Origin of the sequence: Lactobacillus bombicola (assembly GCF_900112665.1) — a bacterium.
GTDB classification, from domain to species: domain Bacteria; phylum Bacillota; class Bacilli; order Lactobacillales; family Lactobacillaceae; genus Lactobacillus; species Lactobacillus bombicola.
Genome location: NZ_FOMN01000001.1, coordinates 58,173 through 288,858, shown reverse-complemented (window position 1 = coordinate 288,858; position 230,686 = coordinate 58,173). Strand labels below are relative to the sequence as shown.

The following is a 230,686-nucleotide window of genomic DNA, read 5'->3' as shown; positions in this document are numbered from 1 at the left end:
GTAAGACCATATTTAATACGATAATGTTTAATTTTGTCTCCTAATTCCATCTTTATGACTTTCTATTAAAAAATTTAAATCATGTGTACATACATAATGACATTCAAGCATTATTGGTTTAAAAAGACAATATAATATTTAAAAATTATAAAAGATAAATTTTATATTAATTATTTGTGATTTTTTCAGTACCAATTGTTGAGATGATATTTTTTTAGAAATCATTTTTATGGCTTACTGTAGAGTACATCAAGTAATAACTTTTAATATCATACTATTGAAAATATTTTTTTAAAAAATTGTTTGGGTGCATAGAAGAGGGGAGACTAAAATGAAAAAAAACGGGATTATAGAAAGCTTAATGGATATCCATAACCATATTTCTAAATGGAAAAGATTAAATATGGATAAATTAGAGAAAAAAAATACTTTTCTAAAATTCGATTCCCGTTTATGGTTCTGTGTTTTCATGGTATTGCAAGATTTAAATTTTAATTATGGGGGTAACGAATCTGTAAGTGTTATGGGCCCACTTTTTGTTTTTGATGTATTTGCAGAAATATGGACTGGCTTTTGTTATCAATGTGCTATCATTAAAGAAATTAACGCTAATAATATCAACGATTCAATGAAAAGATGGATTTTAATTAATACATCTATAAGAATGAGCTTGATTATTGTTAGTATCATGCTTTCAATTTGTACTTATACTAAAATGAAATTTAATCTTTGGTCAGTATTAATATTTTCAATAATAGCTAGCTTAATAGGAGATGGACTTCAAGTTTGTTTTTTAATAAAGAAAAACTGTTGGGAAAATTAATGTTACTTTGAATTTTCGAATAAGTTTCAAAAATCGCGAGAAAAATGTTAATAATAATTGTTTGTCTTTGCTTAAATTCTTTTGCATCAAATAATAATCCGTTTTTCAAAAAATTTATTAAGCAATTTCTACATGACTTAATAAATCAAGCTCTAATGCATATCTTAGAAACTTAGCTTGAAAAAATGCCAACTTTGATTATAAGATATTATAATCTTAGAAGTTCAAACTAGGAGGAATTAGAGGACGAAAAAACAAGAAAAAGTTTTCGAGGCGTTAAAAGATATTTATCATCATCTGAAAGAATGGTCAGATCCTAGCTCTGCTTTAAAAAAGGGTAATCTCTTGCCACTGGCGATTGTAATTTTTTGTTTTCCAATTCCAAACGCAATTTTTTTACAAAAAAATGATTTTAAAAGTGGTTTAATTGCCCTAGTATCTCTAACTATAGCTTCTGCTGATATTTTTATTTATCAGCACTTATTGAAAAAAAGTATTGATAATGGTATGTATACCCAACAAATTAAACATTCAAGTATGATAGTATCTGGTTTAAGAGGACTAGTTATTGCAATAGCTGGAATAGAAGTAATTCAGTCTTTCTCAAAAGTTAAAATAAATGTAGGGTTAGTAGTTCTGCTGGGGATTGTAGCAAGTGCGATAGGTGTCGGCCTTCAAAAATTGTTTATTAACCACCATTCTTAGTTTTTTGATAAGTATGTAAAAAATTGAATATGAGAGAAACAAATAATGAACAAGTTAAATAAAAGTAAATTTTACATTTGCAATAACAAAGATTTAGGTAAAATTAATAGTGGGGTTAAAAGAGCGACAATGATGCTATAGATTTTTAATTACTATTGGAAAATTAATTAGAAATCTTCAAAATGTTTTTCCTAAATTATAGAATGAAGTTGGACACTTGCCCTGATTAGAAAATAAAAAGTTACCATAGAACTTGCTTAGTTCTAACATATCTAGGCGGCATCTAAAGGGTCGACATCTTGCTTTTCGACTGGGTGAGGGCAAGGGTCTTCGCATCAAATAAGGTTTCCAGGTTATGTGAAGGTATATTTGAGGAAGAGGCAATAAGATAATTATTGGATATTATAATGACAGAATTAAAAAGTAAGAAAAAAGAAACTAGTAATAAAACTAGTTTCTTTTTTTGCTGAAAACGAGCCCAGTCATTGAATAATAGTAAATAGATGACAGACAAAGCTATGTTAATGAGTGGAGGATATACCAATATAATACTGTGTCTTAATATTTTGAGTTTTAGTAATATCTTGGTGCAGTACGTAATCTAAAGTAATATTAAAAATGTCGCTTAATTTTAATAAAGTTTCGAGATCAGGCACACTACGATCATTTTCCCAGCTTGAAATTGTTTTTCTTGATACAAGTAGTTGATTGCCAAGTTGCTCTTGAGTAAGCCTGTTTTTGGTACGATAAAACTTAATTTTTAAACCTATTTTCATTTTTAAACCACCTTTTCAAAATTCCATATACATATAAATATATATTAAACCATTTTTCAGTTAAATTTAAAAATCAGTTTGGTCTTAATAATTTGTACCTAGCACTAACTACCAATTATTCATAGACTGTTGTTAGGTCTGGGTACAAATTGATAATAGATGTTGATTAAGCCAAAAATAATTATTTTTGGCTTAACTATAAATGATCAAAAAATCCTTCTAAATAGAGTCTTTTGAACTATGTCTTAGAAACTTAGCTTGAAAAAATACTTGCTTCAAGCATAAAATATTTGGCGTAAAGTGTTTCATTACAAACTAAGATTGCGTCATAGGAGTCCTGAAAGATATATTTTCTCACATTTTCAAATGGAAAAACCAAAATTCTGACCAAACTGGAATAAGAGATACATTTTTAAAATTGATGGCTATTTAAAAGGAAGTTTTAATTTATACATCCAATTTATACATCCTATGTTGAGATTCAAACTAAATTATCAGCTAAGCAGGCGAAAATATTCACTACGGCATGAAGGGTGATGCAACAATTCTAATAAAAAAGGAAAACGCTCTATCTTATTTTATAAATCAATTATTTAGAAAAAATTAAAAAGGTGGTTTTATATGCTGAAAATTGAACATCTTAGTAAAAAGTTTGATGACAAGGTCGCACTAGATGATATTGATTTTGTAGCTGAACCAGGTAAAATTTTAGGACTAATTGGTCAAAATGGTGCTGGTAAAACTACAACTTTTCATAGTATTTTGAACTTTATTAGCTATGACGGTAAGATTTCCTGGGAAAATAAACAGATAACTGAAGATAATTTTGATCAAATTGGTTATTTACCTGAAGAGCGCAGTTTGATGAAAGAGTTGACGCTTCAAAATCAAATTATTTATTATGCTCAACTCAAAGGGATGAAAAAGCAAGATATTTTAAGTAAAATCGATGCTTGGCTAGATTGCTTTGAGGTTAATGGAAATAAATCTGACAAAATAAAGACTTTATCAAAGGGTAATCAGCAGAAAGTACAGCTGATCTGTACTTTGATTCATCAACCAAAATTAATTATTTTAGACGAACCATTTAGTGGGCTTGATCCAATTAATACGGAATTACTAAAAACGGCAATTCTAGACGCTAAGAATAATGGAGCTATTATTATTTATTCAAGTCATGATATGGTGAATGTTGAGGAAATTTGCGATTCACTTTTGATGCTCAGAAAAGGCCAGGTAGTTTTAAAAGGTCCGGTTGAAGAAGTTCGAAATTCGTTTTCTAAAAATGAAATTCTTGTCAAAACAGCTACACCGCTAGCAGAACTAATTAAATTGCCACATGTTCAAACTGTTGAGCAGAGGAAAAATAATCGCTATTTATTAAGAATAGATGACGAAAAAAGCGGTCCGGAAGTCTTTGCAGCTTTGACAAAAGATCAGTATATTGAAGAATATCAGCAGCAAGCACCAACTTTAGCTGAAATTTTTCGGATGAAAGCGAGTGAGAAGAATGCGTAAATTTGCTATTGTTGTTTGGCACACATTTTGCAAACAAGTAAAATCATGGTCATTCGTGATGTTATTTTCAGTACCACTTTTGCTCTTAGCTGTTACATTTGGAACCGAATACTTCATTATTAACAGCATGGGTGACACTTATGCTGTTGTCAGCAATAATCCGGAGATAAGTAAACCTTTTGTAAAAGCTAATGTTGAAGATTACGTTGATGACACTATCAAAACAGTTTCAATTGCTAAAAAGAGTTTACAAAATGTTGATATTGACGGTTATGTTGATATTGAAGTTAAACGTGGTCAAATTCAAGCCGATTATTTTGGTACTAAGAAAATTGATTCAAAGTTTAAAAAGAGATTAGTAAAATACCTGAAACAACTTCAAAATGAGCGTAGCAAGAAAGATTCTAAACTAAACTCATCTCAGACTCATCTGACTCCAGTATTAAGCGAGCACTTGCAGAAGATGACCATTAATCTCGGTGAAGATCCTCATCTATTTTTATCGACTATATTTGGAATTATGTTTGTTATCGTTGGTATTTATACTAATATTACCGCACAAGAAATTGCTGCTGATAAAGGGACAAAGATAATTGAGGTTATTTTTTCAAGCATTTCTGCCGTTAAATATTTCACTGGAAAAATTACTGGTATTTTAGGGCTTGTAGTTTTTCAATTATTGATTTATTTAATCATTGGAGCTACTGGGCTAGAAATGATTAAACATATACCGCAAGCTGCTCCTTTTATGGCGCAAACTAATTTATTAGCTTACGCCCGAGCTATTGTCCAAAGTCTTTTAGGAATTAAACTAGTATATCTTTTATTGGGAATAATTCTATTCATGATTTTGGCGGCATATTGTGGAGCAGTGGTCAAACGGACAGAAGATGCTTCAAAAGCTGCACAGCCAGTTACTTACTTCTCATTTGTTATCTTATTTATTGGATTAATATCAAGCAATATCAGTACACTAAAGAATCCGATTATAGTTTTTTTATCCTTTATTCCTGGATTCTCATCGTTTTTCATGCCTTTACGCTTAATTACTAAAACGGCTAATAATTGGGAGAGTGCCTTTTCTTTACTTATTTTAATTGGATGCATTGGTTTATTAGTATTTTCTGTTGGCAAATCATATAAACGGTTAATGTTGCAAAACGATAGTAAGCCATTTTGGCAAAAATTAAAGAAGTCATAGTTAAAATGGATAACAATTATAAGAACAAATTTGGCAAAATTGTAAAATTAATTTTGCAGTTTTGCCAATATCATGTATAATTATGATTGTTGTGGAGAGTTGGCAGAGTGGTAATGCACCGGACTCGAAATCCGGCGAACCAAGTTTTCCTTGGCGCGCAGGTTCAAATCCTGTACTCTCCTTTTATAAAAGCCTATAGTGACTGATACTATAGGCTTTTTGCTTACTTAAGGTATCCAAAAGGTATCCAAAGTATTAAATTTCATCAAGAATACTGACAATCTGCTTGTCTGACTTTTGCTTCAATTCATCTAACATGTAAGCGTAAGTGTTGGCTGTGATACTCATATTTGAGTGCCCTAGACGCTTTGAAATAGAGTAGAGGTCAACTCCTTTAAATAGTAGCAAAGCCACGTGAGTGTGCCGCAAGCTGTGGAAGTGGAAACTTTTATTCTTTATGCCCAGTTTATCTAATTGCTTTCTCAATGTTTTATTGACTGCGTTAGATGTTGGAATTGTACCAAATTTGTCGATGAATAATCTTTCATGATTATTGACTTTTAATTGACTTAAAATATCTAGTAGCTTTTGGTCGACTTTAATCACACGTGTCGATGACTTATTTTTAGTTTCCTTGTTGATTTCATCTGAATCGTAGTCAACAACTTTTTTGCTATCGTAGTCCCAGGATTTCGTAATATGTATTTCTTGATTTTTAAAATCAATATCATGCCAAGTTAGCACTCTAATTTCACCAGGCCGCATACCAGTGTATATTATTGTTAACAGCATATATCTACTAACGTATGTAGGTTTAATGTCAGTAAGCAGTAATTCTTTCAATTGCTGAACCTGCTTAAAGTTAAGATATTCAATCTTACGTGTTTTATCATCATTCCAGGTTAAATTTATTCGCTCGGTAAAATTTGTTCTTAACAAGCCCTCACTCATAGCATCTTTGATACAGCTACGGATACTACCATTAGTCTTTTGAACAGTATCCTTAGCGTGGGTTTTACCATAGACATTGAGAAAATCTTGATATTTAGCTCTAGTCATTTTGGATAATTTAATATTGCCAAAATTCTCTTTGATAATATCGTGAATATGAGCGTACCGACTAACGGTGCCATGAGTTTTGCCTGGTGCCTTATATCTTAGGTACCAATCTTTAAAATAGTCGGCAAAGATAGGGTCCTGATTCGAAATTAGGTTCTGATCCTTGGCTACTTCGATTTCATTGGCCCATTTACGAGCTTGCATTTTAGTAGCAAAGCCGCTTTTTACTTTAAATTTTCGCTTGCCCAGATTATCATACCACGATACCTGCGCACGCCATTTGTCGCCGCGTTTTTCTAAATGTGCCATATTCATTTTTCCTTATTAATTTGCTAAAATAGGGTAGACAAAAAGCTTTGGCTAATTGTCTATACTGATTAAGCCTTTAAGAATTGGTTCCAAGCAAGTTCTTAGGGGCTTCTTTATTAAAAATAATACTTAGGATAGTTTGATATTTGTTGACATTTATATTTTCGTAAAACATAATTACTTAAGAATAGTACTATGGAAGGAGAAAAAAATGAAATATTTTCAAATAGTTTGGGGTTATGTCATATTGCTATCAGCTGATAAATTCATTTCCGAACTAATTAAATTTATTTTTGGATATTATTCCACTTTATCATTATCATTAATTGTTTTTATTTCTCTTCTTCTTTTTCGAATTTATCCTCTTGAAAAATCAAATTATCCTTTTGGCTGTCATATTGAATTACAGAGCCTAAATCCTCATTTGAAAGTTTAAATTTCTTTTTTATATTACTATTATCGACATTTTCCATGCTTGGGGGATAGTCGATTTTTTTATGTGAAATTTTTTCAAGAAATCTGATTTTTGTCTCTTTTTCTTTCTTTTTACTATCTATTGAGTCGCTGACTGATTTAAGTATTTTCTTTTCTAGTTCTTCAGATTCTTTACTTGAAGAATTTAATTTAGCTAGAGTATCTGCATTAAGATTGTTTATCTTAGCTTCTTTTTCCTTTAGATCAAGCTGTCGTTCACGTTTTCCACTTTTAGAAAAAAATTTAAATACTCCTTGAAATCTTACTTGGAAATCGCCATGACCGAATTTAACGTTACCGAACAAACAACTCCAAATCAATGGAAGTAACCAATAAAGATTTTGTTCTACATACAAAATTATATGACCTGGGGATTGAACGTATTGCTTTTGAAAAACATTATCGAGATTTTCCCCTAGAATATCTTTCATTGCCAGTTGATACTCTAACCAAGAGCTTGAACTAATGAAGCTTGTAGTGTTTACCCCCATACGGGCATAAATTTTTTCTTTATACTTATATATTGGAGTTATGCATGGATTTATGTCGTTGCCAAATTTAGTTATATTAAAAAGACTTTGGTGTGCATTTTCTATCCAAGATAATTTATCGGGAAATTTACTTTTTGGTAATTCTTTGATCCATAAAATTCTTCTTTTAAATTCAAAATTTGATATGGGGTAAGTAGATTCATTGTTTTCATCTAGATCTTCAATATGCTCTATATCTTTTTCAAAGCAATCAGATATGACAGTACCTATTAAAAATTTTTCAGCTGACGTATATGGAATTACAACAAAGTCACCAATTTTAATTTCTTCAACAAAGTTAAAGACTCTATTTGCCCTATTAGTGCTTCGTCTTAGTTCTGCAGTTTTTTCTTTCTTTTTTATAGTTTCAGATAAATGTTCCTTTTTTATACGTTGTTCAAATATATTTAAGTCATTTTCTTGAAACAACTGTTTATATTCCTCTTTTACGGCATCTTTTGAGCTACGTAAGGGTTCGGGTATATCTAATAATCTTTCTAAAGAAAAAGAATTAGAATCAACTGCAATATAATTATTTAATCTAAAATCTTCATAGTATTGAGCTTTACTGTTTGCTCGAATAAACCAATACTTTGTATTACTTGGAATATCAAGTACATCATATTGTTCCAATGTATTTCCTCCTAACAATAGATAATTTGCCGTAGGTTTAGTGTCGCTGGCATTGTGGACAAAATTACTCTTTTCTTTATATTTTCAATCAAATATAATAATTATATATATAATAATTATATATATGAAATAATCATTTTTTTGAAGGAGTACATAATGAAGAAAATTGTTACAATTATTTCTGCTGTGGTTGCAAGTTTGTCATTAGCGGGATGCTCTAGTTCCTCTACTAACAAGAGTAATAATCAATCTAAAACATCCACAGTTAAACCTAAGCCAAAGTATTATTTTGATGGTGAAAAGGCAAGTATCCGTGATTTAGATATAACTATTACAAAAGTTAGGTTTTTTAAGGGATTAACTTCTAAGGACAAAAATCAAATAGCTTTTGAATATATTGTGAAAAATAAGAGTAAAAAGAAATTAGATATCACAACTTCTTGGTTGGCCGTATTCAATGCATATCAAGATAATAAAAATACAGATGGCAAACTAGAAGTTGGTTCAACACCTTTGAACTATGCTGGTAAAATCTTGAATAATCAAAATAAGTCCATAAAAAAAGGTGGAAAACTCGAAGGTGCTATTGCCTATAACCTTGATAGTAATAAGATTCCCGTTACTTTGAAAGCTACCAAAGGTGTTAATGGTCCCAAAATTGGTCAAAAAACATTCAAACTTGGAAAGTTTACAGTTCAAAGTAACAAGCTTGGAGTAAATTAAATTTAGTAGTATAACTGCTGTGCTGAAAAGCACGGCAGTTTTTGTTGAAAAATTATTTAATATTTTACATTACAGCTCTAGTAGCTGTTTTTTCTTTTTCATGCTCTTCAATATACAAGGTGTCACGATATTCATAAGCATCAGGATACTCATTAAAATCAAAGGTTAATTCCTTATGCTTAGCAAGAACTTCCTTGATTTTATTCATAGGTACCTTAAAGTATTCTTTACGTTTATTTACTCGATTAACACGATATTCTTTAAAGTAAGTATGTAAACTAGATTCTAAGCTAAATGCATCTTCACTGAATACTAAAGCATTAACATCAAATTTAAATGGTACAGAAGCATTTCCTAATTCGTTAATGCGATCCATTGGGTCTAATCTACGAGTTACTCCGATTTTATATACATCTTTACCAAATGAACCAATATTAGAAATTATATAAACATAACCAGCTGTGGGGTTAGTTGCTCTATTTTGTAATTTTTCTTTTCTCTCACGAATATCATTAAGTTTATCTTGTAATTCTTGTAATTGATGTTTAAGAGCTAACATCTCAGCTGTATCTGTAGTGTTGCTTAATTTGTCAGTTATGCGATCCTTTGCTTGAGTAAAGTGAGTTTCGTCCTTTTCGTATTTAGCACGTTCTGATGCAATTTCACGTTGTAGTTTCTTTTCCTCACGTTCTCGTTCACGTTGCTCTCGTAACTGTTCTTTTTCTTCTTCTTTTTTCAATGCATATTCAAGCGCAATATGAGTTTCGTCCAATTTGCTATCAAGATAGTCAGGGGTGAGACGAATACCATTTGGTTCATTTAATTTATTCAGCTGAACAAATGAAGTATTTATTCTTTTTTCAATTGTTTCAATATTAGATTTTGTTACCTTGTTAATGGCAGCTTCACATTCACCATTAAAAGAGCGAAGTAATTGTTTTATATTTTTCTTCTGCATGGATTTTCCCTTAGCTGAAGAGCCATTCATGGTCATGGGCTCAAATATTTCGGCTGCTATTTCATTACGAATCATTGTTTTTTGATTAGACCGAACTTCAGTTAGTTTACCTTTATAAGTACTTGAATTCGAAAATTCATAACGTGGTTTATAGAGACCATAGCTTTCGTAATTTATTTCCTCAGACAAGTCTACAATTTGGTTATTTAATTCGTCTACCTTGGTATACAGTGAGTTTATAGTAGTTGTAAGTTGTTTTTCTTTATTCTGCTTAGTATTAATTTCTTTATCTAATTTACTTAATTCAGCATTCTTTTTTTCAATAAGAGCATCTAGTTCAACAGGTTTCATTTGCTGAACGCTCAATTTAAGCTCATTTTCTTTCTTTAAATTAGCATTTTCAGTCTTTAGGTTTATAATTTCTTCTTTTAATTCTCGAACATGAAAAATATCAAAAAAAGAATTTGCTTTATTTAAAGAATCGCTTACTTTTTGGTTTTCACTATTTGAAGATTGGTTTGGAATATTAAGCAAGTTGTTTATTTCAGCAATTGTATGAGATTGAAAATAATCATTCATTTTAGCTTGGCTTGACTTTTTCAAAAGCTGAGTTTTAGTAGCACAATTATTACAAATTATGCCATCTTTTAAAATATATTGTGACGACCATAAGTTTATTTTCTTACTGCATACTCCACAGTGCTTTTGTTTCATTTTTACCTCTTTTAGCATTAAAAACTATGATAAAATTATATATAGCAAGCGTTATCATTTTAAGCGTATTGTTATATTAGCATTCAAGATTCAAATTCGACCCGAGTCTTGAAGGCTTTTTTTCTTTTTAAAACAATAAATCATTGTGTTTTCTAAATAATTCAACCACATCATCATACATGCGTACCGGTATACCATATGCTTGCATGAATTCACTTGGCTCATTAAAACAATCATATTGTCGAGTGGCGTAGTCAAAGATTAGGTTCAACGAATACAAATCTGCTTGATGCTCAACTGGAGTATTGAAGTTCCGATAATAAAACTTGCCAGAATCACCGTTTGCGAAGTGTCCAATTTCATGACCAATTATGAAAGGGAGTTCTTTTTTGTTTTTCCAGTTTAAATTAATGACCATTCTTTTTGAATCAGTAAATGAAACTGATGGGTCTGTGTCTTTGGCGTTATCCACTAGAGCATAGCTTACTCCTCGATCAAAAGTGTAATTCAAAAGATAGCTAATCAAATTTTCCATTCTTTCGCCCCTTTCTAAAATCAGAATCCATTAAGTTTCTGATTACATCAAGGTATTCTTCAGGTACTGGTTGACCATTGTAAGAATAAATATTATCTGTATTAGAAATATCTATATTTTTACGTCCTTCATTGTTAGCAGGCGAGGGATCGTCTGTATTTCCCAAAAGATAATCAGTAGACGTGTGCAGGACTTTAGCTACCTTTTGCAGATTTTCTGTAGAAGGAGTTTTTGTTTTCCAACTATATATTGTATTTTTGCCGAGTCCAGCTTTTTCGTTTAATTCTGTAAGACTATAACCATGTTTTTTTGCCATTATTTTAACGGTATCAAGTAGTGCCACAATAGTATTCCTCCGACTATTGACTAAAATAATTAGACCAAAATAAAAATAAATTGTTACAATTTTAGACTATGGTGGTATTATTAAGTCATCAGGTAATTAAGCAAGAAAAAACTAGCCTATCAATTCAGAAACTTTGGCGAGTAAAGATTGATATAGCAATGCTTTTCTGCTTATTTGTCATGATTATATATTAGACCTTAGTCTAAAATTAATCAAGAACTTGATTAATTTTAGAAAAAAGGTGGCCTTATGGTCGAGCAAGCTTTAGTAAAAAACGCTGAAGAATTAAAGCCTAAATTTCAAGTTGCAAGTAAGGAACATCATACTACCAAGAGGAAAGTAGCTAAATATTGCAATACCAATGAATTTCAATTTAGCAAAGCTATTTCAGGCGATCCAGCAAAAAGATCTCAAGAAATCAGGAAAGCTGCTGCTGAAATTTTGGGAATTGAAATTTAAGTATTAGAAAAAGCCATAGCTCTCAGGCTAGCTATGGCTGCGAAATTAAATTTATTCTCAAATGTATCCTGAAACATCAACTAGAACTTAAATGGTATCGTCTCCCAAACCTGTATCTAGTTCAGCTATTCAACTTTAAAGTGTAGTCCTGCTTAAATCAGTCTGTCCTTACACTGATTAAATAGACTCTATTGAATACACTTCGAACAGCGAACAAATTGTATTCCAGCAGGTTTTGCATCTTATCGTAGATACACCGATTAAAGTCCTCACCAGCTTTATGGTTGAACAGTTATCTGTGAGAAGACAGGTCAGTCAAAAAGTCTTTCAAAAAAATCAACCTTATTTATTTACTTTTGTACGGTAAAAAAGAAATAAAAAAATAATTTAACCTTTAAAAAGGTCATTATTGTTAAATATTCAATTATTGAGCTAACCGTTGCGATAATTTTGCTAATGTTAAGTAGTTACTGGTATTGATATCAAAAATATTTTTTAGATTTTTGACCGGAAAGACAAAAAAGACGGAATTAATTATCCGTTAATTCATCCTTATTGTAGGTGTACAACTATGCCATACATTGAGGGCTTGCCTGATAGTTCCGAAAGATGGGCACGTAACCCTGAAACTGGTAAGGGTGAATATGTTGAAAACATGACCTTTGATGAGTGGAAGAAACAATATGGCCAACAGACTAGAATGGTCACAAGTCTGACAGCAGCAGAAAAGCAAGGCTTAACCAACTATCTTTCATCATGGTCGTATAAGGTTAATGATAAATTACGCAGAGGCTTAGAACTGAGTGATTATGACAAGACAAATATTGCAAATCTTGACTCAGCTTTAAGCAAGTTACCTAAATGTCAGTCTGATAAACCTTTGCAATGCTCACTTAGTTTTTGGAATAAAGATGACTTGGTTGATTTCTTGAAAAAATGGAAACCAGGAGAAGTAGCCGTAGAACCTAGTTATACTTCTACTAGTAAAGGAATTTATAATAACAATGATAACGTTCAGATTATTATTAATAATAGTCAAAACGGTATTGTTTTATCGGATTATGGACTGACTGAAGAAAAAGAAGTATTATTTTGGCGTAATACAAAATTCAAAGTTCTAAAAGGTTATACTAAAGGCGAACAGATTATATTGGAGGTTGACGAAATTGATTAAAAAGAAACCTTATTCAGATTTACGCTGGCACTTACCTGGTGGAGCCAAAGTAATTGGTAGAGATCACCCTAAAACGGAAGAAGAAAGAAAGCAGAGAAGTTAATTAAGTTTGCTAAAAATCTTCCTGATTCAGCCTTTAACAATAAGCACCATAAAAAATTAAGAGAACAAATTAAGGCGGCAAACAAAAAATATGGTTTGCCAGAAGATCAAAATCTATAGTTAGAATTTAAAGTAACAGCTGGTTTTTATTTCGCCCTGAGCATGGCGTAAAAAGGCTTATTTTTTTTATACCTTGAAAGTGGTCGCCCCATGTAAAAGATTGCGAGAGAGTAAATAAGATGAAACGTGAAGAATTAAAAAAATTAGCTTTAACCGATGGACAGATTGACAAGGTCATGGGGTTACATGACGCTGATGTTGAGGCAATGAAAACCAAGACAGATGAGATATAAGTATTATAGGGTAGAAACTGGTAGGAATAGTTTACAACATAAACTGCTCTGAAAAACTTTATTTTTGCTATCGAGCTTATCCAAGTGATATAGTCGCTTTAAGCTAAGTATCTAAAAATGGTACTGCTGCAATGGGATTAACTATTGGTCATGATGATAGTATGTATTGGTATATCTAGTCTGATAAAAAAATTAAGAAAAACGACAATTTAAATTACAGTATTAGACTAAAGAAGAATCATCATATGAGTTATAATGAAGTTGTAGCTCAAGAAGCTACTTTAGCAGAATTTGCTAATAAATATGGGGTTAAATTTGGAAAGATAGGTGATTAGTCTAATGAAAGAACCAACTAAGGATAGAAAAAAGTGGATAGCTAAGCAGTTGAAACAAACACCAGCTGATAATTTTCCTACTGAAGAAGAAGATGATAATCTCAACATGCCTGATTGGTTAGATCAACTAACTGTTGAGGAATTAGATTGGTTATCTAACGAAGACGCAAATTTAGGAAAGTTAGAAGAAATTTATAGCTCAAGATAATTGTATATGTAATTCTAAAATGCTTGATTACTTGAAGCAAGGTAAGTATATTTCAATTGAATGAAATTGCTAGTCAATATAATGATTAATATTGGAATTATATTTTGACCAATATTAATAATGATGGCTAACATTGTAGGTATTAAATTTATTAACACATTAGGTGGTAAGTCCATTAAATATGACAATGTGCAAATTACTCCGAAAGGAATTGAATACTTATTCAGTAATTCAATGATGGAACGTGTCAAAAATACGTTGAAAGATATTAAAGGAACTATTCCTGAATTTTGAAATAAGGAAGATAAGTATGGATCCACATAAAATGTCATTAGTTGAGATTTTAGACAATTTTAGAGCTAGAAAAGTAACTTTTACATTGAAAGACGGTACAAAGCGAACAATTTTTGTTAATGAAATTGAAGATGAATCTGATGATCAACCAGAGTTACTGTTTATGGCAAATGAGCCTAAAGATGATATCTGGATTTCGGATGTAGTTAGTGCGATACCGAGTAGAGGTGTATAAAAACATGCTGAAAAATGATTATGAAACTGTTACATATAAAATATTACAGTATTTTAAAGAATGTCATGATAATATTGTAAGGATTGATCCAGAATAGTTACAAAAGATAATGAATAATGTGGGTTCAGAAAAATTCATCAATGTTTTAAAAGACTTGATAGAAAAGGGCTATGTTGATGAGAGAGCTTTCAATATAGATTTTCAAAATCACATGACAGTAAATATTTTAGAAACTAGTCCTATAACAGATGATGGGTTGTTATTTATCAGAAAACTCTGACATGACAAGATTGTATAAGCTATTAAAAGAAGTCAGAGATTGGCTACCCTTATAATTTAGTAAAAGAATTAAGTAGCTGATTAGCTGCTTTTTATTTTGCCCCAAGCATGGCGTAAAAAGGCTTGTTTTTTTACTGTATAGTATGCTAATTCAAACTTTTAAATAGAAATTTTTTTGATTATATTTAAAAAATGTTGTTGATAATATGTAAGGAGGTGAGAGATATGAAAAAACGGAAAAAGAAAAAAGCTACAGTAGAGATAACCATCAGAATCAACCTCTATTTTGTAGCTTTTGAATATCATATCTCATACGAGAAACAAGACAGGCAAGGAAGGCATTGCCTTCTTTGCCATATCTAAGTTAATTATAAATGCTATGGAGGGAATTTACAATGAAAAACTATTATTACCATCGGGAAAGGCCCCTAAAAAATAAAAACGGTATTGTTAAAACTAATTTTCAATTTTACCCAAAACGGTTGCTATTATTAATATCAATTATGGCAATTATTGGCGGAATAATTTTATGGGCAAAATAAGTGAAGCAAAGAAACGTGCTAATAAAAAATGGAACGATAAAAATAGAGTAAAGCTTCTTCACTTAAATATTTTAAAAAAGCTTGTAATATCAATAATTACAAGCTTTTTTATTACTTTCGCACGGCAAACGCACGGCAAAAAAGATGGCGTTAATTCATCCTTATTGTAGGTGTACAACAGTTCCTTACATCGAGGGCTTGCCTGATAGTTCCGAAAGATTGGCACGTAACCCTGAAACTGGTAAGGGTGAATATGTTGAAAACATGACCTTTGATGAGTGGAAAAAGCAATATGTCGATGGACAGAAACAGGGCTATACTGCTAGTTTGTTAAAACCTAAGCCGTTTCATGATATCAATCTTGATAAGGCTACAGAGCTTGAAATGAGGCAGTATATTACTGATAAATTTGGAATGCAGTTAAAAGAAACCAGTCGTACTAAGTTGTCTAGAACAGCACTTAAAGAAACAATAAAGACTGTTGGACAATTCAGTAATCTGTATGATGCACTGCCAGATAAAATACCAACATTAACAGCATATCCTCCTTCCAAAATGGGCAATACTATTGCTTGTTATTCCTCATATGTTAAAAGCAAAATGCCGTATGAATTTGGTTTAAATGTCAAATGGTTTAAAAGTGAAGCAGAGCTTAAAGACTCAGTAAGTAAAATGGTAAAAAGTCATTGGCTCTCAAACAATTCGGATGCAAATCATGTGATGCTACATGAGTTTTCTCATCATATTGATAGACAGCTTTCAAAACTATCAGGCAGTGATTTTTCTACCGCAATATTTGGCAAGATGAAAGAAGATTCAAAAACTATTGACATTAAAAAAATAAGTGATTATGCTTACAGTAGTTATATGAAATCAAATAGTTTAGCAGAACCATTTGCAGAGATAATGGCAGAAGCATATGGATCAACGCCTGGAAACCAAGCAAAAGAGTTCAAAGCTTACTTTGAAAAAATGGCACTGGAGGTAATAAACAATGCTGGACATACCAAAGGGATATAAATACTGGCACTATACTGACAGTGGTGCGGTAATAGAAAAAAATGCTCCTAATTGGGTTAAAGAAGAATTTGATGAATATCAAAAAACAATGAATCAATCATGCAAGCCCAATGAAAATGGAATAATTAAATATATTTAAGCAACTGTTCTAGTTGCTTTTTTTGTACTCAAAATTTGCCCTGAGCATGGCGTAAAAAGGCTTATTTTTTATACCTTGAAAGTGGTCGCCCCACGTAAAAGATTGCGAAAGAGGAAATAAGATGAAACGTGAAGAATTAAAAAAATTAGCTTTAAACGATGAACAGATTGACAAGGTCATGAGCCTACATGGCGCTGATGTTGAGGCAATGAAAGCTAAGACAGATGAGCTAGGCAAGATCAATGAGTCGCTACAAAGCCAAATTGCAGAGCGTGACAAGGATTTAAAGACGCTCAAAAAGCAAACTGGTGACAATGAAGGAAGTTCACAACTGGCAACACCGAAACTTATTATTGCTCACTCAACCGCTACACCAAATGGAGAAGCCTGGGCTATTTCCCGCAACATGAAAAATGGCATCAATGTTAGCCAGACTTACGTGCATTTGGTAATTGACGACAAAAGCATATATCAAGTGGGAGAACTTGGATATGTAGCTTGGGGTGCTGGTAGTCCTGCTAAAAGTTTGGCACCAGTCCAGATTGAATTGTGCGAGTTCAGCAATCACAGACGAGCCCTAAAAGCCTACAAACACTATGTAAACTGGCTCAGATGGTCAGCTAAAAAGTATGGCATACCATTAGCTCTAGACACTAATTCATATCGTGGCATCAAAACCCACTCTTGGCTTGTGCAACATGGCTACAGTAATACAGACCATACTGACCCTTGGCAATACTTGCCTAAAATTGGCATATCAAAAGCCAAGTTTGCTAAGGATTTGACCAAAGGTTTTAGCGGGCTAAATATTGCATTAACTAAATAGTTGATGTATACTTATATACGAATGTAATATGAATTAAATTTTTATCGCATGATTTAATTCCTTTTTGAAGTCACTCTATGTAAAACTAGGGTGGCTTTTTTTAAAAAAATAGTTGACAGTACACGTTATGTAGTGCGTTATATAATATGTAAAGAGGTGAGAGATAGATGGCAAAGAAGCAAAAAAGACTTCAACAAGAATCAAATGAAAAAATTGCTAAAGCCTTTTGTAAATAACCAAAAGATGTGGAGCTAAATTCCACTCTTTGCTATCTATTATAACATGACTGATAAAGAAAAAAGTACTATAGATCAGCAATAATTGCTATCTTGCTTGGAATAATATTATTCGAAATTGGTGAATTATTATGACTTTAAGTGAAGCAAAGAAACGTGCTAATAAAAAGTGGGACGAGAAGAATAAAGACCGAAAAAAATATTTAGTCTACAGGTCACAAGCCAAGAGTTTCATTCGTCGCTTTGCTACCAGCGAGGATTTAGACGAAGAGAAATACGGCACTTTAGAGTTCGATAAAGAACAAAATTGTTGGATACTATAACCAGACATTATTGATGAATTAAACTTTATAAAAAAGACGCCTAGAAATTAATCTAGGCGTCTTTTTTATAAAGTTAAGACCGAAAACATCGGAGTAAAAGTATTATACATCTTTTTGATTTTTTTGCAAAAAATCCTTGATAAATTAAAAAAGTCACCCGCTTTTTTAACTTAATTTAACGCGTAAAGCATCAGTTAATAACTTTGAAAAGTTAACTCCTGCTTTTTCACCTTTAATGGCTAAATCTCTTGGGATAGTTGTATTCTTTTTAACAGTCGCTGGTTTAGTGATTTCTCTAGCTTCTTCCATATCGGCTAAAATATATGTGACAATTTTATTAGGATTGTCTTTTTTTACTTTTTCAATTGGACTATTAGTATATAGCTCATTTGAAGCAATCAAAATAGATTCTAAGCCCTCTTTACCACTGGCAATAGCTTCAGAAATACCTTTTCCCTCTCCGATAGCACCTGGCACATCTGGAAACGTTACAGTATATGTACCTTTTTCATTTTCAGAATCATCTAGTACCGCAGGATATGTATAAAATTTTTCTTTGTAGTATTTTGTCCCTTTATACATTTTAATTTTACCTCTCTTTTTATTTTTTATTAACAATATTATACGCATTAGTACGCATATAAGTCAATAAAAAAAAACAGTTATGACTGTCTTTTTAAGTAATTACTTACTATCAAGCATTCTGACGATTGATTTATACGTCCCAATGCTAATACTATCTTTCAAGTGAGTGTAGGGAATAGAAATCATTTTTCCGGATTTATTCTTATAGATATGGTGGTCACCAGTTGTATGATGCTCTTCATATCCCTTTTTCTTAATTAAGTTAATGATTTCTTTGGCGCTATGTTCCGTCATATTTTTCCTCCTTTAACGTGCATAATTATTTTTTATTCACAAATAAACAATACGCCTATATACGTATTTTAGCACAACAAGGAATTTATGCAATTGGTATACTTTGTGAAATTGTATTTTGGACGAAAAAAGGAACCCTATAAAATTAGGATTATTAAGTGTGAAACATGATAATTTCACAAAGTTTTATCATGGGCAATTATCAGCCTTGACTTAGTAGTATTTTTTAGGTATTTCCGATAATGCACATTATGTAAAGTTGGTACTGGTCTAGTTATAGTAATCTGCTTTCTAATGCTTCAGTTAAAATTTTAGAAAAATTAATTTTTTCTTTTTTTCCTAAATCCACCAAATATTCTGGTAAGGATACTGTTTTTCTGACTGTCTTTGATGCCCGTTTTCTATAATCTTTAATATTGACAGGTACAAGTGTTGTGATTGCTTTTTTAGCCTCGGCAGGAATGTCAACTTCATTAAGCGGTGTTGCTTTCGGATAGTTGGTGGTATCAGCTAGCATACAGCCAATTAAATCGCCTGCCATATAGATAGCATTATCTAAGCTGGTTCCTTGTGTCGCTAGACCTTTTTCCCCTAAATCTGGAACAAAAACATTATAGCCTTTTTCAGCAGCCCAAATAACTACTGGATATGTTAATAGATCTTTTTCTTGCATAATTTTTTACACCTCTATTTTTTAAAGGATAACAGATATAGCAAAGAAGGCTTATTTTAAGCCTGCTTCTTTCAGAATTGCGTCTTGCGTGATTCTTTGCCGCCATGAATGGGAACTGGAACTGAGATATTTTTATTTTTGTTATACATTATTAAATGTGAGGTTCCATTCTTGCGTTTTTTCACAAAACCGTTTTTCATCAACAATTTTACTATTTGTTGTGGTTTCATTGTCATATCTGTTATTCCTCCCTTCTCAACTTTATATAACTTTTATACGTAATTTACGTATAAAAGTCAATAGGACTAAAAATAAAGTTTTGATTTTTTGATGTGTTATAATGGTCAGCACTCTTACTATCTTTAATTGGTCGAGTTATTTTTACATTGAAAAATAAAAGCCATTCAGGAAGTAACGTGAGTGGCTTTTTTGTGCTTAAAATTACGTTTAATTTTAATTTGTTAAAAAATCTGGTTTTTGCAAATTACGAAGTAAATTTACTAATGAAAATTTAAAAAAAGCGCTTTTTTACAAAATATTAAATAAGCACTCTGGGAGTAATTCCTGGAGTGCTTATTTTTCATGTATAAAAATATAAATTAATTGTCAGATATTATTTACAATATACGCTCGATAGTGTGTTATATAATATGTAAGGAGGTGAGAAATAGGTGGCAAAGAAAAAGAAAAAAATGCTTCAACAAGAAACTCAAGCTAAAATTGCTAAATATACAGCAATAGCAGCTTGGTCAGCCCCAGTAGTTGAGTTACTAAGGCTTATCAGAAGTCTTGTAAAAGCATTTTTGAAATAACTGAGTAGTGAGGATAAGTCCTCACTACTTTGTCATCTAAATAATAACATGAGTGATAAAGAAAAGAAATATTATACATCTGCATTTTTGGCAATTATTATAGCAATAATATTATTTACGATAAGAAAGGTTTTATTTTAATGAACAAATTGACTGAAGCACGAGAAAAAGCCAATCGAAAGTGGGATAGCAAAAATAAAGAGCGCAAGCGCTATTTAAATAAACGCTCGACTGCTAAAAGTTTTATTCTAAATTTAGCCACTCAAGAAGACTTGGAAACCATTAAGAAATATGTGGCACAACGCGAAAATGAATTGAACAAATAAAATAAGCCACTATGGACTGCTGTTTGGGATGGTTTATTTTTTCTTTGTAACTAATTTTATAATTAATTTAAGATTGATTGTAAGAACAAAAAATAGTTTACAAATAAGTTTGCAATGTGTAGAGTTAGATGTAGAAATTAGTATTTTTCTAAGTTCTAAGGGAGGTATATTAGTATGTTTACTGAATTGAACATTATAATTAAAAAAGCTACTAAGCTTTTAAGTGTATCTTATAATAGAACAGGACATAATTACAGCCATAATAAAACACCTTTAAAGGCTCCTATAGGGGGTTTTATTGAACAAGACTGGATTAACGTAGGAAATGATTTAAGACGTGGAATTTTAGATTATGGGACATCAAAATTTAAATAATGAGTCAGGAACAGAATATTAACATTAAAGCTGATCAAACTTTGAATCAGAATGAGGAAGGGCAAGAGCTTGACAAAGAAATTATTAAGCAAGTTGAAAATTCTGATATTCCAAAGGATGAGCAGGAACATATCATTGCGGCAATGTCGATGTATTCAGGTCCAATTCCTCACCCGAAGTTGTTAGCTGGATATGAGGCACTTTATAAAGGAGCCGCAAAAAAGATTATTGATAATGGTATTGCAGAGTCTGAGCAACGAAGAAAATTAGAAGAAGAACGTCAAAGAAGACGTGGAAGGTTAGCTTGGGTTAGTTTGATTATAACAGGTTGCTTTGTTCTCTTTTTTACTATAGGTGCAGTTTATTTAATTATGAATGGACATCCTTATTTTGGTGGAGCATCAGGACTAATATCGTTTTTTACATTTATGGGTTCTATATCTAATAATATTGATACGTTATCGGGAAATGACGATTTAACTAACAATAAGGATCACGATAATATTGACTAAAATTAAATGCCATTCAGAATAGATTCTGAGTGGCTTTTTTGTGTGCTATAAAACTTGCTAATTCAAGCTTTTAAATAGAAAACATTTCAGAATATGTTGGACAACGTAGGATTGAATTAAAAGCATAGTGTGATGCTCGCCAAAATGTTCGCCGACTTTGTAATTAGTTGTTATTAATTATGATCAATCAATTTATAAATATTGATATTTCAGTGATTGTGAGATGGTTAAATTATTTATTTTTAATAAATTAGACTGTACTCTCCTTAAATATGTTTAAAAAGCTTGTAATATCAATGATTACAAGCTTTTTTATTACTTTCGTACGGCAAAAAAGACGGCGTTAATTATCCGTTAATTCATCCTTATTGTAGATGCACAACTATGCCATACATTGAGGGCTTGCTTGATAGTTCCGAAAGATGGGCACGTAACCCTGAAACTGGTAAGGGTACGTATGTTGAAAACATGACCTTTGATGAGTGGAAACAGCAATACGTAAATAATTTGGGCAACAGTTTAGAGAATCACGCAAAAGAGGCTAAACCAAAAAAGGATGGCAAATATGAATGGAACGAACTTAATGTTGAAGGGTATAATAAACACGTAAGAGGTACAAAAGAATTTGATAATTATGCTAAAGGTCGTAAACGGCCAATAAGTGAATTGACTATATCTTATGAAGAAGCTCAAACAATGATAAATAAATATGGAAATTTATCAGAGAAGTCCTTTAGAAAACAAGTATTTTTTACCTCAGAAACGTATGTTGGTAAATGGGCAGACATAGACGGGAAATTATACTATACCAAGGAAGGCAGAATAAGTTATACTAAGCGTAAAGGTTGTCATTTAACACCACAAAAGCCAAAAGGATTAATAATATAGAAGGTGAATGATTTGGATCCTAGAAAAATGACGATTAAAGAAATTGATCAACATTTTTATGGTAGAAATGTTGAGTTTATTTTAAAAAATGGTAGACATAAGACGATATTTGTCCAAGATATTTTAAACGAAGATGATGATGAACCTGAATTGGTTTTTGTTGGAGATACTTATGAAAATCAGGTTTGGATTTCGGATGTAGTTAGTGCAGTACCAGCATAGGTAGAGTAATGAGTAACAACGATTATTTTACAATTGCTTACAAAATATTGAGTTACCTAAAATATTGCTATGAAAATGGTCAAGATGCAGACCCTAATATATTGAAAGCTGATACTTTCGATTATATCTCAGCAATAATTCATTCGCACGCTACAGATGCTAAGTGATGATGGCTACATTAAAGGACTTACGTTTTCACCAGTGTTAGATGGTGGCATATTGCTAGGAGGTGGCAAAGCCACTTTTTGTTTTATACTTCCTAGTATTGTCTGCGTCATACCACGACACTTGTGCTTACCAACAGTTGCCGCGTTTTTTAAAATACGCCATATTTATTTCCCCTTTAAAATTTGCTAAAATAGGGTAGACAAAAAAAGCTTTGGCTAATTGTTTACATGTGAAGTCTTTAAGAATAGTTTTCCAGACGAGTTCTTAAGGGCTTTTTTGTTTTATTCGTAATCGGCTAATTCCGTTGAAAAATTTGCACGGACCCCATATTGCTACACCAAAGTTCAATACGATCTTTTTTATTATCTATCTCCTTAGGTTGCTTTCTATGATATTTGTCATCGTAAATTGGAACATTTTTAGGATAAAATGTAATAGCATAATTGATTGCTCCGACATTTTCACTAGCTCCAAAGAAGTGATTATTTTTAGACCATTTTAATTTAGCACTTTCGTATCCCTTACCAGAGGCAGATTTGACAGTAATATATTTTCCATGAAAAGTTTCAAATTTAGTTCTTCCATCTCCACTAAATTCTTTTATTTGATGTTTTGTGATTTTTAACTTAAATATCGGATGTTTAGGATCTAACTTATACCAAGTAATACCTCTACCATCATAAGCATTGTGCATTCCTGCAACTTGCTTCCATTTACCTAATAAGCTAGTGTAGTCTCCCTTTTTAATTTGTTTAAAGTTTATTTTTGAAGTGCTATTGTTTGTAGCTACTGTGGCATTAATTATAGTGCTACTAGTAGTTATCAGACCTAAACCCATTAATAGGGTACTGAATGCTGCAGTTACTATCTTTTTCATAATTAATCTCCCTCTAATCTGCCATAGGTTGAAGCTATGGGCAGAAAATTTAATGTTTTACATTACAGCTCTAGTAGCTGTTTTTTTAATGCTCTTCAATATACAAGGTATCACGATACTCATTAAAATCAAAGGTTAATTCCTTATGTTTAGTAAGAACTTCTTTGATTTTATTCATAGGTACCTTAAAGGATTTCTTGCGCTGGCTAGCAAAAAAAGTAATCACCTCTCCTTAGCTTAATCCAACAAGTTGGATTGCATTATCCGAGGGTGATTACCTTGACTGATATAATACTTATATTAATTAATAATACTACTGTTAGTCGTTGCTATCAAGTGATAGCCAGCGCAAGGAGCGCTCGTCCCTTGACAGTCCGAGCGCCCTGCTTTTGCTTGGAGGAAAACATGAAATAAGGAAAAATATGAAACATGAAGAATTAAAAAAATTAGCTTTAACCCGATGAACAAATTGACAAGGTCATGAGCCTACATGGCGCTTATGTAGAAGCAATGAAAACCAAGACAGGTGAGCTGGGCAAGACCAATAAATCTTTACAGAGTCAGATTGCAGGCCAATATAAAAACGTTTAAGTTACCGTCATTTGATAGCTCCACACTTAGGAGTTATATTACCCTTAGTAGGGCTTCTTTTTATACAAAAATATAAATTAATCACTTTAATCTCCTTAAATACTTTTAAAAAGCTTGTAATATCAACGATTACAAACGGTAAAAAATTAAAAATGCACTGTTTTGAATAATAAAGCGACTTTTTAAGTATAGTTTATTTTGGTATTAACAATTGCTCTATAATTTCCTATCTTTAAGTTGCGACTTATGTTAAACTATAATTGTTCAACTAGAGATTTATTTCTATTTATCGATTTCCTTATTGATAAATTTGAACATAGCTACTAAGAGAATGGTCTCTCTTAGTAGTTTTTTATGTAAGCTAAAAATTATGCAATCAAGTATCTATTTTTCTACTATTAGTAAATTTAGGCGAGGGTAAGTTGGCTAAATAATGCTGCAACTAAGCGAAAACCTAATAGAAAATAGCATTAACGATAAAAGAATTGCGTTGATTATTGGAACTAGACTAAAGTATTTCCCATTTTTGGGAAAAAAGTGAGTTTAATTGCAACTATATGGTAAAAAGCTTATAAATATTTATAGATGATAACAACAAAGAAGAGTTTGGTTTCTGTTGTATATAAATTAGTGTACTATGAAAAGAAAAATAACAATGAACAAAATTTATGAATTTAAAAAATCAAAGGGTAATTGGACAATTAAAACAAAAATCGATTTGAGACCAAAAATAATAATTAAAACTGTAATAATAAGTCTAATTATTGCCGTAGTAATTGAAAGTATTATCAATTATAAAGTATTATAAGAAAAACTTTTAAAAATAAAAAGGTGTTCTTAACATTGGTTTTATGGAGGAATTAACAGAAACTAGAAAAAGAGTAAGCAGAAAGTGTATTAGTAAGATAAATATTCTACTGTAAAAGTCATCGTTTCATCTGGAAGCAACTTCTTATCTATAATTCCTTGATATTAAAAAGCCCACAAGATTATTTCTTTTCGGGCTTTTTTTATTTTAACGCTCACTTAATCTAACTATTGTATTTATTGTGGAAAATTATCTAAAAAGTTACTGTATTGCAGGTAGATATTAAATAAGTTTGACATAATCTATTTTTAAAGCAGCATTATATGAACTAGTAATTTGATATGAGTAATTAAAAATATTAGCTTGCCTTAGTCCCCACACCAAGGCCTATAATACCTAAAAAGTATGATTAAAAAGATATTGAGGAATAAAGACATGGAAAAAGTGAAATTAAATAATGGAGTTGAAATGCCACTTTTAGGCTTTGGAGTTTTTCAAATTACTGATGCAGAAATGGTGGAAAAATCTGTCTTGTCAGCACTTGAAGCAGGCTATCGCCTGATTGATACCGCAAGTTCTTATGGGAATGAAGCAGCAGTCGGACGAGCAATTAAAAATAGTAAGGTATCACGGGAAAATTTATTTATTACCACTAAGCTTTGGGTATCCGATACAGGATATGAAGCAACTAGAAGAGCAATTAAAGAGTCGTTAAATAAATTACAATTGCAGTACCTTGATTTATATTTAATTCATCAGCCATACGGTGATGTCTATGGTTCCTGGCGTGCAATGGAAGAAGCATATAAATCAGGTATAATTAGGGCAATTGGAGTTTCAAATTTTGAGCCAGATCGTATTTTAGATTTAACGTTGTATAATGAAATAAAACCAGCTATTAATCAAATTGAAATTAATCCATGGATGCAACAATCTAAGGCAGTTAAATTTTTAAAAGAAAAAAAGATTCAGCCAGAAGCTTGGGCTCCTTTTGCTGAAGGAAAAAATGAACTTTTTAGTAATTCTTTGTTGACTAAAATTGGTCTACAATATCATAAATCAGTCAGTCAGGTTATTCTACGATGGCTAATTCAAAGAAAAATTGTGGTTATTCCGAAATCTGTTCATAAAAAAAGAATAATTGAAAATAGTAATATTTTTGACTTTGAATTAACAGCTAAAGAAGTTACATTAATTAATTCTTTAGATCAAAAGAAAAGTCAATTCTTCGATCATCAAGATCCAGCTGCGGTACAACGTATTTATGATATGATACAAAAAGTAGATAAAAAGGGGTAGTTTGTGAGTATTAATGAAATTAGTAAAAAGTTTGTCTTATCAAAAGATACGTTACGCTATTGGGAAAAAATGGGGTTACTGCCAGCAATTAAGCGCGATGAACACGGCTATCGCCAATATAGCGAAATAGATCAAAATTGGATTTTTTATATTAAAGTTTTACGTAATGCGGGGATGCCTGTATCCAAACTAAAAGTATTCCTATTCAATTATCGTCAAAAAGAAACAGCGCAAAAACGGTTGAATTTACTAATTAAGCAACGTGAGCAATTAGAGCAACAACAAGCCCAGCTTCAAAAAACAATAAATTATTTAAACTATAAAATTGACCATTTTGATGATAAATTACTTACTTATGAAAAAGAAAAATTAGCCTATGAACGAAAAATATAGTTTATTTTTACTTAATCAAGAACTACATAATCTTTTTAGCTGGAGTTCTGCTAAAGTAGTTCGAACAAAAAGATTATTATTTCAAATAAATCAAGGCTTTGATCTAAAACAAAAAAATAATCTACCTAATCGACTTTACCTAGCTGACTTAGAAGATACAGCTAAAGATGTATACATAACACAAGGAATAGCACAAACATTAGAGCCACAAGACATTATCGAAATGAAACACAATTTATATAATAATATAGATACTAACTAAGATACATGCATTTACCTGATTTAGTTAACAGTAAAGATAGACCCCCATTTTTAAATCAGGAATCAGCAATCTTAATCAAGTCGTGGTGCAAAACACCAAAAGAAGTTTATCGTTTTGTTCAGATTATTTTGAATGCCAAAAAAGCAGTAACTAAAAACATGACTAATCAAGGCTTTGAAGCTTACACAGGCTTGTTAGACTTAGAAAATTTAACCGATGAAATGCCAAAGTGGTTACGTAATTACTTTAACCGAATCCCTACAGTAGACACTGATTCGAGTAAACGCATTACTAATTACGAAGGCTATTTATATACAGCAATGGTTAATAATCTAAATAATTATGTACATTCTGCACTGTCGTCTCAAGAGTAGACTTATTTCCCACATCAAAGTAAGACCAGTTAAGTTTATCTTCAAAATCATCAAAGTTAGGTGTCTTTCCTAAAAGGTAATCAGTTGAAGTATCAAATAAGTTTGCTATTAACGTAAGCATTTTTATATCGGGTTCCCTTAACCCATATTCATAATTAGCATAAGTTGACAAGCCTATTTTTAACCTTTTAGCCGTTTTTGTTTTTGTCCATCCCTTTTCTAAACGTCTTTTTTCTAGTCTTTTACTAAAAGTTGTCATAGTTTCCTTCTTTTGTACATATTTATTTTCATTTTGAGTATATTCGAATATATGATATTCGTAATGAATATAATTGTTGTCAATGAGTGTATATTTCTACTTGATATTTTAAATTTGTGTAGTAAGGTTGAATATAATATTGATACATAAATTGAGAATATTTGGACTAAAGTGATAGAATAAAAAACATTTTTCTTTAACTTTTTTAAGCAGTTCAACAACCAGTAAACTTAAATATTTTACTGTTATTTTAGTAAACGGAATAATCTTTGGTTTGTGTCATGAGCCAAAACTAGATTGGTGTACTTTAGTATATACAATTTGTGGTATAATTTTAGCTTACGAATATACACAAACAAAAGACTTAGCCTATCCCTATTTTACACACCTAATCAACAACTTATTGGTCATGTTTGCCACACTTTAATTATTTGATAAAATCAGTAATTCTTAAAAAGTACATGATATAATTAACAATATTTTTAAAAAAGGAGAACAGCTTATGATTACTCCAGAACAATTAGATCAAGCCATTTTAAATATGGATATTTGCGAACTTGACAAAAAAATAATGAATATTTCCAATCCGGATGAAGCAAAGTTTTGGAGCACAATTTATGACCGAAACTTGCAATTAAATCAAAAAGAAATTATAAATAATAAGGAATTTATCAGATGACGCCAGCGTTCTATGTGTTTGCGGGAAAATATATAACGGCTCTATCAAATGGGCATAAGAATGTATTAAAGCTGATTGTCAAGCACTACACCAAACTTCACTGCAACAATCCTTGTTACAGCAACAACTTAATAAATCAAGAGGGCTAGATCGTTAAAAGGACAGATTTAATGCCCTTTTTTGTAACTTATATTAAAGCACTTAGTTTAACTAAGTGCTTTTTTTAGAAAAAAGAAATTAAAAAATGGAAAAACAAAGCGACAAAGCAAAGAATTGATAAAACAACTATTTCTGATTTAATGAAAGATGTACAGAAATATTTTACTTCTCCAGAAAAATTTATAGAATTGGTTAATTTTTTAAATAATTTCCCGCATTATTCAATGAAAAATGCTTACTAATTAATAGTCAAAGACCTGCAGTTGTAGCTGTAGCAAGCTTTAAAAAAATTGAGGATTTGGGATATGCAGTCAAAAGAGGAATCAAAGTTCTCGTTCCCTTTGAGTCCAAAACTTTTATGCGCAATAAAAGCAAGGTGCCCGTTAAATATGCGACAGCCGCAGAAAAAAGCAAAATTAAAAAGGGACAAATTTTCGTCTATAAGGAGCTTAGATTTGTTCATGGTAACGTATTTGACGTTACTCAGACCAATATGCCCAAAGAAAAATATCCAGAAATGTATCCTAACCGGCATTTAGACTTTGACATTAATAATCCGATTGATAAGACTAAACTTGATCAGCAGCTGGATAAATTTGCTCAAAAATTAGGGTATTCAGTTAATAGAACTCTGCCTGAAGCCGACTACAGTAATACTTTTGGAATTGCAAAGGGGGGTTACCGTGCCGTCAAAAAAGGGAATATACCTCAATCCTAGCAATACTGGGAATGAAATGACGACGACTCTAATGCACGAATTAGGGCATGCACAATTGCACAGCCTGTCTGGTTCTAAAACCAAAGATTTATCACGGCCACTACAAGAGCTACAAGCTCAAATGACTTCTTATTTAGTGGCCCAAAACTATGGCATTGATAATCGGGAGTACACTGTAGACTACATTGCTGGCTAGACAGACAACGGGAAAAAGCTTGACCAATTAAATCCAGAAATGCAAGCAAAAATTCTTTCAAATACCACTAAGGCTGCCGTTGCATGATCAATTTCATCGAAGAGCAGGAATTTGAAAAGAATATTGAGAAGCATACGACATCACAACCACTTTCTCAACTAGAATTGACAACAATATATAATCAATATAAAGGAGGACAAGAGAAAGAAGAAGAGTTAGAGCTTTAATCTATTTTGTTTAACTTTGCCTTGCCTGTACCAATATTTTATATTTATAATAATTAAATTAAAAAAATATTGACTTTTAATTCGATACATATCATAATATTGGACATACTACATTATTGGAAGTTAATAAAATGGAAAAAAGAAAAGTTATTACTTTAATGTCAAGTATGATGTTATCAGCAGTTTTCCTCACTGCCGCTAAAACGCAAACTGTAGCTGCCGATTCTGTTGAATCTGCCAATAGTGAAAAAGTTACTGATAACACAGTACAAGCCTCTAATAAAGGAGCAGAAGCAAAACAGGCTGCTATAAACACAGCACAAGCTTCTAATAGAGAAGTTAAAGTAAAACAGGATATTAAATTAAAGCTGGACAAGTTCCTGATGAAGCCGTTAACCCATTATTACGCTCGATGGCACATACAGCAAGTACAGGATATTTTCCAAAAGAAAAAGAAAAATGGCGCGTAATAGATACAACTACTGGTTCTAATGGATACTTAATGCAAAGCAATAAAGGGCATTATAGATACGTTGTAACTAGATCTCCCACACAAACAGTTTTACATGTAATGAAACAAGGTTGGGGAGATGCTATGAGTAAGGGCTTTGGATTCGGGCATAACTGATGAAAGTGGTTTTATATGAACAAAGAAAAAAGTGAAACTATTTTATTTAATGAAATAAATTATTGTTTACAAGGCATCATTACGACAAAAGAAAGAAAAATATTTCTTAATATAAAAAAGCGTTTAGAAAAAAAAGAATATTTTCCTGCTATAGTTAATTCTCTCAAAATGGAACTAACTCCTCTTGCTATTCGACAAGAGTTATCAGATAACGGAAGAAAGATTTATCGATTATTACTTGATCCACAATTCCCTGCAGACAAGGGGTTGGGCATAGGATTAGCAACAATTTTTGGTGGACATGTAGGCTAAGTATTAACATTTATTGTATAAACAGAATATCAACGATTGAAACCTAACAACAGTTAGGTTTTTTGCTTGGCTAAAAAATGCTCTATTTTGAGACATTTTACCGAAACTTTAGGCAATTTTAGCAGTTTCATTAATTTAATTCTCTGTTGTTCTGAGAAAAATAGCTACGATATTGTAGCAATATGCAATTATTTATTGGGGCAAAAGTTGTCGATTAGAACAAGAACCAATGACCCAAAAGCAGTTGGCAGCTATGTACGCTAAACAGCAAGACATAATTCAAGATGAAGGTCTAGAACTTTAACAGATATACGCTTCGCATTAAGATACTTCCATAAATGGAATAAATATTTCCAAATATGGTATAATATATTTAGGAAATAATTTTAGAAATGAGCATTTTAAAATGAGCGCAACAATTACAAAACTACTGAATAATAAACACGTTTCGGTAAGGGAAGTTGCCGAAAAGAGTCACGTTTCAGAAAGTACACTAAGAAAAGCAATTGCTAGGCCTATTGAAGCTTGGTCAATCAGAATTCTTGACGCCTTTGCGGTCGGTTTAGATAAAAGAGCGGGTGATTTATTAAACATGTTAAAACCACAATCATATAATTTAGAAATTGATGATGACGCGCAGACCATTCAGGGCGTCTTTATACCAGATAAAGAAATGTATTTTGAAATCCGGGGAGTAGTAGAAGCTAGTCATTTAGAGGGCTGGAACCCCACTAAGGAGGATATTCAAGCCGTTCTGGACGGAGTTGTAAATCCTGATCCAGAAGAAGTTAAGGAAATTGCTGCAATTTGGGATAGTAACAATGAGTGACTGGATACAAGATACGCTGTACCCTAACGGCGTTTTGAAAAACAAATATCATATTCGGGATCAGCAAAAGCTTGAACAAGTAGAATATCTTCAAGCAACGCGCAGAGCAGCAATTTTTCTCCACTCCAAGCCCCAAATTAAAAATATTCAGGATATAAAAAAGGTTCATAAAATCATGTTTGGCCGTTTATATGATTGGGCCGGAAAATACCGACCGGGTAATTTCCAAAAAAACGGTTATGATTTTTTTGACCATTCAAGATTTGGGTATGCGGAAACCAATATTAATAGCATCATGCATAATCAGCCCGAAAAGAGGGCTTTAGCAGCTGAGGATTACACTAAACTATTAGATGAAATCAATTTTATGCACCCGTTTAGAGAGGGCAACGGTCGGAGCTGTAAAGTTTTTCTTTCTGCCTATGCAGCAAACCATGGCCAAGTGATTGACTACCCACGAAAAAATGAAGAGATGATCCAAGCGCAAATAGACGCTGATGTGGGACGAATTGCGCAATTAATTAAGATTCAAAATATGCCTAGCCGAGAGAATGCTTTTACTATATTAGCTAATAGGTATGGCAAAGAACAACAGGCGTTAGATTAAGATGAAGGCCTTGAATTAGATTAAAAAGCAGGATAAATCAATTGAAGTATGAAGACAAATTTAGGCTAACGCCTGAAGAAAATAGACGCTTTGCCAAAACCAATCTAACCAAATTGGTCTTCACTAACTCACGCTTTGAAGGCCTGACTACCACCATGCCGCAAACCCAGACAATCATTGATGGCCTGGGTGTTGACGGCCTTCCAATCGATGATATTAATATTATTGTTCAACTTAAGCGTGGCTGGCAGTTTGCCATCAATGAAAAAAAGCCCCTAGACTTAAACTTTAAAAAGAAGATTAATAAGATTGTTGCACGCGATACGGCGGCCTTTCCAGGATATTTGCGTAATGGATCATGCGGGGTGGAAACTTACCGAGGTGAGTTTGAACCACCTATGATTGAAGAGGGCCAAGAACAGGAGTATTTAAAGCAGCTGCTAGCCAGTAATCATACTGCTACCGATAAGGCACTAACCCTGATGTATCACAATATGCGCCAACAAATGTTCTACGATGGCAACAAGCGGACCGCCACAATTGCGGCTAACAAGATAATGATTGATAACGGAGCCGGTATGATTAATGTGCCGCTTGACAAATGCCCACATGGCAGAAAAAGCTGGCTGATTATTACTTTTCAAATGACATGACCGACCTTAAGGACTGGACGTATCAAAATGGTATTTCTGGTATGGAGCCAAACTTGCAGGCGCGGGCGGAACATAAAAGTCAGGAATTATCCGCTAATGAAGAAAAAGAAACTATTGCCGAATTCAAAAAAATGCTCAAAGCAGCTGCATGGAGCAAACAGGGTGAAGGAGAGCATGGTAGACAAACACATGATAGCCAAGCTGAACTTGCCAAAAAATACGCTGAACAACAGGAAAAAGAGCAGCAGGAACTGGGCAACGATGGACTTGAGCTTTAGTTGGCCCAAAATATTAATTTAATTAAGAAGGTATCACAATGGAATACGGGGGAAAATTAGCCGCAATTACAAACCTAAAAAACAAGATGGATACTTACAGACCATTATCCCCGCTTGAAGTTAAGCAACTCGAGCAAAATATCAGAATTGAACACGTCTGGTCTTCTGCTGCAATTGAGGGCAACACAATGACCGAAGCCGAAACTGCCGAGATTCTTAACGGCGGGCTCGGCGCAACTATTCATGGGAAAACCATTAGGGAAACGCTGGAGATTATTAACTTAAACGAAGCGTACAGTTATATTCTGGATTTGGCTGTTTTCGAAGATACAAAACAAAATCATTTATTTACTCAATACAAACCTTAAATCCGAATATATTAAGAAGGCAACTTTTAAAAAGGTTAATACTAATAAAGAGATTTCTACACTAATTAATGATTTCAAATTAATCGAAACTAATTATTTTAACTTACTTATTCAAATTGTTTCTGATTTTTGTATGGCTGCATTTTCGACATCTTTTGTACTGAAGATTAATCTTTTACTAGGAACAGTCTTTATTATTTTTGCTATACCCCAAATATTTATCCCAAATATTTTTCAGCCTGTCTTGTTACGACGTTCAGCCAAATGGTCGAATAATAATAGCGATTTTGTTGAACAAATACGTGATTTAATGGGTGGTCGGGATACCGTACTGCGTTATTGTGCATTTGCTCCAGCTTTCAAAAAAATTAAGCAACAGCTCTCTGTAACAGAGCGGTCTCATCAGAAAATGAATAACTCTAGAATAGATGTTCAATTAATATCTTGGATATGGTCCATAATTGCTCTATTCGTACCAGTTGCTCTAGGATTTTTCTTAATGAACACTGGCAAACCCGTTACGATTTCAATCATTCTATCTATTTATTTAGCAAGCAGTCAGGTAATGCAGCCTTTAAGAGAAGCTATAAATGACTTTGCTTCTATAAAAACAACCAAAATGATTAGAAAGACAATTGAACAAACACTTGCAAGTGAAATTGATCAATTTGATGAAAAATTTGAAATCAATACTAATACTTCACCAATTTTAAAAAAGATATACAGTAACGATATTACCTTCTCTTTTGGTAACAAGATAATTCTAAAAAATGCTATGATCACAATTAATCAAAACGATAAAATTTTGTTAGCAGGCGCCTCGGGTATTGGTAAGAGTACCGTTTTTAATTTATTGATGGGTTCACTTAAGCCGTCAAAAGGCAAAATAATTTATACTACTAAAGATGGAGAAACAGCTCTTGATCCAAATGATTTTGCTCTAATTCAACAAGATCCATATATTTTCAATGATACTATTCGCTACAATTTAGGCTTAGGACTGAGATTTTCAGATCAGATTTTAGAATCATGTCTAAAAGAGGTCAATTTAGATAAAGAACTTGGCAGTAAACCATTAGATTATGTTTGTAAAGATGGTGGTAATAATTTATCGGGAGGTCAACGTGCTCGCCTAGAGATTGCTCGTGCTCTAGTTTTTGATAGGCAAATTATCTTGGCGGACGAAATTGATGCAAATTTAGATCCTCAAAATGCCGTTCAAATAGATAATTTGCTTGCAAACATTGATAAAACAGTGATTATGATTTCCCATCATATTAATAGTCGGCAAGCACAAGATTTAGGATATAAACAATGGCTATTAACCGATGGTAAATTAAAAGAAAATATCTCAAATTAGCGCAGCAGTAATCAATATATCATTTAGATTAGTAGGAGCTTTATCGACTCTTTATTAAATATAGTTGATAGAATTTGGTAAAGTTTTGCTTGAGTATCAGGTCACTAAAGCGATATGACCCCCGAAATTGAAGTGCTCCATAATAGTTAGACATTAATCTGACTATTAGGAGCACTTTTTTAATGACTAAATATTCAAGTGATTACAAAATTGAAATTTGCAGTAAATACTTGTCTCCCCAAGAAACTTTAGCTAGTTTAGAGCGGGAATACGGCGTTGATCATACCGAGATTAGAGCATCTGGGCTTAACGCAAAGGGAATTTGCTAATCTGGTAAACAAGCCGCAATCAACAATTGCAAGAATTGAAAATGGCTCGTTTAACGCTTTTACTATGTTGCTAAGCGAAATTGCTCAAGCGGCCAATAGAAAAGTAAAAATTGAATTCACGCATGCTTAATTTCATATTGAATCTAAAAGAAAAAGTAAATTTATAGCTTTTTTCTACTATCTCTTAAAGTAGTTAGTCCAATAGAGCGTATTCTATTGTGCTTAAATAAAATCCGGAGTACATTTCTATCTAATATTTATTAAATAAAAACAAATTATTGCATTTACTTTTAATAAAATCCACAGTACAATATTTTGAAATATTGCAATGGATTTCTGATGATTCAAAAATGAATAGAAAATTTTTTAAGTATCAAGTATAATCGCTGCGGCAGGAATTTTTACTGCAACAGAACCACAAATCGTTGTAGCAGCCACAACACCAGTTGTACAAGTATCTGACAACCAGGTTGAAACAAAACAAACTATTAAGGCTGCACAGGAACCTGATGAATACGTTAATCTATTACGTGCGGCAAATGTAACAAATACAGGATATTACCCAAAAGCAAAAGAAAAATGGCATGTAGTAGATACAACTACGGGTTCTAATAGCTACTTAATGCAAAGCAATCACGGATACTATCAGTACGTTGTCACTAGAACTCCATGGGAAACTGTTGGTCATGTTATAGCACAAGGATGGCAAGATGCTCTAGGTAGCGGGTTTGGATTTGGCAGTAATAGATATAGTCATTAAAATCAAGAGGTACTACTAGTGAAACGAGAGAAACCGAAAACTGTATTGTTAGCTGAAATTAATGCGTGTCTTCAGGAACCTATTTCAGCAAAAGAAAAGAGAATTTTTCTTTTAGCCAAAAGATACTTGGAAAAGAAAAAATATCTTTCTGCTATAGTAAGTTCTCTTCAAAATGCATTAACTCCATTGGCAATTCGTGAAGAATTATCTGATGGTGGTAAAAAAATTTATCGGTTATTACTTGACCCCAAATTTCCTGGAAAACGAAGATTTGGGGTAGGAATAATGTCACTTTTTAGAGGATGAGGATAAAACTTAATTGATTCGTAAATTTGGCGTATAACTGTATAATATTGAGTACTAATAAGAGTCCGTTGTGTCCCATAGCGAACTTTTTTAGTTCAAATATATAAAAAAAGTACTAGAAAACCATTTAAGCTCTTGTCCGCCATTTTATTTAGCTAGGTGATTACACGTAAATTGCTTTTAAAACTATAAGCTTTTTATTGTTCAATTAGTTATAGTTTATAGCTCTATTTGTTATTAACTTTTGGTTAAACTCTTGTTTATATCTGTTCAAGAATGTTATGATTGAGAACGTGTTTTTTAACCAATGACTTTTAAGAAAAGGTAGGATAATACATGAAATTTGAACCAAATACAAATGTATTTAAAATAAATTGGTACATTAACCAAATGCAAGGTTGGAGTTTTAAAACTTATATGCTCTTAATGCTCGGAATTGGTGTGATTATTGGTACAACAATATCTGCTCCAATTAATTTAATTACATTTGTAACAATGATCGCGGCAATTATGGGTTTTACTTGTACGTTAGCAATCACTAATGCTAAAGCAATCAACGGGGTATTAGGATTACTATCTTCAATTATTTACATCATAATATCAATTACAGCTAAAAATTATGCCAACATTGTTTTGCAAGCATCATATATTTTTCTGTTAGATTTGCCAGTCTTATTATTGCCAGTTTGGAATAAAGATGCCGCAAAACATATTCGCGGATTAAATGCTTCTAAATGGCTGTTAACGTTTTTCTTTTTTGCTGTAACTACTGGATTGCTATATTTAATGGATACAAAAGTTTTCATTAGTCCTAGACCTTTAATTGATGCAGTTGCAGGTGCAATTGGTTTAACTGGTTCACTTTTGTGTACCTTGCGGTTTCGGGAGCAGTATTACTTTTGGACAATTCAGGGTATCTTATCCGTTGTTCTTTGGGGAGTAACGGCTTTTCAAGGAGATGCTAATTTAACTTTATTTTTTACTTACATTTTGTATTTGAGTAATGATTTATTAGCGTTTACTGATAAGCATACTCATTGGTTCCATTAAAAATTAGCTAATCGAAGAATCATAAGTAAAATAGTCTGCTACTTCAATTTTATAATTTAAAAAGAATAAAAATTTTTTAAGAGAAGTAAATGACACTAAGAAAACCACTAGTGTGTTGAAAATATTTTTTGCGTGAAACGATAGTTATCTTAAAAGGCAGTCCCTTAATAATGGGACTGCCTTTATTTAGTTAAATATTTTTTGACACTTTTGATTAAAATTTTGGTTGCTCCCTTACCAGCTTTATCATCATAGTACGAACGATAACGTTTATCACACTGATAACTATTAACAATACTTAGATGAATTTCCGGAGAATAATTTGGCATAATAATTTTAAGCCAAGTTTGATGATTTTGAAAAATTTGCTTACTAAGTTTATTTTCTTCTTCAGGATGACTAATTACGGTTTGCAAATCACGTACTAAATCGGCCTCAGTTTTTTTTAGTTTATTGAATTTTTCTTCTGCAAATTTATCAGCTTTTTTTGACATATTTCTATTTCTCCTCATAATTATATCTATAACTACTATAGCAAGATTATTTTTAAAAAAACATGTTTTGAATTAATAGATTAATGGTAATACTAACCAATATTAGTACATGTATTTTATTTTTAATTAAAACTAGCGTTACTATTGTAAGTCAAGGGACTATTTTACTAGTTTGATTGCTATTTAAGTTGACTATTTGTTTTAAAAAAGCGATAATTTAATAACATACGTAACTTAATTACTGCACAAGTAGACGAACTTATTTTAACAAAAGTAAGATAGTCAAAGTTGATAATATCATTGTGAAGATATTTAAACTAATAATAGCAATGTAAATAATTTAATCAGATGAGTGCTAATCAAGTATAAAAAACTTTTCAGAGAATATAACTAACTGTACTGATATGACTGATAATATGAACTGTAAACAAAGTGATTTAAATTTTAAAAAAGCAACAAAACAGACTAATCTTTTTGTAAAAGCTTCGAAAGCAAAACGTTTAATTTTTAATTACGTTTGGAATGAAATACCAGTTTTTTATAATGATGTTTCAAAAGTTTTAACAATTCCAGGTGGTACAGAAGTCTCTCCTACAATTTTAAATAATCCAAAGCAAATTTATTCAATTTTTGGTGCTGCTGGTCAAAATAATGTTAAACAAATCAAAATAATTGGAAAGCTAAAAATAATTGGTTCTGCTGAATACATGTTTAGCTATTTAAAAAAATTGACTCTGATTGATGGTTTAGCAAATATCGACACTACTGAAGTTACAAATATGAGTGGGCTATTCAATTATTGCTGTAATTTAAAAACTATAGACGTAAGTAACTTTGATACGTCAAATGTCACTAATATGCATGGGATGTTTGGCAATTGTTATAATTTGCCTAGTTTAAACATAGAAAAATTTAATACAGCTAAAGTAACCGATATGGGTGAAATGTTTTCTGGTTGTGCAAATATTAAAAAACTGGATTTAAGCCATTTTGATATGAGAAGCATACCACGATTTAATCAAGCGCCAATTGGTTCCGATGATCAAAGTACATTTGCAATGCTATCAGGTATGACCAAACTGAAAATTTTAAAATTAAATAATAATTGTGATTTAAAAAATTCAAATATGGATGGCTGGCTATATCGGGAAGGAGTAAATTATGGCCAACCAATAGATAGTAGATGGGTCAATTTGGATGGAGGAACCATCACAGATGCAAAGGGCTCTAATATTTGGTATCCATGCGAAATGTCGACCAAATATCAGGTAGGACAAGATACCGATACCTATATTCGTTTTGGTATTGTGACGACTCAATACCGAGATGAGGATGGCAATGTTTTGGCGCCCAATCATGTTAGAATGGGTTTAATCGATGAACAATATACTGACGTTTCAAGTATTAACATTTCAGGCTATGTGATTAAAAATATAATCGGCGAGACAAGTGATCGATTTACGGATAGAAAAAATAAAGTTATTACTTTTGTCTATACTAAAGCACAGGTTTTTATTCAATTTGTAGATGAAATTGGGGCAAAAATTGTAGCTGACGAAGTTTTAAAGGGAAAAATTGGTGATGAGTATCACACCCTAGCAAAGACAATTCCTGGTTATACTTTGAAAGAGATTAAAGGTTCAGTTTATGGTTACTTTACTAAAATTCCGCAGTCTGTTGCTTATGTCTACAGTAAAAAAATTAATGATGCAATAAAAGATGAAGTAACTAAACCAAAACTAAATAATAAATCAGAAGATACTATAAATGAGTTATCACCTAAAACTCGAGCAAAAAAACGTGAAAATATAGCGGTGCTTTCTTTAGGAGGGACATTGTTATTATCTGTAGTTAGTATTTTCTGGTTAAAGCATAAAAAATTAAGACGCTAATTCTTTAATCTGTAAAGTTAGATCTTAACTATAAATTATTATTGCTAATCGTTAAAAATAAAATTAAAATTCAGTTGACAAGATTAATTTTAAGTGCTAAATTAATAAACAATTAAATATTAATACATCTTGAAAAGCAGAGTAGCTATACTCTTTACTAATAAAGAGAGCTGGGGATATGGTGAAACTCAGTTAGTAAAAGTTAGTGAACATGGGCTTGAAATGATGTCTATTAGTGATATTTAGCTAGTAGCGGAGTTGCGCCCGTTAAATTTGCAAGCTATTGTTTGATAGCTAATGAGGTTTATTACGTGAGTAATAAATGAAATTAAGGTGGTAACGCGAAGCACTCGTCCTTTTGCTAAGGACGAGTGCTTTTTTGCTTGTTTAATTTTGGAGGTTGTAAAATGACAAAAAAAAATAAAAATATTATCATTGGATTAATTGCTATAGCAATAATCGGTATTGCTGGTTGGTTTAGTTTTAGTCAAAATAAGACTACTAACAATAAAAAAAGTCATGTAGTTACAGTTGGAATTGTAAGTTCGACTAAAGCTAAGCAGGACATTTGGGATCATGCAGCTGCTTTAGCAAAGAAAAAGTATGGTGTAACTATTAAAATTAAAAGTTTCACTGATTATAATCAACCCAATAGTGCAGTTAAGGATGGCGATATTGATTTAAATGCTTTCCAACATTATGCTTTTTTAAAGGCATGGAATAAGGCAAATCATAACGGTGTGGTTGCAATTGGTAGAACTGAAATTAATCCAATTAGACTATATTCAAAAAAGTATCACCAATTAAGTCAGTTGCCTAGTGGTGCAACAATTGCGGTTCCTAATGATGCAACTAATGAATCTCGTGCTTTATTTGTTTTAAAAAATGCTGGTTTCATTAAATTACGTCCAGGCAAGGCCCTGGTTACAATTGCTGATATTGTTAAAAATCCTAAGAAGCTAAAAATCAAGGAAGTCAGCGCTGATCAATGTGGTCGGGTAGTTAGTTCCGTAGATGCAGCAGTTGTTAATAATGACTTTGCTCGTCCAGCCGGTCTTGGTAAAAAGGAAACTATTTTTGTTGAACCAGTAAATAAGGATTCCTTGCAATGGGTTAATATCATCTGCACACGTAAAGGAGAAGAAAATAATAAAGATTATCAAGCGGTAGTTAAGGCTTATCAAACTGCTGAAACTAAAGCATTAATTAAAAAATATTACGGTGATGCAACAATACCAGCTTGGGATGTTAAGTTTTAATAAACGGAGATAAATTTAATGGCAATTATTGAATTAAAACATGTAAATGTCGATTTTGCTAATCATACTGATAAAACGGTTCATGCTGTTCATGATGTTAATTTATCAATCGAAAAGGGGACAATTTTTGGCATTGTTGGCTTTTCTGGAGCGGGTAAATCAACTCTGGTAAGAACAATTAACCTATTACAAAAGCCAACAGCGGGTATAATTAAAGTTAATGGTACAGAATTTATCAAAGATGGTCAGCAAATTATTACTAATAAAAATTTGCAAATTGCTCGTAGAAAAATCGGCATGATTTTCCAAAACTTTAATTTATTAAATGAAATTACAGTTATTGAAAATGTGGCTTTTGCCTTAAAACACTCTGGACTGAAAGAAAAAGAGATTAACGCCAAAGCACTACAATTATTAGAATTAGTTGATTTAAAAGATAAAGCAAATTTTTATCCGATTCAGCTCTCAGGTGGTCAACAACAACGTGTAGCTATTGCAAGGGCGCTAGCTAATGAACCCGATATTTTGATTTCAGATGAAGCTACTAGTGCGCTTGATCCTCAAAATACTCAACAAATTTTGTCTTTATTAAAAAAATTGCAACAAGAATTAAATTTAACGATTGTGCTGATTACTCATGAAATGGCAGCAGTAAAACAAATTTGTGATCAAGTCGCATTAATGCAGTTGGGTGAAATTGTTGAGCAAGGGAATCTACATGATATAGTGCTTAGGCCACAATCTGACTTGGCAAAAAGTTTTGTTGGCGGTTCAGGTGCAGTAATTAATACCTTGAAGTCCTTAAAATTAGCCGAGTTGAAAGATAATGAAGTAATATATCAACTTGTCTATAGTATGGCTAACGTTACTAAAACAATCGTGATTGACCTATATCGCGAAATAGGCGTTGAAGCCAGCATGTTATATGGTAACGTAGAACTTCTTGATGGGGAACCAATTGGCACATTGCTGGTTTTAGTTAAAGGTAATCCAACTAAGCAAGAAGCAACGCTTAAATTTCTTAAAGAAGCAAATGTAACAGTTACTAGATTAGATGAGAAGGGGAATTTGTATGGTTAGTTGGTTCTGCAAGATTTTTCCAAATGTTGTAAATTTAGGCTGGTTAGGTGATACTGGCTGGGGGACTAGCATTGGTCAAACACTTTATATGACTTTTTGGTCGGCTATTTTTGGGGGACTTTTAGGCATCATTTTTGGTATTGTCTTGGTATTAACTAATAGTAACGGTATCCGGCCTAACCATTTTTGGTTTAATTTTTGTGATAAAGTGGTATCAATATTTCGTGCAGTCCCATTTATCATTTTACTTGCCTTTATTGAGCCAGTTACTGAGAAAATCGTAGGAACCAAGATTGGAATTAAAGCAGCTCTTGTCCCTTTAACTTTGGGTGTTTTTCCTTTTTATGCTCGTCAAGTACAAGTAGCATTAGAAAGTGTCAGCCATGGTAAAATTGAAGCTGCTCAAAGTCTTGGGGCAACTATTTGGGATATCATTTTTACTGTTTATTTGAAAGAAGCACGCTCAGAATTAATTCGAGTATCAACTGTAACAATCATTAGTCTAATTGGGTTAACGGCGATGGCTGGAGCAATTGGCGCAGGTGGAATTGGCAATACAGCTATTTCTTATGGCTATACTCGTTATGATAATGATGTAACATTTATAGCTACTGTACTAATAGTAATTATGATTTTTATTGTACAAGTGGTAGGTGACTTTTTTGCCAAGAAATTAAATCATCAAAATAGATAAGATTTATAAAAAAAACAGCGATTTTAGTCGCTGCTTTTTTTATAAATCTTATTTAACTGCATCTTTTAATGCCTTACCAGGCTTAAATGCAGGTACCTTAGTTGCTGGAATAGTTAAAGTCTTACCTGTTTGAGGATTTCTACCTTTTCTTTCTGCCCGGTCACGAACTTCAAATGAACCAAAGCCGATAATTTGTACTTTTTCACCTTTAGCCAAGTTCTCCTTAATTGATTCAATTAAGGCATCGATAACCTTCTCAGCATCTTTCTGCTTAAGTTCTGTCTTCGCTGAAACTTCTTTAGTAAGCTCAGATTTATTAATTGAAGCCATATTTCCTTCTCTTTTCTATAAAATTTATTACTAGTCAAAGCAAGTTCGCAATAAACTATACGTAAACTTTGTAAAGCATTGTCTCACTTACCCTTTGACAACTTTTATTATTTTAGCACAGTTAGCTAGTCCTTCAATAGAAAAAAGCTAAATCTTATAATTATTTTGGTTCGCAAGTATTCTTTTAACCATTTGCTGATAATTAAGATAAAGTACTTTGAAATGTGTATGATTCTCTTTTTGCCAAGGCTTGGGTTTACCACAAAAATGTAAGATTGAAGTGTTTGCCATCACCCATTCGGTATTTATCTTGCCCGCACTTTTTGCTAAATAAACTGAATACGCACGTGCATCATAGTTCCAATTAATTTCTGGAATTTTTAAGATATTTTGCCCGTATAGATAATTTAAAATATCTTGATCTGGTAAAATTAAAATATTATGATATTTTTTGATTGTAGAAGATATAGCACTCAAACTGATTTTTTCTCTCATTTTATCTAAGTCCATTACCATAACACCAGAATTAAAATAGCTATTCTTTGTTCCCAGTCTAATACTATTGATGGAACTCATAATGTCTGTTAAGCCCTCATGAACTGCTGCAGCAAATATTTTTTTATTTAAGTTAATGTGCCATAAGGGCTTAATTGAATTAATGACTAGGATATCTGGATCTAAATAGATAATTCGATGCAAACTGGCAGGTAGAATTTGCCCTGCTAGAAGCCGAAAATACATTTCTTGCGGGTAATCATTGAAGTTAAGCAATGATTTTGAAAAATCAATCTTTTTATTAATTGTTAATGGTCGTAGTTCTATGCCTATTTTTTTACTAAAAATTTCAAGTTGCTTTAAAGTGCGTGCCTCAAGGTTAATATACAGTAGCCATACGCAAAATTCACTATCTGGATTATTTAATTTTAAAGAGTAGAGCATAACTTCTAATGGATGTACATAATTTTGATCAATTGTAACTAAAATTTCAATTGTTTCGGTAAATTTTTGTTTCATTATTATCCTCTTTCAAGAGAAATTGACAATATTTAAAAGTTATTCATATTTCAAGTTATTATAAAAAGAAAGTTGTATAATATGTTTAGTTCAATTTAAAATGTTAACGAGGTTTAAGTATGAATAAAAAAATATTAATTAGTTTTGTCGGTGTAGCATCTGCCCTTATTGGCTTAAGTGCTAGTATACCAGTATCAGCAGCTGAGGCGAATAGTCCAGTGGCAGGTAAAACAGAATTAGAAGCAAGTAATTCTTCTAAGACACCAGTGACGGATGCGAATAAAACTGATAATAATAGTAATAAAACAGCTACTGAGACTCCGAAATCTACAGAAAAGCCTAATGGTAATGCTATTGCTTTAATGGGTAAAACGGTTAGATTAACTCGAAATTCTTATGTTTATGATAAGCACGGTAAAAGAGTAAAGAATAAAAAGTTGAAGAAAGGTTTAATTGTTGGTATTAGTAGTTTTACTACTGTAAATGGCAAATCCCTAATTGGCTTTAATAATAAAGAGAATCAATTTATCAAACCGGCTAATGTGAAAATTTTAAAGGCGGTTAGATACAGAGTTAAGCGAAATGCTTTTGTCTATAATGCAAAGGGAGTAAGGGATTCACGTTATTATATAAAAAAAGGCAAAAAAGTAGTAGTATTTTCAACTAAGAAAGTCAAGGGAATTAAACTTGTTGGTATATCAGAAAAGCAATTTATTAAATGGGCTGATTTGGATCCAAAAAGTGCAGAAGTTTTAGCTGAATAAATATTTATTATAGTAAAAAGGGTAGTAAACCATTTATGTTTACTACCTTTTTTACTTTTTAGGATCAAAATTACGTAAAATTTCAATTCCTTGACGTTGATATTTATTAGGAACAAAACTTTTACGCATTGCGATTTGCATATAAGCCCAAAGTTTTTGGCCAGGTCGTAGGTGGATAATATGAATTCCTTGTTCATCCTGAATACTACTTTCCATCGCCAAGGCAATACCTACATTTCGTTTAACCAAATCAATCATTAATTTCATTGTCGGTGCAGTGTAAATAATATTAGGCGTAAAATCACCTAATTTTGCTTCCTCTTCAAGACATTCACGAGTTAAAAAACCGCGTGCTCGCGCAATAAATTTACGATTACGCAGGTCTTTAGCACTAATCTCGTGTGCATCCTTCCATTGATCGTTTGTACCAGTGATTATTACTAATTCTGTTTTTTGTAAGTTATGAATAAAATATTCCGGATCATTAATGGGTACCATCCAAGAGTAAATTGCTACATCAACATTCCCATTTGTTAAGTCTGCAAAAGCATCTGCAGAGCGTTCAATATGAGTTTCGATTAAATTAGTAATGTTTGCTTGATGAAATTGTTGGACAATGTCTGCTATATATAAACTACCGGCTTCGCCAGAAAAGGCTAAGCGTATTTTTTTATCGCTGGCATGCTTAACGTCATAATTGATACTAGCAATATCTTGAAGTAAAATTTTAGCTTTTTGGTATAGTAAATCGCCAGCGTCAGTTAACATTATTTTACTTTTACGATTTTTTTGTATGATCAAAGGATCATCAAATTTTTCAGCTAATCGTTTTACGGCCATTGAAATCGTTGGTTGGGTTACATCAAAAAAAGAAGCAGTTGCTGTATAATTTCCCGTTTCAACAAGTTTACAAAAATATAATAAGTCTTTTTCATTCATATGCTTACCTTAAATTAAATAAAAAAAATTTATAAATTTATCTGTTTAAATTATATTAAATTTTAAATAAAAATGCAAGAACACTAGATAGAGTAGTATATAGCTCATGTTGTCTGCCCTTTTTGGAGAAAAAATTTAATTAGACTAAATTTAAAATACAGATTATATTGCATGTAGTAAATATTTCTTAAGAAAGTGATGGTAATTAATTTGATCTACGATTCAACTCAAAAATGGGATGCAGTCTATGATGTAATTGTCGTAGGTTTTGGTGGAGCTGGGGCTGGAGCTGCAAGATTTGCTGCTGATAATAAGGCTAAAGTTCTATTAATTGATGCGGCTCCAGAAGGTCATGAAGGAGGCAATACCCGTTATGCAGGTGGGGCTTTTGCATGGAGTGATAACTTCGATGACCTGCGCGAATATTATAAGCAAACTTATTATCCTTTTAAGTATGATCCTAAAGACTTGGATACTTTTGTAAACAATGTTTTGCAAATGAAGGAATATGCTAAAAAATACTTTGATATTGAAGCTCAATATACAGGACGCCGACCTAAAGGTGAATATCCTGAATATAATCACGCTGAAACTATGCGTTCACAAAGTATGACTACAGGAATGTATAATGGTGGATTCTGGAAATTATTACGTAAAAAAGTATATGAACGTCTTGATCAAATAGATATTTGGTTCTCAAGTCCAGCAGAGCATTTAATTCAGGATCCAGAAACTAAGACTATTTTAGGAGTACAAATTAAACACAACGCGATCAAGCGTAATGTTGCAGCTCGCAACGGGGTTGTTTTAGCTTGTGGTGGCTTTGAGAATAACCAAGATATGGTGCAGACTTTTTTGGGCCAAGGATCATTAGCGCCAATCGGTACACTTTATAATCAGGGTAAAGGAATCGATTTAGCAATTGAAGCTGGAGCAAGATTATGGCATATGTCTAATTACGATTCACATGGTTTTTCCTTAAATGAAGGTAAGCCACGTGAAAAATTTGCGTATATGATTAATTGGAAGAGCTTGTTTAATGGGAGCATTTTTGTTGCCGGTGATGATGGTACTCGTTATTACCGTGAAGACGAAGAAGATCGTCATGGTTACAAATATAATCATGGCAACTGGATTATGCTTCCTAATCAGAATCATCCACACATTGTAATGGATGAAAAACAATATCATCAGTTAGCCAATGATGATTCAGCTCAAGCCGATCAGATTAAGCAATTAATTTCGTATGCAGTCAAAGCAGATTCTCTTACAGAATTAGCGGAAAAGATTACTGCCCCTAAACTAACTGAAGCAGTTGCCGATTTTAATTATCTGGTTGAAAAACAAAAACGTGATATGTTCCTCAATCGCAAGCTTGAAACGATGCGTGCCTTTGGTGCAGGACCATATTATGCAATTCCAATTAGACATAATATTTTACATACTCATGGTGGAGCACGGCGAAATGAAAAATGTGAAGTGCTTGACTTGCAAAATAACGTAATACCACACTTATATGAAGCTGGTGAACTTGGCGACATATTTGCAACCAAGTATGTTGGTGCAAATAGCATTGCGGATTTGTTAATTTCAGGCAAGATTGCTGGTGAAAATGCTGCTTTAGTAAAGCGTAAGCTACCTGCAGTTGATGTGGTTACTGGCGCTTCAGCAAATCCTGAGCTCAAATCCGATGCCCATGCTTTGGCAACTGATTATGAAGCTGGCGAAAATCAAGGCATTGGTATTAGTGAAAACGGGATTAATGATGTACCAATAGTGGTTAGAGTTACAGCTAATGGTAAGCAGCTGACCCAGATTGAAACTTTGCAACAGAAAGAAACACCTTCGCTGGGTGGTAAAGCGATTCCAGTATTGACTAAGGAAATGCTAGAGAAGCAAACAACTGATGTTGATGTAGTCAGTGGCGCAAGTACGACTAGTGCTGCCTTTAAAGAGGCAGTTAAGCAAGCAATTAATAATATTCAAAAGCATTAATTTATACTTGATAATACGCTAATTTTAAATAGAAAGTAGAGAAAATGTTAGATAAATTTGAATGGAAAAAGTGGATTTTACCACTTGTATTAGGCTTAGGGTTATGGCTTTTAACGCCTATCAGACCAACAGCTATTAATATTCAGGCATGGCACTTGTTTGCAATTTTTATTGCAACGATTGTGGCGTGTATCACTAAGCCATTACCTATGATGGCTACTACAATTATTGCTATTGTAATTGCTACCTTAACCGGCATTTTTAAAATGGAAGAAGTCACTGCTGGCTTTGGAAATTCAACTGCATGGATGGTAGCAATGTGTATGTTCATGGCAGCTGGTTTTATTAAATCAGGTTTAGGAAAAAGAATTGCTTATTTCTTTGTTAAAACTTTTGGTAAGCGAACATTAGGTTTGGCTTATGCCTTATCCATGGTTGAAACAGTGCTCGCCATTGGAATTCCAAGTAATAATGCTAGAGTCAATGGTATTATGTATCCAATTATTGACAACCTTTCTAAAGAGATGGGATCAGATCCTAAAAAGGGAACCCAAGCAGATATGGGATCTTACTTGGTTTTTAATGAATATGAAGTTAATATTGTTACGTCAACAATGTTTTTGACTGGATTGGCTGGAAACATGGTAGCTTTAGGAATTGCGAAGACGCAAAATATTGAAATTTCTTGGATGCAGTGGTTCTTAGCAGCAATTGTACCAGGAATCATTTCTTTGTTAGTTATCCCGTTTGTTTTATATAAAATTTATCCACCCAAAATCAAAGAAACTCCTAATGCGCATGTTTGGGCAGATAATAAGTTAAAAGAACTAGGCAAAATGACCTTAGCTGAAAAAATTATGGCCGTAGTTTTTATTTTAGCAGTAGCGCTTTGGTTAATTGGTCCTAAATTTGGTATTGATGCTACTTTAGTTAGTTTTATTGCCGTGGCTTTATTATTAATTTGTGGTGTTATTAATGTTAAAGACATTCTTGGTCAAAGTTTTGCATGGAATATTTTGACCTGGCTTTCAATTATTATGTTAATGTCACAAAAATTAATGCAACTTGGCTTTTTCCCATGGTTCTCAAAAACTTTGGGAAGTATGTTAAATGGTATGAATTGGGTCTGGGTTTTAGTAATTTTGTATCTAGCTTATTTCTATTTACATTATTTATTTCCTAGTGTTTCCACTCAAATTTCAGCCTTATATGCTGGCTTTCTTTCAATTGCGATCGGTGCTGGTGTACCTCCAATTATGGCCGCATTAATGTTGGCGCTAGATGGTTCATTATACTTGTCAACTACCAGTTATTCCGCTGGTCCGGCTGCACTCTTATCATCAACTGGTTATGTTTCAAATAAAGACTGGTGGCGGCTTAGTGCAATTATCGGAATAATTCTTAACATTATCTGGCTTGGCGGCGGTCTTTTATGGACTAAAGTTATTGGTATGTGGTAATTAATTGAAAAATTTCAGCCTTTGAAGTGCTCCATAATAGTTAGACATTAATTTAACTATTAGGAGCGCTTTTTTCATGACTAAATATTCAAATAGAAAGGGGTAGTTTATGAAAAAATGGTTAAACAAATAAGGCTCTTGAGTTTGGGAAGCCGGATATTAGATGCGTATTATCATTTGTAGGCGCAGGAATAGGGAAGGCACCGTTATTAAAGGCAATATTTGACCAATATGGTATATCTTGTAAAGGGTTAAATATTTTAAGTTAAAAAATAAAATATTATTTATATTGATTTAAATTAACCTTTATTTCCTGGTACTGCGGTTGATAATATTACTTTAAATAATAATGTTGACATATATAAAATAAAGTATTAGATTGAAATAATAGAAATTAAAAAACTAGTCATTTATAATAAATTTGATAAAAAGTAGCGAATAGCTTTAGCAAGGGCTTTATTGTTAACTAACAAGTTTTTGCTATTAGATGAAGCTACTTCTAGTAAGGTTAGAACTTATTTATTTTCTATAAATAGAGGCTTTATACAAATAGCTCATGAATTAAGCGAATAAGAAATTTCCAGGTATGGCCAAGTTATTAATTTAGGTGTATAAAAATGATAATTGATACCAAAAAACTTCAGAAGGAAGTTATAGATAATAAAAAAAGACATAATTTTAATACGACAGATATCAAGTTTGAATTGCTGCTATTGTATGGCAAAGTAAATGAGCTGTTTAAAGGATGGCTTAAGAGTGAGGCAAGAATTATATTTTTTGTCTCTAGTATGCATACTAAAAAATATTTTACATATTATCAATAAATTTAAGACAAGAGAGATAAAGTAATGACAACAACAATAATATACGCACATCCTTACACAAAAAGCTTTAACCATGCAATACTTAATAAAGTTATAAAAGCGATGAGAGATAATAAAGAAGATTATACAATTATAGATTTATATAATGATAAATTTGATCCAACATATTCTGCTAAAGAGTTATCTTTATTTAGTGTTGGAAAAACAATTGATCCTTTAGTTAGTAAGTACCAGAAAATTATCAAAAATACAGATAAAGTTATATTTATTTTTCCAATATGGTGGAATGATACGCCGGCTATTATAAAAGGCTTCATAGATAAGGTAATGAAGAAGGACTTTGCTTACAATGTAGGCAGTACTGGGTTAATAGGAAACCTTAACAATATAAAAAAGACGTTAGTTCTTACAACCTCGACTTCTCCGACATTTTATTTGAAGATGTTTTGTGGCAATGCTATTAAAAAAGTTTTTATTAATAGTACACTTAAGCAGCTTAAATTTAAAAATCGAGTATGGAAAAATTTTGGTAATATTGATCATAGTAGTATGAACAAAAGAAATGAATATTTGGAAAAAATAGCTAACTACGTAAGTGAATGGGTAGTGAAAAATAATTGAATAGGGTAGTTGTAACTGGTTTGGAATAATTAAGCCCTTAAGTGATAAGGTTACTTCGACTTGGAAAGCGGCTCACCTTTTGTCATACAAGAAAATTTAAGCCGTATATATAATAAACTCATTGGTGAAAGACAATCTTTATCTGATATAGGAGCAATAGTTGCTAAATATTTTTAGGTTCAATATTCAGCAGATGTAAAATTTTAAAGTTGGCAGTTACTTATGGCAGTTTCAATTTTGAAAATGATTATTGCTAGGTATAAAGAAAAGAATGAAGGACGCAGGTAAAGCGCCCTTTTTTGTGAGAAATAAATCTTGTAACTAGCATGTGATTTTTCATGGCTTTGTATTCGCTTAATAAAATTTTTGCTTTAAATATAGAATCGCGATTCTAAGAATAAGTACGTAAAGTTATCAATGTAAGTTAATAAAAAGCTCCTTAGAATCGTCCCCTCAGCATTACATCATCATCATCTAATTGAAACTACTAGCAATCGTAATGAAGTAAGTATTGCTTTATTCAGTGGCTATGCTTTTTTTAAGGATAAAACTAGAAGCAAAATATATCTATCATTTACAATGTAATTGACTTCTGTTTATGCCAACTGTGAGGCTACTATAAGAGTAGAGCTTAAAGCTAATGAAAGAAGTTATTGGGTTGGCTTGGCAACCATTACTTTTTTAAATAATCTTAAAAAATAGCTTATACACTAAAAAAATCAATTCTAAGTTTCGTTAGAATTGATTTTTTAATTTTAATTTACATCATTTACGTTAAAAGTATGTTTAGGAGGTACTGCAGGCAGTTTTGCCTTCGGTGGAACTAAGACTACTAAAACCTCCCCATATTGTCTACTTTCAAATTCATTTTTACTTTGCGGTACTACATAAGCACCAATCTTATAGCCTTTAAAATCTGAAAATGTTTTTCCCCTTAGTGCTAACTTATACTTTAACTGCTCTTTTTCAAATTCAACAAGACCATCTGGAGAGCCAGTATATCTTTCAACAGATTCAAAGTAATTATCATGATTACCTTTACCAACGATATGATCTAATACATAATCTCTTTCACTGGTAGCATCACCTTCTTGAAAAGCGACACTTGCTAAATTAGCACCAAATTGTACTTGACTATCCTTAATTGTACCAGGGAACAAATCCGCTATTTGATTATTTAAATTATTATCAATTAAATTAGCGGGAATAGCAATCCCTGTGTCAATCGGATCATAGTAAACATCTCCTAATTTAGGCAAGACAGCATCTTTTGGGCTTAAGAACACAATAAAGCGACCGTAATTTTTATTATTACTTGGAAAAACATATGAACCAACTTTATAATTCGCAAAATCAGAGATTGTCTTGCCTTGCGCAGCTAGTTGCTGATTTATTTGCTCTTTTTCAAATTGAAGTAACCCAGCAGTAGTACCTTCATATTTCGTATTATTAACAATTTTTATGATGTTAGCAGAATTTTCAGTACCTAATATATCATTTTGAAGTTTTTGAAGTGATGTAGATAAATGATCTCCATTTCTATTAGCTAAATCGGCTGCTAACTGTACTTGCTTATCCGGTTCGGCGCCAGTGAATAAAGCAGAAAGTTGATTATTCAAACTACTGTCAATATATTTTTTTCCTGTATACGTTACCGGAGGCACCGGATCGTAATATTTCTCAGCTGGATCATGCACATCTATACTACCATCTGTATCATCTGAGTAAACATAGGCACCCTTTGTTAAAAAGCCACGCCAAATATAACCACTATGCTTTTTATTGCCACTAATAACTTTATAATAGACAGCCTTAGTAGAGCCATGGCGCATGGTTACTGAAGAAGTCGCATACCAAGTTGTATGGGGAAAATTAATTAAATCATGTAACTTATGTGTATGATTCCAGTTCCAAACGGCTACACTCGCTTGAGGATCTTTGGCATGATACGGTCTAGCAGAGTATGAATAGTTTCGTATCCAATAATATTTTTCGGCATGAACCTGTGTAGTAGAAACACTTAAACCTAAAGCTAATGATGTGGCTGCTAAAAAAGTCCCAATCATTTTTTTGTTTTTCATGATATATACCTCCTAATCATGATTATCTATCAAAAATGTTATACCACAATTTGCCGTTAATTTGCCGCAAATATCATTAAATCAATTTTATTATATAAGCGAATCGAAGATAGTAAGTCTTTGGTTTAATATCAGCTGATATATTTGTTAATAATATTTAATTTTAAAATGAAAGGGAAAAATTAGAGAACAAAACCAATCTGCCTAATAATTGGACAGATCGGTTTTTAATATCTTTATGGCTAGGTCACTCTGATAATATATTAATCAGCATATGGTGAGTAGCCATGTTTTTTACTTAGTTCTTTTATTTCATTAATAATCTTGTTTGTACTAATGCTTTACTTTTTTCATTTTAAAAGTTAAATTAGTAGCTTTAAGAATTGAAATGTCGTTTAATCCATTTCCAAAACTTATTGTAAATTATTTTTTCATTTACTTACAAATTTTCAATTAAGTACAGGCTTACATATTATTGAAGTATGTCCGAACGATGTAATTGAGAGCATTGAACAATAATAAATAAACTAGTAGTAAGTAATTACAACCAACAGCTGGGAAAATTATCCAAGATACAGTTTCTTATAAGGAATCAATTCCTGGAAAAACCTATACTTTGCAAGGTATTGTTATGGATAGGATATAAATAGTGCTGTTCTTAATATATGGTGAAAAAGTAGAATATTCTAAGACTTTTATACCAACAAGTGCTAATGGTGAAGTCACAATTGACTTCAAGGTCGACGATCATCACTATCGTGATAGACATTTAATTATTTTTAAAACTCTTAATTAGACAGACTATAAATTTTTGACCATGTTGAAGTAATTTGCTTAGTTCGTTTAATATTTCTAAGATAGCGATCTACTGAAACTTGCCGAATAGGATACGCTGTTTCTTCAGCAGAAACTTGATGTGAGGGAAAGATAGAAAGTACTAAAAGTAAAGTGAAAGCACTCATAATTAAATATTTAATTAATTTTTTCATTTTTAACTCCTAAATTGATAAAACGCTTTCGATATTTAATACTATAAATAAATTAAGGCATATTATAATAATGTTGCTTGTATTACTTGTTAGTCTGATGTTTAAAATTATTTGGTGGTTCAATCATAAATAAAATTCCTGCGTCCATGGGAATTAAAGGATCACTTATATTATTATAATTGAAAAATAAATAAATTAGTCCACTAAAAAACAAGACAATTCCTATTAATTGCAATCCTTTTTGATAGATAGTCATATCTTCTTTTTTTACTTTTTCAGTATATTTACAGTGGTTAGAAAAAGAAACAATCTCAAAAAAACTTCCGATTATTAAAAAACTTCCAAAAAGAACAAAGCATATATATTTATTTACTGTAAATAAGAAAATGATTCCAATCAAAATTTGAACTAAACCAAAAATTCTCATTGCTTGACTATTGGTTAGTTTATTTTCAAACATATTTTTAACCTTTCCATCAATAAAAGCACACAAAAATACTTTTACGTGTGCTTTTTGTTAATTATAATTGATTATCCCATATATCCTATTCCTGCACCAACAGCAGCACATGCGGCTAAAATCCCCAAGGACCAATTCCTTATGGGATACACTGTTTCTTCAGCAGAGACTTGATGTGAAGGAAAGATAGAAAGTGCTAAAAGTAAAGTAAAAGCACTAACAATTAAATATTTAATTGATTTTTTCATGTTTTAACTCCTGAATTTAATAAAGCATTTATAATATTTACAACGCTAATTAAGGTGCATAAAAGTAAAATTGCTCGTATTACTTGTTAGTCTGATGTTTAAAACTATTTGGGGGTTTAATCATAAATAAAGTTCCCGCATCTATGGTAATTAAAGAACTACTAATGTTCTTGTAATTGCAAAATAATAGATTATAAAAGTTACTTTAGAAGTAAAAAATAATACTTTTGCCTGAAAATCACTTAAAAACAAATATTATAAAATTAGCCAAATTAAACCAATATCAAATGCAAGTAAAATTGAAAACAAATCTTTGTGACAAAGTAACTCTAAAATTCCAATCAAAAGAAAGCACATTCCAAAAAAATTACTTAAAATGACCTGACTTTTTCCTTTAAAAAAATCTTTCTTAGAAACTGGTTTAAAAAAAGAAATTCCGAAAATGAGAATTGAAAAAGATAGAAAGAATATTAGAAAGTAAATTTTTTTATTAGAATTAAGTGTCGCAAAACAAAAGACACTTATTATAATTTGAAGAAAACTAATTAATCTTAATCTTTCTTTAGTAGTTAGCTTAGTTTTATACATATAACATCCTGTCTTCGTGAAGTTTACACAATTAACGCTTGTGATGCTTGTGACTTGGCTTGTAAGTCAAATAGCCAGCACCAACAGCAGCTACCGTACCACACGCTGCCATTCCCCAAGGACCAAAAGGAGAATACAAACCAGCAGCAGTTCCACCAGTCGATAAAGCATTGTTAAATACATCTCCCCAATTATTTCCACCAATAATGTCAACTAGTTCTTCTTGATTAAGAGTTTTGTAATTATTCATTTCTTAACTGGAGGTAGGATCAATAAACAGAATCCAAAATCCATTGCTAGTAAGCCGGAACAAGGGTCTTTTATTATAATTATTGTAATTAGCCCAAGAAGACAGCAAATCATTCCTAAAATTTGATCCCCAGTGTCTATCGCAGACATTTCATCTTTTTTTGCATTCTTTTTAAATGATATCCTAGGAGAAAAGGACGCAAAGAAAAATAAAATTGCACATAAAATAAAAATCATAAAATATACAAAATGATACTTTTTGCTTTCAATGAATAGAAATATTATTCCTATAAATATTTGCATCAAACCACAAAGAAAAAAAGCCAACTTATTAGATAATTTGTTTTCGAACATATTAAATTCCTACTCTGTTTAATGATTTAATAAACAAAGAAACAAATATAAGTAATATATATGCTTCTTTTACTGTTATTTTTTATGGTATCCTGCCCAAGCACCAGTTAAACCTCCTAAAACTGTGTTGCCCCATCTATTGCCACCAGTAATGGATGATAATTGTTTCTCATTCGAATTCAGCACCTAAAAGAGCACATTCTGGCCCGCAAACTGCAACACCAAGACCGGCACCTTTTGAAATAGCCTTTACGGCGCCCTCTACATTTTCCTTCCAAGTATTTCTTCTACCACCAACGATAGTTACTAGGTCTTTATCAGATAATGTTGTAACTTCCATAATTTGTTTCCTTTAAAACATATGAAATTAAAACATATAAAATTTTATAACTATATAGTTTTCTAAAACTAAATTCATTTTAAATCGCTTTCTTAAATTCGTCAATAATTTTTTAATTTTTTTGAAATTTCAGCTTTTTTTTAAAATTTTATTAGTATAATTATAAATGTAATACTGTAAGCGTTTGTTTATGATGAAAATTATGAGAAATAAAATTTATATATCACAGATTGATGAAACAGATTGCGGTATTGCCGCACTGACAATGTTGTTTAAGCATTTTGGTACGCGAGTATCTTTAGCGAAGGTACGTAACACGGCTAAGATCGATCAAATGGAGACAACAGCTCTTGGACTAGTAAAAACGGCGGAAAAATTCAATTTTGAGACCAAAGCGATTAAGGCCGATATGTCTTTATTTGAAATTAAGGATTTACCTTTTCTTTTCATTACCCACGTGATTAAAGAAGGGGAGTTTGAACACTACTATGTAGTTATTGGAGCAACTGAAAAACATGTTGAAAACGCATCACTCAAACATGCGTTCGGAAAAGGCGTAAAAAAATTAGGTCAGATGACCTAATTTCGCTTAAACTTTAGTTGACAGGCATAGTGTCTTCAATAACTCCATTGCCAAATTTTGAAGCGTTCAATAAAGCTTGCTGTTGTGTAGTTAAATACCAAACGGCTTCTTTAACCTCAGTAATACTTGCGGAAGTTGAAGAATTTACGGTTTTAGCTTGTTCTAAAGCTTCATCATAACGAGCTTTATAAGTATTTACATAAAGTTCATTTTTATAGTTAGCACTAGCTACTATTACTTTTTCTTGATCAATTAATTTTTGTAAGTCTTGCTTGTCAGTTGTTGCCGCAACTTTTGCATCTGTGTAAGCTTCTTCAGGGGTATTTGCTGGTGTTAATTGTGGACCTGATAAGTAAGTCGTGTCAGCTGCTTTAATATAAAACAGTTGATTAGTAGTTGCGTTATAAAGATTACTTCTAGCGTCAGGAGTGTAATAATTTAAACGATAAAATAATTCTGCTTTATTGTCGTTAGGTACCCAAACATAAATTTCTCTGACTACGGGAATATCTTCATCTTTTGCAAGAGTAATATTTTTATTAGTAGTTTTCGGATTAAGAATTGTTGCAATATTGTAAGTATTACTGTTTTGCTTTAAACCAACATAAGTATACATCGTGTAAGTTGCTAATTTTTGTCTAGGTTGAGTTTTTATATTACCAATATAAATAAAAGCGTCAGTTGTACCAGCTATACGATAAACTTTTGACGTTGAATTACCATCTGGAATTTTAGTAATACAATCAACTTTCAGTTTCTGACCAGGTTTAACTAAAGTTCTGCTCGCTCCTGATCCAATATATCCCCCAGTTAAATGATTATGAATGTTTGCAGGCTTAAGAGTAACAGTAGTATTTGCCACATAAAGTGGTTGACCGTCAATTTCGTTAACGTTAGCCGCATTAATGTAACCACCGTGACCAATGCTGTAATAATATTTACCCTTGATTTTTTTATAAGGTAACCATGATTGATTGTAGTTGTCATCATTTAGTAGATAGTATTGCTTGCTGTCTTTTTCAATTGGTTGGACTGTGCCGGAATATTGTACATTGGTTCCTTTGCGTAAGTGAGTGTTAGACCAGCTGCCACAATATTTTTTAAGACGCCTACCTTTTTTATTATAGACATATGCACCGTGAATTAATTTTAGAGTGTTATTGTTAGATGTTGTTGCTGCAGTAATAGGAGTAGATTTAAGTTGTTGTGACACCGGCAATCCAGCCCCCAAAGTTAAAATACCAGCAATAGATCCAAGCAAGATTTTTTTACTTAATTTCATGTATTTCACCTCATAAATAGAAATAATAATTATACCCATTATAGTTCAATAGCAAACTAAGTTTAAACAATAACTTTCTTTCTTTTTAGAACGTTTGTTAAGGATGTTGTAATTAAACCGCTAAATACGGTAGAGGATGTGGTTCAGTATGTGGAATTAATACCTGGTCAAACTTATTCTGTTAGAGGTAAGTTAATGGACCAAGTACTGGATTACCTGTTGTTAAAAATGGTGTACCTGTCATAGCAACAGCTACCTTTAAGCCGAATATAACCATGGTACAGTAAACTGCAAATACTATCACTAAGTATTGTATTTATGTTTGGTAGTTTCGTTTACTTTACGAGAAAAGAACAAGCTACTGGCTTAAATTAATAGTAGAAAATGTAAAAGAAATTTAATTTTTAGACAAAAAGATAGATCAAGTACTTCTTTTGGAAAAGACTTGATTTATTTTTTTGCTTTTTTGTGCTGAAAAAGAAACCGGATTCATAATCATGCTAAAGACTAAAAACAATAACTCCTTCAACATATTGTGTTTTTATTATAGTTAAAGTACAATATGTTGTGGAAAATAAGTGATAAAAAGGAGAGTAGATTTTATTGAAAAAAAATCAAAAATTAATTATGTCAATTGTCGCAATTGGAACACTAAGCTTTTTGGGTATTGTAATTGAAACAGCGCTTAATATTGCTTTTCCAAAATTAATGGTAAAGTTTAAAATTCCCGCTAGCACAGTTCAGTGGTTAACAACTGGTTACATGTTAGTTTCTACTGTAATTATACCCTTCGGAGCATATCTGAGAAAGCGATTTCGTGCAATTACGTTGTTTAGAGTAGCAATAATTAGTTTTTTAATTGGAACAGTTTTAGCAGGAGTTACTTCAAGCTTTTTCTTGCTTCTATGTGGTCGAATTATCCAAGGAATTGCTGATGGTATTGGCTTACCATTAATGTTTTCAATTATTTTAGAGCAATCTCCTAAAAAGAAAGTAGGCTTTTTTATGGGACTAGGAAGTTTAGTAATTGCTTTTGCCCCTGCAATTGGTCCAGTTTATGGTGGAATTGTTTTAAAGTATTATAGTTGGCAAACTTTATTTATACTAATAATACCTATAGTATTAGTTATTTGGCTATTAGGTGAATTTAGTATTACGCAAAAATTTAACGTTTTTAGTATTTCTTTTGACTATCGTGGTGGTATTACTTTAACTGGTTTATTAATAATTACACTATTATTAATAGTTAGTACAGCAAGTAAAAGTAATTATCGTATTTTTTTATTGTTAACTGCTATTATTTGTTGTATTCTCTTTATTTATTTCGAAAAAAATAATAAAAATTATATTATTGATATATCTTTGTTTAAAAATCGACAATTTGATATATTTCTGATTTCTTTTTTTCTACTACAGTTAATGTCATTAAGCATGTCATATTTAATGCCGAATGTTTTAGAAATAATATTTCATTTATCAACGGCAAAAACGGGCTTGCTTGTATTACCAGCAGCAGTAATTGATGCCATAATGTCAGCAGTTGCTGGAATAATTTATGATAAATTAAATCATGATTTTCCAATCTTGTTAGGAGAAGGACTTATTTGCGTCTCTTTTCTATTAGCAAATATTATATCAGTTGCACCAATTAATCTGATTATAATTTATTCAATTTTTATGTTTGGATTGGGTTTGTCGTATAGTAATATTATGACAAGAAGCTTAGCAAATTTACCTATTCAATCGACCAATGACGGCAATGTAATCTATATGACTGCACAATCATATTCTGGAGCAATGGGAACAGCAATAGCAGCCTCAATTTTAACATTTACACAAAACGATTATTTTAATTTTATAAATGGAACATTAGCTGGCCTAAAGATTAACTTTAAAGTTTTGTTCTTTTTATCGATAATAGTTTTAATATTTTGTACAACAATAATTTTAAGAGATAAAAAAATGACCAATAAATGACTAAAAAAATTGCAAAAGAAAAATTTATGATGATGCCAACAAGACATGTTTTTACATGCGTCTAGAGTAGCTATTCTGACTAAACAAATGTATGTAACTTATTACGGCAATAATAAAACTAGTCTTTTTATTATTGAAGCTGCGGGTTATTTACATGAGGTGATTGACGAAAAGCTATCTTCTAATATGACTAAGTCACTTCAAGAAATTAATTCATTATTAATCAGTCAAAAAGTATCTCAAGAAAATAAAGACATGATTTTTAATATTATTCAACATATGTCCTACTATTGCTCCCTTCTATATTCTATAAATAAAAATCCAATAGGAAGCAAGGTGGTGCTCTAAAAATCTTTAAATTTTTGCTTAAATTTCCTCAAAAATTTAACTATAATCGGCTAATATAATAACTTAGTTTCAAATTTTATAATGGTTATAAGCTTATTTGATATTCATTTTTCTAGAAAGTTAAGAACAATTAAATTAGATTCAAATTTTTTAGTTAAAGAGATTAATTAGGTTCTGCTTCTTAATATCAACCTGTGGCATCGTCCATGCAACTTTTACCGTTGCCTATGAACAACAAGCAACATAATTATTAGCTACTTGTTTTTGATTAACAGGAGACAGATCTTTGCAAAGTAGCATTAACTTTTGACTTTGATAATTAGAGGCAGTAGTTGGTTAGTATAAAGATATAAGTGTTTCTTCAGTTACGCTTTCCTTATTATTTACAAATAAGTTGTTGGATCATTTGGTGATTATATAGGGTAAATTAAGCTAGTTAATTGGGAACCTTATTTATATAATTATATTCTATTAAATAAGGTAAATAGACTTTTTTATTCTATAATACTGGCAAGTATTTAACTTCATTTTACAGTTAATCTTTTTTAAAATTAACAATATATTTCTTTTGTGATATCTTGGGACTCAACTAGTGTTCATGTAGAGAATATCTAATTTATTATTTATATTAAATTATAATAAAATGGTTACAATTGATGGTAATGTTTCAATTAAGATTCCTATTAAAAGATACAGAAGAACTTTATCCTTTATGGGGAATAGATATATTTATTCTTCTAGATTAGAAGATATGATTAGAAAATTATCTATTGCTTAGGTGTCGATGTTTACAAGAATTTCTAATGACCAACTTATTATTAGTTTTAAAGAAGGTATTTTTAATTATTGGAAAGATTTTTACCATAATTTAGAACAACTTATTTTTTTCTACTCCTGAGCAATGGGTAGGAGCTAGTGAATACCGAAAATTAATTATGTAGTAATGATTAATAAGCAATTATTAATATTAGGCAAGGAGCATTATGATTGTTAGATATTATACTAAATGGAAGCTTGTAGCACTTATAATACTTGGCATAATTGCTAGTACACAAAATATTGTGATGGCTTATGTGCTAGAAACTATGACAAATGCATTAGCAGACAAAAATTTGCATGAGCTACCTCATATGTTTTTAGTTGCGCTAATTTTATTCTTAATCGTTTTAGTAGCCGAGTTAGGCTATAATTATTTAAAAAATGATGCTGTTAGGGAAGTCAATACCCTTTTGAGAACTAAAATTCTCGCAGGAATGTTAGAAACTTCTAAAGAAGATAATGCTTCAGCTCTAGGCTTTTTAACCAATGATTTTAAATTATTAGAAACTAATCGGTTTAATGCTGAAATTAATATTGCCTTTTATTTTGTGACGGTGGCAATTTCATTAATTTATGCAATATATATTAATATGATTTTGACGGTATTTTTTCTAATCGGTTCTACGCTTCCAATCCTAGTTTCAGCTTTATTACAAAAGCCAATACGTAAAGCTTCAAAGCAGTGGACTGAAGCCAATAGTAAGTATGTTAGTCAAATAAAAAATATCTTAGCAGGAACGGATTCATTAAAGTTATATCACAAGCAAGCCAATGCTGTTAATGAAAATTTACCAAAAGTTTCAAGATTAGAACAAGCGCTGTGTAAGATGAATTTATTGAGTAATAATATTCATACAGTTGTAGGCTTTGTAGGAATTTATGGTACATTTGTCATTCCAGCCTATTTAGGTGGTCTAATGGTATTACACGGGCAAACAACGATGGGTGTTCTGTTTGCAATTGTTCAATTATCAAATTCATTTATTAATCCGCTTATGCAAATTTTAGAAGAGCGCAATCACTTATCAACGACTCAAGATATTGTAAAAAAGGTTAATTATTATTTGGATCTGGCAGCTACCAAGGAATCAGCAGCCCAATATACTTTCCATAAACAAGTGAATTGGCAAAATATCTGTCTGGTAAGGGATAAAAAGCAACTTTTCAGTGGGCTTAATTTAATTATTAATCCTGAAGAAAAGATAGCAATTATTGGGCCTTCTGGCAGTGGTAAGTCTACTTTGCTCTATTTTCTGATGTCTAATAAATTTGGGAAAGCATCAAATATTTTGCTTGATAATCAAGAAGTCAAAGCTGATCAAATATCTAATCTATTTGCATATTCCAGTCAAGCACCAGTTATTTTTGCTGATACACTTTGGTTTAATTTAACCTTAGGTGAAAAATTATCTGTGACCGAAGTTGAACAAGTTTGTGAGCAACTAGAGTTAAATACTATGGTAGAAGAAAAGGGATTTGATTATCAATTAGGGGATAATGCCGACAAGCTATCTGGTGGACAGTTAGCGAGAATTGAATTAGCAAGAGCAATTTTATCGAAACGTCCAATTTTATTACTTGATGAAATCAATGCTTCACTTGATCAAGCAACTTCAGCCGCAATTCATCAGATATTATTGCATTCAAATTTAACCTTCGTAGAGGTAATTCATCATTATCAAATTGCTGATTTAGACAAGTATGATCAGGTAATTAATTTAGCGGATTATCAAGATAGGTAAATAATAAAATGTCTAACCTTTTCGTTGCACTGCATTTGTTAGAGATTTTGATCAGAAAAATAGTCTTATTTAACTTAATATATTAAAATAAAAAATTATAAAACTAATGAGTAAGTAGCTAGTCACTCATAGGTTAGGAGAAATTAGCCCATCTAATGAGGCTAAGCTGAAAGGATTAATTATGCTAAAAGAAGCTTGCGTTGAAAATTTTACTGCTATTCCCCAAATGATTGCTGCTGGTGCAACAAGAATTGAACTTAACAGTGATTTAGCTCAAGGTGGACTTACACCATCATTTGGTGTAATGAAACAAGCAATATTATATGCGCACCAACATGGCGTAGCAGTTGTAGTTATGATTAGACCACGTAGTGGTGATTTTGTCTATAATGAAACGGAATTAAATATAATGATTAATGATTTGCAGCTAGCTGCCTTGTTAGATGCTGATGCAGTCACCTTTGGTTGTTTGAAAGAGTCAGGGGTACTTAATTGCGAACAGATGCAAAAATTAATTACTTTAGCTCAGGAACTGAATTTAGAAGTGGTTATGCATATGGCATTTGACCAACTACAATTGGCACAGCAACATTCAAGCTTAGATTGGTTGGCAAATCATGGTGTGAAAAGGATTTTAACTCACGGTGGACCACTAACGGAGCCCATTGAAACTCATCTTGCCTATTTGAGCGAATTGATTACTTGGTCAAAGGGGCAAATAACGATTTTGCCAGGAGGAGGAATTACCGTTGATAACTGTAATCAAGTAGCGCAATTACTGGGAGTTAATCAAGTTCATGGTACAAAAATAGTGATTAAATGAGTAGGATATCAGATAGTATAAATTAAATTTAAAATTAGCAAAAATAGATATTAATTTAAAGATGAACATATTTCATCTTTTTTATTTGGCTTATTTTTCTTGCACATATGATTGTTAATAAACAAATCTAGACGTAATTAAAATTATATCCTGACAATTACGCAAAATAGGTAAAACTAAAAAATAACATTTTTATAATTTGAGCCTCTTCTTTGACATCATTTACCAAGCAACGTAAATTAAAGGTAACTAGTTATAGATAGGATTGATCAAAAAGGGTAGGATACAAATATGAAAAATATGGATATGGGGCATGAACAGCACCTAAAGCAAGCAGATCAAAAAGATAACATGCAAATGAAAAATGATTCTCAGCAAGCGATGAGTGACCATAAGATGATGATGCATGGTGGTCAGATGATGCAGATGGGAAATTTAAAGCAAAAATTTTGGTGGTCTTTTATTTTAGCACTACCAATTTTATTGTTATCACCAGCAATGGGATTTAATTTACCATTCCAATTCTCTTTTCCGGGTTCAGATTGGCTAGTGGTTATTTTTGCTACTATTTTATTTTGGTATGGGGGAGAAATATTTTTACGAGGAGCTTATGCGGAATTAAAGCAAAAAAAGCCAGAGATGATGACGCTAATTTCCTTAGGGATTGTCACTGCGTATCTTTATAGCGTATACGCCTTTATTCAAAATAATTTGGTACACAGTCAAATGAAGGTAATGGACTTTTTTTGGGAATTAGCAACTTTGATTTTGATTATGCTCTTAGGTCATTGGATTGAAATGACTTCTGTGATGAAGGCTAGTAGTTCAGTTCATGACTTAGCAAAGTTATTGCCAGATAAAGTACATGTACAAACAAGCAATCAAATTGAAGAAATCAAGATTAACGATGTTCAAAAACAAGCAACAATCATTGTAAAACCTGGTGAAAGTATTCCTTTAGATGGCATAATTATCAGTGGTTCGAGTACTGCTGATGAGTCTTTAGTTACCGGTGAAGCAAAGCAAATCACCAAGCAAAAGGGGCAGCGAGTAATTGGTGGTTCAATCAATGGCCCAGGTACGCTGACTATCAAAGTTACCCAGACGGCTAATTCTGGTTTTCTGGCTAGTGTCAATAAGTTAGTTCAGTCTTCACAGGCAGATAAATCGAAATTGCAGACTAAGGCAGATCAAGTTTCAGGTTGGTTATTTTATGCTGCATTAATAATTGGACTTTTGGCTTTGATTGTTTGGACTAGTTTTCAAGGAATCGCTAGTGGATTAGAACGGATGGTGACCGTGTTAGTAATTGCCTGTCCACATGCCTTGGGACTGGCTATCCCATTGGTAAATGCTAAAAGTACTGCTCTTGGTGCTAAACATGGTCTACTTATTCGCAATCATAATGCAATAAGTTTAAGTTCCCAAATTAATTATTTATTGCTAGATAAAACGGGAACATTAACTCAAGGAAAGTTTCAAGTTCGGCACTATGCTAGTTTAACTAATAAACTTGATTCTAACCAAGTCTTGACCATTATGGCATCGCTAGAACAGGATTCAACTCATCCTTTAGCTCAAAGTATTTTACATTATGCTCAATCTAAAAAGATAAACCTACTGCCATTAACTAATAGTCAGAACATGACAGGTGCAGGCGTCAGTGGAACTATTGAGCAACACACTTATCAACTAGTTAATGAAAAAGCAGCACGCAAACAAGTCAGTAATTTTCCTAAGCTAGCAGCTGATAAAGATACAATTAGTTATCTTATACAAGATAGTCAACTTTTAGGTTATATAGCAGTGGGGGATCAGATTAAAGCATCAGCTTTTACTTTAATTAAGCAAATTAAAGAACGTCAAATCACCCCCGTAATGCTAACTGGTGACAATCAAAAAGTAGCTGATAATATAGCTCTTCAACTTGGAATTGATCAAGTTTATGCTGAACTTTTGCCTCAAGATAAAGAAAAGGTAGTTAAAAAACTACAATCTGCAGGTAATAAGGTTATGATGGTGGGCGATGGCATCAATGATGCTCCTAGTTTAGCTAAGGCTGATATTGGAGTAACGATTGGGACTGGGACTGATGTTGCGGTTGATTCTGCTGATGTGATTTTAGTTAATAGTGAGCCAGAAGCAATCATTAGTTTCTTGGACTTAGCGCAGAAAACGCAAACCAAAACAATTCAAAATCTCTGGTGGGGCGCAGGTTATAATATCATTGCCTTACCCTTAGCTGCTGGAATTTTAGCACCATGGGGCTTAGTTTTACCGCCAGCGGTAGGCGCAATTTTAATGTCACTGTCAACAGTTATTGTTGCAATCAATGCTGAATTTTTAAAAATTTAAATAAATAGCAATTATTTTTAAATATTGAAATAAAAAAATATAACAGGTATGATATTCATGAAGATAAGTCATGATAATTTTTAATAGTAAGGAGAATTACAATGAGCGAAGCAGAATATCGTATTGAAAGTGACACAATTGGACCAGTTAAAATTCCTCAAGATGCTTTATGGGGGCCACAAACTGAAAGAAGCCGCCACAACTTTCCAAGTGGGGAATTAATGCCCTTAGCGATTATCCGTGCTTTTTTAAATTTGAAAAAAGCCGCTGTAGAGTCAAATGTTGAAGTTGGTGATGAGCCAAAAGAAAAAGGTGAAGCAATAGAAGAAGCAATCAATCAATTGCTTGCCTTGAATGACACTGATTTACGTAAAGATTTTCCATTGCACGTTTTGCAAACTGGGTCAGGCACTCAGAGTAATATGAATGTAAATGAGGTTGTAGCTAATTTAGCTAATAAATTACATCCTGGTTTAAATATTCTACCCAACGATGACGTAAATCGAGGCCAGTCATCAAATGATACTTTCCCAACAGCTATGAATATTGTAGCAGTTGAGGCCCTTGATAAGTTGGAGCCGGCTGTGCAACATTTAATTGCTGAATTAAAAATTAAGCAAGACAAATACTGGCAGACAGTTAAAGTAGGACGTACCCACTTGCAAGATGCAACTCCAATTACTTTTGGTCAAGAAGTATCGGGTTACATTTCTGCATTAAAGCATGATCTAACTTATATTCAGAAATTGAAGCCAACACTTTACGAATTAGCAATCGGTGGTACTGCTGTAGGCACTGGCTTGAATGCAGCAGCAGGCATGACTGAAAAAATTGCTACTAAGTTATCTAAAATTTATGGGCATGAATTCAAAGTTGAAACAAATAAGTTTTGGGGGTTGGCACATCATTCTGGTATTGCAGTGGTTCACGGGGCCCTTAAGACTTTGGCCGACGACATGTTTAAAATTGCACAAGATATTCGTTTCTTGGCATCAGGTCCGCGCGCTGGATATCATGAACTAAATATTCCAGCTAATGAACCTGGTTCATCAATCATGCCGGGTAAGGTTAATCCTACTCAAGCAGAAGCAGTTACGATGGCGGCTGCTAAAGTTTTTGGTAATGATACTACGATTACCTTCACTGCCGCACAAGGTAATTTTGAGATGAACGTTTACAAAACAGTGATGATTGCTGCTTTTCTGGATAGTTGTGATATTTTGACAGGAACAATTACTGGTTTTGCTGATAAGATGATTGCTGGCTTGACTGTAAATTCGGAAAAGATGGATAAATTACTGGAAAATTCATTAATGACCGTTACAGCTTTATCCCCCCACATTGGTTATCATGCTGCCGCTAAAATTGCACAGGCAGCTGATCAAGAGGGTATTACTCTAAAAGAAGCTACCCTTAAGAGTGGTAAAGTTTCAGAAAAGCAGTATGATGAATGGATGGATTACATGCAAATGACTAACATTGATCGTACTAAACCAGAAGACTAGTGAAATACAAGAGGAGAATAATTTAAATGGCAAAATTTGTCTTTACCCCTAATCAAAGTACTGAAATCGCTAATTATTACGACGCAGTTATTGTCGGTACTGGTGGTGCCGGGTTAACTGCAGCCATTCAAGCCCATGAATTAGGCTTGCAAGTTGCAGTTTTTGAGAAAAATACTGCTTTAGGTGGTAATACAATGCGCGCTTCTTCAGGCATGAATGCATCTGAGAGCTTAGTTCAACTAGCTGAAGGAATTATTGACGATAAAGAAGATTTCTATCAAGAAACGCTTAAAGGCGGCGGCCTTATGAATGATCAAGAATTATTGCGTTATTTTGTCGATCATTCAGCAGCAGCTATTGACTGGCTTTTAAACCATGGAATTGAGCTAACTAACTTAACTATTACTGGTGGAATGAGTAAAAAAAGAGCTCATCGCCCGGCATCAATGGCACCAGTTGGTAATTATTTAATTACTAATGCCTTAAAACAAGTTCAACAAGCAAAAATTCCAGTGTTCAATAATGCTGAAGTAATAAAATTATTACAAGATAAAAATAAAAATGTGGATAGCGTTGAAATTAAAACTGCAGATGGGGTTAAGACTGTTAAAACTAAGGCAGTTTTACTTGCTTCTGGTGGTTTTGGTTCTTCAAAGGAATTAATTAAAAAATACCGCCCAGATTTAGTTGATTACAAGACAACAAACCAACCAGGCGCAACTGGAGATGGACTAAAACTAGCTAATCAGGTTGATGCCCAATTGGAACAGATGGATCTTATTCAGGTTCATCCTACAGCTCAAACTGACACTGATCACGTGTATTTAATTGGTGAAGGCCTACGTGGTGAGGGTGCAATTTTAGTCAATAAATCGGGTAAGCGATTTGTTAATGAAATGGATACGCGAAAAATTGTTTCTAATGCTATTACAGCTTTGAATGAAAATGGTGCTTACCTGATTTTTGATCAAAGTATTCGCAATAATTTTACCGCGGTAGAGTTTTATGATCATATTGGCTTAGTTGAACACGGTACAAGTTTAACTGATCTTGCTCAAGCAATTGGTGTTGCTAGTTCTAATTTAGAAGCAACTGTTAAAACTTGGAATACAGCTGTAGATAGCAAAGTCGACAAAGAATATAGTAGAACAACTGGCATGGAGCGCGCGATTAATCAGGGCCCATTTTTTGCCATTCATATTAATCCAGCTATTCACTATACAATGGGTGGAATCCATATTAATTCTAAGACTGAAGTTTTGGATACTAATGGAAATGTGATTAATGGTTTATATGCTGCTGGTGAAGTTTCTGGTGGCCTTCATGGCAATAACCGAATTGGGGGAAACTCTGTCGCAGAAACAGTCGTATTTGGACGTCAAGCAGGAATGCAGATGACTAAATTTGTTCGCAATAAAAAATAAAGAATAAAAGTTAATTGCTGGGTTTAAGTAAACTAAGTAATTAACTTTTTTATTTATCTAAGTTTTAAAAATATTTTTAAATTTTAAAAAATTTAAATTTAAATAATTTATTTTGAATATTGCAAATAGAATAATTCAATTCTATAATTAAATATGTAAAGGATTACATTTTTTCATAAATTGAAAGGAAACAACTATGAATAGAAAAGTGTTACTCGTTGGTGATGGGGCAGTTGGGTCAACTTTTGCCAATGACTTACTACAACAGACACATGTTAATGAATTAATTATTGCCGATGTTGTTAAAGAACGTCCAGTTGGCGATTCTATGGATCTTGAAGATATCACCCCCTTTATTGGTGACTGTAATATTCATCCTGGAGAATATTCTGATGCAAAAGATGCAGATGTCGTTGTAATTACTGCAGGAATTCCCCGCAAACTTGGCGAGACTAGATTAGATCTTGTTAATAAGAATGCTGCTATTTTAAAGAGCATCATTGAACCGGTTGTAGCTTCTGGCTTTAATGGGATTTTTGTTGTGTCGGCTAACCCGGTAGACATTTTGACCACCTTAACCCAAAAATTATCTGGTTTTCCGAAAAATAAAGTTATTGGAACGGGAACTTCACTTGACTCAGCTCGTTTACAAGTAGAGTTGGCCCAAAAATTAAGTGTTCCCATCGCTAGTGTTAATTCAATGGTGCTTGGTGAACACGGAGACACATCATTTGAAAACTTTGATGAATCAACGGTAGCGGACAAGTCTTTACGCCAGTACAGTGCAATAAATGATCAAGTTTTAAGCGAAATTGAAACTGATATCCGACAAAAGGGTGGCAAAATCATTGAAAATAAGGGTGCTACTTTCTATGGAATTGCCATGATGTTGGCTCAAATTGTTAGTGCAATTTTAGATAACCATGCGATTGTTTTACCATTGTCAGCACCAATTAACGGTGAATATGGCATCCAGCATGAATTATATTTAGGAACGCCAACTGCAATTGACGGTTCAGGAATTAGTCACGTAATTGAAGCAAATTTGTCAGATCGCGAAATTAAGAAAATGATTAATTCGGCTGATAAAATGCATGAAATTTTGGTCAATATTAAGGTAGATTAAGCATAAAGAAGGCATAAGTATGCAAGTTGGAAAAAGAATATTTTTGAAAAGAGAGCTACCAGACAAAAATCTCATTGAAAAATATAAAAAATTACCATCATCTAATGTAGCAGATTGTATGAATCGAAGAGGAGCAATGGCTCCGCGAATCAAATTAATGTCTAAGCCTAAAGCGGAAATGTGTGGGCCAGCTTTTACAGTTCATAATCGTCCTGGAGATAATTTGACAATTTATGCTGCTTTAAAATATTGTCATGAAGGTGACATTATTGTGATTGATAATGAAGGCGATAATACTCGAGCTGTTATTGGTGAAGTAATGATGACTTGGTTACGTGACCAAAGACATGTAGCAGGGGTTGTTGTCGACGGACCAATACGTGATATTGATAGTTTGCGCAATTGGGACTTGCCTATTTATGCCGTTAGTACAACACCAAATGGACCATATAAAGAGGGCCCAGGCGAAATAAATGTTCCAATTTCTTGTGGAAATATTAGTGTTAATCCGGGTGACTTAATGCTAGGGGATGCAGATGGTGTTGTTAAGATTGCTCGCGAAAAAGCAGCAGAACTTTTACCTATAGTAGAAAAATTTCGTCAAGAAGATGAGGCCAAGGCTGCTAGCTTTCATAATGGCACCGGAAATATAGATTGGCTTGATGAAAAATTAAAGAATAAAGATTATAAAATTATTGACGATATTTATCGCCCGTAACTAAAAGGGAATAATGATGAAGACGTTAGAAAAAGTAAATTATAAAGGTTTTATTTTGCCATTAATAATTGGTATTGCTCTGTGGTGCTACACGCCACTAAGACCAGCTGGATTGTCTGTTCAAGCTTGGGAAATGTTTGCCGTTTTTGTGGCGACAATTATAGGTTGTATTACTAAGCCCTTACCAATTGGGGGGACAACATTATTGGGCTTAATTGTAACTGTTTTGGCTGGTTTAGCCCCAATTAAAGATGAAGTAAATCCTAAAACAGGAGTGGTTACTTCCGGAATACTGAGTGCATTTAGTAATTCAGCTTCTTGGCTGATTGCGATGGCTTTTATTATGGCATATGGTATTAGTAAGACGGGGTTAGGGAATCGGATTGCTTATTGGATGATTCGACGCTTTGGTAAGCGCTCAATCGGTATCGGATATGCAATAACTGTTTTAGAATTAATTCTTGGGGCATTAATCCCGTCCAATAGTGCACGAACTGGTGGAGTAGTCTGGCCAGTTACCGAATCAATCTCTAAAGATTATGATTCTCTACCTAATGATTTGTCTCGTAAGAAAATCGGAGCTTATTTAAGTTTTACCGCTTTTCATGCCAACATCTTATCAACTGCGTTGTTCATTACCGGTGCGGCGCCCAATATGGTGGCTTCACAGATGGCGTCGCAAAAAGGTTATACGATGACTTGGATTGGCTGGTTCACAGCAGCTATTGTTCCAGTATTAATTGCTACTGCTGTAATTCCGATAGTTATCTATAAAATTTTCCCACCAGAAGTTAAAGAAACGCCTAACGCCAAAAAGTGGGCTGACGATCGTTTGCAAAAAATGGGAGCGATTACTAAGCCTGAGAAAATTATGTCAATTGTTTTTTTACTAGCTATTATTTTATGGGTTTTATCTGGAATTTTTGATATTCCCCAATTAGATTCAACTTTCATTGCTTTTTTAGCAGTCGGATTACTGCTTTTAACCGGTGTTTTGACAATGAAAGATGCTTTAAATCAAACTGGAGCATGGAATATTTTAATTTGGCTTTCAATATTGGTTTTTATGGCTAGTAAGTTGATTTCATTTGGCTTTATTGACTGGTTCTCTAAAACTATTCAAAGTGGATTGCATGGCATTAGTTGGGGGATTGTCTTAGCCATTTTAATTGTATTAATGTTTTATACGCATTACTTCTTTGCTAGTGGTACTGCCCATATGACTGCTTTATATTTACCGTTTTTGTCAGTAGCTGTTGCAACTGGTACTCCGTTGGCCTTAGCTGCAATGTTACTAGCATTTACTGGTGCAATTAATGCGTCGACTACTCACTATGCCAACGGTCCCGCTTCGATTTTAGCTACTACTGGCTATATTAAGCAAGGTGAATGGTGGAAGTATAACTTTGTTCTAGGCATCATTTATTTGGTTATTTTTGGTGGAATTGGGACAATTTGGATGAAAATGATTGGAATGTGGTAGATGATTCATCAAGCAGATTTAATAACTAATGATGGTATAAGAATTCATTATTATGATACTCAATTAGATAAACAACCATTATTAGCTATTCCAGGTATCGGTGGATCTGCTTTGCTTTGGGAAAAAGCATTGGAACAGTTTCAGTCAAAATTTAGAATTATCATTATTGATCCACGTAATCAAGGTAAGTCTGCAAGAACTTTTCAAGGGCAACGAATTAGTCGGCATGCAGCAGATTTAGCTGAGTTAATTCAAAAGTTAGATTTATCCCATATTATTGGCATTGGCAATTCAATGGGAGCTGCCAATTTCTGGGCGTATATTTCTATCTATGGTTCTGATAGATTAAATGCACTAATTGATTTAGACCAGCCACCCAAGATGATTAACGATTCAACTTGGAAGTTTGGTTTTAAAGATTTAACATGGGCTAACTTTCCTGATTACTTAAAGCTTGATTTTGGTAGTGGTATTTATGCTCAAATAGACGATGCGATGTTTGAAAAAGCACATCAGTTTGCACAAAAATATCCTTATTTTCCAAAAAGTAATTATTTGTGTCGAATTAATCATGCGGAACAAGATTGGCGCGATGTGTTAGTTAATTTGAAAATTCCAATGCTAGTTTTAGCTGGAAAAAATTCCCCTTTCTTTAATTATCATTTTGCTTATAAAATGACTGAACTCAATTCTCAAATTAGCGCTAAAATTATTCCTGAATGTGGACACATTATTCAAGCTGAGCAACCCAATGTTATGTATGAAGAAGTACTTAATTTTTTGGTTGAAAAGGAAGTGACTTAATGGATAAAGTAGTGGATTTATATTTGAATAATCCAGCGACAAAGAAAAAATGGCAAAATTTTTTGTTAAAAATGGGTATAACTGATTTTGGCCTGCGTGAAATAGCGGCAATTGATCATACTTTAGCCCTAATTGATGAAAATGGTCAGCTGGTTGGCACGGGTAGCATTGCAAACAATGTTTTAAAGTATATTGCGGTGTGTAATCAAGACGCCGTCCCCGGTGCACGCTTTAATCAGATGGTAACTGCCTTGCAGCACTACTTATTTGATCAGAAAATATTTCATAGTTTTGTATTTACAAAAGCAAAATATGCTACTAGTTTTTCACATTTAGGTTTTTCAGAATTAGCACATACTGAACATGCTGCCTTTTTAGAAAGTGGGACTCCAGATATCAACGACTTTATAGCTGCAATACCTAAAATTGAAGATCAATTTAATAAACAAGTGGCAGCAATTGTCATGAATGCCAACCCGTTTACTTTGGGACATAGAAAGTTAGTTCAGCTGGCTAGTCAAGAAAATGACTTAGTTTATGTATTTGTTGTAGCGACTGATCTTTCCTTGTTTAAAACAAAAGAACGAATGCAGTTGGTCAAAAGCGGAACTAGCGATTTGAAAAATGTCTTAGTAGTAAGCGGTGGTGATTATATGGTTTCACAGTCAACTTTCCCCGCATACTTTTTAAAATCTTCGGCTGATTTAATTACAACCCAAACAGATATTGATGCTTTAGTTTTTAAAAATTTTATTGCACCTCAGTTAGCAATTAAGCGCCGTTACTTAGGGACGGAACCATTCTCAAGAACAACTAACTTTTATAACCAAAGCTTAACAAATAAGCTAAGTCCCTTAGTAGATGTTAGAATTGTTAATCGATTTCAGATTAACGGAAAAGTAATAACTGCAACCCGTGTGCGACAATTAATTAAGGAAGACAATTTGACAGCCATTTCAAACTTTGTACCACCACAAACAATGCAATTTATTTATCGTCAAAAAGAAGTCCTACAAGCTAGAATTAAGGAAGGAATAAATATTAATGGAAATTAAGACAATTGGTGTAGCAGGCACCTTGGAATCATCAGATATTCAAATCATGATTTCTAAGGGTACCAATGGAATTCAAATTGATTTGGATTCAGAAGTTATTAAAGCCTATGGTGATCAAATTAAAGAAGTAATTATTACTACCCTAAAAAAATATGGTGTTCAAAATGCTAAGGTTAAAGCTACTGATAAAGGAGCACTTGATTGTGTAATTGCTGCTCGAACTTTGACGGCAGTCCAACGTGCTACAGAAACTTCAGATCAACCTAAATTGGAGGTATTGTAATCAATGACTTATGTAAAAAATCGTCTACGTCGAACAATGATGTTTGTTCCAGGTAACAACCCTTCTATGATTAAGGATGCTGGTATCTATGGTGCAGATTCCATCATGCTCGATCTGGAAGATGCGGTTTCTTTGACAGAAAAAGATGCAGCACGAATGCTAGTTTATAATGCTATTAAAACTGTAGACTTTGGTGGAGCCGAGATTGTAGTTCGGATTAATGGTCAAGATACACCATTTTATGATGAAGATGTTAAAGCAATGGTTCGCGCTGGTGTTGATGTGATTCGTTTGCCTAAGACTGAATCAGCTGCAATGATTCAAAAACTTGTAAAAGATATGGAAGTAGCTGAAGAAGAATATGGTGTTGAAAAAGGCTCAATTGGTGTTATGGCCGCAATTGAAAGTGCGAAGGGAGTATTAAATGCGCCTGAAATTGCTACAGCAACTCCACTGATGATGGGACTTGCCGTATCGGGTGAAGATTATACAGCTGACATGCATACGCGTCGTTATCCTGATGGACGTGAGTTAGAATTTGCCCGTAATATGGTTTTACAAGCTGCTCGAGCAGCGGATGTTTATGCCTTTGACACAGTTTTTTCAAATATGAACGATCCTGAAGGGTTTTATCGTGAAACCAATTATATTTATGAATTAGGTTATGATGGAAAATCATTAGTTAATCCGCGGCAAATAGAGATGGTCAATAAAGTTTTCAATCCCACAAAAGATGAAATTGAAAATGCGATAGCGGTTCAGAGTGCAATTCGTGAAGCTAAGGCTAAAGGTTCCGGCGTCATTTCAATGAACGGTAAAATGGTCGATAAGCCAGTTGTTGAAAAAGCTAATCGGGTAATTGAGACAGCTAAGGCATCAAGTTTGATTGACGAAGAGGGTAATTATATTGGAAAATAAAGTAAAGCGTAATTTACCAGATAATCTAATGTCAGAAATGGGTTTAAAGCCTTTTGAAACAGTAGATATTGGCAATCCCGAAGTAAACAGGGTAGCACCTAAAGTTCGAGTTACGACTGGTGCAGATAAAGTCGTTAATTCGCTTGAAGAAGTAATTAAAAGAACCGTGCAAGATGGAATGACTATTTCATTTCATCATCATTTTAGAAACGGTGATTTTGCTTTTAATAAGGTAATGGATTTAATTATTAAATTGGGGTACAAAAACTTAACCTTAGCCCCATCCTCTTTGACCGGAATTATGAACGATAAGGTTATTGAAGCCATTAAAAAAGGAGTGATTACGGATATCACTTCTTCAGGAATGCGTGGCAGTTTAGGCGATTTCATTTCTCATGGTGGGTTGAAAAAACCAGTTATTTTTCGTTCACACGGTAACCGAGCTCGATCCATTGAAGAAGGAGAAATTAAGATTGATGTTGCCTTTTTAGGAGTGCCAAATGCGGATCCAGCTGGTAATGCCAATGGTCAAGAGGGAGACGCTATTTTTGGTTCACTTGGTTATGCTTTAATTGATGCCCAATATGCTAATAAAGTAGTATTGTTAACTGACAATATTGTTGATTATCCCAATACACCAGCTTCAATTAAACAAACTCAAGTCGATTATGTTGTCAAGGTTGATCAAATTGGTGATGCTGATAAAATTGGTTCCGGTGCAACTCGTTTTACTAAAGATCCTAAAGAATTAAAAATTGCTCAAATGGTTAATCAAGTAATTGTTAATTCGCCATACTACAAAGAAGGCTTTTCTTTCCAGACTGGATCAGGTGGCGCAGCATTAGCTGTTACTCGCTATTTGCGGCAATCAATGATTAATGATGGTATTACAGCATCTTTTGCCTTAGGTGGTATTACTAAACCAACTACCGATTTGCTTGATGAGGGTTTAGTTAAGAAAGTTATGGATGTGCAGGACTTTGACAAGGGTGCTGCTGCATCAATGGCTAAGAATAAAGATCAACAAGAAATTGATGCGTCTTGGTATGCTGATCCACATAATAAAGGTGCGGTAGTCAATAATTTAGACATTGCAATTTTATCTGCTTTGCAAATTGATACCGACTTTAACGTTAATGTAATGACAGGATCTGACGGAGTTATTCGTGGAGCAATCGGTGGACATCAAGATGCAGCTTCAGCGAAAATGACAATTATTACTGCGCCACTTGTTCGTGGTCGAAATGCTACTGTAGTTCCAGCTGTTGAAACAGTTGTAACTCCGGGAGATTCAATTGATGTTTTAGTAACGGAACGCGGAATTGCTATTAATCCAAAGCGGCCAGATTTACTTGCTGCTTTTAGTAAAGTAACAAATCTAAATATTATTGATATTAAAGAATTGCAAAAAATGGCTGAACAGCAAGTTGGTAGCCCAAAGGCACTGGAATATACTGACAATACAGTTGCTCTTATCCAATACCGCGATGGTTCAATCATTGATACTATTAAGCAAGTTAAAGAATAAAATTTGCCATAAAAATTTTAAAAAGCAGCTTTCGATTTTAGTTAAATTCAATTAACAAATTTAAGTATGTTTAAAAAATTCATTTGGCAACATCAATATAGCGAAAACCTAACAAAAATGTTAGGTTTTTTGTTTAGTAGCTAAAATAAAATAGTAATATTAAGTAAGCCGTTCTAATTTAATATGTTGATTTTTACTATGAATATATCTGAAAGGAAAGAAATGAATCAGTCAATTTTTATTGAAGGGGAAAAATTAAGTATTGATCAAGTTTTAAAAAATAAAGATCAACGAGCATACCTACAACAAGAAATATTTCAAAAATATCCGCATGATACTTTATTAGATATAAAATTAAATATTCCAGGTCCAATAAAAAATAACAGTTATTTAGAAAATATTTTTTATGCAGGAATTTCTGAGCTTGAACAGTCATTAACTAAAAATAAATTACCTTTTGTTTTATTGCAAAGTCATAATCAACCTGCAGGTTGTGAAAATTTTTATCTTTTAACTGCAGATAAAATTGAAGTTAAAAAAGTAGCGATTGAATTTGAAGATTCTGCGCCACTAAATCGTTTATTTGATGCTGATGTCTTAGTTAAAAATAAAAAACAGGCCTTATCAAGGTCTGAAATTGGCTATTCTGGAAGAAAATGTTTTTTATGTAAGCGACCAGCCAAAGATTGTGCTCGCTCTAGACGTCATTCTGTGCAAGAATTACAAAATTATATCAGCAATTTATATAAAAAAACATTTAGTTAATGTTTGCTTTTTGCAATACTCTTTGGGCAATGCCACTAGTTGTTACCAGATGTGTAATTATACCGCTTCTTAGAGCTCCTAATAGGGCATCATCTTTAAAACGATTTTTAACTACGATGAAACGAGTAGGAATTTGTAATATATTTTGCATGCTAATGCCGCAGATATGTGATTCAATCGGCTGATAAAAATTGCCATTTATGTCATAAGGTCTGCCAAAGATCACACCAGCAATTTGACTATAATCAAGATCTTTTAATAATTTATTAGAATAATAGTCCATAAAAAATTTCCCAGATTCAAGTGATTTAACAGTACCAATACTGGCAAAAATCAAATCTATTTTTTTGAAATATTGATCAATATATTCATAATATGGTTCCTTTTTAATTTCTTTTACTAATTTAGAATTTATTGTATAAAGTGGGGCAGGCATATTTAGACATTTGGCATTGAATTTTTCAGCTGCTTGCTGGGTTAATTGGTTTTTTCGCCTACTAGTATTGACTGCTAGACCAACTAATTGAACAAAGGTCAAATCTTCATGATTACTTTCAGTAAAATTGTCAATGATGTCTTTAATTAAGGTTCCCCAACTCAGACCAATTACATGAGCTGGTTTAATATAATTTTGAATTTGCTTAGCAGCATAATGAACAATCATTTCATTATCTTGATTTTTTGTTTCTAAGTCTTCTAATATATAAGCTTCTTTTAAATTGAATAATTTTTGAAATTCTTGCTCTAATTTATGTGCCCTTTTTGGCCGCTGATATATATTTATTTTAACAATTCCTTTGTCACGAGCTTCATTAATTGCTTTATCAATTAAGTAGCGCGAAAGGTCATATTTTTTAGAAATATCTGCAATATTTAAATTGCTCAAAAAATAATCGTGAGCAATATTTGCTAGCTGTTCATCACTTAATAATGTCATTTTATAATCCCTATCTTTTATTTTAGTTTACATTGTATTACAAAAGTACTGTTTATTTAAAGGTAAAATGCTAAAAAATTATTAAATTATAAATTTTAAAATACACATAAGATAGTTAATAGATACTTAATTTTTATTTTTTATTAAGTCGCAGAATGTTCCATTTGTAATTCTTTTTAAATCGCTGGGTTTGAGATACACGCTACGCCCGATTTTTCCACTCGAAACAGCAATTTTGTTTTCTTGCATCATGCTACTATCTAGATAGATGGGAAAATGATGGTTAAAATAAATGCCGATGGGAGTATTAGCCCCATGGACGTAACCTGTTGTTTTTTCTAAATCTTTTAGTGGCAAAAGTTCGCATTTCTTATTACCAGATACTTTAGCTAATTTTTTCATATCTAAATGTTCCGTTACCGAAATAACGCCAACTAAAACACCAGTCTTATTTCCTAAACAGACAAGTGTTTTATAGATTAAATGTTCATTCTCGTTTAGAATAGAAGTATCCATTTGTGCTATACCACTAGAATCTGAATGAGTAGGGAATTGGGCTTGCTGATATAAAATTTTATTTTGATCTAAAATTTTTTCAACCAATGTTTTTTCAATTTGTCGTTTCTTCTTTACCATAAAAATCACCTTCTTAATAATAGCATTGATAAAAGATAAATAAAAAGGGAGTTTAAGCATGAAAGTACTAGTTATTAAAATTGAAACCAGTCATGAAGTAGAAGATGCACTTAATGTTTTTAGTCAAGATATTCTTCATTGCTTGGGTACAGAAACACGTAAACGTTCTGATTTTGAAGATGCAAATACAAAACATGATTCTACTATTGTAGATTTAGATGAAATTGTTGATTTGCCACAAGATATGGAATTTGCTGCTTATTTTGCAGCAGATCAAAGTCAAGTTCATTTAATTAATGCTTATAAAAATAAATTAGTCGAATTGAAAGGATACGGTTTAAATATTGGTCTAAATAAAATTGATTATACCTATATTGAGGATAGCGACTGGAATCGTGTTTGGCAAAAATTTTACCATGTTGTGAATTTTTCACGCCACTTAGCCATTGTTCCTGAATGGGAAAACTATCAAGCTAAATTTAGTGATCAACATTTAATTAAACTCGATCCAGGTCTTGCTTTCGGTACCGGTAACCATAAAACTACTCGTTTAGCAATGATGGGACTTGAACAAGTGTTGGTTGAACCTAAGACTGTTATTGATGTCGGGACTGGTTCAGGAATTTTAGCTATTGCAGCTGCCTATTTAGGAGCAAACAGGGTAATGGCAACTGATATATCTGATCAGGCAATTACAGCTGCCCAAGAAAATGTTGCTTTGAATAAATTAACTAATATCGATATTAAAAAAACAAGTTTACTACAAGATGTTAATGAAAAGTTTGACGTTATTGTTGCTAATATTTTGGCTGAAATATTACTTGAACTAATTCCACAATTAGATCAACATTTAACTCAAGCAGGAAAAGTGATTTTTTCAGGGATAGATTATTTGCAATTGGATAAGATAGCCCATTTGCTTGATCAGAATGGTTTTAAAATTATCCTTACTTTAAAGCAAGATCGCTGGATTGGTTTAATAATTACGCGAAAAGATAATTGAAAAGAGTTATAATATAAAATTAAGTTAAATTAAGTAAGGAATTATTAAATTGATTGATAAGTTCAAACAAATATCTTTTATTCGCAAGATAAACCAGTATAAGCCAATGCCAGTAATTTGGTGGAGTATTTTAGTTGTTACTTTACCTTTTATTTTTAGTCTATTGAAAATTTCAGTTATTTGGCGAGTGGGACTATTATTCACTGTAATTAATTGCTTCATCGGATATCATGTAGGTAATTTGGTTAAAACTATCAATATAAAGCATTATTGGCTACTTCTTTTACCAACATGTTTTTGTTTGATAGTATTATTAAAATATGCAAATTATAATCTGTTATTTGGTTTAATTTATCTTATTTTTGAAATTTTTGGCTTAATGGATAAGCAAATATATAGTTGAAGGTGATTAAAATGTCTAAATACGTAGAAATGACATATGATGAGGTAATCAATGCGTGTCAAAAATATATGAATGAGGAGCAATTGGCATTTGTTAAGCAGGCCTACGACTTTGCTCAAAAAGCGCATCAAAATCAAAAACGTGCTTCTGGTCAACCATATATTGTTCATCCCACTCAAGTTGCTGGAACTTTAGCAACTCTAGGGCTTGATCCCGACACGATTGCAGCAGGGTTTTTGCATGATACAGTGGAAGATACTCCAGTAACTAATAATGATTTAAAAGATAAATTTGGTAAAGATGTAGCCTTTATTGTTGATGGAGTTACCAAGCTAAATAAGTATGAATATAAATCACATCAAGAATTTTTGGCAGAAAATCATCGAAAAATGCTAATTGCTATGGCAAAAGATCTACGTGTAATTATGGTTAAATTAGCAGATCGCCTTCATAATATGCATACTTTAGAGCATTTACGCCCTGATAAACAGAGACGTATTGCCTCTGAAACAATGGATATCTATGCACCACTTGCCGATCGCCTTGGAATTGGAACAATCAAATGGGAATTAGAAGATATGAGTTTTCACTACTTAAATCCCAAGGCATACTATCAAATTGTAAGTTTAATGGATTCTAAGCGTAGCGAACGAGAAAATTATATTCAAGACACAATCAACACGCTAACTGCAAGTTTAGACGGCTTAAATATTAAATATGATATTCATGGGCGGCCTAAACATATTTATTCCATTTATAAAAAAATGGTTGACAAACATAAAGATTTCGCAGAAATTTATGATCTCTTAGCTGTACGAGTAATTGTGCAAACTGTTAAAGATTGCTATGCAGTTTTAGGAGCTGTCCATACAAAGTGGAAGCCAATGCCGGGGCGTTTTAAAGATTATATCGCTGTTCCGAAGGTTAATGGCTACCAATCTTTGCATACAACGATTATTGGACCAGGTGGGCGACCTTTAGAAATACAAATTCGAACGCAGCATATGCATGATGTAGCTGAATATGGTGTGGCAGCACATTGGGCATATAAACAGGGCAACTTTAATGGGGTTGAGCAAACAAGTTCAAATGAAAAACTAGATATGGTGCGTGAAATTCTTGAATTAAAGGATGAAACCCAAGATGCTGGTGAATTCATGAAAAGCGTCAAAAGTGAAATTTTCTCGGATCGAGTTTATGTCTTCACGCCTAAGGGGGAAGTATATGAATTGCCTAAGGGAGCAGTTACTTTAGATTTTGCTTATGAAATTCATACTCAAGTTGGTAGCCATGCAGTTGGAGCTAAAGTTAACGGAAAGCTAGTTCCGCTTGATTATAAATTAAAAAATGGTGATGTCATTGATATTATGACCCAAACCAATGCAACACCATCGCGCGATTGGATGGATATGGTTAAGACTTCTAGAGCGCGCAATAAAATTCGTCGTTATTATCGTAACCTTGATCGCGACCATAGTATTGCTCAAGGGGAACAAATGATTGCTGAACAGCTTCGTAGCCAGGAACTTTCACCTAAAGAGTTTATGGATAAGGAGCATGTTGCAAAAATTTTGGTTCAACTGAATTATCATACAGTTGATGAAATGTATGCTGCAGTTGGTTTTGGCGATTTGTCTGCCATTAGTATTGTTAACCGCCTAACATCTGATTTGCGCCGTGAAGATGAGAAAAAAAAGCAAAAGCAACTAGAAGAAGAAATTTTGAACTCTGGTCAAAAAGCTGCTAACAAGTCAGTTAACGGTCGCTTAGATGCTGCAACACTTAAGTCAAAACATAACGATGGTGTTACTATCCAAGGAATTAACGATTTGATGCTCCACTTAGCCAAGTGTTGCAATCCAGTTCCCGGCGATGAAATTGTTGGCTATGTTACTAAGGGACGTGGTGTCACTATTCACCGCAATGACTGTCGTAATATTGTAAACAATAATGATAGTTTAGGTCGATTAGTAGAAGTTTCTTGGGAAGGCACTGAGTCAAATAATAATCAATCATTTAATGCAAATATTGAAATATTTGGTTACAATCGGGCCCAGCTACTTAGTGATGTAATCAACCGCTTAAATGCACTAACGCCTAATATTGATAATCTTTCAGGTAAAGTTAATGACGATAATATAGCACACATTTATGCTACCGTTGCTGTGAATAATTCAAGTCAATTAGCCAGTATTTTAACTAAATTAAGAGACATTCCTGATGTTTATGAGACAAGGAGGGCAGATAATTAATGCGAGTTGTAATTCAAAGGGTTAACCAGGCCAATGTAAAAATAGCTGGGGAAACAGTTGGTAAGATTAATCAAGGGCTACTCTTATTAGTTGGTATAGGTGAAGGGGACGACTTAGCAATTATTCAAAAAGCTGCAAACAAAATTTCTAAGATGCGTATTTTTGAAGACGAGGGTGGTAAGACTAATTTGGCAATTAAGGATGTTAATGGAAAAATTCTTAGTGTAAGCCAATTTACTCTGTTAGCAGATACCAAAAAGGGAAATCGTCCTAGCTTTGTTCAAGCCATGAAGCCACCAAAGTCTGCTGAATTATGGCAATCTTTTAATCATGAATTAGAAAAGTTGGGCTTAGAGGTTGAAACAGGACAGTTTGGAGCGGATATGAAAGTTGATTTAGAAAATGATGGTCCGTTCACGATTGTATTAGATATGTAAAAATCGGTGCAAAATGATACTACAGGTTGACTTTTTGCTAGTAAAAATATAAGCTAAAAAAGAATTATCAATGACAAAGAATGAAGCTTAGCAATTTTATTTCAGAGACTGTCTATCTATGGTGCAAGGACAGATAATGAGCTAACTGTGACCCCTTTAACAGATAATAAACGTTTCGCGAGCGTTAATCGCAGCAGGCAAAAGGTGGTACCGTGCTAATTTGAAGCGCCCTTGATTTAATTCAAGGGTGCTTTTTAGATTAAAAGGATGATTAGATGAGAGTGCAAAAACCTAAAGGAACAGTTGATATATTGCCAGGGCAATCTAGTTCATGGGAAAAAGTTGAACAAATATTGCGTGATTTTTTCAAACAGGCAAACTATCAAGAAATTAGAACACCAAGTTTTGAAAACTATGAGGTATTTTCTCGATCAAGTGGTGAAACTTCGGATGTAGTTGAAAAAGAAATGTATGATTTCAATGACAAGGGTGGACGTCACATTGCTTTACGTCCAGAAGGAACAGCTGGCGTTGTTCGAGCATATGTTGAAGACAAGCTTTATGCTCCAGAAATGGCTAAGCCATTTAATGTTTATTATATTGAGTCAACCTTTCGCTATGAACGCCCGCAAGCTGGGCGGCAGCGAGAATTTCATCAAATTGGTATTGAAAGTTTCGGCTCAAGTAATTTTTTAGCTGATGTTGAAACCATTGTTCTAGCTAACGATTTATTGGCTAAACTTGGTGTTAAAAATTATGAATTACACATTAATACCTTGGGTAATAGTCAAGTGCGTCAAAGTTATCATGATGCACTAGTTGACTATTTTACGCCCTTAAAAGACCGGCTTTCCGATGATTCTAAACGACGCTTAGAGAAAAATCCGCTCCGAATTTTAGATTCTAAAGATGAACAAGATAAGCAATTTTTACCTAATGCACCAAAAATTATTGATTATTTAGATCAAGCTTCTAAAAATAATTTTAATCGAATTATTCAGATGCTGGACCTGTTAGATATCCATTATGTAATTGATAATGATTTGGTTAGAGGGCTGGATTATTATTCCGGGATTATCTTTGAATTTATGGTTGAAGACGCTAGTTTATGGGAATCGGCTACAACGATTCTTGGTGGTGGACGTTATGACCACCTAGTTGAAGAATTTGATGGTCCTGCAACCCCAGCAGTTGGTTTTGGTATTGGTGAAGAACGCTTAATGCTAGTTTTGCAAAAACAAAACCCAGGCTTATTTACTGATCAAGGAATTGATTTTTTTATTACTAATATTGGTGAAGAGACTGAAATTAAAGTTGTTGAAATTGCTCGTTTGTTACGTAAGCAAGGTTTTAGGGTTCAATATGACGTTGATCAAAAGAAGTTAAAAGCGCAATTTAAAAAAGCTGATCGAGTTAAGGCCAAATATGTAATTACTATCGGAGCTAAAGAAATAGCCGAGGGTAAGTTGAATATTAAACGCTTAGCTGATGGACAAAAAATTGATTTGCTGTTAAGTGATTTAGCAAATATGCATTCAGTCTTAGAACATTTAAAGGATTAAAATTATGGAAAAAAGAACAAATTATTGTGGTAATATTACTGCTAAATATATTGGTCAAAAAGTTAATCTATATGGTTGGGTTCAACGAGTTCGTAATTTAGGTAATTTAGTTTTTATTGATTTACGTGACCGTGAAGGTCTAGTTCAAGTAGTCATTAATCATGACTCAGGCCAAGAATTGATGCACCTTGCTGATCAACTTGGTAATGAATATGTTATTCAAGTTAAAGGTGAGGTAGTTAAGCGTTCGAGCATTAATCCAGAAATGAAAACAGGAGAAGTTGAAATTAATGCGCAAGAACTTATTATTTTAAATAAATCACAAAATCCACCTTTTGAAATTAAAGATAATATTGAAGTAGGCGAGCAAACTAGGCTAAAATATCGTTATCTAGATTTACGGCGCCCCAGCTTACAAAAAGCGCTTATTTTACGTTCGAAAATTTTACAGGCAACACATGAATATTTTGATGAAAATGGTTTCATTAATATTGAAACACCAATTTTAGGAAAATCATCACCAGAAGGTGCACGAGATTATTTAGTTCCTTCGCGAATTTATCCAGGTAGTTTCTATGCTTTGCCGCAGTCACCTCAATTATTTAAACAATTGTTAATGGGAGCAGGTTTTGATAAGTACTACCAGTTATCTAGATGCTTCCGCGATGAAGATTTAAGAGGCGATCGTCAACCAGAATTTACCCAAATTGATATGGAAACGTCCTTTACTGATGAAGAACAAGTGCAAGAATATACTGAAGGACTATTAAAGAAAGTTATGAAAGATGTAATGGGGATTGACTTAAAAACGCCAATTGATCGCATTACTTGGACTGAAGCAATGAACAATTATGGTACTGATAAGCCTGATCTTCGCTTTGGCATGCAAATTCATGATTTAAGTCCAATTTTTAAAAATAGTGACTTTAAAGTATTTTCTAATGCAATTAGTGCGGGCGGTTTTGTTAAAGGGATTGCGGTTAAAAACGGCGCTGAGACTTATTCGCGCAAACAAATTGAGAAAAAACAAGATTTCATTAAACGTTTCCACGCTAAGGGTTTAGCTTGGGTTAAATTTGAAAATGGGGAATTTAATGGACCAATTGCGCGCTTTTTAAATGAGGAAAATCAAACTGCCCTAATTAAAGAATTTTCTCTTACAGGTAGTGAGTTATTGGTCTTTATAGCTGATAAATGGAAAGTCTGCTGTGATTCATTAGATCATTTACGCCGGGAATTTGCTAAAGAGACCAATATCATTCCTAAGCATGTCTTTAATTTTGTTTGGGTAGTTGACTGGCCCCTATTTGAATATGATGAAGGCATAGGTCGTTGGATTGCGGCTCACCACCCATTCACTATGCCGGATGATGAGGGAATTAAATTACTTGATACTGATCCGCACAAGGCGCATGCTCGTAGTTATGACATTGTGATGAATGGTGATGAATTGGGTGGAGGTTCAATTCGTATCCATAAGCGTTCAATTCAAGAAAAAATGCTTAAAGCACTTGGTTTTAGCAAAAAACGGGCATATGAACAATTTGGTTACTTATTAGATGCTCTTGATATGGGCTTCCCGCCACATGCTGGATTAGCTATTGGCTTAGATCGTTTTGCAATGCTACTAGCAGAAAAAGATAATATTCGTGATGTCTTGGCCTTCCCTAAAAATGCTAATGCTTCAGAGCCAATGATGCACGCACCAGCCCCAGTTGCTGAGCAGCAATTAGCTGACTTGGGGATCGAAGTTGAAGCACAGTATCACGAAAGTGTAGCTAAAATTGAAACAACTCTTAAGCAACAAGCAGAAGAAACTGCTGCTAAAAATACTTCTTGGGATAAAAATTAATAGATAAATTTAAAGAAAATAAGCTGCAAAACTGACTGTTTGATGTAACCTTCTAGTTTTGTGGCTTATTTTCATAATGTGTTTAATAGCGATTGGAAACAAAACAATGCTTAGAAAATATCACTTGGCCTTTGGCTGTTATGGAATAATTGGTAATCAGTCCGAACTTGTTGTTATTAAAAAGAATGGTGGTCCATACACTAATCGTTATGATCTCCCTGGAGGCAGTTTAGAGGATGGAGAGGGACTGGATCAAGCTATGCTACGGGAAATAAGAGAAGAGACCGGCTTACTAGTTCAAGCTTATCAACAATTAGGGATTACATCATTTAAATACCCTTGGGACTATGAAAATTGGCATTTTAACCAGCACTTCTGCGTTTTTTATGATATCCAAAAAGCAGTCGGGCAATTAAAAGGTGAGGTTAGCCAATTTGATGGCCAAGACTCATTAGGAGCAGTACGCGTACCTTTGAAAAAGCTCAGTTTCACCAATGCTTCTCCTTTAGTTATGTGGGCTAAATTGTATCTCATCAATCCTGAGCAAATGAATTTAGAAGATCAAACTTTTTCTACTTGGCAAGTTTTACAACGACCAGTTTTTTAAACAAAAAAGCAACTAGTATTTTACCTAGTTGCCTTTTTCTTTGCTTAATTTAAAGTATCTAAGAATGCTAAAGCTGCATCATAGTTTGGTTCATTAGTCATTTCCACAATTAATTCTTGATAAAGTATTTTTTGGTTAGTGTCAACAATCCAAATACTTCGTGAATCAAGTCCCATTTTTTCAATAAATAGTCCCATCTTCTTACCAAAATCAAATTTTTCATCAGAGAGTAATTCCATTTTTACTACTCCTTCTGCTGCACACCAGTTACGTTGGTCACTAGGTGAGTTAGTTGAAATGGTATAAAAATTAATATTGTCGTATTTGTCAACTTCACTATTAAAGCGCTTGGTTGAAATGCTACATACACTAGTATTAATGTCGGGTACTACGCTAATTAAGGTGGGTTTGTTAATTAATTCTGACAAGTTGACGATAGATCCATCAGCTTTTTCAATTTTTAAATCGGGTAATATCTCGCCAACTTTTGGTGGTTGACCATTAGTCGATAATGGGGTACTTAGTCTTGTAATTTGCATTTTGTTTACTCTTTCTTTAAAACTGTTACTCTAAAGTCTAAACTATCTACTGAACTGGACCAAAATAAAATGCTTGCTAATTATTTAAAGCTGCTCATTTACGTAAGTTGTAATGCGCTCAACGGCAGTTCTTAAACATTTTTCAGATGATGCATAGGATAAACGTACAAATCCTTGACCACCAGCCCCAAAGTAACTACCAGGAATTACTCCTACCTTAACTTTATTGGCTAAGTCAGTAGCAAAAGCTACATCATCTGTACCGAATTTACTTGGAATTTTAGCAAAAATATAAAATGCGCCTTCAGGTGTAGCCATTGTAAACCCATTTTTTTCAAGACCTGTTTGAATTATGTGTAATCTGCGTTCATAAATTGCTCGGGCTTCGATATAATCTTGTTCACCATGACTGATAGCTTCTGCTGCCCCAATTTGAACATTATCAGTAACTGAAGTAATCATAAAGGAATTGATTTTGGAGATCGTTTGCATAATTTCTTTTGGCGCTGCAATATAACCAATTCGCCAACCAGTCATGGCAAAATTTTTAGATAATCCTGAAAGAAGGATAGTCCGATCCGGAATAATTTGTGTAAGCGAATAGTGCTTTTTCTGAGCATAAATTAATTCGGCATAAATTTCATCGCTTAAGGCAAATAAATTATAATCGACAATAACTTTTGCTAGCTCTTTTAAATCTTTTTTAGCATAAACTCGTCCAGTCGGATTAGATGGATCAGTTAAAATAACTGCTTTTGCTCCTTTTCCTTCATTTTCCATAACTTTTGCTAGATGTGCAGCAGTCAAAATAAAATTATCAGCAGAAGTATCTACTTCTATAGGTACGCCGCCAGCCATTTTTATAATACCAAAATAGACTCCCCAAACAGGTGTAGGAACGATCACTTTATCACCGGGGTTAAGGATAGCCATAAAGGAAACATTTAAGGCTTCTGATACTCCGACAGTTGCACAAATTTCATTTTCGGGGTTATAGTACACACCTAAACTCTTTTTGAGATAATCACTTACTGCGTTTAAGTATTCTTCTTTACCGGCTTCTGGCGCATAGTGTGAGTCATCGCGGTTAATATCATCTATAGCAGCTTGCTTAATGTGGTCGGGAGTGTTCAAGTCGGGTTCACCGACAGTCAACTTAACTATTCCAGGAATTTGAGATATTTTTTGACTAAATGAACGAATTTCGGATTTAGGTAATTTTTCAATCCTTTTGTTAATTGTATCAGATAAATTATTTGCTAGGGTTGGCATAATAAAAGAACCTTTCTTGAATTTTGATATAGATACAATTATAACGCAGTAGTCGCTTTAAGAATATTTAAATTAATATTAATTTAGCAATTAATTTTTCTGTTGTTCAGAAATAGATTTATGATAGTTATTTAAGGAGAGTGACAATAATGGATCAAGAACAAAAAAAGCAGCAATTAAAGCATTTGTCCAAGGAGCAATTCGAAGTGACGCAGCATGGGGCTACCGATTATCCTTTTAAGGGTAAATATGATGATTTTTACCAAAAGGGAATTTATGTTGACATTGTTTCTAAGGAACCACTATTTTCAAGTGAAGACAAATACGATGCTGGTTGTGGATGGCCTAGCTTTACTAAGCCAATTCAAAAACTAGTTTATCATCGTGATCAGTCTCATAATATGGAACGCACCGAGGTCAAGAGTCCTGAGGCTGACTCTCATCTAGGACATGTCTTTACCGATGGTCCTGTAGATCAAGGAGGCTTACGTTATTGTATTAATTCTTCAGCTTTAAAATTTATTCCTTTTGATCAATTAGAAAAAGAGGGATATGGCGAATATCGCAAACTTTTTAAATAATAATAATTATGTAAAGTATAAAAAAGCAAATTAATTTCTTTAATAAATTAGATGCTTTTTTTATTTTTAGCTCTCTTAATTTAACATTTTCTAAAAACTTGATAAGCTAATTAGTATGAGGCAATAGCAAATAGTCCATCTTCAAAAGCAAAAGTACTATTGCGCTAAATGGGTACATGAGAAAGGAAGAATAATGACAAAATTACAGACAATTAGTTCTCAGTTATGGACACTGACCAATGAGCTAGAGACTAATACGGATACAACTGAATCCAAAAATTATATTTTAGCCTTCATATGTTATCGTTACTTGTCCGAACAGCAAGAACAGTATCTTGTTAGTAGCAGTGCTATAAATGTTAAGAAAGACCAAGCAATTAATGAAGCTTACCTAGAACAAGCAGGCGGTGTTGAATTAAATGCTTATCTTAAGGATATCTTTTCAAATCTTGGTTATGCCATTGCGCCACTTGACACTTGGCAGTCATTAGTAAATAAAATTGACAAGGGCCAAGTAAATCTAAGTGACTATCAAACTATTTTTGCTAATTTTGATAAGAATGCTGCACTATCTAAAGCGGCAGGTCAAACCTTCAAGGGGATCTTTAGTAATCTTAACTTAGCCGATTCCTACCTGGGGTCATCAGATAATGAACGAGTGAAGTCTTTAGCGAAGATTGTCAAATTAGTTGATAGTATTGATTATCAAGATGAAGCTGGTAAAGATATTCTTGGTGATATCTCTACTGGTTTAATTAGCAAATATGCAGCTAGTAAGAAGGGGGCTACTTTTTGCACACCACCGGCAGTTGCAAAATTAATAGCTAAAATAGTGACAGCACATTTACCTAAAGCAACCCAATCGTTCACAGTATATGATCCTAGTTGTGGGGTAGGTTCAATTTTGTCAGCGGTCGCAAATGATAATAACTCAGCAATTGCTAAATTGTATGGGCAAGAAGCAAATTTGACCGCTTACAATTTAGCTAGAATAAATTTAATGTTGCACCATGTTTTATTTACTAATATGACATTGTTCAACAATGATGCGCTCGAAAACGATTGGCCGGCCGAACCAAATACTAAAGAAATTGCTCATCCACGTACCTTTGATGCGGTTGTGGCTAATCCACCATATCCTCAATCTTGGAACAATAACCAAAATAAGTTAACGGATCCCCGTTTTCGTAATTATGGCAAATTGGCTCCTCGGACTAAGGCTAGTTTTGCTTTTGTTTTACAAGGTCTTTATCATTTAAACGAAAAGGGAATCATGGCGATTGTTCTTCCTAACGAAGTTTTATTCCGTAGTGCTGCAGAAGCTACAATTCGCAAAAATTTGGTTGAGCATCCGGATGGTAATCAGATCGATGCTGTAATAGGGCTACCGCCTAATCTATTTTATGAGGGCATAAGGCCAATGATTATTTTGGTATTAAAAAAGATGCGTACTAGCAAAGATATTCTTTTTATTGATGCTTCAAAAGAATTTGCTAAAGGTAAAATGAAAAATTATTTAACTCAGGAAAACATTGATAAAATTTTCAAGACCTATCAAAAACGTGTAGCTATGCCACAATATGCTTATTTAGCATCCATCGAAGAAATCCGTGCTAATGATTATAATTTAAATGTTTCACAATATATTACTACTTCTGAAAATAAAAAAATTGATTTAACTGAAATCGATAGATTATTGGTCCAAGATAAAAAAGACATCGCTGCACTAGAAGCTAAAATTGCTAAAGACTTAAAAGTCTTAGAAATTAAAAGGGACCAGTGAGTTTTTATATAGTGGCAAGTATTAGCTTTTTAATCAAATTAGTACATCAATTATAAATAATTCAAATAAAGAATAAAGGATTTTTTTAAAAAGGAAGAAACAATATTTAATCGATTTGACAAATATGCTATTATATCAATGAAAGGGAGCGATTACATGGATTCATTAATGCGGCATATTTTTGGCCTACAAAAGAAGAAGGTCAAACATCAAAAACATAGTAAATACAATAATAAAAAACGAAAGTCGTTAATTTGCGGGCATACTTTCTTTGGTATATTTTAAGTAAATAAATTAATAAAGACATATCTTTGGTCATGAGATATGTCTTTATTAATTGTAAAAGAATGTGAGATTTATGAATAAGAAAATAAAGTTGTATGCAATTTCTTGGCAGTTCATTTTAGGTCTTATTTTAGGGATTTTTGGTACCTTTATTGAGGTTTTGATACCTTTAATAGTGCGACAATTTATTGACGGTAAAACGCACATAAGTGCACATATCAATTTTCGTTTAGTTGCGGTAATCGTGTTAACCATTATTTTTAGTGCAATTATTAGTGCTTTTTGCCAATACTTGATCAGTGTGGCCGGAAATTTAAAAATTGCTGAAGTCAGAATGGAAATTGAGCAAAAGTTACTTACTTTGCCTATGAGCTTTTTTACTAATCAAAAAAGTGGTCAACTTTCTAGTCATTTAATTAATGATGCTGAAGTAGTTCAAGATTTTATGACTAGTAGTATTCCAGCCACCATTAATAGTTTAATTGCAGTGCTAGGATCATTCATTGTTTTATTTCATTTAGATTGGCAATTGACGGTATTTATTGTCTTATCTTTTTCACTAATTATCTTAATTGCATATCCAATTGGAAAAATTAGTGAAAAATTGTCGCTCACTACCCAGAATAAATTAAGTGAACTTTCTGGTCAAAGTACAGAAAACATATATAATATCCGCAGTATTAAGCTGAATAATGCTTATCGCCCAGTCTTGTTAAATTTTAAGCAGGTAGTAGTTGAATTATTTAAAGTTTCAAATAAAACTGATCGCATATTTTCAATTGTAGGTCCCATTCAAACAGTTTTTACTTTAGGAATTATTCTTTTAATTATTATTTATGGTGGTATTCGTGTACAGCAGGCTAGTTTGAGTATTGGCACCTTAGTATCCTTTTTAATTTATCTCTTTCAGGTAATTGAGCCAATTAATATGTTGGGCAATTTTTATACCAGTTACAAGCAAGCTAAAGGAGCTACTTTGGAATTAAATAATATTTTGAATACACCAGGAGAAAAAAGTGTTTATCAAGTTAATTCTCAAATATTGTTTGCTAAGAATAGTTGTTTAACGTTGAAAAATGCCTCTTTTTCATATCAAAAGGAACCGGTTTTACAAAATATTTCTTTAAGTTTTAATAGTGGCCAAAAAATAGCAATAGTTGGTCCCTCTGGTGCTGGTAAAACAACAATTATTAATTTATTAACTAGATTGTATGAATTAAATAAAGGACAACTTTTATTAAATTCAGTAAGTGCAACTAACTATGATCTAAATACTTGGCGTAATTTGTTTGCCGTAGTAACCCAAGAAAACACGATTATTTCAGGATCAATTTATTTAAACTTAACGTTTGGTTTGACTGCTATTCCTGAAGAAAGTGACATCTGGGCCGCCCTGGACAAGGCTAATTTGTTAGAAGATGTGCAAAAAATGCCCAATGGCTTACAAACTTTAGTTGGTGAACAAGGAATTGGTTTATCAGGTGGTCAAAGGCAAAGATTACAGATTGCTCGCGCATACTTGCGCCAAGCCAATTTTTTAATTCTAGATGAAGCAACATCTAACCTGGATCCCAATTCGGAGAAAATTATTACTAATACTTTGAATGAGTTGCTTGCTAATCACCAGACGACTTTAATTGTTATTGCTCATCGCTTATCGACAATTGTTGATTCAGACAAAATTTATTTTTTAGATAATCATCAAATTACCGGCAGTGGTACCCACCAAGAGTTGATGCAATTGGTTCCTAAATATAAACAATTTGTTAATGAAGAACTATTGGCAGTTGAAAAATAATTATACAAGGAGGAAACAGATAAATGGACTTAACTGGTAATGAATACCTGGAATTTGTTAAAAACGACCGTTCACTTTTTTATTATCCTAATGATGAACCAAAAAATAAATTTAAATTTACAAAACCTAAAACTAGCTTTCAAGAATCAACTGATAGCTATTGGCATTATATTTTATTTGATCATAAATTGCCCCAACAAGGCTGGAAAATTCATCTAACTGCTAATATTAAGGATGCACAAAAACTATTATTGACGGTGAGCCAGTACTTAAACAATCAACAAGTTAGTTATAAATTTATTGATACAGTAGATGCAATGCTTTTAAGTAATTCCAAATATGGTGACCGAACAGAGTCGGGAAAGTTTATTACAGTTTATCCCGTAAATACTACTAAATTTGTCCAACTTCTGACTGCGTTAGCAGAAATCACCCAAGACTTTTTAGAGGGGCCATATATATTAAGCGATCAAGAATGGCAAGATAGCCATGTCTTTTACCGTTACGGTGCCTTTAAGGCAATGAAAACGGTGATTGACGGTGAAGAAGTTTACGCCATTATTGATAATAAACATAACTTAGTTGAAGATAAACGGTTACCATATTATTATCAGCCTGATTTTATTGTAGAACCTGAACAATTGAAAAATAATGTACAACATTATGATAAAAATGAATTCAAAAAACTAATGAATTATAATGTTGATTTTTCTTTGCACTATAGCAATGCTGGTGGAGTTTATCATGCAGTTTTCAAGGGTAAGGAATGGGTTCTAAAAGAAGGCCGTGCTTTTGCGGGCTTAGATGCTAATGGCAATGATGGTTTTAATCGGATTAAACACGAGTATAAAATATTAAAGCAACTAGCCGAGATACCAACAGTTGTTAATGTTTATGAAAGTTTTAAGGCATGGAAACATCAATATTTAGTTGAAGAGTACCTTCAAGGAGATACTTTAGCTGATTTTGTTGATAGTCAATATCCCTTTACCGCAAATAAGCAAAAGAAAAATGAATATCTTACGAAGACGGTCAAAATTATTACGGCACTTTTAAAGGCAATTAACCAAATTCACCAAAAGGGAATCGCAATTGGTGATTTACAACCGGATAATATAATTATATTAGATACAGATAAAGTAAAGTTAATTGATTTTGAAAATGCTCAAAAAGCTTCAGCAGCCTACAATCCTGGTCTGGCAACGCCTGGCTATTCTGATTTTAATGCGAAGACTTTTGCGGAAGCTGATCGAATTGCGTTATACAAAATAGCACGTTATATGATTTTGCCAACCGCAACTGGCTTTGATTGGGCGCCTGAATTAGAAGCCGTGCAAGATAAGAATATTAGCAATGAATTTGGCAAGCAAATTGTAGAATTTTTGCATAATTTAAAAAAGCAATTAAATTTGAATTTTAATTCTGACTCACGCCACCCGCAGTATTATTATCAAAATTTAACAGTACCGTCTACACCATTTTCACTGAATCAGTTAAATCAAAATATAGCCGAAGTAGCTAAGGGAATCAGCGACAACTTGAACTACAACTTTAAAGGATTAATTTATGGTGACATTCCGCAATACAGTTCTGAAATTAGTTATTATTCCGTGGCCAATGGTGCTTTTGGCGCTATAATGGCTTTAAATAGATCACAGACTTTAGATCAGAAAAGTAAGCAAGAAATTAATATTTGGCTCGAACAGCAATTACCAAATTTAAAAAAATTGTTAGCTGAGCCAGCAACAGATATCGGATTATTTACTGGCCTAAGCGGTATTGCCACTGTTTTGTATGAACAAGGCTACACTAAAATTAGTTACAGTATAATGAAAAAAATACAGACTAACGTGGCACTTAAGTTAACCAATGACATTTCAATTTACTCTGGTTTAGCCGGAGTTGGGCTAGCTTTTTTATGCTTTTATGGACAAACCAAAAAAACTATTTACTTACAAAATGCAATTGATCTTGGTAAACAAGTAATGCAAATCATTAAGCATGAACGCTATACCGAAAAAACTGATAGTGGATTAATTACTGGCTGGTTGGGTGCAGCATTATTTTTATGGAAATTAAGTATTGTTACAAAGGCAAATCAATATAAGCAAGCAGCTTTAAGAATCTACCAGATAGTAATAAAAAATTCATTACAACTTACAAGTGACGGTGCATTTATTAAAGATAATTCCTACTCATATGAACGTTTAATCCCGTATGTTAATCATGGTAGTGCTGGCTTAGCCTTATTAATGATAGAATTTTTACAAGATGATCCTAAGGTTTTTACCAAAAAAGAATTAGAAATTTTATTAAAAATATTAAAGCAAAATGATGTTTTTGTAACTTTTTTTGCCGGATTATTCGATGGTTTTCTTAGCCTGCTGATTTTAGATAATGCCTTTGCAATTTGTACCAATAATAAAGTGACTTTAAAGAAGAAGTACAATTTACTTAATAATTACTTAGTTGCTCAAAATGGCGGCGTAAGGGTACCTGGCAGCTTTGGCTTTAAGTGTTCTTTAGATTTGACTACTGGAAGCAGTGGCTTACTGCTACTTTTAACAGATATTAAGCAACATACCTGGAATGCCTGGCTACCACTTCTAAGAAGTAAATAATTTTTTAATTAACATAACTAAAAAGCCATTCCATTTATCATGGAGTGGCTTTTGTGGTATCACATATAGATATATTTTAAACAATTTCTTGTTCTTTAAATGTCCCATAAACACGTTCTACTTCGGTGACACTCATGAAGGCATAGGGATCACTTTTTTGAACAATTTGTAAAACATCGTACATATCATAGCGATTAATAACTGTTATTAAAACTTTTTTTTCTATGTGACTGTACGCTCCTTCGACATCGTGAAAAATTGTGATGCCGCGATGCATTTTTTCTTGAATTCCATCAATAATCGCTTGTGGCTGATCTGTGACAATTGTGACTTGCAATTTTTGGTGTTGGGTATAGACAGCATCAATCACCCGTCCATTAATAAAAATAGTCAGGGCCGAGTATAAAGCACGATTCCAGCCAAAGGCAACACCGGCAGCAGCAATAATTACTAAATTAATAAAAATACTTACCTTGCCATAACTTGTGCCCGTTTTTTTCTGAACAACAATTCCCACAATATCTAAGCCACCAGTTGAGATGCCATTTTTTAAGGCAAAACCAGTTCCCAAGCCATTAATCATTCCCCCAAAAATTGCGCAAACAAGGGGATCAACATGCATATTAACTGGTTGTAGCACGCGCATCATAAGCGAGCCCAAAATTACCGTGATAATTGTAAAAAAAGTAAACTTGTGCCCAATCTTAAACCAAGCAACTAAAAGTAGTGGCACATTTAAGGCAAAATACATTGCCGAAGTTGTCAAAGTGAAGGGGAGATAACGTTCACTCAATGTATTAATTAATTGAGCAAATCCGGTAATACCAGAAGAATACATGTGCCCCGGACCCCAAAAAAGATTTAACGCAATTGCTACTGCAATTGAATAAAAAAATGAAGCTGAAATCTTTGAAAGTAAATTATAACGTCTGTTAAAGGTATCGAGTCGATCCATTATTCACATTTTCCTTTTGTCCTAAATAATAGTAATTCATTTAATTCAGTGTAACAAAAGTTGGGGAGGTAACCAACTGAGAAAATTCAGTTAATTTTATTTTTGCCAGTGTTCTTTGATAAAAGTTAACCGACCACCAGCTTCCTCTAGTGCATAGCGATTGGGGGCCTTTTTATAGAAATCTTGATGATATTCTTCAGCTGGATAAAAAGGTTGAGCCGGTTCTATTTTGGTAACAATCGGTGCAGTAAATCTGCCACTTTCTTGGAGCTTCTGCTTTGATTTTTCGGCAGCTAACTGTTGTTGGCCAGAATTATAATAAATAACTGGGCGATAATTATCACCTCGATCTTGAAACTGGCCCATGGCATCAGTTGGATCAGTTACTTGCCAATAGTATTCTAATAATTGGTCATAAGACATCAGCTCTGGATCATAAGTTATTTCAACTGCTTCTGTGTGCCCAGTCAATCCACTGGCTACTTGCTCGTAAGTAGGGTTAGGGACGTGACCGCCGGTATAGCCAGAAATCACCTTTTTGACACCAGGTAAAGTGTCAAATGGCTCTACCATACACCAAAAGCAGCCCCCAGCAAAGATGGCTTTTTGAAAATTTTGTTTTTTATCCTTATTTATATTTGCCATTTTATTGACCTCATTTCATCTTGCCGGACTTAGGTAAAAAATATTTAAGACCGGTCTTAAGTGCTTGTTTATTCTTCAATTCCCAGATGATCTAAAATCAAGGCAGCCGTTTCCTCGATTGACCGGTTGGCAACATTAATAACAAAACACCCCAGTTCATTGTAAAGCGTTTGGGCAGAATCAAGTTCTTTTTTAATTGCGTCTGTATTTGAATAAGTGGTATCGGGATTTAACCCATAGGCAATCATTCTTTGCCGTCTAATTTCATTTAATACGGATAAGTCATTGGTCAGACCAATAATTTTTTTAGGATTAACTTGATATATCTCCTTTGGAATATGCGTATCTGGTACTAATGGTAAGTTAGCTACTTTTAAATTTTTATTAGCTAAAAATAAAGAGAGTGGTGTTTTTGAAGTTCGAGAAACACCTAATAAAACGACATCAGCTTCTAAAAAGCCCTTTGGATCTTTGCCATCGTCATACATTACGGCAAACTCCATTGCAGATATTCGATCAAAATATTTTTGATTCATTTTATGTTGGGCACCAATTTTCTTAAGCGGTCGGCTACCAGTAGCGCTTTGAATTGCTTCAACCACTGGAGATAAAATATCAATCCCATGGATATTATGTTCCCGAATAAAACGAATTACTGGTAACTGCATTTCATCTTTAACTAAACTATAGATAATTACCAAATTAGGATACTTTTCGATTTCTTGAAAAGTTTCTGCCAATTTTTCTTTATTATAAACGAATGGATATCGCCGATAGTTAATTTGAGCATCGGGGAATTGCGCTGCTGCTGCCACTGCATTATTAAAAGCAGTATCACCAGCAGAATCAGAAATAATTATAATATTAACTTCTTTTTTTGGGGTTTCGTCAGTCATTGTCTGCTCCTTTTTTCATTTATTATACAATCTCCCTTTAATATTAACAGATTTTAAATAGCTAAAACGGCAATGAAAAATAATTTTAAAAAATATTGCTTGTATGTATTGACCGATGAATATGGTTTGATATAATTTAAATAAATGTATGACGGAAACGTCAAGAAATGGAAGGAGGGATCACATATGGCCAAGACTGTTGTTCACGAAAACGAGTCTATTGATGATGCTCTTCGTCGTTTCAAACGTTCCGTTTCTAGAAGTGGTACTTTGCAAGAATATCGCAAGCGCGAATTCTATGAGAAGCCAAGTGTACGTAGAAAGCTGAAGTCAGAAGCAGCTCGCAAGCGTAAGCATTATTAATATAAAAAAACGACTTCTATCTATATATGGTAGAGGTCGTTTTTTAGATATTTTACTAAGAATATTTATTTTATACCTATAACAAGATTTGTTATAATTTAAGCAAGCTATATTAGAAAGAAGGGATTACTGTGAGTTTATCAGAACAGATAATGGCTGATATGAAAGATGCGATGAAGGCACATGATAAAGTTAAGTTGAACACTGTGCGGATGATTAAGGCTGCTTTAATGAACGAAAAAATCAAAGTAGGGCGTGAATTGAATTCCGATGAAGAATTAACAGTTTTAAATCGTGAAAAAAAGCAACGTGAAGAATCATTGGCTGACTTTGTTAAAGCTAAGCGTACTGATTTAGTTGAGGAGACTAAAAAAGAATTAACCGTTATTGAAGCCTATATGCCTAAGCAACTTTCACAATCTGAGTTGGAAAAAATCGTTAGTGCAGCAATTGCTGAAGTCAGTGGTGCAACTAAAGCTGACTTTGGTAAGATTATGAAAATTTTAATGCCTAGAATCAAAGGTAGGGCAGATGGAAAAGTTGCCTCTAACCTGGTTAAAAACAAACTGAGTTAAGCAAGAAAGGGAGCAAAGATATTGGCTCAAACTAATTTTATTCCTAGAAATCCAGAAAATATTCAAAAGTTAGTTGGGGTTAATGACAGCAATCTTGATTTGTTAGCAGAAGGATATGATATCAGTATCACTGATACTGGAAACCAAATTCTGCTTGCAGGCGATAGCAATAATTGTCAAAAAGCAATTGCTGTTTTAAAAGCCTTAGACAATGTAGTTAGTGCTAATATTAATATCAGTGCTCCTGATATTGTCAGCGCAATGAAAATGGCGGATAAAGGGATTACCGAATATTTTCCTGATCTATATAAAAAAATTCTAATTCGGGATGCTAAAGGCAAACCGATTAGGGTGAAAAATATCGGTCAAAAAAATTATGTTGAAGCAATCGAAAAAAATGATGTCGTATTTGGTATTGGTCCTGCTGGTACTGGTAAGACATTCATTGCCGTTGTTTGCGCAATTGCAGCTTTTAAAAAGGGTGAAGTTTCACGCATTGTTTTAACCCGACCAGCAATTGAAGCAGGTGAGTCACTTGGATTTTTACCTGGAGATTTAAAGGAAAAGGTTGATCCATATTTAAGACCAATTTACGATTCTCTTTATTCTATTTTGGGTACGAATACGACTGATCATTTGATGGAACGGGGAGTAATTGAGGTTGCTCCACTTGCGTATATGCGTGGGCGTACATTAGATGATGCATTCATAATATTAGATGAAGCTCAAAATACTACTGATGCGCAAATGAAGATGTTTTTAACTCGTTTAGGATTTAATTCCAAGATGATTGTTAATGGTGATATGACGCAAGTCGATTTACCTGGACGCCAGCGTAGCGGTTTAGTAGACGCTGAGCATATTTTAAAAGATATCAGTCATATTAAATTTATTCAGTTTTCAGCTAATGATGTTGTTAGACATCCAGTTGTAGCTAAAATCATTAATGCATATGAAAAGAAAGAACAAAGTTAATGACCCCAATCGATATTACTTATAATGATGAAGTTGATTTTTTACAAGATAAAAAATGTAACTGGCAAAAGTGGATTACTGACCTATTATTGTTAGCCAAAAATGAAATTGGTAAAGAAAATAATTTAGAAATGAGTATTAACTTTGTCAATGAAGAGCGTAGTCAAAAAATCAATTATAAATATCGTGATAAAAATCGACCAACTGATGTAATTTCCTTTGCGATTGAAGACGGTGAAGATAAGTTTGAGATTGCCGCTTTTGCAGCAGATCCTGATTTTTGTGAAGATATTGGTGATTTGTTCATGTGTCCGAGTGTCATAAGAAGACACAGTGAAGAATATGGTACTGGTTGGCAGCGTGAGTTTGGCTACACCCTTGTTCATGGCTTTTTACACCTTAATGGGTATGATCATATAGAACCTGACGAAGCAAAAGAAATGTTTGCCATTCAAGGTAAAATTTTAAAAAACTATGGCTTGCCTTTATATGCAGACCAGTTAGATGAGGGCAGAGGTAAATAATGTCAAATAATGAAAAAAATAAGTCTGGTTTTGTTGCGTTAATTGGTAGACCCAATGTTGGTAAATCAACTTTAATGAATTATTTAGTGGGTCAAAAAGTCGCAATAACTTCTAACAAACCGCAAACAACGCGTAATAAAATATCAGGTATTTACTCTACGTCAAGTATGCAGGTAATTTTCGTTGATACACCAGGAATATTTAAGCCACATGGTGAACTTGATGACTACATGGATAAAGCAAGTTTATCCAGTTTAAATGATGTTGACTTAATTTTATTTATGGTTGAACCAGAAAAAATGGGTAAAGGTGACGAATATATCGTTAATCTTTTACAACAAGTTAAGGTACCAGCATTTTTATTAATTAATAAAGTCGATCAGGTTAATCCAAACGACTTATTAGGAATAATTGATGAATATCGTCAATTAAATCTTTTTAAAGAATTTTTACCAATATCTGCTACTCAGGGAATTGGTATTTCTGACTTAAATCAAGTTTTATATGACTATTTACCAGAAGGTCCAGCCTACTATGACTCTGAGCAAATTACCGATCGGCCAGAATATTTTATGGTTAGTGAATTAATTCGTGAGCAACTTTTAAATTTAACTGCCGAAGAAGTACCCCATGCAGCTGCCGTATGGGTTGAACAAATGAATCAGCATGAAAATAACAAGCTGCAAATTGAAGCTACAATTTATGTCGAAAAAAGTGGGCAAAAAGGGATTATTATTGGTAAAGAGGGGAAAATGCTTAAGCAAATAGGCATTAATTCCCGTAAACAAATTGAGGACTTATTAGGTGAAAAAGTTAACCTGCACTTGTGGGTTAAAGTTCAACGTAATTGGCGATCTGATCCCCGCTTTTTGAAGCAGATTGGTTATAATAAGAAGGATTTGTCCTAAAAATGGCACGTGAACTCAAAGAAGTTCAAGGAATAATTTTTAAACGGCAAAAATACAATGAAGCTGATGTCTTAGCTAAAATTATAACTAAAAATTACGGCATAATTACCATGCTTGCTCGCGGAGCACTACGTCCCAAGTCGAAGTTAGGCGCAGCCTTACTTAACTTTTCTTACGGTACTTACATTATCTATACCAATGGTCATGGGCTTAGTAATTTACGAACTTATAAAAATATAAAACAATTTAATCATATTTTTACTGATATAAATAAAAATGCGTATTCTTCTTTCATTTTAGATTTAATTGATCATGCCTTTATTGAATATCAACATATAGATCAATATTACTTATTAGCTGATTTTGCTTTGCAAAAAATCAATGCTGGAGTTGACGCAGAAATGATTACTCAAATCGTTCAAATGCAACTTTTAGCTGCATTTGGGGTAAAGCCAGAACTACGTCACTGCGTTATTTGTAGGAAAGAAAAAGGCAATTTTGATTATTCAATAAAGTATGGCGGGGTTTTATGTAGCGACCATTTTTATACTGATCATAATCGCCTCCATCTAAAGCCTAAAGAAACGGCTGTTTTAAGAACGATTGGGCTATTACCAGCTGAACGATTGGGTGAAATTACAATTAGCGCTCAAACTAAAAAAGCAACGCGAAAAGCAATTGACCAAATTTATCAGGCAACGATTGACTTAAACTTAAAAACCAAAAAATTTTTAGACGAGTTAAATTTATTAACTTAGTTTGCTTTAGCTTATCCTTGGATTATGGTAAAATTAATTTGTATTTTGGCAATGATAAGGAAGAAGAAAAGTACCAGTTAAGCGAGTGTTAGATAGTGCAAGGACATCTGGGAAAAGGCACCTTTAGTCAATAATTAAGTGCAGGGTATATTTTCCCTGAATTAGGGTGGAACCGCGATTAAATCTCGTCCCTATGCAAGTTTTGCATAGGCTTTTTTTATGGTCTAATGCAGAAAGGATTAAAAATGACAAAGAAAAAATTAAACATTCAAAATATGATTTTTAAATTAGAAGAATTTTGGTCATCCAAAGGCTGCATGGTTATGCCTTCATATGATGTAGAAAAAGGGGCTGGTACAATGAGCCCGTATACATTTTTACGGGCTGTGGGGCCAGAGCCATGGGCTGCTTGCTATATTGAGCCATCAAGAAGACCAGCTGATGGACGTTATGGTGATAATCCCAATCGCTTATTCCAACATCATCAATTTCAAGTAGTAATTAAACCAGCGCCGACAGATATTCAACAATATTATCTAGATAGTTTAAAAGTTTTAGGAATTAATCCACTTGAGCATGATATTCGCTTTGTTGAAGATAATTGGGAAAATCCTTCAATGGGGTGTGCCGGTGTCGGTTGGGAAGTATGGCTTGATGGAATGGAAGTAAGTCAGTTTACTTATTTTCAAGTTGTCGGTGAACTCGAAGTTAAACCAACAATGAGTGAAATTACTTATGGGGTTGAACGTTTAGCTTCATATATTCAAGATGTTAACTCTGTTTTTGATTTGGAGTGGGGCAATGGTGTTTTATACCGCGATATCTTTAAAGAAGCAGAGTATGAAAATTCAAAATATGCGTTTGAAGAATCAAACCAGGAAGACTTGTTAAAATTCTTTGATGTTTATGAAAAAACAGCACAGGAATTAATTAAATTAAATTTGGTTCAGCCAGCATATGATTATATTTTAAAATGCTCGCATACGTTTAACTTGCTTGATGCACGCGGAGCAGTTTCAGTAACGGAACGGGCGGGATATTTAGCGAGAATTAGAAATCTTGCCCATGAAGTAGCTGTTTGTTTTGTCAAAGAACGGGAAAAAAGAGGTTTCCCGCTATTAAAGAGTGCAGAAGATAAGAAAGCAGGGCTTGAAAATGACTAAAGATTATTTATTTGAAATTGGGACCGAAGAGATGCCAGCACATGTTGTCACCCGTAGTGTGAATCAACTAGCTGACAAAACCACAAAATTTTTAAATGAAAATGGTTTAAAGTTTAAGAATATCAAAACTTTTTCTACGCCAAGACGTCTAACGATTTTAGTCGAAGAACTTGCTGAAAAGCAGGATGATATTGATGAAATCAAAAAGGGACCAGCTAAAAAAATCGCCCTAGATCAAGATAATAATTGGACTAAAGCTGCTCAAGGTTTTGCTCGTGGGCAAGGAATGTCCGTTGATGATATTTATTTTGAAGAACTTAAAGGTGTAGAGTATGCCTATGTTCATGTTAAAAAAACGGGGAAAAAAGCTAGTGAAATTTTGTTAAACATGAATAAGGTAGTTAAGGCCATGACCTTCCCTACTAAAATGCGTTGGGCGGTCAATGATTTTGAATTTATCAGACCAATTCACTGGATTGTATCTCTTTTTGGCAATGAAGTTATTCCTGTCAAATTATTGGATATTACAGCTGGTCGTAAAACTGAAGGTCATCGTTTCTTAGGTGATTCAGTAGTATTAGCTAATACGGGCGATTATGAAGATGCTTTAAAAGATCAATTTGTCATTGTTGACGCAACTAAACGTAAAGAAATGATTGTGACGCAGATGTCTGAATTGGTTAAAGAAAATAATTGGAAAATCAAACCAGATTCCAGTTTGCTTGAGGAAGTGACTAATTTGGTTGAATATCCAACTGTTTTTGCAGGAACATTTGATGAAAAATACTTACAAATGCCAGCAGAAGTATTGATTACTTCAATGAAAGATAATCAACGGTACTTTGAAGTTTACGATCAAGATGAACACCTAGTTAATCATTTTATTTCTGTACGTAACGGTAACCAAGATTTTCTAGAAAATGTTATTTCAGGGAATGAAAAAGTTTTAGTTGCACGTCTTGATGATGCCCAATTCTTTTATGATGAAGATAGAAAATATCCGCTTAGTCATTTTATACAAAAACTCGATAATGTTTCTTTTCATGACAAGATTGGTTCAATGTCAGAAAAAATCAAACGTGTTCGCATCATTGGTAACTTTTTAGCTGAGAAATGGCAATTAGATGAACAAACAATCGCTGATTTTAATCGGGCTAGTGAATTATATAAATTTGACTTAGTTACTCAAATGGTTGGTGAATTTGCTGAATTGCAAGGTGTGATGGGCATGCATTATGCTAGCTTAGCTGGGGAGAGACAAACAGTCGCTGTTGCAATTAAAGAGCATTACATGCCAACCACTGCCGAAGGTGAATTACCACAAACTATTGTTGGTTCTCTTTTATCAATTGCAGATAAATTGGATACAATCATTACCTTTTTTGCGGCAGGTATGATTCCCAATTCATCAAACGATCCATATGCTCTACGCCGTTATGCATATGGGATAGTGCGTATTTTATTAAATCAAAGTTGGTCTTTACCATTTAATAAAGTTTTGCCTGAAATTGTAACCGAACTTGACGGTCAAACCTCGGCTAAGTTACCTAAGACTGAGCTACAAGATGATGAGATTGCTTCATTTATTCGGGATCGGATTAATCAATACTTACAAAGAAATCAATTTAAGTATGACATTATTGATGCCGTGTTAGCTTCAAATCAACAGGATCCGATTCAAATTTTGTCGGCAGCTAATGTGTTGCAATTGCACCATGATGATGAACAATTTAAGCCAGTTGTTGAAAGCTTAATTAGAATAAATAATATTTTAAAGAAAGCTGAATTCAAAGGGCAAAACATAATTAATCCAGACTTGTTTGAAAATGAAAGTGAGAATAAGTTATTTATCGAAGTAAATAATTTAAGTAAGCTTACCAATTTGACAGCTTTATATGAAGGCTTTGTTGAAATACAGCCAATTATAAATCTTTATTTTGAAACTAATATGATTATGGCCAAAGATGAAACAGTTAAGAATAATCGCTTAGCACAGCTTAAGTTGATTTCAGAATTAGCTACTGGATTAGGGGATTTAAGTAAGCTGGTTATTAAATAGTTATTTGTAGGTGATGAAGTGGCTGGATTAATACCTGAGCAAACAATTGCTAAAGTACGAGAAAATATCAATATTGTGAACGTTATCAGCCAATATGTATCACTTGAAAAAAAAGGTAAAGATTATATTGGCCTGTGTCCTTTTCACCAAGAAAAAACGCCTTCCTTTACCGTTAATGAGGGTAAACAATTCTTTAAATGTTTTGGTTGCGGTAAAGGCGGTAATGTTTTTACCTTCTTAATGGAAAAGGATGGTTTGACTTTCCCGGAAAGTGTTCAAAAGGCAGCGAATTTTGCGCATATTGATATTGGGGACGTAACCCATGCTAGAGCAGAAAACTCTAATATTTTAATTAAAATAAATGAGCAAGCAGCAAAATTTTATCAACGTGTACTAGTTTCAACTAATGCAGGAAGACGTGGACTTGAATACGCCAAGCAGCGAAAACTAGATGCAAAAATAATTGACCATTTTAAAATTGGCTATGCGCCCCGGCAAAACGACTTACTTTTGACTTACTTAAGAGGACGTGATTTTCAAGATAGTGACTTGTTAAAAAGTGGCTTATTCGTTCAGACAAAAAATGGTAGCCTGCTTGATCGTTTTCGTGACCGGTTAATGTTTCCGATTGCAAATGAGGGTAGTTATGTCATTGGTTTTTCGGGAAGAAGAATTACTAATGACAAAACTGAGGCAAAATATATTAATAGCCCAGAAACAAAAGTTTTTGCAAAATCAAAGGTACTTTTTCATTTTGCTGAGGCCAAAAAAGCCGTTCGTGATGAAAACCATTTAGTTTTATATGAAGGATATATGGATGTAATTGCAGCTTATCAAGCCGGGATAAAATCGGGAATTGCTTCTATGGGAACAAGTCTTACCGATCAGCAGCTTTACATGATTCGTAGAATTACTAAAAATATTATTATTAATTACGATGGCGATGACGCTGGTATTCATGCGGAAGATCGTGCAGTTAAAATGTTTGCTCAAGCTGGTGGATTTAATCTAGGTATTGTAATATTACCGGAAAAATTAGACCCAGATGAATACATAAAAAAATATGGCGCAGAAAATTATACTAAAGAAGTTAAGGGGGCACTGACGCCAACTGACTTTTTCTTGAAACGCTTGGCTAAAAAATATAATTTAGATAACGATCGCGAAAAATTAGCATATATTGATGAAGCAGTTAAAGCAATTGCTAAATTAACTAATCCCGTCGAACAAGATTTATATTTAGATAAAATAGCGCGCGAGCAAAATGTCTCTTTTGATTCTTTAAAGGCGACCTTAGCACGCTATAGACGTCAATTTAATATTGCTCAACGGCGTAAAGAAAATAGTTTGATTGATCAAAGTAGGCAAATGCCGCCACTTAAATCGACTCAAGAGACCGCAATTGATCCGATTCAAGTGCGTTTATTATATTTATTCATTCATTCTACTCATGCACGCGATTATTTATTAAATAAAAAATTTTTATTTCCAGATGAGGCTTTTCAAAGATTAGCGGAATTATGGTTAAGTTTTAGTGAAGAACAAGAAAATCCATCCGTCAATAGTTTCTTAAATTTTATTCCAAGTCAACTTCAAGGTATAATAGTTAATACCGAAATGACAGACATGCCCCAGGATTTTTCAGATCAAGAAATTGATGAGCAAATTGATGCATTAAAAATGCGAGAAATTCGTACGCAATTGCATCACTTAATGAATGAATTGCAAGATGCCAAAAGAAAGACGGACACTAAAGAAATAATGACAATTACTCAGAAAATTTTAGAGTTAAAAAGAATTCAGGGTTAAAGGGGGGCTTTATTTTGACAGAAAATAAAAATACCAATAATAATGAAGAATTGTCTTTAGACAAAGTTGTTAAGCAAGTTGTCAAAGACGTAAAAAAAGATAAATCGATTACTGAAACTGAATTTATAGATCGCCTAGTTAAGCCTTATGATTTACAAAATAAGGCTGTCGATCAATTAATTCAGGAATTTGAAGACAACGGTATTAGTATTGTCGATGAGAATGGCGATCCTTCTAAATTAGCTTTAAAGAAACAAAAAGATATTGAAAAAGCCGAGCTAAAAGATATGTCGGCCCCATCAAGCGTGAGGATGAATGATCCTGTGCGGATGTATTTAAAAGAAATTGGTCGTGTACCACTTTTAAACGCCGATCAAGAGATTTCTTTAGCTAAAAGAATTGAAAAAGGTGACGAAGAAGCCAAACAAGAATTAGCTGAAGCTAACTTACGTCTTGTTGTCTCAATTGCTAAACGATATGTTGGTCGTGGTATGTCTTTTCTTGATTTAATTCAAGAAGGTAACATGGGGTTAATGAAAGCTGTAGATAAATTTGATTATAGCCTCGGTTTCAAGTTTTCAACTTATGCGACCTGGTGGATAAGGCAAGCCATTACCCGTGCAATCGCAGATCAGGCACGGACAATTAGAATTCCGGTTCACATGGTAGAAACAATCAACAAATTGATCAGAATTCAAAGACAGTTATTGCAAGATTTAGGTCGTGAACCAACCCCTGAAGAAATTGGTGCCGAAATGGATATGCCAACTTCCAAGGTACGTGATATTCTTAAGATTGCTCAAGAACCAGTTTCACTCGAAACACCAATTGGTGAAGAAGACGATTCTCATCTTGGTGACTTTATTAAAGATAAAGATGCAACTAGTCCAGAACAACATGCTTCATATGAAATGTTGAAAGAGCAGTTAGAAGAAGTTTTAGATACACTTACTGATCGAGAAGAGAATGTTTTACGCTTACGTTTTGGTCTTGATGACGGCCGAACTAGAACTTTAGAAGAAGTCGGGAAAGTCTTTGGTGTTACTCGTGAACGTATTCGCCAAATTGAAGCCAAGGCTTTACGGAAATTGCGTCATCCTAGTCGTTCCAATCAGTTACGTGATTTTTTGGATTAACTTTATACTATACAAAAAGCTTCACTTCGTTTATTGTACGAAGTGAAGCTTTTTTGCTTTATCTTAATTTTAACTTTTTCTCTTATAAATTTAAAATGCCTTTTTATTTAATCCTTGAAGATTCAAATTATATTCGACAACTTTTTTACGTTTACCTGTAACAAGAAACAAAGCTAGTCCGAGATAAATTAAAACTATAAAAATTAATAATTGCCAGTCAAATATTGTAGGACTTAACATCGAAGTACTCCCAGACGCAATCATCCCCGCTAAATCATATAAGAAGTGGTATGCGATATTGCTAATAATTGTACCAGTGTATAAATAGAGTGTTGAAAATAATATACCTCCTACCATTGCATTAATCACTTGCAAAATAGTAGCTGATAATGGTTGAACAGGAGCATTTAAAAAATGAATTAGACCAAAAATTAAGCCATCAAGAAATATTGCCCAAAAGATTTGCCTACTAGAATTTTGGAGTAACTTCAATAAAAAACTTAAAATGCAAAAGCGCATCATCCATTCTTCACCAATTCCAGCAGCAAAAGCACTTAAAGTTAAATATAAAAGATTACTATTTGAAGCTACCCTAAAATTCCAGTTAGTAAGAATACCGTTCAATGAATTGGCATCATTAAAACCATTAAACAGACAATCTATGACAATAAAAATAATTAGAATACTCAAAATTACCTTTGAAACTCTTGAACTAAACTTAAAATTAGGAGTAACAAATCCCCATTTTTTCATCACAAACCATGTAGTAACAACAAAACTTAAACTACCAATAATTGCACTATTGGTACAAGCCTTTAAAAAAGGGTTAGTGGGAATAGGATAAGTAGATTCTATTTCGATAATCAAATATATAAACCATAGTAAACAAAAACGTCCCCATTTATTCTGAACATTTCCCATAGCCAATTCGCCCATAGGAATAAACATAAAAATTTTATAAATTGTAATAAGACACAAAACAAATGTTGTTATAGTCTTATTTGTATACTTAATTAAAAGATCATTTACAAAAGTAAAGAAAAAAATGGGGGTACTAGTGATACTAATTGCCTGAAAATAATAATTGCATTGAATTAACTTACTATTTACATTTTTATTTAATACTGAAAACTGTAAACTAATCAAAATTAGCAAAATAAATGCTTTAAAAGTAGTAATCCCACCAGCATGAATAAATAAACTATAAATTAAACTAAATATTACAAGTAGCAATTGTAATAAGGTCTGCAGTAGGTGCCAACTTCTTATTTTTTTCTCTGTAACCATTAAAAACCTTTCTAGACTTAAAACAGTTTATCACGCTTGCCATCAAGTAAATGTTCATCAATATCATTATTAAAATAAACTTTTAAATCGCGGTCAAAGTTATATGCAAGCTTTTCTTGTTGCAATTCTTTTTTGGTCATCCAGATAAGCTCTCCTTCTTTTGATGCTTTTAGCTGACCACTAAACTTTGTAGCAATATAAAAAAAGACGATATAGCGATTATTATTATCGTCATAAAATTGTTTAATTCCCACTAAATGTGGCTTCTTAATTGTTAAATTAGTTTCTTCTTTAATCTCTCGGATGACCGAGTCGTGAAATGATTCATGCGCTTCAACATGTCCGCCGGGAAAGGTGAGTCCAGGCCACGTTGGATCGTTACGATTAATCACTAATATTTTTTGCTTATTTTCAATCATACACATATTTGTTAATGTTACTCTTTCAGTTCTATCCATTCCGTATAACTTCTTTCATCTTTTTATTGAATTTATTATATAAAAAAGATGAAAGATTAACTAGGTAAATTTACAATACATTAATTTACTTACAGTCAATAACTTTATTAAAAATCTGGTCTTTTTTGTTTATTTTTGTACTATAATAGCATAGTAATACAATATATAAATGATATTATAGTTTACACTTTTAGGAGAATTGACTATGGAATTAGATATCAAAAACGTATCATTAAAGTTTGGTCAAAGGCTAATACTTGATAACATTAACCTTAACTTACATTCAGGTGGGCTCATTGGACTAATTGGTCCTAATGGTGCCGGGAAATCAACTTTATTGCGGATAATATCAACTATTTTGCAACCTGAAAAAGGAAGCATATTTTTAGATGGAGTAGACATTGTTAAATATCCCAAAAAGATGCGAATTTCATTAGGATATTTACCACAGCAAGTTCCATATTATCCTCATTTAACTGCAATTGAATATTTGCAATACATTGCGGCTCTTAAAGGTATTTCTAAAAAGCAAGCACGAAGTAATATTGAAAATTTACTAACTAAATTTCATTTGATTAATGCAAAAAATACAAAATTGGCCGACTTTTCTGGCGGTATGCGACAAAGAGTAGGTATAGCCGCCACATTACTAGGTGATCCAAAAGTAATTATTGTTGATGAACCTACAGTCGGATTAGATCCATTAGAAAGAGTAACTATTAGGAATGTTTTGGCAGAAATGGCTGTTAATCATATTGTTATTTTATCAACTCACATTATTTCTGATATAGAAGCAGTTGCTTCTAAAATTATTGTTTTGAAAGAGGGGCAAATTTTATATACAGGTTCACCGGAAAGACTTTTACAGAGGGTAACAAATTCAGTTTGGGAATATACTGCTCCAGTTAATCAGGTTCTTAATCAACTAGAAAATGTTAGTTCTATTACGCAAGAAATTGATGGTGTTCATATTAGAGTAATCTCTCAATCTAAACCTAATGCAGAAGCCGTTAATGTAACACCACGCTTAGAAGATGCCAGTCTGGCTATTTTAGAAAGCGGTGATTAGTTTGACTAGAATTGTTAAAGCTACATTTTTAGAACGAAGTCGCCGCTTGTCATATTGGGCTCTAATAATCTTGGCCTTAATCGCAGCTGTTATTGGATATCCAAGAATTAAGGGTCCAATTAAGGTATTTGTACTTGAGCCGAATTTATTTATTCAAGCAAGCAATCCTAGTTGGGTTCCAGTTAGTGTGGTGTTAGTATTAGGCTTGTTTTTACCAATTATTAGTTACCTGTTTTTAAAAAATACAATTGGAATTGATGATCAAAATCATACTAATGTTTTAATGGCGTCAGTTTCCTTTTCTAAAATTAAGTACATTGGTGGAAAATTCTTGGCGAATTGTTTACTTTTATTTATTCTCTGGATTGTTATCATATTAGGGACAATTATAATGGTGATTTTACAGTTTCCAGGGAAATTTATTGACTTTTATCAGTTCTTAACGCCATTTTTAACTTTATTACCTGGTATTTTCATAATTTCGATGCTTGCGATATTTACAGAAATTGTTCCTTTTCTAAGAGGTATTCTAGGAATAATTCTTGTTAGCTTTTTTTCATTAATTTGTTATGGAGTTAGTATCGAAAATTATAATTCCTTTTTTTTAAAGATAATTAATCCATCTGGTAGCTCCTATTTATTCAAAATGATTCAAGATACTTGCGTTAAGACAGTAGGGCAACCATTAAAGCAAACAATGCTACTTAGTTCAGGAAATTTTAAAGAAACAGGAAAGCAGACTTTATTTTTTTTACCGATTAAATTTACTCAGCAAGATCTACTAATTTTTATTATTCAGCTCATAATTTGCATTGTAATGCTAATTTTAGCAGGTTTTATTTTTTCTCCGCACAAATACTCAAATAAAATTCGTAAAAATTCCATCCCTATTAACTTAGTTCACGACCATCATAAATTGAAAACAATCAATTCAAAATCGGCTAGTAGTAGTTTATTAAAAACTTCATTTGCTTTATTATGGAGACCACTATCTATTTATAATAAACTTGCATTAATTATTTTGTGGTTAACAGCATGGCTTAGTTCATTAGCCATAAAGCAATTAATAATTTTACCTTTAATCTTATTAACAGAATTACCATTATTGAGTAATTTAGGTTCACAAATTACTCAATTTAGTTTCTATCAATGGCTGATGACGATTCCTAAAGCACAAAATAAGCAACAATTTTTTGAATATGTAGCTAGTTTAACATTTACACTAATCTTGTTTTTACCTTTTATGCTAAAGTCAAGTTATACTGCTTTGTTACTAGTATGTTTTAGCATTATGATTTGCATGCTAGCACAAGTTTTAGGATTAATTACCAAGGGTAACCGCATGTTTATTTTTTTAATGGTCATTTTTTGTTTTATCTACCTAAATGGAATTACTAACTTGTTACCCATAAATAAACTAAATCCATCTGTCTGCTTAGTATATCTTGGTGTAACCCTAGTTTTATTTTTAATAAAGTGTAGCTTAAAGCAGTTAATTAAATAATTGGTATAAGTATTCATATTAAATTGTTCTTTATTAGCTTCATTTTGAATTAAACTCAAAATGAAGCTTTTTGGTAAAGCTAAATTTTATTCAAGACACCAATTTTCAAAAACATTTAATTCTTAAACCAGCTTAAGTAATATGCTAAAATTTCAGTATGTAGAAAGTAGGGGAAAAAGTGAATTTACGTTTAAATACTTTAGCCAATATGGTAGATACAGGTAGTCGGGTTGCCGACATTGGTACTGATCATGCTTATTTACCAATTGAATTAGTTAAATCAGGTAAAATTGATTTTGCCATTGCTAGTGACATTGCATCAGGTCCCCTAGCAAATGCAAAGCAAGATATTATCGAAGCCGGACTTGCAGAAAAAATTGAACCACGTCTAGGTGCAGGACTTGACACAGTTAATAAAGCAGATCAGATTGATACTGTGGTAATCGCTGGTATGGGGGGCAAACTCATGACCCAAATTTTAACTACTTCTTGGGAAAATGGTTTAAGTTTTGATACGCTAATTTTAGCACCAAATATTGGTGAGTATGGGGTACGAAAATGGCTAATTGAGCACTCTTATCATATTCAAGCTGAACAAATTATTACTGAAGCAGGTCATATTTATGAATTAATTAAGGCTAAAAAAGTAGCTAAGTTAGAAACATTAACTCAGGCACAGTTATTTTTTGGACCAGTAATTATTAAAGAAAAAAATCCAGTCTTTTACCAAAAGTGGCAAGACCAGTTGCATTATCATGAGCGGCTTTTAGATAATTTAAATAAGGCTAAGCAAAAGGATTTTTCGCGTATCAAAAAAGTAGAACAAGAAATCGAGTTAATTGAAGGAGAATTAAATGACCAAAGTTAAAGATATTGTCACCATTCTTTGCCAACACTTTCCTGAAGGAATTGCTAGTAAAGGTGACCCCGTAGGACTGCAGATTGGTTCACTTGATCAAAAAGTAAATAAAGTAATGACTACTCTTGATGTGCGACCAGAAGTAGTAGATGAAGCCATTCAAAGAGGAGTTAATTTAATTATTAGTCATCATCCAGTTATATTTCGGCCTGTTATTAACCTTAATTTTGCTGATCCACAAAATGAAATGTATGGCAAAATTATTGCTCACGGAATTGCTGTCTATTCAATTCACACTAATTCTGATAAAGCACAAGACGGTTCTAGTGATTGGCAGGCAACAGAACTAGGTTTAATTGATGTTAAACCTTTCTGTTTTGATGCTGATGGTATAGCCATTGGCCGTAAAGGAAAATTACCACACCCATTATCAGCACACGATTTTGCGTATTATGTTAAAGCTAAAATGAAAGTTAAGATGGTACGGTTAATAACTGCTGATTCTAATAAGATGATTTCATCAGTGAGTTTTATTTGTGGCGATGGTAGCAAGTTTTGGCACCAGGCGGTTGCAGAAAAAATTGACGCATTTATTACTGGTGACGTCTATTATCATACCGGTCATGATATAATTTCTTCAGGATTAACAGTTATTGATCCTGGTCACTATACAGAAAAACTATTTAAAGATAAAATGTATCAAAAGTTAACTCAATGGAATAAAGAAAACAATTGGGACCTACAAGTGGAAAAGTCTACTGTTTCAACTAATCCATTTCAAGATTTATTTTAATAAAGGAGAATTATGGAATATCCAAACTTACTGCCAAGATTTTTAAAATATGTGCAAGTCAATTCACGATCAGACGAGCATGCTGATTGTTTCCCCTCAACTAAACGTGAAGAAGACTTTCAAAAAGAAGTAATTATCAAGGACTTAGAAGAATTAGGTCTAAGCGATGTTCATTATAACCAAAATTCCGGCTGTGTAATCGCTGAAATTCCCGCTAATATTGATTTTGAAGTTCCAACAATGGGCTTTTTAGCTCATTGTGATACGGCAGACTTCAATTCCGAAAATGTTAAACCGCAAATTCATGAAAACTATGATGGCAAATCAAAAATAAAATTAGGAAATTCCGAATTTTACCTTGATCCCGCAGTTTTTCCCCATCTTGCAAATTATAAGGGGCAAACTATTATTACCACTTCCGGGGATACTTTACTTGGTGGCGATGATAAATGTGGGGTAGCAGAAATAGTAACTTTAGCAGAATATCTTTTAACCCATCCAGAAATTAAGCATGGCAAGATTCGTTTAGCTTTCACGCCAGATGAAGAAATTGGCACTGGAGCAGGGCATTTTGATGTAGCAGAATTTGGAGCTGATTTTGCTTTTACCGTTGATGGCGAAGCACCAGGAAAACTTGATTGGGGCACTTTTTCTGCTGCCCAATTTGGGCTTGATATTCAAGGAGTGAACGTCCATCCAGCAGTAGCCAAAGGACAAATGGTTAATGCACTTCAAATCGCAATTGATTTTCAAAATCAATTGCCAGCAGATGAGGTTCCAGAAAAGACTGATGGGCGACAAGGATTCTTCCATTTGATGAATTTAACCGGAACGGTTGATAATGCCCATATGGACTATATCATTCGCGACTTTGAGCGCGAAGGCCTAGAAGAACGAAAAGCATTAGTCAAATCACTTGTTCATAAAATGAATGAAGCATTTGGTACTGAACGAATCAAGTTGAAAATGTGGGATCAATATTATAATATGGCGGATGAATTAGCTAAACGTATGGATATTATTAATTTAGCTCGTGAAGCTTATCGCAGTGAAGGATTATCAATTAATGAAGATCCGGTTCGCGGTGGCACTGATGGGTCTCAGTTAACCTATATGGGTCTGCCATGTCCTAATATTTTTGCTGGACAAGAAAACATGCATGGACGCTACGAGTACACAGTTTTAGAATCAATGTACAAGGCAGTTGACATTATGGTAAAAATGGTTGAATTAAATGTGACAAATAACAAATAGTGAAACAAAATTATAGCTATTCACACTTTTTTAATATGCTGATTAATTTTTTAAAAAGCTTTTATACCAGGTATAGTTGGCTGTTTTTTAAAATTAGCTAATTATACACATCTATTATAAAAAAATAAATTTACTCACAAAAACATTGTTTTAGATGGCTTTGTGGGTATTTTTTTGCCTTAAGTAAATAAATTACATGGTCGTGAAACAACGAAAAAATTATTAAAAAGTTGAAGCCTTTTTAAGCAGCTATCGAATAATAGGGTGTTAATCTAATGATACTTAATATAGCAGATTTAAAAATGCTAATGAAAGGATATCATCATAGAAAAAGAAATAATTAAAATAGAATCTGTTTGCAAAAAATACTTAAAGAAAGATAGTTATGTCATTAACAATCTTTCTTTAAGGTATTCCGATTGAACAATTTACTGCCATTATAGAAACTTGTGGTTCAGGTAAACTCACTTTGCTTAATCTAGCTTTTAACGGCCAAATTTATGTTAATGATCATAAATGGCTGCTAACGCAGCTGGCCAGCTTTTATAAAAAAATTAGGCTTTATTTTTCAGAATTACCGTTATTGAAAAGTTTACCAGTTTGTCATAGACATGTCTTTGTTAGGCAAGAGTGATTAATAATATGAAAAAAACATAAATATTGCATAAATTAACAATTTGCGATATGATCGTGTAATAGAAATATAATACAGTATATAAAGGATGGTGTGCTAGTGGAATTTAAGGACAATATACCTATTTATCTCCAAATCAAACAGTACCTTTATCGGCAAATTATTACTGGTAAATTACAGCCTGGTCATAAAATACCTTCTGTAAGAGAATTAGCGGTTGAGTTAACGGTCAACGTTAATACTGTTCAAAGAGCTTTACAACAAATGAATGCTGAGGGTATTTTGTTCACTAAAAGAGGCGAAGGCAATTTTGTCACCGAAGATACTGCTTTACTTGAACAGACAAAGGCTAAATTGATTAAGGCTGAATTAGAAAAGTTTGTTCAAAGTATGAATGCTTTGGGAGTATCTGATGATCAAATTAGTGTTATTTTATCAAATTATCTGATAGGAGAATAAATATGGATAATCTTTTAGAAATTAAAGATTTAACCTATAAAAAGAACCAAAAAATCATCTTGGATAAAATTAACTTAGAGTTACAACCAGGAAAAATTGTGGCGCTTTTAGGTGAAAATGGGGCAGGCAAGACTACTTTGATGCGTATCATTGCTGGAATGGCTAAAAACTATCAAGGTAGTGTTACACTTCTTAACGAAACTAAAGAAGCTATGAGAAAAGCGCATTTATCATTTACTGATGGGTTAACCGGGTTTGGTGACTCAACGAAAATCCAGGATATTGTGCATTTTTATCAAGTTATTTATACCGATTTTGATGACGAGCAATTTGATCAATTAAGAAGTTTTATGAAACTTGATCTTAATATGCGTTTATCTCATCTTTCAAAGGGGATGCGTGAAAAATTAATTATTGCATTGACTTTTTCACGTAAAGCTGATTTATATCTGTTAGATGAACCATTTTCAGGGATAGATGCAATGGCTCGCAAAAAAATAATTAATTCAATTATTCTCTGGAAGGCTGATCAAGCGACAATTTTGATTTCCGATCATTTTGTTAACGAAATTGCGACCATGCTTGATGAAGTTGTCGTTATTAAAGATAAAACAGTGCTTACACATCAATCAACTGAAGCAATTAGGACAAATAATCTGAGTATTGAGGAATATTATGAAGGACTTTACTTAAAGGAGGATGAATAATGTCAATTTTTAAGAGTTTATTTAGCCAGCAATTTAAACAAAAAACTAAAAATTTGTATTTAATCCTGTTAATCGAGTTCATTGGTTCAATTGCCATTACTTTTTTCTCTAGTAGGTATTCTTATAATAGTTCTGTATTAGATACTTTTATGATTAAATTGCTTTCTATATATAGCACTATTATGATTTTTTCAACTTTTGCTTTTTATATTATTATTTGTTTTATAAATGAAAAAATCAATCTTAGTCAAACCTGGCGGCTGACACCAATTAACGATAGTTTATTTTACATTAGTAATATCTTAAGTTCATTTGTCACCATGGTTTACTTTAAATTACTTGAACTACTAACCCTAGCCATATTCAGTGGCCTTTATTACGTAATTAGTCCTCAAGTTCGAACAAATGTTGCAATTACACTTAATGAGTTAAATAAGTATACGAATTCCCATCTTAGCAAATTATATAATATTTTTGATGAAACATTAATTTTCATCACAATTATGGTCTTGCTTGCTTTACTAACTTACCTTATCATTAGCTTTTTAAATTTCACAAGTCGGGCAATTATGAACTTCCTGCCCCATGTATCAGGCAGAGGAGTATCAAGTATTATTCGGTTAGTCATAATTTGGTTAATTGCGTGGCTGTTAGTAAAAATTAGTAATTTAATTAGAATGAACAATATTTTTTCCGGCTTTATGGTAAATGATAAAAGTTCTTTACTAATCATTTTGGTCTTACTAATTTTGAATCTATTTTTCCTAATCGTTAACGTTTTCTTAATGCAACATTACTTTGAAGCAATTGAGAAAAAGTAACTGTTTAATAATTATTAAAATTAAAAAACCATCAAGGCTTAACTTGATGGTTTTTTAACTTAATTTGTTTTTTTAATGACTAGCAGCCAAATAGTCATACAACTGACTAATTTCTTCAGCTGTAAATTCACCCTTACCAGTTTTCATAGAATGAATTTTTTCTACTGATAAATGACTAGCAAAAGCTAAATCAGTATCAGTTACATGGTGTTTAACTTGATAATTAATAATTGTATCGGATAATTCTTCTAGTTGTTGATTCATAATAAATTGCTCCTCTAGAATTTATTTTGCTAAAAAAATTAAAATAACCTAAAAACTTTGGATTCGATTAAATGGCCAATAACGTAATACTACTTTACTTACAAGATTACTACGTTTAACTGGTCCAAATATATGAGAATCCTTAGAAATATCGCGGTGATCACCCATAACAAAATAATAGCCCTGCGGTACTTTATAAGTAAAATTACTGGTATAAGTTTGCCCAGCATCATTAGCTGCTTTTTTGAAAGAATTTTCTAAGTAGGGTTCTTTCAAAAGCTTACCATTAATGTACATTTTATCATTTTTGGAAACCAAAGTATCGCCAGGTAGACCAATTACACGTTTAATATATAAAGCTCCAGGTGTGTCGTTAGCAGCTTTCGGCGCAAGTAAAACCACAACATCATTTCTTTTTGGGGTGAAATGACGCGTAGAAATTAATCGCTCATTATTTTCAAAAGTTGGCTGCATCGATGGTCCCGACACACGATCATTTGAAAGTACAAAATTAAATAGCAGGTAAAAAATCCCAAGAATGATTGCCATCATTACTACAACATCTAAAAGGAATTTTCCCCAACTTTCTTCTTGCTCATCTTGTTTATTTACTATCTTTTTTGCCATAAAATATTCTCCTTATATTCCATTACCTTTTATTATAACTGAAATCTTGGCAATTGAATGTTAAAATCATTATTAGGTATTTGATAATGACAGAATTTTTAAATAAAATTAACCAACTAGATAGTGAAATTGATAATCAGTCGGTTCATGAGCAAGTGCAAATAGTTAATCAAATGATTTCTTTTACCAGACAAAAGAAAATCATGCCACTTGCCCCCAAAAAACTAGGCTTTTTACCAGATGAAATTGAAGCAATTTATTTTCAAGTTGCAGCAAATAAAAAGAAAAAAGTAAGGATAATTAATCAACTTTTAAATAGTGTACGCCAATTTTTATCCATTAAATATGGTATTTGGTCCTTACCAAACTTAGCAACAGCTAAATTGATAAAAGATTATTTTCAAATTGATCAAGCACTAGAAATCATGGCCGGCAATGCTTGTTGGGCTAAAGCTTTAACTGAAGTTGGGATTGAAACTATTGCAACTGACTCACTGGAATGGGCAAAAACTTCCTTAACTGGAAATAATCCATATATGGCAGTTAAAAATTACGATGCCCCTAAGGCAATCGAAAAATTCGCTACTGCACAATTAATTATCTGCTCTTGGGCCCCCAATTTTACCAAAAGCGATCTTTTAGCAATTAAAGCATGGCAAAAATATAATCCGCAAAGTCATTTGCTTTTTATTGGCGAAAAAAACGGAGCCACTAATTCGATGGCATTTTGGCAAGAAGTTAAGTTTAACTATTCCCAAAAACTTGATAAAATTAATCAGTCCTTTAAAAGTTACGATTTTATTAATGAACAAATATTTGAGATAAAGCATGAAATTTAAAAAAATAATAATCTTTGTGACAATCTTTTTGTCCCTTTTGGGCATTGGCTCTATGTTATCTAATATACAGTCCAGGGAAGCCGATCAACTTCTCGAAGCCTACGGTTTAAGTAATAATACACGTTATATAGAAGTCAAAAATAATCAAACAATTAGCTCTTTTTTGACATATTTACAAAAAAATTATGCAAAATATAAAATTCAACTACATTTTAAAAGTAAAATAGATCCTAAGCAAACACTGATTTGGGCTAACCATAATGTAATTACTTTGCCAACTGAAAGTGGGCGCTATTTTACAGCTGACGATTTTCAAGGCAGGGTATCCTTTGCCGTTTTAAGTCTTAATGCTAAAGTTCAAACTCTAGCAACTCAAGGAAATGAATATGTCGTTTTGGATAATAGTTACTATTCAGTGATTGGGACGTTAAAACATTATCATCAAATGAAACAAAATGGTTACTATCTTTCTACTGGTCCAAAACAACCAACAGGAAAAGCTAAGCTAACAAATTACATCATTATAATTGATAGCTCAAGTAAAATGATAAATAAACTAGCTTCACGCTACAAAGTTAAAATTAAAACACCAATTTTTGTTAAAAATCATCAAATTCATAAATTTTCAATAATTAGAGAAATCAGTTTAGTGATAGTTTTTACCATAATTGCTATGTCCTGCAATACATTATTAGCACTTTTTGACTGGTCTGTGGTAAAAAATACTGCGTTAACTGGGCAGCTGTTGCATAATTGGCTATTTAATCGGGGAGTTAGAACAATTCTATTAGAATCAGCTCTAGTACTGGGAGCATACCTTTTTCTTTCATGGCGTGCTTTCATCTCTAAACCTCAGCAAATGATTTTGTTACTATTACTTAGTTGGTTTCTTATCATTGCCGCTTATAGCTTTACTATTTTACAGCATTTAAGAAAGGAAAAAAAGCATGCTTAAATTACCAGTTGATTTTCTAAATAAGTATCAAGCTTTACTAGGAGCTGAAAAGGCTAAAGAACTATTTACTTCACTTGAATATTCACCCAAAAAAGCTTATCGAATTAATTCATTAAAATGGCAAAATCAGGTTTCTTATAAGCAAGATGAACCAATTTTAAATATTAATGCCGCTTTTTATGGAAAAATAACTGGTCTTGATCCTGAATGGGTTAGTGGTACAGTTTATTCGCAAGATCCAGCTGCCATGTTTCCAGCTATGATTGCCGAGGCTAAGCCTGGTGAGCGTGTTCTTGATCTATGTGCTGCTCCTGGAGGTAAGAGTACTGCTCTAGGAGAACAATTACAAAGTCAAGGTCTGCTACTTGCTAATGAAATTTCCCGTTCACGGGCAAAAATATTACGCGAAAATATTGAACGCTGGGGAATTAGCAATGCTTTGATTACAAACGAGACCCCACAAAAATTAGCATCACAATTACCACATTTTTTTGACAAAATTGTTGTTGATGCTCCCTGTAGTGGTGAAGGAATGTTTCGGAAAAACAATGAAGCAATCAACTATTGGTCACCTGACTATATTTCGGTTTGCCAAAAAAGGCAAAAAGATATTTTAACTGAAGCAGTTAAAATGTTACGTCCAGGAGGTGAATTAATATATTCGACTTGCACTTTTGCTCCTGAAGAAAATGAACAAATAATTTCTTGGTTAGTCACCAACTTTAATTTCGAAATTTTACCAATTAAATTAGCAAAAATAGCAGTAGACCATGGACATCCAGAATGGGCTGATGGGAATTTGTCATTGAAAAACACCTTACGTTTTTGGCCTTTTGATGAATTAGGTGAAGGGCAGTTTGTTGCAAAACTAAAATTAGTTAAATCTGAATCCCAGCTAGTAAAAAGCTCACAAAAAAAGAGACGTAAACGCGGAACTAACCAGAATTTACTTAATCTTAATAAAGAACAAATTTTATTAATCAAAAAAGTTTTAGAGCCCTTTAATTTACCTAATGAATTAAAAAACTGGTCAAAATTAGGTCTTGTCCAAAATAATCACGTTTGTATTCCAGCATTTCCTGAAGTTGCCAGTTTACATCTAAAAATCATCAATAATGGAATAGATCTTGGGATTTTAAAGAAAAAAAGATTTGAACCCAGTCATCAATTGGCAATGGTTTTAGGTCAAATTAAACAAAATCAAGTAATTAATTTATCTGAGCAAGATTATTTGTGCTATTTACATGGCGAAACTGTTCGAATTGACACTGAAATACGGGGTTTCGTTTTAATTAGTTGTCATAATTTAATCTTTAGTTTTGGTAAAGTAAGTGGGGATGGTATTTTAAAAAATTTTTATCCTAAAGGGTTACGTACAGTAAAGAAAGGATTACAAAATGATTAAGTTAATTGCAACAGACATGGATGGCACCTGGTTAACTGATGAAAAGACGTATGATCATGAACTATTTTTACGCGAATTTGAGTTAATGAAGAAAAGAAATATTAAGTTCGTGGTGGCCAGTGGTAATCAATTCAAAAATATTTATCAACGTTTCCCAGAAGTTGCAAGTCAAATATACTTTGTTGCCGAAAATGGAGCTTTAGTTGCTCACGGCCGACAAGTTATGCATACAGCTAGCATATCTGAAACTGATTGGCAAACACTTTTGGAAATTATTAATCGTTTTGATGAAAAGGTAACCGTTTCAGGGCTAGCGAGTGCTTATGTTTTAACTAAAGATGGCAAAGCTTACGCTCAGGAACTTAAAAAATATTACGAAAAATTGACCCTGGTCGCTAATTTTGAAGATTTGGCTGATAAAATCTTTAAAGTAACTTTTGACGTATCAGCAGCAAAACTACCTGCCTTAATTGATTTACTTAGACGCGAATATCCGCAATTAGGTTTTGTAGCTGGCTCAGCCACCTCAATTGATATGTCCACTAAGGGGATGAACAAGGCAATTGGTCTTGACTACCTAAGTCAAAAATTTAGAATTAATCCACGTGAAATGATTGCCTTTGGTGATAGCGGTAATGATGTGGGCATGTTCAAATATGTTGGCCAAAGTTTTGCTACTTCTACAGCTTTACCAATTGCTAAAAACGCTGCTAGTCGTGTCATTGGCTCAAGTAATGACAGTGCGGTACAAAAAGAAATTTGGCAGATTTTAAATAGTTAATAAAAAAGACATCCAATGAAAGAAAGCTCGAAAGTTAGACAATTTTCGAGCTTTTTTCTATAACTAAAATTATTTAAGGAACGGAACAAAACAGAAACTCAATTTTTATTATCAATGAAAAAATGGCAGGGTAGCTAGTTAACCATTTGGCTAAGCTACATCAGCTTGAAAATGTGGCCCACCAGTCCGCTATTATAATCCAACTGAGTAAGCTTAATTACATTGCGTATGATAATTAAGAACGCATAAAGTGTAGCTAAAAAGGCTTAACGCCAATTAAATATCGTCATCAAGCCTTAGCCCGTCATTATTAAAATTTATTAGTCTAACTTTGGGAATTCACTTTTAAATGAATTTTTTTATTTAAATTGTTGAAGCCAACTATAAAGAGGCTCATCATAATATTTTTTTAACTTGGTTATTTGCTTTAAATCACTTATCCCATATAAAGCCAGCAAATATGCCAGTTCTTCTTGCCAATTCTTTATCATTTGCAATAAAAAATTAGCTCCCTTTTGTTCCAATGCTTGCAAGAAAACATTAGCTACGCCAATATATTTACCACCTAGAGCAAGTCCTTTAAAGACATCTAATGGTTGGCGTACACCACCTGAAACAATTACTTCAACTTGCTCCTTTTTAGCAAGGATAGTTGCTAAAACAGTGGGTAAGCCTAAATCTTCTAAATAAGATAAATCACGTTCATTTCTAGCATTTTCAATTTGAGCAAAGTTAGTACCACCACTACCAGCTATATCAAATAAAGTGAAGCCTTCACTTTTGAGTAAGCGAATAGTTGTTGGATCAAGGCCAAAACCAACTTCTTTAATAATAATTGGAATTGTCAATTTTTGGCGTAAGTCTTGTAAATTTGTTAGCCAAGTAAAATCTCGTTCTCCTTCTGGCATAGCTATTTCTTGTACAGAATTGAGATGAATCTGCAGTGCGTCAGCCTCGAGTGCTCGGACAATTTTCTGGGCCGAATCAGCTTTAGTCTTAGCATTAAGATTAGCAATTACAACTCCAGTTGGATCTTCTTCTCGAGCAACCAAGAAACTAGTAAGGGCTTCTGGTTCCTTAGTTAAAATACTGGCTGAACCTAGTGCTAGTGCTATCTGTGTTTTTGCAGCTATCTTACCAAATGCTTGATTTATTGCATAGGCTTTATCGGCTCCACCAGTCATTGCATTAATAAAGAAGGGGACTGCTACTTTTTTGCCAAACATTACAGTTGTTAATTGTTCCAGTTTAACTTTAGTTTCGGGCAAAGCCGGGCGCAATAAATGCATTTGGTCAAAACTATTTGGCTTGTTTGTCTTATAGAATTGACCAGCTAAAGCCAGATGGTCTTCTTTACGCTGAGATCGAATGGACATTTTATTCCCCCCTTATTGTAATAATTTTACTTGATGCACATGGAAGTTTAATGGCAAAATGTCATTCTGTTTCCAATTATTGATTAAAGCAGCAATATCGGTTGTATGATCAGCAATCACAATTCCGCAATCACCGTTACCAGCTCCGGAAGTCTTAGCTGCTCCACCATAGTCTTCTGCAATATTAATTAGTCTTGACAAGCGAGGAATTTCAATAGCAATTTGATTGATTTGCGCAAAATGCTGAAGTAAGTGCCGATTATTGCGAATTTCTTGCTGAATAATGGTAATATTATTCTCTTCAAAGCCGGCAATCATTTTTAAAACACAGTTTCTTGATGCTTGCAAAAATTCACTATATTTTTCATTTAATGCATCTTTATTCGCATTTGTTTCATCAACTAAACGTGAAGTAGATGCGGGAGTTTGACTCCAACCAATAAGTAATTTCATTTCTTTAGGAGGGGTCAAAAGCTGAATTTTTAATCCTGGCCAAGCTTCACTGACCACTGCTACTAATTTTTTAGTAGCCAATTCTTTACTTAACCAGGCCTTATCAAAAGTTTGGTATGCTAACCAGCCGCCATATACACTAGCTGCAATATCGCCGGCAGACCCATTACCTTGTACAGAATAATGCGAAATAGCAGATAACTTATATACTAGTTCATTACTATATACGACATGATAAAAGCGTAAAATTGCTTTGACTGTTGCCACTGTAACTGCTGCACTTGAACCTAAGCCATATTTTTTGCCATCAGCTGAATCAAGATCAGAATTAACATATAAATCATAAACTTTCATTTTAACATGTTGTTCAAGACAGTACTGCTCAGTATACGAAATTGCTGCCAAAATATATTCAAAAGGGTTATCACGATTATCAATTACCATTTTCGCCCCACGGCGTACCCAATGAATTGAATTTTGCGAATATTGCTTAGAATGAATTAAGCCCATTTTTGAATTTGATTTAGTAATTGAAACTCGGATAAACTGATCAACAGCAACCAAAATTGCGGGACAATCTTGTTCTAAAACCGCATATTCACCAGCTATATACAACTTTCCGGGTGCTTTTTCTGTTATCAAAAGAATTTAAGCTCCTAATCAATTAAATTACATTATTGATCCAAGTATGAAAGTCCTGGACCAAAGCTTGCATTTACTATCTTAACATTCTCAAATTCTGATAGAAACTGTTTAATAATTTCTTTGACATTTTTTAATTGCGCTAAAATTTTTACATTAGGACCAGCATCAATTGTGTAATAGCATTCAATCCCACTAGCACGTAATTGCTGTACCAAGTGAATAGCATGAATTGTATCTGGCTCAAAATAACTAAAGCCAGGGTTAGCAGTTAAATTAATCGCATGCATTTCATTGGCATTAAGTTCTGCCAATTGACCTAGCGCTGAAAAGTCCTGGGCCTTAATTGCTGCAACCATTGCGCTAAGCTCCTGCTCATTACGTTTTATCCAAGGTATAAAAAATGGAGATGTTTGTGCTTGAAGCATCCCAGCAGTTGAAGATAATTTTTTAGGATTAGGATTTAATTCAATTGCAAGCAAATGTAAGTCCATAGCCGGAGTCTCATCTAGAGCATAGGCATAAGATGAGTCATGATCAAATCCCTTTTGCCAAATTGCAAATCCACCATATATTGAACGACTAGCCGAACCAGATCCTAATCGAGCTATTTTTGATAAATCACGTTTACTAAGCTGAATATTATAGCAAGCACAAAAAGCTCCAGCCATCGCTGCAAAAGCCGAACTAGAAGAGGCCAGACCTGCAGCGGTGGGAACGTGGTTAGTCGATTCAACCCGTAAATTGTCTGATACACCAAATTTTTTTTGTAAAATTTTTAAATAAGTAAAAACTCTTTGATAGTTTTTGCCTGCTTGCAGGACACCATTTAGAACAAATTCATTTTTTTCGCTAACCGTAATCCTAGTATCAGTAAAAAACTGGTCTAAAGTCATAGATAAGCTGGACATTAAAGGTAATTTATTTTTCGAATCGGCTTTACCCCAATATTTAATTAGGGCAATATTAGTATGAGCACGGGCTGTTTTATTCATTAAATTTCCTCAATCCATTGGTTAACAATTAATTTATGACTTAGGTCAGCAATTTTTTCAGCTATTTCATGATTGGCACAAAGCGCAATCACAATGCCGCCCAGACCGCTACCTGATAATTTAAAACCCAAAGCACCATTAGCAAGCGCAATATCTTGTATTTGATCAATTTTAGTAGTCGATAAATTAAAAGAATGTAATATATCTTGGGCTAAATTAAAAATTTGTCCTAATTGTTGCTTATCCTGGTTCACCCAAGCAACTTTAGCTTGATCAGTAAGGTTACCTAATTTTTTAATATTTTGCCTAGCTGAGATCGAATTAGCTACTATTGTATGAACTTGCTTAACTGCTTTTTGAGTATTACCTAAATCCCCAGTATCCATAATTAATAAACTGGCTTTCAATTTACTTTTTAATTGGAGAGCACCGTTTTTTTTGTTGAAAAAAAGCAAATTATCAGAATTAACTGTAGCGGCATCAATTCCTGACGCCTTACCATGATTAATCATTTCTGCATGATTAATCATGGTGATGATTTCTTTTTCACTCAAATTTAATTGCCAATAATCATTTAATGCTCTAACAGTTGCAGTCGCTACCGTCGCGCTTGAACCTAAGCCGCGTTCAATTGGAATTTTTCCTGTATAAGTAATTTTTATCAATTGTTGGGAGTTAGTCTTAGCTAACAATTTGGTAACAACATACTTTAAGCCATCATATTCAGCTGGTGCAGCCAAAAATGGGCCGTGATATAGAGCAGTATCCATCCATAAGATGGTAGATGGTTCAATTGTTGCTTTAAGCCATAAAGATTTTATTGGCATTGCTAAAGCGTTATACCCATAAACAACTGAGTGTTCGCCGAGTAGAATTACCTTTCCATGTGCTTTGTAACTAAGTTTCATTTTATTTAAGATCCTCATTGTTTGTGAAAAATTTGCTCCTCCTATGCTAAAATAAAAAGAATAGAGGAGAAGAGAACAAATGATTAAGATTTTAATCGGTCGACAGACAGATTCCTTACAAGAAAAAGTTTTGCAGGCGGCGGTAGAAAATTATATTCGCTTTCCAAAACATGAAACTTTCGTTATCGTTCCCAATCATATTAAGTTTACCACAGAAATTAGGACAATTAATAAGTTAGCCGTTAGTTTGCAGCATACTGAACAATCAGTTAAAAACTTACAAGTGCTATCTTTTTCACGCTTAGCATGGTACTTTTTAAAAGATGCTGAAAAAGGACTACCAACTCAACTAGATAATGCAGCTGCTGCAATGCTTTTAGCTAAAATTATTGAGCAAAATCGAGATCAACTTCATTTATTCAAAAATGTTAGCACTAGCCCCGGATTACTAAAGCAAATTTATGACACCATTTTACAAATTCGCGAAGGCAATCTAGATTTAACTGAAATTAATGAAGAAAAACTAGATTTGGAAACTCAAAATAAAATTGCTGATTTAAAAGTTATATATGATAGTTTTGTTGCAGGTATTAATGATAAATTTTCTACTTCTAATGAAATTCAATTGCAATTAAATGAGTATCTGGCGGGAAAAATTGATTTAAGCAAAACTGATTTTTACTTTAGCGATTTTTCTCATTTTACTTTACAAGAATGTCTAACAATTAAGCTTTTGATGATGAAAGCACATAGTGTTACTTTAGCCTTTAAAACTAAAGTAGGCAAAATTAAAAAGCAAACTGAACCAGGAGATTATGATTATGTTATTCAAAAAACAATTAATCAGTTAATCAATTATTTAAATGGGCATAAACTAAACTTTGAAGTTAGTGAGACACCCATGGCACCAGTGCCAACAAAACGGGAATTACTTAATGAATTTTGGATTAATGTAATAGATGATATTAGCGACCTAGATCAAATACAGCTAGTTCGGGCTGATAACCGCTACTCTGAGGCTTATTTTGTCGCACGAACTATTTACCAGCAGGTAGCCTTAAATAATTATCGCTATCGTGATTTTTTGGTGTTAGCACCAAACTTACATGAATATGAAACCTATCTAACTCCAATTTTGCGACAAAATAAAATCCCTTTCTTTAATGACTTACAGCAAGAAATGAAATACCATCCTTTAGTAGTCTTAATTGAAAATATTGCCCAACTATTAACTCGTCCACTTGCTACCCAAAATATATTAGCTGTAATGAAAACCCGATTAATTATTCCGAACTGGTATCAAACTGAGAGTGCTTATTTACATGATATTGATGAATTAGAAAATTTTGTTTTAGCTCACGGTATTAATAACAATCTTTGGAAACGAGATTTTACTGATTTCACAGCTGCAGGTGTTATTTATCTTGACCAAGATTCCGATGAAGTAGCCAAAATAAACAAGTTAAAAAACTACTTTGTCAAGCAATTAACAGGGTTACTAACTAGTATTAAAAAAGAAAAAGACGCGCAAAAAGCAATTACCATCTTTTTTGATTTTTTAATCCAAAATGGAGTTACACAAGTCTTAGAAAAATGGCGTAAAGAGGCTCAAGAAGAAGGAGACTTACAACAAGCCCGCCAATCTGAACAAATTTGGGATTTATTAATTAATTTATTGCATGATTATCTTTTAATTAATGAAACTGAGTTTAATCTACCGAGTTTTTTTGATGTCTTGATAAATGGCTTTAAAGAAGCAACTTTTGCTCAGATACCAGCAACATTAGATGCTGTTAATTTATCAGAAACTGGCATTGTTCAAGTTAGCGGCTATAAGCAAGTTTTTATTTTAGGGGCAACCAATGTCAATCTACCACAAATTAAAACAACACCAGGATTTTTAAGTACTGAAAATTTAGAAAAACTGCGACCAGCCTTTGGTGAGGAAGCTTATTTGGAAGATTTTCAACAACTAAATAATTTGAATCAAAATTATCAATTTGGCGATTGTTTAGCTCTAGCAGAAGATAAAGTTTATCTTTCATATTCTGTAGCTGGATCTGACAATGAAAAAGCCCTTCCTTCAATTTTTTATGAACGAATTAAAAAAGCTGGCGCACCGGAATTTGAACAACACGATTTGCCAGAAGGAATGCAGGACGTCTTAACTTTTTTGACTAACCCACAAGCAAGTTTGGGATACTTAACATACTTAGGACAAACACAAAACAACAATGTTACGGCTTTAATTCAAATGACCCAACAACATTTACCTTATCAAACGGCCTTAGTTACAGCAGCTAGTCAGTTTGTTAATGAGCCTACAGACATCGGCCCAGCGTTGGCGCAAAAATTATATGGTTCTGACTTAAATGCTTCGGTGTCACAATTAGAGACTTTCTATGAAAACTCCTATGAATATTTTTTAAACTATGGCTTACATTTACATAAACGTTTCGAAAATGAATTAGATTTAATTCAGGCAGGTAATTATTGTCATGAAACCTTTGATTTCTTAGTTAAGGAACTTAATCGGCAAGCACTTAATTTAGCAGAAATTGATGATAAAACCCTAAATCAAATACTTGAGGATGTACGTTTGCATATAACAAGTGAAATCAAATATCAGCAGTTATTAAACGATCCGTTCAATCAATTTCTATTCAAATGCCTTGATAAAACCACATCGCGGGTAGTAAATAATTGGCATCGTAATGGTAAAGTAACACCTCTACAAGCAAAATATTCTGAATTAAGTTTTGGCTTGGGTGAAAAAGTAAGCGGACTTAATTTCCCTATACCTGATTTTACTAATCATCAAGTTAATTTACGGGGAAAAATTGATCGTATTGACTTAGCTCAATTACCAGAAACAAAAGAAACAATTGCCCAAATAATTGATTATAAGTCTTCTGCTAAAAAGTTTGATTTAGGTCTTTTTTATGAAGGCATTTCTTTACAAATGATCTCGTATCTTGATGTTTTAAAGCAAAATAGACCCTTTTTTGCGGGAAAGAACTCTTTATCCTTATTAGGTGCCTTTTATCAAACAATTACCAGGCAGCTAGAACAGCTCAATAGTAAGATGCTTTATAACACTAACTTGCAAATTAAAGAGACTAATTATGATAGTAACAATCGGTTACGCTATAAGGGCATCATCAATAATGATCAGTTAGCTTTTTTAAAAGCTGACACCGAACTTAAAAAACAAGGCGTATCATCAAACTTATATGCTAATGTTAAATCATCTGCTAAAGATGGCCATTTAATTTTTTATGGTAATTCTTTTAGTGATGATGAAATTGATCTATTACTCGAATATGATGAAGTCTTAATTAAAAATGCTGCCAGACAAATACTTGCTGGTGAAATCAAATTAAATCCATATAAATATGGAAAGAGTAGCAATGCATTAACCTACTCTGATTATCGTGACATTTTCTTCTTTGATGCCATGTTGAAAGAAAATAAATATCATCAAATTGGAAACTTAAAAAAAGCCGATTTGATTGACAAGGTTAAAGCAAAACTAGAAAAGGGTGAATAAGATAGTGACTTCTTATACTAATCAGCAAAAGCAGGCAATTACTCTAAAAGAACACGATATATTAGTTTCAGCGTCTGCTGGTAGTGGTAAAACCACAGTTTTGGTTCAACGTTTACTGCAAGAAATATTAGGTGGAATTAGCGTAGATCAGCTACTGGTCGTTACCTTTACTAAAGCTGCTGCTCAAGAAATGAAAAATCGCATTAAGATGATTATTCAAGCTGAATTAAACCAAACTACCGAACCAAGTAAGCAACGTTATTTGCGGCAACAGCTTAATTTAATTGATGCAGCAAATATTTCAACAATTGATGCTTTCTGTTTAGATATTATTCATCGCTTTTATTACGTTATTGACCTCGATCCAAGTTTTAGTATTTTAACTGATGAAACTCAGGCTAGCTTAATGCGTGAACGTGCTTTGCATGAGATTGAAAATGAATTTCTAACCAATAATGATGAAGACTTCTTAGCTTTTTATAATAATTTTGCAGGAGATCGCGATGCAGAAACAGCCCGTAATTTACTCTTGGATTTATATAATTATGCAATGGCTAAGCCTGACTATACTGCCTGGCTAAAGAATTTACCCCAAAAGTATCAGGTAAAAGCTAACCTAATAACTTCACCATTATGGCAAGAACAAGTTAAACCTTATCTTTTTGAAAGTTTTTCAACATTAAGGGAAAAAATCAATCATTATTTATCTACTAGTATCATTGAAACTAAAGAGCTCAAGAAAGTAAAAGAAAGCTTTACGCTATTTAAACGAGGTCTTGATAATTATTTAACTAGCCTAAAGCAAGATTATGATTACGATTTACAACGTGAAAATCTGCGCAGTTGTGAGTTTTCAAGATTTAATAAATCCCAAAAATGGGATGAAGATATTCTAGACTTTATTGATGAATGTGCAGAATTAAAAAGTGAAGCCAATACTTTAGTTTTCAACTCCTTTACATCTTTTTATGCCACTGATGAACAAGAACAATTAAGTATCTTAAAGCAAGGCCAGCAAATAATGTTGGGTATTACTAAAGCAGAAACGGCCTTAATTAACCGGTTTAATGAACTAAAAAGGGCCCAAAATTTGCTTGATTACAGTGATATGGAACAATTAGCTTATCAAATTCTAAGTCAAGATACATCTAGTTCAGCTATGGCTCGTTCTTTTTATCAAAATAAGTTTAAAGAAATTATGGTTGATGAATATCAAGACATTAATCAATTACAAGAAAATATCTTACAATTGATTAAAAAGGACAAACATAATACTCTTTTTATGGTAGGGGATGTTAAGCAGTCAATTTATGGCTTTCGCCAAGCCGATCCGAGTTTGTTTTTACGTAAATATGAAGAAACTGTCGAAAATAAAACACAAAAACGAATTTTACTAGCTGATAATTTTCGTTCTACTAAACCGATTATTAAAATCGTTAATCAAGTATTTGATAACATTTTAACCCCTGATTTCGGTGGCATTGATTATGCAAAAGAAGGGGAATTAACTTTTGGAGCGCAATATTATCCAGCCGATTTAGCTCAAGCAACAGAATTTCTTTATTACCAAACAGAAGACGATAAAGAAAATGATGAGCAAACTTTTGATTCTACCGAAATTGCAATGATTATTAGTCGAATCAAACAATTTAAACAAGAAAATTTACAAATCTATGATGTAAAAGCGGGTCAAAAGAGACCATTTAAATATAGTGATATCGCAATTATAACTAGAAGTCGCAGTGATAATTTAGCTATGATGCAAGAATTTGCTAATGAGAATATTCCATTATTAGTCACTGATGCTAAAAATTATTTTCAAACCATAGAATTGACTATTATTATGAATTATTTGCGTCTCATTGATAATCCAGATCAAGACATCCCTTTAGTGACCGTTTTACGTTCTCCCTTGTTTAATTTTAAGGAACCAGATTTAGCAAAAATTCGTATAAATAGCAAAAAAGTTACGTTTTATAATGCTCTAACTGCTTATGTTGCAATTAATGACGAACTTAGTCAAAAGATAAAAATTTTTTTAAATCAATTAGCTTCTTTACGCCAATTTGCTGTCAATCATCGTATTTCTGAATTAATCTGGAGCATTTATGAGCGAACTGATTTATTAGAAATTATGACTGCACTTCCTAATGGCAAGCAGCGGCGCATCAACTTAGAGTCTCTTTATGAGCGTGCGAGTTCATATGAAAGCGCTGGTTTCAAAGGATTGTATCAATTCATCAATTTTATTGAACGCATGCGTCGTAGTCAAAAGGATTTAGCACAACCATTGCTAACAAATGAAGTTGATGATTCGGTTAAACTTATGACAATTCATGGTTCCAAAGGATTGGAATTTCCAATTGTATTTTATGCTGGATTACATCATCGCTTTCAAAAACGTGATATAAGTGGCGACTACATCATCACTGCTGACAATGTTGGACTTACTATTCAACGCAATCATTATTGTGCCGATACTTTGCTCAAAGCCATTGATAATATGACTAAAGAAAAACAACTTTTAGAAGAAGAAGCACGTATTTTATATGTTGGCATGACTAGGGCAAGGCAAAAGTTGATTTTAACCGCTGAAATTAGTAATTTTGAGCAAAATATTGAGCTATGGCATCGAAAAGCAAAACAGCACAAAATATCATTAAATGATAAACTAACCGTTACTAATCCCTTAGGTTTTATTGGTCCAGCACTTGGTTTAAAGGAATGCTCCAGTTTATCATTAAATGATCTTAATATGGATCTTGATCTCAGCAAAGATTTTATTTTTGTAAATTATCATAAGCAAGCTAAGACAGTTGAAGCGGTTCATGAAAAGATTAATACAAAGCAAAAAGCAAATTACAGTCCAGAACTTTTGCAGCGAACGGCCCAAAAATTATATGATTTTTCATATACATTTAAAGATGCTAGCCAAACAACTGCCTACCAGTCAGTTTCTGAAATTAAAAAAGCCTTCAATGATCCCTTAGATACGGAACTTGAAAATGCTCATCTTTTATCTTCTACTAACCGCTATTTACAACCAATTGATACAAAACCAAAATTTCTTTTTAAAACAACTTTTACCGGAGTTGAAATCGGTACGGCTATGCATTTGCTTTTACAATATTATGATTACAATGGTCGTGGCGATCAGGAGCAACTTGATGAAGAGATTAAAGATTTAATTAAACATCATCAACTTAATCCCGATATTGTGTCTAGTCTCAATCAAGATCAAATTAACTGGTTTGTTCACAGTGATTTTGCTAAAGAGTTTTGGCAAAAGCCGCATAATTTAAAACGTGAAATAGAGTTTTCAAGTTTAATTCCTGCTAGTACTTTATTTAGTGATTTCAGTGATCCTGATGCGAAAACTCTAATTCATGGGACAATTGATGGTTACTTTATCCAAGATGATGGCATAATATTGTTTGATTATAAAACTGATTATATTGACCCTAATCATCAAGATGAAGCAATCGAAAAAGTTAAGCATAAATACACGGGACAATTACGCTTATATGAACAAGCACTCAACTCTTTTGCAAATAAAAAGGTTAAGCATAAATATCTTATTTTACTTAATGCGCAAAAGATAGTTGAAGTCAAATAGGGGGGCAAGAAAGAACATATGGTTTCATTTATGAATGACACTTTTGCAGTAGTCGATCTGGAAACTACTGGTACACAACATGAAGAAAATAATCATATCATTCAGTTTGGCTGTGCCATCATAAAAAAAATGGAAGTAGTAAAAACATATTCTTTTATGATTAATCCTCATTGCGAGATTCCCATAGCCGTACAAAATTTGACCCATATTCGCAATGAAGATGTCACAACTCAACCAGATTTTAATTACTATGCCCCTAAAATCATGAAAATACTAAAAAATACTATCTTTGTAGCGCACAATGTCAATTTTGATTTACCTTTTTTAAATTACGAACTTATTCAACATGGTTATGATGCGCTGACTAATAAGGCAATTGATACTGTTGAACTTGCAAAAATTGCTTTTCCCACTATGCCTTCATATAAACTAAGTGACTTAACAAGTCACTTGGGAATTAAGCACCAAAACCCACATAAAGCCGACTCTGATGCTTATAGCACAGCTATTTTACTAATTAAAAGTATTCAAGCGTTAGAACAACTGCCCCAAGCCACTTTAAATACACTTAGTTCATTGGCTCATGGGCTAATTAGAGATACAGCATGGATTTTTACAACAATTGCGGATAATTTGCGTAAGCAAAAACGGCCTTTAGCAAAGCAGTACCAACAAGTCCAACATATTATTTTGCAACAACAAGTGATTAGTAACAAAACTAATAATGCTACTAACGTTACTTTTCCTCTAAGTGATCAAAGCAAAAATAACTTATTTAAGGGTAAAATTAATTATCGGCAACCGCAAGTCAATTTAATTAACCAAATAAATAAATTTATCACAGATCCGCAACAAAGAGCCTTCTTAGTTGAAGCCCCCAATGGTACAGGCAAAACTTTTTCTTATTTGTTTGCTTATTCATATCGTCTTTATACAAATCGAAAATTAGTAATTTCAACGCCAACTAAGGTCCTACAAGATCAAATAATTAATCAAGAAATACCGCAGTTATTAAAAGTTACTAATTTAGATTTACAAGCTGAGATAGTCAAATCTAGTAATCATTACTTAGACTTAGATGGTTTTTATCAAAGTTTATACCAAAATCGAACTGTCAATCGGGTAACTTTAACTTTGCAAATGCGAATTTTGGTTTGGCTAACTAAAACTAAAACTGGTGACTTAGATGAGTTACAATTAACCACCTATCATGCACCGTTATTTGCTCAAATTAGTCATCCAGGTGATGCTCGTGTCGGGAGTATTTTTGCAAAAGTTGATTTTTGGAATTTAGCTAGACAACGACAAGAAGCTGCTGATATTTTAGTAACTAATCATGCTTATTTAGCTAATCATTATCATGATACGATTTGGGGGCAAAATCCATACCTAGTAATCGATGAAGCACATCGATTTAATGAAAACGTCATTAATTCTAGAAATGATTCTTTTCAGTTTGAATCACTTTGGGGTGAACTAAATCATTTACGTAATTTACTTTACTATGCCGATGATAGCATTTTAAATCAATATGGCAGTGATGTTCAGTTTAACTTTTTATTGGAGAAATTAAACCCTGCAATTTTATCATTAATTGAAGCAATTACTAACTTACAACGTTCCTTATATAGTAAAAAAGCACTAGCTGTAAGCAGTAATACTTTAGCCAATGGTAATTTGCTACTTAGTTTTCAAGCAGCTGATTTGTTCCCACAAAATAGTGGTTTTCAAAAGGAAATAGCTAATTTCCAGCGAAAACTAGAAGATGTTCGCCAACAAACTAATCAAATTATATTTAAATTGTACAGCGAAACTGATAGTTCTGGTATTGAGCAGGAAGCCTTATTAGGTGATTTAACGACACAGATTGATCAATTAGATTCTTACATTACCCAAAGCTATCAACTATCAGATTTGCTACATAAACAAAATCTCTTAAAGCATGAGGGCTTTATAATAACTTTGACCAATCCGCAAGATCCGTTAAGTGTAAATTTAAGCTGGATGATGCTCGACGCTTCCAACGAATTAAATCAAATTTATGAACGTTTTGATCATATTCTATTTGTCAGTGCTACTTTGACTAATAATAATGATTTTTCCTTTATTATTAAGCAATTAGCATTAGCCAATTTAAAACCGCAAACTTATATTGGAGCTAACACCTTTGAGTTAAAACAGAATCTGGAAGTTTTGGGAGTTACCGATATGCCTGATATTTCCAGCACTAATTTTGACGAAAAGTTAGCGCAAATTTTAGTAAGCTGTCTAAAAACTAAGCATCATGTTTTAGTTTTAATGACTAATCTAGATAAAATTAGGGAAGTATTTAGTGCAATAGCGAATGAACCAGCTTTACGTGATTTTGAGATATTAGCACAAGGTGTATCCGGTTCTAATAATCGAATTACTAAGCGTTTTTCAATTGCTCAACAGGCAATAATTATTGGCGCTGATAGTTTTTGGGAAGGGGTTGATTTTCATACTTGCAGTATTGATCTTGTTATTGTGGCAAAATTACCATTTGAATCACCTGATCAACCAAGTGTAAAACTAAGACAAAAAAATTTACAAAGTCAAGGCATTAATGTGTTTGCTTCCGATACAATGCCACGAGCCATCATCAAGTTTAAACAAGGAATGGGGCGTTTAATTCGCAATGAAAAAGATCATGGTCAGTTCCTAATCCTAGATACACGAATATGGAATATGGATTATGGTATTAATTTTTTAGATGCCATTCCTGTTAAAATTAAAAAGATTAAGTTGAATAAATTACGAAATAAGTTAGATAATTATGATAAAAGATGATACAAAACAAGCAATAACTTTTTTAGCATGGTTGACCGCGATAATTATAGTGCTATATTTTTTACTATTAGCAATTTTTTATAAAGCAAGTAAGCCAGAACGAAGTCAGGTTCAAGAAATAAATGCCCTTGCTTTATCAAAAACGCCAATAAAGCATATTGAAAAAAACTACCATTTAAATCGTGGTATTAATAGCTATGCACTTAAAGGACAAGTCAAAAAACAAAGTTACTACTTTATTTACTTACCAGGATCAAAAAAAGCTTATTTATTTCCAGCTAATAAAGGAGTCAGTGAACATGTGGTTCGCAATAAATTTTCTGGTAAAAGGGCAAATTATAGCATAATTAAAGTTAATCTTGGTTGGTACAAAAAACAAGCTGTTTGGGAAGTTACAGCTAAAGATCAAGCAAATAGATATACCTATCAATTGTATGAATTTAAAAATGGGAAATTGCTAGGTTAAGTCGATTATTAATCAAATCTTTGGTATTATTAAATTGATAAGATATGGAAAGTGAAACAAGATTTATGACAAAATTAATTTCAATTAGAGATTGCGACAAGCATGTTAACGAAGAAGTTAAAATGCACGTATGGTTAACAGATAAGCGCTCCAGTGGGAAAATAGCATTTTTACAGTTAAGAGATGGTACAGCTTTTTTCCAAGGAGTTATTCGTAAAGATAATGTTTCTGCTGAAGTTTTTGAAACAGCAAAATCATTACATCAAGAAGCCAGTTTTTATATTACAGGAACGGTTTGTGAAGATTCAAGATCCCACTTTGGTTATGAAATTCAAATTTCTGATTTGGAAGTAGTTACCAATAACGAAGGTTACCCAATTGGAAATAAGGAGCATGGGATTGATTTCTTATTGGACCATCGCCACTTATGGCTAAGAAGTAAACGGCCGTTTGCTATTATGCGTATTCGAAATATTATCTACAAAGCAACAATAGATTTCTTTGAAAAAGAAGGATTTGTGAAATTTGATGCTCCGATTTTTATGCATTCTGCACCTGAAGGTACAACTGAATTATTCCATACAGAATACTTTGGTGGGGATGCCTACTTATCACAGTCTGGACAACTATATGGAGAAGTTGGTGCCGCTGCATTTGATAAGATATTCACCTTTGGACCAACTTTTAGAGCTGAAGCATCAAAAACAAGACGTCATTTAACTGAGTTTTGGATGATGGAACCAGAAATGGCCTGGATGCATCAGGATGAATCATTAGATATTCAAGAGCGTTTTCTGTCATACGTGGTTAAAGCAGTATTGGAACATGGTCAATATGAATTAGAACTATTAGGACGTGATCCGCAAAAATTAGAACCGGCTACTCAAGGTCACTACACTAGACTTGCTTATGATGATGCCGTTAAAATGCTGCAAGAAGCTGGACGTGACTTTAAATGGGGCGATGATTTTGGTGCACCAGATGAAGCATTTATTTCTGAAAAGTTTGATCGTCCATTCTTTATCGTAAATTATCCTACTGTAATTAAGCCATTTTATATGAAGAAAAATCCTGATAATCCAAAAGAATACCTATGTGCTGACGTTTTAGCTCCTGAAGGGTACGGAGAAATTATGGGTGGCTCTGAAAGAGAAAGTGACTATGAAACTTTACGGCAACAAATAGCTGAAGCGGGACTGAACGAAAATGATTATAGTTGGTATTTAGACTTACGTAAATATGGTAGTGTTCCTCATTCTGGATTTGGAATGGGATTTGAACGTGTGATTGCATGGATATGTAAATTAGACCATGTACGTGAAGCAATTCCATTTCCAAGAATGATTAATCGTGTTCAGCCATAAAACATGAAAAGTGAATATTTTAAAAAGTTGGACTAAAATTATTTTGGCCCAATTTTTTAAAAGGAGAAAATTATATTGCATTACAATAACTATCGTAATTTAGGGTTTACCACCATTTCGAATGGATTAATCGCTTATTATCCTCAGCTTAAAATAAGCGATGCTGAAATAATTTTAATCATTCAGCTTGAAATGTTTGCCCAGAAAGGAAATAATTTTCCTTCTAATGAAGAATTAGCTGCAAATACCAATTTTTCAACTACTGAAATTGCTAGTTTAATTCAAAAGTTAATTGAGCAAAAATATTTAGCAATCGATGAAAGTACTGATAATAAAGGGAGAATTTACAATTGTTATAATCTTGATCAAATTTACGATAAATTAGATGAGGTTTTGCGTGTGAACATTACAGCAGCAAATTCTAATCATGCTAAGCCCACAACTGAAATAGATAATAGCCCTTTAAACAAGTTACTGCGTCAATTTGAAATTGAATTTGGACGTTATTTAAGTCCAATTGAAAGAGAAGAAATTTCAGCTTGGCTAAGAGTTGATCATTATGATCCAGAAATAATCAGATTGGCCCTACGCGAGGCGGTTTTAGCTCAAGCATATAGTCTCAAATATGTTGATCGCATATTATTAAATTGGCAACGACATAACTTAAAGACAAGTAATGAAGTTCAAAACTTTTTGCAAAGGAATCGTTAATGGCACAAGATAAATTATTAAGTACAAAGCAAGCCCGTCAAGTTTTGCAAACTATAAATGAAATGTATCCAGATGCTAAAAGCGAACTAATCTGGGACAATAAATTTCATTTATTATGTGCAGTCTTAATGAGCGCGCAAACAACTGATAAGATGGTTAATCGTGTTATGCCGAAATTTATGCAAGATTATCCTACGCCCAAAGACTTGGCGCAAGCTTCAATTATCGAAATCGAACAACATATTTCTCAAATAGGACTTTATCATTCTAAAGCCAAACATTTAAAAGCTATGGCAGAAATTTTAGTTAATAAATATCATAGTGAAATACCACCAGACAAAAAAATATTAGTTACTTTACCCGGAGTTGGTGAAAAAACTGCTAATGTTGTTTTGGCAGACGGATATGGTGTCCCAGCAATTGCTGTTGATACACATGTGGCTAGAATCGCTAAAAGATTTCATATTGTTGACCAAAATGCCAAACCACTTCAGATTGAAAAGCGACTTGAACAAATTTTACCTAAAAATGAATGGATTCATACCCACCATGCAATGATATTATTTGGCCGTTATTCGATGACAGCACGTGACAAAGATGACCCATACAGTTATTTAAAGCTAAAACAAAAATCGATACATTAGAAAAAGAGTAACAATATAGTTATTGTTACTCTTTTTACTTAATGTTGACTTTTATGCTGATTTTTAGATTCATTAGTAGGTGAACTATTATCTGCAGCATCATCATTATCTTGCTTTGGCTTATTACTATTAGCATCATTAGCTCCAGAATCAGAGCTGCTATGAGCATGACTTTCATCAGGCTCCTTGAGGTAATAATCTTTAGCTTGACGATTAGAATTATGCTGATTGGTATTCGACTGAGTAGTCGCACCGTTTATATGTTGATCACTTTCATGCCAATTTTGAGTTGTACTAGTAGAATTAGAACGATTAATATTAGTTTCTTCGTCATCTTCATCATAAGAACTGCTGTCATCAATAATTCCTACTGGGGCATGACCTCTCACAAATAATTGCCAATCACCAGCTGGCGAAACTTCAGGTGGGTTAGAATTACGGGCAATTCTTGCTCGTATAACTGAATTTGGTTTTTGCCAGTCTGTGTTTTCTTTATCTTGCATTAAATATGACATCATATTTTTGTAAAATAATTGTGCTGATTGTTGACCAATTCCCGAAATTGTCCCATCGCGTAGGTTATCATAGCCTGTCCAAACCCCAATTGAATATCTCTGGGTATAGCCAACAAACCAAGAGTCTTTGGGGGTTGCTGCATAACCTGGATAACGGGCTAAATCTTGTTCAGAATACTTAACCGAACCGGTTTTGCCAGCATGATAAAGTCCCTTAATTTGCGCATTAGTACCAGACCCATGTTTAATTACACCTTTGAGCATATCCGTAATCATATAGGCAGTAGATTTACTCATAACTCGAATTCCAGCAGAATCGTAGTTTCTAGTTAACCCATCAGGTGTTTCGATTTTAGAAACAAATTGTGGCTTATGGTAAATCCCCATAGAAGCAAAGGCGCTAAATGCCCCAGCCATTTGCAGACTAGATGCTTGAGCACCAATTGCTACAGATAAACCTGAGTCTTTAGGAACATTAATACCCATGTTAGCGGCAAATTTAGCAGCTCGACTAACTCCAACTTCTGCTAAAGTTTTAACAGCAGGCACGTTTCGTGATTGCTCTAAAGCATGCCTCATCGTCATTGCTCCATCATATTTATTATCCCAATCATATAATTGAACGTTAGTTCCAGGATAAATGTATTTGCTATCATCTAATATTTTGGCAGTAGACCAATTTAAATACTCAATAGCCGGGGCATAATCTAATACTGGTTTAATTGACGAACCTGTAGAACGACTAGTTTGTACGGCCCGATCTAAGCCTAGTTGAACACTAGCTGGTAAATGGCGGCCTCCCAAAATTGCCACTACATGTCCATTACTTGGATCAATTACAGTTGCTCCTATTTGCATTTGATCATTAGTGAAGGGGACTAAGCCGTTATTTGCTAATTGATATAACTTAGTTTGGGCCTTTTGATCAATATTAATGGTAATTTTTAAATTGTCACGATAAGGATCAAAGCCCTTGGCTTTGACTTCGGTAATTGCTTCCTTTATATAAGGATCATCTATTTTACGTAAATTGGATTGTTTACGTTGATTATGTGCTTTTAAACCCTTTTTAATACTTTCCTTGGTAGCTTGCTCATACTGTTTTTGCGTAATTTTGTTATTATCAAGCATTGCTTTTAAAACTAGATCACGCCGATATTTAGCATATTTAGGATAAACATAAGGATTATATGCTGTAGGGCGATTAGGGATACCAGCTAATAGAGCCGTTTGGGCTAAGTCAAGTTGACCAATTTTTTTACCATAATAGTAATTAGCTGCAGTCCCAATACCATAATTACCATAATTCATATAGACACGATTAATGTAAAACTCTAAAATTTCATCATGGGTATATTCACGCTGGACGCGCATCGCTAACCAAGCTTCTTGAGCTTTACGCCTTAAAGTACGTTGCGAAGCATCAGTTGAAAAAACGGTTAACTTAACTAACTGCTGTGTAATAGTAGACCCACCGGCTGAAATACTATTACTTTTAGCGTTTGTTAACATTGATCCAGCAATTCTGATGGGATCGATGCCTAATTTATCCTTATAAAATCGTTTATCTTCAACCGAGACAACTGCGTCTTTTAATAATTGTAAATCCTGACTGTCTTTGACATAGATTCTTTTCTCTGAACCAAGCGACAGTAAAAATCTACCATCAGTGGTATATAGACTTGAAGAACCACCACTTTCTAGTTGTGAGCGACTAATATTGGGAGCATCTTTGGCATAATAGGCAAACAAGCCTACACCCGATAATAAAATCAGAAAAACTACTAAAAATGCCCACTTAATTATCCGCCGCCATATTGGCTTAGGCCGATTTTGCCGATAATTTTTGCGCGATACACGTTTATATTTTGTATTTGCCATTCTTCGATTTCCTATCTGCGATAAAATAATCCACGGCTTCCAAATACGGAAGGGTAGGTTGAAAACCGTTTTCAATTTCGACTGACCATTCCTCAATTTCTGTTAATGTTACTGAACTCTTATTCTGGGTCCACCAAGCTTTAGCAATCATATTGGCTGGAGTGACAAAATATCGGTTCAAACTAGTAAAGCCGATAATTGTAAAGCAAATTCCCTTTTGTTTTAAACATTCTGTAAGATGAACAATTTGATGTTCATGAAAATTCTTTAAAGGAAAACTTGTTTTATTTTTAGTTTCTTTAGCTTCAAAATCCAAATAATAGCCATTGTATACACCATTATAATCTGTTGTAGATTCTTGGCGAAAATAAGCCTCTTTAATTACGGCCCTTGATCGCTTAGGGTAGTCAACTTTTACAATTTGAATAGGGGTTGGTTTTTTATGTACAACCGCAATTTCTTTAAGACGATAAAATTTATTTGATTCGTTAATCATCTGCTCTAGAGTCATGCCACGATCAGAAAAGCTTATATTTTTACGATAATTGTTGCTTTTTTGATTTTTTTTAAATGTAGGATCTCCAACAGACTTACGAAATGCGGCAAAAGTACCGTTTGGATATTTGACCATCTATCTCACTCCTGTTAGCATTATAGCAATAATAGAAAAGTTTTTGAACAAGGAGCTATCTCTTTTACTATGCAACGTCTTTGGATTACTGGATATCGAAATTTTGAATTAAATACCTTTAACGATCAAGATCCAAAAATAAAAATCATCAAAAATGTCTTGCAAACTCGTTTGGTTAATTTACTTGAAAATGGACAGCTTGATTGGGTAATTACTGGTGCTAACCTCGGAATAGAGCAATGGGCCTGTGAATTAGCAATTGCACTACGTAAAAAATATCCCTTACGCGTTTCAATCATCACTCCTTACGAAGATTTTGCTCATAGGTGGAACGAAACTAATCAAACTAAATTTATTAATTTAACGCAAAAAGTTGACTTCTTTGCATCAACTTCAAATCAAGCTTATTATGACGCAGTCCAACTTAGAAATTATCAAAATTTTATGCTTTTACATACTGATGCTGCTTTAATGGTATATGACGCAGAATATCCTGGGAAAGCTAAATATGACTATGACTTAATTCGTAACTATCAACAAACTACAAACTATCCACTTGAATTAATTGATTTTTATGATTTACAAGATGCTGCTGAAGAATATCGTGATCAGGAAAAAAATCAATTCTAATAAAATTTATAAAAGTTTGCCTAAAATTATCGTTTAAGTTTTAAGCTAAACAACTTTTTGCTAAAATAAATTATAACGATAAAGGAGTTGCATTCTCATGGCTGATTTAAATGATATACAGTTATCTACACAGGATATTTTAAAAAAACAATTTAGAACTAAAGTTAAAGGTATTGATCCCGATGAAGTTGATGCATTTTTAGATATTGTAATTGCTGATTACGATACTTTTGAACAGCTCATTGAAGATTTATATGGTCAAATCGGAAAATTACAAGGCCAACTAATGGCTGATCAACAAAAAGAAAAGCAAAAAGACCAGTTTTCTAAAGAAACTAATCAAACAAAAGCAACCGATGAAGTTATACGTACTTATACTCCAAAACACAGTCGAAATCCGTCATTTACTTCAATTAGTGATAGCGAAACTAACCAAACAGAAAGTTCTACTAACATGGCAATCATTCAACGTATCTCAGCTCTTGAACGTAAAGTTTATAACTTAGAACGACAAGTTTATGGTTTGCAAAAGCAGTAAGCTTTGCTATAATTTTTTATAGTACAAATTTTGAGCAGTCGCGGTTTGATTTTTATAATTGAGCTGAGGAAAGTCCACGCACGCACAAGCTGAGATGCTTGTAGTGCTCGTATTTAGTCCAATAAACTAAAGAATTTTTATAATTACGGCGAAAAAAGTGCTAAGTTTTTTAATATGCATGAATATTCTGAAAAGTGCCACAGTGACGTAGCAGTAGTGGAAACATTATTGGTGGAACGAGGTAAACCCTGCGAGCGTGCAACCCAAATTTGGTGGGGGCGTCTTAACCTAAGAAAATGAACTAAAGGTTAGATTACTATGTTGATAGTAAAGATAGATGGCTGCTGAAGGTAATTTTGCCAAAATTACCCGTACAGAACGTGGCTTATAGAAATTTGTACAGGCAGCGTTGAGCTTTTAAAAGGGCTCAACGCTTTTTTTGAAATTAAAATGAAAGAGATAACTAATGAAAAAATATCAATTATATACAACAATGGGTGCCGGTTTTGAGAGTGTTGTGGCTAAAGAATTACATTCACTAGGTTATGAAACTACTACAGAAAATGGTCGTGTATTTTTTAAGGGAACTCAAGCAGATATCGTTAAAACCAATCTTTGGCTTCGTACAGCTGATCGCGTAAAAATTTTACTTAAAGAATTTAAAGCAACTGATTTTGATACACTATATAATCAAGTATATGATATCGATTGGGCAACAATTTTACCTATTGATGCTAAATTTCCAGTGCAAGGGCGGTCTGTTCGCTCAAAATTGCACTCTGAGCCAGGTATTCAATCCATTGTAAAAAAGGCAATCGTCAACAAAATGTCCGATCAATATCATCGCCGTGGTTTTTTACCAGAAAGTGGTAATTTTTATCCATTAGACATTCACCTCTATAAAGATACTGCCCGTATTTCACTTGATACTAGTGGTGACAGTCTTTTTAAACGTGGTTATCGCATTGAGCATGGTGGCGCACCCCTGAAAGAAAATTTTGCAGCAAGTTTAATAAAGTTAACTCCGTTTGACGGAAGTCATCCGCTAATCGATCCAATGACCGGTTCAGGTACTTTAGCAATTGAGGCTGCTCTAATTGGGAAAAATATTGCTCCCGGATCATGGCGAAAATTTGCTTTCGATAATTTTGATTGGTTTGATGCAAAATTACACAAAGACTTATTAATTGAAGCAAAAAGTAAAATCAAAAAACTAGCAGCCCCAATTTGGGCTTGCGATATTGACCAATCCATCTTGGAAATTGCTAAGTTAAATGCTAACAATGCTGGTGTATTACAAGATATTTACTTTAAGCAAGTTGCTGTTAAAGATTTAGCAACCGATTTAAAAAATGGGGTGATTATTGCTAATCCTCCATATGGGAAAAGGTTAAAAGATAAACAATCGGCCGAAGCCTTATACACCCAAATGGGGTCAAACTTACTAAAATATGATAGTTTTAGTCAATATTATTTAGTTGGTGATCCCAATTTCGAAAGTTTTTTTGGCAAAAAAGCAACTAAGAAACGTAAGTTATTTAATGGCAACTTACGTGTTGATTTTTATCAATATTGGGCAAAAAATGATTACAAATAAACTAGATACTGAATTTTGGGTGATTACTGATACCCATTTAATTGCTAATCAACTTCATGATAATGGACCTGCCTTCAAGCAAATTCAAAGTACTAGCCAAGGCAAAGATTTGGTATATCAAGAAATTGCTCTTAGAGCTTTTTGCAAATTTGCAAACGAAAAAAAACCAGCAGCAATTATTGTCACTGGCGATGTCACTTTTAATGGCGAATTATTATCAGCACAAAGATTTCAAAAAATTTTTAGTAGCTTAACTGACACCAAACTATTTTTATTACCAGGAAATCATGATATTTTTGATGGCTGGGCGCGATCTTTTAGTAATGACCAGCAACTTTATACAAAACAAATTAGTCCCACTGATTGGCGCAATATTTTTCATGAATCTTATGATCATGCTTGGGCAACAGATTCTTCTTCATTAGCATACAGCATTCAGTTAAATCCACAATACTTGTTGTTAATGCTTGACACTAATATATATGGTCAAAAAGAAGCTTTGCGGTCACCAGTAACAGCTGGTTTTATAGGCGAAATGCAGTTGGCTTGGCTTGAAAAACAGCTAAAATTTGCCCAAAAGCATAATTTATATCCGCTCTTATTTATGCATCATAATTTATACGTTCATAATCCTGCAGTTAATCATGGATTTGTTATCGATAATGCTAGTTCATTAAGTCAGCTTTGCCAAAAATATGATGTTAAGTTAGCTTTTTCTGGACATATTCATGCACAAAACATTGTAAAACCACAGCCAAATATTCCAACTACTGAAATAGTTACATCTAGTTTTTGTTCCTTTGATCAAGCTTATGGTCTTGTAAAAGTCAAAAAAAATCAAATTAGATATCAGCGCCAAACTTTTAATATGCGACCATACTTATCTGCAGAAGAACAAAAAAGTTATATTTTAACCCATTTTCATAATTATCTTAAAGATATACAATTAAAAAATCTAACCCATAATATGACGCAAAAAGATAAAAATTCTGGGCAAAAAATAAATAAATTTTTTATTGAAGCAAATTATAATTATTTTACCGGACACAATCATATCAATGAAAAAAAGTTAATTCAACTTTATAATTCTGAGCAATATCGGCTATTGACTAAATATCAACCAAAACTGGGTCGATATTTGCAGACATTATTTGATACGACTGATCATAGTAATCTAAATATACAAATTAATTTTAAAGAGAAGCAAAATGAATAAAAAACATTTTATTATTTTAGGTAACGTTGGGATTATTTACTATAGTTGGTTACTTATTGTTCTTTTTTTGAGTTTAATTATTACCTACGAGGGCACTAAAACTATCAACTGGTCAGCAATTGCTTGGGGAATTCTATTTATTTTTCTTGTTATCTATACATTTTTAACTTCCTATTGGAAGGGGAATATTTTCAAATTACCATTTAAGGTGAAAACGCAGCTAGAATCAGTACCACAAATTAATAATAAATGGCATTGTTTTTCAATTTATGTAGTCAAAATAGACAATTTTAAAAAATATCATCTTTTGCGCATTGAACGAAGGTAAAGCAGAATTTCTCAGTTAGTTAATAATTAAGATACACAAGCTTATATTTTTGCTATAATTAATTTATTAAGTCAAAGGGGGAACCTAAATTCTAATCTCGAAGATGCAATTAAGTAACAGGACAAATAATTTTTTATAGAAAGAAGTATGCCCAATGACATCAGATATTCAAATTGCGCAAGAATCACATTCACTACCTATTGACAAAATAGCAACTAAAATTGGTTTAAATTCAGCAGATATAGAATTATATGGCTCAAATAAAGCTAAGATAAAATGGTCTGCCATTAACAGAAGTATGGCTCAAGATCATTTAGGAAAGTTGATTTTAGTTACATCGATTTCACCTACACCAGCTGGTGAAGGTAAATCAACTATGACAATTGGCTTAGGAGACGCAATTAATAATCAACTCCATCAAAAAACTTTAATTGCACTTAGAGAACCTTCAATGGGACCAGTTTTTGGTCTAAAAGGCGGGGCAACCGGAGGCGGTCGTGCACAAGTAATTCCAATGGAGGATATAAATCTTCATTTTACTGGCGATATGCATGCGTTAACTGCGGCAATTGATACCTTAGCTGCATTAGTCGATAATTATATATATCAAGGAAATGAACTTAATCTTGATCCGGAAAGAATCTTGTTAAAACGGGGCATTGATGTAAATGATCGTAGTTTGCGTAACATAACTGTTGGTCAGGGGTCTAAGTTTAACGGTATAGAACACAAATCAAGCTTTGCCATTACAGTTGCCAATGAATTAATGGCCATCTTATGTTTAGCTACTGATATTGATGATTTGAAAAAGCGAATTGGTTTAATGCTAGTTGGCTATACCAAAACAGACCAACCTGTTTATGTAAAAGAATTAGGTTTTGAAGGAGCTATTGCAGCTCTATTGGCTAATGCACTTAAACCTAATTTAGTACAAACTATTGAACATACTCCAGCCTTAGTTCACGGTGGTCCCTTTGCCAATATCGCTCATGGGGCTAACTCCATTATTGCTTCTAATTTAGCTTTGCATTTAAGTGATTATGTATTAACAGAAGCTGGTTTTGGTAGTGATTTAGGTGGGCAAAAGTTTATGGACTTTGTTTCAAATAATCTTGCTAAAAAGCCTGATGCCTGTGTTGTTGTTGCTACTGTTCGTGCACTTAAATATCAAGCAGAAGGAACCACAGATCATTTAGATGATGAAAATCTTACAGCATTAGAAGTTGGATTTAAAAATTTAGAGCGTCATATGAATAATATGCGTAATTATGGTGTGCCAGTAATAGTTTTAATTAATCATTTTGCAACTGATACTCCTGCAGAACTCAATTTATTACAAAAGTTGGTAGCTGAACAGGGAATTAAAGCTCTCGTTGTTGATTATCATGAGCAAGGATCAAAAGGTGGAATTGCAGCTGCTCAAGCAGTCGTTGATTTAGCTAACTCCAATCAGTCTAATTTCGTGTCAACTTATGAAAAAGACGATTCAGTTAAGACAAAAATTGATAAAATCGCTACTAACATTTATCATGCTAGCAAAGTTGAATACTCTGAAAAAGCCGAAAATGATATTCGGGAACTAGAAAAGCTTGGTAAAGATAAGTTGCCAGTAATTATTGCTAAAACTCAATATTCCTTTACTGATAACCAAAAATTATTAGGAGCACCAACAGATTTCACTTTGCATGTTACAGGAGCTAGTTTAAAAAATGGTGCTGGTTTTATTGTAATTACCACTGGCCATGTTTTAGATATGCCAGGGTTACCGAAGCATCCTGCGGCACTAGATATTGATGTTGATAATAATGGTAAAATTAGTGGCTTATTCTAAAAAATATATGAAACTTGTTTATTTAATAATTTCGTTATTAATTGTTGTTGCTGATCAAACTCTAAAAGGTTTTGTTGCCCACAATTTTTCAATTGGGGAAATACGTCCAGTTTTAGCTAATGTTATTTCATTAACTTACATTCAAAATAATGGCGCTGCTTGGAACATTCTTACTGGTCAAATGTGGCTTTTCTATATTATTAGTGTAATAGCTATTCTAATCTGTCTATATTATATTTTTCAAAGACGAAATCAAAGTAAACTAATGAAATTGGGTCTAGCAATAGTTTTGGGAGGAATTATCGGCAATTTAATTGATCGGATTCATTTGAAATATGTAATCGATATGATTCAACTCGATTTTATTAACTTTAATATATTTAATATTGCTGATTCTGCTATAACAGTCGGGATAGTTTTGGTATTTATTTATCTACTATTTCTTGATGAAAGTGAAAAAGAGCATGGAAAAAAATTATGAACTCAAAGTTAATACAGAACAGGGCCGATTAGATAAATTTATTGCAAGTAAAATTAGTTCGTTATCACGGACTCGAATTAAAGAGCTGATTCAGGATGAACGAATTATGGTCAATCATAAAAAAGAAAAAGTATCATATAAAATTCAAACGGGAGATCGAATATCAGTCACTGTACCACAATTAGCCCCTTTAGCAGTAACTGCAGAAAATATTGCACTGGACATTATTTATGAAGATGAAGATGTAATTGTAGTTAACAAACCACAAGGTATGGTAGTTCATCCTGCTGCCGGTCACCCCAATCACACTTTAGTAAATGCACTTTTATATCATACAAAAGATTTAGCAAGTAGTCCTGAAGGTTTTCGTCCAGGGATTGTTCATCGTATTGATAAGGATACTTCGGGCTTATTAATGGTTGCCAAAAATCAAAAGGCACGAATTAGCTTAGAAAAACAGCTTGCTAGTAAAAGTAACAAAAGATTGTATTTAGCAATTGTTCATGGCAACTTTAACGAGCAATCCGGCTTAATTGATGCGCCTATTGGACGTGATCGACTTAATCGTAAAAAAATGGCTGTAGTTGATAATGGTAAACCAGCTATAACACATTTTACAGTTTTAGAACAATTTAAGGGCTATAGCTTAGTAAGTTGTCAACTAGAAACTGGGCGGACACACCAAATTAGAGTCCATCTGGCATATATTGGTCATTCTGTAGCTGGTGACCCATTATATGGTCCAAAGAATACCTTACAAGGAAACGGTCAATTTTTACATGCGCAAGTTTTGGGGTTCATGCAACCCAGCACTGATAAATGGTTAGAGTTTAAAGTTGCTCCACCAACCATCTTTACGGAAAGATTAGCCGAGCTAAAGGAAAAAATGTGATGAGATGAAGCGATATTTAATTCTTGAAGATGGCAGTTCACTAGCTGGTGAAGGTCTTGGTTCTTCAATTATTTCAACTGGCGAGTTAGCCATTGAAACTAGTAATTTCGGTTATCAAGAAGCGCTTACAGATCCTACAAATGCTGGAAAAATTCTAGTTTTTACTACACCCATGATTGGTGGTAATGGAATTAATGCCATTGATTATGAAAGCATTAATCCTACTGTTAAGGGCATAATTGCTAACGATGTTGCTCTAAATATTTCAGATAATGAAAACTTTCAAGACCTTGATTCTTTTTTAAAAGAAAAAAATATTCCAGCAATTTATAATATTGATACACGGGCTTTAGTTCACCGATTAACAAAAGCTAAAACGATTAAAGCATCTATTATGGATACTAATGACGAACATGCCTTTGATCAAATTAAAGCACTAGTTTTGCCAAAAAATAGGTCTGCGTCTGTCTCAACTAAAAATGCATATGCTGTACCAAATGTTGGTAAAAGTGTAGCTATTATTGATTTTGGTCTTAAACATTCAATGCTCCGAGAATTATCATTAAGAAAGATTAATGCAACTGTTTTGCCATATAACACTGCTGTACCAGATATCAAAAATTTACGACCTGAGGGTATTATTATCTCTGGTGGGCCTGGTAAAGTTAAAGAAGTTCAAGGTGAGCTTAGACCTATCTTAGATAATTTTTATGGCGAGTATCCCATCTGGGGAATTGGACTCGGCTTTCTCGTACTTAGTGATTACTTGAATTTTCAATTAGTGGAATTACCTAAAGCATATAATGGCACAAATTATCCAATAATTAATGATTTAACAAAGCAAATTTGGCAAGTAGCAATGAATATTGATTGTTTAGTTTTACCAAATAGTGTCCAGCTTGAATTAGACCAAAAATACTATGATTTACATAGTCAACTACTAGCTGGTTTCAGCACTAAAAACAAAGCAATTGCTACAGCTTTTAATGCTGAAGGTGCTCCGGGTAGTTTAGATGCACTACAAATTTTTGATGATTTTGTAAAGATGATGGAGTAAAGCATGCCTTTAGAAAATGATTTAGATAAAATTTTAATTATTGGATCAGGTCCTACATTAATTGGTAGTGTGTCGGAAACAGATATCCTAATGTCTGATGCAATCGGTGCACTTTTAGAAGAAGATATTAACGTTATTTTAGTTAATCCCAATCCTGCAACTGTTTCTACTGATAAACAACCAGGTGTAACCGTTTATTTGGAGCCAATGACAATTGATTTTCTTAAAAGAATAATTAGGATGGAAGAGCCTGATGCAATTATTTCAGCTTATGGTTCATCAACTGGACTTAAAGTAACACGTGAATTAGTTCATGATGGTATTCTTAAGCAAATGGGAGTACGTTTGCTCGCCTTAAATGAACAGGCTTTAAAACTTAATTCCCAACAGGATATGACATCTTTTTTAGAAAGAAATAAAATTACTGCAAATCAATACTGGGAAATGACTGATTTTGCATTTGATAAACTAGAACAACAATTAAAGGAACAAGTTACTTTTCCAGTATTATTAATTAAAGATAATTCTTATTTACATAATAAACATATTATTTTAAAAAATTCCTTAGAAGTGAGTGATTATTTAAAAAAAGAGCAACAAAATGAAATTGCTTTACATGATAATTATCGTTTAATTGAAGATCTTTCCTCATGGGAAGAGGTTATTGTTAATGTAATACGTGATAATCGAGGTAATATTTTATTTACTGGTTTAGCTGATACAATTGAACCAGTTGCCGTCAATTTAGGTGATTCAGCTGCTGTAATGCCAGCTTTAACTTTAAATAATGACCAAGTCCAAAAAATTCGACTAATTGCTAAAAAAATTGCTGATTGCTTACAAATTATTGGTATTTTAAATATTCACTTTGCGGTAAAGCATCAAGGCAATGAATTCACAGTAAAGATTTTAACCATTAAACCTCGACTAACGCGGAGTGCTCTGTGGTTACAAAAAACTTGTCTTTATAGTATTGGCTATATTGTTTGTAAAATAGCTGTGGGCTATAATCTAAACGAGATTATTGATCCGATGACCGATTTAAATGCTGCTATTGAACCAATACAAGATAAAGTGACTGTAAGAATGCCATTTTGGTCATTAACACAGTCTGGAAGTAATCATTATGATTTAAGTAATAAAACTCAAGCTAGTGGTGAAACAATCGGTATTGGACGAAATTTTGAATCTGCCTTTTTAAAGGGACTAGCTTCATCTATTAATAGTGAAATGGCTTTAAAAGTTTTTGAAGCTGAAAAAATTAAAGACAAAGCTGAAATTATTTTTGACCTAAATCATCCAAATGAATTGCATATAATCAAGCTTTTAGCAGCAATTTATCAAGGCTTTACTTATCAGGAATTACAACATATTGTATATATTCATCCTGTTTATTACCAAAAATTGGAGCATATCGTTAAGATTGGTCAGCAATTAGCTGAAGATGAAGTTACTGACAATTTATTGCTTACGGCAAAAAAATATGGTTTTGGTAATGCGTTAATTTCTAATTTGACGAAAATAAAAGAAAGTGTGCTATACAAACACTTTAAAAAGATCCATCTAAAGCCTGTCTATTTGCAAATTGATGGTTCAGCTGGTGTCTATAAACCTAGAGTTCATGCATATTATAGTGCCTACAGCATCCAAGATGAGTCACAGCCTCTGAATGCCGATAAAAAAGTATTAGTTATTGGTATGTTACCATCACAAGTATCCGTAACTAGTGAATTTGACTATATGATTAGTCATGCTATCAAAGTTTTACATAATAATAATTATGCTATAGTTTTAATTTCAAATAATGATGAGTCTGTTTCAGCTAATTATAAAAATGCTGATAAAATTTACTTTGAACCGATTACACTAGAAAACATTCTAGATATTGCAGAAAAAGAGGCCATAAAGGATGTTCTGCTACAATTTTCTGGAAAAGAAGTTAGTGCATTAAGTAAAAAATTAACCAAATATGGTCTGAATGTATTGGGTAATAATACTCTTGACCCAAAAGAAAAAATTAATAATATTTTGCAAGCACCTTTAAAATCATTAAAGCAGAATCAATTATTAACTACTTTTGATAAACAAGAAGCAGCTGATTTTATTAAAGAGCAGAACTTTCCGATTTTAATAGGTGGCTATAATAATGAAGGTATCAAGCAAAAGTCAGCTGTTGTTTATGATCTGCCTGCCTTAGAAAAATATTTGCAAGAAAATAAATTAGCTAAAATTACCTTGTCACACTTTATTGAAGGAAACAAATATGAAGTTACAGCCATTTCAGATGGCAAAGATGTGACAATTCCAGGCATTATTGAGCATTTAGAACAAACGGGCTCTCATGCATCAGACTCGATTGCAGTTTTTAAGCCTCAAAATCTGGCCAAAATTAGCAAAAAACTTCTTATTGAGTACACAATTAATTTGATCAAACGACTACAAATGCGTGGTATTTTCACACTACATTTCTTAATCGTTAATAAAGATATTTATTTACTTCAAATTAAACCATATGCTGGACATAATATAGCATTTTTGTCTAAGGCATTGGATAAAGATATTACAGCTTGTGCAACTGAAGTATTATGTGGTCATAATCTGCCGGAATTAGCTTATAAAAATAAAATATGGTCGTCTAATAATTTCATTTATGTTAAGATGCCGGTTTTTTCTTATATTAATTACTCAAGCAATAATACTTTTGACTCTAAGATGAAATCTTCTGGTTCAGTAATGGGTAGAGACACGCAATTAGCAAAAGCTCTATATAAAGGCTACGAGGCAAGTGGGCTACGCATTCCTAGTTACGGTACCATCTTTATCTCAGTAAGAGATCAAGATAAGAAAAAAATGACTGAATTAGCTAAACGATTCTATAAACTTGGATTTAAAATCGTTGCTACTGAAGGAACAGCTAATAATTTTGCTGAAGCAGGAATCACAACAGGTGTAATCACTAAAGTATATAGCAACGAAAATAATTTGTTAGATAAAATAAATCAACATAAAATAGTAATGATTATTAATATTACTGATTTATCTGACACAGCAAGTGGTGACGCAATTAGAATTCGTGATGCTGCTCTAAATATTCATATTCCGGTTTTTTCAAGTATTGAAACTACAGAATTGATTTTGGAAGTTTTAGAATCATTATCCTTGACTACTTTGCCTATATAGCAAATATTTCCGTCTTCAAAGTTAAAGCTCTTAAAGAAGAAGCAAAAAGTTGATAAATCTTGTTATAAAACAGTGATTTATCAACTTTTTTTCTTTAATAAATATTAGTCTATTCTTTTACTTAAAACTCTATCTTTTTGCGGCGTAACTTCAATCGAATTTTGGCCAGTATATATAACAAATCCTGGTTTTGCACCATTGGGCTTTTTAACCCGTTGATCTTTAACAAAATCAACTTGTACATGAGCAGAGTTTTTCGCTTTAGAAAAATAGGCTGCAATTTCAGCTGTCTCTATGATATCAGCTTCTGAGGGCTGAGAATCCTGTAAAATCACATGCGAACCGGGTATGTTTTTTACATGAAACCATATATCTTGCTTATTAGCTTTTTTAAATGTTAACCAATCATTTTGATAATTATTTTTACCCACTAAAACAAGTTTGCCCGAAGAGAGTTTGAATTTATTCAAGCTCTGTTCTATTATCTTTTTACGCCGCTTTTTCGTCGATATTGGTTTAATATACCCTTGACTAGTTAATTCATCAATAATTTGATCAATATCTTGTGGTTCAGCATTATCAATTGCTGTTTGAACTGAATCAAAATAAAGTAAGTTATTTTGTGCTATTTGGATTTGCTCTTTGACATGCTTAATTGAGTCACGCATTTTTTTATAGCGTGTAAAATATTTCTGCGCATTACGGGCAGGAGACAATGCAACATCAAGTGTAATTGAAATCAAATTATTATTATCATAATAATTGGGTAGTTTAATTTTGGTCATTCCTGGCTTTACTTGGGCTAAATTAGCATTTAAAATTTCGCCTCGGATTCGGTAGCCTTCAGAGTTTTCAGCCAATTCAAGTTGATTGCGTAATTTAACTATTTTTTTTGTTAATTTTTTTTGCTCATTCTTTATAATTCGTTCGACCTGCGTTGACTTTTGTCTAACCCAGTCATGATTTGATTGGTAGCGATAAAATTCATCAAGTGCATGATTAAAGTCATCATCAGTAGTTTCTTTAAGCAAATCAAGATGATAGGGAAGATAGGGGAAAATTTTTCGTTTATTATTTTTAGTTGTTAAAATATATGCTCTGCCCTTATCAAATTGACTTATAAAAGTCATAAACGAAGAATAAGAATAATCATCTGTTAAATAGCCCAGTAATTCATTACGATCATCACGATCAAGTCCATTAACCTTTTGCACAAATTCAGTTGGTGCTACCTTATTAATTTCTGCCTTAAATTCAGCTGATGTTATCTCAAAGCCGTTTATCCCTGGATTAAGTGGCGGTAATACATACTTAGCTTTAGGTAAGAGTAAACGCACCCGATTTTCTTCTGGATTTATCCGTTTAAGTAAATCAATAATCCGTCCACTTGTTTGATTATATAAAATAACATTACTATGCTTACCCATTAATTCAACTGATAAAACAAGTTGTACTTGATCGCCTAATTCGTTGCGATTACTAAAATAAAAATTAATGATTCGATCAACACCAACTTGTTTAATTGATTGCAAAATAGAGCCTTCAAGATATTTTCTTAGTACCATTACGAAAGTAGGAGCCTTATCTGGGTTATTAATCGATTGGTCAGTTATATAAAATCTGGGATATTGCGCATTTGCCGAAATAAGCAATTGGCGATTTTTTCTTTCTTTTCTAAAAATTAAAATTAAATCATGCTCAAATGGTTGATAAATTTTCGATAAACGTCCACCAACCAAAAGCTTTCTTACATTACCTAACAAACTATGAATGAATAAGCCATCATATGCCATAAGTATCACCTCAAAAATACGATATTAATCATATCAATTATACCGCAATAAGTATAAGAATTATTATCTGAAAATAAGTTACTTTTGTGCATATATAAATGTTTTGTAATTTTTGCCAAGCATTATTTTAAAAAAGCTGGTATACTGATTTTAGATTTTTAGAATATTAATCGATAAACTATAATCATTCGCTAATAGGTTATTTGATAATGTTTCACAAATAATTAAAAGTTGTATAAATTGTTTTTATTATTGATTTTAAAAGAAAAGGTAGGTTTATATGGACATTTTATCTTTCGATTTAATTTCCGAAACTATTAAAAAGGAGATTAAGCACAAGTGCGGTCTTAACCTTTCTCAGACTCGTTTGTTGCTTTATTTTGCTCACAATGACAATAAAGAACAAAAAATGGGTGATTTGGCAAAAAAGCTTAAAATTTCTTTATCAACTTTAAGCCGACAACTACAACAAAAAAAGACATTAAGCCTTATTACAATTACTCGTTCGGAAAGCGATTCAAGCAAAACTGTCCATTTAAATGAGCATGGCATTAAAAAAATTGCTGAGTTAAGGAGTACCGTCAAAAATATAGAAGAATTTTTCCTAACTGGATTTTCTGAAAATGAAATTGACACGTTTAACCAGGTGTTTACTAAATTAATTCAAAAAACAAAAGGTTCAAAATGATTTTAACTATTAGTCGTAACCTCATTATTTTTATGCTATAATCTTCTATATTGTATATACAGCGAAAGGTTAATTAGATGAAGATTGCATTAGTTACTGATAGTACTAGCGTTATAACTAAACAAGAAGCAAAGGATAATAACATTATTGTTTTGCCAATACCCATTATTATTGGTAATAAAGAATATTTAGAAAATATTGACATTACGTCTGAACAACTCTTTGAAATGCAAAAGAATGGGGCAGATTTTCCCAAAACGTCTCAACCAAGTATGGGTGATTTAATTAGTCTTTTTGAAAGACTACATTATGATGGATATGAAGCAATTATTGCAATTACTTTATCCAGTGGAATTTCTGGATTCTATCATACTTTGTGTAACATTTCGAAAAATAATCCCAAATACAACTTACATGCAATTGATACTAAAATGACGGTCCGTCTTCAAGGAGAACTTACTTTAGCTGCCGCAAAAATGATAAAAAATGGGGTCGACTTAGATACAATACTTAAACGACTTGAAGAGATCAGGGGCACAATTGATGAAATTTTTGTACCAAACGATTTGCAGAACCTTAAAAGAGGTGGTCGCTTAAGTAATGCTGAAGCATTTATTGGTTCAATGCTTAATATAAAGCCACTTTTAACTTTTAAAGACGGAAATATTGTGGCTTTTGATAAAATTAGATCAATGAAACGTGCTTTTACGAAAATGCAGCAATTAATTTTAAGCAAAATTGCTACACTTCCATACAAAGATAAAATCAAATTATTTATTATTGATTCAAATGATAGTAGTCAAGTAGAGGAAGCAAAAGTCTTTTTGAAAGAAAACTTTCCTGGGCAAAACATTTCAATTACTAAATTTAGTCCAGGAATTGCAACTCACTTAGGCGAAAAATCATTTGCAATTGGCTGGATGATTGATATTGATAAAATTGATTTAACTAAATAAAAAATATTTTAAGGATTAAAAATGGACAATACAGATAAATTTTTAAATTGGACCTTAAAATTACAAAATATTGCCCAAAATGGGTTAGAATATGGCAATGATTGTTTTGATATAGAACGGTATACACAAATTAGATTAATTGCTACCGAAATGATGGCTGCCAAAACCGGATTACCACTGAAACAAGTAAAAGAAATTTTCAGTAGTGAAGATGGCTATCAAACATCTAAATTAGCCACACGAGCAGCAATTTTTAAAAATAAGCAGATTTTGTTGGTTAAAGAAACCACAGACAACTGTTGGTCCCTGCCTGGAGGATGGTGTGAACCTAATCTTTCGGTAAAAGATAACTGCATTAAAGAAGCAAAAGAAGAAGCCGGATGTGATATTGCAATTGATTATCTAATTGCAATTAATGATAGTCAAACTACCATTCATGATAAACAGCGTATTAAAAGGCTAGTCAACGTGTGTAATGTTATTTTTCTGTGTCGCGAATTAAGTTCAAATTTCACACCCAATATTGAAACAAGCGAGAGTGCTTACTTCAATTTAAATAATCTTCCTCCACTTTCACAAAATAAAACTAATGAAGATGAAATTAAAATGTGTTTCAATGCTGCGCAGGCTGGTTCTAGTTGGCAAGTAAGATTTTAATAACGATAATAAAAAGAGCTAGTTATGATTACTAGCTCTTTTTATTATTTGAATTATTACTTTGGGTGATTTTATTTAGGGCTTCACGTTGCTTATGTTGGTCAACGTGTGTATATAAATCTGTTGCTGATGTACCTTTTTGACCTAATTGCTGTGCAACTAAAACTTGATCTTTAGTAACTCCATAAAGTTCTGAAGCAAGAGTATGACGCAGCTTATGTGGGGTGAGTGGGTGTCCAAATGAAGCCGAGTACTTATTAACCATTTTTTCAATTGCGCTAGTTGTCATTCGACGCGTTTGATGGTGCCACCTAGTAAGAAAAAACGCTGTTTCTTTTTTGGTTGCTTTATAACGTTGGCTACGTATTTTTTGATATTTAACTAGATAAGTTAACGTCCATTCGGCTATTGGCACACTATCTTTTTGACCGCCTTTTCTAGTAACGTCTAAAGTTGCTTTCTTTAAATTTAAATCGGATATATTAATACCCGCACATTCTGAAACTCTGATTCCTGTCCCTAAAATTACGGCAATAATTGCCATATCCCTCTCCTTGTTAAGCTTAAAGGAGGGGAGGGCATGAGGATTACAGTGCTTTTCAAAGTTGTTCTCAATATAATTTAAAAATTGGTATTTTAAGTCTCCAATATACATATGAGATTCAAGAATATGTGCACGATAATTAAGGGTCTTAGTATTATTAAGGGAGTCAATTTTCAGCATCACATTTCGCTCAAAGTAAGGTTGGCCGTCATTATTATCTGCAGTAATGGTCAAAAACTTGAAAAGTGAGCGTAGGGCGTTAATCGAGCGATTGATTGTTGTAGGTGAATTTAAATGACCTTGTTGGTTTTTAACATGACCTAGATAATTGATATAAAGCATAATGTCATTACGATGTAAATTAGCTAAAGTAGTAGTTGTAATATCACTATTTTTTTGAGCAGAAGAAATTCCTTCTTTGCGTAACCAATCAAAAAATCTGCGAATTTCTGTTAAATATTGATAGGTAGTTGCTAAGGAATGGTTAGTACCAAAATTGTATTCCTGGACAAAGTCAGGCATTTTTGTTAATTCATCTTCAATTAAGTCCAAATATTTTTTTGTTTCCAATATCATTTTCTCCTAAATAAATTTATCTTAGTTAAATTATAAAGCAAAATAAGAATGTCTGTTTGGATTTTGAAAACATTTATATATAAAATTATTCTCATTAGGTAGAAAAGTAAAAAACCCTTATTGCTGTTGTTTTTTACCTTTCATTAAAATTATAGTTTTAATGAAAGTAAGCTGAGAAAACATTATGGTTGTAATAAAGCCAATGAGCAAAAATTTTTGCTGGTTTCAATACGTTCTTTACATGTAATACACATGTAATACATTAGAAAAAATCAGATCAACTTACACGCATTTTCTAGCTGCAACTGTACCAATTAATTCTAAAGTGAATTTTGCATGAACTTAATTAACTACTTATTTAGATTTTAATAACTCACTAGCAACTTGCTTAAAAGTGTTATCAGTTTTGCTTGCATGCTAAAGTTAATATTCATTTCTAAATTATTCTCTTTAGCATTTTAGTTTTTGGCACTGCAGCTAAAATTCATGCTCTTAAAAACTCATGCTCTTAAAAACTATAATTTTACTTTGATATGATTGTCATAAACAAGTTTTTTTCACTGTAGTAAGAGAAGTGATTTTTGCTTCTTTTTAGAAACTGGCAAAACAAGAAAAGTTTATTTGCTACTTTTGATTGATTATTCAGCTAAACCGGCTTGCTGATTACTGTGTTAAGTTTTAGCGCTGCCTTTTTAATTAATTAGTGTGTTTCCGTTTGATGGTTTAAGTTTAGTTCTTACTTTACATAATATATATTATACGAAGTTATTAATGAACTAGTAACTTAACTTACAAATTAGCTACTACTATTCCCCTATACAAATAATTCATGTACACATAAGAATTTTATTTATAGACCTTAAAATATTGCTTTTTACTTTTTTTTATTATTTTTTATTATCAATTATTTTTAGATAGTATTTTATCTAAAAATATTTGCTATCAATTTACATATACTTTCTTAACTAAGTATATGTAAAGCGGTTTCTATATCTAATTTATATATTATCATTAATTTTAAAGGTTGTTTTTATAATTTAAACTTTTTATCTATAGTATCAAAGGAAATTCAGACTTGAAATAATATTTTAAAACTTATATTTTTTCATTTTAAGTTTAATTAGTTGAAACTTTATTATTTATATTTTTTAGTATTTGTCTTATAATACTATCTGGAGTATAGATTAAAACTATTATTTCAACAATCGACTTTGATGTTTTAAAGATTTGTTGAAATTAATTGTTTTTATTTATAATTTTTTTGTTTTATTGTTTAATTCTATAATTAATCTGTTATTATGGAATATGGAATTATATTTTTTGAAAGGGTTGAATTTATTCCATGAGTATAAATTTAGGAAAAGAAATATGCCGTCGTCGACGCGAACAGAAGTTGACGCAGGAGGATCTGGCAGAGTTGAGTGATTTGTCTGTAAACTTTATTTCTCGTCTTGAGCGTACTAAAAATCAAAATATCAGTATTCAAAAACTTGATTCTATTGCTAGAGCTTTGAATACTACTACACCTGATATCATAATGAACGCATATAGATTTAAGGAAGTTAAAGTTGAGAACCATCAGGATAATACACCTGTATTCATTAAAAAAGTTCTCAATGAATTAAGAAAAATGTCTCCAGAAAAGGCTGAAAGAGTGTGTAAATCTTTTATTATTCTGGCTAAAGAAATTAACAAAGAATAATTTATTTAAATTTAGAAACGTAAATCAAAACACGAGCGGGATTACTTCCCTACTCGTGTTTTTTAATCTTTAAAATTTGAAATAATTATTAACTAAATGCATTTGTAAGTGGTGGTACAACTTGTTTTTTACGTGAAACTACACCTGGTAAACTGATTTCCGAATCAATAATTTGTCCAAATGCCTTTTCAAATAGCTGCTGTGCTTCACTAGATCCTGCTACTATTGCAGTTGAGTTAGAATCCAATACATTCGTAATAAGTAACATAAATAAATCATAATGATCGGTAGCTATTGCAGACTCCATTGCCTTTAGAAAAGCAGCTTTACGTCCCATTGCTTCAGGTAAATCGACTACATTAATTTGAGCTACCCTAACTTTTTTATCTTTCAATTCAAAAGTTTTCGCATCTAACTTAATTAGATCATCTTCTGACTTACTTGCAATATTTGTGCCTGCTTTTAATTCTGCAAGCCCATAATTTTCATAATCAACATTAGCAATTTTAGCCAACTCTTTTACTGCTTTACAATCATCTTCAGTTGTAGTCGGTGATTTTAAAAGTAAAGTATCAGAAATAATAGCAGAAAGCATAATTCCAGCAATATTTTGCGGAATAGCAATTGCGAAATGTTTATATAACTTCCAAACAATTGTACTTGTACAGCCAACTGGCTCAGCAAGATAAAAAAGCGGTGAACTAGTGTTAAAATTCATAATCCGATGATGATCAACAACATGGGTAACTTTTACCTTATCAATATCAGAAACACTTTGTTGTGGTTCATTATGATCAACTAGCATTACTTTTTCAACTTCATTAGCAGCGGTCTTGATTACCCTAGGTGCCTGAAAACCAAACTTGTTTAATGCAAACATAGTTTCGTCATTAGGCTCACCTAATGCCACTGCTTCAGTATTATAACCCAGTTTATTTTGTAAAAATGAATAAGCAATAGCTGTACCAATAGCATCCGTATCCGGACTTTGATGACCAAAAACTAGCTCTTTTTCCATTAATTTTCCTCTTTTTCTATAAATTATTGTACATAATTAGTTTACCTAATAACTCCTATTCAATAAAGCCTATTTAGGTAAGAATTGCTTAAATTCAGCTAAAATATTAGCAACTCGAGGAACGTCTTTTTTACCCTTTCGATAAACTATTGAAGTAAGGAACTTCTTGTCATCTTTTAAAAAGACTGGAGTTAAATTAATGTCATTTTTGTGAGCTTGATAATACGAATGACTAACAAATGTATCGTAGTTTGTTGCTATAGCTGTTGCTACTAGCTGCTCTGTTGATGAAAAGCTCATAGAAATATCCAATTTCTTTTTTATATTAACTCTGCTTTCAAATTTTTCTTTCATTAGTTGAGTTAAAAAAAATCCATCTGGATATGCTACCCATTTTTGTTTAGTAAACGTAGAAATTGGGTATGCTTCACCAGCTTTTAAATTAGCGAGATGCGTCAAAATTATTAAGCGTTCATCATTAATTTTCATTTGTTCATATTGATTATTCAAGCTAGCCTGGCTTTTCTTAGCAACATCTGGAATATATAAAATTGCCAAATCAATCAAATTATTATCCAAGTTATACCACAAATCCTTACGATTAAAGCAACTAAGATTAATAGTAATATCAGGGTATTTCTGGTTAAACTTAATTAAGAACCTTTGTAACCACTCACAATTAACACTTTCTAAAACTCCAATTGAAATATTTCCTCGATCAGCTTGGGTAAACTCCTGAATATCACTTACGACAGAGTTCATAGTTCCCAAAAGTTTAATTGCTCCAACTTGTAATTGCTTTCCTGCTTCAGTAAGATATAGTTTTTTACCCATTTGTCCAAACAAAGGAGTCCCAATTGCATGTTCAATTTTTTTAATTTGCTGCGTTAATGCTGGTTGAGTAATTCCCAAAATTTGTGCTGCTTGAGTATAATTCATTGTATCTATTAACTGTAAAAAATAGTGTAGAGATTTACTTGAGAGAATAGCATCCATTTTAGGCATATAAATTATTCCTTCTATCTTAACAATAATATGGCTTACATTTATATGCTATTATCAATCAAAAACGGCTCTGTGTCAAAGTATATTTTATAAATAATTAAATAACTTGTGCAAAATAATAAATATATATAAATAGAATCATAAATAAAAAACTATTTAACTATAATTCAAAGGCCTACCTAATTTTAAACTTATTGGTACCCCATCGCTTGTAGTATCAACAACAAAAGATCCATTAGAATACCGATCACTTAATGGAAATTCATTGGTTTTTACCATGATTTGTCTTTTACTACTTGTAGTTATTACTAATACATGTTCTTGTCCATATGAGACCAAAGAAGCTATTTTATGTGGGTGCGACTTAAGTTCTCTAAGTACAAGTACACCCCTTTTAGCTCTAGAAATTTTATTAATTAAATCAGCCTTAATTTGTTTAAAGGCACCACGCTGTGTAACTATACCTATTCGAACTAAATTAATGTAATTAGAAGGAATTAGTGTATATGAAACAATAAAGTCATCGGCTTTTAGGTTAACTGATTTAACGCCTAACGCTTTCGCCCCCAATTCTGGTACCTCACTGAGATCATATCTAACAGCGTAGGCATCATGAGTAAATAAAATGACCTCAAATTTTTCATTTGGCTTAACCAAGTCAACCCTTACTATGGTACTGGTATCACCTTTCATTTTCATTGCAACCATTGCACGTGAACGGTAGGTCCTAGTTGGTGGTAGATTCTTTAATTTTACTTGCTTAATATAGCCATCTGTACTAGCTAACACAAAATTTACGTCTTCATCTAATTTGCTAAATGAAAACACCCGAATAATTTCTTCATCACTGCTCAAGCCTATTTCTTGTGATAAATGCTGACCGGTTTCTTTCCACTTTGCTTCAACAAGTTCATTTACTGGACGATAAATCACATTACCACGGTTAGTAAACAAGTATAAATTATCTAAAGTTGACACTGTCTTTTCATACACAACTTGATCGCCATCTGGTAATCCATTATCTTCATCATCACTTGATTGCCAAGATCGTAAAGAGGATCGTTTTAAATAACCATCACGACTAATTAAAATTCGTACTTGTTCATCAGCCAGAAGTGCCTTTTCATCAATTTTAATTTGAGCTGTTTCTGTAGAAATTTCTGTTCTTCGGGGATTTCCGAATTCTTTTTTAACAGTTGATAATTCTTTAATAATTTCTTTTTGTAAAATTTTGTCATCTGACAGTAGTGCACGATAACGGGAAATTTTGTCTTTTAAATCATTTTGCTCTGCAACTAAGGCATTTACATCGGTATTAGTTAAACGATATAGTTGTAATGAGACAATTGCTTCTGCTTGTCTTGAAGTGAAAGCAAATTTAGCAGTTAAATTTTTCTTAGCTTCGGCCTTATTTTTAGATGCACGAATTGCTTTTATTACTTCATCCAAGATATCCATCGCATGGATTAAGCCTTGAATTATTTCTAAACGTGTTTCAGCTTTATTTAAGTCATACTTAGTCCGCTTGATAACAACATCTTTTTCATGCTCTAAATAGGACGTCAAAATATGTTTCAGACCAACTTGTACCGGTGTCATATGATCAATTGCCACCATATTGAAGTTATAGGAAACTTGTAGTTCTGTATTTTTAAATAAATAATTTAAAATATTTTGAGCATCTGCACCCTTTTTAAGTTCAATTACGATTGATAGTCCATGACGATCTGTTTCATCACGAACTTCAGCAATACCATCTATTTCTTTATTTAGCCGAATTTCGTCAATTTTTTTAACTAATAGAGCCTTATTAACTGCAAAGGGTATCTCAGTAACCACAATTTCTTCCCGATGACCGCGAATTTCTTGAATCACTGATTTTGCTCGAATTTGAATTCGACCGCGTCCAGTCTGATATGCTTCTTGAAGTCCTTTTTGCCCCATGACAATTGCCCCTGTAGGAAAGTCTGGGCCTTTAACAAATTGCATTAATTCATCCAAACTAGCATTAGGATGTTTCAATAAATAAATTGTAGCATCAATTACTTCGCTTAAATTATGCGGGGGTATTTCAGTAGCATAACCTGATGAAATTCCAGTAGATCCATTAACTAATAAATTAGGAAAACGAACCGGAAGAACAGTTGGCTCATATTCTGTATCGTCAAAATTAAGTACCATATTGACAGTATCTTTGTCAATATCCTGTAAAAGCATATTAGAAATCTTATTCAAACGTGATTCTGTATAACGCATAGCTGCTGGACCATCACCATCCATTGATCCATTATTACCATGCATTTCAATCAGAGTCTCACGCATTTTCCAGTCTTGGGATAAATGAACTAAAGCACCATATATTGAACTATCACCATGAGGATGAAAATTACCCATGATATTACCTACAGCTTTAGCAGCCTTTTTAAACGGTTTATCATAAGTATTATTGTCCAGATACATAGCATAAAGGATTCTCCTTTGTACTGGTTTTAAGCCATCACGAATATCTGGTAATGCTCTTTCTTGAATGATATATTTCGAATATCGTCCGAAACGTTCACCCATAACCTGCTCAAGCGGCATTTCACGAATTCGTTCATTTGTAGCCATTAATCAAAAACCTCTTTATTTCTACTCATTTTCTTCTAAAATTGATGCACTTTCGCCCATTCTAAATTTAACATTCTCTTCAATCCACTTACGCCGAGCATCAACCTTGTCACCCATTAAAGTAGTTACGCGGCGTTCAGCTAATGCCGCATCGTCAATCTTAACTCGAATTAACATTCTAGATTCAGGATTCATCGTTGTCTGCCATAATTGTTCAGCGTTCATTTCACCCAATCCCTTGAATCTCTGCAGAGTATAGCCACGGCCAATTTTTTCCTCATCAATTGCTAATTCTTCGTCCGTCCAAGAATACTTAACCCGTCTAGTTTTACCATGTCCTTTTTGTAAGCGATATAAAGGTGGTAAGGCAATATATACTTTGCCATGTTCAATCATTGGCCTCATATACCGATAGAAAAAAGTCAATAGCAAAATTTGAATATGAGCACCATCATCATCAGCGTCCGTCATAATAATTACTTTATCGTAATTAGAATCGTCAACTTTAAATTCAGCTCCCACACCTGCACCGATAGTATAGATCATAGTATTAATTTCTTCATTTTTAAAAATATCTTGCAATTTAGCCTTCTGCGTATTTAATACTTTACCGCGCAAAGGTAATATTGCCTGAAATCTACGATCACGCCCCTGTTTAGCGGAACCACCAGCAGAATCACCTTCGACAAGAAATAACTCGTTTTTTTTCGGATTACGAGATTGGGCGGGGGTTAATTTACCTGATAATACTTCTTTTTTACGTCTTTTTTTACCATTTCGACTTTCATTACGTGCTTTTTTTGCAGCTTCGCGAGCATCTCTTGCACGCTGGGCCTTTTTAACCAATTCTTGAGCCAGCTCACCATTTTCCATTAAATAGTAAGACATTTTTTCATAAACAATTGCGTCAACTACTGATCTAGCTTGTGGGGTACCCAGTTTTCCCTTAGTCTGGCCCTCAAATTCCAAAAGCTCTTCAGGTATTTTTACTGACAATACTGCACTTAGACCTTCACGATAGTCCGAACCATCCAAGTTTTTATCTTTTTTACCAAGTAAGCCTTGCTTTTTAGCATAATCATTGAATGCTCGCGTAAAGCCACTTCGGGCGCCAACTTCATGTGTTCCACCATCAGCTGTACGCACGTTATTTACAAAAGAAACAAGACTTTCAGAATAACTATCACTATATTGACCACTAAATTCGACTTCAATTTCATCTTGTTTTCCATCAAAGTAAAAGACATTATTTAATGTATCCTTGCCTTCGTTAAGGTATGATACAAAAGATTCAATTCCGTTATCATACTTGAAGTCATCATGATGTATAGGTTCACGTTCATCATTTAAAACAAAACGAACGCCCTTTAGTAAAAAAGCAGACTCTCGAATTCGTTCTTGAATAGCTTCATACTTATATTTTGTAGTTGAAAAAATGGTTTCATCTGGCTTAAAAGTTATAGTAGTACCCGTTGGTTCCTTAGTTTTACCAAGGCGCTTTAAACTACCAACAGGATGACCACCATTAGTAAATTCCTCTTCATACAATATGCCATCACGCACTACTTTTACACACATATAACTAGAAAGAGCATTGACAACAGATGATCCTACACCGTGAAGCCCGCCAGAAGTCTTATAATTCTGCTCGGTAAACTTCCCACCGGCATGTAGAACAGTCAATATCACTTCAATCGTCGGCTTACCAGACTTGTGCATGCCAGTAGGCATCCCCCGTCCGAAATCACGCACAGTCACACTGTTATCACCGTGAATGGTTACATCAATTTCTTGGCCAAAACCAGCCATAGCTTCGTCAACTGAATTATCAACGATTTCATAAACTAACTGGTTTAAACCGTGAATGTCAGTCGATCCAATATACATTCCTGGTCTTTTACGTACAGCTTCTAAACCATGAAGAATCTGGATTGACGAATCATCATATGAATTTATATTTTTATTTGTTTTAACCAAATAAACTCCTCCAGTTTTTTAATCATTTATTTTTGTTCTGTTCTCACACTAAACAATCTTTGATAGAATAAGATTAGAAATTAAGAGAGTAGGATATAAATGATAAATCTAAAATTAATACTGGTATTTATTTTAGCATACTTACTAGGATCATTTCCGACCGGGGTTGTTATCGGAAAAATATTTTTCGCAGAAGATATACGTAAATATGGTTCAGGTAACATAGGAACAACTAATTCTTTTAGAGTTTTTGGACCATTAGCTGGTAGCTTTGTGTTAATCATTGATGTACTTAAAGGAACCTTAGCAACTAATCTGCCAAGATTATTGCAAATTTCTGGTCCAAAGTATCTTCTTCTAATTTGTGGTTGCTTAGCAATTTTAGGACATACTTTTTCTATTTTCCTTAAATTTAAGGGGGGAAAAGCTGTTGCAACTAGTGCCGGACTTTTCTTAGGCTACGATTTGAAGTTTTTCAGCATTTGTGCCTTGATTTTTTTGCCCCTTGTGTTTATTACTTCTTATGTAAGCCTATCAAGTTTAATCGCTGTTGTTTTGATTTTTATTACTACCTTTTTCTTTCATGATCTTTTCTTAGAGATCATCGTTGGCTGCATTATGATTATACTTTTTAATCGCCATCGCAGTAATATAAATCGACTTATTCACCACCAAGAAAATATTATTCCCTTCGGCTTATGGTACTGGTATAAAAAAAAGCACCATAAGTTATAAACTAAAATAAATACAACCAGAAAAACTGGCTGTTATAATTATAAATCATCAGAACAAAAGTTCGCAATAAAATAATTAATAAAAAAGCTTAGTAGTAATAATTAACTGAAATTAACCCTCTAGAATGGACCAGAAATCCAGCTAGAGGGTTTTACTATGGTTAAATTTACTAAACTATCCTAATTTTGGGGTTCACATTAATATTCAAACCGCGCATTGGGTCTTTTATAATAATAAAATGTCTAAGTTTTTAGTTAAACTTAAAATTCCGAGTTTATATTAAATTTACTAAATAGCTATGTTGGCAATGATATTCGCCTTGATTTTATTATTGTTTCTAAAAAAATGAAGTTCGTAATCAAAAAGTTGTTTCATTTCTGGATTTAAATTATGCGCAATAAAGACCACACTGGCGTCGGTCGCCATAATTTTACGTAAGATTTTTATAGTTGCCTGTTCATCAATCGCACTTGTTCCCTCATCAACCAGAATGATTCTACTTTGATGAATTAGTGCACGTGCCAAAACTATTTTTTGTCTTTGACCACCAGAAATATTCGTTTTATTTAAATCAAGTTTTGTTTGCAGGTTCAGTTTCTGCTCGTCAATGTCTTGCTGCAGCTGCATATCTTTGACCCACTCTGGCACCATTGGCGCTAAGTTATCATCAAACATGGTTATGTTGTCAACTATACTAGCAGGAAATAAAACTGCATTTTGAGGCAAGTATCCGATTGTACTTAAATCAGGGTGAGCTAGATTGCCATGCCTACCGCAATAGATCACATGACCAGAACTAGGTCTAAGTTCACCGGCCAGAATTTTAAGCAAGGTTGATTTGCCCACACCTGACTCACCCGTTAACAATATTTTTTGGCCAGGTTTAACTTTAATATCGGGTAATTGTAAACTTTCACCATTCGGGAAAGCCATTTGCAAATCAGCTGTAATAATTTCATCTACTTCTTCTAAACCTACATTGGCTTCTTCCTGCTTAATAACTGGTATGACTAAATCTTCAATCTGCCTATTAAGATCAGTAACTCCAATCATGGCTCCACGAGCCTCTGTGATCATCTCAATACCACTAGTTAAATAATATTTGAGATCACTAACTACTGAAATCACCCCAAAAGCTATTTGCTTGGTAATAATTAAATAGCCAGTGACAGCATATAGCAACAGTAACATAACTTGAGAGGAGACTTCGTTAACAAACTTAAGATATTGCTTTATTCCAGTTTCTTTGACATTAGCGTTCTCTAATTTTTGTGAAGATTTGCTTAATACTGCAAAAAGGTGATTACCAGCAAAATATCTTTGTAACTCTTCTATTCCGGTCAACCAACTTCTTATTGTATCAAGATAGTTTTTGTTACTAGCAGAAATAGTCATCATAGCTTTTTGTAACGGCCTTGCTATTAACTTGGGTAAAAGTAATGATACAATTACCATCAAGGAAATAACGATTAACATGGCCCAATGGATAGTAAACAACAATACTAAAGCAGAAACAAAATAGCCGATGCCACTAACCAATTTGAAAAAAGCATCAAGATAGTTTTCCTCACTTTGAATTAGGTCGTTTGTTAAAAAATTCTGTATTTGAGCAATTGTATATTCTTGCTTGGTATAACAGAGATGGCTAACTATTTTTGCTCTTATAATTTTTTTATATCGTTCTTTTTGTTTGGCTAAAATATAATCAAATAGATATTCTATTAAGTAACTAACTACTAGCAAAACAAAGGAAAGCGCCGTTAGTTTTAAAAACTTGGGTAAACTAACCTGTTGAATAGCATCAACCTGGTATATTCCAACCTGTGTGTTTAGCAGGGCCAAAGCAGGCGCTAGTAGCTTAACTATTATCGTACAAATAAAAACAACAGGATTCACCTGCCAAAAATCTTTGATTTTCATAATCTTTCCATACTTCTATCTGCTTAAGTTAATACGATAATCAAATAATTTTTGCACTTCCGGTCGCAAATTATGACCGATCATGATAATGGTTTGATCACTTGCTAGCAGTGATTTGATAATCTTAGTACTAGTTTTACTGTCGATTGCACTAGTTGGCTCGTCTAGTAGCAACAAATTTTGTCTTTTTAATTTGGCCCGCGCTAAGATGATTTTTTGTTGCTGACCACCAGATACGTTGAGATTATCGAGATTGATTGTCGTGTTTACACCTTGGGGAAACTTGGTCAGATTGTCAGTTAATTCAACCGAATCAATCACTTTATTTAACTGACTTTCTGGATAATGTTGAAACATTGTCATATTATTTGCAATTGTATCAGGAAAAAGAACGCCGTCCTGGGCTACATAGCCGATCTGTCTGTAGTTAGGCGTAATCAATTCACCTTTTTTATTGTAATATTCAATCGAGCCAGCCGTAGGCTGCAACTTGCCCAAGATAGCTTTAAACAGAGTTGACTTCCCAGTGCCCGAGTCTCCGCTAAGCAAGACCTTGTCGCAAGCCTTAATTGCAAAATCTGGATACCTTATCTGGTGGCCCTCGTAAATTATCACTAGCCCTTTTACACTGATAGCAGCAGGAGAAGCGTCCACTTCAGTATCTGTTTCAGTATCCTGAGTCAACGTGTGCAATTCGGTGCGCAGGTCTTTAGTGGCCTTTATCTGCGTAATGGAGTCAATTATGTCCCATAATTCATCAAAAATAGAACTGGCAAAGTTACTAGCAACAAGCAAACCACCGATGTCTAATTGGTGGTGAAAGAAAAGTAGACCACCCCAGAAGATAATACCAACTTGACCAATTGAATTACCTACCCCATTTAGTCCATCAGCAGTACTCAATGCTTTTTGCTTTTTTTCATTTGCATCAGCAAACCTACCACTACTTTGGTTAAGCACATTTTGCAATCGGTTAATTGCATGATAGCGCCGTAATACATTTAATCCACTAAACCAGTCAGCAACTGTCTTTAAAAAGACGGCGTTTTTCTGGGAAGCTGCCTTAGTTGCACGCGTGGTAATTTTTTGGGTTAATTGAGGCAGAGCAAGTACTATGACACAAGTGAGTACTGTAGCTATGACCAGCGTCCAATGCATAGAAAACAACACACCGATAGACATCAAAAGCATTAAGCTGCTGCTTAAGATAAGAATCCAAGGTCTGGCATATTCATCCGTCAATATCTTCATATTATTATTTAAAATGTTCTGTATTTCGCCAACTTCCCTATAGCTATTGTGATAATAATGATGAATAATCCTATCTCTGAGCACATGGACATATTGTTGAATCTGTTTGTTAAACAGGTAAGTACTAATAGTTAAGAACAAGCTGCTCACAATGGCAACCAATATTTCAACGCTGCACCAGTATAAAAAAGTTATTAGGTCTTTATGTGTTAAGGCATTTAAGGCGTACCTAAAGAGATATGCCGCTGCAGTCCCTGTATAAGAGTACATAAGGTAAATAACTAGTAACAAACTTCCCCGCAAAAGATTGACTTTAAAAAGATTCTTAAGTGTCATTGTAATTCTCTTTCAATTGTATAAAAAACTATTGCTATATTTTACCATATAGCAATAGAATAAAATAAAAAAATATGTTATTTTTAAAGTCAATGTTAATATTCTTTCATAAAATGCTTATAAATGAGTTATTACCTGAAAGACTTACCGTTAAGCCAGCAATTTATAGTATTAGTAAACTCAAGCTTGCAATGGCAGAAGTTAGAAATAGATTCTACATTCTTAGATTTACCTATATCTTTTGGAAAACAGATTGTCTATTAAAGTGAATCAAATACTACACTCAAACTAGAATTAAGTATAAGTTAAAAGGCCGCACCCCGATTGAATATCGGAATACGGCCTTATAAAATGAAATAATATTAACATCTAATTCTAGGGGTTAGTTTCAGTCAATAATTACCACTACACTTTTTACCTTAATCATGAAAAGCCATACTAAAACCAGCAGTAAAAGTTTTACCTGTTGCAAGATGATTCATTCCAAATTTTTCTTCTAACTTCCCAGTCGAATCCGATCGATCAGCAATTCCCCACCAAGGTTCAATACAAACATAATCCGCCATTTGGGGATACTGTGACCAAATTCCCACAAAAGGTGCATCCCGCAGCCATACATTAACATGATAATTACTAGTATCAGTTTTCAACGATACGCGATTATCATGACCATGTAATTCAAAAACCAGGGCATCATTTTTAAATAAATGTTCGCTTAAGGTAATCAAACTATTAGTCGATGCTAGAGAGCGATTAGACCAGTCTAGAAGACCATTACTTTTTATTGGAATTTGCACACGAGTAAGTGAAGGTTTAGTACTAAAATAAAAATCAGACTTGCTAATAACCGAACTTGTTGGAATATTAAATCCCGGATGCCCGCCAATTCCAAAAATCATTTCATAATCTGATTTATTGGTAATACTAAAGTTTTCTTCAAGTAAATTATTTAATAAATTATAGTTAACCCGCAGTTCAAACCTAAAGGGATAAATTTCTCTTGTCTGAGCTGTATCTGTTAGTAAAAAAGTAATACTCTCAGCAGTATGTTGCTCAACCTCAAATGCCATATCGCGGGCAAAACCGTGCTGAGCCATTTGATAGGTCTTACCTTGAAAAGTATATTGATTATTTTTCAATTTACCTACGATAGGAAATAGGATTGGTGCATGACGTTGCCATACATCTGGATTTGCCTGCCAAATATACTCATAGTTACTATGCAGACTTTTAACACTGTGAATCTCAGCACCTATATTTGAAATAACAACTTGTAAAATACTATTTTTAATAGTGTAATCCATGATCATTCATCGCCTTTATTAAAGAATAAACTTGGTTAAATCTTTATTTGTTATTATATCACTAAGTTTTTCATTAACATATGCTTCAGTAATCGTTATTTCACCCATGGCCATATCCGGTCCTTCATAAAGCACATCTTCAAGCAATTTTTCTAAAATAGTCGACAATCTTCTTGCACCAATATTATCAGTTCCCTGATTGACATCATAAGCAATTTGTGCAATTCGACTTATAGCTTCCTGTGTAAAAATTAATTTAACACCATCTGCTTTCATCAAAGCAACGTACTGTTCTAACAGAGAATCAGCTGGATCCTTTAAAATTTTCACAAAATCATTTTTTGTCAGCGCATTAAGTTCCACTCTAATCGGAAAACGTCCCTGTAATTCAGGAATCAAATCACTAGGTTTAGATTCAGAGAAGGCACCGGCTGCAATAAACAAAATATGATCTGTTTCAACTGGACCGTATTTTGTCTGCACGGTCGATCCTTCAACAATTGGTAAAATATCCCGCTGTACCCCTTCACGTGATACTTCCCCAGAAGTTTTTTTATTACCAGCAGCAATTTTATCAATTTCATCAATAAAAATGATGCCATTATTAGCTGTCCGTTCAATCGCTTTTTGATAAATTGAATCATAGTCAACCATCTTATGTGATTCTTCTTGAATCAAAATTTCACGTGCTTCTCGAACTGGTAAAGTGCGCTTAATTTTCTTTTTAGGTGCTAAGCCATTAAGTATGGAACTCATATCAATACCCATTTGTCCCATCATATCACCCATCGGGTTAACTTTAGGTGCCTGTTCAACGTTAATTGTAACATCTCGATTTTCTAGTAAGCCTTTGTTTAATTGTTCAGCGACAGTTAAACGCTCATTACGGATAGCATCAGTTACTTCTTCTTCATTTGAATTAGCACTTGCCTGAGTACCTGAAGTCATCGCCGACATCATCTGTTGCCATTCTTCCATCATATTTTTTTGCTTTTCACGTTTAATACCAGGAACTAACAATCGCACTAAAGCTTTATTAGCTTCTTTAGTTGCCTGTAAACGAACTTGATCAAATTGCTCTTTTTCTTCCATGCGAACTGCTTCATTAACCAAGTCACGTACCATTGATTCCACATCACGACCGACATAGCCAACTTCTGTAAATTTAGTTGCTTCTACTTTAACAAAAGGTGCATTAACGATTGTGGCTAACCTTCTAGCAATTTCTGTCTTACCTACACCTGTTGGTCCTGCCATCAGCATATTTTTAGGAGTTATTGCTGCCTGCATTTTACTGGGTAATTGCATGCGCCGATAACGATTATAAAGGGCAACTGCAACTGCCTTTTTAGCATGATCTTGACCAATAATATATTCGTTTAGCAAACTAACAATTTGCTTAGGGGTCTTTGTTTCCATGAGTTTCACCTGCTTTTAAAGTTCATCTGTATTAATTTGGTCATCGGTAAAAATATCAATACCAGCAGCAATTTCAACTGCTTCATGTGCAATTTCACTCGCTGTCATATTCGAAGAATGCCTAATCATTGCAATTGCTGCCGCTTGAGCAAAATTGCCACCTGAACCAATTGCAACAACATTCTCATCTGGCTCTAAAACCTCTCCATTACCAGAAATAAGCAATAGGTCATGATCATTAAAAGCAATAATCATGGCTTCCAATTTCTGTAAAGTTGCATCTTTACGCCATGCTTGCGCCATTTCAACAGCTGCTCGGCGCAAATCTCCACTAAATGCCTCTAACTTTCCTTCAAGCATGTCTTGCAGACTAACAGCATCCGCAACCCCACCTGCAAAACCGATTACTACTTGATCATGATATATCCGGCGAATTTTTTTAGCGGTTGACTTAGCAATTACTTTTTCACCTAAAGTAACCTGTCCATCGCCTGCAATTGCAGTCTTACCATTATATTTTACTGAACATATTGTCGTCATTATTTTGCCTCGTCTTTCTTATCATTGCGGGAAAAAAATCTTTTATAATTTGCTTGTAGATGGCTCATAGTCACATGCGTATATATCTGGGTGGTTGAAAGATTAACGTGACCAAGTAATTCTTGCACGCTACGCAAATCGGCACCATTATTGAGCATAGCCGTCGCAAAGGAGTGCCGTAACTCATGTGGATGTACTTTACCGTTAATTCCTGCACTGTTAAACACTTTTTGCATAATATACTCAATGCCACGCGAAGTTAATGATCGTCCTCGACTATTTAAAAAAACATGATCTGTATCTTTTGCATTTGCTAAAAGTTGCTTACGCGCACTTTCTAAATAATCTACTAATACAATTTTAGTTTGATCATCAAAAGCTACATAACGATCCTTATTCCCTTTACCATGGACTAAGATAATCTTTAAATCGAAATCTATTGCCTTAATTTTTAATCCACTAACCTCACTAACCCTCATACCAGTTGTATAAAACAATGCAAACATCGCTAGATTGCGCATTGTTAATGGATCTTTACTACTTAGTGCAGTTATAACTTGCTCAATTTCTGATGGATAAAAAAATTGTGGCAGTTTTCGTTCCTTAGCTCTCAAGACAATAGTCTGAGTCGGATCAACTTTTATCATTTTTCGTTTAGACAAAAAATGATAAAAAGAACGTAAACTTGACATTTTTCGCGCTTGAGTAGTTCGTGCAAGCTGACGTTGAACCAAATTTTGTAAAAAAATCTCTACATCCCTGGGTACTACTTTTTCCCAACCAGTAAAGCCACCATTTTCTTGCCAAAACATTTTTGCTTCAAGCAAATCAGTTTGATAAGACCTAATAGTTGCCTTGCTATATTGACGCTCATTTTGTAAATACGAAATAAAAAGTTGCAAAAAATTACTTTCTTCCGCTACCATTTTAGTCTATCACTTCTTGCTTGAACTTTGCTAGCGTTTCCAAGCTACGCTCACTAATTTTTTCATGTCGTTCACGCTTATTACGAATTTTTTTACCTTCAAGACCAGGTATCAAAGCAAAACTAGCATTCATTGGTTGAAAGTGCTTAACATTAGCTGTAGTCACATAATTAGCCATTGAACCCATTGCAGTAATTTTAGGAAAAATAATTGTATCTTGTCCGCTCGCTTTTCTGGCCGCATTAATTCCAGCAACTAAGCCGCTGGCTGCACTCTCAACATATCCTTCTACACCTGTCATTTGACCAGCAAAAAAGAGGCCAGCACATTTTTTTGCTTCATAACTTGCCGTTAATACTTCAGGTGAGGCCATATAAGTATTACGATGCATTTTACCATAACGAATAAAACGTGCATTGGCTAGTCCTGGTATCATTGAAAAAACTCGCTTTTGGGCCCCATACTTCAAATGAGTCTGAAAGCCAACTATATTATACATTGAGGCAACCGCATTATCTTGCCGCAATTGGACTACTGCATATGGCTGTTTCCCAGTATGTGGATCTTCTAGCCCTACTGGCTTGAGTGGACCAAATAACATAGTCTTTTCACCACGAGCAGCCATAACTTCAATCGGCATGCAACCTTCAAATACATCTTCTTTTTCAAAACTATGCACTTGAGCTGTTTCTGCACTCACCAATTCACGGGCAAAATTTTCATATTCCTCTTGCGTCATTGGACAATTTAAATATGCCGCCTCACCCTTATCATAGCGTGACTTCTTATAAACAATATCCATATCAATTGAATCAGCAGCAATAATTGGTGCAGCAGCATCAAAAAAATGTAAACTTTCAGTTCCAGAAAATTTTTGAATTTGTGTAGCTAATGCATCACTAGTTAAAGGACCTGTAGCAATAACATTTATCCCTTCAGTTGGCAAAATTTTTATTTCTTCATCATGAAAAGTGATCTTCGGCATTGCGTGCAACTTAGCGGTAACATAGTCACTAAAATCATCCCGATCCACAGCTAGTGCTCCACCAGCTGGAACTTGTGTCTTATCCGCTGCAGCAATAATAAGTGAATCTAACTGACGCATTTCTTCTTTTATCAATCCTACCGCATTTGATAGTTGATTCGACCGCATTGAATTGGTACAAACAAGTTCAGCTAACTGCCCTGTTTTATGTGCGGATGTCATTTTTTGCGGTCGCATTTCATAAAGATCAACTGGAATTCCTCGTTTAGCCAATTGCCAAGCAGCTTCACTTCCAGCTAAGCCACCACCTACTACAGTTACTTTTTTAGGCATATCAATATTCCTTTACTAAAAATATTATTTATGTAAAAGAATATCATCAAATCAGATTGATTTGATGATATTTACATAAATTTAACTTTATTGGTTTTCTTTTTCTTCTTCCCTTGGTTCTTCGCTGTAATCACCATTAGGGCATAACACAACTAAATTGTGTTTACTTCTTTTTTCAACTAAGAAATGGCCATCATTAGGGCATTGGCGACTAATCGGCTTATCCCATGAAACAAAATCACATTCTGGGTAACGAGAGCAACCATAAAATTTACGGTTACGTTTGGATTTCTTTTCAACCACATCCCCCTTACCACATTTGGGACACAAAACACCTATTTTTTTAACAATTGCTTTCGTATTACGACATTCTGGAAAGCGCGAACAAGCATAAAATTTGCCATAGCGGCCCATTTTAATGACCATGGGCGCACCACAGATATCACAATTAAAACCTGCTGGTTCATCTTTAATCTGAACTTTTTTAATGTCGGCATCAGCTTTATCTAGTTCCTTTTTAAAGGGATGATAATATTCATCTACCACCTTTACCCAATTCTTCTGGCCCGCTTCAATGCTATCTAAGTCATTTTCTAATTGAGCTGTAAAATCAATATTAACAATGTCTGGGAAAAATTTTTCAATTAAATCGTCAACAATTTCACCCAATTCTGTTGGTACAATAGATTTAGCTTCTAATTTAACATAATAACGTCGCTGCAGTGTATCAATTGTCGGAGCATAGGTTGAAGGCCGACCAACACCATTTTCTTCTAGAGCATGAACTAAACTAGCTTCAGTATATCGAGCTGGTGGTAGAGTGAAATGCTGCTTATTATCAGATTTTGCTAATTTAACAATATCACCATTTTCCAATTCAGGTAATTCACTACTTTTTTCTTGTTGATTGTCATATACCTTAGTAAAGCCAGCAAATTTCATTTTTGAACCTGTAGTTCTAAAAATCACCCCATTTTGTTCAGCATCTGCTCTAACTGTGTCATAAACAGCTGGTGTCATTTCACTGGCTAAAAAGCGTGACCAAATCAACTTGTATAAACGATATTGCTCAGTAGTTAACACTGCTTTAAGTGACTCCGGTGTACGATAAACGCTAGTTGGCCGAATTGCTTCATGAGCATCTTGGGCATCTTCTTGATTTTTAAAATGCCGCGCCCCTTTAGCTGCATATTGGGCACCATATTTTTCATTCAAAAATTTAGATGCTTCAGCCTGGGCTATTGGAGATATTCGTTTGGAGTCTGTTCTCATATATGTAATTAAGCCGACCGTACCTTCTTTACCTAAGCTAATTCCCTCATATAACTGCTGGGCAATGCTCATAGTTCTTCTAGTACGATAACTTAATCGCTTATTGGCTTCTTGTTGCATTGTTGAAGTTGTAAACGGGGCAGCTGGTTGGCGCCGACGTTCACGTTTAACAACATTATTAATATTAAATTCTTGCTTTTTATCAATTTTAGCTAAAACATTTTTGACAGCGTCATTATTGGGTAAGTCCTGTTTTTTACCATTAATTCCCCAAAACTGGGCTTTAAATATTTTAGTTTTTTTCTTAAATTCAGCATCAATTGTCCAGTATTCTTCAGGCTTAAAATTATTTATTGCTTTTTCACGATCAATCACAAGCTTAAGCGCAACAGATTGAACACGCCCAGCACTCAAACCTTTTTTTACTTTATCCCATAAAATGGGTGATAAAGAATAACCAACTATTCGATCTAAAATTCGGCGAGCTTGTTGGGCATTAACTGTATCCATATTAATTGCCCGTGGATGCTTGAAACTGTTTTTGACAGCATCCTTAGTAACCTCATTAAAAGTAACTCTATTTTTAGCTGTATCATCCAAATTTAAGGCATGGGCCACATGCCAAGCAATAGCTTCTCCTTCACGATCGGGGTCAGAAGCCAAATATACTTCTTTAGCTTTTTTGGCTTCTGCTTTCAATTCCTTAATTGTGTCACCTTTACCACGAATTGAAATATATTTAGGCTCGTAGTGATTTTCAAAATCAATCCCCATTTGTGATTTAGGCAGGTCACGAATGTGTCCCTTAGAAGCAATCACACGATAGTTACGTCCTAAATATTTTTCAATTGTTTTAGCTTTAGCCGGCGATTCAACTATTACTAATGTTTTTTTACGCTTTTTTGGCTTTGACTTAGTAGGCATCAAAAGCCTCCTCATTAATTTTCTTAATTTTAGTACTAGACTGAGAATAGAATATTTATTGGCTAATTGTCAAATCTTTAAAGTTGAAATTCAAAATCCGTAATTGGACAAGCCCCAGCTGCAATTAACTTGTTAGGTCCTGCAGAAAGGAGACTAGTAATTGGCCCCGGGATGGCAAATATATCACGATTTTCTTGTAAAGCTAAGTTAGCTGTTATCAATGAGCCAGACTTTTCCTTAGCTTCAGTTACAATCACACTTTGTGCAATGCCAGCTAAAATACGATTACGCTCTGGAAATCGAAAGGGTCTGGGTGGAGTATCAGGTAGGTACTCACTTAAAATTAGACCAGATTTAGCAATTTGCTCTTGAACCTGATAATTACTCATGGGATAAAAATGATTAAGTCCATTCCCTACTACAGCAATAGTCTTACCTTTATTTTTTAAGGTTGCTTTGTGCGCCATGACGTCTACCCCTTTGGCTAGACCACTGGCAATTACTATCTTATTTTTGATTAAATTAGGTACCAACTTATCCAACACTACTTGACTATAATTAGTAGCCTGCCTAGCGCCAACAATTGTTACTATTTTATTTTTTAATAAACTCAAATCTCCTTGAGTAAATAAAACTAAAGGTGGCCGATAAATTTGACGCAAGGCGTCTGGATATTCATTATCAAAAAAACTAATGGGGTAACACTGTTTCTTAATACGAATAATAATTTTTTCTATCCCTGTATCATTATACGCAGCTAAGCATGACTGAGTTAAATTATCAGGCAAATTCATATTCTTAATAGTCTGAATACTGATATCATTGCTAGTGATTTGACTAGCAATTCGTAACATTTTAACATAACCAATATTTTTTTGTAGTTTTAGACGTAAAAGAAAATCTGTTATTTTCATAAAAAATCCTCCCATTTGTATAATACGCAGAAAAGGAGGCAGATTTTTTATTTTACTTATAAAAATCACTTACTGGAGCAAAAGTTTTACGGTGAATCGGCGTCGGACCATATTTTTGTAATGCTGCAATATGGTCCTTAGTGCCATAACCCGCATTACAATTAAAATGATATTCGGGATAAATATCATGATAATCTTCCATTAACTGATCACGAAAAACTTTCGCAATAATCGAAGCTGCTGCAATCGAATTAGATTTAGCATCCCCTCTAATCAAGCGCTCTTGCGGCAAGTTAATTGGCACATTCATCGCATCAACTAATAATGCATCTGGTTTTAAGTCCAATCCTTTTACCGCATCAGCCATTGCTAAACGATCAGCCTCATAAATGTTAATTTGATCGATTACTTGGGCACTCTTTATTCCTATAGCTACACTGACTGCCTTTTGTAAAATTAATGGATAGAGCTCTAAACGTTTAGTTCCACTTAATTTTTTAGAATCATTGACTTCAATAAGATCAAAACTATCGTCTAAAATAACTGCCGCAGTAACTACCGGACCAGCAAGCGGTCCCCGCCCTACTTCATCTACTCCAGCTACAATCTTTTTTTTCGACCAATATTTTTTTTCATAAAAAAAACGATTATTAAAGGCAAGTTTTTTTTCGGCAAACTTTGCTTTACGTTTATAATAGCTTGCTAATAATTTTTGGACGCCAACTCTTGAATCTAACGAAAACATTGCTAAATCTGACTCACTAACATTATCTTCAGTTAATAACTGTTTTATTTCAGTAATCTTCATAGACGATCAAGCGTAATCCTTCCCACCTTACCTTTACGAAGCCGTTGTAGTAAATACAAAGAGAAACGGTCATAGTCATCGCGCATGCCATATTCTTCAGTAAGTGCTAATAACAAATCAGTATTATTAATCTTCTCTACTCGATCTTTGGTCGAACGAGTAAATCTCACCAAATCAGCTAAATAATTTTTGCGCAAACTTGCAAGCAAAAATAAAGCAACATCATCTGCACTAAAAATTGTATCTTTAATTGCTCCAAACGCAGCTAACTTATAACCAACATCTTGATCTTCAAATTTAGGCCACAAAATTCCTGGCGTATCAAGTATTTGAATATTAGACTGCGTTTTTAGCCAAGTTTGTCCCTTAGTAACGCCTGGCTTATTACCAACTACTGCCACATTACGTCCAACTAAACGATTAATAATTGTCGATTTCCCGCAATTAGGTACACCAGCTACGGCAATTCTAATTATAGGATTAGTAGCTCCTTTGGCTTCACGCTGTTTAATTTTTTCATTGGCGGCATTTTTAATCATACGAACTAAAACTTGCATATTATTACTATGCAAGGAGTCCATTGCCATAACAAATTTACCTTTGCCAGTTAATTTTTTTTGCCAAAGCTTGGTCATTGTAGGATCTGCTAAATCTGCTTTATTTAAAATAATTAAATGCGGTTTATCACCAACTAAGTCTTCAATCATTGGATTTCTTGATGATTGTGGAATTCGTGCATCCAATACTTCAACTAATACATCAATTAAGCTCATCTTATCTTCAAGTTGATTACGAGCTTTATTCATATGACCTGGATACCACTGAATTTTAGCCATTACTATCTTGCCTTCTTTACACTAAAAGGTCTATGTGACCATATATAATTAATATGACATCTTTTCGCGGTACATTTGATATGCTTCATCAAAAATACTCATATTTGGTAAATAACCTGCATTTAATTCCAAATAATTAGACAATTCTTCATAACTTTGCTCTTGCTTAGGAAAAGTTTGATCATTTTGAGCATTATTTGCAAATTGTGCTACATCATCTTTTGCATCTGCACTACACTGGGTCATTAAATAACGATAAAAGCTCTCTCGATATGACAATATGTTTTACTCCGTATAATATAAAATGGCATACGCATCCATACCAGCATGGGTGGCAATAATAGGACTAGTTTCACGTACCAATACATTAATATTTGAATTAATATCTTTTATTTTTTGAGCCAAATCAAGTAATTTTTCTGGTACTCCACCAGTTGAAACATAAGAAATGCCCACTTCCTTAATACTATCTTTGTTAGCCGCTATATCAGCTAAAACGCGTTGATCAAAGGCAAGCGAAAACTTTTTGCCACGGCCCTTTTTAGCAATTTTTAATTCTCCACCTGGCATCTGTAATTCAATTCTAATATTAAGTAAATTAGCAATCTTCCCAGAGATAGGACCTAAACGTCCACCTTTAATAACATTTTCTAGGTTCACAATCATCATCCGCAAACGCTGCGTTTTTTTAATGTTTTCAATATGCTCTAAAATTTGGTTAACTGTTTTGTTAGATGCAACATCACGTGCAGCAGCTAAAACTTGTAGTCCCTCAGCTCGATCTGTTAATTCTGAATCTACAATATGAACAGCATCAGGCTTATCAGCCATATTGGCTGCTTGCCTTGCTGCATCAATCGTACCACTTAATGCTTTGGCTAAAAATATACCGATGACTTCACTACCATCTGCTGTCAAATCATTAATTGCTTTTATGATAGTCCCGATTGGTGGTTGACTTGTTTTGGGTAATTCTTTTGCAATAACCATTTCATCAACAAATTGTTGTCTAGTGATTTCTACCCCATCTAAATAGGTTTTACCTCCAACGGTTACCGATAACGGTACGACTGTAATATTATATTTTTCTATTTCTTCTGGCGTCAATTGTGCCGAAGAATCTGTCAAAATTTTAATTTCTGACAACTTTACTCGCCCTCAATTCTGAATTGCTATCACATTTTTATGATAGAATATTAATATCAATTATTTGTATTATATCAAAAAAATAAACAAAAAGAAGAAAGTGAGTGGCTTGATTCATTATGAAATTAAAAGAATTTTGGCAGGAGCCGCAAAAAAGAACAAAAAGATACTATATTATTGACAATACGCTGAGTGCTATTACACATGGCATCGGCTTTTGTCTCGCTATAGCTGGATTAATTTTATTAATTATTAAGGCTATTTCAACCCATAGTACAGTAAGAATTATTACCTTCAGTGTTTATGGAATTTGCTTATTATTACTGTACCTTTTTTCAACCCTTTTTCATAGTTTAATATTTACGAAAGCACGAAATATATTTCAAATTTTTGATCATTCCTCAATTTTTCTTTTAATTGCTGGTACCTATACGCCTTATTCATTAGTAGCCATTGGTGGCAGATGGGGTTGGTTCTTGTTTAGTTTAGTTTGGCTATTAGCAATTCTGGGCATACTTTACTACATTTTCAATCGGGGCAAACATCGTATTTTAGATACCATAATATATGTTGGTATGGGCTGGTTAGTAATTTTAGTCGCCCAACAGCTATATGTTCGTCTGAGCCCAACTGGATTTTGGTTACTAGCTAGTGGAGGAGTAGCATATACTGTCGGAGCATTTTTTTATACCATGAGACGCATTCCTTATATACACGTTATTTGGCACCTTTTTGTTATTTTAGCATCTGCTTTAATGTATTTTTCAGTTTTATTCTACGTTTAAAAAGGCCGCAATTGCTTCTGGGCTATTTTCTAATTCACCTGCAACAACTGCTTTTTTGATTGTTAGCAATAAATTGCCTAACTCCGGCCCCGGTTTAATTCCCAAGTTAATCAAAAAACGACCATCAACCGCTAAATCAGCGGCTTTTTTTATTGGTAAAGCCCGATATCGGTTAACCAGGATTTCTGAACTAATTGGTTGTCCTAAAATACGTGCAACATCAATTGTATTCATTAAAGTTCCCTCACCAGCCTCAAATAATTCAAAATCTGTTGGCACATGAGCAGAAATCACATCAAATAAGGTAATAATTTTTTCTACCTTATTAGTCATTAAATTAGAATTTTTCCAACTACGCATAAAGCTCGCTATTTGGCGGTTAGGAATCTTAAGTAAAATAGCTATCACACTCCAGAGACTCGTTTCTAAGTCCGGATTAAACTTTAAATTGGGATAGATCGCTAGCAGGTTTTTTTTACCAGCAAAATTTGGAACTTCTTCACTAAGATGGGTATTCAAAAATACTGCAAAAGCTCTTCTAGAATCATTCCCTAATCCCATTTTTACAAATTCATCTCGAATCCGTTCAACTGAAATTTTGGCTAGCAACGGATGCAACTCTTTTAGTGCAGTTGCTGTTTGTTTTTCTAATTTGAAACCTAGTTGACTCATAAATCGGACCGCACGCATCATTCTTAAAGCATCTTCATGAAATCGTTCTAACGGATTGCCAACTGCTTTGATTAAATGCTTATGTAAATCACTTAATCCATCAAATAAATCAATGATATCTCCACTAGTATTCATTGCCAGAGCATTTATAGTAAAATCGCGTCGTTTAAGGTCCTCAGCTAAACTACGTACAAACGTCACTTTATCAGGGCGACGAAAATCTTGATAGCCTGATTCAGTCCTAAAGGTTGTTATCTCATAACTTTCCCCATGATGTAAAACTGTTACTGTACCATGTTTAATTCCGGTATCAATTGTTTTAGGAAAAAGCTTCTTAACCTCTTCAGGATAAGCACTTGTTGCGATATCAATATCATGTATTGGCCGCTTTAGCAACAAATCACGAATTGATCCTCCAACAAAATACGCTTCATATCCAGCTTGTTCTAATATTTCCAGCACTGGTAGTGCCGATAAAAAAATTGAAGGTAATTTATCTATTTTCATTCTTAATCAACTCATTTAACTTAGTATTTTTATTTTCAAAAGACTTTATTTCTGGTATGTTTAAGGGGCTATATTTAAGAAATTAAAAGAAAGATTTATATTATGTCAAAGTTTAATAAACACAATCTTTTAGAATTGTTAATGATTATGCTAGGCTGCGCTATTTATGGTATTAGTCTAGATATGATCTCAGCTCCAAATAATTTAACTGACGGTGGTATAAGTGGTATCTCACTACTTTTACGTCATTTTTGGGGAATTAATATGGGACTATCATCCCTTTTATTAAATATTCCCTTAATTATTCTAGGTTATCGTTACATGGGAAAGCGTCTTTTAGCCTATACAATTTGGGGGACACTTTGGTTATCCTTCTTTTTATGGTTTTGGCGCTTGGTACCTATTATATCGCAATTAAATCTAGAACACGACCTCTTCTTATCCTCAATAATGGCTGGGACTTTGTCAGGAATTGGACTAGGACTAGTTTTTCGCTACAACGGTACTTCTGGCGGCGCAGATATTATTGCCCGTATTTTACAAATGAATTATGGTATTTCTTCTGGTAAGGTTTTGTTAATCTGTGATGCACTAGTACTCTTGGCCTCGCTTTCATATTTGGATATTAAACATATTATGTATACTTTGGTTGCTTCTTTTATTTTATCTCGGGTAATGGATGCCGTTCAGCAGGGAACAACATCAGCTAGAGGTCTATTAATTATTTCCAATAAATATCAAGAAATTGCTAAAATGATTGACTTGAAATTGGACCGCGGCTTTACTTATTTAGAAGCACAAGGAGGCTATAGTAAGCATAAGCGTCCCGTCATTTATTTAGTTGTGTCGCCAAGAGAATTGCCTGCTATTAAAGATTTAATAGCTGCAGAAGATCCTAAGGCATTCGTTAGCGTAATCAAAGTTCATGAAGCTGTTGGTGAAGGCTTCACCTATAAGCAAAAGCAACGGCACTTTCTTATCCGAAAATAGTCTTTAATTAAAAAACTGTTGGAAATTCCAACAGTTTTTTGTTTAATTATAAATCAGCATACATTTCTTGCATTTCAAAATCTTCAGGTTCTAATTTTAAATATCTTTGTAGTAGTTGCTTCACAATATCAGTTGAGTGAGCCTGAGTTTTAAAAAAGCGAATCATCTGTTTTAAAAAGGCAGCGTTATCTTTGAATTCTGGATAAACCAATAGATACTCACTTTTAGCCTTATCGGCTTGTTCTAAATTTTGATATGACATAGCCATATTCCAATGTGCTCGCAGCTCAATTTCATCTTCAGCAACATTTTTGAACAATTGCAGATTTTCTGTATCCTTGCCTTCACGAAGGTATAAGTTAGATAACTGCAAGCGTAAATCTTCACTTTCAGGAATATTCTTCAAGCCCTTTTTAAGCAATTCCTCAGCCGTTTTATTATTGTTAAGCTTAACCGCCGCTAAGGCGCCTTCTACATACAAGACAGGATCAAATTCGTTGTATTCAATACCAGTTTGGGCCATATATAAAATTTGCTCATTATCATTCTTATGTTTATAAGCAGTAACTAACAAGCGATAAGCATTAGCATAGTCTGGACTCTGTTCAATAACTTCATTCAAATACTTAATTGCCAAATCATCTTCATTGACTGTTAATAACACTAATCCGGCTTGATATTTGCTATCAATGTCTAATAACGAACTATTATTACTTTTAATCACTTGGCTAGCCTCTTCATAACGACCTAATTTTGCTAAAGTTTGAAAAAGTCGGTCATTTAAACTAATTTCACCAAAACTTTCTTGTCGCTTTAATAAATCCTTATATAACTCAAGTGCATTCTCATATCGACCACTAAGATAATCTATCTCAGCTAAGCCAAATTTTATAACATCTTCATTGGGAGCAAGCTGAGATGCCTCCGTCAATTTACTATAAGCTGTTTCTAAAAAGCCATTGGTCTGATAATAATCTGCTTGTACTAAAAGACTATCAAGATAAGCTGGTGATGCATTAGAAATATTGTAAAGTAAAGATAAGCCATCGTCATCTTTGCCATCATTTAATAAAATTTCAGCTAAATAAATTTTAAAAATATCTTCCTTGGGAAATTGAGCGATAAGACTACGATAGACTTGTTTAGCTAAATCAGTAAAACCAATATTAGTTAAACTTTCAGCTAATGATGCTAAAATTTCTGGTTGGTCGCTATCTAATGCTTTCTTTAATAAAATATTTGCTTGAGAAAAATCTTGTTCTTCAATTGAATCAAGTAATTGTTCTGAATAGCTCATATTATTCCTCCACTTAATCAGATTACATCCAGGTGTCTATTATAGCTCTTTTATAAATTTTTTTAAGTAAAAAAAATGATGGCCAAAATACCATCATCTTTTTATTACAAACTATTTAACTGCCTCTTTAAGAGCTTTACCTGGTCTAAAAGCAGGAACAACACTTGCTGGTATCTCGATTTCATCACCAGTTTGTGGATTACGACCTTTACGAGCTGCACGTTGACGCACTTCAAAAGTACCAAAACCAATTAATTGAACTTTTTCATTTTTAGCAAGATCATCTTGAATTGAGCTAAAAATTGCATCAATAGCTGCAGCAATTTGCTTTTTAGTTAAATCGGTTTTTGATGCTACCTCATTAACTATATCAGCTTTATTTGCCATCTGGAATTCACCTCCCAAAATAAAATCTCCATCTAGAGATTCTTAACTTATCCTTCAAAAAAGAATAAGGAATAAATGATTATTTAAATCATCATTTCTCTGTTCTTAAAATAGCACAAAACCCTTAGTACAACAAGCAATTTAATCAAAATTTGTGTTTTTTATTATTTGCTAAATACAAACTATTTTCTTTTACGTGCAATAATCTTAACTGGAGTTCCAGAAAGATTGAAATTATTACGCAACTGATTGATTAAAAAACGTTGATATGAAAAGTGCATTAATTCTGGATCATTCACAAATACCACAAATGTAGGTGGCGCTGTAGCAACCTGGGTCATATAATATAATCTAAGTCGCTTACCCTTTATCATTGGTGCAGGGGCTAATTTACTTGCGTCAAGTAATAAATCATTTAAAATACTTGATTGGATACGTTGTGTTTGATTTTGATGCACTAATTTAACTAATTTTGCTATTTGATCAAGGTTTTGGCCAGTTTTGGCAGAAACAAATAAAATTGGCGCATAATCTAAATACTGAAATTCCTCTCTGATTACTTGTTCAAATTCTTTTCCACTATTACTAGTTTTTTTGGGCAAGTCCCATTTATTGACTACAATAATAATACCGCAACCAGCTTCATGGGCATAACCTGCAACATGCTTATCTTGCTCACGAATACCAGTACTTGCATCTAATACAAGACAAACTACATCAGAATGTTCAATTGCACTCATTGCTCGCATGACAGAATATTTTTCAGTTTTTTCGTAAACTTTACCACGACGCCTAATTCCAGCTGTATCGACAATTCGAAACTTAGTGCCTTCCTCGTCAATAAATGGAGTATCTACAGCATCTCGTGTTGTGCCTTCTTCATTATTAACAATTACCCGCTTTTCACCAACTAGTTTGTTAACAATAGAAGACTTACCAACATTGGGACGACCAATCACACTAAAACGTATTTGATCATCATTTTGTTGGTCTAAGTCTTTAGGCAGTTCACTCACTATACAATCAAGTAAATCTCCAATTCCAGTCCCATGAACACTTGAAATTGGTATTGGCGTTCCTAATCCTAAACTATAAAAATCATAAATATCCATTCTTTGTTCAGGATTATCGGCCTTATTTACAGCAAGAACAATTGGCTTTTTAGTTTGATAAAGCATCTGTGCAATCCGTTCATCTAAGTCAGTTAAATGATTAGTAACACTTGTCAGAATGACAATGACATCCGCTTCTTCAATTGCAATCTCTGCTTGCGCTCTTATTTCATCTTCAATTCGACTATTTTCCCAGGTTATTCCACCTGTATCAATCAAATCAAACTTATGCCCCATCCACTCAGCTTGAGCATAATTACGATCACGAGTAACGCCAGGCTTATCTTCAACGATTGCTAAACGCTCATTGATTATCCGGTTGAAAAGAGTTGATTTACCAACATTGGGTTGTCCTACAATTGCAACTACAGGTAAAACCATATTTCCAGCCTCCCTTAAAAATAAAAATGCCGACTTAACTTAAAGTCGGCATTTTTTATTAAAACTAACGACGATCTTTTAATTGGTCACCTATAATGTCACCTAAAGCAAAGCCACTGTCATCGCTATTCATATACTTTTTATTAACTGCGCTTCTATTGTAAGAATTGTGTGAACGTGTACTTTCACTATCTGAACTCTTAGCTTCAGTAGCTTTCATTGAAAGTGAAATTCGACGATCATTAGGGTCAATATTAAGTACTTTAACTTTAACTGTTTCGCCGACCTTTAAAACATCACTTGGTTTATCTACATGCTTATATGATATTTCAGAAACATGAACCAAACCTTGAATTCCATCAGCTACTTCAACAAAAGCACCAAAATTAGTTAAAGACTTAACTTCACCTTCAAAAATATCACCTTCATGAAGTTCTGCTGTTGCTTGTTCGAATGGGGATGGTTCAGTTTGCTTAATTGAAAGGGAGATGCGATGTCTGTCATCATCAATACCAATTACTTTAACTTTAACCTCTTGACCAGATTTTAAAACATCACTTGGTTTATCTACATGCTTATATGATATTTCGGAAATATGAACTAATCCGTCAACTCCACCAACATCAACAAAAGCACCAAAGTTAGTCAAACGAGATACCTTGCCTTCAACTATGTCTCCCACAACTAATTGTGATGCAACACTGTCAAAAGCTTCTTCACGCTCTTCTTCAATTAAATCTTTGTGTGAAAGAATCAGACGATTCTTACTTGGGTCAATTTCTGTAATCTTAAGTTTCATTGTTTTACCAATATATGGCTTAAGATCCGAAACGTAACGATTTGAGATAAGTGAAGCTGGTAAAAATCCTCTAGTACCAACGTCAACTAGTAAACCGCCACGAACTGAAGAAGTTACAGTACCCTCAATTGGATTGCCTGCTTCAAAATCTTTTCTTAGTTCTTCGTATGCTTCTCTTTCCTTTAAGCGAGTAACTGAGAAGAAAAATTCACCGTTTTCTTTATCGCCACCAGCTTTTCTTAAAACTAAAGCCTTAAAGTTATCACCTGGCTTAACAGCATCACGTAGATCGACGTTGCGATCTGAAGTGTATTCACGACGAGGAATTACACCTTCAACACCGGCATTTACAACACCGACATCGATTTGGCCTTCTTCAACATCCAACACTTCAACATCTACAATATCTCCGACCTCAACCCCTTGCATTTGCTTTAATGCATCTAAAAATTGATTACTATTTTCTGACATTATTTACCTCCCGATATCATAACCTAATTTTAAATGAAAGTTAGAGATTTTTCTACTGTTTTATCCCCTTTTTTCTAGTTTTTTTTGACTTTTTTTAATTTCTGCCAAAATTGCATCAACTACTTGGGCAATTGTCATATTTGTCGTATCAATTTCAATTGCACCGGCAGCTTTTCTTAAAGGAGAGATTTTGCGGTGAGAATCTTTATAATCACGAGCGGTAATATCTACTTCAATTTCTTCAATTGTTTGGGAATTTTTGATACCACGTTCTTTAAAATCTAGCATTCGCCTTTTGGCACGAGAATAAGCTGAAGCAATTAAAAATATCTTCACCTGGGCATTAGGCAAAACAGTAGTTCCAATATCACGTCCATCCATTACCACGTCCATTTTTCCAGCCATTTGTCTTTGAAGATCAACCATTTTTGCACGAATTCCAGCCAAAGCTGAAACTTGTGAAACATTAGCTGAAATTTCCGGAGTTCTAATTTCTTGTGAAACATCCTGCTTACCAACATAAACCCTTTGCTCATTGTTAACAGTTTGAAATTCTATTCCTTCTGCTTCAACTGCTTTTAAAATTTCTGCTTCATTACTATAATCTATACCATGCTTTTGGGCAATTAACGTACATGCACGATACATTGCTCCAGTATCAATATAAATAAAATTTAATTTTTGTGCGATCAGTTTTGCCACTGTACTTTTTCCAGCTGAAGCTGGACCATCAATTGCTACTTGCATTCCAATAAAAAAGGGACATTCAGTCCCTATCCTTTCTATATTTATTTCACTTTAAGTATTTGATTAACTTTAACTTGGCTATCTACATTGAGCTGATTTAGACTTGCGAGCTCTTCAATACTTAAATTAAATTTTTCGGCAATACTTGATAATGAATCTCCGCTTTTTGCTACATACTGTGTAGGCTTAGTTTGCACTTTTGGGGGGTGCCTTTTTTTCTTTTGTTCAACTTTTGGCTGAAGTCGGTTTTGAGGTACAACCGATTTTTTTAGCTTGTCATGCTTTTTTACCGATTTCTTTAATTCAACTACTTGCTCACTTGTTTGTCCATTTGCAGCTAAGTGATGCACAAGCGGTACAAGTGCAATAATACTCAGAACGAGAATAACCATCCACACAATCCACCCTCTTGATGTTGCTTTATGGATCACTGTTCTAGATTCACTTGGACGCTCGTAATGTAAATACGGGCCCTTGGGTTCATGGCTCATCTAAAATAAAAACCTCCTTCACTTAGCTTGTTTTATTTTAGCATATTTAATTATTATTTTGGATAAAAAAATCGACCTCATACGTGGTCGATTAAGATCTAGTAAAAAATTAATTTTTTAAATTAAAATAGCGCTGTACAAATGGCTTTAAACTACCCAAAACTGTTTCAAAAAGTAAATAAACTACTATGCCGTTAATGGCACCCTTAACTAAATTAAAAGGAACAATAATTCCTGCAATATAGCTGGTCATTGATGGAATATGAAGTAATTGCCTCAAGTAAACTTTTTCTGTAAAACTTAATAAACCCGAATAACCATCAATTTTTGGTAAATTGGGCACAGTTGTTACAGCATAAACAGGGGTCAAAACTAATGCATTGAGTACAGACAAAACTAAAGTCATTGCAATAATTCCTAAAATAACTCCTAATATTGGTTGTAGATGTCTTTTTACCATATTTTTCTCATGAACATCAATTTTTTTAGTGAAAAAGTAAAAAGGCAATGCAAATGAAATTGTTGCCACAAAAGCTGCTAATTGACCTACTATACTCGGCAATGAAAAACCTTTATAAATTAAAGAAATAAACATTCTAATAAAAGCAATAAATATTCCTGGCCCAGCGCCGAATAAAAATGTCCCAATAGTAACAATTACGTCTGAAAAATCAAACTTTAAAAAACTTGCTACTGGCAAGGGAAATGCAATAAACATCAAAATAAATGCAATTGTACCAATCAACGCATAAGCAATAATATTGGCCAATTTACTTCCATTCTTTGTTTTCAATGAACTTACCTCCGAAAAAATAATTGGTCTATTGCTTCTAGCAACAGACCAATTAAAAGTAAGTATCATCTTGGCTCTTAGTTTAGTCTGTCTTCTTTCATCTAGACTTTAACTATCGGTATCTTAAACGATTCCACCACTTACGTGGGTCGTGGACTTTCACCACCGGTCGGGATTTTCACCCTGCCATGAAGACAACAAACTCGATATTTAACTACAATATAATACTAATCTACCTGCTTTAATCTGTCAACCTCAGCATGACTTAATTCACGGTACTTACCAGAAATTAATGAATCTAAGGTTAAAAAGGAATATCTTTCGCGTGAAAGTTTTCTTACTTGATGATTAACGGCTTTAAACATCCGCTTCACTTGGTGATAATGACCTTCATGAATCGTTAATTGCACTATTTGCATATTCTTCTTTTTATCCGTCCGAATAATTTTAACTTTTGCCGAAGCACATTTTTGATGATCAATCGTTACTCCTCGTTTAAGCAGCCCTATTTCTTCAGGCAGTAACTGACCATTAATTTTTGCTACATAGACCTTGGCTACTTCACTGCGTGGATGCATTAGTAAATTGGCTAACTGGCCATCATTTGTCATTAACAACAACCCTGATGTATCATAGTCAAGCCTACCTATGGGGTATAAACGATACGGTAAATCTTTAAAATAATCAGCTACCGTTTTTCTGCCTTTATCATCACTTACGGTTGAAACTACACCTCGCGGCTTATAAAAAAGATACGTATGCAAACTCTCACGTTCAATTGGTTCACCGTCAACCGTTATATTGCTAAAGGTATCTACCTTAGTACCAAGTTGGGTAATAATTGCGCCATCAACTGTTACCCTACCTTCTTCAATCATTTTTTCGGCTTTTCGGCGCGAGGCAATACCAGCTTCGGCAATTACTTTTTGTAAACGTTCTAAAACCATTATTATTCTCCTTTTGGCAACTTCGCTAAATTTTTATCTGCTTGTCCTTTAGTGGTAAATAAGTCAATTTCTCCATCAGCATTAATTTCGTTAACTTCAAAATCTTCAATTAACGGTAAATCGGCTAAACTTTGATATCCAAAGTATTGCAAAAAATAATCACTAGTAACATATAAATTGGGGTGTCCAGCAACATCCTTTTTACCTTGAACCTTAATTAATCCGCGCCAAATTAACGTTTGTAATGCACCTGATGAATTAACTCCCCGAATTTGATCAACTTCAATACGCGTGATAGGCTGTTTATATGCAATAATAGCTAATATTTCAAGCGCTGATTGACTCAAAGTTTTAGTTAAATCTCTTTGAAAAAAGCTAGTAACAGTTTTACTAACTTCAGGCCTAGTAGTCAGCTTATAATTATGATTAACATGTAGTACTTGTAATCCAGAATCAACGTTTGCTTTAAGTTGGCTAGTCAATTTGGTAGCCATTTCACCTAAAGCAGATTGCTCCACATGTAATAACTCACAAAGATTTTCACTCTCAATTCCGTTATCACCAGCAAGATACAATAATGCTTCTAGCTGAGCTATTTTACTTACCATTATTATCAATTCTTTCTAATTTTAAATCACCAAAAGTACAAGCTTGTTTAACCTTAATCTCCTTCTTCTTGCAAAGTTCAAGTAATGCTAAAAATAGACCAATAAAATCAGATAGATTTTGTAATTGATCTGTGCAAGAAAAAAAACTAATAACTTTATTCTCAGCGAGTTTTTCTCGCAAAAAATCAATCATTTGCGTTATAGATTTTGCTTTTACTTTGACTGAAGCAAGATTAGGATGGCGTAATTTTAAACGTTGTAAAATCACAATAAAAGTATTAGCTAAGTCAAATGAAGTTATTTGTCCTAAAGGTAGAGGTTGAATTTCTTTAGTTTGGGGCACACTCTCTTCTTTAGATGCTGTAATTGGTACTTTTTCATTACGTTCTTTAAAGTATGCCGAAATTTTTTTAAAAACAGAGTATTGAACTAATTGCTGAACTAATTCGTCTCTAGGGTCTTCTTCTGGTTCATCTTCATTGACAAAATCATTTTGTGGCAAAAGTGATTGTGATTTTATCCGCAATAATATAGAAGACATCACAAAATATTCACCAGCAATTTTCAAATTTAGTCGTTGCATTTCATGGAGATATGCCAAATATTGACTAGTAATTTGAGCAATCGGAATATCATAAATATCGATTTTTTGTGATTTAATCAAATGTAACAGTAGGTCAAGTGGACCTTCAAAATTTGGTAATTCTAAAGTTAGATTATTACTCATAATTCCTTATTTTTAAAATATTCAACTAATTTAGTAAATTCAGGCAGTGCCGTAATCCGTTTATCAGGATTATTGCATGCCAGTTCATGTATAATTTTACCTTTATACCTAAGTTGGCGATAGTTGGGAGACAATGAAAGATACCGAACGACAATAAAATCTTTATAATTTTGAATACCGATTACACCAATAAAATTTGAATTTAACTCACGATACAAATAAAGCTGAAACTCGCTACTATTTTTATTTAGTTTAATTTCTTCTTTTAAAACATTAATATTTTTAAAATCATCTAAATAAGACAAAAGTCCCATAGCAATTTTTTCATTGTCCTTCTTACATTCAATTAGCATAAATTACCTAAATTCGCGGATGCGTCTTTGAATATACTTCTAAAATGTGCTTTTGTGACAAATTAGTATAAATTTGTGTAGTACTAATGTCAGTGTGTCCTAGTATTTCTTGAACCACACGCAAATCGGCCCCATTTTCTAACAAATGAGTAGCAAAAGTATGGCGTAAAGTGTGTGGTGTTACATTTTTTTGAATTTGGGCTGTTTGACAATAATGCTTTATTATTTGCCAGACGGCCTGTCTAGTTAACGACCCACCACGGTTATTAAGAAAAATGTAATCATTATATTTGCCAACACTTAAAAGCAGTCCATCACGTACCTCTTTTTGGTATTTTTCAATCCAGGAGATAGCCACCTCACTGATTGGAATTAAGCGTTCCTTTGATCCCTTTCCAAATACCTTTAACAATCCTAAATCAGTATGTAAGTCGGTAAATTTTAAATTAATCAATTCACTAACTCTAATACCAGTAGCATATAGCGTTTCTAATAAAGCACGGTCACGTATGCCCAATTTTTTATTTATATCTGGTTGTTCTAAAAGGGTAGTTACCTCTTTAACACTTAAAGCGACTGGTAATAAATGTTGCTTTTTAGGTGAATCAATTTCTTGCATCGGATTTAACTTTTGAATATGCTGGCGTACAAGCCATTGATAAAATTTGCGTAAACTAGATATCATACGACTAATCGAACTGGTTGCTTTATTTTCATCCCGTAATTCAGCCAAAAATGCATCAATATCAATTGCCTTAGTTGGCCAAGAAGTTATCTTCTCTTTTTTTAAAAATATTAAAAAATTAGTTAAATCCTGCCGATAAGCGATACAAGTATTATTACTTAAGCCCCGTTCAATTTGACAATGTCTCAAATAATCATCAACATTTTCCTGTAAATTATTCATTTTCAATTGCTTTAGGATCTTTAATTAACGTGATTGTTCCAGCTACCTTATCTTCTGTAATATATTTTGCTTTAAGCAAATGACCTACTGCCCGTTTAAAAGAAGACTTAGATATACCAAAATAATTCTTAATTTCTTGAGCATCTGATTTATCGTAAAAAGGCAAAGTTAAATCACTTTTTCGGCGCAAACTCATTAAAATCATCTCAGCGTCTTCATCAATTTCTTCAAAGGCTCGTGGTAAACTGCTTAAATTTAAACGACCGTATTGACTCACTCCAATTACGCGACCCTTGAACTGTTCCCCTAAACGTAATGGTCTTCCCATTTGGGAAGAATGAACAAAGCCTAGATAATAATCGCTAGTAATAACAAATGCCCCTACCTCGCGGCTTGAATAAACGGTGCCAAAAATATCTTTATTTTCCATATTATTGGGAAAATGCGTCGATAACTGATTAAAAATATCTTCGTCAGCTAATTTGGCCCAAATACGATCTTTATGATCTGTTTCTAAATGAACCAAAAGTTGGTCATCTTTATGGGGCCAATGGCTTTTATCAAAGGGCAAGTCATCCACTGATACCACTACATCTTTATCAGGTAATCCTATATCAACAAAAACCCCCAAATCATATTTCACCTCAGTTACTTTACTCCAACCGTATTGATCAGCTTGAACAAAGGGCAAAAACTGCGTCATTTGGCGATTATGTTGCTTATCATCATATAAAAAACCTTGAATTTGATCACCCAAATTAGGTCTTTCGTCTTGTGTAAGTTCTTTTTGCTTTAATTCATAAGTTATTCCTTCAACTTGAACGTAAAATGAGTTCTCATTTTGATCAATTATCTTACCTGTTGCGATCGTGCCCAGCATTATCTGCACTCCCCTAAAATATAATATTTCTTTTCATTAAGTATAACATTTTAGAATAGTAAAGTGATATAAGTCAATATTAATTAAGGGCGAATACTTGATTAAAATTAAAATAGCCAGCCAATCGGCTGACTATTTTAATTATTTATTACTGCTAATTAAAGGTTAGCAATTTCACCTTGATAAATGGCACCACGACGTGCATCAACAGTAATAGTTATATTACTTGCAATTCTTTCAGTTGCATCAGTTACCCCAACTACAACAGGAATTCCAAGCGATAATCCTACAATTGCTGCATGAGAAGTCAATCCCGAAGCTTCAACTACTAAACCAGAAGCTTTTTTAATTGCAGGCAAGTAATCAGGATCAGTAGTCTTAGCAACAAGAATATCGCCTTCTTTAATTTGGCTATTGGCTTCTTCGGCACTGTTAACTACTAATGTTTTTCCTACAACGGAACCGTTACCAACACCTAGTCCTTGAGCTAGTTTGCTACCGATAATTTGCAACTTCATTAAGTTAGTTGTACCTGAATCACCAACCGGTACACCAGCAACGATAATTACTAAATCACCATCTTTAACATAACCTTGTTCCTTAGCAACCTTAGCAGCTACTTCAAACATATCATCAGTTGATGAAGGCTTGTCAGTAAGTAGTGCTTGTACACCCCAAGTAATTCCCAATGAACGTTGAATCTTTTCATCAAAAGTCAAAGCCAAAATATTTGCATTTGGACGATACTTAGAAATCATTCTTGCAGTATAACCAGAATTAGTAGCAGTAATAATTGTTTTAACTCCTAATTCTTGAGCTGTCCGAACTACTGATTCACCAATTGCTTCAGTAACATTAGAACCCTTGTACTCTTCAAATCTTTGCAAAGCCAAAGTATTGCGCTTAAGCAATTCGTCTTCAGTTCTTTCATCGATCTCGGCCATCGCTTTAACAGCATTAATTGGATAAAGACCATTAGCTGATTCACCAGATAACATTGTAGCATCTGTTCCGTCTAAAACTGCATTGGCAACATCAGAGACTTCAGCACGAGTCGGACGTGGATTTTCTTGCATTGAATCAAGCATTTGTGTGGCTGTGATAACTGGCTTACCCAGCGCATTAGCACGCTTGATTAAATCCTTTTGCACAAATGGAACATCGATAAATGGAATTTCTACTCCCATGTCACCACGAGCAACCATTAAACCATCTGAAACTTGTAAAATTTCATCAGCATTATTGATACCTTCTTGTGATTCAATCTTAGGATAAATCTTAACGTAATCACAACCAGCATCTTCGCAAAGCTTACGAATATCTAAAATATCCTGTGCCTTACGGGCAAATGAGGCAAAAATGAAGTTAATTCCATGTTCAAGACCAAATTTAATATCATCAGCATCTTTTTCAGTAATTCCTGGAAGACGAATTTCAACTCCAGGTGCATTAACACCCTTCTTTGATCCAATGACACCAGTATTTTGAGCTTCACAAACTAATTCTTTGTTAGCATCATCTTTTTCCTTGATTAACAAGTCGACCAAACCATCATCGATTAAAACGTGTCCCCCAACATGAGTGTCATCGTATAATCCTTCATAAGTGACATGAATTTTATCTTTGTTACCTGCTTGTGAATCATCCATTGAAACACGAATTTCATCACCAGTATTAATAGTAAACTTGCCACCTTCTTGATCAGTAGTTCTAATTTCAGCCCCTTTAGTATCTAATGCAATACCTAGAACTAAACCAGTTTCCTTTTCAACTTGGCGAACCATGTTCATCCGTGAAAGGTGTTCAGCATGGTCCCCGTGTGAGAAGTTAAAACGAAATACATTTGCACCAGCCTTAGCTAAAGCTGTAATAGTTGCAACATCATTAGAAGCTGGTCCTAACGTACTAACAATTTTAGTTTTCTTCATTATCTAAAAATCTCCTCAAATTGACTATTTAGTCATTTCTTTATTAATATCTATTAATGTTTCATCACTGTCATGTTTTCCATCAAATAAATCAAGGATATCATGAGTTTCAAGTTTTCCATTCTCCATACCGACAGCTAAACCGCCTTTACCATCAAGAAGTAACTTAACCGCATAATTTCCCATCTTTGTAGCATTGATTCTATCCAAAACAGATGGTGAACCACCACGTTGCATGTGACCTAAGATATTAGCTCGGGCATCAAAATCACCATACTTTAAAAGCTCGTTTCTAAAGTCATCGGCAGTCATCACACCTTCAGCTAATACGATAATACCATTATCCTTGCCATCTGCAAAGCCGCGTTTCAATGTTTCAGCAATTTCTTTAATATCATATGATTGCTCAGGAACAACAATTGCATCTGCACCACTTGCTAAACCTACCCGCATGGCAATATCACCACAATTGCGGCCCATCACATTAACAATGAACACGCGATGATGGCTACTTGCCGTATCACGAATTTTATCGATAGCTTGCATGGCTGTTTGGCATGCAGTATCTAATCCAATTGTATATTCAGTATATGGAATATCATTGTCAATAGTACCTGGCAAACCAATTGAATTAATGCCCAAGCGAGTTAAAGCAAGTGCACCATGATAAGATCCATCACCGCCAATTACGATAACAGTATCAATATCGTGCTTCTTTAATTGCTCCACACCTTTTTCTTGCACATCTTTTTGTGCAAATTCTGGATAACGAGCACTATAAAGAAATGTACCACCTAAATTAATCAAGTGGTCAACATTTTCAGCAGTTAGTGTAACAAAATCTCCTGCAACTAACCCGGCAAAACCATAACGAATACCAACAACACCAAGTCCATGATGAATAGCAGTTTTAGTAACAGCTCTAATAGCTGCATTCATACCAGGAGCATCCCCGCCACTTGTTAAAATACCAATTCGTTTCATGAATTCACCTCATCAAGATTTTATTGTGTAATTTCTCACATCAGTTAAATTCTAACATTAATTTATAAAAAAATCTCAAAAAAATTATATATTATCCCGTTTTGGCTAACTTTTAATGTGTTAGCGTTAACAGTTAATAAGTTGCTATTTGATACCCTAACTTTTAAAATTAACAATTTTTAATTTATTTAATAAATATTGTTTTCGGCTTGTATCATAACGATCATTTTGAACTTTTATTTCTAATAAGTAAATAGTACCGACCTTTAAGTTTGCTTTAAACTGGTCATAAACACCAGGAAAGATAACAATATCTTGGCGACTAGTTGAATCAGCAAACACACTAAAAGCCATTGCTGCCCCTTTTTTAGTCTTAATTAATTTTAAAGCCATTAATTTTCCAACGGCGATACCCGTTTCATTTATGTTAAATTGACTCAAAGGCTTGGCATTAAATTTTACTGCATATTTTTGTACAGCAATTAATGGCGACGTAAGCGTTGAAAAGCCTAAGGTTTCTTCTTCCATTTGCGCTTTTTCTTGTTTCGAAGGCATGGGAGCTTGTTTAAGTGGTACACCCCCTAGACTTTCTGAAAGAGCAATATTTTTACCTGTTAGTTCAACATTTTCAATGATTTCTTGACTATTTTCTAATAATTCATTGCGATTGGAATCCAGCCGATCAAAACAACCTGCTTTAATTAGCGTTTGAATCACTTTGGGTTGAATGAATTTAGGATCAACCTGCCGTAAAAAATCACTAAAAGATGTAAATTTACTTTTTGCTCGAACTTCAATTATTTGCTTTAAAAAATCAAGACGGATATTTTTAATGGCACGTAAACCAACAATTATTTTTCCATTTTTAATTTCATAATCTAAGCCGCTTTGATTAATATCTGGCGGTAAAATTTTCACCCCCAATTCTTGAGCTTGCATTACTAAATCATTTGTCTTCAACTGATTTGCACTTGTGGAATTCAACATTGCTGTATAAAATTCAGTCGAATAATGAACCTGTAAGAAAGCCAGCCAAAAGGCCAATTTGGTATAAGCAACCGCATGTGAGCGGTTAAAGCCATAATTAGCAAATTCTGCAATATAATTATAAACTTTTTCAGCTACGTCTTTATAACGGCCTTTCTTTATTGCACCAGCTATAAATTTACTACGTTCTTGTTCAATGACAACTTGATTTTTTTTCGACATTGCACGCCGTAAGATATCGGCTTCTCCTAGAGAAAAGCCAGCTAAAACTTGTGCGGTTTGCATAACTTGTTCTTGATAAACCAAGATACCATATGTTGGCGCTAATATTTTCTTTAAACTAGCATCTGGATAAGTTACTTTTTCTTTTCCCTGTTTTCGAGCAATAAAAGATGAAATATTTTGCATTGGGCCAGGTCGATAAAGCGCATTTACTGCCACTAAGTCTTCAAAATTATCTGGATGAAGCCGGCGTAACACCTCTTTGATACCACTTGATTCAAACTGAAAAATCAACCCTGTATTACCTGTTTGAAATAACCTGAGGGTTTCAAAATCATCAAGTGGAATTTGATTGGCATTAAATTTCTTCCCTTGAGCATGAATTAATTCCTCAGTTTCGCCTAAAATAGTTAAATTACGCAACCCTAAAAAATCAATTTTTAGTAGTCCTAAAGCTTCAACATATGCCTTAGTTTGCTGAGTAACAGGTATCCCAAATTGCCCTGCTTGCAAGCCACTAATTGCTGCAATTGAATTATCACTAATAACTAACCCTGCAGCATGAATGGAATAGTGCCGCGGTAAGCCTTCTAATTCTTGCGCCGTTTTAAATAACAGCTTATTTTTTTCATTTGCATTTACCAAGAGTTTCATTTCAGGAGAAGATTCATATGCTTGTTTTAGAGTAATCTTTCCTTTAGAAAAAGGAACACTATTTGACCATTTACTCAATTCGGCCTCACTTAGACCAAAAACTCTCCCAGTATCACGTAAAACCTGCTTTGCTGCTAAGGTACCAAAAGTAAGAATTTGAGCAGCGTGGTCCATGCCATACTTTTCGTACATATACTTAATTACAGCATCACGCCGATTATCTGGAATATCCAAATCAATATCTGGCATTTCATGCCGCGCAGGATTCAAAAAGCGTTCAAACAACAAATTATATTGAATTGGATCTACTTCAGTAATTTTCAAAGCATACGAGACAAGTGAACCACAAGCTGAACCACGTCCCGGTCCCATAGCAATATTCACACGGTGACAATAACTAACAACATCCCATACAATTAAAAAGTAATCATTAAAATCCATTTCATCAATCACTTTTAACTCGTAATCTAATTGATGCTGATATTGCATTGGCACAGTTTGTCCACTGAAACGCTGTTTCAATCCCTGTTGCGCTAACTCATTAAGATATTCTTTAGAAGTTTGAAACTTATTCTGTTTATACTTAGGTAAAACTGGCAATTGAAAGGTAATTTGTGCTGTACATTTATTAGCTATTTCCCATGTATTGCTGACTGCCTGATCAAGGTCTAAACTATGGTAACGCTCACTTATTTCCTCAGTTGAAGGTAAATAGTGCGAGCCACTTTGCTTTGCTAAAGATTGAACATCGGGTAATACACTACCATTTTTAACAGATTTTAAAGTATGCCGTAAGAATTGATTTTCGGGCTTTAAATAACGTGTATCTTCAACGCAAACTAAGGGTAGTTTAAATTGTTTAGCTAGCATTTTTACATATGAAATATAAACTTTTTGTTTTGGTGACCCGTAAACTCCTAAATACAATTCACTTGATTTGGGTATAATCCCAATTAGTTTTCGTACAAAATCATTGCCTAATCGTTCGTCTTGTCCTTGCAAATTCAAAAGTTCACTATAAGAATTGGCTGGAACAATTAAAATTAAATTGGTCAAATCTTTAGTTAGCTCTGTCAAAGTCAAAACTTTTTTATTAGTCCCGTTATCAGTTTTTAGGTTGATTCTGCTTGATAAGCGTAAAAGATTACGGTAACCGGCATCATTTTTTGCTAAGACAATCAAATCATATTGATTAAAAGTATCAATTAAGCCATTCACTCGAATTTGCATTCCTAAAAGTGGCTTAATACCTACTTCTTGAGCTAATTCGAAAAAATTTACTAACCCATAAGTAACATTAATATCTGTTAGGCTGATTGCCTCATAACCTTGTTTTTTGGCAGCTAGCAACAAGTCTTTAATTTTTGTTGGACTTTCTAACAATGTAAATGCACTAATATTCTGCAACGCAGCCATTTTCATTCTTCATGCCACCTTTCTTCCTAATATAAGTATACCAAAAACCACCTTTAAGATTTGAAATCAAACGCTAACTTTGTTAAAATTCATCTATGAAAGAGGGAACTTTTATGGGGCGATATATTGTAACTATTGGTTGGAGTATTGTTTATATGTTAATCGTTGGTTTTATTGCTGCACCTTTAACGCAGAACGTCTTTAATTTTGGTGAAGCTATAGTTGTAGGTATCATTTTTGGACTACTATTTGCAGCAACTATCCCAACAATTACAGCTCATTCAACTAAAGATAAAAATAAGTATTCAAATTTCAAATAAAAAAGCAGTCGGCAATACCGCCTGCTTTTTTATTTAAAAGAATAATTTTTAACTAAATCAACCTTCGGCTTAATCTGAGTCAAAAATTCTTGAAACATTTGTACATAATCCTTGTCATATATCTCTTCAATTTTGTCTAAATTATAGACGGGATAAAAACCGCCACCCATTGCGCGATAATTATTGACTGCCAAACGGTAGATTTGTCCATCTGCAATTTCTTGTCCATCAAGTTCTAATTTGGTTAGCCTTTGCCCAATGGGACGATCAATTTCAGCTTGATAATTTATAGGATAGAACGTATCAAAATTAAAAAGTAGATTCTGATACTTAGGAGCAAATTCAATTTTACCTTGATCATTTTTAATTAAAAATGAAAGACTATGTTCAATAATTTGTCTTAATTCTTTTCCAGTTAATTTTACACGGCATAACTGATTAGCATACGGATAGTTAAGCAAAATATCACGCATTGTTACTTTTTGCTCGAATCCTTTTGCGGTTTCACTCATTACTGCAGTTGCCGAGATATCCGCCTGAGTATAATATAGCTGCATTTGTTGTAAAAGATTGACAAAAGGGGCTCCTTGAAGTCTAGCTTTTTGAGCGTTATCTATTTTTGCTGGAGCATTTAAATAAGCAATTGGTTGATCAAGCCAGTTTTCAGTTTGCTTATTTAAACCTGAACATAAAGAAATTATTTCTTTATCAGGGCAATAATCTTTTGTATCAATTAAACTTGCAGTTGTTGATTGGATTTTTTTAGTGTCTTCATCTATTTCAACGACAACCTTACCAACAGCTTCTCCGCGATATCCAGGTTGAACAATTGCCGTATCAAAAGCTTCTAAACTCATTTTTTGGTGTTGATGACCTGTTAAAAAAACATCAATTTCTGGAATTTCTTTTAAAATTCGATATCCCTCGTTTTCACCAGTTTTTGGTTCTGTTGCTTGACCAGTATGTATATCGGCTTCAAAGCCGCCATGGTAAATAACTGCTAAAATATCAACTTCAGCTCGTATAATTTGTGTATAATATCTAACTTGATCAAAAGCAGACAAAAATTTCAAGCCTGTAACATTCTCTGCTGGTTCCCATGCAGGAACTCGTTTAGTTGTTACTCCAATTATGCCTATCTTGATGCCATTTTTAGTAATTATACAGTAGCCTTGACCAAAAGCCGGTTGAGCAGTCTTCTTTGCTAAAATATTGGCATTTAATAAAGTTGAGTGATTGTAATTAATGTATTGGCTTAAATAAGTTAGGCCAAAATTAAAATCATGATTTCCTAAACAGCGTACATCATAGCCAACAGCATTATATAAGTCAGTGTATTGTTTTAGGGCAGTCTCATCTGCTGTATGAACATATGCGGCTAAAGGAGAGCCTTGTAAGCAATCTCCTGTATCTGCTACAATAACGTTATTAGCGCCATATTTTGCTCGCTCTGACTTAATTACGCTACTTACTCGACTTAAACCAAAAGAAGCATCTTCAGTTCCGAAATTTTGATAATCAGTCGGTAATATATAGCCATGGATGTCACTTGAACTCAAAAATACTATTTCCATCATTTTCCTCTTACTCAACAGATTCTTTTAGGTAAAAAAAAACACCAATAATCGGTGTTTTTTTCATATTATTGGTTGTCACTGCTATTAGCTTCTGTAGCAACTTGACGACCTTTGTAATAACCTTTAGGTGAAACGCGGTGGCTCAAACGGTATTCACCAGTAGTTGCATCGTAATGCATTGCTGGAACAGTTAATTTGATATGACCACGACGTGAACGTTTCTTTTGCTTAGAAGTATGTCTCTTAGGAACTGCCATTTAATTGATCTCCTTTATTGTAAATTAGGTTTTCCGGTCACTATTAATAAGGGCCTTAAACACTTCACGTTTGTTAATGATACTATTGTATCCCAAATAAATCAAGATATATTAGTTATTCTTATCATGATTATGTCCATTTGAACCCCAAAACCAGCCGATTAAAACACCAATAATTAGCATTAAAACTAAAATAATAATTAAGGGTAAATTGAGTTTAAATAAACCAAAATTGATTGCCACATTGCCAGTATTAATAACTACAAAAATTACCGATAACAAGCTAAGAATTAAAGTTAAAATTAATTTTAACTGATCAATTTTATTTTTCATTGGTTTAACTACTTTCTGGAAGCATACTTAATAGATAATTTGTCACCGATACTTGGAAATAAATTATACAGCTTCGCATACACGGCAAGACTAATCGGAATATTTAGTTCGCGCTTATTGCTACCAAAATAATGTACCACTTGCCAAGAAACATCATCAGGGTCAAGCATATATCCTTGAATATTTTCAACATAATGTCCAGTTTTATCAGCAATATTAAAAAAGTTAGTATAAACTGGACCTGGATTAACAGTCATCACCTTAACGCCAAAGGGTTTTAATTCTAAGCGCAAGACATTAGAAAATTGAATAACAGCTGCTTTTGATGCACTGTATGCCGCAGATTTAACTGTTGGAATTTTGCCAGCAATTGAACCAAAGTTTATAATTTGCCCTGCCTTTTGGTCCATCATCACTCGACCAATTAGTCTCGTAAAATACATTAAACCTAATACATTGACTTGAAACATGGCAGTTATTTCGCGCCGATCCATCTCGACAAAGTTACCAAATTTTCCAAATCCGGCGCAATTGACTAAATAATCAATATGATTTGTTACCTTAATTATATTTTTAAAAGTAACATCAATTGCGTCGCTCTCCCCCATATCAGTGACAAATGCATAAGCTGGAGCACCGGAAAGTTCATGTGCCTCAGCTGCAAGATGATCAAGTTCATCTTTTCTTCTTGCAATTAAAACAACTGTAGCACCACGACCAGCACTCTCTAAGGCAATTGAATGACCTATACCACTTGAAGCTCCTGTAATAACAACCACTTTATCTCTTAATGAATCGCTCATTTTTCTTCACCTTTCATTGGAATTATAACTCGATCAAAATCATTAGCTAATTTAGTATTGGGGAATATCTTCTTCGCTTGTTGCACTAATTTTTTTGCTTTTGCACCTAAGTATCTAGCTGAAATATGGTTTAAATACAAACGCTTTACCCCATTAGCTTGCGCAACCTTAGCCGCTTCTACCGCAGTCGAATGATAATAAGAATACGCTAAATCTGCTTCGTTACCAGCAAAAGTAGACTCATGAACCAAGACATCAGCATTTTTAGCTAGCTGTGCAATTGTTGCCGTTGAACGGGTATCATAAATAATTGAAATTATCCGCCCAGCCTTAGATGGACCTAAAAAATCGCGTCCATCCAAAATCGTATTATCATCCAAAACGATTTTCTCCCCATTTTTTAGTTTACCAAGTAATGGTCCATTAGGTATATTATATTGCGCTAATTTATCCATTAAAAGTTCACCTTGATGAGGATCTTCAACTACGCGATAGCCAAAACTAGGCACTCGATGTTCTAATTTTTCTGCGAAAACGCTAAATCCATTGCCTTGAAAAATCAGGCCACCCTTTTCTAGCGGTACAAACCTAATTGGATAGGAAATTTTTGTTCTTGATACTTTTAAAGAAGTTCTAACAAATTGTTCTAAGCCTGGGGGACCATAAATTGTTATGGGACCAACATCGCCTTGAAATGATCTAGTTGCCAAAAAGCCAGGCAGGCCAAAAATATGATCGCCATGATTATGTGAAATGAATATTTTTGTTATCTTGCGCATTCGAATATTAGTCCGCAAAATTTGATGTTGCGTAGCTTCACCTACATCAAATAACCAAATCTCATTTAATTCATCAAGCATTTTAAGGGCAATGCTTGATACGTTGCGTTGCTTTGATGGTTGCCCTGCTCCTGTACCTAAAAATTGTAACTCCATAAATTTCCCATTCTAAAATTTTGCATGCTTAACGATTGCTTTGACAACAAAAGCGCTATAATATTTTGAACCGATTGGTGTAGGATGAGTATGATCATCATAAAACCAATTGGGATGACTTTTTGCATAGTTGCACCAATCAATAATATTTAAATTATGATAACGTCTAGCTGCTTTAGCTAAAGACTGATTGACCTGATTTTGCCACGGTTTATTGGGCACATAAGTATTAATCCAAAAAACTTGCCGCTTAGATCCTATTAGTTGCATTAGTTGATTTAAGTCAGACATTGGAAAAGCTCCATTTGTTCCTAAAGCAATTAATACATTGTCAGCTAAGACATGCTGAGACTTGTAATGGTCAAGTAACCCAAAAGATGCGTTTACTTGTCTGGAAACAGCCGCATCAATAATAGATTTAGGCATTAACCGTGTTAAATCGTTACTAGAACTTGCCATAACAGAATCACCAATTGCCGTTAATTGAACTTTATGTGCTAATTGTAAATCAAGTTGTGAAATTCCATATTTTTTATATAACCGATTGACTGGGTGGCTCTTTGCAGTCTTATTAGCTACTTTAATTAGTTTAGCTCTTTTTTGATCTTTTTTCTTACTTTTTTTTATTTTGGCAATGGCCAGTTGATTCTCTTTTTTTTGCTGCCGACAATTCTTTCGAATTCTTACAGCTAACTGCGACTGATTATAATCTTGAGCTTTAACCATTGGTGAAACAATGATAGCAATACTACCGCAAATAAAAATTAAACTTATTACTAAAGCCTGGATTTTAGAACCGTAATTTTTTGTCTTAAAATTTAAAACTTTTTTTAGGTATTTTTTGGTAGAAGATAGACTAATTTTACTCAATGGCTTTTCAATAAAACGATATGACAATTCACTTAAGACAAGAATTATCGTAATTTCAAATAAATGGTATAAAAAAGCATATTCAGCTAGATTAGATATTTTATCTTCGAAAAAAATCATAACTGGAAATTGATATAAATATATACCATAGCTTCTAGAACCGAGCCAATTAAAAACTGGATTAGTCATCCATCTATTCCAGTGACTACATGGATGAGCAATAACAGCCACAAAGATAGTTGTTGCTATCGTAAATAACAACATCCCACCATAATAAGGAAATGGTCCTTCAGCATTCATTGCTGGACTAAAAAACATCAATAAAATAATAAATAAGGCAACAAAACCCATGCCATCCAAAAAATAAGCTTTATTTTGCTTAATTTCGGTCTTCAGTTTATTTATTGGCCATAATACGGCTAATACTGCTCCTATCCCTAAAGCAAAAAAACGTGTATCAGTACCGTAATAAATCCTATTAATATTAACACCAATTCGATACATAATTGCCATTTCAAGAGCAGAAAGTAGAGAAAACCCCGAAAGAATTTTGACCATTACTTTTTTATTCTTTGCATACTTGACAAGTAGATAAACGACTAATGGCCATAAAAGATAAAATTGCCCATTAATTGACATTGTCCAAAGATGGACAAAAGGTGACTCATTAGCAGCAAACCGTTCAAAGTAACTTTGCCCATTAAAGATTTGCCAAAAGTTATAAACACTTAGTACATTAGAAACTACGATTTGCCATAAATTAGCAAGTAAATTGCGCTGAAATAATAATATATACGCCGAAGAAAGCCATAAGACCGAAAGTAATGATGGATATAATTTTTTAATTCTACTCCAATAAAAATTTACGTTATCAAAAAAACCATCTTTTTCATATGACTTTAACATTTGACAAGTAACTAAATATCCTGATAAAACAAAAAATATCGGTACACCAAGATAGCCACCAATAAAAGTATCGGGATTAAGATGATATAAAATCACCCCAATAACTGCCAATGCTCTGAGTCCAGAATATCCTGTAATAAACCGATTTTTTTCCATATTTTCAAACTTTTCTATTAAATTTATTGCACAAATTCAAAATTAAATGTGCCAATAACAACTTCGTCACCGTCAACAGCCCCACTTTTACGTAGTGCTTCATCTACACCTAAGTTCTTTAATTGCCGAGCTAAACGAATAATACTATCTTGATAATCCAGGTTGGTTCTTGCAACTAATTTTTCTAAACCTTCACCCTTAATTTCAAATAAATGCTCTTCAAGCTTTTCGATCGTGAATTCATCTTTCTTAGATTTTTCGTATCGATATTCCTTAGTCTCTGGTCCAGCTTTTATTTTTTCTTTAGCCTGTTCTTGCTCTACTTGCTCTATTAAAGTAGCAGTACTATTAATCAATTGCTCAATACCCTGATGAGTAACACTTGAAATTGGATAAACCGTTTCATTAATAGCAGCTTGTTTTAAATCCTGCTCAAATTTAGCTAGCTTGTCAGCAGCTTGAGGTAAGTCCATTTGCGTGGCTACAATTATTTCACGTCTTTTTTCTAGATTTTGGTCATAAGACAATAGTTCCTTACGAATTTTTTGATAATCCTCAATTGCGCTACGACCATTATCTGGATCCATTGATACCAAATGCAAAATCACTTTAGTTCTTTCAATATGACGTAAAAACTGAATACCAAGACCAACGCCTTGACTGGCTCCTTCGATTAATCCAGGCAAATCAGCCACTGAAAAATCACGACCATCAGGAAGAATGACTATTCCTAAATTAGGAGTAAGTGTAGTAAAATCATAGGCCCCAATCTTAGGTTTTGCTTTTGTTACTACTGATAATAAAGTCGATTTACCTACTGATGGAAAGCCTACTAAACCAACATCGGCTAGTACTTTAAGTTCTAAGCGTAGAACACGATCTTCACCAGGTTCACCATTTTCAGCAATTTCTGGAGCAGTATTAACACTATTAGCAAAATGAATATTTCCACGACCACCACGACCACCATGAGCAACAATTAACTCTTGCTTATTTTCGGTTAGATCTCCGATTTCTTCATTAGTGTTAAAGTCGTATACAGTTGTACCAAGCGGTACTCGTAAATAGAGATCTTTGGCGCCACGACCATATTGTGATTTTATACGACCGTTTTCACCATTCTCGGCCTTAAATTTGCGCCGATAACGGAAATCCATCAAGGTCCTTAACCCACTATCAGCAACAAAAATAATACTTCCACCGCGACCACCATCACCTCCGGCTGGTCCGCCATTTGGTACATATTTTTCATGGCGAAAGGCAACAATACCATCTCCACCTTTACCAGCTTGCACTTCAATCTTAGTTTGATCGACAAATGTTGGCATGTATTTTTCCTCCCAATTGCACTAACCTTAATACTATACCACAAAAATTCTGGCACATTCGATAAAATTAGCGTCACAACGTTAATTTAACAGTTTGCGCCTGTGGTAAAGTTAATCCCGCTGAACATAATTCTGCAATACTTGCTTCCTTTATTTTCTTTAAAGATCCAAATTGTCTTAAAAGTTTATTTCTACTTTTTGGACCAATTCCCTTAATTGAATCAAGCTTACTTGATAAGGCATTTTTCGCATGTGTACGCCGATGAAAAGTAATGGCAAATCGGTGTACTTCATCTTGAATTCTAGTCATTAGATAAAATCCTTGTGATTTAGGATCAAGTGGAATCAATTTCATGGGTATGCCATTAATTGGGTCACCATAAAGCAGATGATTTGTTCGGTGCTTGTTATCCTTAACCATACCAGCAACCGGTATTTTTAAATCCAATTCATTACGCAAAATATCCTGGCAAGCATCAATTTGAATTTGTCCACCATCCATTAAGATGAGATCAGGCATTTTTTTATGTTCACGTAAAAGACGACTATATCGACGACGAACAACTTCACGCGTATTACGAACTTCATCACCCCCGTTTTGATGTTCAACTTCACCTTTCAATTTATACTTTCGATATGAATTTTTGTCAGGTTCTCCGTCTTTAAAAACCACTAGTGCTGAAACTGGATCTGTTCCTTGAATGTGGGAGTGATCAAAGCTTTCAATCACATGTCCATAGGGCAGAGTCAAAGCATCAAAGATTTCTTTTTGTGCCCCCTTAGTCTTGCGGTTATCAAGTTCTAACAATCTAAACTTATCATCCAATTTAAGTTTAGCATTTTCCTTTGCCATTTTTAATAGTGCTTTTTTTTGTCCTCTGATGGGAGTTCTAACTTGAACTTGTAAAACTTCACCTAAGACTTCATTATCAATTCCAGTTGGCACTAAGACTTCTCTAGGTAATACTCTATTTTTTTGACCATAAAATTGCACAATAAATGAAGTAAATGCATCTTCGGGGTCACTTTCATCAGTTAAGGGATACATTCTTGTTTCGCTTCTAAGTAACTTAGCCTGTCTTAAAAAGAAAATTTGAATCGCAATCCATGATTTATCTACATAAAAATTAAAAATATCACGCTGAGTATTGTCATTAGAAATTATTTTTTGCTTTTCGACTGTTTCTTCAATATATGCGAGTTGATCACGAATTTCTGCTGCTCGTTCAAATTCTAAATTTTCAGCAGCTTTACCCATTCTCTTATTTAAATCTTGTTTAACTGCTATTATGTCGCCATTTAAAAAACTTTTGATTTTTTTAATTTGTGCTCTGTATTCTTCTTTGGGAACTTCCTTAAAGCAAGCCCCTAAGCACTGCCCCATATGATAATATAAACATGGTCTTTTCTGTTTACCATTGCACCTTCTTAAAGGAAAAAGCTTTTGAATAAATTTTAATGTTGCTTGTGCCGCATAAACATTAGGATATGGACCAAAGTAATATCCACCATCCTTACGCACAATACTAGTTAACTTAGTTTGAGGATCGCGTTCATTAGTGATTTCAATATAAGGATAACCTGTTCCTTGTTTCAACTGTACATTATAGTAGGGTTGATATTTTTTAATTAAGGTAACTTCTAATAGAAATGCTTCTTTATCCGTTGATACAGTGATAATGTCATAATCTCGAATTTCACGCACTAATTCAGCCCTACGTCCAACCTGTTTACTCTTAAAATATGACCGAACGCGGCTTTTCAGATTTTTTGACTTACCAACATAAATAACCTTACCGTTTATATCTTTCATCAAATAACATCCTGGCTTAGCAGGCAAAAGCTTTAATTTATTTTCAATTAATTTTGTTGCCAAAAACTCACTTCCTTATTTTCTGAATCAATTTTATCACAAACTTTCTTTCTGGAAGCCTGGATGGGTTTTTAAATTAACAATTTACTTTACATAATAATAATTATTTCTAATAGTAAGTTAGCACTAGCCGAATCTTTCTTTTTTTATTATAATAAGACAAATGAAAGGAAGATAACTATGGGATTAACTTTTAAAAAGCAAGATAATTTAGAAAGATTATTTGATAAGTTTGCTACAGTTCCTGAAGATAAAAAAAAGAAGAGCAATAAAGATAAAAAAAAGGCAAAATAAAAATGGCTCATTAATGGGCCATTTTTATTTACTTTAGTCTTACAAATATTGTTCAATCCAAGTCCATACTTCTTTAACATGCGTTTTTTGCACAGAGCTATAAGTTAATACACTAACATTATCATGTGCTAAATCAAAATTTTTCTTCAAATTGGATATAACTTTATTTTGCTGGCTTTTCTTTACTTTATCAATTTTTGTACAGACTACCAAAATTGGCAATTCAAGAACCAAGGCATAGTTGTACATCGCAACATCGTTTTTAGTAGGTTCATGCCTTGAATCAACTAAAATAATCAATCCCTTTAAGTTTTCTCTAGTTTCAAGGTAATCTTGAATCATTTCGCCAAATTTTTCTCGTTGTGTCTGAGAAACTTTCGCATAGCCATATCCTGGAACATCTACTAAATAAAAATCTTGATTAACAATATAAAAATTTAAAGTTTGTGTTTTCCCAGGTTGTGAAGATGTTCTAGCTAAATTTTTGCGTCCTAATAATGAATTAATCAAACTGGACTTTCCAACATTAGAACGACCCGCTAAAGCAATCTCACTTAAATTATCTTGAGGATACTGTTCTTCTTTAACTGCACTAATGGCATAGTCACTACTCTTAATGATCATTTACAACCTTAATTTCTTCTTTAAGTGGCTTATCACTTTCTTTTTTTCTATCAACTCGAGGTTCAGCTTGCTTAGTAATCACATCTTCGGTTATTTCAACTCTTTCAATATCTGTCTCACTAGGTATTTCATACATAATGCTCATCATTGCATTTTCAATAATTGTTCTTAACCCACGCGCACCCATATTACGTTCAATTGCCAAATCAGCAATTGCTGTTAAAGCACTATCTGTAAATTCTAGTTCAACATTATCAAGAGAAAATAATTTTTTATATTGTTTTACTAAAGCATTTTTAGGTTCTGTTAAAATACGAACTAAATCTTTATTATCCAATTTATTTAGGGTAGCTATAATTGGTATACGTCCAATAAACTCTGGAATTAAACCAAACTTAACTAAATCACCAGTTGTCAAGTGCTCTGTCCATTCTTCATCTTGTATTGAATTTAACTTACTTTCTGCACTAAAACCGATAACTTTTTTACCTAACCGACTTTTAACTATCTGTTCTATTCCATCAAATGCTCCACCAACAATAAATAAAATATTAGTGGTATCAATCTGAATCAATTCTTGTTGGGGATGTTTACGTCCACCTTGTGGTGGAACTGAGGCAATAGTGCCTTCTAAGATTTTTAAGAGTGATTGCTGCACTCCTTCCCCAGATACATCGCGTGTAATCGATACATTTTCAGATTTTTTAGAAATTTTGTCAATTTCATCTATATACACAATTCCACGTTGCGCTCTTTCAATGTCGTAATCAGCATTTTGCAATAACTTCAGTAAAATATTTTCAACATCTTCACCAACATAACCAGCTTCTGTTAAAGTTGTTGCATCTGCTATGGCAAATGGAACATCCAGAATACGAGCCAAAGTTTGAGCTAAATAGGTCTTACCTGAACCAGTAGGCCCAATAAGAGCAATATTTGATTTTTGCAATTCTGTTGAAGAATCAATATCCATCTGAGTAATCCGTTTATAATGGTTATAAACAGATACTGATAAAATTTTCTTGGCTCTCTCTTGCCCAATAACATATTGATCAAGCTGCTTCTTGATTTCCATCGGCTTCGGTAAGTCTTTTGCCTCTTTTAATGAATCCGATTTTAATTCATCGTCGATAATTTTTTTAGATAAATTAACACATTCATTGCAAATATAAACACCGTTACCAGCAATCATTTTTTTAACTTGATCTTGTGTTTTATCACAAAAGGAGCACTTAATTTCTTCTTGATCAGTAAATTGTGATGCCATTCTATTCCTCCTTATGTCTACAAGTTTAAGAGTATCATAAATATGTTAGGTACTTGAATTATTTGCTTGTAGAAAAATAAAAAGGTAGTTAAATAACTACCTTTCTACTTTCGATTTAAGTTCTATTTGTTGTCTGAACTCTTATCGTCGTCATTAATCTTGGATTTAGCAACTTGTTTTGCATTGTCAGTGACAAGATCAATTGCCTTACGAATATTGATATCGTGTGAAAGCATGTCATCAGTTAAAGTATTACGGACAGTCTTTTCATCCATATTGTACTCTTTTGCAAGCTCTTTAATTTCGTTATCAATCTCTTCTTTTGAGGCTTTAATAGCTTCTTTTTCAACGATTGCTTCAAGAACTAGGTTAGTCTTAACTCTTTCTTCTGCATCCTTGCTAAACTGTGAACGCAATTGTTCTTCAGTAGTCCCAGTTAATTTATAATAAGTTTCTGGATTAATGCCTTGACGTTGCATATTACCTAAATATTGATTCATTTGAGTATTAACATCTTCTTGAATCATCGTATCAGGTATTTCTTTAATTGTTGCATTGTTAACTGCTACTTCAATTGCGGCTTGCTCAATCGCTGATTTAGCTTCTTCTTCTTTTTTAGTTTTTAAATCTTTCTTGATTTTTTCTTTTAATTCATCAAGCGTTTCAACAGAATCATCAATATCTTTAGCAAATTCATCGTCTAATTTAGGAAGTTGCTTTGATTTAACTTCATGAATCTTTGTAGCAAAATGTGCTTCCTTACCAGCTAAATCTTTTGCACCATAGTCTTCTGGGAATGTTACTACAACGTCTACATCATCACCAGCTTTATGACCAATTAGTTGATCTTCAAAGCCAGGAATAAAGGTATTTGAGCCAAGTTCAAGAGCATAATCATTAGCTGTTCCTCCATCAAAGGCCGTGCCATCTACTGTACCCTTATAATCAATAGTTACAGTGTCACCTTTAGCAGAAGCATCTTTCTTAAGCACAAGTTCAGCATTCTTCTGGCGATCTTGCTCAAGTTCATTGTCAATATCCTTAGCATATACCCGAGTATTTTGTTTAGGAACTTCAATACCCTTGTAGTCACCTAATTCAACTTCAGGCTTAACATTGACAAGTGCTTTTACACTCCAGTCCTTACCCTTTTCCATTGAAACAGGAATAATTTGTGGTTGCCCTACAGCTTCAATACCAGCCTCTTTAACTGCAGTAGCATATGCAGTTGGAAGAACCATATTTAATGCATCTTCATATAATGCTTCTTCACCATAATATTGATTAAAAATTACTCGAGAAACATGTCCCTTTCTAAAACCAGGAACACGTAAATTATTTTTTACTCGCTTAAAAGCTGAGTCTAACCCACGCTTAACTTCAGCTTGGGGAATATCAAAAGTAAGTTCACCGTTATTTTCACCGGTTTTATTCCAATTTACAGACATTAATTAAATACCTCCAATGTCAAGTATCACTTCATCGTACATACTAAATTATCTTACATTAAACGATTGAAAAAAACAAATTTAGGCAAAAAAAGATGTACTTCTATGAAGAAGTACATCTTTTTAAACTGTCCTTTTATGAACTAGTCAAGGATTTCAGTAACCTGACCAGCACCAACAGTACGACCACCTTCACGGATAGTAAACTTAGTACCCTTTTCAATGGCTGCTGGTTTAATTAAGGTAACAGTAAATTCTGTGTTATCGCCAGGCATAACCATTTCAGTACCTTCTGGCAATTCGATTTCACCAGTAATATCAGTAGTGTGGAAATAGAATTGAGGACGGTAGTCTGAGAAGAATGGAGTATGACGTCCACCTTCTTCCTTCTTCAGGACATAAACTTGACCCTTGAACTTGTTGTGGGTTTGAATTGAGCCAGGTGCAGCTAAAACTTGTCCACGGACAACTTGGTCACGGTCAATACCACGAAGCAATACACCAACGTTATCACCGGCTTCACCAGAATCTAAAGTCTTGTGGAACATTTCCAAACCAGTAACAACTGACTTGATAACTTTTTCTACTAAACCAACGATTTCAACTTCATCGCCGACCTTAACAGTACCACGGTCAATACGACCTGAAGCAACAGTACCACGACCAGTAATTGTAAATACATCTTCAACTGGCATTAAGAAAGGCTTATCAGTTTGACGTTCTGGAGTTGGAATGTATTCATCAACAGTATCCATTAACTTCATAATAACGTCTTGTTGTTCCTTGTCACCTTGTAAAGCTTTCAAAGCTGAACCACGGATAACTGGAATGTCGTCACCTGGGTAATCATATTCTGATAATAAGTCACGAACTTCCATTTCAACCAAGTCAATCAATTCTGGATCGTCAACTAAATCAGTCTTATTTAAGAAGACAACGATGTAGTTAACACCAACTTGACGAGCAAGCAAAATGTGTTCACGAGTTTGTGGCATTGGTCCATCAGTTGCAGCAACAACTAAAATGGCACCATCCATTTGAGCAGCACCAGTAATCATGTTCTTGATATAGTCGGCGTGTCCTGGAGCGTCCATGTGAGCATAGTGACGCTTTTCAGTTTCATACTCAACGTGAGCGGTATTGATAGTAATACCACGTTCTTTTTCTTCTGGTGCAGCATCGATTTCTGAATAATCTTCAGCTTTAGCCAAACCTTTTTCTGATAAAACTTTAGTAATAGCCGCTGTTAAAGTGGTCTTACCATGGTCAACGTGACCAATAGTACCAATGTTTACGTGTGGCTTCGTTCTAACGTAATGTTCTTTTTCTGCCATTAAAATGACCCTCCTGTAAATTTGCAAGAAGTCCGTTGAGATAATAACGGATAGTTCTCTGTTGAATATTGTACTACTTTCATGGGCAAATGCCTAGTATTTTAATGCATAGAGCCATGCCTAATGAAAACATCCTTTGCTATTATACTAAATGTTTTCAAAAAGTAAACCCCTTTGTTTAAATTATTTAGGCAAATTAAGTTCGATTGTTTCGAACAGCTTTTGATTACCCCTACCATCGTGGTTATCAATGTAAGAAGCAATATCGCTAGCGAAACTATCAGGCTCATCAACGTACTTATTTATCATAGGATAAAGACTACCTAAAATCAAGTTAACTTCAGCTAAAACTACTGGTAATTGACTTGGTCGATGATAATATTTTGCTCCTATACCCGATATTACTTCACGATATATTGGCTCATCTTTTAATAAATTAGTATCAGCTGGGATAAATTTCACTAAATCACCTAGAATGACTACGCTAATCTCATCTTTCAAGCCAAGCCGCACAAAATCTTCACAGAGTGCTATTCTTACTGCAAAGTTCAAAGTTGGATCAACTAACAAACTTTGTGCAAAAAACTTAAAATTAGCTAAGCTTAATTTAAATAATTGCTGATAATCATATTGCGTAGGCTGTTTTAGTTGCTTAAACTTAAGCATCAATTCTTGTTGTTCAGTTATGCTTACTGGTTCAACAGAAATAGCTAGTTCTCCTTTGGTCAAATTAGTTACTTCAAAAGCTTCAATAGCAAAATGATTAGCCTTTAAAATTTTGCTATATTCAGTAAAAATAGTTTTATCTGAAAAAAGATCCCCTTCTTCTTTAATCAAACTATATGCAGCATATTCCTGCTTATCTTTTAAATATAATTCACAAAGCATTAAAACTATTTCTTGACTTGAACCTTCACGTAGTGCTTCTTCTAAGTTTTGAATGGCTAGTGTCACATTGTTATCTAACTCATTTTTTCTTGCAAGTTGCAATAAATTTTTTTGACTTAATGTAGTCATGACTAATCTTTCTTAATAATTCGCTTGCCAGATTTATTTACATCAACTGAATGGTAATCGTTATTTTTGCCGTTGCGTTTTTGTAAAGCTCGGTGCCGATTCTGGTTAACTTCCATTACCACCGGTAAAACAACCGGTCGCCGATTAGTTTTTTTATATAAAAACTTCTCTAAATCATTGCGTACATCCTGTTTAATTTCAGTCCAATCAAACTTTTTATGTTCAAAATTATTTTTAATTGTACTTTTAATTAACTCAACACTATCCTGCATCAATTGTCGATTTGCTTTAATATAAACGAAACCTCTACTAGTAACTTGAGGTTGAGCTATGATTTTTTTCTTTCGACGATCAATAGTTACTACTGCAATAAAAATACCATCATCAGAAAGAACCTCCCGATCACGTAGCACAATATTACCTACATCTCCAATACCAGAGCCATCTATCATGATATCATCACCTGGAACCGGGTCAGTCAAATAAAATTTAGCTTGTTTAAAATCATAGTTTAAACAATCACCATTACGTGTAACTATTACATTTTCCTGACTTATCCCTGCTTTAACTGCTAAGTCTTTATGAGCTTCAAGTAAGCGATATTCACCAATAACTGGTATTACAAATTTAGGCTTGAGGATACTAATTAGCATTTGCAAATCGGTCCCTGTAGCGTGCCCACTCGTACTTTTAGCACGTCCTAATTCAATAACCCTTCCACCTGCTTGGTAAACCATATCGCTGGTTTGTGCCACTGTTGTTTCAACTGCATGAGAAGGAGTAGTTGCAATAAAAACGAGATCTCCAGGATGAATGGTAATCATCGTATGTCGCTTCTTGGCCATATTCTGTAATGAATTAAGGGGCTCGCCCATTTGACCTGTTTCAAGGATAACCACTTTATTTTCTGGTATTTCCTTTAAGTCTTTAACACGTATCAAAAGCTCCTTTGGCACTTTTAAATAGCCTAAGCCCATCGCTGTACGGACAATTTTGGCAACATCTCGGCCTGTTAACAAAACTTTTTTGCCAGTTCTATAAGCAGCATTTAATACTTCCTGTATACGAATCAAATTGGAAGCTTTGGCTGCAACAATCACCCTTCCCTTTGCATTACGGAAGACATTAGTCACATATTCGCCAATTTCTTGTTCCGAAACATTTGGTAAGGTGGCTTCAGCATTAGAAGAGTCACTTAACAAAGCCAAGACGTTTTTTTGTGAAATTTCTGCCAATCTATCTAAATCAGTTCGATAATTTGGTGCTGCAGATAAATCAAATTTAAAATCACCGGTATAAACTATTTCTCCCGCATTTGTATGAACATCAATTCCTAATGAATCTGGAATTGAATGCGTGGTGTGAAAGAAAGAAATATTAGAATTTTTAAATTCAATTTCTGTATCTGCATCAATCACATGAAAAAGGCTTGTCTTTAGACGCTTATTTTCACGTTTGACTTTTATTTTTGCTAATTCAATTGTGAGCTGCGAACCAAAAACCGGAATATCATACTTACGTAATATATATGGCAATGCCCCGATAGAATCAGCATGTCCATGTGTTAAAAAGATGCCAACTACCTGATCACTATACTGCTCAAAAAAATCAAGATCTGGGATAACCAAATCAATTCCAAACAAGGTACTATCAGGATATTTCAAACCAGCATCAAGAATATAAATTTCGTCATTTACTTGGACAGCAAACATATCTTTTCCTTGCTCACGTACGCCGCCCAAAATCATTATTTTAACTTGATCAGTCATCATATTTCCTTTTCTATTGCTATTCAATTGTTATTTTATGGATCATTACGATCTCAACGTAAAAAAGTGTCTTTTTTCATTCTAGCATAAAAATTAATGATGAGAAAAATAAAAAGTCAGTTCCTAGTTCGAACTGACTTTTTATTTTATTAAATTAACGACGTAAACCAAGCTTCTTAATCAATTCACGGTAGCGATTAATATCATTATCTTGCAAATAACGAAGCAAGTTACGGCGATGACCAATCTTTTTCAATAAACCAACATATGAATGGTGGTCATGCGAATGATTGCGCATATGTTCAGTTAAATTGTTAATATCTGTTGTTAATATTGCAACTTGAACTTCTGTTGATCCAGTATCACCTTCATGAGTCGCAAACTTTTTAATAATTTCATCTTTTTCTGCTTTTGAAATTGCCATAATATTTCACCTTTCATTAAATAATTGCCGTTAACAACGTTAACCGTCAGGTGTGAGCGTGCAAACAGCGTTAACGGTTCACAACAATAGTATAATACAGATTATTTTTTTAAAAAGCAAGTATAAATTAGCTTGCATCTGCAATTATTCTTCAGTATAATTTACTAAGTGAATTTACGATTATTGGAGGTGAATTTTATGCCACAAATCAAGTCAGCTATTAAACGTGTTAAAACTCAAGACGCTACTAGAAAGCGCAATGCCGCTCAATTGAATCAATTAAGAACTGCTGTTAAGAAGTTCAAGGTTGCTCAAGCTGCTGGTGCTGAAAACGCCTCCGAATTACATGTTGCTGCTGCCCGTGCATTAGATAAGGCTGCTTCAAAGGGTCTTATTCATAAAAACAAGGCTAGTCGTGACAAGAGCCGCTTAGCTAAGTTAGCTAAATAAACTTGTATAACTAAAATAAAAAAGCAAGAATGAATTCATTCTTGCTTTTTTATATACTTAAAATAAATAATTTCAAAAAAACACTTTCCCGATATTGACCATTTTTATAATTGAAATCTAGCTCAATCGCCTGCTCAAGCAACTTTTCTATCTGAGTAACTGCAAATTTGTTACTAAGAGCCACCTTTACCCGATAGGGATGTACTCCTAGTGTTTTAACAATTTCCATTTCTGTTCTGCTTCGCTGCTGTAAAATTTTGACTACCAAAATTAATTCTAACTGATTTTCAAAAACAGCAAGTAGTTGGATTGGATTAGTTCCTTCACGCAACTGATTTTCTAATCGATCAATTGCTTCTTGATAATCATGTTTTAGTGCAGCTTCCAAAATTGCAAAAATATTTTGTGCCAAAGAAAGGTCAATATTTTTTTCAACTAATTCAGATGTAATTTTGCCATTATCTGCAACTAGCTTTAACTTATTAAAATTACTTAGTGCAGTATCTAAAACTTGATCACTTCGTTCAAGTAGCAATTGTAATGCTGATCTTGAAATTTCATAACCCTGGGTATTCATAATTGACTGAATTATTTTCCCAACTTCGTAACTTTTTACTGTGGTATCAACAACATTAAACTTATTTAAAACAGTTTTCGTTATTTTTTTACGTCGATCAAGTTTGTCATATGAAGCAACTAGCACAACAATATCATCTAGCTGCTCAATATTAGTAAAAATTTTTTGTAGTTGGTCCGTTTGCTTTTTTAATTTTTGTGGAACTTTAGCCTTTAAAAAAAATGGATTTTTCACCAAAATTACCTTTTTCTGACTAAATAGACTTGATTCAGTTAAATCAGCTATCAACAAATCTAGCCCATCAGTTTCGCAATCAATAGTTAGATAGTCAAAGCCAGAAAAAGCTTCTTCATGTGTAAATGAGGCAGCCAAATAATCATTTAAAAAGGCATCATTTCCCGTAATCAACGTTTGCGGATTATTCTTACTTGAATTTTTAAATAAAGAAAGTAAAGTCATCGCTACTCACCATTATCAAAACCTAAAATTTGGTATAAATCTAATTAATCATATCATAGTCTACTGTTGAAACCCATGCCTAATCTGTGATGAAATAAAGTATATATTCAAAATTAGAATTTAGCCAAGTTAATAAAATGGCAATATCGCTAACTTATTTTTACTTTAGGAAACGATTAAATTTAGGTTTAGTAAACTTACTATATGTCCAAGAAATCATGCCGCAATCCTGTGTTGAAACCCAGGGAATGCCTAATTTTTTAAGTGTAGCAATAGTTTCTACATGAGGATGTCCAAAGCGATTATTACGACCAGCTGAAATAAAAACAATTTCTGGCGCTAATTTATGTAAAAAATCAGGATTAGATGAAGTTTTACTACCATGATGACCTAATTTAAAATAATTAGCCTGTAAATTATATTTAGCCATCAACTTTTGTTCACCTTCTTGGTCTAAATCGCCGGTAAATAACCAGCTTTTATTTGCAACTTTGAAAAAAATTGATAAGCAATCTTTATTTTCACCTTGTCCCGGCTTAAAGGGATAAACGATATTAAATTTAATTTGTGGTTCCTTAATTTCTTGTCCCGCTAGTAATTGTACTAGCTGATTCAATTTTATGTGCTTTTCTATACGCTTTTTAAAAGAAGGATTAGCCATCAACCCTTGTGCAAAATATAATCTTTCGACTGGAATTTGACTCATAAGTGGTCCTAAATCTCCAATATGGTCAGTATCCTTATGCGTTACAAAAATGCCATTAAGTCTGCTAATTCCCTGAGCTTTTAAAAAGGGAAGCGTAATTTTATTGATTTGTGGTTGTACTTTTTGCTTACTAAAATTAAGCTTACCACCAGTATCTATCAGATAAGCTCTTCTAGGAAAAGGCGTTGTAATTAAAATGCTATCTCCTTGCCCAACATCAATAAAAGTTACTTGACCAGTTAATGGAAAATGAATCATTAAAAACAAGATCAGGTATAGCCACCCTATACTTTGAAAGAGCCACTTTCGTTGTGACCGATTAAAATAGGGCTCATTCTGATCAGCTAGTAAAATTACTGTTAAGCTAATTAGCAGTAGGCATTGCCACCAATTGATTTTACCAAAAGTTAATAGGCCAATTTTAGAAGCCGATAGGCTACCAATTTGTTGCTCTCCTAGCATTAAAATTTTTTCAAAAGCCGCACCCATGCTAGGTACAAGGTTAAAAGTTAGTAAATTTATAAAAGTAAGTGGCAGTATAATGTAGTTAAAATAAGGCACAATCAACAAATTGAAAATTACAGTTAATAGATTTAACTGGAAAAAGAAGAATAATAGCAAAGGGACTAAAAAGATATTTAATAATAATGACTGTTTAAAATTAGGTAGCTTATCTGTAATAGCTAAGCCCAAACTAAGTACATAACTTAAAAGAGCCCCAGCTTGCATCATTAAACGTGGATCAATTAATAAATGGATTAAGCATGTCAGCCCTAGTAAGTCTAATTTAGCAATTGGAAAGCGATGAAATTTAAGCATCTGACTTAAAAAATAAGATAAGCTGGCCCGAATAAAACCTGCTTGGTAATTACTAAAAAAAATTCCTCCTAATAAAAGTGGCACACAGCAAGCAAAAGTTTCAAATTCTGTTAATTTAAAATAGCAGCAGATTGTGCTAATAAGTATAGTATATATGCCTACATGTAACCCTGAAATACTCAAGATATGAATAACGCCAAGATCGCGATAATTGTCTAGAATCGACTGATTAGCTTGACTAGGATTTTCCCCTAGTATCAACTCACTACTAAAAAAGCACAGTAATTGTGGCATTTTTTTAAAATACGACTGTAAACAAAAGCGTAAATAATGTAAATAATTTATTATTCCAACTACTCTAGTTTTAATATGGCAACTCTTTAAATTAACCTGCTGCGTTACATTTTTTCCTAAGTAATATTTACGTAAATCGAATTGACCATAATTAGTTGCTTGATCAATTTTTTTAACTTCCCCATTAAGTTCAGTTAAAACTACTTGATACCCACGTTCCAGTTGCTTTTTTTGCATATCCGTAATAGTTGCTGTTACTAAAACTGGAGTTCCTTTTACCTTACCCACCCCAGTAAGCCAATTATCCTTTAAGCTTATTTGATCAGGATAAAGTTCAATTGAAGAACTACTAGTAAGGGAAAAAGTTGGATGGGGCCTGTTTAAAGTTACACTTACAGCTGCTAAAATCAAAAATAATGCTAATACATTTTTTAAAGCTGAATATTTTTTTAATAATAAATAAATAAAATATAATCCGAATAAACTACAAACAATTGTTTGTTCTATTTTGGAACACTGATATATTAAAAAACTCAAGTCAATAAATAAGAGCGCAGTAAGTAAAAAAAATCCTGGCTGTAACTGCTGCCTAAATTTCCAGTTGATTTTTGAGTGCTGCAAAAGTTTTATCTCCAATACCTGAAACTTGCTTTAAATCTTCAATTCTTTTAAAAAGACCATTTTTTTGACGATAAGCAAGTATTTGAGCTGCCTTTTTTTCACCAATCCCAGTTAGCTTTTGTAAATCCTGTTCGTTTGCAGTATTGATATTTACTTTCCCCGTAGCCGATTGATTAGAATTAGTAGCTGCTACTGCGGTCGCAGAGGTACTTGCTGCTTCACCTTGACTTGAATTAGCAGAAATAATTATTTCACTGATTTTGATTTTCTCACCTTTATATGGAATGTGAATCTTGTCTTGATCTTTTAAAATTAATGCTCGATTTACATTTTTTAGCTGGGCATTGCTTACAATTCCACCTGCTGCCGTTATTAGTTCCTGTAGTCTTGCACCATTTTTTAAAGTATAGACTCCTTGGTGCTTGATAGCACCTGAAATATCGCAAGTTATATCACTATTTTTTGCTACAAGCTGTGGCTTATCACCTTCATTTTTCTGCTGTTTTTGCTTAGTTGAAGTATTTTTTTGAACATGCGTTGGTTTAATGCCCAACTGGTCATCAACGGTTGGTGCATGATTTTCATATTTATTCCAAAATACAATAAAAATAAAAATCACTCCTATAATGACGTATTGCTTATGCTCAATGAGCCAATCCCTAATTTTTTCCCAATTCATATCCTTTTTTCCTCCTTAAGGTTATATACGAAAAAAAAGCTCAGAATTTTTTCTGAGCTTTTTTAATAATTATTTGTCAAATAGTTTATTGCATCATCGACTGTACGCACTGGAACTATTTTCATTTTAGTACCAATTTTTTGGGCAATTTTTTTAGCAACTACATAATTACTTTCAGATTGTTTGACTACCGAAGTATCCGTTGGAGCAAAAAACACTTCTGCTCCAGCTTTATCAGCAGCCACAACTTTTTTGTCTACTCCACCAATGACACCAACTTTACCATCAGGTGTAACTGTACCAGTACCCGCTATCTTATGTCCCTTAGCTAATTTACCTTGAGTAAAAATTTCATAACTTGTTAACGTAAACATTAAACCTGCCGATGGACCACCGATTTCACCAGCATCAATTTTAAGTTTAGGCTTGGTAGTTACTTTAATATGTTCAACTAACTGAATGCCAATTCCGGCCTTGCCAGTGCCTGCAACTTTAATAATTTTTCCGGAAAAAGTATAGTACTTTTGGTTTCGTAAAACTTTAATTTTAACTTTTGTACCAATCTTTTTCTTTTGAAAGTATGACATCATTTCTGCAGTTGAATGAAAGTTATAATGATCAGCGCCAAGAACTGTATCGCCAACCTTGAGTTTATTTTTAAAGCTAGAATTCTTTTGCACTTGCATCACATAGACGCCTTCATAATTTAACTTTGGCCTTAATCTAGCTCTTTTAGCAGCATAATAAATGGCATTCTGCTGACTAGTTTGCATATACCATTTTTGTAATTCTTGATATTGACTATTGGTAGCATTGCCTAATAGTTCATCTTTGGGTACTCTAGTAGCAAATTTTTGGGTGTAACTTAGCAGATATTCCAAAACTGATGCCGGTTGACTAGTTTCACTAACCGTAACCAAATAAAAATTTGGGGGTACTTTTTTTTGGCTTTTAATAAAGTGATTAGTGGCCACAGCCTCACCAGGCATTTCAATATAATAATTAGTTGGCCAACTTAAGCCAACAATTATTGCTAATATCGTTAGAATTAAAAGTAGCCATTCAAATGTAGTTTGCTTACTTTTTTTATTTTGTTGCTTCGTATTAGTCATTATTAATTGACCTCATTTTTTTCTTCAATTCCCGAGCAGCAGCTACTGGTAAAAATGATTCAACTTCTCCCTCAAACCGTGCAACTTCCTTAACGATACTTGAAGCAACAAAACTTTCTTGAGGTTGAGTAAATAATAAAATTGTCTCAATTTCTGGTGCCAGAACTTTATTCATGGCTGCAATTTGCTGTTCATATAAGAAATCCTCTGTATTCCGTACACCGCGAACAATTGCCGTCGCACCTAATTGCCGTGCAACATTGACTGTCAGTTGGTCGGGTCTTTTGATAACTTGAACGTTGGCTAAATTACTTACTGCATCTTCAACCAAATTTACTCGTTCATCAGGTGAAAAAAGACAATGCTTAGCAGTATTAGTCATTATTAATACATCTACTTGATCGAATAACTTAGCTGCCTGCTTAATTATTCCAACGTGTCCGTTAGTAACTGGATCAAAACTGCCAGGAAAGAGTGCTTTGGTCATTATTTTTCCTTTCGATAAAAGCTAACTATCGTTCGTCCTAGGTGATGTTGTTTTTCCAAACTAAAGCCACTAACTTCACCTAAATTACTTCCTTCATCTGTTTCTGCTACAACAATCGCTTGTTCAGCTAGCAAATCTAATCTAACCATTTTTTGCATATCGGTACTGATTTGCTGCTTAGCATAGGGGGGATCCAAGAAGACCAAATTAAATTTTTGCCCTTTAGTAGAAAATTGCTTAAGTGCTAAATTACTTGACATTTTATATACATCAAATCGGTTTTCCTCACCAGTCAAGGCGACATTTTTCCGAATTATCGCGACTGCTTGATAGTTAATATCGACAATAGTTGCGTGACTATAGCCACGTGAGACTGCTTCTATTGCTAATGCGCCGCTACCGCCATATAAATCCAATACTTGCCCACCAGTAAAAAATTGGCCTAAACTGTTAAATAACGATTCTTTGACTTTATCACTTGTAGGCCTAGTTTTTTGACTCTTCAAAGTAAATAAATTTCGTTTTGCAAATTTACCAGAAATAATTCTCATCGTTAATTTTCCATATCTTTATTTTTTTCTAACTCTTCTCCAGCAGTCTTAGCCATTTCGCTTATTTGTTGTTCAATGTGCTTACTGTCTAGATTAATGTTATCTGCCATAGTTTTTTCAATACAATTGATAAAATCCTGAGCCTCTAATATTGTAATTATCTTTTCCACATCATTTTGATTGACATATAGAATACAATAGCGCAATTTATTTGAAGAATAAACAATATCACCGAAACGACGTAACTTATATTGATTACTTATGGAATTAAGATAAACAATTAGTCCTTGTCTCGAAGTTAACTGGGTATTAGCCAGGTCTTGATTAACACTCATCTATTATCCATTTCCCTTCTTATCTTTTCGTTAGCAGCTATATTAAGAGCAAGTCCTATTGCCGTAGATAAAACAATTAAGGACGACCCCCCATATGAAATAAATGGCAACGTAACTCCTGTAATTGGTAATAGTCCAATAACTGCACCAACATTAAATAATGTTTCAGTAAATATAATTGTAGTAATGCCAAAACAAACTAGTGCATTAAATTGTGACTTAGCCTTTATTCCAACTTCCATAATCCGCCACATTAAATAAAATAATATGCCCAACACTACCAAAGCACCAATAACACCTAGTTCTTCAGTTATAATAGATAAAATAAAGTCAGTATATGGTTCCGGTAAATAGCCTCTTTTCTGCATACTATTACCTAGACCAACACCAAACAAGCCACCATTGTGAATAGCATAATAGGAATTAACCAATTGAGCGCCACCCTTTTGCTCAAGTTCAAATGGATGCATAAAAGACATTAGTCGTTGATATTGATAATTATCTTGTAAGAATTTAGGATTCCAATGAATAATTAAAAAAACTAGTAAAGTAACAGTTGCAGCAATACTAAATAAAAAAATCAACGCATTTTTAACCGGGATTCCTGATAAAGAGAACATAACAATGACTATCATTGCTAAAATTGCCGTACCGCCTAAATCCGGTTCAATAACTACTAAAAACATCATAAATGCAGCTAAAATTGCAGGTCGATATAAGTTTTCAACAATATTACCCTTACTAAAACTGCCATCGTGTCGATCTAAAAAATAAGCCAAATAAATGACCAAGGCTAGTTTTGCAATTTCTAGTGGCTGTATTTTGATTACTTTTAGATCAATCCAGCCAACTGCGCCATTAACGGCAGCGTCAGAACCTTTAATAATCTTTAAAGCAATTAAATATAGTAATAAAATCAAGCTGATTTCTAAAAAGCAAATAACAAATTTGCGCTCTTTAAAAATTTCCAATTTTAAAAAGAAACTTAAGCTAGCAAAAACAAAAATAGCAATTATGGCATACCAAGCCTGCCGTATACCATAAAAACTTGGCTTAAAACCATTAACTAACATAATGTTTGAACTAGCAGAATATACCATAATTATTCCAAAAATAACTAGCAATAAATATGGTACCAAAATTGAAAAATCAAGATGATGTAATTTTTGGCGCACAAGTAGACCTCCTATTAAGTAAGTTGTCTCTGTAATTATAAAACAAAAAAGACACCACTTCATTAGTGAGTGCCTTTAATATTG

General features: G+C 33.4%; 232 protein-coding genes, 1 tRNA gene, 1 other RNA gene, 4 pseudogenes, 1 riboswitch and 1 other annotated feature (1 of these 240 running past the window's edge). Of the genes and pseudogenes, 134 read left to right on the top strand and 104 right to left on the bottom strand.

The genetic code is table 11. From position 1 onward, the window contains the following. Positions 1–50: the beginning of a helix-turn-helix transcriptional regulator gene (locus tag BM203_RS01400; protein ID WP_090092160.1), read on the bottom strand. It extends 583 nt beyond the left edge of the window; only the first 50 of its 633 coding nucleotides appear in the window; the start codon lies at positions 48–50; the stop codon falls past the left edge of the window. A gap of 281 nt (positions 51–331) precedes the next feature. Here BM203_RS01400 and BM203_RS01395 point away from each other — a divergent pair, with 281 nt between their 5' ends. Both BM203_RS01395 and BM203_RS01390 read left to right on the top strand, forming a co-directional pair. After that, positions 332–823 (top strand): hypothetical protein, encoded by a 492-nt coding sequence (locus tag BM203_RS01395; protein WP_090092159.1) that lies wholly within the window; start codon positions 332–334, stop codon positions 821–823. A gap of 345 nt (positions 824–1,168) precedes the next feature. Next, the gene (locus BM203_RS01390; protein ID WP_090092157.1) at positions 1,169–1,528 is read left to right on the top strand and encodes a hypothetical protein; all 360 of its coding nucleotides are present in this window, start codon (positions 1,169–1,171) and stop codon (positions 1,526–1,528) included. Positions 1,529–2,049: 521 nt separating this feature from the next. Here the strand turns inward: BM203_RS01390 and BM203_RS01385 are convergent. Continuing rightward, a complete protein-coding gene (locus tag BM203_RS01385) occupies positions 2,050–2,304 on the bottom strand; it encodes a helix-turn-helix transcriptional regulator (protein WP_090092156.1) in 255 nt (84 codons plus the stop codon). A 621-nt stretch (positions 2,305–2,925) separates the two neighbouring features. On the opposite strand from BM203_RS01385, the gene BM203_RS01380 reads away from it, so the two are divergent. The 3 genes from BM203_RS01380 (at position 2,926) to BM203_RS01370 (ending at position 5,205) form a co-directional block, all read left to right on the top strand. Beyond that, entirely contained in the window at positions 2,926–3,822 is an 897-nt protein-coding gene (locus tag BM203_RS01380; protein ID WP_090092154.1) for an ABC transporter ATP-binding protein, read from the top strand. Continuing rightward, positions 3,815–5,023 (top strand): ABC transporter permease, encoded by a 1,209-nt coding sequence (locus tag BM203_RS01375; protein ID WP_090092153.1) that lies wholly within the window; start codon positions 3,815–3,817, stop codon positions 5,021–5,023. The genes BM203_RS01380 and BM203_RS01375 overlap by 8 nt, the downstream gene beginning before the upstream one ends. A 93-nt stretch (positions 5,024–5,116) precedes the next feature. Beyond that, positions 5,117–5,205: transfer RNA gene (locus BM203_RS01370), tRNA-Ser, on the top strand. Between the two features lie 73 nt (positions 5,206–5,278). Here the strand turns inward: BM203_RS01370 and BM203_RS01365 are convergent. Continuing rightward, the gene (locus BM203_RS01365) at positions 5,279–6,391 is read right to left on the bottom strand and encodes a site-specific integrase (protein WP_090092151.1); all 1,113 of its coding nucleotides are present in this window, start codon (positions 6,389–6,391) and stop codon (positions 5,279–5,281) included. Between the two features lie 332 nt (positions 6,392–6,723). Further along, a complete protein-coding gene (locus BM203_RS01360) occupies positions 6,724–8,028 on the bottom strand; it encodes a hypothetical protein (RefSeq protein WP_090092149.1) in 1,305 nt (434 codons plus the stop codon). A 156-nt stretch (positions 8,029–8,184) separates the two neighbouring features. On the opposite strand from BM203_RS01360, the gene BM203_RS01355 reads away from it, so the two are divergent. After that, a complete protein-coding gene (locus tag BM203_RS01355; protein ID WP_090092147.1) occupies positions 8,185–8,751 on the top strand; it encodes a DUF5067 domain-containing protein in 567 nt (188 codons plus the stop codon). Positions 8,752–8,815: 64 nt separating this feature from the next. Here BM203_RS01355 and BM203_RS01350 read toward each other — a convergent pair whose 3' ends face one another. The 3 genes from BM203_RS01350 to BM203_RS01340 form a co-directional block, all read right to left on the bottom strand. Then, positions 8,816–10,423: an SNIPE associated domain-containing protein gene (locus BM203_RS01350; protein WP_228150122.1), complete on the bottom strand. Its 1,608-nt coding sequence runs from the start codon at positions 10,421–10,423 to the stop codon at positions 8,816–8,818. A 127-nt stretch (positions 10,424–10,550) separates the two neighbouring features. After that, positions 10,551–10,958, bottom strand: a complete 408-nt coding sequence (locus BM203_RS01345; RefSeq protein WP_090092145.1) for a M48 family metalloprotease — start codon at positions 10,956–10,958, stop codon at positions 10,551–10,553. Beyond that, complete coding sequence (locus BM203_RS01340) at positions 10,942–11,301, bottom strand: helix-turn-helix domain-containing protein (protein WP_090092144.1); 360 nt, start codon at positions 11,299–11,301, stop codon at positions 10,942–10,944. The genes BM203_RS01345 and BM203_RS01340 overlap by 17 nt, the downstream gene beginning before the upstream one ends. 252 nt (positions 11,302–11,553) lie before the next feature. Between BM203_RS01340 and BM203_RS01335 the strand changes: the two genes are divergently transcribed. The 12 genes from BM203_RS01335 (at position 11,554) to BM203_RS01295 (ending at position 17,829) form a co-directional block, all read left to right on the top strand. Beyond that, complete coding sequence (locus tag BM203_RS01335; RefSeq protein ID WP_090092142.1) at positions 11,554–11,763, top strand: hypothetical protein; 210 nt, start codon at positions 11,554–11,556, stop codon at positions 11,761–11,763. Between the two features lie 571 nt (positions 11,764–12,334). After that, positions 12,335–12,937 carry an ADP-ribosyltransferase gene (locus tag BM203_RS01330; RefSeq protein WP_090092140.1) on the top strand — a complete coding sequence of 201 codons (603 nt, stop codon included), beginning with the start codon at positions 12,335–12,337 and terminating at the stop codon, positions 12,935–12,937. A 794-nt stretch (positions 12,938–13,731) separates the two neighbouring features. Further along, the gene (locus BM203_RS01325) at positions 13,732–13,935 is read left to right on the top strand and encodes a hypothetical protein (RefSeq protein ID WP_090092139.1); all 204 of its coding nucleotides are present in this window, start codon (positions 13,732–13,734) and stop codon (positions 13,933–13,935) included. Positions 13,936–14,055: 120 nt separating this feature from the next. Beyond that, positions 14,056–14,229, top strand: coding sequence for a YjcQ family protein (locus tag BM203_RS01320; RefSeq protein WP_090092137.1), 174 nt, complete (start codon positions 14,056–14,058; stop codon positions 14,227–14,229). A gap of 16 nt (positions 14,230–14,245) precedes the next feature. Beyond that, positions 14,246–14,464 carry a hypothetical protein gene (locus BM203_RS01315; protein WP_090092135.1) on the top strand — a complete coding sequence of 73 codons (219 nt, stop codon included), beginning with the start codon at positions 14,246–14,248 and terminating at the stop codon, positions 14,462–14,464. 109 nt (positions 14,465–14,573) lie between these two features. Continuing rightward, on the top strand, positions 14,574–14,744 hold the full coding sequence (locus BM203_RS08400; protein WP_159428277.1) for a hypothetical protein: 171 nt from the start codon (positions 14,574–14,576) through the stop codon (positions 14,742–14,744). Further along, on the top strand, positions 14,713–14,799 hold the full coding sequence (locus BM203_RS08715; protein WP_415576431.1) for a YjcQ family protein: 87 nt from the start codon (positions 14,713–14,715) through the stop codon (positions 14,797–14,799). The genes BM203_RS08400 and BM203_RS08715 overlap by 32 nt, the downstream gene beginning before the upstream one ends. Before the next feature lie 339 nt (positions 14,800–15,138). Continuing rightward, positions 15,139–15,285 carry a hypothetical protein gene (locus BM203_RS08395; protein WP_158592389.1) on the top strand — a complete coding sequence of 49 codons (147 nt, stop codon included), beginning with the start codon at positions 15,139–15,141 and terminating at the stop codon, positions 15,283–15,285. 219 nt (positions 15,286–15,504) lie between these two features. After that, on the top strand, positions 15,505–16,305 hold the full coding sequence (locus tag BM203_RS01305; protein WP_103716079.1) for a hypothetical protein: 801 nt from the start codon (positions 15,505–15,507) through the stop codon (positions 16,303–16,305). Continuing rightward, the gene (locus tag BM203_RS08485; RefSeq protein ID WP_165777870.1) at positions 16,280–16,444 is read left to right on the top strand and encodes a hypothetical protein; all 165 of its coding nucleotides are present in this window, start codon (positions 16,280–16,282) and stop codon (positions 16,442–16,444) included. Before BM203_RS01305 ends, BM203_RS08485 begins: the two co-directional genes overlap by 26 nt. A gap of 121 nt (positions 16,445–16,565) precedes the next feature. Further along, the gene (locus tag BM203_RS01300) at positions 16,566–17,270 is read left to right on the top strand and encodes a phage scaffolding protein (protein ID WP_090092130.1); all 705 of its coding nucleotides are present in this window, start codon (positions 16,566–16,568) and stop codon (positions 17,268–17,270) included. 364 nt (positions 17,271–17,634) lie between these two features. After that, the gene (locus BM203_RS01295) at positions 17,635–17,829 is read left to right on the top strand and encodes a hypothetical protein (protein ID WP_090092128.1); all 195 of its coding nucleotides are present in this window, start codon (positions 17,635–17,637) and stop codon (positions 17,827–17,829) included. 165 nt (positions 17,830–17,994) lie between these two features. Here the strand turns inward: BM203_RS01295 and BM203_RS01290 are convergent, their stop codons facing one another. The 4 genes from BM203_RS01290 to BM203_RS01275 form a co-directional block, all read right to left on the bottom strand. Continuing rightward, positions 17,995–18,411, bottom strand: a complete 417-nt coding sequence (locus BM203_RS01290) for a type II toxin-antitoxin system HicB family antitoxin (RefSeq protein ID WP_090092126.1) — start codon at positions 18,409–18,411, stop codon at positions 17,995–17,997. Between the two features lie 102 nt (positions 18,412–18,513). Beyond that, a complete protein-coding gene (locus BM203_RS01285) occupies positions 18,514–18,708 on the bottom strand; it encodes a type II toxin-antitoxin system HicA family toxin (RefSeq protein ID WP_090092124.1) in 195 nt (64 codons plus the stop codon). A gap of 274 nt (positions 18,709–18,982) precedes the next feature. Beyond that, a complete protein-coding gene (locus BM203_RS01280) occupies positions 18,983–19,381 on the bottom strand; it encodes a type II toxin-antitoxin system HicB family antitoxin (protein ID WP_090092122.1) in 399 nt (132 codons plus the stop codon). Between the two features lie 71 nt (positions 19,382–19,452). Next, positions 19,453–19,617, bottom strand: a complete 165-nt coding sequence (locus tag BM203_RS01275) for a type II toxin-antitoxin system HicA family toxin (protein ID WP_228150135.1) — start codon at positions 19,615–19,617, stop codon at positions 19,453–19,455. Between the two features lie 435 nt (positions 19,618–20,052). Between BM203_RS01275 and BM203_RS08480 the strand changes: the two genes are divergently transcribed. The 7 genes from BM203_RS08480 to BM203_RS08390 all read left to right on the top strand — a co-directional run bounded on the left by BM203_RS08480 (position 20,053) and on the right by BM203_RS08390 (position 22,683). Then, positions 20,053–20,193 (top strand): hypothetical protein, encoded by a 141-nt coding sequence (locus BM203_RS08480; protein WP_090092120.1) that lies wholly within the window; start codon positions 20,053–20,055, stop codon positions 20,191–20,193. A gap of 140 nt (positions 20,194–20,333) precedes the next feature. Next, positions 20,334–20,519, top strand: coding sequence for a hypothetical protein (locus BM203_RS01265; RefSeq protein WP_090092118.1), 186 nt, complete (start codon positions 20,334–20,336; stop codon positions 20,517–20,519). A 174-nt stretch (positions 20,520–20,693) separates the two neighbouring features. Further along, on the top strand, positions 20,694–20,894 hold the full coding sequence (locus BM203_RS01260; RefSeq protein WP_090092116.1) for a hypothetical protein: 201 nt from the start codon (positions 20,694–20,696) through the stop codon (positions 20,892–20,894). Beyond that, positions 20,894–21,406 carry a DUF2335 domain-containing protein gene (locus BM203_RS01255; protein WP_228150136.1) on the top strand — a complete coding sequence of 171 codons (513 nt, stop codon included), beginning with the start codon at positions 20,894–20,896 and terminating at the stop codon, positions 21,404–21,406. Before BM203_RS01260 ends, BM203_RS01255 begins: the two co-directional genes overlap by 1 nt. Positions 21,407–21,790: 384 nt before the next feature. Further along, positions 21,791–22,294 carry a polymorphic toxin type 50 domain-containing protein gene (locus BM203_RS01250; RefSeq protein WP_090092114.1) on the top strand — a complete coding sequence of 168 codons (504 nt, stop codon included), beginning with the start codon at positions 21,791–21,793 and terminating at the stop codon, positions 22,292–22,294. Between the two features lie 12 nt (positions 22,295–22,306). Beyond that, complete coding sequence (locus BM203_RS01245) at positions 22,307–22,516, top strand: hypothetical protein (RefSeq protein WP_090092113.1); 210 nt, start codon at positions 22,307–22,309, stop codon at positions 22,514–22,516. Positions 22,517–22,524: 8 nt separating this feature from the next. Continuing rightward, a complete protein-coding gene (locus tag BM203_RS08390; protein WP_159428276.1) occupies positions 22,525–22,683 on the top strand; it encodes a hypothetical protein in 159 nt (52 codons plus the stop codon). 55 nt (positions 22,684–22,738) lie between these two features. Here the strand turns inward: BM203_RS08390 and BM203_RS08710 are convergent, their stop codons facing one another. The 3 genes from BM203_RS08710 to BM203_RS08385 all read right to left on the bottom strand — a co-directional run bounded on the left by BM203_RS08710 (position 22,739) and on the right by BM203_RS08385 (position 23,787). Further along, positions 22,739–22,804 carry an Arm DNA-binding domain-containing protein gene (locus BM203_RS08710; protein ID WP_322867486.1) on the bottom strand — a complete coding sequence of 22 codons (66 nt, stop codon included), beginning with the start codon at positions 22,802–22,804 and terminating at the stop codon, positions 22,739–22,741. A gap of 175 nt (positions 22,805–22,979) precedes the next feature. After that, complete coding sequence (locus BM203_RS01240; RefSeq protein ID WP_090092111.1) at positions 22,980–23,561, bottom strand: DUF6287 domain-containing protein; 582 nt, start codon at positions 23,559–23,561, stop codon at positions 22,980–22,982. Between the two features lie 85 nt (positions 23,562–23,646). Further along, positions 23,647–23,787, bottom strand: coding sequence for a hypothetical protein (locus tag BM203_RS08385; protein ID WP_159428275.1), 141 nt, complete (start codon positions 23,785–23,787; stop codon positions 23,647–23,649). Between the two features lie 1,608 nt (positions 23,788–25,395). Between BM203_RS08385 and BM203_RS01235 the strand changes: the two genes are divergently transcribed. Genes BM203_RS01235 through BM203_RS01225 form a run of 4 tightly spaced genes read left to right on the top strand, consistent with a single transcriptional unit; the run spans position 25,396 to position 27,288 of the window. Further along, positions 25,396–26,259, top strand: coding sequence for an aldo/keto reductase (locus BM203_RS01235; RefSeq protein WP_090092110.1), 864 nt, complete (start codon positions 25,396–25,398; stop codon positions 26,257–26,259). A 3-nt stretch (positions 26,260–26,262) separates the two neighbouring features. Then, a complete protein-coding gene (locus BM203_RS08295) occupies positions 26,263–26,652 on the top strand; it encodes a MerR family transcriptional regulator (RefSeq protein WP_103716080.1) in 390 nt (129 codons plus the stop codon). Continuing rightward, positions 26,636–26,914 carry a hypothetical protein gene (locus BM203_RS08290; protein ID WP_205755878.1) on the top strand — a complete coding sequence of 93 codons (279 nt, stop codon included), beginning with the start codon at positions 26,636–26,638 and terminating at the stop codon, positions 26,912–26,914. Before BM203_RS08295 ends, BM203_RS08290 begins: the two co-directional genes overlap by 17 nt. 5 nt (positions 26,915–26,919) lie before the next feature. After that, positions 26,920–27,288 (top strand): hypothetical protein, encoded by a 369-nt coding sequence (locus tag BM203_RS01225; protein ID WP_090092108.1) that lies wholly within the window; start codon positions 26,920–26,922, stop codon positions 27,286–27,288. Here BM203_RS01225 and BM203_RS01220 read toward each other — a convergent pair. After that, positions 27,239–27,547, bottom strand: coding sequence for a helix-turn-helix domain-containing protein (locus tag BM203_RS01220; RefSeq protein WP_090092107.1), 309 nt, complete (start codon positions 27,545–27,547; stop codon positions 27,239–27,241). The genes BM203_RS01225 and BM203_RS01220 overlap by 50 nt on opposite strands. A 238-nt stretch (positions 27,548–27,785) precedes the next feature. Here BM203_RS01220 and BM203_RS08705 point away from each other — a divergent pair. The 17 genes and pseudogenes from BM203_RS08705 to pnuC form a co-directional block, all read left to right on the top strand. After that, positions 27,786–27,974 (top strand): annotated as a pseudogene (locus BM203_RS08705) (CPBP family glutamic-type intramembrane protease); the annotation flags it as partial. A 75-nt stretch (positions 27,975–28,049) separates the two neighbouring features. Beyond that, a complete protein-coding gene (locus tag BM203_RS08380; RefSeq protein WP_158593124.1) occupies positions 28,050–28,226 on the top strand; it encodes a hypothetical protein in 177 nt (58 codons plus the stop codon). Positions 28,227–28,743: 517 nt separating this feature from the next. Then, the gene (locus tag BM203_RS01210; RefSeq protein WP_133158291.1) at positions 28,744–29,103 is read left to right on the top strand and encodes a hypothetical protein; all 360 of its coding nucleotides are present in this window, start codon (positions 28,744–28,746) and stop codon (positions 29,101–29,103) included. Further along, positions 29,069–29,299 carry an ImmA/IrrE family metallo-endopeptidase gene (locus BM203_RS01205; protein WP_143453038.1) on the top strand — a complete coding sequence of 77 codons (231 nt, stop codon included), beginning with the start codon at positions 29,069–29,071 and terminating at the stop codon, positions 29,297–29,299. The genes BM203_RS01210 and BM203_RS01205 overlap by 35 nt, the downstream gene beginning before the upstream one ends. A gap of 358 nt (positions 29,300–29,657) precedes the next feature. Continuing rightward, positions 29,658–29,996 carry a hypothetical protein gene (locus BM203_RS01200; protein WP_090092103.1) on the top strand — a complete coding sequence of 113 codons (339 nt, stop codon included), beginning with the start codon at positions 29,658–29,660 and terminating at the stop codon, positions 29,994–29,996. Beyond that, a complete protein-coding gene (locus tag BM203_RS08640; protein WP_143453037.1) occupies positions 29,939–30,154 on the top strand; it encodes a garvicin Q family class II bacteriocin in 216 nt (71 codons plus the stop codon). Before BM203_RS01200 ends, BM203_RS08640 begins: the two co-directional genes overlap by 58 nt. A gap of 15 nt (positions 30,155–30,169) precedes the next feature. Beyond that, on the top strand, positions 30,170–30,466 hold the full coding sequence (locus BM203_RS01195; RefSeq protein ID WP_090092102.1) for a bacteriocin immunity family protein: 297 nt from the start codon (positions 30,170–30,172) through the stop codon (positions 30,464–30,466). Positions 30,467–30,872: 406 nt separating this feature from the next. Then, the gene (locus BM203_RS01190; RefSeq protein ID WP_090092101.1) at positions 30,873–31,295 is read left to right on the top strand and encodes a helix-turn-helix domain-containing protein; all 423 of its coding nucleotides are present in this window, start codon (positions 30,873–30,875) and stop codon (positions 31,293–31,295) included. After that, the gene (locus BM203_RS01185) at positions 31,288–31,902 is read left to right on the top strand and encodes a Fic/DOC family protein (RefSeq protein ID WP_090092100.1); all 615 of its coding nucleotides are present in this window, start codon (positions 31,288–31,290) and stop codon (positions 31,900–31,902) included. The genes BM203_RS01190 and BM203_RS01185 overlap by 8 nt, the downstream gene beginning before the upstream one ends. Positions 31,903–31,943: 41 nt before the next feature. Beyond that, positions 31,944–32,602, top strand: a pseudogene (locus BM203_RS01180) (Fic family protein); the annotation flags it as partial. Positions 32,603–32,871: 269 nt separating this feature from the next. Continuing rightward, the gene (locus BM203_RS01175; protein ID WP_090092099.1) at positions 32,872–33,201 is read left to right on the top strand and encodes a Fic family protein; all 330 of its coding nucleotides are present in this window, start codon (positions 32,872–32,874) and stop codon (positions 33,199–33,201) included. A gap of 133 nt (positions 33,202–33,334) precedes the next feature. Continuing rightward, on the top strand, positions 33,335–34,561 hold the full coding sequence (locus tag BM203_RS01170; protein WP_090092098.1) for an ATP-binding cassette domain-containing protein: 1,227 nt from the start codon (positions 33,335–33,337) through the stop codon (positions 34,559–34,561). 182 nt (positions 34,562–34,743) lie between these two features. After that, the gene (locus BM203_RS08365; RefSeq protein ID WP_158593122.1) at positions 34,744–34,890 is read left to right on the top strand and encodes a hypothetical protein; all 147 of its coding nucleotides are present in this window, start codon (positions 34,744–34,746) and stop codon (positions 34,888–34,890) included. Continuing rightward, positions 34,838–35,020, top strand: a complete 183-nt coding sequence (locus tag BM203_RS01165; RefSeq protein WP_090092097.1) for a helix-turn-helix domain-containing protein — start codon at positions 34,838–34,840, stop codon at positions 35,018–35,020. The genes BM203_RS08365 and BM203_RS01165 overlap by 53 nt, the downstream gene beginning before the upstream one ends. Before the next feature lie 291 nt (positions 35,021–35,311). Continuing rightward, complete coding sequence (locus BM203_RS08635; protein WP_342028391.1) at positions 35,312–35,650, top strand: garvicin Q family class II bacteriocin; 339 nt, start codon at positions 35,312–35,314, stop codon at positions 35,648–35,650. A gap of 18 nt (positions 35,651–35,668) precedes the next feature. Further along, positions 35,669–35,956, top strand: a complete 288-nt coding sequence (locus BM203_RS01160) for a bacteriocin immunity family protein (protein ID WP_090092095.1) — start codon at positions 35,669–35,671, stop codon at positions 35,954–35,956. A 336-nt stretch (positions 35,957–36,292) separates the two neighbouring features. Beyond that, a complete protein-coding gene (gene pnuC / locus BM203_RS01155) occupies positions 36,293–37,006 on the top strand; it encodes a nicotinamide riboside transporter PnuC (RefSeq protein WP_090092093.1) in 714 nt (237 codons plus the stop codon). A 182-nt stretch (positions 37,007–37,188) separates the two neighbouring features. On the opposite strand, the gene BM203_RS01150 is transcribed toward pnuC, so the two are convergent. Continuing rightward, positions 37,189–37,500 (bottom strand): TipAS antibiotic-recognition domain-containing protein, encoded by a 312-nt coding sequence (locus BM203_RS01150; RefSeq protein WP_158593121.1) that lies wholly within the window; start codon positions 37,498–37,500, stop codon positions 37,189–37,191. Positions 37,501–37,904: 404 nt separating this feature from the next. On the opposite strand from BM203_RS01150, the gene BM203_RS01145 reads away from it, so the two are divergent. From BM203_RS01145 to BM203_RS01130, 4 genes are all read left to right on the top strand, one after another. Continuing rightward, the gene (locus BM203_RS01145) at positions 37,905–39,392 is read left to right on the top strand and encodes a MucBP domain-containing protein (protein ID WP_090092090.1); all 1,488 of its coding nucleotides are present in this window, start codon (positions 37,905–37,907) and stop codon (positions 39,390–39,392) included. A gap of 120 nt (positions 39,393–39,512) precedes the next feature. Next, positions 39,513–39,753, top strand: a binding site (T-box leader). 46 nt (positions 39,754–39,799) lie between these two features. Then, positions 39,800–40,651, top strand: coding sequence for a MetQ/NlpA family ABC transporter substrate-binding protein (locus tag BM203_RS01140; RefSeq protein WP_090092089.1), 852 nt, complete (start codon positions 39,800–39,802; stop codon positions 40,649–40,651). Between the two features lie 18 nt (positions 40,652–40,669). After that, the gene (locus BM203_RS01135) at positions 40,670–41,731 is read left to right on the top strand and encodes a methionine ABC transporter ATP-binding protein (RefSeq protein ID WP_090092087.1); all 1,062 of its coding nucleotides are present in this window, start codon (positions 40,670–40,672) and stop codon (positions 41,729–41,731) included. Continuing rightward, positions 41,724–42,425, top strand: a complete 702-nt coding sequence (locus tag BM203_RS01130) for a methionine ABC transporter permease (RefSeq protein ID WP_090092086.1) — start codon at positions 41,724–41,726, stop codon at positions 42,423–42,425. Before BM203_RS01135 ends, BM203_RS01130 begins: the two co-directional genes overlap by 8 nt. A 48-nt stretch (positions 42,426–42,473) precedes the next feature. Here the strand turns inward: BM203_RS01130 and BM203_RS01125 are convergent, their stop codons facing one another. Together BM203_RS01125 and BM203_RS01120 are read right to left on the bottom strand one after the other, a co-directional pair. Next, positions 42,474–42,755, bottom strand: a complete 282-nt coding sequence (locus BM203_RS01125; protein WP_090092084.1) for an HU family DNA-binding protein — start codon at positions 42,753–42,755, stop codon at positions 42,474–42,476. 147 nt (positions 42,756–42,902) lie between these two features. Next, the gene (locus BM203_RS01120) at positions 42,903–43,769 is read right to left on the bottom strand and encodes a glycosyltransferase family 8 protein (RefSeq protein WP_090092082.1); all 867 of its coding nucleotides are present in this window, start codon (positions 43,767–43,769) and stop codon (positions 42,903–42,905) included. 119 nt (positions 43,770–43,888) lie between these two features. Here BM203_RS01120 and BM203_RS01115 point away from each other — a divergent pair, with 119 nt between their 5' ends. Further along, on the top strand, positions 43,889–44,533 hold the full coding sequence (locus BM203_RS01115; protein WP_090092081.1) for an SLAP domain-containing protein: 645 nt from the start codon (positions 43,889–43,891) through the stop codon (positions 44,531–44,533). Positions 44,534–44,584: 51 nt separating this feature from the next. Here BM203_RS01115 and BM203_RS01110 read toward each other — a convergent pair whose 3' ends face one another. Next, positions 44,585–45,472, bottom strand: a complete 888-nt coding sequence (locus BM203_RS01110; protein ID WP_090092079.1) for a LysR family transcriptional regulator — start codon at positions 45,470–45,472, stop codon at positions 44,585–44,587. 198 nt (positions 45,473–45,670) lie between these two features. Between BM203_RS01110 and BM203_RS01105 the strand changes: the two genes are divergently transcribed. From BM203_RS01105 to BM203_RS01090, 4 genes and pseudogenes are all read left to right on the top strand, one after another. Beyond that, on the top strand, positions 45,671–47,467 hold the full coding sequence (locus tag BM203_RS01105; RefSeq protein ID WP_407656038.1) for an FAD-binding protein: 1,797 nt from the start codon (positions 45,671–45,673) through the stop codon (positions 47,465–47,467). Positions 47,468–47,511: 44 nt separating this feature from the next. Then, positions 47,512–48,927 (top strand): DASS family sodium-coupled anion symporter, encoded by a 1,416-nt coding sequence (locus BM203_RS01100; protein ID WP_090092078.1) that lies wholly within the window; start codon positions 47,512–47,514, stop codon positions 48,925–48,927. Between the two features lie 617 nt (positions 48,928–49,544). Beyond that, positions 49,545–49,688 (top strand): annotated as a pseudogene (locus BM203_RS08745) (nucleoside triphosphate pyrophosphohydrolase family protein); the annotation flags it as partial. An 87-nt stretch (positions 49,689–49,775) separates the two neighbouring features. Beyond that, the gene (locus BM203_RS01090; RefSeq protein ID WP_090092076.1) at positions 49,776–50,372 is read left to right on the top strand and encodes an NAD(P)H-dependent oxidoreductase; all 597 of its coding nucleotides are present in this window, start codon (positions 49,776–49,778) and stop codon (positions 50,370–50,372) included. A gap of 755 nt (positions 50,373–51,127) precedes the next feature. Here BM203_RS01090 and BM203_RS01085 read toward each other — a convergent pair. Continuing rightward, complete coding sequence (locus BM203_RS01085; protein ID WP_090092075.1) at positions 51,128–52,453, bottom strand: hypothetical protein; 1,326 nt, start codon at positions 52,451–52,453, stop codon at positions 51,128–51,130. Positions 52,454–53,009: 556 nt separating this feature from the next. Between BM203_RS01085 and BM203_RS08355 the strand changes: the two are divergent. Continuing rightward, a pseudogene (locus tag BM203_RS08355) lies at positions 53,010–53,249 on the top strand (VaFE repeat-containing surface-anchored protein); the annotation flags it as partial. On the opposite strand, the gene BM203_RS01080 reads toward BM203_RS08355, so the two are convergent. From BM203_RS01080 to BM203_RS01055, 6 genes are all read right to left on the bottom strand, one after another. Next, positions 53,242–53,442, bottom strand: a complete 201-nt coding sequence (locus BM203_RS01080; protein ID WP_090092073.1) for a hypothetical protein — start codon at positions 53,440–53,442, stop codon at positions 53,242–53,244. The pseudogene BM203_RS08355 and the gene BM203_RS01080 overlap by 8 nt on opposite strands. An 82-nt stretch (positions 53,443–53,524) precedes the next feature. Further along, positions 53,525–53,902 (bottom strand): hypothetical protein, encoded by a 378-nt coding sequence (locus tag BM203_RS01075; RefSeq protein ID WP_090092072.1) that lies wholly within the window; start codon positions 53,900–53,902, stop codon positions 53,525–53,527. A gap of 71 nt (positions 53,903–53,973) precedes the next feature. Further along, positions 53,974–54,150 (bottom strand): hypothetical protein, encoded by a 177-nt coding sequence (locus BM203_RS08350; RefSeq protein ID WP_159428272.1) that lies wholly within the window; start codon positions 54,148–54,150, stop codon positions 53,974–53,976. A gap of 619 nt (positions 54,151–54,769) precedes the next feature. Next, positions 54,770–54,988, bottom strand: a complete 219-nt coding sequence (locus BM203_RS01065; protein ID WP_090092069.1) for a Blp family class II bacteriocin — start codon at positions 54,986–54,988, stop codon at positions 54,770–54,772. Beyond that, a complete protein-coding gene (locus BM203_RS01060) occupies positions 54,985–55,341 on the bottom strand; it encodes a hypothetical protein (RefSeq protein WP_090092067.1) in 357 nt (118 codons plus the stop codon). The genes BM203_RS01065 and BM203_RS01060 overlap by 4 nt, the downstream gene beginning before the upstream one ends. Before the next feature lie 169 nt (positions 55,342–55,510). Beyond that, positions 55,511–55,681, bottom strand: coding sequence for a Blp family class II bacteriocin (locus BM203_RS01055; protein ID WP_090092066.1), 171 nt, complete (start codon positions 55,679–55,681; stop codon positions 55,511–55,513). Positions 55,682–55,874: 193 nt separating this feature from the next. Here BM203_RS01055 and BM203_RS01050 point away from each other — a divergent pair, with 193 nt between their 5' ends. Then, positions 55,875–56,264 carry a cysteine peptidase family C39 domain-containing protein gene (locus tag BM203_RS01050; RefSeq protein ID WP_244269954.1) on the top strand — a complete coding sequence of 130 codons (390 nt, stop codon included), beginning with the start codon at positions 55,875–55,877 and terminating at the stop codon, positions 56,262–56,264. A 13-nt stretch (positions 56,265–56,277) separates the two neighbouring features. On the opposite strand, the gene BM203_RS01045 is transcribed toward BM203_RS01050, so the two are convergent. Continuing rightward, a complete protein-coding gene (locus tag BM203_RS01045) occupies positions 56,278–57,546 on the bottom strand; it encodes an SLAP domain-containing protein (RefSeq protein WP_090092064.1) in 1,269 nt (422 codons plus the stop codon). A gap of 603 nt (positions 57,547–58,149) precedes the next feature. On the opposite strand from BM203_RS01045, the gene BM203_RS01040 reads away from it, so the two are divergent. The 16 genes from BM203_RS01040 to citX all read left to right on the top strand — a co-directional run bounded on the left by BM203_RS01040 (position 58,150) and on the right by citX (position 77,219). Next, the gene (locus BM203_RS01040; RefSeq protein WP_228150101.1) at positions 58,150–59,523 is read left to right on the top strand and encodes an MFS transporter; all 1,374 of its coding nucleotides are present in this window, start codon (positions 58,150–58,152) and stop codon (positions 59,521–59,523) included. Positions 59,524–59,568: 45 nt separating this feature from the next. After that, positions 59,569–59,871, top strand: a complete 303-nt coding sequence (locus tag BM203_RS01035; RefSeq protein WP_090092060.1) for a hypothetical protein — start codon at positions 59,569–59,571, stop codon at positions 59,869–59,871. Positions 59,872–60,854: 983 nt separating this feature from the next. Beyond that, positions 60,855–62,432 (top strand): ATP-binding cassette domain-containing protein, encoded by a 1,578-nt coding sequence (locus tag BM203_RS01030; RefSeq protein ID WP_090092058.1) that lies wholly within the window; start codon positions 60,855–60,857, stop codon positions 62,430–62,432. 181 nt (positions 62,433–62,613) lie between these two features. Beyond that, entirely contained in the window at positions 62,614–63,255 is a 642-nt protein-coding gene (locus tag BM203_RS01025) for a copper homeostasis protein CutC (protein WP_090092055.1), read from the top strand. Positions 63,256–63,546: 291 nt separating this feature from the next. Beyond that, the gene (locus tag BM203_RS01020) at positions 63,547–65,610 is read left to right on the top strand and encodes a copper-translocating P-type ATPase (RefSeq protein ID WP_228150102.1); all 2,064 of its coding nucleotides are present in this window, start codon (positions 63,547–63,549) and stop codon (positions 65,608–65,610) included. Positions 65,611–65,711: 101 nt separating this feature from the next. Then, entirely contained in the window at positions 65,712–67,115 is a 1,404-nt protein-coding gene (locus BM203_RS01015) for a class II fumarate hydratase (protein WP_090092054.1), read from the top strand. Positions 67,116–67,141: 26 nt separating this feature from the next. Beyond that, positions 67,142–68,539: a flavocytochrome c gene (locus BM203_RS01010; protein WP_090092052.1), complete on the top strand. Its 1,398-nt coding sequence runs from the start codon at positions 67,142–67,144 to the stop codon at positions 68,537–68,539. A 196-nt stretch (positions 68,540–68,735) separates the two neighbouring features. Further along, positions 68,736–69,665, top strand: a complete 930-nt coding sequence (locus BM203_RS01005; protein WP_090092050.1) for an L-lactate dehydrogenase — start codon at positions 68,736–68,738, stop codon at positions 69,663–69,665. A 19-nt stretch (positions 69,666–69,684) separates the two neighbouring features. Beyond that, positions 69,685–70,383 (top strand): RraA family protein, encoded by a 699-nt coding sequence (locus tag BM203_RS01000; RefSeq protein ID WP_090092048.1) that lies wholly within the window; start codon positions 69,685–69,687, stop codon positions 70,381–70,383. 16 nt (positions 70,384–70,399) lie between these two features. Next, entirely contained in the window at positions 70,400–71,866 is a 1,467-nt protein-coding gene (locus BM203_RS00995) for a DASS family sodium-coupled anion symporter (protein ID WP_090092047.1), read from the top strand. Further along, positions 71,867–72,670 (top strand): alpha/beta fold hydrolase, encoded by an 804-nt coding sequence (locus tag BM203_RS00990; RefSeq protein ID WP_090092046.1) that lies wholly within the window; start codon positions 71,867–71,869, stop codon positions 72,668–72,670. It abuts the gene before it with no gap. Then, positions 72,670–73,725, top strand: coding sequence for a [citrate (pro-3S)-lyase] ligase (gene citC / locus BM203_RS00985; RefSeq protein WP_090092044.1), 1,056 nt, complete (start codon positions 72,670–72,672; stop codon positions 73,723–73,725). The genes BM203_RS00990 and citC overlap by 1 nt, the downstream gene beginning before the upstream one ends. Further along, positions 73,715–74,008, top strand: coding sequence for a citrate lyase acyl carrier protein (gene citD / locus BM203_RS00980; RefSeq protein WP_090092042.1), 294 nt, complete (start codon positions 73,715–73,717; stop codon positions 74,006–74,008). The genes citC and citD overlap by 11 nt, the downstream gene beginning before the upstream one ends. Positions 74,009–74,011: 3 nt before the next feature. Beyond that, the gene (locus BM203_RS00975; protein ID WP_090092041.1) at positions 74,012–74,926 is read left to right on the top strand and encodes an aldolase/citrate lyase family protein; all 915 of its coding nucleotides are present in this window, start codon (positions 74,012–74,014) and stop codon (positions 74,924–74,926) included. Further along, on the top strand, positions 74,916–76,454 hold the full coding sequence (gene citF / locus BM203_RS00970) for a citrate lyase subunit alpha (protein WP_090092039.1): 1,539 nt from the start codon (positions 74,916–74,918) through the stop codon (positions 76,452–76,454). Before BM203_RS00975 ends, citF begins: the two co-directional genes overlap by 11 nt. Positions 76,455–76,676: 222 nt before the next feature. Next, entirely contained in the window at positions 76,677–77,219 is a 543-nt protein-coding gene (gene citX / locus BM203_RS00965) for a citrate lyase holo-[acyl-carrier protein] synthase (protein ID WP_090092038.1), read from the top strand. Here citX and BM203_RS00960 read toward each other — a convergent pair. After that, positions 77,212–78,156 (bottom strand): sugar-binding transcriptional regulator, encoded by a 945-nt coding sequence (locus BM203_RS00960; RefSeq protein WP_090092036.1) that lies wholly within the window; start codon positions 78,154–78,156, stop codon positions 77,212–77,214. The genes citX and BM203_RS00960 overlap by 8 nt on opposite strands. 126 nt (positions 78,157–78,282) lie before the next feature. Further along, positions 78,283–78,792 carry an aminoacyl-tRNA deacylase gene (locus tag BM203_RS00955; protein WP_090092035.1) on the bottom strand — a complete coding sequence of 170 codons (510 nt, stop codon included), beginning with the start codon at positions 78,790–78,792 and terminating at the stop codon, positions 78,283–78,285. A 58-nt stretch (positions 78,793–78,850) separates the two neighbouring features. Here BM203_RS00955 and prmA point away from each other — a divergent pair, with 58 nt between their 5' ends. Then, positions 78,851–79,795 carry a 50S ribosomal protein L11 methyltransferase gene (prmA, locus tag BM203_RS00950; RefSeq protein ID WP_090092033.1) on the top strand — a complete coding sequence of 315 codons (945 nt, stop codon included), beginning with the start codon at positions 78,851–78,853 and terminating at the stop codon, positions 79,793–79,795. 24 nt (positions 79,796–79,819) lie between these two features. Here the strand turns inward: prmA and BM203_RS08685 are convergent, their stop codons facing one another. After that, positions 79,820–80,017, bottom strand: a complete 198-nt coding sequence (locus tag BM203_RS08685) for a hypothetical protein (protein WP_159428270.1) — start codon at positions 80,015–80,017, stop codon at positions 79,820–79,822. Positions 80,018–80,209: 192 nt separating this feature from the next. Between BM203_RS08685 and BM203_RS00940 the strand changes: the two genes are divergently transcribed. From BM203_RS00940 to BM203_RS00920, 5 genes are all read left to right on the top strand, one after another. Continuing rightward, positions 80,210–82,450, top strand: a complete 2,241-nt coding sequence (locus tag BM203_RS00940) for a RelA/SpoT family protein (RefSeq protein WP_090092030.1) — start codon at positions 80,210–80,212, stop codon at positions 82,448–82,450. Next, positions 82,450–82,887, top strand: coding sequence for a D-aminoacyl-tRNA deacylase (gene dtd / locus BM203_RS00935; protein WP_090092028.1), 438 nt, complete (start codon positions 82,450–82,452; stop codon positions 82,885–82,887). Before BM203_RS00940 ends, dtd begins: the two co-directional genes overlap by 1 nt. A 275-nt stretch (positions 82,888–83,162) precedes the next feature. Beyond that, complete coding sequence (hisS, locus tag BM203_RS00930; RefSeq protein WP_090092026.1) at positions 83,163–84,449, top strand: histidine--tRNA ligase; 1,287 nt, start codon at positions 83,163–83,165, stop codon at positions 84,447–84,449. A gap of 4 nt (positions 84,450–84,453) precedes the next feature. Beyond that, entirely contained in the window at positions 84,454–86,301 is a 1,848-nt protein-coding gene (aspS, locus tag BM203_RS00925; RefSeq protein ID WP_090092025.1) for an aspartate--tRNA ligase, read from the top strand. 106 nt (positions 86,302–86,407) lie between these two features. Next, complete coding sequence (locus BM203_RS00920) at positions 86,408–86,908, top strand: NUDIX hydrolase (protein WP_090092023.1); 501 nt, start codon at positions 86,408–86,410, stop codon at positions 86,906–86,908. 44 nt (positions 86,909–86,952) lie between these two features. On the opposite strand, the gene tpx is transcribed toward BM203_RS00920, so the two are convergent. Both tpx and BM203_RS00910 read right to left on the bottom strand, forming a co-directional pair. Continuing rightward, positions 86,953–87,447 carry a thiol peroxidase gene (gene tpx, locus BM203_RS00915; RefSeq protein ID WP_090092021.1) on the bottom strand — a complete coding sequence of 165 codons (495 nt, stop codon included), beginning with the start codon at positions 87,445–87,447 and terminating at the stop codon, positions 86,953–86,955. Between the two features lie 84 nt (positions 87,448–87,531). Next, positions 87,532–88,719 (bottom strand): aminotransferase class I/II-fold pyridoxal phosphate-dependent enzyme, encoded by a 1,188-nt coding sequence (locus BM203_RS00910; protein WP_090092020.1) that lies wholly within the window; start codon positions 88,717–88,719, stop codon positions 87,532–87,534. 149 nt (positions 88,720–88,868) lie between these two features. Here BM203_RS00910 and msrB point away from each other — a divergent pair, with 149 nt between their 5' ends. From msrB to lanKC, 5 genes are all read left to right on the top strand, one after another. Then, positions 88,869–89,300, top strand: a complete 432-nt coding sequence (msrB, locus tag BM203_RS00905; RefSeq protein WP_090092018.1) for a peptide-methionine (R)-S-oxide reductase MsrB — start codon at positions 88,869–88,871, stop codon at positions 89,298–89,300. Between the two features lie 193 nt (positions 89,301–89,493). Then, positions 89,494–91,083, top strand: coding sequence for a type I restriction-modification system subunit M (locus BM203_RS00900; RefSeq protein ID WP_090092017.1), 1,590 nt, complete (start codon positions 89,494–89,496; stop codon positions 91,081–91,083). Between the two features lie 156 nt (positions 91,084–91,239). Further along, positions 91,240–91,368, top strand: a complete 129-nt coding sequence (locus tag BM203_RS08630; RefSeq protein ID WP_255409268.1) for a hypothetical protein — start codon at positions 91,240–91,242, stop codon at positions 91,366–91,368. Positions 91,369–91,441: 73 nt separating this feature from the next. Then, on the top strand, positions 91,442–93,166 hold the full coding sequence (locus tag BM203_RS00895) for an ABC transporter ATP-binding protein (RefSeq protein ID WP_090092015.1): 1,725 nt from the start codon (positions 91,442–91,444) through the stop codon (positions 93,164–93,166). Positions 93,167–93,189: 23 nt separating this feature from the next. Further along, positions 93,190–95,787 (top strand): class III lanthionine synthetase LanKC, encoded by a 2,598-nt coding sequence (gene lanKC / locus BM203_RS00890; protein ID WP_090092014.1) that lies wholly within the window; start codon positions 93,190–93,192, stop codon positions 95,785–95,787. Between the two features lie 76 nt (positions 95,788–95,863). On the opposite strand, the gene BM203_RS00885 is transcribed toward lanKC, so the two are convergent. The 3 genes from BM203_RS00885 to BM203_RS00875 all read right to left on the bottom strand — a co-directional run bounded on the left by BM203_RS00885 (position 95,864) and on the right by BM203_RS00875 (position 98,283). Next, complete coding sequence (locus BM203_RS00885; protein ID WP_090092012.1) at positions 95,864–96,742, bottom strand: YitT family protein; 879 nt, start codon at positions 96,740–96,742, stop codon at positions 95,864–95,866. Positions 96,743–96,838: 96 nt separating this feature from the next. Further along, complete coding sequence (gene msrA / locus BM203_RS00880) at positions 96,839–97,387, bottom strand: peptide-methionine (S)-S-oxide reductase MsrA (RefSeq protein ID WP_090092011.1); 549 nt, start codon at positions 97,385–97,387, stop codon at positions 96,839–96,841. A 68-nt stretch (positions 97,388–97,455) separates the two neighbouring features. Beyond that, complete coding sequence (locus BM203_RS00875; protein ID WP_090092009.1) at positions 97,456–98,283, bottom strand: pyruvate, water dikinase regulatory protein; 828 nt, start codon at positions 98,281–98,283, stop codon at positions 97,456–97,458. Positions 98,284–98,469: 186 nt separating this feature from the next. Here BM203_RS00875 and rpsU point away from each other — a divergent pair, with 186 nt between their 5' ends. From rpsU to rpoD, 10 genes are all read left to right on the top strand, one after another. Then, positions 98,470–98,646 (top strand): 30S ribosomal protein S21, encoded by a 177-nt coding sequence (rpsU, locus tag BM203_RS00870; RefSeq protein ID WP_046306945.1) that lies wholly within the window; start codon positions 98,470–98,472, stop codon positions 98,644–98,646. Between the two features lie 131 nt (positions 98,647–98,777). Next, a complete protein-coding gene (locus tag BM203_RS00865) occupies positions 98,778–99,221 on the top strand; it encodes a GatB/YqeY domain-containing protein (RefSeq protein ID WP_090092007.1) in 444 nt (147 codons plus the stop codon). A gap of 21 nt (positions 99,222–99,242) precedes the next feature. After that, positions 99,243–100,196, top strand: coding sequence for a PhoH family protein (locus BM203_RS00860; protein WP_090092006.1), 954 nt, complete (start codon positions 99,243–99,245; stop codon positions 100,194–100,196). Further along, complete coding sequence (ybeY, locus tag BM203_RS00855) at positions 100,196–100,720, top strand: rRNA maturation RNase YbeY (protein ID WP_090092004.1); 525 nt, start codon at positions 100,196–100,198, stop codon at positions 100,718–100,720. Before BM203_RS00860 ends, ybeY begins: the two co-directional genes overlap by 1 nt. Beyond that, complete coding sequence (gene era / locus BM203_RS00850; RefSeq protein WP_090092002.1) at positions 100,720–101,628, top strand: GTPase Era; 909 nt, start codon at positions 100,720–100,722, stop codon at positions 101,626–101,628. Before ybeY ends, era begins: the two co-directional genes overlap by 1 nt. Positions 101,629–101,630: 2 nt before the next feature. Next, positions 101,631–102,386: a DNA repair protein RecO gene (recO, locus tag BM203_RS00845; protein WP_090092001.1), complete on the top strand. Its 756-nt coding sequence runs from the start codon at positions 101,631–101,633 to the stop codon at positions 102,384–102,386. A 245-nt stretch (positions 102,387–102,631) separates the two neighbouring features. Beyond that, positions 102,632–103,549, top strand: a complete 918-nt coding sequence (gene glyQ, locus BM203_RS00840) for a glycine--tRNA ligase subunit alpha (RefSeq protein ID WP_090091999.1) — start codon at positions 102,632–102,634, stop codon at positions 103,547–103,549. Then, positions 103,542–105,608 carry a glycine--tRNA ligase subunit beta gene (gene glyS / locus BM203_RS00835; protein WP_090091998.1) on the top strand — a complete coding sequence of 689 codons (2,067 nt, stop codon included), beginning with the start codon at positions 103,542–103,544 and terminating at the stop codon, positions 105,606–105,608. Before glyQ ends, glyS begins: the two co-directional genes overlap by 8 nt. A gap of 18 nt (positions 105,609–105,626) precedes the next feature. Beyond that, positions 105,627–107,417, top strand: a complete 1,791-nt coding sequence (gene dnaG / locus BM203_RS00830) for a DNA primase (RefSeq protein ID WP_090091996.1) — start codon at positions 105,627–105,629, stop codon at positions 107,415–107,417. Positions 107,418–107,431: 14 nt separating this feature from the next. After that, complete coding sequence (gene rpoD / locus BM203_RS00825) at positions 107,432–108,553, top strand: RNA polymerase sigma factor RpoD (protein ID WP_090091995.1); 1,122 nt, start codon at positions 107,432–107,434, stop codon at positions 108,551–108,553. Positions 108,554–108,643: 90 nt separating this feature from the next. Here rpoD and BM203_RS00820 read toward each other — a convergent pair whose 3' ends face one another. After that, positions 108,644–109,840, bottom strand: coding sequence for a CPBP family intramembrane glutamic endopeptidase (locus BM203_RS00820; RefSeq protein ID WP_090091993.1), 1,197 nt, complete (start codon positions 109,838–109,840; stop codon positions 108,644–108,646). Between the two features lie 17 nt (positions 109,841–109,857). Continuing rightward, on the bottom strand, positions 109,858–110,298 hold the full coding sequence (locus tag BM203_RS00815; protein WP_090091992.1) for an 8-oxo-dGTP diphosphatase: 441 nt from the start codon (positions 110,296–110,298) through the stop codon (positions 109,858–109,860). 205 nt (positions 110,299–110,503) lie between these two features. Between BM203_RS00815 and BM203_RS00810 the strand changes: the two genes are divergently transcribed. The 8 genes from BM203_RS00810 to BM203_RS00775 all read left to right on the top strand — a co-directional run bounded on the left by BM203_RS00810 (position 110,504) and on the right by BM203_RS00775 (position 118,398). Further along, positions 110,504–111,367: an ABC transporter ATP-binding protein gene (locus BM203_RS00810; RefSeq protein ID WP_090091990.1), complete on the top strand. Its 864-nt coding sequence runs from the start codon at positions 110,504–110,506 to the stop codon at positions 111,365–111,367. A 1-nt stretch (position 111,368) separates the two neighbouring features. Then, on the top strand, positions 111,369–112,871 hold the full coding sequence (locus BM203_RS00805; protein WP_090091988.1) for a hypothetical protein: 1,503 nt from the start codon (positions 111,369–111,371) through the stop codon (positions 112,869–112,871). 178 nt (positions 112,872–113,049) lie between these two features. Continuing rightward, complete coding sequence (locus tag BM203_RS00800) at positions 113,050–113,739, top strand: tRNA (adenine(22)-N(1))-methyltransferase (RefSeq protein ID WP_090091987.1); 690 nt, start codon at positions 113,050–113,052, stop codon at positions 113,737–113,739. Next, positions 113,726–114,523, top strand: coding sequence for a Nif3-like dinuclear metal center hexameric protein (locus tag BM203_RS00795; protein ID WP_090091985.1), 798 nt, complete (start codon positions 113,726–113,728; stop codon positions 114,521–114,523). Before BM203_RS00800 ends, BM203_RS00795 begins: the two co-directional genes overlap by 14 nt. Before the next feature lie 12 nt (positions 114,524–114,535). After that, positions 114,536–115,777 carry a peptidase T gene (gene pepT, locus BM203_RS00790; RefSeq protein WP_090091984.1) on the top strand — a complete coding sequence of 414 codons (1,242 nt, stop codon included), beginning with the start codon at positions 114,536–114,538 and terminating at the stop codon, positions 115,775–115,777. A 733-nt stretch (positions 115,778–116,510) separates the two neighbouring features. After that, entirely contained in the window at positions 116,511–116,870 is a 360-nt protein-coding gene (locus BM203_RS00785; RefSeq protein WP_090091982.1) for a GntR family transcriptional regulator, read from the top strand. A gap of 2 nt (positions 116,871–116,872) precedes the next feature. Further along, the gene (locus BM203_RS00780) at positions 116,873–117,577 is read left to right on the top strand and encodes an ATP-binding cassette domain-containing protein (RefSeq protein WP_090091981.1); all 705 of its coding nucleotides are present in this window, start codon (positions 116,873–116,875) and stop codon (positions 117,575–117,577) included. Beyond that, a complete protein-coding gene (locus tag BM203_RS00775; protein ID WP_090091979.1) occupies positions 117,577–118,398 on the top strand; it encodes a hypothetical protein in 822 nt (273 codons plus the stop codon). The genes BM203_RS00780 and BM203_RS00775 overlap by 1 nt, the downstream gene beginning before the upstream one ends. A gap of 72 nt (positions 118,399–118,470) precedes the next feature. Here the strand turns inward: BM203_RS00775 and BM203_RS00770 are convergent, their stop codons facing one another. Next, complete coding sequence (locus tag BM203_RS00770; protein WP_090091976.1) at positions 118,471–118,662, bottom strand: LBP_cg2779 family protein; 192 nt, start codon at positions 118,660–118,662, stop codon at positions 118,471–118,473. A 48-nt stretch (positions 118,663–118,710) separates the two neighbouring features. Beyond that, the gene (lepB, locus tag BM203_RS00765) at positions 118,711–119,289 is read right to left on the bottom strand and encodes a signal peptidase I (RefSeq protein WP_090091974.1); all 579 of its coding nucleotides are present in this window, start codon (positions 119,287–119,289) and stop codon (positions 118,711–118,713) included. A gap of 86 nt (positions 119,290–119,375) precedes the next feature. On the opposite strand from lepB, the gene BM203_RS00760 reads away from it, so the two are divergent. The 4 genes from BM203_RS00760 to BM203_RS00745 are packed head-to-tail and all read left to right on the top strand — an operon-like array spanning position 119,376 to position 123,269. Beyond that, positions 119,376–120,128 carry an SAM-dependent methyltransferase gene (locus tag BM203_RS00760; protein WP_090091972.1) on the top strand — a complete coding sequence of 251 codons (753 nt, stop codon included), beginning with the start codon at positions 119,376–119,378 and terminating at the stop codon, positions 120,126–120,128. Continuing rightward, positions 120,118–121,083: a hypothetical protein gene (locus BM203_RS00755; protein WP_090091971.1), complete on the top strand. Its 966-nt coding sequence runs from the start codon at positions 120,118–120,120 to the stop codon at positions 121,081–121,083. The genes BM203_RS00760 and BM203_RS00755 overlap by 11 nt, the downstream gene beginning before the upstream one ends. Beyond that, positions 121,076–122,488, top strand: coding sequence for an RsmB/NOP family class I SAM-dependent RNA methyltransferase (locus BM203_RS00750; RefSeq protein ID WP_090091969.1), 1,413 nt, complete (start codon positions 121,076–121,078; stop codon positions 122,486–122,488). Before BM203_RS00755 ends, BM203_RS00750 begins: the two co-directional genes overlap by 8 nt. Then, positions 122,481–123,269, top strand: a complete 789-nt coding sequence (locus BM203_RS00745) for a Cof-type HAD-IIB family hydrolase (RefSeq protein ID WP_090091967.1) — start codon at positions 122,481–122,483, stop codon at positions 123,267–123,269. The genes BM203_RS00750 and BM203_RS00745 overlap by 8 nt, the downstream gene beginning before the upstream one ends. A gap of 359 nt (positions 123,270–123,628) precedes the next feature. Here the strand turns inward: BM203_RS00745 and fni are convergent, their stop codons facing one another. Genes fni through mvk form a run of 4 tightly spaced genes read right to left on the bottom strand, consistent with a single transcriptional unit; the run spans position 123,629 to position 127,643 of the window. Beyond that, a complete protein-coding gene (gene fni / locus BM203_RS00740; protein WP_090091965.1) occupies positions 123,629–124,645 on the bottom strand; it encodes a type 2 isopentenyl-diphosphate Delta-isomerase in 1,017 nt (338 codons plus the stop codon). A 12-nt stretch (positions 124,646–124,657) separates the two neighbouring features. Beyond that, positions 124,658–125,740 (bottom strand): phosphomevalonate kinase, encoded by a 1,083-nt coding sequence (locus BM203_RS00735; RefSeq protein ID WP_090091964.1) that lies wholly within the window; start codon positions 125,738–125,740, stop codon positions 124,658–124,660. Positions 125,741–125,772: 32 nt separating this feature from the next. After that, positions 125,773–126,735: a diphosphomevalonate decarboxylase gene (gene mvaD, locus BM203_RS00730; RefSeq protein WP_090091962.1), complete on the bottom strand. Its 963-nt coding sequence runs from the start codon at positions 126,733–126,735 to the stop codon at positions 125,773–125,775. Continuing rightward, on the bottom strand, positions 126,735–127,643 hold the full coding sequence (gene mvk, locus BM203_RS00725; protein ID WP_090091961.1) for a mevalonate kinase: 909 nt from the start codon (positions 127,641–127,643) through the stop codon (positions 126,735–126,737). Before mvk ends, mvaD begins: the two co-directional genes overlap by 1 nt. A 79-nt stretch (positions 127,644–127,722) precedes the next feature. Between mvk and BM203_RS00720 the strand changes: the two genes are divergently transcribed. From BM203_RS00720 to nth, 7 genes are all read left to right on the top strand, one after another. Continuing rightward, positions 127,723–131,193, top strand: coding sequence for a PD-(D/E)XK nuclease family protein (locus BM203_RS00720; protein WP_090091960.1), 3,471 nt, complete (start codon positions 127,723–127,725; stop codon positions 131,191–131,193). A 4-nt stretch (positions 131,194–131,197) separates the two neighbouring features. After that, complete coding sequence (addA, locus tag BM203_RS00715) at positions 131,198–134,809, top strand: helicase-exonuclease AddAB subunit AddA (RefSeq protein WP_090091958.1); 3,612 nt, start codon at positions 131,198–131,200, stop codon at positions 134,807–134,809. A 30-nt stretch (positions 134,810–134,839) separates the two neighbouring features. Then, on the top strand, positions 134,840–137,620 hold the full coding sequence (locus BM203_RS00710; RefSeq protein WP_280139154.1) for a helicase C-terminal domain-containing protein: 2,781 nt from the start codon (positions 134,840–134,842) through the stop codon (positions 137,618–137,620). Further along, positions 137,607–138,086 (top strand): hypothetical protein, encoded by a 480-nt coding sequence (locus tag BM203_RS00705; protein ID WP_090091955.1) that lies wholly within the window; start codon positions 137,607–137,609, stop codon positions 138,084–138,086. Before BM203_RS00710 ends, BM203_RS00705 begins: the two co-directional genes overlap by 14 nt. 65 nt (positions 138,087–138,151) lie before the next feature. Then, positions 138,152–139,450 carry an asparagine--tRNA ligase gene (gene asnS / locus BM203_RS00700; RefSeq protein ID WP_090091953.1) on the top strand — a complete coding sequence of 433 codons (1,299 nt, stop codon included), beginning with the start codon at positions 138,152–138,154 and terminating at the stop codon, positions 139,448–139,450. A 75-nt stretch (positions 139,451–139,525) separates the two neighbouring features. Beyond that, entirely contained in the window at positions 139,526–140,161 is a 636-nt protein-coding gene (locus tag BM203_RS00695) for a DnaD domain protein (protein ID WP_090091952.1), read from the top strand. After that, positions 140,161–140,805 carry an endonuclease III gene (gene nth, locus BM203_RS00690; protein ID WP_090091950.1) on the top strand — a complete coding sequence of 215 codons (645 nt, stop codon included), beginning with the start codon at positions 140,161–140,163 and terminating at the stop codon, positions 140,803–140,805. Before BM203_RS00695 ends, nth begins: the two co-directional genes overlap by 1 nt. Positions 140,806–140,843: 38 nt before the next feature. On the opposite strand, the gene BM203_RS00685 is transcribed toward nth, so the two are convergent. Next, positions 140,844–143,201, bottom strand: a complete 2,358-nt coding sequence (locus BM203_RS00685; protein ID WP_090091948.1) for a transglycosylase domain-containing protein — start codon at positions 143,199–143,201, stop codon at positions 140,844–140,846. Further along, the gene (recU, locus tag BM203_RS00680; RefSeq protein ID WP_090091947.1) at positions 143,182–143,832 is read right to left on the bottom strand and encodes a Holliday junction resolvase RecU; all 651 of its coding nucleotides are present in this window, start codon (positions 143,830–143,832) and stop codon (positions 143,182–143,184) included. Before recU ends, BM203_RS00685 begins: the two co-directional genes overlap by 20 nt. Before the next feature lie 69 nt (positions 143,833–143,901). On the opposite strand from recU, the gene BM203_RS00675 reads away from it, so the two are divergent. The 11 genes from BM203_RS00675 (at position 143,902) to BM203_RS00625 (ending at position 155,582) form a co-directional block, all read left to right on the top strand. Beyond that, complete coding sequence (locus BM203_RS00675; RefSeq protein WP_090091945.1) at positions 143,902–144,462, top strand: SLOG family protein; 561 nt, start codon at positions 143,902–143,904, stop codon at positions 144,460–144,462. Positions 144,463–144,559: 97 nt separating this feature from the next. Further along, positions 144,560–145,000: a DivIVA domain-containing protein gene (locus BM203_RS00670; protein WP_090091944.1), complete on the top strand. Its 441-nt coding sequence runs from the start codon at positions 144,560–144,562 to the stop codon at positions 144,998–145,000. Positions 145,001–145,026: 26 nt separating this feature from the next. Then, positions 145,027–145,393: RNase P RNA component class B (gene rnpB / locus BM203_RS00665), an RNA gene on the top strand. A 73-nt stretch (positions 145,394–145,466) separates the two neighbouring features. Next, a complete protein-coding gene (locus tag BM203_RS00660) occupies positions 145,467–146,597 on the top strand; it encodes a THUMP domain-containing class I SAM-dependent RNA methyltransferase (RefSeq protein WP_090091942.1) in 1,131 nt (376 codons plus the stop codon). Next, positions 146,584–147,813, top strand: a complete 1,230-nt coding sequence (locus tag BM203_RS00655; protein ID WP_090092236.1) for a metallophosphoesterase family protein — start codon at positions 146,584–146,586, stop codon at positions 147,811–147,813. The genes BM203_RS00660 and BM203_RS00655 overlap by 14 nt, the downstream gene beginning before the upstream one ends. After that, on the top strand, positions 147,806–148,141 hold the full coding sequence (locus BM203_RS00650) for a hypothetical protein (RefSeq protein ID WP_090091941.1): 336 nt from the start codon (positions 147,806–147,808) through the stop codon (positions 148,139–148,141). The genes BM203_RS00655 and BM203_RS00650 overlap by 8 nt, the downstream gene beginning before the upstream one ends. A gap of 154 nt (positions 148,142–148,295) precedes the next feature. Further along, positions 148,296–149,972: a formate--tetrahydrofolate ligase gene (locus BM203_RS00645; RefSeq protein ID WP_090091939.1), complete on the top strand. Its 1,677-nt coding sequence runs from the start codon at positions 148,296–148,298 to the stop codon at positions 149,970–149,972. Positions 149,973–149,979: 7 nt separating this feature from the next. After that, complete coding sequence (gene lspA / locus BM203_RS00640) at positions 149,980–150,453, top strand: signal peptidase II (protein ID WP_090092234.1); 474 nt, start codon at positions 149,980–149,982, stop codon at positions 150,451–150,453. Continuing rightward, a complete protein-coding gene (locus BM203_RS00635; protein WP_090091937.1) occupies positions 150,437–151,345 on the top strand; it encodes an RluA family pseudouridine synthase in 909 nt (302 codons plus the stop codon). Before lspA ends, BM203_RS00635 begins: the two co-directional genes overlap by 17 nt. Positions 151,346–151,349: 4 nt before the next feature. Next, a complete protein-coding gene (locus BM203_RS00630) occupies positions 151,350–152,402 on the top strand; it encodes a carbamoyl phosphate synthase small subunit (protein WP_090091935.1) in 1,053 nt (350 codons plus the stop codon). Positions 152,403–152,405: 3 nt separating this feature from the next. Next, complete coding sequence (locus BM203_RS00625) at positions 152,406–155,582, top strand: carbamoyl-phosphate synthase large subunit (protein ID WP_090091933.1); 3,177 nt, start codon at positions 152,406–152,408, stop codon at positions 155,580–155,582. A 104-nt stretch (positions 155,583–155,686) separates the two neighbouring features. On the opposite strand, the gene BM203_RS00620 is transcribed toward BM203_RS00625, so the two are convergent. Then, on the bottom strand, positions 155,687–157,375 hold the full coding sequence (locus BM203_RS00620) for an Rqc2 family fibronectin-binding protein (RefSeq protein WP_090091931.1): 1,689 nt from the start codon (positions 157,373–157,375) through the stop codon (positions 155,687–155,689). A gap of 280 nt (positions 157,376–157,655) precedes the next feature. On the opposite strand from BM203_RS00620, the gene BM203_RS00615 reads away from it, so the two are divergent. The 3 genes from BM203_RS00615 to BM203_RS00605 all read left to right on the top strand — a co-directional run bounded on the left by BM203_RS00615 (position 157,656) and on the right by BM203_RS00605 (position 159,676). Continuing rightward, positions 157,656–158,063 carry a MarR family winged helix-turn-helix transcriptional regulator gene (locus tag BM203_RS00615; protein ID WP_090091929.1) on the top strand — a complete coding sequence of 136 codons (408 nt, stop codon included), beginning with the start codon at positions 157,656–157,658 and terminating at the stop codon, positions 158,061–158,063. A gap of 77 nt (positions 158,064–158,140) precedes the next feature. Further along, positions 158,141–159,019 (top strand): DegV family protein, encoded by an 879-nt coding sequence (locus BM203_RS00610; RefSeq protein ID WP_090091927.1) that lies wholly within the window; start codon positions 158,141–158,143, stop codon positions 159,017–159,019. A 21-nt stretch (positions 159,020–159,040) separates the two neighbouring features. Continuing rightward, positions 159,041–159,676, top strand: coding sequence for an NUDIX hydrolase (locus tag BM203_RS00605; protein WP_090091925.1), 636 nt, complete (start codon positions 159,041–159,043; stop codon positions 159,674–159,676). A 31-nt stretch (positions 159,677–159,707) separates the two neighbouring features. Here the strand turns inward: BM203_RS00605 and xerS are convergent, their stop codons facing one another. After that, positions 159,708–160,790, bottom strand: a complete 1,083-nt coding sequence (gene xerS, locus BM203_RS00600; RefSeq protein ID WP_122058781.1) for a tyrosine recombinase XerS — start codon at positions 160,788–160,790, stop codon at positions 159,708–159,710. A 1,348-nt stretch (positions 160,791–162,138) separates the two neighbouring features. Here xerS and BM203_RS00595 point away from each other — a divergent pair. Then, the gene (locus BM203_RS00595; RefSeq protein ID WP_090091921.1) at positions 162,139–162,498 is read left to right on the top strand and encodes a helix-turn-helix domain-containing protein; all 360 of its coding nucleotides are present in this window, start codon (positions 162,139–162,141) and stop codon (positions 162,496–162,498) included. An 88-nt stretch (positions 162,499–162,586) separates the two neighbouring features. Here the strand turns inward: BM203_RS00595 and BM203_RS00590 are convergent, their stop codons facing one another. The 4 genes from BM203_RS00590 to parE all read right to left on the bottom strand — a co-directional run bounded on the left by BM203_RS00590 (position 162,587) and on the right by parE (position 169,108). Beyond that, positions 162,587–163,516 (bottom strand): manganese-dependent inorganic pyrophosphatase, encoded by a 930-nt coding sequence (locus tag BM203_RS00590; protein WP_090091920.1) that lies wholly within the window; start codon positions 163,514–163,516, stop codon positions 162,587–162,589. 69 nt (positions 163,517–163,585) lie between these two features. Then, positions 163,586–164,521: a LysR family transcriptional regulator gene (locus BM203_RS00585; protein ID WP_090091918.1), complete on the bottom strand. Its 936-nt coding sequence runs from the start codon at positions 164,519–164,521 to the stop codon at positions 163,586–163,588. A 156-nt stretch (positions 164,522–164,677) separates the two neighbouring features. After that, entirely contained in the window at positions 164,678–167,131 is a 2,454-nt protein-coding gene (gene parC / locus BM203_RS00580; protein ID WP_090091917.1) for a DNA topoisomerase IV subunit A, read from the bottom strand. 21 nt (positions 167,132–167,152) lie between these two features. Next, positions 167,153–169,108 carry a DNA topoisomerase IV subunit B gene (parE, locus tag BM203_RS00575; RefSeq protein ID WP_182438071.1) on the bottom strand — a complete coding sequence of 652 codons (1,956 nt, stop codon included), beginning with the start codon at positions 169,106–169,108 and terminating at the stop codon, positions 167,153–167,155. A 99-nt stretch (positions 169,109–169,207) separates the two neighbouring features. Between parE and plsY the strand changes: the two genes are divergently transcribed. Further along, a complete protein-coding gene (gene plsY / locus BM203_RS00570) occupies positions 169,208–169,843 on the top strand; it encodes a glycerol-3-phosphate 1-O-acyltransferase PlsY (protein WP_090091914.1) in 636 nt (211 codons plus the stop codon). Positions 169,844–170,131: 288 nt separating this feature from the next. On the opposite strand, the gene BM203_RS00565 is transcribed toward plsY, so the two are convergent. From BM203_RS00565 to BM203_RS00505, 13 genes are all read right to left on the bottom strand, one after another. Beyond that, complete coding sequence (locus BM203_RS00565; RefSeq protein ID WP_090091912.1) at positions 170,132–171,763, bottom strand: ATP-binding cassette domain-containing protein; 1,632 nt, start codon at positions 171,761–171,763, stop codon at positions 170,132–170,134. Positions 171,764–171,778: 15 nt separating this feature from the next. Then, on the bottom strand, positions 171,779–173,284 hold the full coding sequence (locus BM203_RS00560) for an ATP-binding cassette domain-containing protein (RefSeq protein ID WP_228150106.1): 1,506 nt from the start codon (positions 173,282–173,284) through the stop codon (positions 171,779–171,781). 485 nt (positions 173,285–173,769) lie between these two features. Next, positions 173,770–174,654 carry an aldose 1-epimerase family protein gene (locus BM203_RS00555; protein ID WP_090092231.1) on the bottom strand — a complete coding sequence of 295 codons (885 nt, stop codon included), beginning with the start codon at positions 174,652–174,654 and terminating at the stop codon, positions 173,770–173,772. A gap of 18 nt (positions 174,655–174,672) precedes the next feature. Further along, positions 174,673–176,073: an ATP-dependent protease ATPase subunit HslU gene (gene hslU, locus BM203_RS00550; protein WP_090091907.1), complete on the bottom strand. Its 1,401-nt coding sequence runs from the start codon at positions 176,071–176,073 to the stop codon at positions 174,673–174,675. Positions 176,074–176,088: 15 nt separating this feature from the next. Then, positions 176,089–176,613, bottom strand: a complete 525-nt coding sequence (gene hslV / locus BM203_RS00545) for an HslVU peptidase proteolytic subunit (protein ID WP_090091905.1) — start codon at positions 176,611–176,613, stop codon at positions 176,089–176,091. Continuing rightward, positions 176,613–177,539, bottom strand: coding sequence for a site-specific tyrosine recombinase/integron integrase (xerA, locus tag BM203_RS00540; protein ID WP_090091903.1), 927 nt, complete (start codon positions 177,537–177,539; stop codon positions 176,613–176,615). Before xerA ends, hslV begins: the two co-directional genes overlap by 1 nt. A gap of 1 nt (position 177,540) precedes the next feature. After that, positions 177,541–178,857 (bottom strand): methylenetetrahydrofolate--tRNA-(uracil(54)-C(5))-methyltransferase (FADH(2)-oxidizing) TrmFO, encoded by a 1,317-nt coding sequence (trmFO, locus tag BM203_RS00535; RefSeq protein ID WP_090091901.1) that lies wholly within the window; start codon positions 178,855–178,857, stop codon positions 177,541–177,543. An 87-nt stretch (positions 178,858–178,944) separates the two neighbouring features. Next, positions 178,945–181,053 carry a type I DNA topoisomerase gene (gene topA / locus BM203_RS00530; protein ID WP_090091899.1) on the bottom strand — a complete coding sequence of 703 codons (2,109 nt, stop codon included), beginning with the start codon at positions 181,051–181,053 and terminating at the stop codon, positions 178,945–178,947. 77 nt (positions 181,054–181,130) lie between these two features. Further along, the gene (dprA, locus tag BM203_RS00525; protein WP_090091898.1) at positions 181,131–181,967 is read right to left on the bottom strand and encodes a DNA-processing protein DprA; all 837 of its coding nucleotides are present in this window, start codon (positions 181,965–181,967) and stop codon (positions 181,131–181,133) included. 52 nt (positions 181,968–182,019) lie between these two features. After that, positions 182,020–182,775, bottom strand: a complete 756-nt coding sequence (locus BM203_RS00520) for a ribonuclease HII (RefSeq protein WP_090091896.1) — start codon at positions 182,773–182,775, stop codon at positions 182,020–182,022. After that, entirely contained in the window at positions 182,772–183,611 is an 840-nt protein-coding gene (gene ylqF, locus BM203_RS00515; RefSeq protein WP_090091894.1) for a ribosome biogenesis GTPase YlqF, read from the bottom strand. Before ylqF ends, BM203_RS00520 begins: the two co-directional genes overlap by 4 nt. Before the next feature lie 48 nt (positions 183,612–183,659). Continuing rightward, on the bottom strand, positions 183,660–183,890 hold the full coding sequence (locus BM203_RS00510; RefSeq protein WP_090091893.1) for a YozE family protein: 231 nt from the start codon (positions 183,888–183,890) through the stop codon (positions 183,660–183,662). Positions 183,891–183,896: 6 nt separating this feature from the next. Continuing rightward, a complete protein-coding gene (locus BM203_RS00505; protein ID WP_090091891.1) occupies positions 183,897–184,757 on the bottom strand; it encodes a DegV family protein in 861 nt (286 codons plus the stop codon). 119 nt (positions 184,758–184,876) lie between these two features. On the opposite strand from BM203_RS00505, the gene trhA reads away from it, so the two are divergent. Beyond that, positions 184,877–185,542 carry a PAQR family membrane homeostasis protein TrhA gene (gene trhA / locus BM203_RS00500; RefSeq protein WP_090091889.1) on the top strand — a complete coding sequence of 222 codons (666 nt, stop codon included), beginning with the start codon at positions 184,877–184,879 and terminating at the stop codon, positions 185,540–185,542. Here the strand turns inward: trhA and BM203_RS00495 are convergent. After that, positions 185,528–186,721, bottom strand: coding sequence for a CCA tRNA nucleotidyltransferase (locus tag BM203_RS00495; RefSeq protein WP_090091887.1), 1,194 nt, complete (start codon positions 186,719–186,721; stop codon positions 185,528–185,530). The genes trhA and BM203_RS00495 overlap by 15 nt on opposite strands. 102 nt (positions 186,722–186,823) lie before the next feature. Here BM203_RS00495 and BM203_RS00490 point away from each other — a divergent pair, with 102 nt between their 5' ends. After that, complete coding sequence (locus BM203_RS00490; protein WP_090091885.1) at positions 186,824–187,711, top strand: YitT family protein; 888 nt, start codon at positions 186,824–186,826, stop codon at positions 187,709–187,711. 46 nt (positions 187,712–187,757) lie between these two features. On the opposite strand, the gene BM203_RS00485 is transcribed toward BM203_RS00490, so the two are convergent. The 16 genes from BM203_RS00485 to BM203_RS00410 all read right to left on the bottom strand — a co-directional run bounded on the left by BM203_RS00485 (position 187,758) and on the right by BM203_RS00410 (position 204,808). Continuing rightward, positions 187,758–189,008: a tetratricopeptide repeat protein gene (locus BM203_RS00485; RefSeq protein WP_090091883.1), complete on the bottom strand. Its 1,251-nt coding sequence runs from the start codon at positions 189,006–189,008 to the stop codon at positions 187,758–187,760. A 111-nt stretch (positions 189,009–189,119) separates the two neighbouring features. After that, positions 189,120–189,395, bottom strand: a complete 276-nt coding sequence (locus BM203_RS00480) for an HU family DNA-binding protein (RefSeq protein WP_090091881.1) — start codon at positions 189,393–189,395, stop codon at positions 189,120–189,122. A gap of 182 nt (positions 189,396–189,577) precedes the next feature. Further along, the gene (gene der / locus BM203_RS00475; protein WP_090091880.1) at positions 189,578–190,888 is read right to left on the bottom strand and encodes a ribosome biogenesis GTPase Der; all 1,311 of its coding nucleotides are present in this window, start codon (positions 190,886–190,888) and stop codon (positions 189,578–189,580) included. Positions 190,889–190,952: 64 nt separating this feature from the next. After that, a complete protein-coding gene (gene rpsA / locus BM203_RS00470; protein WP_090091879.1) occupies positions 190,953–192,158 on the bottom strand; it encodes a 30S ribosomal protein S1 in 1,206 nt (401 codons plus the stop codon). Between the two features lie 60 nt (positions 192,159–192,218). Continuing rightward, on the bottom strand, positions 192,219–192,905 hold the full coding sequence (cmk, locus tag BM203_RS00465; protein WP_090091877.1) for a (d)CMP kinase: 687 nt from the start codon (positions 192,903–192,905) through the stop codon (positions 192,219–192,221). 41 nt (positions 192,906–192,946) lie between these two features. Further along, complete coding sequence (locus BM203_RS00460; RefSeq protein WP_090091876.1) at positions 192,947–193,396, bottom strand: LysM peptidoglycan-binding domain-containing protein; 450 nt, start codon at positions 193,394–193,396, stop codon at positions 192,947–192,949. 109 nt (positions 193,397–193,505) lie between these two features. Then, the gene (locus BM203_RS00455) at positions 193,506–194,189 is read right to left on the bottom strand and encodes an ECF transporter S component (RefSeq protein ID WP_374955766.1); all 684 of its coding nucleotides are present in this window, start codon (positions 194,187–194,189) and stop codon (positions 193,506–193,508) included. Positions 194,190–194,274: 85 nt separating this feature from the next. Continuing rightward, positions 194,275–194,389: riboswitch (FMN riboswitch) on the bottom strand. Between the two features lie 27 nt (positions 194,390–194,416). Further along, the gene (locus BM203_RS00450; protein WP_090091874.1) at positions 194,417–195,136 is read right to left on the bottom strand and encodes a pseudouridine synthase; all 720 of its coding nucleotides are present in this window, start codon (positions 195,134–195,136) and stop codon (positions 194,417–194,419) included. A gap of 2 nt (positions 195,137–195,138) precedes the next feature. Continuing rightward, positions 195,139–195,744 carry an SMC-Scp complex subunit ScpB gene (gene scpB / locus BM203_RS00445; protein WP_090091872.1) on the bottom strand — a complete coding sequence of 202 codons (606 nt, stop codon included), beginning with the start codon at positions 195,742–195,744 and terminating at the stop codon, positions 195,139–195,141. Beyond that, a complete protein-coding gene (locus tag BM203_RS00440) occupies positions 195,734–196,471 on the bottom strand; it encodes a segregation and condensation protein A (protein WP_205755873.1) in 738 nt (245 codons plus the stop codon). The genes scpB and BM203_RS00440 overlap by 11 nt, the downstream gene beginning before the upstream one ends. After that, positions 196,468–196,824, bottom strand: coding sequence for a reductase (locus BM203_RS00435; protein ID WP_090091868.1), 357 nt, complete (start codon positions 196,822–196,824; stop codon positions 196,468–196,470). Before BM203_RS00435 ends, BM203_RS00440 begins: the two co-directional genes overlap by 4 nt. A gap of 7 nt (positions 196,825–196,831) precedes the next feature. Beyond that, the gene (gene xerD / locus BM203_RS00430) at positions 196,832–197,731 is read right to left on the bottom strand and encodes a site-specific tyrosine recombinase XerD (protein WP_090091867.1); all 900 of its coding nucleotides are present in this window, start codon (positions 197,729–197,731) and stop codon (positions 196,832–196,834) included. Further along, positions 197,724–198,611: a CvfB family protein gene (locus BM203_RS00425; protein ID WP_090091865.1), complete on the bottom strand. Its 888-nt coding sequence runs from the start codon at positions 198,609–198,611 to the stop codon at positions 197,724–197,726. Before BM203_RS00425 ends, xerD begins: the two co-directional genes overlap by 8 nt. A 158-nt stretch (positions 198,612–198,769) precedes the next feature. Then, positions 198,770–200,539: a pyruvate kinase gene (gene pyk / locus BM203_RS00420; protein ID WP_090091863.1), complete on the bottom strand. Its 1,770-nt coding sequence runs from the start codon at positions 200,537–200,539 to the stop codon at positions 198,770–198,772. A 24-nt stretch (positions 200,540–200,563) separates the two neighbouring features. Further along, entirely contained in the window at positions 200,564–201,523 is a 960-nt protein-coding gene (pfkA, locus tag BM203_RS00415; RefSeq protein WP_090091861.1) for a 6-phosphofructokinase, read from the bottom strand. A gap of 156 nt (positions 201,524–201,679) precedes the next feature. Further along, positions 201,680–204,808: a DNA polymerase III subunit alpha gene (locus BM203_RS00410; RefSeq protein WP_090091859.1), complete on the bottom strand. Its 3,129-nt coding sequence runs from the start codon at positions 204,806–204,808 to the stop codon at positions 201,680–201,682. A 107-nt stretch (positions 204,809–204,915) separates the two neighbouring features. On the opposite strand from BM203_RS00410, the gene BM203_RS00405 reads away from it, so the two are divergent. After that, the gene (locus tag BM203_RS00405; RefSeq protein WP_090091857.1) at positions 204,916–205,122 is read left to right on the top strand and encodes a DUF2929 family protein; all 207 of its coding nucleotides are present in this window, start codon (positions 204,916–204,918) and stop codon (positions 205,120–205,122) included. 29 nt (positions 205,123–205,151) lie between these two features. Here the strand turns inward: BM203_RS00405 and BM203_RS00400 are convergent, their stop codons facing one another. The 8 genes from BM203_RS00400 to uvrC all read right to left on the bottom strand — a co-directional run bounded on the left by BM203_RS00400 (position 205,152) and on the right by uvrC (position 214,163). Beyond that, positions 205,152–206,696: a bifunctional metallophosphatase/5'-nucleotidase gene (locus BM203_RS00400; protein ID WP_090091856.1), complete on the bottom strand. Its 1,545-nt coding sequence runs from the start codon at positions 206,694–206,696 to the stop codon at positions 205,152–205,154. A 68-nt stretch (positions 206,697–206,764) separates the two neighbouring features. Next, positions 206,765–206,956 (bottom strand): 50S ribosomal protein L32, encoded by a 192-nt coding sequence (rpmF, locus tag BM203_RS00395; protein ID WP_090091854.1) that lies wholly within the window; start codon positions 206,954–206,956, stop codon positions 206,765–206,767. A 111-nt stretch (positions 206,957–207,067) separates the two neighbouring features. Beyond that, a complete protein-coding gene (locus BM203_RS00390; protein WP_090091853.1) occupies positions 207,068–207,289 on the bottom strand; it encodes a lipopolysaccharide assembly protein LapA domain-containing protein in 222 nt (73 codons plus the stop codon). 8 nt (positions 207,290–207,297) lie between these two features. Continuing rightward, complete coding sequence (locus BM203_RS00385) at positions 207,298–208,092, bottom strand: SDR family NAD(P)-dependent oxidoreductase (RefSeq protein ID WP_090091851.1); 795 nt, start codon at positions 208,090–208,092, stop codon at positions 207,298–207,300. Beyond that, positions 208,089–209,027, bottom strand: a complete 939-nt coding sequence (gene rnz, locus BM203_RS00380) for a ribonuclease Z (RefSeq protein WP_090091850.1) — start codon at positions 209,025–209,027, stop codon at positions 208,089–208,091. Before rnz ends, BM203_RS00385 begins: the two co-directional genes overlap by 4 nt. A gap of 12 nt (positions 209,028–209,039) precedes the next feature. Next, positions 209,040–210,959: an acyltransferase family protein gene (locus BM203_RS00375; RefSeq protein WP_090091848.1), complete on the bottom strand. Its 1,920-nt coding sequence runs from the start codon at positions 210,957–210,959 to the stop codon at positions 209,040–209,042. A gap of 23 nt (positions 210,960–210,982) precedes the next feature. Continuing rightward, positions 210,983–212,287 (bottom strand): GTPase ObgE, encoded by a 1,305-nt coding sequence (gene obgE, locus BM203_RS00370; protein WP_090091847.1) that lies wholly within the window; start codon positions 212,285–212,287, stop codon positions 210,983–210,985. A 73-nt stretch (positions 212,288–212,360) separates the two neighbouring features. Further along, the gene (gene uvrC, locus BM203_RS00365) at positions 212,361–214,163 is read right to left on the bottom strand and encodes an excinuclease ABC subunit UvrC (protein ID WP_090091845.1); all 1,803 of its coding nucleotides are present in this window, start codon (positions 214,161–214,163) and stop codon (positions 212,361–212,363) included. 177 nt (positions 214,164–214,340) lie between these two features. On the opposite strand from uvrC, the gene BM203_RS08625 reads away from it, so the two are divergent. Then, entirely contained in the window at positions 214,341–214,454 is a 114-nt protein-coding gene (locus tag BM203_RS08625; RefSeq protein ID WP_255409262.1) for an SPJ_0845 family protein, read from the top strand. Between the two features lie 39 nt (positions 214,455–214,493). Here the strand turns inward: BM203_RS08625 and yihA are convergent, their stop codons facing one another. From yihA to rpsO, 7 genes are all read right to left on the bottom strand, one after another. After that, positions 214,494–215,078, bottom strand: coding sequence for a ribosome biogenesis GTP-binding protein YihA/YsxC (gene yihA / locus BM203_RS00360; protein ID WP_090091843.1), 585 nt, complete (start codon positions 215,076–215,078; stop codon positions 214,494–214,496). Continuing rightward, positions 215,068–216,345 (bottom strand): ATP-dependent Clp protease ATP-binding subunit ClpX, encoded by a 1,278-nt coding sequence (clpX, locus tag BM203_RS00355; RefSeq protein ID WP_090091841.1) that lies wholly within the window; start codon positions 216,343–216,345, stop codon positions 215,068–215,070. Before clpX ends, yihA begins: the two co-directional genes overlap by 11 nt. A 122-nt stretch (positions 216,346–216,467) precedes the next feature. Further along, positions 216,468–217,793, bottom strand: coding sequence for a trigger factor (gene tig, locus BM203_RS00350; RefSeq protein ID WP_090091840.1), 1,326 nt, complete (start codon positions 217,791–217,793; stop codon positions 216,468–216,470). 143 nt (positions 217,794–217,936) lie between these two features. Beyond that, the gene (gene tuf / locus BM203_RS00345) at positions 217,937–219,127 is read right to left on the bottom strand and encodes an elongation factor Tu (protein ID WP_090091838.1); all 1,191 of its coding nucleotides are present in this window, start codon (positions 219,125–219,127) and stop codon (positions 217,937–217,939) included. A gap of 183 nt (positions 219,128–219,310) precedes the next feature. Then, positions 219,311–220,144, bottom strand: coding sequence for a hypothetical protein (locus tag BM203_RS00340; protein ID WP_090091837.1), 834 nt, complete (start codon positions 220,142–220,144; stop codon positions 219,311–219,313). A gap of 2 nt (positions 220,145–220,146) precedes the next feature. Continuing rightward, positions 220,147–221,913, bottom strand: coding sequence for a ribonuclease J (locus tag BM203_RS00335; RefSeq protein WP_090091835.1), 1,767 nt, complete (start codon positions 221,911–221,913; stop codon positions 220,147–220,149). A gap of 154 nt (positions 221,914–222,067) precedes the next feature. Beyond that, a complete protein-coding gene (gene rpsO / locus BM203_RS00330) occupies positions 222,068–222,337 on the bottom strand; it encodes a 30S ribosomal protein S15 (RefSeq protein ID WP_090091833.1) in 270 nt (89 codons plus the stop codon). A gap of 198 nt (positions 222,338–222,535) precedes the next feature. On the opposite strand from rpsO, the gene rpsT reads away from it, so the two are divergent. Further along, entirely contained in the window at positions 222,536–222,787 is a 252-nt protein-coding gene (rpsT, locus tag BM203_RS00325) for a 30S ribosomal protein S20 (RefSeq protein ID WP_090091831.1), read from the top strand. Positions 222,788–222,836: 49 nt separating this feature from the next. On the opposite strand, the gene holA is transcribed toward rpsT, so the two are convergent. From holA to BM203_RS00285, 8 genes are all read right to left on the bottom strand, one after another. Continuing rightward, the gene (holA, locus tag BM203_RS00320; protein WP_090091829.1) at positions 222,837–223,823 is read right to left on the bottom strand and encodes a DNA polymerase III subunit delta; all 987 of its coding nucleotides are present in this window, start codon (positions 223,821–223,823) and stop codon (positions 222,837–222,839) included. Between the two features lie 160 nt (positions 223,824–223,983). Beyond that, positions 223,984–226,263, bottom strand: a complete 2,280-nt coding sequence (locus tag BM203_RS00315) for a DNA internalization-related competence protein ComEC/Rec2 (protein WP_090091827.1) — start codon at positions 226,261–226,263, stop codon at positions 223,984–223,986. Further along, on the bottom strand, positions 226,232–226,942 hold the full coding sequence (locus BM203_RS00310) for a ComEA family DNA-binding protein (RefSeq protein ID WP_090091825.1): 711 nt from the start codon (positions 226,940–226,942) through the stop codon (positions 226,232–226,234). The genes BM203_RS00315 and BM203_RS00310 overlap by 32 nt, the downstream gene beginning before the upstream one ends. 62 nt (positions 226,943–227,004) lie before the next feature. Next, positions 227,005–228,054 carry a SepM family pheromone-processing serine protease gene (locus BM203_RS00305; protein WP_090091824.1) on the bottom strand — a complete coding sequence of 350 codons (1,050 nt, stop codon included), beginning with the start codon at positions 228,052–228,054 and terminating at the stop codon, positions 227,005–227,007. Beyond that, complete coding sequence (gene coaD / locus BM203_RS00300; protein ID WP_090091822.1) at positions 228,047–228,541, bottom strand: pantetheine-phosphate adenylyltransferase; 495 nt, start codon at positions 228,539–228,541, stop codon at positions 228,047–228,049. Before coaD ends, BM203_RS00305 begins: the two co-directional genes overlap by 8 nt. Continuing rightward, on the bottom strand, positions 228,541–229,092 hold the full coding sequence (rsmD, locus tag BM203_RS00295; protein ID WP_090091820.1) for a 16S rRNA (guanine(966)-N(2))-methyltransferase RsmD: 552 nt from the start codon (positions 229,090–229,092) through the stop codon (positions 228,541–228,543). The genes coaD and rsmD overlap by 1 nt, the downstream gene beginning before the upstream one ends. A 2-nt stretch (positions 229,093–229,094) precedes the next feature. Then, the gene (locus BM203_RS00290) at positions 229,095–229,427 is read right to left on the bottom strand and encodes a YlbG family protein (protein WP_090091818.1); all 333 of its coding nucleotides are present in this window, start codon (positions 229,425–229,427) and stop codon (positions 229,095–229,097) included. Next, positions 229,424–230,602 carry an FtsW/RodA/SpoVE family cell cycle protein gene (locus BM203_RS00285; protein ID WP_090091816.1) on the bottom strand — a complete coding sequence of 393 codons (1,179 nt, stop codon included), beginning with the start codon at positions 230,600–230,602 and terminating at the stop codon, positions 229,424–229,426. Before BM203_RS00285 ends, BM203_RS00290 begins: the two co-directional genes overlap by 4 nt. Between the last annotated feature and the right edge of the window lie 84 nt (positions 230,603–230,686).

Excerpts from the sequence above, each read along its gene's own strand:
- BM203_RS00775 (WP_090091979.1), top strand. The coding sequence starts at position 117,577 with ATGTCAATTTTTAAGAGTTTATTTAGCCAGCAATTTAAACAAAAAACT.
- BM203_RS01240 (WP_090092111.1), bottom strand. The coding sequence starts at position 23,561 with ATGAAAAAGATAGTAACTGCAGCATTCAGTACCCTATTAATGGGTTTA.
- BM203_RS01345 (WP_090092145.1), bottom strand. The coding sequence starts at position 10,958 with ATGGAAAATTTGATTAGCTATCTTTTGAATTACACTTTTGATCGAGGA.
- BM203_RS01030 (WP_090092058.1), top strand. The coding sequence starts at position 60,855 with ATGATTGTTAGATATTATACTAAATGGAAGCTTGTAGCACTTATAATA.
- prmA (WP_090092033.1), top strand. The coding sequence starts at position 78,851 with ATGAAAGTACTAGTTATTAAAATTGAAACCAGTCATGAAGTAGAAGAT.
- BM203_RS01100 (WP_090092078.1), top strand. The coding sequence starts at position 47,512 with ATGTTAGATAAATTTGAATGGAAAAAGTGGATTTTACCACTTGTATTA.
- BM203_RS00750 (WP_090091969.1), top strand. The coding sequence starts at position 121,076 with ATGCTTAAATTACCAGTTGATTTTCTAAATAAGTATCAAGCTTTACTA.
- BM203_RS00605 (WP_090091925.1), top strand. The coding sequence starts at position 159,041 with ATGGACAATACAGATAAATTTTTAAATTGGACCTTAAAATTACAAAAT.
- BM203_RS00630 (WP_090091935.1), top strand. The coding sequence starts at position 151,350 with ATGAAGCGATATTTAATTCTTGAAGATGGCAGTTCACTAGCTGGTGAA.
- BM203_RS01125 (WP_090092084.1), bottom strand. The coding sequence starts at position 42,755 with ATGGCTTCAATTAATAAATCTGAGCTTACTAAAGAAGTTTCAGCGAAG.
- citX (WP_090092038.1), top strand. The coding sequence starts at position 76,677 with ATGAATCAGTCAATTTTTATTGAAGGGGAAAAATTAAGTATTGATCAA.
- dprA (WP_090091898.1), bottom strand. The coding sequence starts at position 181,967 with ATGAAAATAACAGATTTTCTTTTACGTCTAAAACTACAAAAAAATATT.
- BM203_RS00990 (WP_090092046.1), top strand. The coding sequence starts at position 71,867 with ATGATTCATCAAGCAGATTTAATAACTAATGATGGTATAAGAATTCAT.
- dtd (WP_090092028.1), top strand. The coding sequence starts at position 82,450 with ATGCGAGTTGTAATTCAAAGGGTTAACCAGGCCAATGTAAAAATAGCT.
- BM203_RS00375 (WP_090091848.1), bottom strand. The coding sequence starts at position 210,959 with ATGGAAAAAAATCGGTTTATTACAGGATATTCTGGACTCAGAGCATTG.
- BM203_RS00435 (WP_090091868.1), bottom strand. The coding sequence starts at position 196,824 with ATGCTAATTGAATGTAAGAAGGACAATGAAAAAATTGCTATGGGACTT.
- BM203_RS00440 (WP_205755873.1), bottom strand. The coding sequence starts at position 196,471 with ATGAGTAATAATCTAACTTTAGAATTACCAAATTTTGAAGGTCCACTT.
- BM203_RS00450 (WP_090091874.1), bottom strand. The coding sequence starts at position 195,136 with ATGGTTTTAGAACGTTTACAAAAAGTAATTGCCGAAGCTGGTATTGCC.
- rpsA (WP_090091879.1), bottom strand. The coding sequence starts at position 192,158 with ATGTCAGAAAATAGTAATCAATTTTTAGATGCATTAAAGCAAATGCAA.
- BM203_RS00910 (WP_090092020.1), bottom strand. The coding sequence starts at position 88,719 with ATGCCAACCCTAGCAAATAATTTATCTGATACAATTAACAAAAGGATT.
- BM203_RS01075 (WP_090092072.1), bottom strand. The coding sequence starts at position 53,902 with ATGTTTGAAAATAAACTAACCAATAGTCAAGCAATGAGAATTTTTGGT.
- BM203_RS01185 (WP_090092100.1), top strand. The coding sequence starts at position 31,288 with ATGAGTGACTGGATACAAGATACGCTGTACCCTAACGGCGTTTTGAAA.
- rpsO (WP_090091833.1), bottom strand. The coding sequence starts at position 222,337 with ATGGCAATTTCAAAAGCAGAAAAAGATGAAATTATTAAAAAGTTTGCG.
- BM203_RS01090 (WP_090092076.1), top strand. The coding sequence starts at position 49,776 with ATGACAACAACAATAATATACGCACATCCTTACACAAAAAGCTTTAAC.
- BM203_RS00460 (WP_090091876.1), bottom strand. The coding sequence starts at position 193,396 with ATGAGCCATGAACCCAAGGGCCCGTATTTACATTACGAGCGTCCAAGT.
- BM203_RS00620 (WP_090091931.1), bottom strand. The coding sequence starts at position 157,375 with ATGGCATATGATGGCTTATTCATTCATAGTTTGTTAGGTAATGTAAGA.
- BM203_RS01025 (WP_090092055.1), top strand. The coding sequence starts at position 62,614 with ATGCTAAAAGAAGCTTGCGTTGAAAATTTTACTGCTATTCCCCAAATG.
- plsY (WP_090091914.1), top strand. The coding sequence starts at position 169,208 with ATGATAAATCTAAAATTAATACTGGTATTTATTTTAGCATACTTACTA.
- BM203_RS00755 (WP_090091971.1), top strand. The coding sequence starts at position 120,118 with ATGAAATTTAAAAAAATAATAATCTTTGTGACAATCTTTTTGTCCCTT.
- BM203_RS00335 (WP_090091835.1), bottom strand. The coding sequence starts at position 221,913 with ATGACTGATCAAGTTAAAATAATGATTTTGGGCGGCGTACGTGAGCAA.
- BM203_RS01355 (WP_090092147.1), top strand. The coding sequence starts at position 8,185 with ATGAAGAAAATTGTTACAATTATTTCTGCTGTGGTTGCAAGTTTGTCA.
- BM203_RS00670 (WP_090091944.1), top strand. The coding sequence starts at position 144,560 with ATGGCTGATTTAAATGATATACAGTTATCTACACAGGATATTTTAAAA.
- BM203_RS00920 (WP_090092023.1), top strand. The coding sequence starts at position 86,408 with ATGCTTAGAAAATATCACTTGGCCTTTGGCTGTTATGGAATAATTGGT.
- BM203_RS00810 (WP_090091990.1), top strand. The coding sequence starts at position 110,504 with ATGGAATTAGATATCAAAAACGTATCATTAAAGTTTGGTCAAAGGCTA.
- rnz (WP_090091850.1), bottom strand. The coding sequence starts at position 209,027 with ATGGAGTTACAATTTTTAGGTACAGGAGCAGGGCAACCATCAAAGCAA.
- BM203_RS01080 (WP_090092073.1), bottom strand. The coding sequence starts at position 53,442 with ATGAAAAAATTAATTAAATATTTAATTATGAGTGCTTTCACTTTACTT.
- ylqF (WP_090091894.1), bottom strand. The coding sequence starts at position 183,611 with ATGGCTAAAATTCAGTGGTATCCAGGTCATATGAATAAAGCTCGTAAT.
- ybeY (WP_090092004.1), top strand. The coding sequence starts at position 100,196 with ATGACCCCAATCGATATTACTTATAATGATGAAGTTGATTTTTTACAA.
- tig (WP_090091840.1), bottom strand. The coding sequence starts at position 217,793 with ATGTCTGTAAATTGGAATAAAACCGGTGAAAATAACGGTGAACTTACT.
- BM203_RS01170 (WP_090092098.1), top strand. The coding sequence starts at position 33,335 with ATGGCTGCATTTTCGACATCTTTTGTACTGAAGATTAATCTTTTACTA.
- BM203_RS00675 (WP_090091945.1), top strand. The coding sequence starts at position 143,902 with ATGCAACGTCTTTGGATTACTGGATATCGAAATTTTGAATTAAATACC.
- msrB (WP_090092018.1), top strand. The coding sequence starts at position 88,869 with ATGGATCAAGAACAAAAAAAGCAGCAATTAAAGCATTTGTCCAAGGAG.
- BM203_RS01060 (WP_090092067.1), bottom strand. The coding sequence starts at position 55,341 with ATGTTCGAAAACAAATTATCTAATAAGTTGGCTTTTTTTCTTTGTGGT.
- BM203_RS01225 (WP_090092108.1), top strand. The coding sequence starts at position 26,920 with ATGCATTTACCTGATTTAGTTAACAGTAAAGATAGACCCCCATTTTTA.
- tpx (WP_090092021.1), bottom strand. The coding sequence starts at position 87,447 with ATGCAAATTACAAGACTAAGTACCCCATTATCGACTAATGGTCAACCA.
- BM203_RS00995 (WP_090092047.1), top strand. The coding sequence starts at position 70,400 with ATGAAGACGTTAGAAAAAGTAAATTATAAAGGTTTTATTTTGCCATTA.
- xerA (WP_090091903.1), bottom strand. The coding sequence starts at position 177,539 with ATGGTAGCGGAAGAAAGTAATTTTTTGCAACTTTTTATTTCGTATTTA.
- BM203_RS01325 (WP_090092139.1), top strand. The coding sequence starts at position 13,732 with ATGAAAGAACCAACTAAGGATAGAAAAAAGTGGATAGCTAAGCAGTTG.
- BM203_RS01135 (WP_090092087.1), top strand. The coding sequence starts at position 40,670 with ATGGCAATTATTGAATTAAAACATGTAAATGTCGATTTTGCTAATCAT.
- BM203_RS00940 (WP_090092030.1), top strand. The coding sequence starts at position 80,210 with ATGTCTAAATACGTAGAAATGACATATGATGAGGTAATCAATGCGTGT.
- BM203_RS01365 (WP_090092151.1), bottom strand. The coding sequence starts at position 6,391 with ATGGCACATTTAGAAAAACGCGGCGACAAATGGCGTGCGCAGGTATCG.
- BM203_RS08365 (WP_158593122.1), top strand. The coding sequence starts at position 34,744 with ATGACTAAATATTCAAGTGATTACAAAATTGAAATTTGCAGTAAATAC.
- lepB (WP_090091974.1), bottom strand. The coding sequence starts at position 119,289 with ATGGCAAAAAAGATAGTAAATAAACAAGATGAGCAAGAAGAAAGTTGG.
- holA (WP_090091829.1), bottom strand. The coding sequence starts at position 223,823 with ATGACTTTACTTTCTTTATTTAAAAATTCAAGTAAGAATAATCCGCAA.
- citC (WP_090092044.1), top strand. The coding sequence starts at position 72,670 with ATGGATAAAGTAGTGGATTTATATTTGAATAATCCAGCGACAAAGAAA.
- BM203_RS00815 (WP_090091992.1), bottom strand. The coding sequence starts at position 110,298 with ATGGATAGAACTGAAAGAGTAACATTAACAAATATGTGTATGATTGAA.
- yihA (WP_090091843.1), bottom strand. The coding sequence starts at position 215,078 with ATGATCATTAAGAGTAGTGACTATGCCATTAGTGCAGTTAAAGAAGAA.
- BM203_RS00490 (WP_090091885.1), top strand. The coding sequence starts at position 186,824 with ATGTCAAAGTTTAATAAACACAATCTTTTAGAATTGTTAATGATTATG.
- hisS (WP_090092026.1), top strand. The coding sequence starts at position 83,163 with ATGAGAGTGCAAAAACCTAAAGGAACAGTTGATATATTGCCAGGGCAA.
- pepT (WP_090091984.1), top strand. The coding sequence starts at position 114,536 with ATGGAATATCCAAACTTACTGCCAAGATTTTTAAAATATGTGCAAGTC.
- BM203_RS00425 (WP_090091865.1), bottom strand. The coding sequence starts at position 198,611 with ATGCTGGGCACGATCGCAACAGGTAAGATAATTGATCAAAATGAGAAC.
- recU (WP_090091947.1), bottom strand. The coding sequence starts at position 143,832 with ATGGTCAAATATCCAAACGGTACTTTTGCCGCATTTCGTAAGTCTGTT.
- BM203_RS01085 (WP_090092075.1), bottom strand. The coding sequence starts at position 52,453 with ATGAAAAACAAAAAAATGATTGGGACTTTTTTAGCAGCCACATCATTA.
- BM203_RS00650 (WP_090091941.1), top strand. The coding sequence starts at position 147,806 with ATGAATAAAAAACATTTTATTATTTTAGGTAACGTTGGGATTATTTAC.
- BM203_RS01115 (WP_090092081.1), top strand. The coding sequence starts at position 43,889 with ATGAATAAAAAAATATTAATTAGTTTTGTCGGTGTAGCATCTGCCCTT.
- BM203_RS00625 (WP_090091933.1), top strand. The coding sequence starts at position 152,406 with ATGCCTTTAGAAAATGATTTAGATAAAATTTTAATTATTGGATCAGGT.
- era (WP_090092002.1), top strand. The coding sequence starts at position 100,720 with ATGTCAAATAATGAAAAAAATAAGTCTGGTTTTGTTGCGTTAATTGGT.
- hslU (WP_090091907.1), bottom strand. The coding sequence starts at position 176,073 with ATGGAAACAAAGACCCCTAAGCAAATTGTTAGTTTGCTAAACGAATAT.
- BM203_RS00895 (WP_090092015.1), top strand. The coding sequence starts at position 91,442 with ATGAATAAGAAAATAAAGTTGTATGCAATTTCTTGGCAGTTCATTTTA.
- rpmF (WP_090091854.1), bottom strand. The coding sequence starts at position 206,956 with ATGGCAGTTCCTAAGAGACATACTTCTAAGCAAAAGAAACGTTCACGT.
- BM203_RS01175 (WP_090092099.1), top strand. The coding sequence starts at position 32,872 with ATGGAATACGGGGGAAAATTAGCCGCAATTACAAACCTAAAAAACAAG.
- BM203_RS00590 (WP_090091920.1), bottom strand. The coding sequence starts at position 163,516 with ATGGAAAAAGAGCTAGTTTTTGGTCATCAAAGTCCGGATACGGATGCT.
- BM203_RS00745 (WP_090091967.1), top strand. The coding sequence starts at position 122,481 with ATGATTAAGTTAATTGCAACAGACATGGATGGCACCTGGTTAACTGAT.
- obgE (WP_090091847.1), bottom strand. The coding sequence starts at position 212,287 with ATGCCAACATTTGTCGATCAAACTAAGATTGAAGTGCAAGCTGGTAAA.
- BM203_RS00305 (WP_090091824.1), bottom strand. The coding sequence starts at position 228,054 with ATGACTAATACGAAGCAACAAAATAAAAAAAGTAAGCAAACTACATTT.
- der (WP_090091880.1), bottom strand. The coding sequence starts at position 190,888 with ATGGTTTTACCTGTAGTTGCAATTGTAGGACAACCCAATGTTGGTAAA.
- BM203_RS00760 (WP_090091972.1), top strand. The coding sequence starts at position 119,376 with ATGACAGAATTTTTAAATAAAATTAACCAACTAGATAGTGAAATTGAT.
- BM203_RS01000 (WP_090092048.1), top strand. The coding sequence starts at position 69,685 with ATGCAAGTTGGAAAAAGAATATTTTTGAAAAGAGAGCTACCAGACAAA.
- BM203_RS08400 (WP_159428277.1), top strand. The coding sequence starts at position 14,574 with ATGAATAATGTGGGTTCAGAAAAATTCATCAATGTTTTAAAAGACTTG.
- BM203_RS01300 (WP_090092130.1), top strand. The coding sequence starts at position 16,566 with ATGAAACGTGAAGAATTAAAAAAATTAGCTTTAAACGATGAACAGATT.
- topA (WP_090091899.1), bottom strand. The coding sequence starts at position 181,053 with ATGCCTACTAAGTCAAAGCCAAAAAAGCGTAAAAAAACATTAGTAATA.
- BM203_RS00585 (WP_090091918.1), bottom strand. The coding sequence starts at position 164,521 with ATGCCTAAAATGGATGCTATTCTCTCAAGTAAATCTCTACACTATTTT.
- rsmD (WP_090091820.1), bottom strand. The coding sequence starts at position 229,092 with ATGAGAATTATTTCTGGTAAATTTGCAAAACGAAATTTATTTACTTTG.
- lspA (WP_090092234.1), top strand. The coding sequence starts at position 149,980 with ATGAAACTTGTTTATTTAATAATTTCGTTATTAATTGTTGTTGCTGAT.
- BM203_RS01375 (WP_090092153.1), top strand. The coding sequence starts at position 3,815 with ATGCGTAAATTTGCTATTGTTGTTTGGCACACATTTTGCAAACAAGTA.
- BM203_RS01140 (WP_090092089.1), top strand. The coding sequence starts at position 39,800 with ATGACAAAAAAAAATAAAAATATTATCATTGGATTAATTGCTATAGCA.
- BM203_RS00610 (WP_090091927.1), top strand. The coding sequence starts at position 158,141 with ATGAAGATTGCATTAGTTACTGATAGTACTAGCGTTATAACTAAACAA.
- tuf (WP_090091838.1), bottom strand. The coding sequence starts at position 219,127 with ATGGCAGAAAAAGAACATTACGTTAGAACGAAGCCACACGTAAACATT.
- rpsT (WP_090091831.1), top strand. The coding sequence starts at position 222,536 with ATGCCACAAATCAAGTCAGCTATTAAACGTGTTAAAACTCAAGACGCT.
- BM203_RS01290 (WP_090092126.1), bottom strand. The coding sequence starts at position 18,411 with ATGTATAAAGGGACAAAATACTACAAAGAAAAATTTTATACATATCCT.
- BM203_RS01020 (WP_228150102.1), top strand. The coding sequence starts at position 63,547 with ATGAAAAATATGGATATGGGGCATGAACAGCACCTAAAGCAAGCAGAT.
- fni (WP_090091965.1), bottom strand. The coding sequence starts at position 124,645 with ATGTCCATTCGATCTCAGCGTAAAGAAGACCATCTGGCTTTAGCTGGT.
- BM203_RS00885 (WP_090092012.1), bottom strand. The coding sequence starts at position 96,742 with ATGGATCGACTCGATACCTTTAACAGACGTTATAATTTACTTTCAAAG.
- BM203_RS01055 (WP_090092066.1), bottom strand. The coding sequence starts at position 55,681 with ATGGAAGTTACAACATTATCTGATAAAGACCTAGTAACTATCGTTGGT.
- BM203_RS00495 (WP_090091887.1), bottom strand. The coding sequence starts at position 186,721 with ATGAAAATAGATAAATTACCTTCAATTTTTTTATCGGCACTACCAGTG.
- BM203_RS00720 (WP_090091960.1), top strand. The coding sequence starts at position 127,723 with ATGATTAAGATTTTAATCGGTCGACAGACAGATTCCTTACAAGAAAAA.
- BM203_RS00900 (WP_090092017.1), top strand. The coding sequence starts at position 89,494 with ATGACAAAATTACAGACAATTAGTTCTCAGTTATGGACACTGACCAAT.
- BM203_RS00555 (WP_090092231.1), bottom strand. The coding sequence starts at position 174,654 with ATGGATTACACTATTAAAAATAGTATTTTACAAGTTGTTATTTCAAAT.
- BM203_RS08290 (WP_205755878.1), top strand. The coding sequence starts at position 26,636 with ATGAACGAAAAATATAGTTTATTTTTACTTAATCAAGAACTACATAAT.
- BM203_RS08685 (WP_159428270.1), bottom strand. The coding sequence starts at position 80,017 with ATGAAGCAATTAATTACAGTGAATAATAGTCCCACTCGCCAAATAACT.
- coaD (WP_090091822.1), bottom strand. The coding sequence starts at position 228,541 with ATGACCAAAGCACTCTTTCCTGGCAGTTTTGATCCAGTTACTAACGGA.
- hslV (WP_090091905.1), bottom strand. The coding sequence starts at position 176,613 with ATGACGACAATATGTTCAGTAAAATATAATGGTAAGACTGCAATTGCA.
- BM203_RS01235 (WP_090092110.1), top strand. The coding sequence starts at position 25,396 with ATGGAAAAAGTGAAATTAAATAATGGAGTTGAAATGCCACTTTTAGGC.
- BM203_RS01110 (WP_090092079.1), bottom strand. The coding sequence starts at position 45,472 with ATGAATGAAAAAGACTTATTATATTTTTGTAAACTTGTTGAAACGGGA.
- BM203_RS00975 (WP_090092041.1), top strand. The coding sequence starts at position 74,012 with ATGACTTATGTAAAAAATCGTCTACGTCGAACAATGATGTTTGTTCCA.
- BM203_RS00685 (WP_090091948.1), bottom strand. The coding sequence starts at position 143,201 with ATGGCAAATACAAAATATAAACGTGTATCGCGCAAAAATTATCGGCAA.
- lanKC (WP_090092014.1), top strand. The coding sequence starts at position 93,190 with ATGGACTTAACTGGTAATGAATACCTGGAATTTGTTAAAAACGACCGT.
- BM203_RS08380 (WP_158593124.1), top strand. The coding sequence starts at position 28,050 with ATGATTACTCCAGAACAATTAGATCAAGCCATTTTAAATATGGATATT.
- BM203_RS01260 (WP_090092116.1), top strand. The coding sequence starts at position 20,694 with ATGTTTACTGAATTGAACATTATAATTAAAAAAGCTACTAAGCTTTTA.
- BM203_RS01130 (WP_090092086.1), top strand. The coding sequence starts at position 41,724 with ATGGTTAGTTGGTTCTGCAAGATTTTTCCAAATGTTGTAAATTTAGGC.
- BM203_RS08630 (WP_255409268.1), top strand. The coding sequence starts at position 91,240 with ATGGATTCATTAATGCGGCATATTTTTGGCCTACAAAAGAAGAAGGTC.
- BM203_RS01255 (WP_228150136.1), top strand. The coding sequence starts at position 20,894 with ATGAGTCAGGAACAGAATATTAACATTAAAGCTGATCAAACTTTGAAT.
- BM203_RS00595 (WP_090091921.1), top strand. The coding sequence starts at position 162,139 with ATGAGTATAAATTTAGGAAAAGAAATATGCCGTCGTCGACGCGAACAG.
- BM203_RS00390 (WP_090091853.1), bottom strand. The coding sequence starts at position 207,289 with ATGAAAAATAAAATTGATCAGTTAAAATTAATTTTAACTTTAATTCTT.
- BM203_RS01395 (WP_090092159.1), top strand. The coding sequence starts at position 332 with ATGAAAAAAAACGGGATTATAGAAAGCTTAATGGATATCCATAACCAT.
- BM203_RS00400 (WP_090091856.1), bottom strand. The coding sequence starts at position 206,696 with ATGGAAATAGTATTTTTGAGTTCAAGTGACATCCATGGCTATATATTA.
- BM203_RS08625 (WP_255409262.1), top strand. The coding sequence starts at position 214,341 with ATGGGATTAACTTTTAAAAAGCAAGATAATTTAGAAAGATTATTTGAT.
- BM203_RS08395 (WP_158592389.1), top strand. The coding sequence starts at position 15,139 with ATGAAAAACTATTATTACCATCGGGAAAGGCCCCTAAAAAATAAAAAC.
- BM203_RS00955 (WP_090092035.1), bottom strand. The coding sequence starts at position 78,792 with ATGGTAAAGAAGAAACGACAAATTGAAAAAACATTGGTTGAAAAAATT.
- BM203_RS08715 (WP_415576431.1), top strand. The coding sequence starts at position 14,713 with ATGATGGGTTGTTATTTATCAGAAAACTCTGACATGACAAGATTGTAT.
- BM203_RS00560 (WP_228150106.1), bottom strand. The coding sequence starts at position 173,284 with ATGTACTCTTATACAGGGACTGCAGCGGCATATCTCTTTAGGTACGCC.
- BM203_RS00645 (WP_090091939.1), top strand. The coding sequence starts at position 148,296 with ATGACATCAGATATTCAAATTGCGCAAGAATCACATTCACTACCTATT.
- pyk (WP_090091863.1), bottom strand. The coding sequence starts at position 200,539 with ATGAAGAAAACTAAAATTGTTAGTACGTTAGGACCAGCTTCTAATGAT.
- BM203_RS08350 (WP_159428272.1), bottom strand. The coding sequence starts at position 54,150 with ATGAAAAAATCAATTAAATATTTAATTGTTAGTGCTTTTACTTTACTT.
- BM203_RS01315 (WP_090092135.1), top strand. The coding sequence starts at position 14,246 with ATGGATCCACATAAAATGTCATTAGTTGAGATTTTAGACAATTTTAGA.
- BM203_RS01050 (WP_244269954.1), top strand. The coding sequence starts at position 55,875 with ATGAAAATTATGAGAAATAAAATTTATATATCACAGATTGATGAAACA.
- BM203_RS00615 (WP_090091929.1), top strand. The coding sequence starts at position 157,656 with ATGGACATTTTATCTTTCGATTTAATTTCCGAAACTATTAAAAAGGAG.
- BM203_RS00405 (WP_090091857.1), top strand. The coding sequence starts at position 204,916 with ATGGGGCGATATATTGTAACTATTGGTTGGAGTATTGTTTATATGTTA.
- BM203_RS00485 (WP_090091883.1), bottom strand. The coding sequence starts at position 189,008 with ATGAGCTATTCAGAACAATTACTTGATTCAATTGAAGAACAAGATTTT.
- BM203_RS01150 (WP_158593121.1), bottom strand. The coding sequence starts at position 37,500 with ATGTCAAAAAAAGCTGATAAATTTGCAGAAGAAAAATTCAATAAACTA.
- BM203_RS01350 (WP_228150122.1), bottom strand. The coding sequence starts at position 10,423 with ATGAAACAAAAGCACTGTGGAGTATGCAGTAAGAAAATAAACTTATGG.
- trmFO (WP_090091901.1), bottom strand. The coding sequence starts at position 178,857 with ATGCCTAAAAAAGTAACTGTAGTAGGTGGTGGCTTAGCTGGAAGTGAA.
- BM203_RS00520 (WP_090091896.1), bottom strand. The coding sequence starts at position 182,775 with ATGAAGATTACTGAAATAAAACAGTTATTAACTGAAGATAATGTTAGT.
- xerD (WP_090091867.1), bottom strand. The coding sequence starts at position 197,731 with ATGAATAATTTACAGGAAAATGTTGATGATTATTTGAGACATTGTCAA.
- BM203_RS00770 (WP_090091976.1), bottom strand. The coding sequence starts at position 118,662 with ATGAATCAACAACTAGAAGAATTATCCGATACAATTATTAATTATCAA.
- BM203_RS01385 (WP_090092156.1), bottom strand. The coding sequence starts at position 2,304 with ATGAAAATAGGTTTAAAAATTAAGTTTTATCGTACCAAAAACAGGCTT.
- BM203_RS08390 (WP_159428276.1), top strand. The coding sequence starts at position 22,525 with ATGAGTAACAACGATTATTTTACAATTGCTTACAAAATATTGAGTTAC.
- BM203_RS01015 (WP_090092054.1), top strand. The coding sequence starts at position 65,712 with ATGAGCGAAGCAGAATATCGTATTGAAAGTGACACAATTGGACCAGTT.
- BM203_RS00875 (WP_090092009.1), bottom strand. The coding sequence starts at position 98,283 with ATGACTGACGAAACCCCAAAAAAAGAAGTTAATATTATAATTATTTCT.
- BM203_RS01275 (WP_228150135.1), bottom strand. The coding sequence starts at position 19,617 with ATGACAATGAAACCACAACAAATAGTAAAATTGTTGATGAAAAACGGT.
- BM203_RS01280 (WP_090092122.1), bottom strand. The coding sequence starts at position 19,381 with ATGCAAGAAAAAGATCTATTAACATATCCAGTAGTTATTTGGGCTGCT.
- BM203_RS01285 (WP_090092124.1), bottom strand. The coding sequence starts at position 18,708 with ATGACGGAACATAGCGCCAAAGAAATCATTAACTTAATTAAGAAAAAG.
- BM203_RS08640 (WP_143453037.1), top strand. The coding sequence starts at position 29,939 with ATGGCACATACAGCAAGTACAGGATATTTTCCAAAAGAAAAAGAAAAA.
- mvaD (WP_090091962.1), bottom strand. The coding sequence starts at position 126,735 with ATGAATAAAACAGCCCGTGCTCATACTAATATTGCCCTAATTAAATAT.
- BM203_RS08485 (WP_165777870.1), top strand. The coding sequence starts at position 16,280 with ATGCTGGACATACCAAAGGGATATAAATACTGGCACTATACTGACAGT.
- glyS (WP_090091998.1), top strand. The coding sequence starts at position 103,542 with ATGACTAAAGATTATTTATTTGAAATTGGGACCGAAGAGATGCCAGCA.
- BM203_RS01045 (WP_090092064.1), bottom strand. The coding sequence starts at position 57,546 with ATGAAATTAAGTAAAAAAATCTTGCTTGGATCTATTGCTGGTATTTTA.
- BM203_RS00780 (WP_090091981.1), top strand. The coding sequence starts at position 116,873 with ATGGATAATCTTTTAGAAATTAAAGATTTAACCTATAAAAAGAACCAA.
- BM203_RS00660 (WP_090091942.1), top strand. The coding sequence starts at position 145,467 with ATGAAAAAATATCAATTATATACAACAATGGGTGCCGGTTTTGAGAGT.
- BM203_RS00385 (WP_090091851.1), bottom strand. The coding sequence starts at position 208,092 with ATGAGCGATTCATTAAGAGATAAAGTGGTTGTTATTACAGGAGCTTCA.
- BM203_RS00635 (WP_090091937.1), top strand. The coding sequence starts at position 150,437 with ATGGAAAAAAATTATGAACTCAAAGTTAATACAGAACAGGGCCGATTA.
- BM203_RS01120 (WP_090092082.1), bottom strand. The coding sequence starts at position 43,769 with ATGAAACAAAAATTTACCGAAACAATTGAAATTTTAGTTACAATTGAT.
- BM203_RS00705 (WP_090091955.1), top strand. The coding sequence starts at position 137,607 with ATGATAAAAGATGATACAAAACAAGCAATAACTTTTTTAGCATGGTTG.
- trhA (WP_090091889.1), top strand. The coding sequence starts at position 184,877 with ATGAAATTAAAAGAATTTTGGCAGGAGCCGCAAAAAAGAACAAAAAGA.
- BM203_RS01005 (WP_090092050.1), top strand. The coding sequence starts at position 68,736 with ATGAATAGAAAAGTGTTACTCGTTGGTGATGGGGCAGTTGGGTCAACT.
- asnS (WP_090091953.1), top strand. The coding sequence starts at position 138,152 with ATGACAAAATTAATTTCAATTAGAGATTGCGACAAGCATGTTAACGAA.
- BM203_RS00410 (WP_090091859.1), bottom strand. The coding sequence starts at position 204,808 with ATGAAAATGGCTGCGTTGCAGAATATTAGTGCATTTACATTGTTAGAA.
- BM203_RS00480 (WP_090091881.1), bottom strand. The coding sequence starts at position 189,395 with ATGGCAAATAAAGCTGATATAGTTAATGAGGTAGCATCAAAAACCGAT.
- pfkA (WP_090091861.1), bottom strand. The coding sequence starts at position 201,523 with ATGAAACGAATTGGTATTTTAACAAGTGGCGGGGATGCTCCTGGTATG.
- BM203_RS00290 (WP_090091818.1), bottom strand. The coding sequence starts at position 229,427 with ATGAGTGTTAATCAAGACCTGGCTAATACCCAGTTAACTTCGAGACAA.
- parC (WP_090091917.1), bottom strand. The coding sequence starts at position 167,131 with ATGGCTACAAATGAACGAATTCGTGAAATGCCGCTTGAGCAGGTTATG.
- BM203_RS01035 (WP_090092060.1), top strand. The coding sequence starts at position 59,569 with ATGTTTTTACATGCGTCTAGAGTAGCTATTCTGACTAAACAAATGTAT.
- citD (WP_090092042.1), top strand. The coding sequence starts at position 73,715 with ATGGAAATTAAGACAATTGGTGTAGCAGGCACCTTGGAATCATCAGAT.
- BM203_RS01320 (WP_090092137.1), top strand. The coding sequence starts at position 14,056 with ATGATGGCTAACATTGTAGGTATTAAATTTATTAACACATTAGGTGGT.
- cmk (WP_090091877.1), bottom strand. The coding sequence starts at position 192,905 with ATGCAAGTAGCAATTGATGGTCCAGCTTCAGCTGGAAAAAGTACAGTG.
- BM203_RS01195 (WP_090092102.1), top strand. The coding sequence starts at position 30,170 with ATGAACAAAGAAAAAAGTGAAACTATTTTATTTAATGAAATAAATTAT.
- aspS (WP_090092025.1), top strand. The coding sequence starts at position 84,454 with ATGGAAAAAAGAACAAATTATTGTGGTAATATTACTGCTAAATATATT.
- msrA (WP_090092011.1), bottom strand. The coding sequence starts at position 97,387 with ATGGCAAATATAAATAAGGATAAAAAACAAAATTTTCAAAAAGCCATC.
- BM203_RS01200 (WP_090092103.1), top strand. The coding sequence starts at position 29,658 with ATGGAAAAAAGAAAAGTTATTACTTTAATGTCAAGTATGATGTTATCA.
- BM203_RS00795 (WP_090091985.1), top strand. The coding sequence starts at position 113,726 with ATGACCAAAGTTAAAGATATTGTCACCATTCTTTGCCAACACTTTCCT.
- recO (WP_090092001.1), top strand. The coding sequence starts at position 101,631 with ATGGCACGTGAACTCAAAGAAGTTCAAGGAATAATTTTTAAACGGCAA.
- mvk (WP_090091961.1), bottom strand. The coding sequence starts at position 127,643 with ATGAAACTTAGTTACAAAGCACATGGAAAGGTAATTCTACTCGGCGAA.
- BM203_RS01010 (WP_090092052.1), top strand. The coding sequence starts at position 67,142 with ATGGCAAAATTTGTCTTTACCCCTAATCAAAGTACTGAAATCGCTAAT.
- glyQ (WP_090091999.1), top strand. The coding sequence starts at position 102,632 with ATGACAAAGAAAAAATTAAACATTCAAAATATGATTTTTAAATTAGAA.
- BM203_RS01145 (WP_090092090.1), top strand. The coding sequence starts at position 37,905 with ATGACTGATAATATGAACTGTAAACAAAGTGATTTAAATTTTAAAAAA.
- BM203_RS01210 (WP_133158291.1), top strand. The coding sequence starts at position 28,744 with ATGCGCAATAAAAGCAAGGTGCCCGTTAAATATGCGACAGCCGCAGAA.
- BM203_RS01330 (WP_090092140.1), top strand. The coding sequence starts at position 12,335 with ATGCCATACATTGAGGGCTTGCCTGATAGTTCCGAAAGATGGGCACGT.
- BM203_RS01250 (WP_090092114.1), top strand. The coding sequence starts at position 21,791 with ATGCCATACATTGAGGGCTTGCTTGATAGTTCCGAAAGATGGGCACGT.
- BM203_RS01105 (WP_407656038.1), top strand. The coding sequence starts at position 45,671 with ATGGTAATTAATTTGATCTACGATTCAACTCAAAAATGGGATGCAGTC.
- BM203_RS01220 (WP_090092107.1), bottom strand. The coding sequence starts at position 27,547 with ATGACAACTTTTAGTAAAAGACTAGAAAAAAGACGTTTAGAAAAGGGA.
- BM203_RS00310 (WP_090091825.1), bottom strand. The coding sequence starts at position 226,942 with ATGAATTGGGAAAAAATTAGGGATTGGCTCATTGAGCATAAGCAATAC.
- BM203_RS00655 (WP_090092236.1), top strand. The coding sequence starts at position 146,584 with ATGATTACAAATAAACTAGATACTGAATTTTGGGTGATTACTGATACC.
- scpB (WP_090091872.1), bottom strand. The coding sequence starts at position 195,744 with ATGGTAAGTAAAATAGCTCAGCTAGAAGCATTATTGTATCTTGCTGGT.
- rpsU (WP_046306945.1), top strand. The coding sequence starts at position 98,470 with ATGGCCAAGACTGTTGTTCACGAAAACGAGTCTATTGATGATGCTCTT.
- BM203_RS00710 (WP_280139154.1), top strand. The coding sequence starts at position 134,840 with ATGAATGACACTTTTGCAGTAGTCGATCTGGAAACTACTGGTACACAA.
- nth (WP_090091950.1), top strand. The coding sequence starts at position 140,161 with ATGGCACAAGATAAATTATTAAGTACAAAGCAAGCCCGTCAAGTTTTG.
- clpX (WP_090091841.1), bottom strand. The coding sequence starts at position 216,345 with ATGGCATCACAATTTACTGATCAAGAAGAAATTAAGTGCTCCTTTTGT.
- BM203_RS00960 (WP_090092036.1), bottom strand. The coding sequence starts at position 78,156 with ATGACATTATTAAGTGATGAACAGCTAGCAAATATTGCTCACGATTAT.
- pnuC (WP_090092093.1), top strand. The coding sequence starts at position 36,293 with ATGAAATTTGAACCAAATACAAATGTATTTAAAATAAATTGGTACATT.
- BM203_RS00565 (WP_090091912.1), bottom strand. The coding sequence starts at position 171,763 with ATGAAAATCAAAGATTTTTGGCAGGTGAATCCTGTTGTTTTTATTTGT.
- BM203_RS01380 (WP_090092154.1), top strand. The coding sequence starts at position 2,926 with ATGCTGAAAATTGAACATCTTAGTAAAAAGTTTGATGACAAGGTCGCA.
- BM203_RS01335 (WP_090092142.1), top strand. The coding sequence starts at position 11,554 with ATGGTCGAGCAAGCTTTAGTAAAAAACGCTGAAGAATTAAAGCCTAAA.
- BM203_RS00820 (WP_090091993.1), bottom strand. The coding sequence starts at position 109,840 with ATGGTTACAGAGAAAAAAATAAGAAGTTGGCACCTACTGCAGACCTTA.
- BM203_RS01065 (WP_090092069.1), bottom strand. The coding sequence starts at position 54,988 with ATGAATAATTACAAAACTCTTAATCAAGAAGAACTAGTTGACATTATT.
- BM203_RS00340 (WP_090091837.1), bottom strand. The coding sequence starts at position 220,144 with ATGACTACATTAAGTCAAAAAAATTTATTGCAACTTGCAAGAAAAAAT.
- BM203_RS01190 (WP_090092101.1), top strand. The coding sequence starts at position 30,873 with ATGAGCGCAACAATTACAAAACTACTGAATAATAAACACGTTTCGGTA.
- BM203_RS01265 (WP_090092118.1), top strand. The coding sequence starts at position 20,334 with ATGAACAAATTGACTGAAGCACGAGAAAAAGCCAATCGAAAGTGGGAT.